225 protein-coding genes and 3 pseudogenes (1 of these 228 running past the window's edge) are annotated in these 224,527 nt (G+C 65.9%); 129 read left to right on the top strand and 99 right to left on the bottom strand.

The features are described 5' to 3' along the window. The 4 genes in view from G6N42_RS15220 to G6N42_RS15205 are tightly spaced (at most 7 nt apart) and all read left to right on the top strand, a layout consistent with a single transcriptional unit that may run on beyond the window. Positions 1-471, top strand: partial view of an enoyl-CoA hydratase-related protein gene (locus tag G6N42_RS15220; RefSeq protein WP_163730333.1) — the 3' portion only. 366 nt of this gene lie to the left of the window's left edge; 471 of the gene's 837 nt are visible here — the last part of the coding sequence; its start codon lies off the left edge, out of view; it ends in the stop codon at positions 469-471. Further along, entirely contained in the window at positions 464-1,252 is a 789-nt protein-coding gene (locus G6N42_RS15215; RefSeq protein WP_163730332.1) for an enoyl-CoA hydratase-related protein, read from the top strand. Before G6N42_RS15220 ends, G6N42_RS15215 begins: the two co-directional genes overlap by 8 nt. Then, a complete protein-coding gene (locus G6N42_RS15210) occupies positions 1,252-2,430 on the top strand; it encodes an acyl-CoA dehydrogenase family protein (protein ID WP_163730331.1) in 1,179 nt (392 codons plus the stop codon). Before G6N42_RS15215 ends, G6N42_RS15210 begins: the two co-directional genes overlap by 1 nt. A 7-nt stretch (positions 2,431-2,437) precedes the next feature. Further along, positions 2,438-3,553: an acyl-CoA dehydrogenase family protein gene (locus G6N42_RS15205; RefSeq protein WP_163730330.1), complete on the top strand. Its 1,116-nt coding sequence runs from the start codon at positions 2,438-2,440 to the stop codon at positions 3,551-3,553. Here G6N42_RS15205 and G6N42_RS15200 read toward each other — a convergent pair whose 3' ends face one another. Further along, entirely contained in the window at positions 3,554-4,336 is a 783-nt protein-coding gene (locus G6N42_RS15200; RefSeq protein WP_163730329.1) for an enoyl-CoA hydratase/isomerase family protein, read from the bottom strand. 63 nt (positions 4,337-4,399) lie between these two features. Here G6N42_RS15200 and G6N42_RS15195 point away from each other — a divergent pair, with 63 nt between their 5' ends. From G6N42_RS15195 to G6N42_RS15165, 7 genes and pseudogenes are all read left to right on the top strand, one after another. Then, positions 4,400-6,040 carry an AMP-binding protein gene (locus tag G6N42_RS15195; protein ID WP_232076147.1) on the top strand — a complete coding sequence of 547 codons (1,641 nt, stop codon included), beginning with the start codon at positions 4,400-4,402 and terminating at the stop codon, positions 6,038-6,040. Beyond that, entirely contained in the window at positions 6,024-7,115 is a 1,092-nt protein-coding gene (locus G6N42_RS15190; RefSeq protein WP_163730328.1) for a serine hydrolase domain-containing protein, read from the top strand. The genes G6N42_RS15195 and G6N42_RS15190 overlap by 17 nt, the downstream gene beginning before the upstream one ends. After that, positions 7,112-7,915: an enoyl-CoA hydratase/isomerase family protein gene (locus G6N42_RS15185; RefSeq protein WP_163730327.1), complete on the top strand. Its 804-nt coding sequence runs from the start codon at positions 7,112-7,114 to the stop codon at positions 7,913-7,915. Before G6N42_RS15190 ends, G6N42_RS15185 begins: the two co-directional genes overlap by 4 nt. A gap of 125 nt (positions 7,916-8,040) precedes the next feature. Beyond that, positions 8,041-9,250 (top strand): annotated as a pseudogene (locus G6N42_RS15180) (amidohydrolase family protein). Further along, positions 9,237-9,701, top strand: coding sequence for a Zn-ribbon domain-containing OB-fold protein (locus G6N42_RS15175; RefSeq protein WP_232076146.1), 465 nt, complete (start codon positions 9,237-9,239; stop codon positions 9,699-9,701). The pseudogene G6N42_RS15180 and the gene G6N42_RS15175 overlap by 14 nt, the downstream one beginning before the upstream one ends. Before the next feature lie 14 nt (positions 9,702-9,715). Then, entirely contained in the window at positions 9,716-10,867 is a 1,152-nt protein-coding gene (locus tag G6N42_RS15170; protein ID WP_163730326.1) for a thiolase C-terminal domain-containing protein, read from the top strand. Then, positions 10,864-12,399 (top strand): AMP-binding protein, encoded by a 1,536-nt coding sequence (locus tag G6N42_RS15165; protein WP_163730325.1) that lies wholly within the window; start codon positions 10,864-10,866, stop codon positions 12,397-12,399. Before G6N42_RS15170 ends, G6N42_RS15165 begins: the two co-directional genes overlap by 4 nt. Here G6N42_RS15165 and G6N42_RS15160 read toward each other — a convergent pair. From G6N42_RS15160 to G6N42_RS15140, 5 genes are all read right to left on the bottom strand, one after another. Continuing rightward, the gene (locus G6N42_RS15160) at positions 12,396-13,604 is read right to left on the bottom strand and encodes a cytochrome P450 (RefSeq protein WP_163730324.1); all 1,209 of its coding nucleotides are present in this window, start codon (positions 13,602-13,604) and stop codon (positions 12,396-12,398) included. The two genes, G6N42_RS15165 and G6N42_RS15160, sit on opposite strands and share 4 nt — an antisense overlap. Further along, positions 13,601-14,317 (bottom strand): TetR/AcrR family transcriptional regulator, encoded by a 717-nt coding sequence (locus G6N42_RS15155; RefSeq protein ID WP_163730323.1) that lies wholly within the window; start codon positions 14,315-14,317, stop codon positions 13,601-13,603. The genes G6N42_RS15160 and G6N42_RS15155 overlap by 4 nt, the downstream gene beginning before the upstream one ends. Further along, entirely contained in the window at positions 14,314-15,540 is a 1,227-nt protein-coding gene (locus G6N42_RS15150) for a CaiB/BaiF CoA transferase family protein (RefSeq protein WP_232076586.1), read from the bottom strand. The genes G6N42_RS15155 and G6N42_RS15150 overlap by 4 nt, the downstream gene beginning before the upstream one ends. A 126-nt stretch (positions 15,541-15,666) precedes the next feature. Continuing rightward, positions 15,667-16,458, bottom strand: coding sequence for a FadR/GntR family transcriptional regulator (locus G6N42_RS15145; RefSeq protein WP_163730322.1), 792 nt, complete (start codon positions 16,456-16,458; stop codon positions 15,667-15,669). A 77-nt stretch (positions 16,459-16,535) separates the two neighbouring features. After that, positions 16,536-17,531 carry an LLM class flavin-dependent oxidoreductase gene (locus G6N42_RS15140; protein WP_163730321.1) on the bottom strand — a complete coding sequence of 332 codons (996 nt, stop codon included), beginning with the start codon at positions 17,529-17,531 and terminating at the stop codon, positions 16,536-16,538. 144 nt (positions 17,532-17,675) lie between these two features. On the opposite strand from G6N42_RS15140, the gene G6N42_RS15135 reads away from it, so the two are divergent. The 10 genes from G6N42_RS15135 (at position 17,676) to G6N42_RS15090 (ending at position 29,880) form a co-directional block, all read left to right on the top strand. Continuing rightward, entirely contained in the window at positions 17,676-18,662 is a 987-nt protein-coding gene (locus G6N42_RS15135; RefSeq protein WP_163730320.1) for a Rieske 2Fe-2S domain-containing protein, read from the top strand. Next, positions 18,659-19,240 carry a TetR/AcrR family transcriptional regulator gene (locus G6N42_RS15130; RefSeq protein WP_163730319.1) on the top strand — a complete coding sequence of 194 codons (582 nt, stop codon included), beginning with the start codon at positions 18,659-18,661 and terminating at the stop codon, positions 19,238-19,240. The genes G6N42_RS15135 and G6N42_RS15130 overlap by 4 nt, the downstream gene beginning before the upstream one ends. Positions 19,241-20,355: 1,115 nt before the next feature. Next, positions 20,356-21,066: an MlaE family ABC transporter permease gene (locus tag G6N42_RS15125; protein ID WP_163737589.1), complete on the top strand. Its 711-nt coding sequence runs from the start codon at positions 20,356-20,358 to the stop codon at positions 21,064-21,066. A gap of 29 nt (positions 21,067-21,095) precedes the next feature. Then, positions 21,096-21,914 carry an ABC transporter permease gene (locus tag G6N42_RS15120; RefSeq protein ID WP_174262257.1) on the top strand — a complete coding sequence of 273 codons (819 nt, stop codon included), beginning with the start codon at positions 21,096-21,098 and terminating at the stop codon, positions 21,912-21,914. 6 nt (positions 21,915-21,920) lie between these two features. Then, on the top strand, positions 21,921-23,375 hold the full coding sequence (locus G6N42_RS15115; RefSeq protein WP_163730317.1) for an MCE family protein: 1,455 nt from the start codon (positions 21,921-21,923) through the stop codon (positions 23,373-23,375). Positions 23,376-23,426: 51 nt separating this feature from the next. Beyond that, a complete protein-coding gene (locus G6N42_RS15110; RefSeq protein WP_163730316.1) occupies positions 23,427-24,458 on the top strand; it encodes an MCE family protein in 1,032 nt (343 codons plus the stop codon). Next, the gene (locus G6N42_RS15105) at positions 24,455-25,840 is read left to right on the top strand and encodes an MCE family protein (protein ID WP_232076145.1); all 1,386 of its coding nucleotides are present in this window, start codon (positions 24,455-24,457) and stop codon (positions 25,838-25,840) included. The genes G6N42_RS15110 and G6N42_RS15105 overlap by 4 nt, the downstream gene beginning before the upstream one ends. Further along, the gene (locus G6N42_RS15100; RefSeq protein WP_163730314.1) at positions 25,837-27,282 is read left to right on the top strand and encodes an MCE family protein; all 1,446 of its coding nucleotides are present in this window, start codon (positions 25,837-25,839) and stop codon (positions 27,280-27,282) included. Before G6N42_RS15105 ends, G6N42_RS15100 begins: the two co-directional genes overlap by 4 nt. Then, the gene (locus tag G6N42_RS15095) at positions 27,279-28,418 is read left to right on the top strand and encodes an MCE family protein (RefSeq protein ID WP_163730313.1); all 1,140 of its coding nucleotides are present in this window, start codon (positions 27,279-27,281) and stop codon (positions 28,416-28,418) included. Before G6N42_RS15100 ends, G6N42_RS15095 begins: the two co-directional genes overlap by 4 nt. Before the next feature lies 1 nt (position 28,419). Beyond that, a complete protein-coding gene (locus G6N42_RS15090) occupies positions 28,420-29,880 on the top strand; it encodes an MCE family protein (protein WP_163730312.1) in 1,461 nt (486 codons plus the stop codon). A gap of 457 nt (positions 29,881-30,337) precedes the next feature. On the opposite strand, the gene G6N42_RS15085 is transcribed toward G6N42_RS15090, so the two are convergent. The 8 genes from G6N42_RS15085 to G6N42_RS15050 all read right to left on the bottom strand — a co-directional run bounded on the left by G6N42_RS15085 (position 30,338) and on the right by G6N42_RS15050 (position 37,718). Continuing rightward, positions 30,338-30,934, bottom strand: coding sequence for a cysteine hydrolase family protein (locus G6N42_RS15085; RefSeq protein WP_163730311.1), 597 nt, complete (start codon positions 30,932-30,934; stop codon positions 30,338-30,340). A 6-nt stretch (positions 30,935-30,940) separates the two neighbouring features. Then, entirely contained in the window at positions 30,941-32,119 is a 1,179-nt protein-coding gene (locus tag G6N42_RS15080; protein WP_163730310.1) for a cytochrome P450, read from the bottom strand. 15 nt (positions 32,120-32,134) lie between these two features. Beyond that, positions 32,135-32,968: an SDR family oxidoreductase gene (locus G6N42_RS15075; RefSeq protein WP_232076144.1), complete on the bottom strand. Its 834-nt coding sequence runs from the start codon at positions 32,966-32,968 to the stop codon at positions 32,135-32,137. Next, complete coding sequence (locus G6N42_RS15070; protein ID WP_163730309.1) at positions 32,943-33,770, bottom strand: mycofactocin-coupled SDR family oxidoreductase; 828 nt, start codon at positions 33,768-33,770, stop codon at positions 32,943-32,945. The genes G6N42_RS15075 and G6N42_RS15070 overlap by 26 nt, the downstream gene beginning before the upstream one ends. Positions 33,771-33,852: 82 nt before the next feature. Then, positions 33,853-34,632 (bottom strand): SDR family oxidoreductase, encoded by a 780-nt coding sequence (locus G6N42_RS15065; protein WP_163730308.1) that lies wholly within the window; start codon positions 34,630-34,632, stop codon positions 33,853-33,855. 25 nt (positions 34,633-34,657) lie between these two features. Continuing rightward, positions 34,658-35,713: an acyl-CoA dehydrogenase family protein gene (locus G6N42_RS15060; protein ID WP_163730307.1), complete on the bottom strand. Its 1,056-nt coding sequence runs from the start codon at positions 35,711-35,713 to the stop codon at positions 34,658-34,660. Continuing rightward, complete coding sequence (locus G6N42_RS15055; protein ID WP_163737583.1) at positions 35,710-36,855, bottom strand: acyl-CoA dehydrogenase family protein; 1,146 nt, start codon at positions 36,853-36,855, stop codon at positions 35,710-35,712. The genes G6N42_RS15060 and G6N42_RS15055 overlap by 4 nt, the downstream gene beginning before the upstream one ends. A gap of 5 nt (positions 36,856-36,860) precedes the next feature. Next, positions 36,861-37,718, bottom strand: coding sequence for an SDR family oxidoreductase (locus G6N42_RS15050; protein WP_163737580.1), 858 nt, complete (start codon positions 37,716-37,718; stop codon positions 36,861-36,863). Between the two features lie 123 nt (positions 37,719-37,841). Here G6N42_RS15050 and G6N42_RS15045 point away from each other — a divergent pair, with 123 nt between their 5' ends. Genes G6N42_RS15045 through G6N42_RS15035 form a run of 3 tightly spaced genes read left to right on the top strand, consistent with a single transcriptional unit; the run spans position 37,842 to position 41,043 of the window. Next, positions 37,842-39,062, top strand: coding sequence for an OB-fold domain-containing protein (locus G6N42_RS15045; RefSeq protein WP_163730306.1), 1,221 nt, complete (start codon positions 37,842-37,844; stop codon positions 39,060-39,062). Continuing rightward, positions 39,059-40,219 (top strand): thiolase C-terminal domain-containing protein, encoded by a 1,161-nt coding sequence (locus G6N42_RS15040; RefSeq protein ID WP_163730305.1) that lies wholly within the window; start codon positions 39,059-39,061, stop codon positions 40,217-40,219. Before G6N42_RS15045 ends, G6N42_RS15040 begins: the two co-directional genes overlap by 4 nt. Positions 40,220-40,233: 14 nt before the next feature. Beyond that, positions 40,234-41,043 (top strand): enoyl-CoA hydratase/isomerase family protein, encoded by an 810-nt coding sequence (locus tag G6N42_RS15035; RefSeq protein ID WP_163730304.1) that lies wholly within the window; start codon positions 40,234-40,236, stop codon positions 41,041-41,043. Between the two features lie 3 nt (positions 41,044-41,046). Here G6N42_RS15035 and G6N42_RS15030 read toward each other — a convergent pair whose 3' ends face one another. The 5 genes from G6N42_RS15030 to G6N42_RS15010 all read right to left on the bottom strand — a co-directional run bounded on the left by G6N42_RS15030 (position 41,047) and on the right by G6N42_RS15010 (position 46,063). Further along, positions 41,047-41,880: a PaaI family thioesterase gene (locus G6N42_RS15030; protein ID WP_163730303.1), complete on the bottom strand. Its 834-nt coding sequence runs from the start codon at positions 41,878-41,880 to the stop codon at positions 41,047-41,049. After that, positions 41,877-42,617: a FadR/GntR family transcriptional regulator gene (locus G6N42_RS15025; RefSeq protein ID WP_163730302.1), complete on the bottom strand. Its 741-nt coding sequence runs from the start codon at positions 42,615-42,617 to the stop codon at positions 41,877-41,879. Before G6N42_RS15025 ends, G6N42_RS15030 begins: the two co-directional genes overlap by 4 nt. A 105-nt stretch (positions 42,618-42,722) precedes the next feature. Then, positions 42,723-43,865, bottom strand: a complete 1,143-nt coding sequence (locus G6N42_RS15020; RefSeq protein ID WP_163730301.1) for an acyl-CoA dehydrogenase family protein — start codon at positions 43,863-43,865, stop codon at positions 42,723-42,725. Positions 43,866-43,877: 12 nt separating this feature from the next. Beyond that, positions 43,878-44,876 (bottom strand): acyl-CoA dehydrogenase family protein, encoded by a 999-nt coding sequence (locus G6N42_RS15015; RefSeq protein WP_232076143.1) that lies wholly within the window; start codon positions 44,874-44,876, stop codon positions 43,878-43,880. Beyond that, entirely contained in the window at positions 44,873-46,063 is a 1,191-nt protein-coding gene (locus G6N42_RS15010; RefSeq protein WP_232076142.1) for an acyl-CoA dehydrogenase family protein, read from the bottom strand. Before G6N42_RS15010 ends, G6N42_RS15015 begins: the two co-directional genes overlap by 4 nt. Positions 46,064-46,174: 111 nt before the next feature. On the opposite strand from G6N42_RS15010, the gene G6N42_RS15005 reads away from it, so the two are divergent. From G6N42_RS15005 to G6N42_RS14995, 3 genes are read left to right on the top strand one after another with little or no spacing between them, the layout of a single operon-like run. Continuing rightward, positions 46,175-47,668 carry an aldehyde dehydrogenase family protein gene (locus G6N42_RS15005; protein WP_163730300.1) on the top strand — a complete coding sequence of 498 codons (1,494 nt, stop codon included), beginning with the start codon at positions 46,175-46,177 and terminating at the stop codon, positions 47,666-47,668. Beyond that, positions 47,665-48,876, top strand: a complete 1,212-nt coding sequence (locus tag G6N42_RS15000) for a CaiB/BaiF CoA transferase family protein (RefSeq protein WP_163730299.1) — start codon at positions 47,665-47,667, stop codon at positions 48,874-48,876. The genes G6N42_RS15005 and G6N42_RS15000 overlap by 4 nt, the downstream gene beginning before the upstream one ends. Continuing rightward, positions 48,876-49,793 carry a VOC family protein gene (locus G6N42_RS14995; protein ID WP_163730298.1) on the top strand — a complete coding sequence of 306 codons (918 nt, stop codon included), beginning with the start codon at positions 48,876-48,878 and terminating at the stop codon, positions 49,791-49,793. Before G6N42_RS15000 ends, G6N42_RS14995 begins: the two co-directional genes overlap by 1 nt. Positions 49,794-50,121: 328 nt before the next feature. Here G6N42_RS14995 and G6N42_RS14990 read toward each other — a convergent pair whose 3' ends face one another. After that, positions 50,122-50,889: an SDR family NAD(P)-dependent oxidoreductase gene (locus G6N42_RS14990; RefSeq protein ID WP_163730297.1), complete on the bottom strand. Its 768-nt coding sequence runs from the start codon at positions 50,887-50,889 to the stop codon at positions 50,122-50,124. A gap of 148 nt (positions 50,890-51,037) precedes the next feature. Here G6N42_RS14990 and G6N42_RS14985 point away from each other — a divergent pair, with 148 nt between their 5' ends. After that, entirely contained in the window at positions 51,038-51,484 is a 447-nt protein-coding gene (locus tag G6N42_RS14985) for a nuclear transport factor 2 family protein (RefSeq protein ID WP_163730296.1), read from the top strand. Positions 51,485-51,859: 375 nt separating this feature from the next. Here G6N42_RS14985 and G6N42_RS14980 read toward each other — a convergent pair whose 3' ends face one another. The 5 genes from G6N42_RS14980 to G6N42_RS14960 are packed head-to-tail and all read right to left on the bottom strand — an operon-like array spanning position 51,860 to position 56,512. Next, positions 51,860-52,765 carry an SDR family NAD(P)-dependent oxidoreductase gene (locus G6N42_RS14980; protein WP_174262085.1) on the bottom strand — a complete coding sequence of 302 codons (906 nt, stop codon included), beginning with the start codon at positions 52,763-52,765 and terminating at the stop codon, positions 51,860-51,862. Between the two features lie 10 nt (positions 52,766-52,775). After that, complete coding sequence (locus G6N42_RS14975; RefSeq protein ID WP_163730295.1) at positions 52,776-53,963, bottom strand: acetyl-CoA hydrolase/transferase C-terminal domain-containing protein; 1,188 nt, start codon at positions 53,961-53,963, stop codon at positions 52,776-52,778. Further along, positions 53,960-55,087, bottom strand: coding sequence for an acyl-CoA dehydrogenase family protein (locus G6N42_RS14970; protein WP_163737568.1), 1,128 nt, complete (start codon positions 55,085-55,087; stop codon positions 53,960-53,962). Before G6N42_RS14970 ends, G6N42_RS14975 begins: the two co-directional genes overlap by 4 nt. 31 nt (positions 55,088-55,118) lie before the next feature. After that, positions 55,119-55,364, bottom strand: a complete 246-nt coding sequence (locus G6N42_RS14965) for a hypothetical protein (RefSeq protein ID WP_163730294.1) — start codon at positions 55,362-55,364, stop codon at positions 55,119-55,121. Continuing rightward, complete coding sequence (locus G6N42_RS14960) at positions 55,361-56,512, bottom strand: amidohydrolase family protein (RefSeq protein WP_197905537.1); 1,152 nt, start codon at positions 56,510-56,512, stop codon at positions 55,361-55,363. The genes G6N42_RS14965 and G6N42_RS14960 overlap by 4 nt, the downstream gene beginning before the upstream one ends. A 130-nt stretch (positions 56,513-56,642) precedes the next feature. Between G6N42_RS14960 and G6N42_RS14955 the strand changes: the two genes are divergently transcribed. Then, positions 56,643-57,452: an SDR family NAD(P)-dependent oxidoreductase gene (locus tag G6N42_RS14955; RefSeq protein WP_163730293.1), complete on the top strand. Its 810-nt coding sequence runs from the start codon at positions 56,643-56,645 to the stop codon at positions 57,450-57,452. Positions 57,453-57,455: 3 nt separating this feature from the next. Beyond that, complete coding sequence (locus G6N42_RS14950) at positions 57,456-58,370, top strand: TIGR03619 family F420-dependent LLM class oxidoreductase (RefSeq protein WP_163730292.1); 915 nt, start codon at positions 57,456-57,458, stop codon at positions 58,368-58,370. A gap of 34 nt (positions 58,371-58,404) precedes the next feature. Here G6N42_RS14950 and G6N42_RS14945 read toward each other — a convergent pair whose 3' ends face one another. The 4 genes from G6N42_RS14945 to G6N42_RS14930 are packed head-to-tail and all read right to left on the bottom strand — an operon-like array spanning position 58,405 to position 63,011. Then, a complete protein-coding gene (locus G6N42_RS14945; RefSeq protein WP_163730291.1) occupies positions 58,405-59,535 on the bottom strand; it encodes an acyl-CoA dehydrogenase family protein in 1,131 nt (376 codons plus the stop codon). Continuing rightward, entirely contained in the window at positions 59,532-61,022 is a 1,491-nt protein-coding gene (locus G6N42_RS14940) for a class I adenylate-forming enzyme family protein (protein ID WP_163730290.1), read from the bottom strand. Before G6N42_RS14940 ends, G6N42_RS14945 begins: the two co-directional genes overlap by 4 nt. Continuing rightward, entirely contained in the window at positions 61,019-61,852 is an 834-nt protein-coding gene (locus G6N42_RS14935; RefSeq protein WP_434059586.1) for an alpha/beta fold hydrolase, read from the bottom strand. The genes G6N42_RS14940 and G6N42_RS14935 overlap by 4 nt, the downstream gene beginning before the upstream one ends. Positions 61,853-61,859: 7 nt before the next feature. After that, on the bottom strand, positions 61,860-63,011 hold the full coding sequence (locus tag G6N42_RS14930) for a thiolase family protein (RefSeq protein WP_163730288.1): 1,152 nt from the start codon (positions 63,009-63,011) through the stop codon (positions 61,860-61,862). A gap of 79 nt (positions 63,012-63,090) precedes the next feature. Between G6N42_RS14930 and G6N42_RS14925 the strand changes: the two genes are divergently transcribed. Genes G6N42_RS14925 through G6N42_RS14915 form a run of 3 tightly spaced genes read left to right on the top strand, consistent with a single transcriptional unit; the run spans position 63,091 to position 65,773 of the window. Further along, positions 63,091-64,593, top strand: a complete 1,503-nt coding sequence (locus G6N42_RS14925) for a class I adenylate-forming enzyme family protein (protein ID WP_174262084.1) — start codon at positions 63,091-63,093, stop codon at positions 64,591-64,593. Then, a complete protein-coding gene (locus G6N42_RS14920; RefSeq protein WP_163730287.1) occupies positions 64,590-64,892 on the top strand; it encodes a hypothetical protein in 303 nt (100 codons plus the stop codon). Before G6N42_RS14925 ends, G6N42_RS14920 begins: the two co-directional genes overlap by 4 nt. Before the next feature lie 2 nt (positions 64,893-64,894). Further along, positions 64,895-65,773: an alpha/beta fold hydrolase gene (locus G6N42_RS14915; protein ID WP_163730286.1), complete on the top strand. Its 879-nt coding sequence runs from the start codon at positions 64,895-64,897 to the stop codon at positions 65,771-65,773. Between the two features lie 289 nt (positions 65,774-66,062). Here the strand turns inward: G6N42_RS14915 and G6N42_RS14910 are convergent, their stop codons facing one another. Further along, entirely contained in the window at positions 66,063-67,298 is a 1,236-nt protein-coding gene (locus G6N42_RS14910) for an amidohydrolase family protein (RefSeq protein WP_163730285.1), read from the bottom strand. Positions 67,299-67,414: 116 nt separating this feature from the next. Here G6N42_RS14910 and G6N42_RS14905 point away from each other — a divergent pair, with 116 nt between their 5' ends. Beyond that, entirely contained in the window at positions 67,415-68,008 is a 594-nt protein-coding gene (locus G6N42_RS14905; protein ID WP_163730284.1) for a TetR/AcrR family transcriptional regulator, read from the top strand. A 3-nt stretch (positions 68,009-68,011) separates the two neighbouring features. On the opposite strand, the gene G6N42_RS14900 is transcribed toward G6N42_RS14905, so the two are convergent. Then, complete coding sequence (locus tag G6N42_RS14900) at positions 68,012-68,626, bottom strand: TetR/AcrR family transcriptional regulator (RefSeq protein WP_163730283.1); 615 nt, start codon at positions 68,624-68,626, stop codon at positions 68,012-68,014. A gap of 53 nt (positions 68,627-68,679) precedes the next feature. Between G6N42_RS14900 and G6N42_RS14895 the strand changes: the two genes are divergently transcribed. Together G6N42_RS14895 and G6N42_RS14890 are read left to right on the top strand one after the other, a co-directional pair. After that, positions 68,680-69,903, top strand: coding sequence for a cytochrome P450 (locus G6N42_RS14895; RefSeq protein ID WP_163730282.1), 1,224 nt, complete (start codon positions 68,680-68,682; stop codon positions 69,901-69,903). Continuing rightward, positions 69,834-70,724: an NAD(P)-dependent oxidoreductase gene (locus G6N42_RS14890; RefSeq protein WP_350310136.1), complete on the top strand. Its 891-nt coding sequence runs from the start codon at positions 69,834-69,836 to the stop codon at positions 70,722-70,724. The genes G6N42_RS14895 and G6N42_RS14890 overlap by 70 nt, the downstream gene beginning before the upstream one ends. Here the strand turns inward: G6N42_RS14890 and G6N42_RS14885 are convergent. Then, positions 70,699-71,124, bottom strand: coding sequence for a Zn-ribbon domain-containing OB-fold protein (locus G6N42_RS14885; protein WP_163730280.1), 426 nt, complete (start codon positions 71,122-71,124; stop codon positions 70,699-70,701). The two genes, G6N42_RS14890 and G6N42_RS14885, sit on opposite strands and share 26 nt — an antisense overlap. 1 nt (position 71,125) lies before the next feature. After that, complete coding sequence (locus G6N42_RS14880) at positions 71,126-72,313, bottom strand: thiolase family protein (protein ID WP_163730279.1); 1,188 nt, start codon at positions 72,311-72,313, stop codon at positions 71,126-71,128. A gap of 88 nt (positions 72,314-72,401) precedes the next feature. Between G6N42_RS14880 and G6N42_RS14875 the strand changes: the two genes are divergently transcribed. From G6N42_RS14875 to G6N42_RS14865, 3 genes are read left to right on the top strand one after another with little or no spacing between them, the layout of a single operon-like run. Further along, a complete protein-coding gene (locus G6N42_RS14875) occupies positions 72,402-72,860 on the top strand; it encodes a MaoC family dehydratase (RefSeq protein ID WP_163730278.1) in 459 nt (152 codons plus the stop codon). Beyond that, positions 72,860-74,053: a thiolase family protein gene (locus G6N42_RS14870; protein WP_163730277.1), complete on the top strand. Its 1,194-nt coding sequence runs from the start codon at positions 72,860-72,862 to the stop codon at positions 74,051-74,053. The genes G6N42_RS14875 and G6N42_RS14870 overlap by 1 nt, the downstream gene beginning before the upstream one ends. Before the next feature lie 2 nt (positions 74,054-74,055). After that, positions 74,056-75,606 (top strand): class I adenylate-forming enzyme family protein, encoded by a 1,551-nt coding sequence (locus G6N42_RS14865; RefSeq protein ID WP_163730276.1) that lies wholly within the window; start codon positions 74,056-74,058, stop codon positions 75,604-75,606. A gap of 71 nt (positions 75,607-75,677) precedes the next feature. On the opposite strand, the pseudogene G6N42_RS31205 reads toward G6N42_RS14865, so the two are convergent. Next, positions 75,678-75,791: pseudogene (locus tag G6N42_RS31205) on the bottom strand (CAP domain-containing protein); the annotation flags it as partial. A gap of 79 nt (positions 75,792-75,870) precedes the next feature. Between G6N42_RS31205 and G6N42_RS14860 the strand changes: the two are divergent. From G6N42_RS14860 to G6N42_RS14845, 4 genes are read left to right on the top strand one after another with little or no spacing between them, the layout of a single operon-like run. Beyond that, positions 75,871-76,311, top strand: coding sequence for a lipoprotein LpqH (locus G6N42_RS14860; protein WP_232076140.1), 441 nt, complete (start codon positions 75,871-75,873; stop codon positions 76,309-76,311). 21 nt (positions 76,312-76,332) lie between these two features. Further along, positions 76,333-76,527, top strand: coding sequence for a ferredoxin (locus tag G6N42_RS14855; RefSeq protein WP_163730275.1), 195 nt, complete (start codon positions 76,333-76,335; stop codon positions 76,525-76,527). Positions 76,528-76,577: 50 nt separating this feature from the next. Then, positions 76,578-78,809, top strand: a complete 2,232-nt coding sequence (locus tag G6N42_RS14850; RefSeq protein WP_174262255.1) for an acyl-CoA dehydrogenase family protein — start codon at positions 76,578-76,580, stop codon at positions 78,807-78,809. Between the two features lie 19 nt (positions 78,810-78,828). Beyond that, positions 78,829-80,016 carry an acyl-CoA dehydrogenase family protein gene (locus G6N42_RS14845; RefSeq protein WP_163730273.1) on the top strand — a complete coding sequence of 396 codons (1,188 nt, stop codon included), beginning with the start codon at positions 78,829-78,831 and terminating at the stop codon, positions 80,014-80,016. Here the strand turns inward: G6N42_RS14845 and G6N42_RS14840 are convergent. Then, positions 80,013-80,990 (bottom strand): acyl-CoA dehydrogenase family protein, encoded by a 978-nt coding sequence (locus tag G6N42_RS14840; protein ID WP_163730272.1) that lies wholly within the window; start codon positions 80,988-80,990, stop codon positions 80,013-80,015. The two genes, G6N42_RS14845 and G6N42_RS14840, sit on opposite strands and share 4 nt — an antisense overlap. A gap of 57 nt (positions 80,991-81,047) precedes the next feature. On the opposite strand from G6N42_RS14840, the gene G6N42_RS14835 reads away from it, so the two are divergent. From G6N42_RS14835 to G6N42_RS14810, 6 genes are read left to right on the top strand one after another with little or no spacing between them, the layout of a single operon-like run. Beyond that, positions 81,048-82,535, top strand: a complete 1,488-nt coding sequence (locus tag G6N42_RS14835; protein WP_174262083.1) for a class I adenylate-forming enzyme family protein — start codon at positions 81,048-81,050, stop codon at positions 82,533-82,535. Between the two features lie 26 nt (positions 82,536-82,561). Continuing rightward, positions 82,562-83,413, top strand: coding sequence for a mycofactocin-coupled SDR family oxidoreductase (locus G6N42_RS14830; RefSeq protein WP_163730271.1), 852 nt, complete (start codon positions 82,562-82,564; stop codon positions 83,411-83,413). A 9-nt stretch (positions 83,414-83,422) separates the two neighbouring features. Next, positions 83,423-84,712, top strand: coding sequence for an FAS1-like dehydratase domain-containing protein (locus G6N42_RS14825; protein WP_163730270.1), 1,290 nt, complete (start codon positions 83,423-83,425; stop codon positions 84,710-84,712). Between the two features lie 6 nt (positions 84,713-84,718). Then, entirely contained in the window at positions 84,719-85,861 is a 1,143-nt protein-coding gene (locus tag G6N42_RS14820; protein ID WP_163730269.1) for an acyl-CoA dehydrogenase family protein, read from the top strand. Between the two features lie 10 nt (positions 85,862-85,871). Beyond that, on the top strand, positions 85,872-86,627 hold the full coding sequence (locus G6N42_RS14815) for an enoyl-CoA hydratase-related protein (protein ID WP_163730268.1): 756 nt from the start codon (positions 85,872-85,874) through the stop codon (positions 86,625-86,627). Between the two features lie 42 nt (positions 86,628-86,669). Then, a complete protein-coding gene (locus tag G6N42_RS14810; protein WP_163730267.1) occupies positions 86,670-87,899 on the top strand; it encodes a CaiB/BaiF CoA transferase family protein in 1,230 nt (409 codons plus the stop codon). 5 nt (positions 87,900-87,904) lie between these two features. Here the strand turns inward: G6N42_RS14810 and G6N42_RS14805 are convergent, their stop codons facing one another. Both G6N42_RS14805 and G6N42_RS14800 read right to left on the bottom strand, forming a co-directional pair. Beyond that, entirely contained in the window at positions 87,905-88,642 is a 738-nt protein-coding gene (locus G6N42_RS14805; RefSeq protein WP_163730266.1) for an alpha/beta fold hydrolase, read from the bottom strand. A gap of 8 nt (positions 88,643-88,650) precedes the next feature. Further along, positions 88,651-89,421 (bottom strand): enoyl-CoA hydratase/isomerase family protein, encoded by a 771-nt coding sequence (locus tag G6N42_RS14800; RefSeq protein WP_163730265.1) that lies wholly within the window; start codon positions 89,419-89,421, stop codon positions 88,651-88,653. Positions 89,422-89,562: 141 nt separating this feature from the next. Here G6N42_RS14800 and G6N42_RS14795 point away from each other — a divergent pair, with 141 nt between their 5' ends. From G6N42_RS14795 to G6N42_RS14780, 4 genes are read left to right on the top strand one after another with little or no spacing between them, the layout of a single operon-like run. Next, positions 89,563-90,294, top strand: a complete 732-nt coding sequence (locus G6N42_RS14795) for a hypothetical protein (protein ID WP_163730264.1) — start codon at positions 89,563-89,565, stop codon at positions 90,292-90,294. After that, a complete protein-coding gene (locus G6N42_RS14790; RefSeq protein WP_163730263.1) occupies positions 90,291-90,899 on the top strand; it encodes a cytochrome c oxidase subunit 3 family protein in 609 nt (202 codons plus the stop codon). Before G6N42_RS14795 ends, G6N42_RS14790 begins: the two co-directional genes overlap by 4 nt. Before the next feature lie 18 nt (positions 90,900-90,917). Continuing rightward, the gene (locus G6N42_RS14785) at positions 90,918-91,169 is read left to right on the top strand and encodes a cytochrome C oxidase subunit IV family protein (protein WP_232076139.1); all 252 of its coding nucleotides are present in this window, start codon (positions 90,918-90,920) and stop codon (positions 91,167-91,169) included. Positions 91,170-91,172: 3 nt separating this feature from the next. Further along, a complete protein-coding gene (locus tag G6N42_RS14780; RefSeq protein WP_163730261.1) occupies positions 91,173-91,799 on the top strand; it encodes a TetR/AcrR family transcriptional regulator in 627 nt (208 codons plus the stop codon). Here G6N42_RS14780 and G6N42_RS14775 read toward each other — a convergent pair. Then, a complete protein-coding gene (locus tag G6N42_RS14775) occupies positions 91,771-92,232 on the bottom strand; it encodes a Zn-ribbon domain-containing OB-fold protein (protein WP_434059585.1) in 462 nt (153 codons plus the stop codon). The genes G6N42_RS14780 and G6N42_RS14775 overlap by 29 nt on opposite strands. Before the next feature lie 155 nt (positions 92,233-92,387). On the opposite strand from G6N42_RS14775, the gene G6N42_RS14770 reads away from it, so the two are divergent. From G6N42_RS14770 to G6N42_RS14755, 4 genes are read left to right on the top strand one after another with little or no spacing between them, the layout of a single operon-like run. Then, entirely contained in the window at positions 92,388-93,137 is a 750-nt protein-coding gene (locus G6N42_RS14770) for an Rv1363c family protein (protein ID WP_163730260.1), read from the top strand. Further along, positions 93,134-93,922 carry a hypothetical protein gene (locus G6N42_RS14765; RefSeq protein WP_232076138.1) on the top strand — a complete coding sequence of 263 codons (789 nt, stop codon included), beginning with the start codon at positions 93,134-93,136 and terminating at the stop codon, positions 93,920-93,922. Before G6N42_RS14770 ends, G6N42_RS14765 begins: the two co-directional genes overlap by 4 nt. Next, a complete protein-coding gene (locus G6N42_RS14760) occupies positions 93,922-94,821 on the top strand; it encodes an alpha/beta fold hydrolase (protein ID WP_174262082.1) in 900 nt (299 codons plus the stop codon). The genes G6N42_RS14765 and G6N42_RS14760 overlap by 1 nt, the downstream gene beginning before the upstream one ends. A 3-nt stretch (positions 94,822-94,824) precedes the next feature. After that, positions 94,825-96,084: a WS/DGAT domain-containing protein gene (locus tag G6N42_RS14755; protein WP_163730259.1), complete on the top strand. Its 1,260-nt coding sequence runs from the start codon at positions 94,825-94,827 to the stop codon at positions 96,082-96,084. A gap of 13 nt (positions 96,085-96,097) precedes the next feature. On the opposite strand, the gene G6N42_RS14750 is transcribed toward G6N42_RS14755, so the two are convergent. Beyond that, a complete protein-coding gene (locus tag G6N42_RS14750) occupies positions 96,098-97,720 on the bottom strand; it encodes an HNH endonuclease signature motif containing protein (RefSeq protein ID WP_163730258.1) in 1,623 nt (540 codons plus the stop codon). Positions 97,721-97,924: 204 nt separating this feature from the next. On the opposite strand from G6N42_RS14750, the gene G6N42_RS14745 reads away from it, so the two are divergent. Continuing rightward, on the top strand, positions 97,925-98,458 hold the full coding sequence (locus G6N42_RS14745) for a DoxX family protein (protein WP_163730257.1): 534 nt from the start codon (positions 97,925-97,927) through the stop codon (positions 98,456-98,458). Here the strand turns inward: G6N42_RS14745 and G6N42_RS14740 are convergent. Both G6N42_RS14740 and G6N42_RS31585 read right to left on the bottom strand, forming a co-directional pair. After that, a complete protein-coding gene (locus G6N42_RS14740; protein ID WP_163730256.1) occupies positions 98,455-98,898 on the bottom strand; it encodes a hypothetical protein in 444 nt (147 codons plus the stop codon). The two genes, G6N42_RS14745 and G6N42_RS14740, sit on opposite strands and share 4 nt — an antisense overlap. 37 nt (positions 98,899-98,935) lie before the next feature. Then, positions 98,936-99,034: pseudogene (locus G6N42_RS31585) on the bottom strand (esterase); the annotation flags it as partial. A gap of 72 nt (positions 99,035-99,106) precedes the next feature. Here G6N42_RS31585 and G6N42_RS14735 point away from each other — a divergent pair. From G6N42_RS14735 to G6N42_RS14720, 4 genes are all read left to right on the top strand, one after another. Next, the gene (locus tag G6N42_RS14735; protein ID WP_163730255.1) at positions 99,107-100,855 is read left to right on the top strand and encodes a DUF3556 domain-containing protein; all 1,749 of its coding nucleotides are present in this window, start codon (positions 99,107-99,109) and stop codon (positions 100,853-100,855) included. A gap of 128 nt (positions 100,856-100,983) precedes the next feature. Next, the gene (locus G6N42_RS14730; RefSeq protein WP_163730254.1) at positions 100,984-102,129 is read left to right on the top strand and encodes a thiolase family protein; all 1,146 of its coding nucleotides are present in this window, start codon (positions 100,984-100,986) and stop codon (positions 102,127-102,129) included. After that, the gene (locus G6N42_RS14725; protein WP_163730253.1) at positions 102,126-102,923 is read left to right on the top strand and encodes a crotonase/enoyl-CoA hydratase family protein; all 798 of its coding nucleotides are present in this window, start codon (positions 102,126-102,128) and stop codon (positions 102,921-102,923) included. Before G6N42_RS14730 ends, G6N42_RS14725 begins: the two co-directional genes overlap by 4 nt. Before the next feature lie 19 nt (positions 102,924-102,942). Continuing rightward, positions 102,943-104,085 (top strand): acyl-CoA dehydrogenase family protein, encoded by a 1,143-nt coding sequence (locus G6N42_RS14720; protein ID WP_163730252.1) that lies wholly within the window; start codon positions 102,943-102,945, stop codon positions 104,083-104,085. Positions 104,086-104,138: 53 nt separating this feature from the next. Here the strand turns inward: G6N42_RS14720 and G6N42_RS14715 are convergent, their stop codons facing one another. After that, the gene (locus G6N42_RS14715) at positions 104,139-104,906 is read right to left on the bottom strand and encodes a fasciclin domain-containing protein (RefSeq protein ID WP_163730251.1); all 768 of its coding nucleotides are present in this window, start codon (positions 104,904-104,906) and stop codon (positions 104,139-104,141) included. Between the two features lie 80 nt (positions 104,907-104,986). After that, entirely contained in the window at positions 104,987-106,261 is a 1,275-nt protein-coding gene (locus G6N42_RS14710) for an MFS transporter (RefSeq protein WP_163730250.1), read from the bottom strand. 82 nt (positions 106,262-106,343) lie between these two features. Here G6N42_RS14710 and G6N42_RS14705 point away from each other — a divergent pair, with 82 nt between their 5' ends. Then, complete coding sequence (locus G6N42_RS14705; RefSeq protein ID WP_163730249.1) at positions 106,344-107,300, top strand: GlxA family transcriptional regulator; 957 nt, start codon at positions 106,344-106,346, stop codon at positions 107,298-107,300. Here G6N42_RS14705 and G6N42_RS14700 read toward each other — a convergent pair. Next, on the bottom strand, positions 107,297-107,872 hold the full coding sequence (locus G6N42_RS14700; protein ID WP_163730248.1) for a TetR/AcrR family transcriptional regulator: 576 nt from the start codon (positions 107,870-107,872) through the stop codon (positions 107,297-107,299). The two genes, G6N42_RS14705 and G6N42_RS14700, sit on opposite strands and share 4 nt — an antisense overlap. A gap of 3 nt (positions 107,873-107,875) precedes the next feature. After that, the gene (locus G6N42_RS14695) at positions 107,876-108,817 is read right to left on the bottom strand and encodes an SDR family NAD(P)-dependent oxidoreductase (protein ID WP_163730247.1); all 942 of its coding nucleotides are present in this window, start codon (positions 108,815-108,817) and stop codon (positions 107,876-107,878) included. 31 nt (positions 108,818-108,848) lie between these two features. Between G6N42_RS14695 and G6N42_RS14690 the strand changes: the two genes are divergently transcribed. From G6N42_RS14690 to G6N42_RS14680, 3 genes are read left to right on the top strand one after another with little or no spacing between them, the layout of a single operon-like run. After that, on the top strand, positions 108,849-109,385 hold the full coding sequence (locus G6N42_RS14690) for a gamma carbonic anhydrase family protein (protein WP_174262081.1): 537 nt from the start codon (positions 108,849-108,851) through the stop codon (positions 109,383-109,385). A gap of 45 nt (positions 109,386-109,430) precedes the next feature. Next, on the top strand, positions 109,431-110,576 hold the full coding sequence (locus G6N42_RS14685; RefSeq protein ID WP_163730245.1) for an NAD(P)H-binding protein: 1,146 nt from the start codon (positions 109,431-109,433) through the stop codon (positions 110,574-110,576). Then, positions 110,573-111,295: a CPBP family intramembrane glutamic endopeptidase gene (locus tag G6N42_RS14680; RefSeq protein ID WP_163730244.1), complete on the top strand. Its 723-nt coding sequence runs from the start codon at positions 110,573-110,575 to the stop codon at positions 111,293-111,295. The genes G6N42_RS14685 and G6N42_RS14680 overlap by 4 nt, the downstream gene beginning before the upstream one ends. Here the strand turns inward: G6N42_RS14680 and tet(V) are convergent. Both tet(V) and G6N42_RS14670 read right to left on the bottom strand, forming a co-directional pair. After that, entirely contained in the window at positions 111,292-112,578 is a 1,287-nt protein-coding gene (gene tet(V), locus G6N42_RS14675) for a tetracycline efflux MFS transporter Tet(V) (protein ID WP_163730243.1), read from the bottom strand. The genes G6N42_RS14680 and tet(V) overlap by 4 nt on opposite strands. A 50-nt stretch (positions 112,579-112,628) precedes the next feature. Continuing rightward, on the bottom strand, positions 112,629-113,447 hold the full coding sequence (locus tag G6N42_RS14670) for an enoyl-CoA hydratase (RefSeq protein ID WP_163730242.1): 819 nt from the start codon (positions 113,445-113,447) through the stop codon (positions 112,629-112,631). A gap of 89 nt (positions 113,448-113,536) precedes the next feature. Here G6N42_RS14670 and G6N42_RS14665 point away from each other — a divergent pair, with 89 nt between their 5' ends. From G6N42_RS14665 to G6N42_RS14655, 3 genes are read left to right on the top strand one after another with little or no spacing between them, the layout of a single operon-like run. Beyond that, positions 113,537-114,640 (top strand): CaiB/BaiF CoA transferase family protein, encoded by a 1,104-nt coding sequence (locus G6N42_RS14665; protein WP_163730241.1) that lies wholly within the window; start codon positions 113,537-113,539, stop codon positions 114,638-114,640. Between the two features lie 35 nt (positions 114,641-114,675). Further along, positions 114,676-115,428 (top strand): 3-hydroxyacyl-CoA dehydrogenase, encoded by a 753-nt coding sequence (locus G6N42_RS14660; RefSeq protein WP_163730240.1) that lies wholly within the window; start codon positions 114,676-114,678, stop codon positions 115,426-115,428. Positions 115,429-115,456: 28 nt separating this feature from the next. Continuing rightward, positions 115,457-116,455 (top strand): NAD(P)H-dependent flavin oxidoreductase, encoded by a 999-nt coding sequence (locus tag G6N42_RS14655; RefSeq protein WP_163730239.1) that lies wholly within the window; start codon positions 115,457-115,459, stop codon positions 116,453-116,455. Between the two features lie 95 nt (positions 116,456-116,550). Here the strand turns inward: G6N42_RS14655 and G6N42_RS14650 are convergent, their stop codons facing one another. Then, entirely contained in the window at positions 116,551-116,700 is a 150-nt protein-coding gene (locus G6N42_RS14650; protein WP_163724406.1) for a hypothetical protein, read from the bottom strand. Between the two features lie 88 nt (positions 116,701-116,788). Next, entirely contained in the window at positions 116,789-117,331 is a 543-nt protein-coding gene (locus G6N42_RS14645; protein ID WP_163730238.1) for a DoxX family protein, read from the bottom strand. A gap of 153 nt (positions 117,332-117,484) precedes the next feature. Here G6N42_RS14645 and G6N42_RS14640 point away from each other — a divergent pair, with 153 nt between their 5' ends. From G6N42_RS14640 to G6N42_RS14630, 3 genes are read left to right on the top strand one after another with little or no spacing between them, the layout of a single operon-like run. Next, positions 117,485-119,755 carry an MMPL family transporter gene (locus G6N42_RS14640; protein ID WP_163730237.1) on the top strand — a complete coding sequence of 757 codons (2,271 nt, stop codon included), beginning with the start codon at positions 117,485-117,487 and terminating at the stop codon, positions 119,753-119,755. Then, positions 119,752-120,432: a TetR/AcrR family transcriptional regulator gene (locus tag G6N42_RS14635; protein ID WP_163730236.1), complete on the top strand. Its 681-nt coding sequence runs from the start codon at positions 119,752-119,754 to the stop codon at positions 120,430-120,432. Before G6N42_RS14640 ends, G6N42_RS14635 begins: the two co-directional genes overlap by 4 nt. Continuing rightward, the gene (locus G6N42_RS14630) at positions 120,413-121,051 is read left to right on the top strand and encodes a class I SAM-dependent methyltransferase (protein WP_163730235.1); all 639 of its coding nucleotides are present in this window, start codon (positions 120,413-120,415) and stop codon (positions 121,049-121,051) included. Before G6N42_RS14635 ends, G6N42_RS14630 begins: the two co-directional genes overlap by 20 nt. Here the strand turns inward: G6N42_RS14630 and G6N42_RS14625 are convergent. After that, positions 121,048-121,761: an NAD-dependent deacylase gene (locus G6N42_RS14625; RefSeq protein ID WP_163730234.1), complete on the bottom strand. Its 714-nt coding sequence runs from the start codon at positions 121,759-121,761 to the stop codon at positions 121,048-121,050. The genes G6N42_RS14630 and G6N42_RS14625 overlap by 4 nt on opposite strands. Before the next feature lie 35 nt (positions 121,762-121,796). On the opposite strand from G6N42_RS14625, the gene G6N42_RS14620 reads away from it, so the two are divergent. Then, complete coding sequence (locus G6N42_RS14620; RefSeq protein ID WP_163730233.1) at positions 121,797-122,162, top strand: Rv1152 family transcriptional regulator; 366 nt, start codon at positions 121,797-121,799, stop codon at positions 122,160-122,162. Here G6N42_RS14620 and G6N42_RS14615 read toward each other — a convergent pair. From G6N42_RS14615 to G6N42_RS14605, 3 genes are read right to left on the bottom strand one after another with little or no spacing between them, the layout of a single operon-like run. Continuing rightward, positions 122,159-123,001, bottom strand: coding sequence for a class I SAM-dependent methyltransferase (locus tag G6N42_RS14615; RefSeq protein ID WP_163730232.1), 843 nt, complete (start codon positions 122,999-123,001; stop codon positions 122,159-122,161). The two genes, G6N42_RS14620 and G6N42_RS14615, sit on opposite strands and share 4 nt — an antisense overlap. 14 nt (positions 123,002-123,015) lie before the next feature. Next, positions 123,016-123,537, bottom strand: coding sequence for a DUF1697 domain-containing protein (locus G6N42_RS14610; protein ID WP_163730231.1), 522 nt, complete (start codon positions 123,535-123,537; stop codon positions 123,016-123,018). A gap of 9 nt (positions 123,538-123,546) precedes the next feature. Next, the gene (locus G6N42_RS14605; RefSeq protein ID WP_232076137.1) at positions 123,547-124,365 is read right to left on the bottom strand and encodes a class I SAM-dependent methyltransferase; all 819 of its coding nucleotides are present in this window, start codon (positions 124,363-124,365) and stop codon (positions 123,547-123,549) included. A gap of 60 nt (positions 124,366-124,425) precedes the next feature. Here G6N42_RS14605 and G6N42_RS14600 point away from each other — a divergent pair, with 60 nt between their 5' ends. Together G6N42_RS14600 and G6N42_RS14595 are read left to right on the top strand one after the other, a co-directional pair. Then, a complete protein-coding gene (locus G6N42_RS14600) occupies positions 124,426-124,869 on the top strand; it encodes a PPOX class F420-dependent oxidoreductase (protein WP_163730229.1) in 444 nt (147 codons plus the stop codon). Between the two features lie 40 nt (positions 124,870-124,909). Further along, a complete protein-coding gene (locus G6N42_RS14595; RefSeq protein ID WP_163730228.1) occupies positions 124,910-125,077 on the top strand; it encodes a DUF5302 domain-containing protein in 168 nt (55 codons plus the stop codon). On the opposite strand, the gene G6N42_RS14590 is transcribed toward G6N42_RS14595, so the two are convergent. The 8 genes from G6N42_RS14590 to G6N42_RS14555 form a co-directional block, all read right to left on the bottom strand. Further along, positions 125,074-126,216, bottom strand: a complete 1,143-nt coding sequence (locus G6N42_RS14590; RefSeq protein ID WP_163737544.1) for an MFS transporter — start codon at positions 126,214-126,216, stop codon at positions 125,074-125,076. The genes G6N42_RS14595 and G6N42_RS14590 overlap by 4 nt on opposite strands. Positions 126,217-126,376: 160 nt before the next feature. Further along, the gene (locus G6N42_RS14585) at positions 126,377-128,023 is read right to left on the bottom strand and encodes a monocarboxylic acid transporter (protein ID WP_174262080.1); all 1,647 of its coding nucleotides are present in this window, start codon (positions 128,021-128,023) and stop codon (positions 126,377-126,379) included. Next, positions 128,020-128,355 (bottom strand): DUF485 domain-containing protein, encoded by a 336-nt coding sequence (locus G6N42_RS14580; protein ID WP_163737538.1) that lies wholly within the window; start codon positions 128,353-128,355, stop codon positions 128,020-128,022. Before G6N42_RS14580 ends, G6N42_RS14585 begins: the two co-directional genes overlap by 4 nt. Positions 128,356-128,568: 213 nt before the next feature. Then, positions 128,569-130,308: a sodium/solute symporter gene (locus tag G6N42_RS14575; protein ID WP_163730227.1), complete on the bottom strand. Its 1,740-nt coding sequence runs from the start codon at positions 130,306-130,308 to the stop codon at positions 128,569-128,571. Further along, positions 130,305-130,679: a hypothetical protein gene (locus G6N42_RS14570; protein ID WP_083123969.1), complete on the bottom strand. Its 375-nt coding sequence runs from the start codon at positions 130,677-130,679 to the stop codon at positions 130,305-130,307. Before G6N42_RS14570 ends, G6N42_RS14575 begins: the two co-directional genes overlap by 4 nt. Further along, positions 130,672-131,436: a LytR/AlgR family response regulator transcription factor gene (locus G6N42_RS14565; RefSeq protein ID WP_163730226.1), complete on the bottom strand. Its 765-nt coding sequence runs from the start codon at positions 131,434-131,436 to the stop codon at positions 130,672-130,674. The genes G6N42_RS14570 and G6N42_RS14565 overlap by 8 nt, the downstream gene beginning before the upstream one ends. After that, positions 131,433-132,635, bottom strand: a complete 1,203-nt coding sequence (locus tag G6N42_RS14560) for a sensor histidine kinase (RefSeq protein ID WP_163730225.1) — start codon at positions 132,633-132,635, stop codon at positions 131,433-131,435. The genes G6N42_RS14565 and G6N42_RS14560 overlap by 4 nt, the downstream gene beginning before the upstream one ends. 219 nt (positions 132,636-132,854) lie before the next feature. After that, a complete protein-coding gene (locus G6N42_RS14555) occupies positions 132,855-133,541 on the bottom strand; it encodes an ANTAR domain-containing protein (protein ID WP_163730224.1) in 687 nt (228 codons plus the stop codon). 144 nt (positions 133,542-133,685) lie between these two features. Between G6N42_RS14555 and G6N42_RS14550 the strand changes: the two genes are divergently transcribed. After that, positions 133,686-134,267 (top strand): HhH-GPD-type base excision DNA repair protein, encoded by a 582-nt coding sequence (locus tag G6N42_RS14550; protein WP_163730223.1) that lies wholly within the window; start codon positions 133,686-133,688, stop codon positions 134,265-134,267. Here the strand turns inward: G6N42_RS14550 and G6N42_RS14545 are convergent. Together G6N42_RS14545 and G6N42_RS14540 are read right to left on the bottom strand one after the other, a co-directional pair. Continuing rightward, positions 134,264-134,650: a recombinase family protein gene (locus G6N42_RS14545; RefSeq protein WP_163730222.1), complete on the bottom strand. Its 387-nt coding sequence runs from the start codon at positions 134,648-134,650 to the stop codon at positions 134,264-134,266. The genes G6N42_RS14550 and G6N42_RS14545 overlap by 4 nt on opposite strands. Positions 134,651-134,759: 109 nt before the next feature. Then, a complete protein-coding gene (locus G6N42_RS14540) occupies positions 134,760-135,419 on the bottom strand; it encodes a nitroreductase family protein (protein ID WP_163730221.1) in 660 nt (219 codons plus the stop codon). A gap of 33 nt (positions 135,420-135,452) precedes the next feature. Between G6N42_RS14540 and G6N42_RS14535 the strand changes: the two genes are divergently transcribed. Beyond that, a complete protein-coding gene (locus tag G6N42_RS14535; protein ID WP_083123951.1) occupies positions 135,453-135,599 on the top strand; it encodes a DUF1059 domain-containing protein in 147 nt (48 codons plus the stop codon). A gap of 10 nt (positions 135,600-135,609) precedes the next feature. On the opposite strand, the gene G6N42_RS14530 is transcribed toward G6N42_RS14535, so the two are convergent. Next, entirely contained in the window at positions 135,610-136,590 is a 981-nt protein-coding gene (locus G6N42_RS14530) for an Rv1157c family protein (protein WP_163730220.1), read from the bottom strand. A gap of 54 nt (positions 136,591-136,644) precedes the next feature. Further along, positions 136,645-137,208, bottom strand: a complete 564-nt coding sequence (locus G6N42_RS14525; protein ID WP_163730219.1) for a hypothetical protein — start codon at positions 137,206-137,208, stop codon at positions 136,645-136,647. Positions 137,209-137,347: 139 nt separating this feature from the next. On the opposite strand from G6N42_RS14525, the gene G6N42_RS14520 reads away from it, so the two are divergent. Beyond that, positions 137,348-138,577 (top strand): mannosyltransferase, encoded by a 1,230-nt coding sequence (locus G6N42_RS14520; protein ID WP_163737535.1) that lies wholly within the window; start codon positions 137,348-137,350, stop codon positions 138,575-138,577. Here G6N42_RS14520 and G6N42_RS14515 read toward each other — a convergent pair. After that, positions 138,555-138,839: a 4a-hydroxytetrahydrobiopterin dehydratase gene (locus G6N42_RS14515; RefSeq protein ID WP_163730218.1), complete on the bottom strand. Its 285-nt coding sequence runs from the start codon at positions 138,837-138,839 to the stop codon at positions 138,555-138,557. The two genes, G6N42_RS14520 and G6N42_RS14515, sit on opposite strands and share 23 nt — an antisense overlap. Positions 138,840-138,865: 26 nt before the next feature. Here G6N42_RS14515 and G6N42_RS14510 point away from each other — a divergent pair, with 26 nt between their 5' ends. Together G6N42_RS14510 and G6N42_RS14505 are read left to right on the top strand one after the other, a co-directional pair. Beyond that, positions 138,866-139,267 (top strand): (deoxy)nucleoside triphosphate pyrophosphohydrolase, encoded by a 402-nt coding sequence (locus G6N42_RS14510; protein WP_163730217.1) that lies wholly within the window; start codon positions 138,866-138,868, stop codon positions 139,265-139,267. A 36-nt stretch (positions 139,268-139,303) separates the two neighbouring features. Next, complete coding sequence (locus G6N42_RS14505; protein WP_163730216.1) at positions 139,304-140,404, top strand: hypothetical protein; 1,101 nt, start codon at positions 139,304-139,306, stop codon at positions 140,402-140,404. Here G6N42_RS14505 and G6N42_RS14500 read toward each other — a convergent pair. Beyond that, a complete protein-coding gene (locus G6N42_RS14500; protein ID WP_232076136.1) occupies positions 140,401-141,684 on the bottom strand; it encodes a cytochrome P450 in 1,284 nt (427 codons plus the stop codon). The genes G6N42_RS14505 and G6N42_RS14500 overlap by 4 nt on opposite strands. A gap of 113 nt (positions 141,685-141,797) precedes the next feature. On the opposite strand from G6N42_RS14500, the gene G6N42_RS14495 reads away from it, so the two are divergent. Then, positions 141,798-142,799 (top strand): AraC family transcriptional regulator, encoded by a 1,002-nt coding sequence (locus G6N42_RS14495; protein ID WP_163730215.1) that lies wholly within the window; start codon positions 141,798-141,800, stop codon positions 142,797-142,799. On the opposite strand, the gene G6N42_RS14490 is transcribed toward G6N42_RS14495, so the two are convergent. Beyond that, positions 142,793-143,059 (bottom strand): hypothetical protein, encoded by a 267-nt coding sequence (locus G6N42_RS14490; RefSeq protein WP_163730214.1) that lies wholly within the window; start codon positions 143,057-143,059, stop codon positions 142,793-142,795. The two genes, G6N42_RS14495 and G6N42_RS14490, sit on opposite strands and share 7 nt — an antisense overlap. Positions 143,060-143,122: 63 nt before the next feature. Beyond that, positions 143,123-143,290: a hypothetical protein gene (locus G6N42_RS30955; protein ID WP_174262079.1), complete on the bottom strand. Its 168-nt coding sequence runs from the start codon at positions 143,288-143,290 to the stop codon at positions 143,123-143,125. Positions 143,291-143,346: 56 nt separating this feature from the next. Here G6N42_RS30955 and typA point away from each other — a divergent pair, with 56 nt between their 5' ends. Together typA and G6N42_RS14480 are read left to right on the top strand one after the other, a co-directional pair. Further along, a complete protein-coding gene (gene typA / locus G6N42_RS14485) occupies positions 143,347-145,236 on the top strand; it encodes a translational GTPase TypA (protein ID WP_163730213.1) in 1,890 nt (629 codons plus the stop codon). Between the two features lie 85 nt (positions 145,237-145,321). Further along, positions 145,322-147,190, top strand: coding sequence for an ABC transporter family substrate-binding protein (locus G6N42_RS14480; protein WP_163737528.1), 1,869 nt, complete (start codon positions 145,322-145,324; stop codon positions 147,188-147,190). On the opposite strand, the gene G6N42_RS14475 is transcribed toward G6N42_RS14480, so the two are convergent. Then, positions 147,184-148,422 (bottom strand): chloride channel protein, encoded by a 1,239-nt coding sequence (locus G6N42_RS14475; RefSeq protein ID WP_163730212.1) that lies wholly within the window; start codon positions 148,420-148,422, stop codon positions 147,184-147,186. The two genes, G6N42_RS14480 and G6N42_RS14475, sit on opposite strands and share 7 nt — an antisense overlap. Before the next feature lie 39 nt (positions 148,423-148,461). Between G6N42_RS14475 and mshB the strand changes: the two genes are divergently transcribed. Genes mshB through G6N42_RS14465 form a run of 3 tightly spaced genes read left to right on the top strand, consistent with a single transcriptional unit; the run spans position 148,462 to position 149,880 of the window. Then, a complete protein-coding gene (gene mshB, locus G6N42_RS14470; RefSeq protein ID WP_163730211.1) occupies positions 148,462-149,337 on the top strand; it encodes an N-acetyl-1-D-myo-inositol-2-amino-2-deoxy-alpha-D-glucopyranoside deacetylase in 876 nt (291 codons plus the stop codon). 40 nt (positions 149,338-149,377) lie between these two features. Next, positions 149,378-149,500: a hypothetical protein gene (locus G6N42_RS31490; RefSeq protein ID WP_286201668.1), complete on the top strand. Its 123-nt coding sequence runs from the start codon at positions 149,378-149,380 to the stop codon at positions 149,498-149,500. Further along, positions 149,452-149,880 carry a hypothetical protein gene (locus G6N42_RS14465; protein WP_174262078.1) on the top strand — a complete coding sequence of 143 codons (429 nt, stop codon included), beginning with the start codon at positions 149,452-149,454 and terminating at the stop codon, positions 149,878-149,880. The genes G6N42_RS31490 and G6N42_RS14465 overlap by 49 nt, the downstream gene beginning before the upstream one ends. 3 nt (positions 149,881-149,883) lie before the next feature. On the opposite strand, the gene G6N42_RS14460 is transcribed toward G6N42_RS14465, so the two are convergent. Next, positions 149,884-151,059: a hypothetical protein gene (locus G6N42_RS14460; RefSeq protein WP_163730210.1), complete on the bottom strand. Its 1,176-nt coding sequence runs from the start codon at positions 151,057-151,059 to the stop codon at positions 149,884-149,886. Positions 151,060-151,273: 214 nt separating this feature from the next. Between G6N42_RS14460 and G6N42_RS14455 the strand changes: the two genes are divergently transcribed. From G6N42_RS14455 to G6N42_RS14445, 3 genes are all read left to right on the top strand, one after another. Then, entirely contained in the window at positions 151,274-153,853 is a 2,580-nt protein-coding gene (locus G6N42_RS14455; protein WP_163730209.1) for a bifunctional FO biosynthesis protein CofGH, read from the top strand. A gap of 131 nt (positions 153,854-153,984) precedes the next feature. Then, positions 153,985-154,446 (top strand): DUF2231 domain-containing protein, encoded by a 462-nt coding sequence (locus G6N42_RS14450; RefSeq protein WP_163730208.1) that lies wholly within the window; start codon positions 153,985-153,987, stop codon positions 154,444-154,446. 111 nt (positions 154,447-154,557) lie between these two features. Further along, entirely contained in the window at positions 154,558-155,118 is a 561-nt protein-coding gene (locus G6N42_RS14445; protein ID WP_163730207.1) for a YceI family protein, read from the top strand. Between the two features lie 69 nt (positions 155,119-155,187). Here G6N42_RS14445 and G6N42_RS14440 read toward each other — a convergent pair whose 3' ends face one another. The 3 genes from G6N42_RS14440 to G6N42_RS14430 all read right to left on the bottom strand — a co-directional run bounded on the left by G6N42_RS14440 (position 155,188) and on the right by G6N42_RS14430 (position 158,941). Next, positions 155,188-156,234 carry an LmeA family phospholipid-binding protein gene (locus G6N42_RS14440; protein WP_163730206.1) on the bottom strand — a complete coding sequence of 349 codons (1,047 nt, stop codon included), beginning with the start codon at positions 156,232-156,234 and terminating at the stop codon, positions 155,188-155,190. Positions 156,235-156,341: 107 nt separating this feature from the next. Continuing rightward, positions 156,342-158,375: an NADPH-dependent 2,4-dienoyl-CoA reductase gene (locus G6N42_RS14435; protein ID WP_163730205.1), complete on the bottom strand. Its 2,034-nt coding sequence runs from the start codon at positions 158,373-158,375 to the stop codon at positions 156,342-156,344. Next, entirely contained in the window at positions 158,372-158,941 is a 570-nt protein-coding gene (locus tag G6N42_RS14430) for a PadR family transcriptional regulator (RefSeq protein ID WP_163730204.1), read from the bottom strand. Before G6N42_RS14430 ends, G6N42_RS14435 begins: the two co-directional genes overlap by 4 nt. A 310-nt stretch (positions 158,942-159,251) precedes the next feature. On the opposite strand from G6N42_RS14430, the gene fdxA reads away from it, so the two are divergent. Together fdxA and dapC are read left to right on the top strand one after the other, a co-directional pair. After that, positions 159,252-159,575 carry a ferredoxin gene (gene fdxA, locus G6N42_RS14425; RefSeq protein WP_083123932.1) on the top strand — a complete coding sequence of 108 codons (324 nt, stop codon included), beginning with the start codon at positions 159,252-159,254 and terminating at the stop codon, positions 159,573-159,575. Next, positions 159,575-160,684, top strand: a complete 1,110-nt coding sequence (gene dapC, locus G6N42_RS14420) for a succinyldiaminopimelate transaminase (RefSeq protein ID WP_163737521.1) — start codon at positions 159,575-159,577, stop codon at positions 160,682-160,684. Before fdxA ends, dapC begins: the two co-directional genes overlap by 1 nt. Positions 160,685-160,687: 3 nt before the next feature. Here dapC and G6N42_RS14415 read toward each other — a convergent pair whose 3' ends face one another. Genes G6N42_RS14415 through G6N42_RS14405 form a run of 3 tightly spaced genes read right to left on the bottom strand, consistent with a single transcriptional unit; the run spans position 160,688 to position 164,012 of the window. Next, entirely contained in the window at positions 160,688-161,308 is a 621-nt protein-coding gene (locus G6N42_RS14415) for a response regulator (protein ID WP_163737518.1), read from the bottom strand. Positions 161,309-161,316: 8 nt separating this feature from the next. Further along, on the bottom strand, positions 161,317-162,486 hold the full coding sequence (locus G6N42_RS14410; protein WP_163730203.1) for a sensor histidine kinase: 1,170 nt from the start codon (positions 162,484-162,486) through the stop codon (positions 161,317-161,319). A 14-nt stretch (positions 162,487-162,500) separates the two neighbouring features. Beyond that, positions 162,501-164,012: a carotenoid oxygenase family protein gene (locus G6N42_RS14405; protein ID WP_163730202.1), complete on the bottom strand. Its 1,512-nt coding sequence runs from the start codon at positions 164,010-164,012 to the stop codon at positions 162,501-162,503. Positions 164,013-164,239: 227 nt separating this feature from the next. On the opposite strand from G6N42_RS14405, the gene G6N42_RS14400 reads away from it, so the two are divergent. The 6 genes from G6N42_RS14400 to G6N42_RS14375 are packed head-to-tail and all read left to right on the top strand — an operon-like array spanning position 164,240 to position 171,082. Further along, positions 164,240-165,352, top strand: coding sequence for a polyprenyl synthetase family protein (locus G6N42_RS14400; RefSeq protein ID WP_163737515.1), 1,113 nt, complete (start codon positions 164,240-164,242; stop codon positions 165,350-165,352). A gap of 2 nt (positions 165,353-165,354) precedes the next feature. Then, on the top strand, positions 165,355-166,863 hold the full coding sequence (crtI, locus tag G6N42_RS14395; RefSeq protein ID WP_163730201.1) for a phytoene desaturase family protein: 1,509 nt from the start codon (positions 165,355-165,357) through the stop codon (positions 166,861-166,863). Beyond that, positions 166,860-167,807 carry a phytoene/squalene synthase family protein gene (locus G6N42_RS14390; RefSeq protein WP_163730200.1) on the top strand — a complete coding sequence of 316 codons (948 nt, stop codon included), beginning with the start codon at positions 166,860-166,862 and terminating at the stop codon, positions 167,805-167,807. The genes crtI and G6N42_RS14390 overlap by 4 nt, the downstream gene beginning before the upstream one ends. Before the next feature lie 37 nt (positions 167,808-167,844). Then, the gene (locus G6N42_RS14385) at positions 167,845-168,558 is read left to right on the top strand and encodes a class I SAM-dependent methyltransferase (RefSeq protein WP_163730199.1); all 714 of its coding nucleotides are present in this window, start codon (positions 167,845-167,847) and stop codon (positions 168,556-168,558) included. Then, positions 168,555-170,081 (top strand): FAD-dependent oxidoreductase, encoded by a 1,527-nt coding sequence (locus G6N42_RS14380; RefSeq protein ID WP_163730198.1) that lies wholly within the window; start codon positions 168,555-168,557, stop codon positions 170,079-170,081. Before G6N42_RS14385 ends, G6N42_RS14380 begins: the two co-directional genes overlap by 4 nt. After that, entirely contained in the window at positions 170,078-171,082 is a 1,005-nt protein-coding gene (locus tag G6N42_RS14375) for a Rieske (2Fe-2S) protein (RefSeq protein ID WP_163730197.1), read from the top strand. Before G6N42_RS14380 ends, G6N42_RS14375 begins: the two co-directional genes overlap by 4 nt. Here the strand turns inward: G6N42_RS14375 and G6N42_RS14370 are convergent, their stop codons facing one another. Further along, complete coding sequence (locus G6N42_RS14370) at positions 171,083-172,669, bottom strand: PucR family transcriptional regulator (protein WP_163730196.1); 1,587 nt, start codon at positions 172,667-172,669, stop codon at positions 171,083-171,085. Between the two features lie 94 nt (positions 172,670-172,763). Here G6N42_RS14370 and pruA point away from each other — a divergent pair, with 94 nt between their 5' ends. Together pruA and G6N42_RS14360 are read left to right on the top strand one after the other, a co-directional pair. After that, complete coding sequence (pruA, locus tag G6N42_RS14365; protein WP_163730195.1) at positions 172,764-174,392, top strand: L-glutamate gamma-semialdehyde dehydrogenase; 1,629 nt, start codon at positions 172,764-172,766, stop codon at positions 174,390-174,392. Between the two features lies 1 nt (position 174,393). Then, positions 174,394-175,356: a proline dehydrogenase family protein gene (locus tag G6N42_RS14360; protein ID WP_163730194.1), complete on the top strand. Its 963-nt coding sequence runs from the start codon at positions 174,394-174,396 to the stop codon at positions 175,354-175,356. On the opposite strand, the gene G6N42_RS14355 is transcribed toward G6N42_RS14360, so the two are convergent. The 3 genes from G6N42_RS14355 to G6N42_RS14345 are packed head-to-tail and all read right to left on the bottom strand — an operon-like array spanning position 175,350 to position 176,871. Next, positions 175,350-175,850 (bottom strand): Rv2253 family sensor-like surface protein, encoded by a 501-nt coding sequence (locus tag G6N42_RS14355; protein ID WP_491052780.1) that lies wholly within the window; start codon positions 175,848-175,850, stop codon positions 175,350-175,352. The two genes, G6N42_RS14360 and G6N42_RS14355, sit on opposite strands and share 7 nt — an antisense overlap. 47 nt (positions 175,851-175,897) lie before the next feature. Next, on the bottom strand, positions 175,898-176,293 hold the full coding sequence (locus tag G6N42_RS14350) for a YybH family protein (RefSeq protein ID WP_163730193.1): 396 nt from the start codon (positions 176,291-176,293) through the stop codon (positions 175,898-175,900). A 29-nt stretch (positions 176,294-176,322) separates the two neighbouring features. Continuing rightward, the gene (locus G6N42_RS14345; RefSeq protein ID WP_163730192.1) at positions 176,323-176,871 is read right to left on the bottom strand and encodes an NUDIX domain-containing protein; all 549 of its coding nucleotides are present in this window, start codon (positions 176,869-176,871) and stop codon (positions 176,323-176,325) included. A 21-nt stretch (positions 176,872-176,892) separates the two neighbouring features. Here G6N42_RS14345 and G6N42_RS14340 point away from each other — a divergent pair, with 21 nt between their 5' ends. From G6N42_RS14340 to G6N42_RS14330, 3 genes are read left to right on the top strand one after another with little or no spacing between them, the layout of a single operon-like run. Then, on the top strand, positions 176,893-178,308 hold the full coding sequence (locus tag G6N42_RS14340; protein WP_163730191.1) for an acyl-CoA synthetase: 1,416 nt from the start codon (positions 176,893-176,895) through the stop codon (positions 178,306-178,308). Further along, a complete protein-coding gene (locus tag G6N42_RS14335) occupies positions 178,308-178,664 on the top strand; it encodes a VOC family protein (protein WP_163730190.1) in 357 nt (118 codons plus the stop codon). The genes G6N42_RS14340 and G6N42_RS14335 overlap by 1 nt, the downstream gene beginning before the upstream one ends. Positions 178,665-178,681: 17 nt before the next feature. Continuing rightward, on the top strand, positions 178,682-179,239 hold the full coding sequence (locus tag G6N42_RS14330; protein WP_163730189.1) for a M15 family metallopeptidase: 558 nt from the start codon (positions 178,682-178,684) through the stop codon (positions 179,237-179,239). 15 nt (positions 179,240-179,254) lie between these two features. Here the strand turns inward: G6N42_RS14330 and dapD are convergent, their stop codons facing one another. After that, on the bottom strand, positions 179,255-180,220 hold the full coding sequence (gene dapD, locus G6N42_RS14325) for a 2,3,4,5-tetrahydropyridine-2,6-dicarboxylate N-succinyltransferase (protein WP_163737509.1): 966 nt from the start codon (positions 180,218-180,220) through the stop codon (positions 179,255-179,257). 15 nt (positions 180,221-180,235) lie between these two features. Between dapD and dapE the strand changes: the two genes are divergently transcribed. From dapE to G6N42_RS14305, 4 genes are all read left to right on the top strand, one after another. Then, positions 180,236-181,303, top strand: a complete 1,068-nt coding sequence (gene dapE, locus G6N42_RS14320; protein ID WP_163730188.1) for a succinyl-diaminopimelate desuccinylase — start codon at positions 180,236-180,238, stop codon at positions 181,301-181,303. An 85-nt stretch (positions 181,304-181,388) separates the two neighbouring features. Continuing rightward, on the top strand, positions 181,389-183,056 hold the full coding sequence (locus G6N42_RS14315; RefSeq protein ID WP_163730187.1) for an ABC-F family ATP-binding cassette domain-containing protein: 1,668 nt from the start codon (positions 181,389-181,391) through the stop codon (positions 183,054-183,056). Between the two features lie 76 nt (positions 183,057-183,132). Further along, positions 183,133-184,254 (top strand): hypothetical protein, encoded by a 1,122-nt coding sequence (locus tag G6N42_RS14310; RefSeq protein ID WP_163730186.1) that lies wholly within the window; start codon positions 183,133-183,135, stop codon positions 184,252-184,254. A 12-nt stretch (positions 184,255-184,266) separates the two neighbouring features. Beyond that, a complete protein-coding gene (locus G6N42_RS14305) occupies positions 184,267-185,004 on the top strand; it encodes a hypothetical protein (protein ID WP_163730185.1) in 738 nt (245 codons plus the stop codon). On the opposite strand, the gene G6N42_RS14300 is transcribed toward G6N42_RS14305, so the two are convergent. Continuing rightward, positions 185,001-187,097 (bottom strand): ATP-binding protein, encoded by a 2,097-nt coding sequence (locus G6N42_RS14300; protein WP_163730184.1) that lies wholly within the window; start codon positions 187,095-187,097, stop codon positions 185,001-185,003. The two genes, G6N42_RS14305 and G6N42_RS14300, sit on opposite strands and share 4 nt — an antisense overlap. Positions 187,098-187,126: 29 nt before the next feature. Here G6N42_RS14300 and log point away from each other — a divergent pair, with 29 nt between their 5' ends. Further along, positions 187,127-187,687 (top strand): cytokinin riboside 5'-monophosphate phosphoribohydrolase, encoded by a 561-nt coding sequence (gene log / locus G6N42_RS14295; protein ID WP_163730183.1) that lies wholly within the window; start codon positions 187,127-187,129, stop codon positions 187,685-187,687. A 62-nt stretch (positions 187,688-187,749) separates the two neighbouring features. Next, complete coding sequence (gene fadD6, locus G6N42_RS14290) at positions 187,750-189,561, top strand: long-chain-acyl-CoA synthetase FadD6 (protein WP_163730182.1); 1,812 nt, start codon at positions 187,750-187,752, stop codon at positions 189,559-189,561. On the opposite strand, the gene G6N42_RS14285 is transcribed toward fadD6, so the two are convergent. Continuing rightward, on the bottom strand, positions 189,558-190,094 hold the full coding sequence (locus G6N42_RS14285; protein WP_163730181.1) for a dihydrofolate reductase family protein: 537 nt from the start codon (positions 190,092-190,094) through the stop codon (positions 189,558-189,560). The two genes, fadD6 and G6N42_RS14285, sit on opposite strands and share 4 nt — an antisense overlap. Positions 190,095-190,245: 151 nt before the next feature. Between G6N42_RS14285 and folP the strand changes: the two genes are divergently transcribed. From folP to G6N42_RS14260, 5 genes are all read left to right on the top strand, one after another. Further along, on the top strand, positions 190,246-191,070 hold the full coding sequence (gene folP / locus G6N42_RS14280) for a dihydropteroate synthase (RefSeq protein WP_232076581.1): 825 nt from the start codon (positions 190,246-190,248) through the stop codon (positions 191,068-191,070). Then, positions 191,067-192,029 (top strand): glucosyl-3-phosphoglycerate synthase, encoded by a 963-nt coding sequence (locus G6N42_RS14275; RefSeq protein WP_163730179.1) that lies wholly within the window; start codon positions 191,067-191,069, stop codon positions 192,027-192,029. The genes folP and G6N42_RS14275 overlap by 4 nt, the downstream gene beginning before the upstream one ends. Before the next feature lie 69 nt (positions 192,030-192,098). Beyond that, on the top strand, positions 192,099-192,473 hold the full coding sequence (locus G6N42_RS14270; RefSeq protein WP_163730178.1) for a DivIVA domain-containing protein: 375 nt from the start codon (positions 192,099-192,101) through the stop codon (positions 192,471-192,473). Further along, positions 192,470-193,051 (top strand): DNA-3-methyladenine glycosylase I, encoded by a 582-nt coding sequence (locus tag G6N42_RS14265; protein WP_163730177.1) that lies wholly within the window; start codon positions 192,470-192,472, stop codon positions 193,049-193,051. The genes G6N42_RS14270 and G6N42_RS14265 overlap by 4 nt, the downstream gene beginning before the upstream one ends. A 125-nt stretch (positions 193,052-193,176) precedes the next feature. Beyond that, the gene (locus tag G6N42_RS14260; RefSeq protein ID WP_003406247.1) at positions 193,177-193,344 is read left to right on the top strand and encodes a DUF3117 domain-containing protein; all 168 of its coding nucleotides are present in this window, start codon (positions 193,177-193,179) and stop codon (positions 193,342-193,344) included. Between the two features lie 27 nt (positions 193,345-193,371). Here the strand turns inward: G6N42_RS14260 and glgA are convergent, their stop codons facing one another. After that, on the bottom strand, positions 193,372-194,535 hold the full coding sequence (gene glgA, locus G6N42_RS14255; protein ID WP_163730176.1) for a glycogen synthase: 1,164 nt from the start codon (positions 194,533-194,535) through the stop codon (positions 193,372-193,374). A gap of 136 nt (positions 194,536-194,671) precedes the next feature. Here glgA and glgC point away from each other — a divergent pair, with 136 nt between their 5' ends. Continuing rightward, positions 194,672-195,886, top strand: a complete 1,215-nt coding sequence (gene glgC, locus G6N42_RS14250; protein WP_163730175.1) for a glucose-1-phosphate adenylyltransferase — start codon at positions 194,672-194,674, stop codon at positions 195,884-195,886. A gap of 21 nt (positions 195,887-195,907) precedes the next feature. On the opposite strand, the gene G6N42_RS14245 is transcribed toward glgC, so the two are convergent. After that, positions 195,908-196,516 carry a DUF4126 domain-containing protein gene (locus G6N42_RS14245; RefSeq protein WP_163730174.1) on the bottom strand — a complete coding sequence of 203 codons (609 nt, stop codon included), beginning with the start codon at positions 196,514-196,516 and terminating at the stop codon, positions 195,908-195,910. Between the two features lie 153 nt (positions 196,517-196,669). Beyond that, positions 196,670-197,797, bottom strand: coding sequence for an integrase catalytic domain-containing protein (locus tag G6N42_RS14240; RefSeq protein ID WP_232076135.1), 1,128 nt, complete (start codon positions 197,795-197,797; stop codon positions 196,670-196,672). Between the two features lie 206 nt (positions 197,798-198,003). Here G6N42_RS14240 and G6N42_RS14235 point away from each other — a divergent pair, with 206 nt between their 5' ends. After that, positions 198,004-199,284, top strand: coding sequence for an HNH endonuclease (locus G6N42_RS14235; RefSeq protein ID WP_163730173.1), 1,281 nt, complete (start codon positions 198,004-198,006; stop codon positions 199,282-199,284). A gap of 35 nt (positions 199,285-199,319) precedes the next feature. Here the strand turns inward: G6N42_RS14235 and G6N42_RS14230 are convergent, their stop codons facing one another. The 4 genes from G6N42_RS14230 to G6N42_RS14215 all read right to left on the bottom strand — a co-directional run bounded on the left by G6N42_RS14230 (position 199,320) and on the right by G6N42_RS14215 (position 203,285). After that, complete coding sequence (locus G6N42_RS14230) at positions 199,320-200,927, bottom strand: ABC transporter permease (RefSeq protein ID WP_174262076.1); 1,608 nt, start codon at positions 200,925-200,927, stop codon at positions 199,320-199,322. After that, on the bottom strand, positions 200,924-201,859 hold the full coding sequence (locus tag G6N42_RS14225; RefSeq protein ID WP_163730172.1) for an ABC transporter ATP-binding protein: 936 nt from the start codon (positions 201,857-201,859) through the stop codon (positions 200,924-200,926). The genes G6N42_RS14230 and G6N42_RS14225 overlap by 4 nt, the downstream gene beginning before the upstream one ends. Then, the gene (locus G6N42_RS14220) at positions 201,831-202,517 is read right to left on the bottom strand and encodes a TetR/AcrR family transcriptional regulator (RefSeq protein WP_163730171.1); all 687 of its coding nucleotides are present in this window, start codon (positions 202,515-202,517) and stop codon (positions 201,831-201,833) included. Before G6N42_RS14220 ends, G6N42_RS14225 begins: the two co-directional genes overlap by 29 nt. Before the next feature lie 102 nt (positions 202,518-202,619). Then, entirely contained in the window at positions 202,620-203,285 is a 666-nt protein-coding gene (locus G6N42_RS14215; protein WP_163730170.1) for an O-methyltransferase, read from the bottom strand. A gap of 177 nt (positions 203,286-203,462) precedes the next feature. On the opposite strand from G6N42_RS14215, the gene sigE reads away from it, so the two are divergent. The 4 genes from sigE (at position 203,463) to tatB (ending at position 206,725) form a co-directional block, all read left to right on the top strand. Next, entirely contained in the window at positions 203,463-204,251 is a 789-nt protein-coding gene (sigE, locus tag G6N42_RS14210) for an RNA polymerase sigma factor SigE (RefSeq protein ID WP_163730169.1), read from the top strand. Positions 204,252-204,339: 88 nt separating this feature from the next. Beyond that, positions 204,340-204,741, top strand: a complete 402-nt coding sequence (gene rseA / locus G6N42_RS14205; RefSeq protein ID WP_163730168.1) for an anti-sigma E factor RseA — start codon at positions 204,340-204,342, stop codon at positions 204,739-204,741. Positions 204,742-204,809: 68 nt separating this feature from the next. Continuing rightward, positions 204,810-206,300, top strand: a complete 1,491-nt coding sequence (gene htrA / locus G6N42_RS14200) for a serine protease HtrA (RefSeq protein WP_163730167.1) — start codon at positions 204,810-204,812, stop codon at positions 206,298-206,300. Positions 206,301-206,302: 2 nt separating this feature from the next. Continuing rightward, positions 206,303-206,725 (top strand): Sec-independent protein translocase protein TatB, encoded by a 423-nt coding sequence (gene tatB, locus G6N42_RS14195; RefSeq protein WP_163730166.1) that lies wholly within the window; start codon positions 206,303-206,305, stop codon positions 206,723-206,725. Here the strand turns inward: tatB and G6N42_RS14190 are convergent. The 4 genes from G6N42_RS14190 to G6N42_RS14175 all read right to left on the bottom strand — a co-directional run bounded on the left by G6N42_RS14190 (position 206,722) and on the right by G6N42_RS14175 (position 211,337). Beyond that, positions 206,722-207,864 (bottom strand): Mrp/NBP35 family ATP-binding protein, encoded by a 1,143-nt coding sequence (locus tag G6N42_RS14190; RefSeq protein ID WP_163730165.1) that lies wholly within the window; start codon positions 207,862-207,864, stop codon positions 206,722-206,724. The genes tatB and G6N42_RS14190 overlap by 4 nt on opposite strands. A gap of 33 nt (positions 207,865-207,897) precedes the next feature. Next, a complete protein-coding gene (locus tag G6N42_RS14185) occupies positions 207,898-209,319 on the bottom strand; it encodes a lytic transglycosylase domain-containing protein (RefSeq protein WP_163730164.1) in 1,422 nt (473 codons plus the stop codon). 174 nt (positions 209,320-209,493) lie between these two features. Continuing rightward, the gene (locus G6N42_RS14180) at positions 209,494-210,045 is read right to left on the bottom strand and encodes a DUF1003 domain-containing protein (RefSeq protein ID WP_163730163.1); all 552 of its coding nucleotides are present in this window, start codon (positions 210,043-210,045) and stop codon (positions 209,494-209,496) included. Next, positions 210,045-211,337: a magnesium transporter MgtE N-terminal domain-containing protein gene (locus G6N42_RS14175; RefSeq protein ID WP_163730162.1), complete on the bottom strand. Its 1,293-nt coding sequence runs from the start codon at positions 211,335-211,337 to the stop codon at positions 210,045-210,047. Before G6N42_RS14175 ends, G6N42_RS14180 begins: the two co-directional genes overlap by 1 nt. 25 nt (positions 211,338-211,362) lie before the next feature. Here G6N42_RS14175 and G6N42_RS14170 point away from each other — a divergent pair, with 25 nt between their 5' ends. Continuing rightward, entirely contained in the window at positions 211,363-212,319 is a 957-nt protein-coding gene (locus G6N42_RS14170) for an HpcH/HpaI aldolase/citrate lyase family protein (RefSeq protein WP_163737504.1), read from the top strand. Positions 212,320-212,347: 28 nt separating this feature from the next. On the opposite strand, the gene G6N42_RS14165 is transcribed toward G6N42_RS14170, so the two are convergent. After that, positions 212,348-212,740, bottom strand: coding sequence for a DUF4190 domain-containing protein (locus G6N42_RS14165; protein WP_163730161.1), 393 nt, complete (start codon positions 212,738-212,740; stop codon positions 212,348-212,350). Positions 212,741-212,761: 21 nt separating this feature from the next. Continuing rightward, entirely contained in the window at positions 212,762-213,517 is a 756-nt protein-coding gene (locus G6N42_RS14160) for a DUF4190 domain-containing protein (RefSeq protein ID WP_163730160.1), read from the bottom strand. Positions 213,518-213,636: 119 nt separating this feature from the next. Here G6N42_RS14160 and G6N42_RS14155 point away from each other — a divergent pair, with 119 nt between their 5' ends. From G6N42_RS14155 to G6N42_RS14130, 6 genes are all read left to right on the top strand, one after another. Then, positions 213,637-214,161 (top strand): YflT domain-containing protein, encoded by a 525-nt coding sequence (locus G6N42_RS14155; protein WP_163730159.1) that lies wholly within the window; start codon positions 213,637-213,639, stop codon positions 214,159-214,161. A 174-nt stretch (positions 214,162-214,335) separates the two neighbouring features. Then, positions 214,336-215,730, top strand: a complete 1,395-nt coding sequence (locus G6N42_RS14150) for an ABC transporter substrate-binding protein (RefSeq protein ID WP_163730158.1) — start codon at positions 214,336-214,338, stop codon at positions 215,728-215,730. Then, positions 215,727-216,638: a carbohydrate ABC transporter permease gene (locus G6N42_RS14145; RefSeq protein WP_163730157.1), complete on the top strand. Its 912-nt coding sequence runs from the start codon at positions 215,727-215,729 to the stop codon at positions 216,636-216,638. Before G6N42_RS14150 ends, G6N42_RS14145 begins: the two co-directional genes overlap by 4 nt. A 31-nt stretch (positions 216,639-216,669) precedes the next feature. Beyond that, positions 216,670-217,506: a carbohydrate ABC transporter permease gene (locus G6N42_RS14140; protein WP_163730156.1), complete on the top strand. Its 837-nt coding sequence runs from the start codon at positions 216,670-216,672 to the stop codon at positions 217,504-217,506. Positions 217,507-217,510: 4 nt separating this feature from the next. After that, positions 217,511-218,698: an ABC transporter ATP-binding protein gene (locus G6N42_RS14135; RefSeq protein ID WP_163730155.1), complete on the top strand. Its 1,188-nt coding sequence runs from the start codon at positions 217,511-217,513 to the stop codon at positions 218,696-218,698. Further along, positions 218,695-219,288: a suppressor of fused domain protein gene (locus G6N42_RS14130; RefSeq protein WP_163730154.1), complete on the top strand. Its 594-nt coding sequence runs from the start codon at positions 218,695-218,697 to the stop codon at positions 219,286-219,288. Before G6N42_RS14135 ends, G6N42_RS14130 begins: the two co-directional genes overlap by 4 nt. Here G6N42_RS14130 and corA read toward each other — a convergent pair. Continuing rightward, positions 219,285-220,388, bottom strand: coding sequence for a magnesium/cobalt transporter CorA (gene corA, locus G6N42_RS14125; RefSeq protein WP_163730153.1), 1,104 nt, complete (start codon positions 220,386-220,388; stop codon positions 219,285-219,287). The genes G6N42_RS14130 and corA overlap by 4 nt on opposite strands. A 140-nt stretch (positions 220,389-220,528) precedes the next feature. Here corA and G6N42_RS14120 point away from each other — a divergent pair, with 140 nt between their 5' ends. From G6N42_RS14120 to G6N42_RS14110, 3 genes are read left to right on the top strand one after another with little or no spacing between them, the layout of a single operon-like run. Further along, entirely contained in the window at positions 220,529-221,518 is a 990-nt protein-coding gene (locus G6N42_RS14120; RefSeq protein WP_163730152.1) for a malate dehydrogenase, read from the top strand. Between the two features lie 48 nt (positions 221,519-221,566). Further along, entirely contained in the window at positions 221,567-222,751 is a 1,185-nt protein-coding gene (locus G6N42_RS14115) for an NAD(P)-dependent malic enzyme (protein WP_174262075.1), read from the top strand. A gap of 9 nt (positions 222,752-222,760) precedes the next feature. Next, positions 222,761-223,618, top strand: a complete 858-nt coding sequence (locus G6N42_RS14110; RefSeq protein ID WP_163730151.1) for a glycine betaine ABC transporter substrate-binding protein — start codon at positions 222,761-222,763, stop codon at positions 223,616-223,618. An 8-nt stretch (positions 223,619-223,626) separates the two neighbouring features. On the opposite strand, the gene G6N42_RS14105 is transcribed toward G6N42_RS14110, so the two are convergent. Then, positions 223,627-224,457: an SDR family NAD(P)-dependent oxidoreductase gene (locus tag G6N42_RS14105; protein ID WP_163730150.1), complete on the bottom strand. Its 831-nt coding sequence runs from the start codon at positions 224,455-224,457 to the stop codon at positions 223,627-223,629. Positions 224,458-224,527: the final 70 nt, after the last annotated feature.

The raw sequence follows: 224,527 nt of genomic DNA, 5'->3' as shown, positions 1-224,527 counted from the left end.
ATTGTCAACGAAGCGGCCAAATATGGCTTCGTCTTCACCCGGCGTGGCCTCATACCGGAGCAGAACTCGCTGTGGCTGCTGCCCCGGCTCGTCGGATTCGGGCGGGCGGTGGAACTGCTGCTGACCGGACGGATCTTCTCTGGTGCGGAGGCCAAGGAGTATGGGCTGGCGACGGAGGCTCTGCCCGGCGACGAGGTGCTGCCACGGGCACGGGCGATCGCCGATGAAATCGCGCAGCACACCGCCCCCGCCGCGGTGGGGATCACCAAGCAACTCGCCTACGAGCTGCTGGGCGAGACCGACCGCGAAGCAGCGTTCTATCGCGAATGGGAGGCGTTCCGCTGGGCAGGCCGCCAGCACGACGCGACCGAGGGCGTCGCATCGTTCCTGGAAAGAAGGACTCCGAACTTCACGCTCTCCAAACACATTCCGATCCCCGAGTCCGATCGTGGCTGGAGTCCCGATGACTGACACCGTGCTGTACGACGTCGACGACCAGGGCGTGGTGGTGTTGACGCTGAGTCGGCCCGACCGCCGCAACATGTGGACCGCGACGATGGAGGCCGAGTTCTACGACTGTCTGGACCGTGCGGCGGGGGACTCCACCGTGCGAGTCATCGTCGTGACGGGTGCCGGAACCTCGTTTGTGCCGGGCCTCGATCCCGAGGTGCTCGCCTCGGTCAGTTCCGGCGTCGCCTACACCAACAACCGGCGTCCTCAGACGCACGCCACCACCGTGCCCAAGCCGATCATCGGCGCCATCAACGGCGCATGTGCGGGCATCGGACTTGCCCAGGCGTTGATGTTCGACTACCGCTTCGCGGCGCGTGGGGTGAAGTTCTCGACCGCCTTCGCCAAGCGAGGCTTGCCCGCGGAGGACGCCGCCGCGTGGGTGCTCACCAGGTTGTGCGGGCCGTCGCACGCGTTTGAACTGCTGGCCAGCGGACGCGTCTTCCAGGCCGATGAGGCGCATCGCCTCGGTGTGGTGCAACGGCTTTCGGAGCCCGGGAGCGTGGTTGACGACGCGGTGACCTTCGCACGGGGCCTGGCAGCCAATGTGTCGCCAGTCGCGATGGCGATGATCAAGTCGCAGGTGTGGCGGGACAGCGAAGCGACGATGGAGGCGGCGCGCATCCGCGCCCAGTACCTCTTACAACTCGCGAAGGAACAACCCGACTTCGCGGAGGGCACGGCTAGCCTGACCGACAGGCGTCCGCCGATTTTCCCGCCGTATCCGGGGCTGAATCTCTGATGGACCCGATCGTCGGAGACGAATACGCGGACTTCCGCGAGGAAGTGCGGACGTGGCTTAGCGAGCATCTGGTCGGGGAGTTTCACGACCACCGCGGCGTCGGTAGCCCTACCGACGACACCGCCTGGGAGGTGCGCCTCGCGTGGGAACGTGAACTCTCCGAGGGTAACTGGCTGGGACTGACGTGGCCTGTCGAGTACGGCGGCCGGGGTGCGGGCCTGGCCGAGGAGATCGTCTTCGAGTACGAGTACGCTCGGGCCGCTGCGCCCGCAAGGGTGAACACTCAGGCGCTCGAACTTCTCGGGCCGACGTTGTTGGCGCACGGATCCGAGGGGCAGAAGCGCCGATTCCTACCGAGAATCCTTGGTGTCGAGGAGATGTGGGGGCAGGGTTTCTCGGAGCCCGGCGCGGGATCGGATCTGGCCGCGGTGCGGACCAAGGCAGTCGTCGACTCCGGGGAGTGGCACATCGACGGCCAGAAGGTGTGGACGACGTTCGGTGACCGTGCTGACTGGCTTTATGTATTGTGCCGAACCGATCCTGATGTGTCGCTGCGCCACCGAGGCCTCACGCTGCTGCTGGTGCCGGTCGACCAACCGGGTGTCGAGATCAGGCCGATCGAGAACATCGCGCGGTCCGCGGAGTTCAGCGAGTGCTTCTTCAATGATGCGCGGACGACGGAAGACATGGTGGTCGGCGGCGTCGGCGACGGATGGCAAGTGGTCATGTCCACGTTGAGCCGTGAGCGGGGCAGCGCCCTGATACCGATGCAGCTGTCGGTGGAGCGTGAAGTCGACGAGCTCATCGAGGTGGCAAGAGGTTCGGATGCGCTCGGTGACCGACGGCTGCGACAGCGCCTTGTCGACGCCCTGATCGGTGTGCACATCATGCGGTCTACCAACCTGCGGGTGGTGAGCGACCTGCTCGACACCGGCTCGCCGGGCGCAGCGACGGTCGCGGCGGCCACCGCGAGCAAGCTGTTCGCGTCGACCCACCACCAGCGGCTGGGCGAGCTGTCCATCGAAATCTTCGGCGGGCAAGCGGTTTTCGCCGATGATTACCGTGCGGACGACGCCCGCAAGCTGTTCCTGCTGAGCCGAGCCGAAACGATCTACGGCGGCACCTCGGAGATCCAGCGCAACATCATTGCCGAACGCGTACTCGGCCTACCCCGCTAGGAGTGACATGGCCCTGATCACCACCGTCGAGCAGGAAGCGCTACGTGACGTGATGCGCGACTTCCTGCAGAAGTACTCCAAGGAGTCGGACGTCCGCACCATCATGGACGGCGGATCAGGCTACGACGCCGAAGCCTGGCGTACCGCCGCCGAGCAGATCGGCGTACAGGGCTTGGCGATTCCCGAGGAGATGGGTGGCGGCGGTCACGGATTCGACGAATTGGCGATCGTCATGGAGGAGGCCGGCCGGACGCTGTTTCCCGCGCCGCTGCTGTCGACCACGGTGTTGGCCACCAGCACACTCCTTGCCGTCGGTGGTTCACACGCGGGTGGCCTGCTGGCTAGGATCGCCGCCGGCGACCTGATCGCGACCGTTGCGGTCGCGGAGGAAAAGTTGCACTGGGATCCTGACGACATCACCACGGCCGCGTCGCAGTCCGGTGGTCGGTGGCTCTTGTCGGGGGCAAAGCCGTATGTCCTCGACGGCGCGCAGGCCGACGTCATCCTGGTCGCCGCGCGAACGGTGGCGGGGGTGTCGTTGTTCGCGGTGGATTCCGGCGCCGACGGTCTTTCGGTCGGGCCACTCGAGTCGATGGACAAGACCCGTCAGCTGGCCGCCGTCGGCTTCGACATGACGCCGGCCGTCCTGTTGGGGGACGACGGGTCGGGGTGGGAGACGCTGCGCGGGGTGTACGACCGGGCGTTGGTCGCGCTGGCGTGCGAGCAGGTGGGCGGCGCTCAGGCCGTGCTGGCGATGACCGTCGAGTACCTCAATGTGCGACACCAGTTCGGACGGCCCATTGGATCGTTTCAGGCGATCAAGCATCGATGCGCAGACCTGCTGGTGGAGGTGGAGTCCGCCCGGTCGGCGGCCGCGTATGCCAGTGCCGCGGTGGCGGCCAGCAGCGATGACGCCTCCGTCGCCGCGTCGATCGCCAAAGTCTATTGCTCACAGGCGTTCTATCACGTTGCGGCCGAGAGCATCCAGATGCACGGCGGCATCGGGTTCACCTGGGAGCACTCCGCACACCTCTACTTCAAACGCGCGAAGAGTTCGGAGGCGCTGTTCGGTTGGCCCGCCGATCACCGCGACCGGATCGCGAAGCTGATCGGCTTGGTCTAGTCACTTCTTGATGCGGGCCTTGGCAACGGCCTCGCGGTGCTCGTCGGACCCCATACTGTCCAGCTCGCCGGTCAGCGCCGACTCGAAGGCTCCGTCGACCTGCGCCTCCAGGTACTCGTTGAGGGCAGTCTTCGTCCGCTGCAACGCTTTCGACGGTACCTGCGCCAGCCGATAGGCAAGCGCCATCGCCTCGGGCATCAACTGTTCGGGCGCCACCACTCGACTGGCCAGACCGAATTCGACCGCTTTCTCCGGCGGGATCCGCGATCCTAGGAACAGATACTCCTTCGCCCGCGACAACCCGACGAGCGCGGGCCACACCATTCCGCCGTCACCGGGCACCAGGCCCATCCGCAGATGAGGGTCGGCCAGAAAGCTGTCCTCCGACATGAGCACGAGATCGCACAGCACGGCGATGCTGCAGCCCAGTCCTACCGCCGGGCCATTTACCGCGGCGATCACCGGCAGCGGGCACCGCACCATGCCCCGGATGATGGCGCGCCCCTCGGCGATCGTCTGCGCCCGCATCGCTTCGTCGTCGATGTTCTCCTGCATGTAGTCGAAGTCGCCGCCGGCACTGAACGCAGTCCCCGCCCCTGTGACGACGACCGCCCGCGCTTGGGGGTCCGCGACGAGGTGGTCCCAGACGCGAGCCAGCGCCTGATGCATCGACCGGTTGGCGCCATTGAGGTGATCCGGGCGATTGAGCCGCACGATGCGCACCGGTCCGTCGGCGCTGACCACCAACTCATTCCCCACACCGAAGCTGACCGTGTGTTGCATGATCGCCTTCTTTCCGCCAACTCGTACCGGCACCCGCCCACGGTACTTTACGGTGTACTGGAAATGACGATGTGGACGACGATCGAGCCTGCACCGGACGTGCAGGGGCACTACCGCGCGCAGGGGTGGTGGGACGGCCAGACGCTGCCGGTGCTGCTGGGCCATGCGCTGGCCCGTTCGGGTCGTGCCACTTTTCGAGTTCATTCGCAGGACCGGCCGTGGCGCGGCACCGTCGCCGACGTCACCGACTTGGGACGCCGCTTGGCGGCGGGACTCACCCGCCGGGGCATCCAGACGAGCGATACGGTGGCGTTCACACTTCCGAACAGCGCTCAGGCCGCGGCGGTGTTCTACGGCCTGGTCCTCGCCGGCGCGACGCTGGTCCCCGTCAGCCATACCGCAGGGCAACGCGATCTCGATCACGCGCTGCGAGAGTCAGGTGCGCGGGCGCTGCTCGTATGGCACACGCGCGAGAAGCCGTACGCGTTTGACGCGCTGACGCGCTCGGCGCTGCCGAAACTGGAACTTGTCGTTGCAATCGGTGACGCGTCTGCGCCGACCGACGTCATCGATTTCAACGACGTCGTGAATGGCCCGGCGATCGACGAGCCCGCCACTGTCGACCCGGCACAACCGGCCGTCATCGGCTGGACATCGGGCACCACCGGCGCGCCGAAGGGGGTACTGCTCAGTCACCGCGCCCTGTGTGCCGAAACGCGTGCGCACATGTCGCCGATGATGTCCGCCAGGTCCCGCCCGCTTGCGAGCACGTCCCCGATCGCGCACGTCACCGGAATGCTGGTATCCGTCCTGGTTCCGCCCCTGCTCGGGCAGCAGATCCACCTCCTCGACTATTGGGATGCGGGCGAGGTGCTCGATCTGATGTCAGCCGAGGCGTTGTCCGCGGGCACTGGCGCGCCGCTGTTCCTCGCTTCGCTGCTCGACCATCCGGCGTGTAGGCCCGCGCACCACGAGCTCATCGAGATGAGTTCACTCGGGGGCGCGGCAGTCCCCGCCGAATTGGTGTTGCGGGCCCAACAGTGCGGCATCGTCGCCATGCGCGGCTACGGTTGCACCGAGCATCCGAGCATCTCCCTGGGTATGCGCGACGATCCGACCCGCAAACGAGCCCACACCGACGGAAGGCTCTGCGCCGGTGTCGAGGTCCGCATCGTCGATGACGACGGAAGACGAGTCCCCACAGGCGGGCACGGCGAAATCCTCAGCCGCGGGCCCGATCTGTTCAGCGGCTACACCGATGCCGGCCTGAACGCCGACGCGTTCGACCAGGGGTGGTATCGCACCGGCGACATCGGGTGGTTGGACGAGGCCGGCTACCTGTCGGTTGTCGACCGCAAGAAAGACATCGTCATCCGGGCGGGCATGAACATCAGTCCCGCCGAGATCGAAGCGGCGATGACGTCCATGCCGCAGGTCGCTGGCGTCGCGGTCATCGCGGTGCCCGACGCGCGCACCGGAGAGCGGGCCTGCGCTTTCGTCCAACCGGCTTCCGGCCAACCGACGCTCGACGATGTGCGACAACATCTTTCGATCCTCGGCTTGGCGAAATACAAGTGGCCCGAGGAAGTCGTCTGCCTCGTCGAGGACTTTCCGCGGACGCCCGCGGGCAAGGTTCGTAAGACCGAACTGCGCGCAGTGTGGGCAGCGCACCACCACGAGGGGAACAATGCGACGCAAACCTGATCAGAAGCGGTTGGACGTCCTCGTCGACCGCTGCCGCCTGGAGGTCGACAACGGTGCCCTGCCGTCGGTTCAGCTCTCCGTGCACGTCGACGGTGTGGAATATGTTCGCGAAGCTTTCGGCACGGCAAAGCCGTCGACGCGCTATGTGCTGCAGTCCGTTGGCCGTGGCATCGTCGCGGGTCTGCTCTGGAAGCTCATGTCCGACGGGTTGCTGGACATCACCCGACCCGTCGCTGAGTACATTCCCGAATTCGGCACGAACGGAAAGGATTTCGTCACCGTCGAACAGGTCGTCACCCATGTCGGCGGATTCCCGCTGGCACCCCTCGGGTACCCCGCGATGCTCGATCGCGACGAACGCCTCAAGGCGTTTGCCAAATGGCGGTTGACCTACGAGCCTGGCACCGAACTGCAGTTCCACCTCACGTCGGCGGCGTGGATCATCGGTGAGCTGTGCGAACGATTGACCGGCAGGCCCATCGGCGACTTCCACCGCGAGACGCTGGCCGCTCCGCTGGGGCTGGACAGCATCGAGATCGGGCCCTCGGTCGAGAACCAACAGAACGTGGCGCCCTTCGTCCGCACCGATGGCGGCAGCGACGACGTTTACGCCTGGGGCCCCTGGTATCTCGCACGGCCCGAGATCCTTGCCGCCGGTGAGCCCAGCCACTCGACGGTGGCGACGGCCTCCGATGTCGCAGGTTGGTACCAAGCGCTGATGACGTCGGATCTCTGGCGGCGCGACGTCGTGGAGGACGCCACTCGGATCCGGGTCACGCTGCCGGTCACCGGGGAGCGCGGCGGCAGCCCGAGCGTCGCGGGCAATGTCGGGTTGTTCATCCAAGTGGTGGGCGACGACGGCCTGTCCCACGGCTTCCTCCCGACCGCAACGGGGCCGCGGACATTCGGCCACGGCGGGGCCGCATGCCAGATCGGCTTTGCCGACCCGGACACCGGGCTGTCCTTCGCTTTCCTGACCAACGGCTACCCGAGCACCGGCTACGAGCAGTCGCGGATCGGCTTGAACCGCATCATCAATATCGGCAACCTCGCCGCGGATTGCTTCAGCCGATGAGTACGCGCCGGCACGCGCGCTACGACGTCCTGAACGGCGGTATCGCCCGCATCACCATCGACCGTCCCGAGCGCCTGGGCGCCTACACCCCGCAGATGTGTACCGAAATCTTGGATGCGCTGCGTGCTGTCCGCCTCGACGACGCCATCCGGGTCGTCGTGCTCACTGGCACGGGGCGTGGATTTTGCACCGGCGGCGACGTCTCACCCGACGCCGGCTTCGACGCGCACACCGCCCGCCAGATCGGCCGAGCCCGCGAGTTGCGAGAGGACGCGCACGCGGTGATAACCGCGCTGCACAAGCTCGACAAGCCGGTGGTCTGCGCGGTCAACGGGATCGCCGTCAACGGCGGGCTCGCGCTGGCGCTGGCGTGCGATCTGCGTATTGCCGCCGAGACCGCGCGATTCGGCGACACCAGCGCGCGGGCAGGGCTGTTGCCTGACGAGGGCGGTGCCTGGCTGTTTCCGCGAACCATGGGTTACGACCGCGCATTTCGCATGGTGGCGCTGTCCGAGACCTATGATGCGCAGACCGCGCTGGAGCTGGGACTGGCCACCGAGGTGGTGGCGGACGACGACCTCGACAGCCGCACGGTCGAGATCGCCCGCTCTCTCGCCGCGGGCGCGCCACTGGCGCTGCGGGCCGTGAAGATGATGATGCGTCGCGCGCTCGAGTCGACACTGGAGTCGTCGCTGGGTGACGCGCAACAGGCGGTTCTCTGGGTGGGGCCGAGCGCGGACGCCGCCGAGGGTAAAGCGGCCTTCTTGGAGAAGCGTGCGCCGAGATTCACGGGCCACTAGTCGCGCCGAACCTGGGTTACCCGCACATCAATCGCAGTGCAGAATACCGGCTGCTCAGCCTGGTTCCATCTATTAACTTGACACTGTATAGTCAAATACCAGCCCCCGAGGGAAGGAAGCTGGCCATGGCGCTCATCGAGAACACCGTCGGCGAACTGCCGTACAAGCTGACCGACTTCGATCAGCACTCGTACGAAGCCGAAGACTGCTTTACCCGGTTTATGCCAAAAGCCAAGCTGGATACCGCGGTTCGCCCGATCGTGGCACCCTCTGGGCGGAAGGTGCTGCTGGCCAACGACCGGATCGTCACCGCGCTGGAGAACGATCTCGACCAGGCATACGTTCCCGGTTCGCTCGTGGAGATGCTCAAGCAGCGGTCGTCGGGAAATGCGTCGGATGCCGAGCGGTTCTACGAACCGATGCAGCCCGAGTACCTCGACCGTGACGCCCGGCTCAAGCAATTGGAGGAGCAGCAGATCGAGCGTTCGATCATGTATCCAGGCGGCTGGGCCCTAATGGCGGAGGAGTACCTCAAGGGAATCGATCCGCTGTACGACAACATCGAGTCGTTCAACAAGTGGATCAGCGAGGACTGGGGATTCGCCTACAAAGACACGATCTACGCGCCGGCGATGCTCTCCATGCGCGACCTCGACCGCGCGTGTGAGGAACTCGACCGTGTGCTGGCCGCCGGCGCCCGCTTCATCGTGCTGCCCGCAGGTCCGGCCTACGGCCGGTCTCCCGGGGATCCATACTTCGACCCGTTCTGGGCCCGCATCAACGAGGCGCGCGCCGTGGTCTGCTATCACATCGCGGAATTTCACTATCAGAACAACGTTGCTTCCCAATGGGGTTGGGGGGCTGCGCCCGCCGTTCCAGTTCTCGGCGTGGCAGTGGCAAAACACGTACGGGGAGCGGCCGATAACTGACACGTTGTCCGCGTTGATCTTCGACAATCTCTTCGGCCGATTCCCGAACATCAAGGTCCTCGTCAGCGAGTTCGGCGCCGAATGGGTGCCGCATTTCATCCGGCACATGGACAAGAGTCGCGGAATGGGCAGGCTGGGGCCATGGTTGGGCGGCCAGCTCACGGAACGGCCGAGCACGATCTTCAAACGGCACGTGCGTGTCGTGCCCTATCCCGAGGACGACACCGTCTCCCTGATCGAGCGACTCGAGACCTCGGAAACGCTGCTGATGGGGTCGGACTGGCCACATGCCGAGGGCCTGCGAGAACCAGCCGACTTCTACCTCAAGGTCGACACCCTCGATGAGGTCACCCGCCGGAACTTCCTGCGGGAGAACGGCATGAAGCTCTCCAGTGGGATCAGTTGAGCCGTCCATGACCATCGAGGTGTCCGATGACGAACTGGTACAACGCTTTCCGGGCGAGCCGATCACCCACGACAATGCCGCGCACTATCGCGGTCGGCTGCGTCGGGCATTGCTGCTCAACCGCTGTGCCGACTGCGGCCGCTGGCACGAACCTGCCAGACCGATCTGCCCGGACTGTTGGTCGGCGCGGGTTTCGGCAGAGCCGGTGAGCGGCAATGGCGTGATCTTCATGGCGATCTTCCTGCATCGTGGCCCAGCCGCTGACGGGGTCGACTATGCGACGCCGTATCCCGTGGTGACGGTCGAACTCGACGAGCAGGAGGGTTTGCGATTCACGTCGACGGTCGTCGGCGCGGCCAACGAAGACATCCGCATCGGAACGCCGGTGCAGCTCGCATGGGTCGAGCGTGCTGGCACGCCCCTGCCGGTCTTCGAACTCCAAGCGCGGTGATCGTGCGAAACGCGATGAAGGACAGGGTCGCCATCGCGGGGGCCTCGACTACGGGCTTCGTTGCGAAGAACTCCGGCCGCAGTCAGGTCTCGTTGGCCGCCGAGGCGAGCATCGACGTCATCCGCAAATGCGGGATCGACCGCGAGGATGTCGACGGCCTGTGCGGAAGTTGGCCACAGGCCAATGTCCTCCAGTCCGCTCTCGGCATCCCAGCCCTCACCTGGTTCGGCAATCCCATCATCCCGATGGTCGACCATCTCGCGACCGCTGCGGCAGCGGTCCACGCTGGACTGTGTGAGGTCGTGCTCGTCTATCACGCTGCGTACCGCATGGCGTGGAACAGCGGAGGAGCTCTCAAAGATCCGTTCCGCCGCATCGCCACACCTGGCCTCCTGGATCCGCAGCCCGGGCCCGAAACCATGGCTGCGGCCGTCGGGTATACCGGCTGGGCGTCGCGCTACATGTACGAATACGGCGTGACCCGAGAAGACTTCGCGCTGGTGGCGATCAATGCTCGATCGAACGCCGCACGCAATCCGGCGGCGGCGATGCGGGAACCGCTGTCGATGGACGACTACCTGCGCGCCCCGATGATCCGCGAACCGCTGTGCCTTTACGACATGGATCCCGCCGTCGATGGCGCCGACGCATTCATCGTCACCACGGCCGAACGTGCCAAGGACATGCCGCTACCGCCGGTGCTCATCAACGCCGCGGTGCTCGGTCAGGTCAGCCGCAACGAAGAGGACCAGACCGTCAGCTTGCGACAGCACGGCCAACAGGTCGTCATCGAGACGCTGAAAGCCAAGAGCGACTTCTGGATCGACGACATCGACGTCTACTTCCCATACGACGGGTTCACGCCGATCACCCTGAACTGGATCGACAATGCCGGCTGGTGCAAGCCGGGGGAGGCGGGCGCATTCCTCCGCCAACACTGGGTCACCGAAGAGAACCGCGCGATGATCAACGGTCGAATCCCGGTCAATCCGCATGGGGGCTCTCTCGGCGAAGGGGCGACACAGGCGTCCGGCCACATGCGCGAGGCCGTCCATCAGTTGCAGGGTGTCGCCGGTGAACGGCAGGTCGTCGACGCCAGGCGGGCTCTGATCACCGCAGGCGGCTTCTTCTTCAACGCCCAAGGTCTCACACTGCACCGGGCGTGACGGTGCTGGAAGATCTCCTTGCGCGGGTCGCCTCGCAACCAAACCGGCCCTTGTTGGTCTACTTCGACCGTGTCCTGACGTACGGCGATGTCGATCGACTGTCGAATGCCTTTGCGGCAGGCCTGGCCGACAACGGTTTTCGACGTGGCGACCGCCTGGCCCTCTACTTGCAGAACGTCCCGCAGTACGTGGTTTCACTCATCGCGGTATGGAAGCTCGGCGGAATCGCCGTCGCGCTCAATCCGATGTTGACGCCACGCGAAGTGGCGAAGCTCCTCGAGGACGCAGCCCCGGCCGTACTCGTCACGCTCGACGAACTGGATACACCGGCGCTCCGGGAGGTGGTGAACATGTCGTCCGTGCGGCGCGTGATCAGAACCAGCGCAACGGCGTGGCGCGGCCCGGAAACCGACGATCTGCGTGCGTTCATCGCGGAGTACGACGGACAAGCACCGGCATCGATCTCGGTCGACCCTCACGACGTCGCCGTCATCACGTATACATCCGGCACCACCGGGACGCCCAAAGGGGCGATGAACACCTACCGCAACGTCCGGACGGGAGGGCACGCCTACCGCGACTGGTTCGCGCTCGGCCCCGACGATGTCGTGCTCGGAGTGGCGCCCCTCTTCCACGTGACCGGGCTGACGGGACACATTGCCTGCAGCATCGCCGCGGGCGCCTCGCTGATCCTGTCGTATCGCTTCACAATCGACGTGACACTCGACATGATCCGTCGGCACCGCCCGACGTTCACCGTGGGCGCCATCACGGTGTTCATCGCATTGGGCAATGCGGATGTCGATCCGCGCGACCTGGCGTCGCTGACCAAGGTCGCATCCGGCGGTGCACCGGTTGCCGCCGCTACCGCGGAACGGTTCCGCGACCGCTTCGGCACCTACATACACAACGTCTACGGCATGACCGAGACCACCGCCCCCGTGCTGGCCGTGCCCATGGGATCCGCCGCCCCGGTCGAGCCGGAAACGCAGGCGCTGTCTGTCGGTGTACCAATGCTCAGCGCACGGGTGACGGTGCTCGACGATGACGGAAGGCCATTGCGCGCAGGCCAAGTCGGCGAACTTGCCGTCGCAGGCCCGCAGATCGTTCCCGGTTACTGGCGCAATGAGGCCGCAACCCGTTCTGCTGTCCGCGACGGCTGGCTGCTGACCGGTGACGTCGGCTACACCGACGAGGACGGGTGGTTCTACCTCATCGACCGCAAGAAGGACATGATCGTGGCGGGTGGGTACAAAGTGTGGCCGCGCGAAGTCGAGGACGTGCTCTATACCCATGACGCCGTTCTCGAGGCGGGTGTCGTCGGAGTGCCCGACGCCTATCGCGGGGAGACGGTCAAGGCCTACGTGTCACTGCGCGACGGCCACACGGTCAAGCCCGACGAGCTCGTGGCGTACTGCCGGGAGCGGTTGGCGGCCTACAAGTGTCCTCGGCAGGTCGAGATCGTGGACGCCATCCCTAAGACGACGACGGGAAAGATCCTGCGCCGGGAATTACGGAGAACTGAAGGCTAAGCATCCCAACGCAATTCCAGCGAGTCAAGTCCGAACATCTGGCCGCCGTGCTCGGTTGGATTGCCCGCGAGTTCGTATTCGGGGATGCGCTTGTGCCACTCCTCGAGCAGGATCGCCATCTCCTGTCGGGCCAGATGTGATCCGAGGCATCGGTGCGGTCCTGCCCCGAAAGCGATATGACGCGTGACGCCGCGGTCCAGGTCGACGTGGCGCCCGTCGGGGAACATATGGTCATCGCGGTTCGCCATCGCCAGCGGAAAAGCCGCCATGTCGCCGGCCTTGACCGGGCAACCGTGAAAGTCCATGTCCTGAGTGGCTTTCCGCGCGGTCTGTACCATCGGATACGCGCGTAGCAGCTCTTCGACGGCCCGTGGGATCACCTCCGGATCGGTGGCGATCCGCCGCCGATCCGCGGGATGCGTCGCCAGATGCAGCATGGCGTAGGTCGACTCCATGGCCACGGTGTCCAGGCCCGCCATGAACAACAGCAGTAGACAGTTCAACAACTCCATGTCGTTGATCGGCTCGCCGTCGATCTTCCAGTCCAGTGCCGCAGTGACGATGTCGCCGGCGTCCGGATTGCGTTCGGCGCGCCGCTGTTCGATGAGACTCGCGAAGAATCCCATCACGTGCGTCATCCCCTCCAGGCGAACGGCATTCACCTCTTCACCCACACCCTCCTGGTGCAGGATCATGTCCTCCCACTCGAGGAATTGGTCCAGGTGGCTGACGGGCATGCCCATGATGTCGAGGAACACGATGGACGGGAACACCCGGGCCATTTGGCTGATGAACTCGCATCCGCCGGCAGGCTTGAGCTTGTCGACCAGCTCGCCGACGAGCTCGTGCTGACCCACCTTCATGCCCTTGACCCGGCCGGGGGAGAAGTACTCCGCCAGCACGTGACGCCACTTGGCATGGTCCGGTGGGTCGACCATCACCGGGATCCACTTGTAGGGCGGGTCCGGTTCGGTCGGCACGATCACGCTGCTGGACCACAACTCGGGATGCTGCAAACCGTCCAGAATCGTCGCGTAGTCGGTGAACATCCAGTAACCGTCGGCTTCGGTATTGCGCAGTGCAGGCCTAATCTCGTCCTGAACAGAGTCGAGCATCCGGAAGTTGTTCAGAGCGGGCCCCGACCCCGCTCCGACGAACTCGAGGTTCCTGACGGGACACGGCATTGCAGTCTCGTTGTCGGTCATGGCTTCCCTTCGTAGATAGGGTGGTCGGAGGCATGGGCCCCCCTGCTGAGATGCCCTGCGAGATTGGTGAGCGCGTGGATGGCGTCAGCGACGGCGTCCTCGGCCTCTCGGGTCAGCGCCAGTCGCTCGCCCGGCGATTCGGTGGTCGCCGCGAGAGCAGGAACAACGAAATGGCGAAAACGCCTGCGCACAGCGGTATCCGAACGATCGAGCTCTTCGGCGGCCAGGTATGTCTGCTCGACGAGGAAGTCGATCATCTCGTCGATGTCGAGGTCGGTGCGCACCTCTCCGTTGGCCTGTCCGTCCTGCAGCACAGAGCCCATCGCCTGGATCGCCATCTGGTGCACCATCGGATGGTGCACGGACGTGGAGCGCTGCGCGATGAGTGCGGAGACGGACGGATCGCCCGGCAATTCGCGTGTGGTGTAGAGCAGTGCCGTTTCGATCTTGGCGAATACCCCCCGCTTGCCGGCCATCAGCATCTGCACGTCGGCGACGTATCGACGCGAACGGAGCAGCGCGACCTGTACCAGCATCTCTGAGACGCTGCCCAGTTGGCGGAATGCGGTCGCGCGTGATACTCCGGCCCTGATCGCCACCGCTTCCATCTGGACGCTTTCGATGCCGCGTTCGGTGATCTCAGCGTCGGCGGCGCGGATCAATCGATCCCGCACCGTGCCGTCGTCGTTGTGCGCGATCTTCAGCACGGTCATGCGATGGCCCCGGCGATTTTCAGTTCGATGAGCCGGTTGTCGTCGACGCCGAGTTCCCTGACCACCTCGTCAGTGTGTTCAGCGAATTGTGGCGCTCGGGTGAGAGTTTCGGGGTTGTCATCGAATTTCACGGGGCTGGCCACCAACCGCTGTGGGTTGCCTTCTGCATCTACGACTTCGGCGATACGACCGTTGGCGGTCAACGACTCGTCGTTGGCGAGATCCCACGCATCCTGCACCGGAGCCCACTGTCCGGTGCCGCGGCTGAGACGTTGCTTACAGTCGGCGTAGGTCAGCCTCGCAATCGCGTCACGAACGACCTCGTAGGCGGTGTCGCAATTTTCGAGCATCGCCTCGAGCGTCGTGAATCGCGGGTCGTCGGCATATGCGTCGAGCCCCATCAGCCCGCAGAACTCCGCCCAGTATCTCGTCGGCTGCAGCATCGAAAGCTGGATGTACCTACCGTCCCGCGTCCGGTAGCCGCCCGTCAGCGGGTTGCCCGGCGCTTGAGTCCTGCGGTCCAGCTTGGGAAGTGGGCCGCCGAACAGCATCGCCATGTTCACGCTGAACTGCGTCGCCCAGGCACCCACGGCGAGCAGGGACACGTCGAGCACAGACGGTTCACCGGTGGCGAGTCGGCGGTACATGGCGGCCGCGACGCCTCCCGCAATCGACAATCCGCCGATGTTGTCCCCATAGGCCCCGGCGGGCATGAACGCCGGGCGGTCGGCGTCGGCCGGCATCACGCCGTCCGCGCTACCCCCGCGGGCCCAGAAGGCGGTGACGTCGTAACCGCCGGTGTCTCGATCGGGACCGTCGGCGCCGAAGCCGCTCCCCGCGACGAAGATGATGTCGGGATTGACAGAGCGGACATCCTCGACGTCGATCCCCAGTTTGGTGCGCGTCGGAGGCAGGTAGTTGGTGAGGAATACGTCGCTGCGCCGGATCAGTTCCTCGAGCAGCGGGCGCCCTTCGGCGTGGTCCAGCGCGAGACCGATACTGCGCTTACCCCGGTTGGGCGCCTCCATGATCGGAGCGAAGGACGATCCGGGCACCGAGGCTGCGCTCCCGAGCACCCGCACGAGTCCGCGCTGGGCGTCACCGGCGACGGGATGCTCGACCTTGATCACATCCGCTCCCCAGTCGGCGAGGATGGCACCGGCCGAGGGCACGAACGTGAATCGTGCGACCTCGAGGATGCGAACGCCGTCAAGTGGCTTCAGACCACTCACCTCCTGCGATCTTGCAGCGATCGGCGTCTCATGAGTGCGACGCAATGAGATAAACGTATCACTGATTCGCCAGAGGCGCGAGGGCCAACCCAGCACGTGCAAGAGGGGATTTTGTCGTCAGTCCATGATGTCGCGGACGCGGGTCTTCTCGTGGCCGCGAAGCATGGCGGCACTGGCCGCCTCCATGTGTCGGCGCCAGTGCGCTTCTGCCGCATCGCCTTTGCGAGCATAGACCAAATTGGCGAGCCGTACGTACGACTTGTGCAGCCTCATGTATTCGGCCTTGGCCATCTTCTTGTCCCCGGTAGCGCCCGAAATCGCTGCGGCGGTGTGACGTTCGCCGATCTCGTGCAGCATGCCCGCAATGATCCCCAAGGTGGCATTGCCCGACAACTCGACCATGCGACGGTGCAACTGTGCCGATGCGGCCGCCAACGTGCCGGCTTCCCACGCGGCGGGAACCGCGTCGACTAATCGTCGGAGCTCGTCGTGCGCCTCGGCTGTGCCGTTCTCGGCAAGCATGTTCGCGGCTGGGGGCTCGATGGCGGTGCGCGCGGTCATGACGTCGGCGAGCGTGGTGCCGGACAGTGCCAGTAACAGCGCAGCGGGCCGGGCGACGATCTCAGGGCCGGGGACGCGAACTCTAGCGCCCGTACGCGAACCGCGGCGGACCTCGACTAGTCGTTCCGATTCCAGGACGCGCACTGCCTCGCGTAGGGTCGGCCTGCTGACACCGAAGTGTGAGATCAGCTCGGCCTCGTGCGGCAGGAAGTCGCCATCTTTGAGCTGGCCGTCGACAACCATGCGCCGGAGCGTGCGGGCGACCAGCTCGGCCGTCTTGGGCGACCGGACCGCTCCGGTCGCCGTATCCGCGGAGATCATCGGTGCCAGCGACTCGGGTCGAGACACTGCGGTCCCTTCATTCGGTGCCAGTTATACTACTCAGTAAACCATGTCGTCGCCGCACGCGGCCGTAACTTCGCGGGTCACGACCTATCCTGCATCAAGCACGTCGCAGCCACGTCGTACTCCGACCGCCGACGTGCGCTCACCAAAAAGCTCGGCGCGGCCAGAAACGCGATGTCGGGCAATCGCTTCCGATCGGACATCATGTCCTTCGCCTGTGCGCTGTCGCCGCACACGGCGACCGCGCGCAACATGTCGTCGGTGACGTGCCGGGCCATCGATCGGGGGTCACCACTGTGGAATGCGGCGCGGATCGCACTCACCTCGTCTTGCCATTCGTGCAGTTCGACCAGCGCATCATAGGTTCGTACGGTCAGGTAGAACGCGATCTGCAAGCGTGCATCGGCGACCGCGCGTTCCGGATCGGTGTCGTTGACGGCGGTGATGACCCAACCCCAGCGCTTGAGTTCCTCGGATGTGCGATGCGCGATGCTTGCGCCGCGACTCAATTCGGGCTCCACGACTTCGTCCCACCAGCGGTCGGTGAACAACCCATGGCCCAGCACTCCGTCCGCCACACGGCCTGCGGTCCGCACCATGACCCGGTTGAAGGCGCCGATGAGAATCGGCACGTCGAGACGCCCTAGCACGGGTGCGCGAATATCGGCTTCAATGGAGTAGAAGTCGCCCTGGTAGCGGATCGGTTCGCCGTTGTCCGCCCGTAGGAACAGTCGGACGACTTCGACCAGTTCGGCCATCCTCAGCGCGGGATGTTCGGCGTCGACCCCGAACCAGTCGCGGTTCATTCGTGGTGTCCCGGCGCCCAGTCCCAGGAAAACCCGGCCGGCCGCCTGCTTGGCCAAGTGTCGAACCGACGCGGCATGGACGAAGGGAGATCGGGCGAACGCATAGGCGATTCCTGGGCCCACCCATGCCGTCGCCGTCGAACGCACCATCTGCGCCGCCGTGACGTAGGCACTCAGATCGGCGAATTCGCCGGCGCAGAACGCGCCCGCGCCCGCGGACTCGGCTTGCGTCGCTACCGTTTCGCCCGGCCACGGCAATCCCCACTGCATATCCCACCCACATCCGCTAGATCGCTTACCTAGTAATACAGGTGACCATACCGGGCGGAAGGACGCCAACTACGTTTTAGACACTTTTGTCAAAAATCTGTATTCTCGACCGCACCGATATGTGTCTCTGCAGGAAGGAATTCGATGACCAAGCTGCCGAGCATGGCCCCGACGGGCTGGTTCCAGATTGCCTGGAGCGCCGATATCGCGGGAAACGCCGTCGTGCCCCTGCGCTATTTCGGCCAAGACCTCGTGGCCTTCCGGCAGCGCGACGGATCGGTCAGTGTGCTGGACGCGCATTGCCAGCACCTCGGCGCCAGCTTGGCGCACGGCGGCTGTGTCGTTGAGGACGGCATACAGTGCCCGTTCCATGGTTGGGTGTGGGACGGCCGAGGGCGCAATGTCCGCATCCCCTATGAAAAGCGACCGAACAAGGGCCGCCGCCTGAGGTCCTACCCTGTTGCCGAGGTAAACGATTCCATCTACATTTGGCACGACGTCGCCGGCAGTGCACCGCGGTGGGATGTGCCCGTCGGGAAATTGGTTCTCGGAGAACATGTCTCGTCGAGAAACTACTACGAATTCACCGAGGACTGTCGAACTCGGTTCGCCGGTGTCAAGGTGCACCCCCAGGTGATCGCCGAGAACGCGGTGGACCCACATCATTTTCGTTTTGTGCACCGCACACCGATCAGTCCTGGAGTGCTGCGAGAAAGCCGGGACGACGTGATCTGGTCGGCCAAAGTGGGATTCGGCAAGCGATGGGTCGACGGAACTGATCGGCCGGATGACACGATGAACACCATTGAGATCTGGTGGTCGGGTATCGGCGTCTCGTTCAACGGCGAGCACACCCGTGACGGAGTGCGCGTCATCTCGATCTGTGCGACGCCGGTCGACGACACGACTTCGGACATCTTCGCCGGATACTGGATCAGCGACGAGTCGGCGAATGACTTCGCGGAACGGCTGGCCGCGGCCAAATTGGCGTTGCCGGACGACATCCGGATTTGGGAGCACCAGCGGTACATGGATCGGCCGGCGCTCGCACCGTCGGAGTCGGCCGGCTTCGACGCCCTCCGGGAGTGGGCGAACGGGTTCTATCCGCAGCCTGTCGGAACCCGGGCTTGAGCCCGCCCAGTCCAGGCATCCGCAAGTCGGACCGCACTCGCCTGGCAATCCTGGACGCCGCGCGTGTGGCCTTCGCCCGCAAGGGCTTCTCCGGGGTGACGATCCGTGACATCACCGACTTGGCCGGCGTGACGCGGGCGAACTTCTACTACTACTTCAGCGACAAGACCGAACTGTTCGTCGAGCTCGGCACCGCGACCTACCGCGAGGCCATAGAAGTGATCGAGACGTTCTCCGACTCCCCCTCGCGAGCGGCGATCGAAGCGTGGGTGGCCCGCTACTTCACCTATCTCAACCGCAATGGCGCGTTCGTAATCCGTTCAGAGGACGACATGCCGACCGACGGTGCGTTTCGTGCCGCGGTCGCACGTTCACATCGACGCGCCGCGCGTGCACTCGGTCAGCGCATCGCCAAGATCGCGTCGACGCCGCCGTCAGGCGACGCCGCCGCGACGGGGCTCATCCTGATGGCCATGCTCGAGCGGTCCTGGCTGGTGCATCACAACGGGGTGTCCGAAGTGCCGTTCGGCGAGGTAGAAGCCGCGGCGTCGGATCTGATACATCGGCTGGTCGAATGACTGCGCGAGGGACGTGGTGAGCAACGGAATGACGTGGTGGCCCGCAATGGTCGAGGCGGTATCGCGACCGGCCACAATTTTCGCCGATAGGCATATCGCAATTAGCTATATAGATAGACGTTTAATGCTTTCATCTCACGCGCGATTGACACCGCGACCGCATGGCCTTGGGCGCTAAATCGCGGGGGCGGTGCCGGTTCAAAAAATGGCTGATGCGCCCTAGACCGGAATGCGGGCCGTGCCGTCCCCGGCCGACAGGGCGAACATCAAGGAGGGCGTCGCCCGATGCTCGGGCATGGCGGCCCTGATGAGACGCGTCTCATCGGATCGATTCCGTTCAACGCTCGCTGCACCCGAGGCCATCCGGTGTGCGGCAGCAACCGGCCGATTTCTTCTACGTCTCGGCGAATCGCAATTGTTTCGAACGAAGATCTTTACGCACCTTTTGTGAGCCTCGAATTTGCTTATTGACGGGAGCGAGAATATGGCTCGAATTGCATCAAGTAATTGTTGCCGTGGGAGGCGATTGATAATCATCGTGCAATTAAAGGTCCTATAGTCAGCAAACTCCACGGCATGGCATGCGACCGCCCGTCCGAATCGCCGGTTCGAGGTTGCCGGCCGCAACGGTCGACGGCCCCATCCGTCCTGTTGCCGCCGTTCAGCGGCCAGAACGATGGCGAAACAGGGGTGGCAGGATCGCTTAGATGTGCTCATCTGCGTTGGCTCGATGTCACGTCGATGAGGCTACCGCCACGGGTCCATCGGTAGTTGCGGCGGGGCGTTGCGCGGTGAGCAAACCAATCCTGAGAAAGTTCCGAAATCCGCCACGAAACCCGCAAATGCCGAGAACTGTTGCTACCGCGTAAAAGCGTGGTGTACGGTTTGGCGGCAGTCGGGTTGTGTGCCTAATCACACGTGGGGTTAGTCAAAGTCAGAGCTTGACGGAGGGATTTGCGAACGATGAAGTCTGCCGCCGCCGACGCTGTTGACCCGGTGGGAGTGGATCGGGCAGGCGTCCTCGCGGGTCTGATGCATCGCGGGAGCTTGCCGTGAGCGGCAGAAAACCGCCTGACGTCGCCAAGCCACTACGCACTCTGGGCGAGTTCTTCGCGATGTCGATGGACACCGTCGTTCAGATGTTCAGGCCGCCCTTCGCGTTCAGGGAGTTCGTCGAGCAGACGTGGTTCGTCGCGCGGGTTTCGATCCTGCCGACGATCATGATGACGGTCCCGTTCCTCATGTTGACGGTCTTCATCCTGAACCTGCTATTGCTCGAGGTGGGCGCCGCCGATGCATCAGGCGCGGGCGCGGCGCTCGGGGCAGTCCTCTACATCGGTCCGATCGTGACGGTGTTGGTGATCGCCGGTGCCGGTGCAACGGCGATGTGCGCCGACCTCGGCTCCCGGACCATCCGTGAAGAAATCGATGCGATGCGTGTACTCGGGCTCAATCCCGTGCACCGCCTGGTCGTGCCGCGAGTCCTAGCCGCCACGCTGATCGCGACGATGCTGACTTCGGTCGTCATCGTGGTTGGTCTGTTCTTCGGATTCCTGTTTTCGGTCTATGTCCAGGGCGTGACGCCAGGAGCGTTCGTCTCGAGCCTCACTCTGCTCGTCGGCGTCCCCGAACTCGTCATCGCCTTATCCAAGGCGCTGATGTTCGGGTTCTTCGCCGGTCTGATCGCTTGCTACAAGGGCCTTTCCGTTGGAGGCGGACCAGCGGGCGTCGGCAACGCGGTAAACGAAACAGTCGTCTTCGTCTTCATCGTGCTGTTCCTGATCAGCACCATCACCACGATCGTCGGCGCGAAGGCAACGCTGTGAGTGCCCCCGCGCGGCAGTTGTTGCCGCGGATGCAGTACCGCGCCCGTCCGTTGACCAACGGCTGGAATCGCGTTGGCGAGCAAGCGCAGTTCTTCGTCCGGACCATCGCAGGCACCAAAGACGTCTGGGTCCATTACAAGGTCGAACTGTTGCGTCAGATTGCCCAGATGAGTCTCGGCGTCGGCGCCATGGCACTCATCGGCGGCACCATCGTCGTCGTGGCCTTCCTCAGCACCCAGGTGGGCTCGCTCGTCGCGATTCAGGTCTACGGCTCCCTGGCCAATGTCGGTATCGAGGCGCTCACCGGCTTCGCGTCGGCCTACGTCAACACGAGGCTCGCCGGCCCCGTGATCGTCGGCATCGCCATGGCAGCCACGATCGGCGCCGGCGCCACCGCGCAATTGGGGGCCATGCGCATCAATGAGGAGATCGATGCGCTCGAGGTCATCAGTGTGCGCTCCATCCCTTATCTCTGCTCGACTCGCCTCGTGGCGGGCATCGTGCTCTCGATTCCGCTCTACTGCATGGGATTGCTGGCCGCCTGGTTGGCAACCCGGCTCGGCACGGTCATCTCCTACGGACAGTCCACGGGCGTCTACGACCACTACTTCAACACTTTCCTCAACCCGATGGACGTTGTGCTGTCGCTCATTCAAGCGCTCGGAATGGCCACGATCGTCATGCTGATACACACCTATTACGGCTACACCGCTTCGGGCGGACCGGCCGGTGTCGGCGAAGCCGTCGGTCGCGCCGTGCGAGCGTCCCTTGTCGCAGTCATCGTCGTCCTTCTGTTTGTCGCACTTGGCATTTACGGCCAGGGTGGCGGACTGAATATCTCCGGGTAGCGGCGCATGGCGCGGAAGCTGAAGGCAGGAGAGAGTCGTATCCACCCTGGATGGTGGACGCTCATCATCCTCGTCGTGGCGATTGTCGCGATCGTGGTGGACGTAGCACTGTTCACCGGGTCGTACAAATCCTATGTGCCGGTTACGTTGAAGGCCGAGCGCACCGGGCTCATCATGGAACCCGGTAATGACGTCAAACTGCGCGGCGTCACGGTCGGTCGCGTAGACGGTGTCATACCCGGTGGCGCCAGCTTGCGACTCGACATCGACTCCGACCAAATCAAGTACATCCCGGCCAACGTCGAAGCCGAGATCAAGGCGACGACAGCCTTCGGCAACAAGTTCGTCGAGCTCATCGTGCCCGACGCACCCAGCCCGGCCCGGTTGAGCAAGGGCACCGTGTTGACGGCTCGAAATGTCGCGACCGAGGTGAACACCGTGTTCGAGAATCTGGTGGGCGTCCTGAACCAGATCGACACCGCAAAGCTGAACGCCGTGTTGTCAGCGCTCGCCGAAGGTCTACGCGGTCAGGGTGACGCACTCGGCGAGGCGATCACCGCGGGCGACGAGGTGTTGTCGGAGATAAATCCGCGCAGCGAGACGATTCGACAGGACTGGCGGGCGCTCAAGGGTTTCAGTGACACATATGGCGCTGCGGCGGGGGACATCGTGAAGGTTTTAGACGCGGTCAGCACCACCAGCACGACCATCACCGACCATGCTGAACAACTGGATTCGTTGCTGCTCAACGTCATCGGGCTGGCTGACAGCGGAATCAATCTGATCGCACCCTCGAAGGACAACTTCGTGCGCACGGTGAATGCGTTAGAGAGCACGACGAGCCTCTTGATGAAGTACAACCCCCAGCTCACATGTACGTTCACTGGCGGCAAGAACGTCATCGACTTCGGCTTCGCCGACGTCGCCGGCGGCCGGGATGGCAAGTCCGTGTTGCTCGACGTGGCACTGCTGTTGGGCGATGATCAGTACAAGTACCCGGACCATTTGCCGATCGTGGGTGCCAGAGGGGGACCTGGCGGTCAGCCGAGCTGCGGCTCCCTGCCCGACGTCGCGCAGAACTGGCCGGTGCGTTCTCTGATAACCAATACGGGCTATGGCACGGGTGTCGATATCCGACCCAACCCCGGCATTGGATTCCCGGGCTATGAGAACTTCTTCCCCTTCACGCGTGCAAATGGCCAGCCGCCGACGGTGAATCGCATCGGCCCGCCGGCGCCGGGGCCCATCCCTTACCCGGGCGCCCCGCCGTACGGCGGACAGCAGTACGCCCCGGACGGCACACCGCTGTACCCGGGCTTGCCGCCCGCGCCGCCTCCCGGCGCGCCGAAGGATCCGGGTCCACGACCGGGCCAGGAGCCGTTCGTGCCTCCCCATCCGGCGCAGATGCAACCCGTTCCGCCGCCGCCGATCCCGCCGGGGCCCGTTTCGCCACGACCCTGACCGACCAGCGTAGGAGGAAGCGCACTCGATGAAAGTGCCCCGGATTGATGGATGCTCATGAGTAGCTTGCGAGGTACCTTGTGGCGCATTGCCATCTTCTTGGTGATATGCACCCTGGGCTGGTTCGTCATGGTGGCCGTGTTCGGTCAACTTCGCTTCAGCGGCGAAACGTCGTACCGGGCCATCTTCACCAATGTCTCAGGTATGGAGCCCGGCAACTTCGTGCGTATCGCCGGGGTTGAGGTCGGCAAGGTCAAGAACATCGACGTCCAGGATGACGGGTCAATGCTCGTCGAGTTCGCCACCGACGACACGGTGGTGCTGACCGAAGGCAGCAGGGCGGTCATCCAGTACGAGAATCTGCTCGGCGATCGCTTTCTTTCGCTCGACGAGGGCGCCGGTGGAACCACCAGATTGCAACCAGGCCAGACCATTCCGATTACTCAGACTGAGCCGGCCCTGGATCTGGACGCTTTGATCGGCGGCTTCCGCCCCCTGTTCAACGCCCTGAGCCCGGATCAGGTCAATTCGCTTACCGGCTCGCTCATTGCGGCGTTCCAAGGCCAAGGTGCGACGATCAGCTCCTTCCTGGAGCAGACCGCCTCACTTACCAACACGCTCGCCGACCGCGACGAGCTGGTTGGTGAGGTGATCGTCAACTTGAACACCGTCCTCCGTTCACTAGGTGACCAGCAGAACCAGTTCGCCACGGCCGTCGACTCGCTCTCGGAGTTGGTGTCGGGTCTGCGAAACCGCAAGCAGGACATCGCCAACGGCGTGGCCTATGTCAACGAAGTCGCCGGATCAGTGGCAGATTTGTTGCAACAGACTCGGTCGTCTTTGACCAAAGTGGTCAACGAGACCGACCGAGTGGCGGGCAATATCGTGGCCGACGCCGACTACATGAACAATCTGCTGGACACTCTTCCCGACGCGTACCGGATCCTGAATCGGCAGGGCATCTACGGAGACTTCTTCAGTTTCTATCTGTGCGACATCGTGCTCAAGCTCAACGGTAAAGGCGGACAGCCGGTCTATGTGAAGTTAGCCGGACAATCCACTGGAAGGTGCACACCGAGGTGAAATCCTTCCAGGAACGAAATCCATTGATCATCGGTGCGATTGGGCTGGCGCTGTTCATCGGTGTGTCACTCGCGGCGATCAACTATGACAAGTTGCCGTTCCTGTCCACAGGCAAGGAATACTCTGCCTACTTCGCCGAGGCCGGCGGGTTGCGTCAAGGCGCCGACGTCCGAGTGAACGGCCTGAGATCCGGCAAGGTCGAAAGCATCAAGCTCGACGGTGCGCAGGTGCTGGTGACATTCAAGGTACGGGAGGCGATTCGGCTCGGCGATCGCTCTGAGGCGGCGGTAAAGACGAACAGCGCGTTGGGCAGCAAAGTTCTGGAGATAACGCCACGGGGCGAAGGGCAGCAGGCGGGGCCGATACCGTTGGCCCGGACCACATCTGCCTACCAACTGCCCGACGCGATTGGTGATCTGACGACTGCCATCAGCGGCCTCGACACCGATCAGCTCTCCAATTCGCTGAAGGTGCTGTCCGAGACCTTTGCCAACACTCCGCCGGATGTTCGCGCAGCAGTCGAAGGAGTGGGCCGCTTCTCCAAGACCCTCGCGGATCGCGACGCCGAGCTACGAAGCCTGTTATCCAACGCCGACAAGTCGACCACCGTACTCGCCGAGCGCAGCGACAAGATCGTCAAGCTCGTGCACGACACCAATGAGCTGCTTGCGGCACTACAAAGTCAGAGCGGCGCATTAGACCAGTTCTTCAACAGCCTTTCGGGGGTGAGTCAGCAGCTCAAAGGGTTTATCGCGGAGAACCGCACCGAGCTGAAGCCGGCGCTGGAGAAGCTCAACGGAGTGCTGGCCATCGTGGACAACCACCGAGAGCAGGTCAAGCTTGCGGTCAAGGGCCTCAACAGGTACGCGCTCGGCCTGGGCGAGTCGGTGGGCTCGGGCCCATTCTTCAAGGCCTACGTCGTCAACCTGCTTCCAGGCCAATTCGTCCAGCCCTTCATCGACGCCGCCTTCTCCGATCTCGGCCTGGACCCCAATGTCCTGGCGCCCACTGAGCGTTCTGACCCGCAAGTCGGTCAGCCCGCCACACCTGCGCTGCCCATGCCGTTCCCGCGTACCGGCCAGGGAGGCGACCCACGCATGACGATTCCTGATGCGATCACCGGAAATCCGGGTGACCAGCAGTGTGGCCCGCCAGGACTGGCACTACCAGGGCCGGGGTGCTATCCCTACCGTGAGCCGCTGCCTGCGCCACCGCCGGGCGGTCCGCCGCCCGGGCCGCCCGCGCTCCCCGCGCCTGGCCAGGAATCGACCCCGACACCGCCGACTCCGATCCTCGATCGAGCCCCTGGTGAGCAGGTGCCGACCGTCCACGGCGCGGCGCCGGACGCAGCAGGGACCGAATCCCAAGGTGGAAGTCGATGAACGCGTTGAGAACCCGAGTTGGAAGAGGTGCCCTCGCAGCCACCTTGGCGCTTCTTCTGGTGGCGGGGTTCTTGGTGGCCAGCTTCGGAGAGGCAGCGCGGGCGTACACCCTGGTCGGCTACTTCGAGAACAGCAACGGGATCTACGTCGGTGACGACGTTGTCATTCTCGGCGTGCCCGTTGGCACAGTGAAGTCGATTGAGCCGCAACCATTGCGAACCAAGATCACGTTCACAGTCGATGACGAGTACGACGTGCCGGCCGACGCCAAGGCCGTGATCCTTTCGCCAGCACTGGTCACCGCGCGATCCATTCAGCTGGTACCCGCATACACGGGCGGACCGACCATGCGAGATGGAGCGGTGATCCCACGAGAGCGCACGGCGGTGCCGGTGGAGTTCGACCAGTTCCGCGAACAGTTGGAACGGCTTGCCGACACACTTCAGCCAACTGAGCTCGGAGGCGTGAGTACGCTCGGCGCCTTCGTCAACACTGCCGCCGAAAACCTGCGCGGTCAGGGTGCCAACATTCGCGAAACCCTGATCCAGTTGTCGGACGCTTTCTCCGCGCTCGGTGACAACAGCAAGAGTCTGTTCGGGACTTTGCGGAATCTGGCGATTCTGGTGTCCGCTCTGGAAGACAGTTCCGCGGTGCTACAGGAGCTCAATCAGAATCTGGCCAGTACGACGAGATTGGTCACCAACGACCAGAACGAGGTCGGTGCGGCGGTCAGTGATCTGTCAGACGTCGCGGACGACGTGAAGACCTTCGTCGCCGAGAACCGCGATACGCTGGGTACGACATCTGAGAAGCTGGCTGGTGTCTCGCAGATCTTGAATGAGAATCTCGACGACATCAAACAGTTGGTTCACGTGGCTCCCAACGCATTTCAGAATTTTTTGAACATCTATCAGCCAGCGCAAGGCACACTGACCGGGGCGTTGGCCTTCAACAATTTGGCGAATCCCGTCCAGTTCCTCTGTGGGGCAGTGCAGGCGGCGTCCCGATTGAACGCAGAGCAATCCGCCAAGCTGTGTGTGCAGTATCTGGCCCCCATCGTCAAGAACAGGCAGTACAACTTCTTTCCGCTGGGGGTGAATCCATTCGTCGGCGCGTCGGCTCGGCCGAATGAGATCACTTACAGCGAGGACTGGATGCGCCCTGACTACATTCCGCCATCTTCGTCTGCGTTGCCCGCGGAGGCGGCACCACCAGAGCCGGGAGCGCCTCCGGCCGGGCCGTTGCCGCCACCGGGTGGGGTCTTCACAAGGTTCGGTGAACCCGCCAACCCCTACCATGGTCAGCCGCCGTTCGTGCCTGCCAAACCGGCCGACCAGGTGCCGGGGAATCCTGGTGACGCGCCGGTGGTTCCGGCGCCGATAGCGACTGACCCTGATGCCGGGCTTCCCGGATTGATGGTCCCTCACGGGGGTGGGCAATGAAATCTAGGATTCGTCGACATGCCGTTGTAAGCCTTGCCGTTTGCGTGGTGCTCGTGGTGTCGGGGTGTGGTGACTGGCGTGGGTTGAACTCCCTGCCGCTGCCGGGGACGGAGGGCAGGGGGGCGGGTGCCTACACCATCCAGGCGGAGCTGCCTCAGGTCGTCAACCTCGATAACAATGCCCGGGTCCGCGTCGGCGACGTGACGGTGGGCAACGTCATCAGGATCGAGCGCCAGGGTTGGCACGCACTGGTGACCATGATGTTGAACGGTGATGTGGACCTGCCCGCTAATTCCACAGCGACGCTGGGTCAGACAAGCCTGTTGGGATCGCTGCACATCGAACTGGCGGCGCCGACAGACGAGCCAGCACAAGGGAAGCTGGGCCAGGGTTCGATCATTCGGCTGCAAAACGCGGGCGCGTATCCGACCACGGAGGAGACGCTCAGTGCGCTGTCGCTATTGCTCAACGGCGGGGGGATCGGCCGGATTGGAGAGATCACCAAGGAACTCAGCAAGGCCTTCGACGGCCGCGCTGAAGACCTGCGCAGCCTGATCACGCAACTCGACCTGTTCGTCGAGTATCTCGATGACCAGAAAGACGACATCATCGCCGCCGCAGACAGTCTCAACTATCTGGTCGGGCAGATCGCGGAACAGGAACCGGTGGTCGACAGGGCGTTGAGCACCGTACCTGACGCACTCGCGGTGTTACGCGACGAGCGCGAAACGATCGCCGACGCGGTGGATGAGATCGGCAAGTTCAGCGCATTGGCAGCCGATTCCGTGAACCAAACGAAAGAGAATTTGGTCAGGGAGCTCAGGGATCTCGGCCCCGTGCTCGAATCGCTGGCCAATGCGGGCCAGGATCTAACCCGTTCGCTGGACTTCTATTCCACGTTTCCGTTTCCAAAGCCCACGCTGAGCAAGTGGCTGCGTGGTGATTACGCCAATTTGACCGCGGTCGTTGATCTGACCCTCAGCCGACTGGATGCGGGACTGTTCACCGGTACCTTCTTCGAGGGTGAGTTGACCGAACTGGAGCTGCAATGGGGTCGGACGATCGGACAGATGCCCAGCCCGTACACGGCCCGAAACCCACTTGTTGCTCCCTATCAGTTCAACCAGGGGCCATGAGATGAACCTGACGAGGCGTGTTTGGATTCAGTTGGTCGCGGTGGCGACCATAGCCCTGGCCGGCGTAGTCATCATGTTCTTTCCCGTGCTGCAACTGCCCTCGCAATGGTTTGGCGTGGGGCAGTACTCCGTCACCGCACAGCTCCCACAGGCTGGCGGGCTTTACGAACGCGGAAACGTCACGTATCGCGGGTATCAGGTCGGGCGCGTGAAGTCGGTACGTCTGACCGACACAGGCGTCGAGGCCGTACTTTCGCTCAACTCCGATATCAAGATCCCGTCGGACGTCAAAGCCGAGGTTCACAGCGTCTCGGCCATCGGTGAACAATACGTCGATCTCCTTCCGCGCAGTGCAGATGCGCCAGCGTTAAAGAACGGCGACGTGATTGCACAAGACCAGACGACGGTGCCGCCGAACATCAGCTCGCTGTTGGATGCGACCAACCAGGGTTTGCAGGCGATTCCGCGCGACAATCTGAAAACGGTGGTCGACGAGGCTTACACCGCCTTCGGCGGACTGGGACCTGAACTCCAACGGTTCCTCAAGGGCGCGACCGCACTGTCGCTCGACGCCCGCGCCAACATCGACGAGTTGACCGCTCTCATCGACAAGTCGAAACCTGTGCTGGATTCGCAGACGAATACGTCTGACTCTATCTCCGCGTGGGCGGCCAACCTCGCGACGGTAACGGGTGAGCTGCGCGAGCAGGATGAGAGCGTCAAGACTCTTCTGCAGGAGGGACCGGCCGCCGCAGGAGAAGTGCGTGCGCTCTTCGATCAATTGCAGCCAACGCTGCCAGTCGCGATGGCCAACTTGGTTTCGGTCGCTGAGGTCGCGGCGGTTTATCGTCCCAACCTGGAACAGTTGCTCGTGCTTCTGCCGCAGGGTGCGGCCGCAATTCAAGCCACCGGCGTGGCGAATCGAAACACGAAGCAGGACTACGCCGGCGCGTTCCTCAGCTTCAACTTGAACCTCAATCTCCCGCCGGCCTGCACCACCGGATTTCTACCTACCCAGCAGCAGCGCGCCGCCGCATTCCAGGATTACCCGTCGCCGCCCGACGGCGATTTGTACTGCCGGGTCCCTCAGGACTCACCGTTCAATGTCCGAGGTGCGCGCAACACACCGTGCGTCGAACACCCGGGTAAGCGGGCGCCCACGGCGAAACTCTGTGAAAGCGACGAGAACTACCTGCCACTCAACGACGGCTACAACTGGAAGGGCGATCCGAACGCCACGCTGTCCGGCCAGAGCGTCCCGGCGCCGAGGGATCCTGCCGCCCCGGGGGCGGGTCCGCCCGCTCCGCCCGCGCCACCGACGCCGCCCATCGCGGTCGCCGAGTACGACCCGGCGACCGGACAGTACATGGGGCCGGACGGTCAGCTGTACACACAGTCTGATCTTGCCGCGGGTGCCGGGCAGCGCAGCTGGCAGGACATGTTGATCCCGCCCGGGAGCTGACTTAGACCGTCAGGTGGTCAGCGCGACGGGCCCGACGGTTCGGCAATCGGGGCGGAACTCCTCGGTGATGTGTAGCCAGCACCCCGTGCCGGTGGCCGTATACGCACCGGAACTCGGTGCAGGAAGAATGATCTCGGCCAGACTCCAGCCTGGCGTCTGCTTGCATTGGCTGGCGCCGCCCGGAGCCTGAACACATACCGTGACATCCGTAGGTGTGGCATTCGACGCACACGTGGTGGGCGTCATATTCGCCCGTACCCCCCGTCCTCCTCCCGGGATTATCACGAGTTCCGGTCGCGACAGCGCATATTCGCAGCCAGCCACAGATCCATCTGCCGGCGACGCAGATGCGACACCGTCAGTGCTGGCGCCAGAACCGATCGCCAAGAAGGCCAGCATCGTCGATGCGATCAGCGCGCGCGATTTGATTGCCATCTGGAAACTACCTCTTCACCTGTTATGTCAAGGTCGGGGCGGACCATTCGGAAAGCAGCTGTTCGACCGTGGTGATCCTGCCGAGCACGGCAATCGTGTTGTCCAGTACCTGGTCTCCGTACTCGGCCGGGGTGCCGCCGACGACGTCCCGAGGCACGATGAGGCGGAAGCCGGCCTGGGTGAGGTGCCCCGCGGTGATCGGGAGCGCGAGGTTCAACGAGACGCCCGCAAGGACGACCGTGCTGACGCCCAGTCCCCGCAGGACCGGCAGCAGCTCGGAATCCATTGTCGGAAAGAGGCCATGGTGACGGGGCAGCACGAGATCGGTCGGTGCGAAAAGCTCGGGTAGAACTTGAGTCTCGGGGTCGCCCGGCGACCAGGATGAGGTCAACGGACCCAACGTGCGCCACAGTCGAGCGGTACCGGGATGTGCGCCCCCGAGGGACCCTTCGAAAGTCGCGTGCACGATCCGTGCGCCGCCGGCGCGGGCAGCGTCGAGCAGCCGACGCAGGTTTGCGACGAGTCCCGCGCTGTCGGCCGCCAGCTTCGGCAGCACCGAGTCGGGGCCGAGCACGCCGTTTTGGCATTCCACACACAGGACTGCGACGGTGTTGTCCATCGTTGTCTAGTAACGCAGTAGCAGCGAGTCGAGACCGAAAGTATTTGCAGGAAAGGGGATCTCCGGGACACCGTCGGTTGCGAGCTCGAAGTCGGGCACGCGCTTCAGCCACTCCTGGACGATCAACATGAGCTCCATCCGGGCCAGATGGGATCCCAGGCAGCGGTGCGGACCGCCGCCAAAGCCCCAGTGCGGGTGTACCTTTCCATCCATCACGACATCGTTGGTCGAGATCGCATCGCTGTCGTCGCGATTGATCGCGGCCAGACACAGCCGGACACGCGTATCGGACGGGAAGGTCACCCCTCCGAGGGTGACCTCAGTGGTGGTCACCCTCGGCACGATCGGTGCCGGCGGTTCCAGCCGCACGATCTCCTCGACGAAGACCCGTATTTCGTCGGGATGCTCGAGCAGTTTGTGCCGGAGCTCGGGATTGCGGGCGAGTTCCAGCATCGCAAAGCCCATCGAGGATGTGACGGTGTCCAACCCGGCCAGCACGAACAAGAAGCTCAGGCCGATGGCTTCGGCGTCATCGAGTGGGTCCTCACCGGTGAGGACCCTGGACAGCAGGTCGTCGCCCGGGCTTTCACGGCGCTCGTTGATCGCCTCGGATACGTAGGTGACCAGTTCGAGGGCTGGCGTGAGATCGGCCCCTTCCATCGACGGTAATTCCGAGAGTGCGATCACGTTGTCTTTCCAGGCAATGAGACGATCGCGGTCCTGAAGCGGCAGCCCGAACAACGTGAGGAACACCTGCGATGGATAGGGGATGGCGATATCGGCCATCACATCGCACTCGCCCTTGGCCGCGGCGGCATCGACGATGGCGATGGCCTGCTGCTGCAGCGATGGCAGCATGTCCTTGAGAGTGTGCGGACTGAAGAACGGCTGCAGGATCTTTCGGAACCGCGTGTGCTCGGGCGGATCGAACGAGATCGGCACCAGCGGCAACGGGCTGCCGAGTTCGTCGAAGGCCTTTTTCGACGAGAATCGTTCCGGATCACGCAGGGCGGTCAGCACGTCTTCGCGATGTGTCAGGTAATACCAGCCGTCCGCATATACGACAGGCCCGGCGTCGCGGAACACCTTCCAGCCGACGCCTCGATCGGCGGCCATCGGTAACGTCGCCCACTCGAGTACGGGCACGCCGTCCAGCACGGTGTGGCGGTCCTGCTCGACGCTCATGGCTCTCCCTTGCTATTAGAAAGCCGACCGGTGCATTCCACCGTCGACCTCGATCCACGCCCCGGTGATGTAACCGGCCGCCTCAGAACACAGATATGCGATGAGCGAGGCGATCTCGTATGGTTTGCCCATTCTCGCTGCCGGCACCCGCGCCTGACCCAGCATGAACTCGCGGCGCTGCTCGTCGGTGTCCGCGCCCATGTTGTTCGCGATGTAGGCGATCGCGTTCTCGGTCTCGATCCAGCCTGGCGCGACCGTGTTAACCGTGATGCCGTAGCGGGCGTACTCGTCGGACACTGTCTTGAGGAGTCCGACGGTCGACGGCCGGGTCGCGTTGGCCACCGCGTGGTGGATGTTGCCCGCCGGTTCCTTGGCTGTTCCCGAACCGATGTGCACGAAGCGGCCCCAACCGGCTCCCTGCATTGCCGGCAGCACCGTTCGCAGCAGAAAGATCTGGCTCATTGTGAACGCCTCGAAGGACTCGCGGTAGACGTTGAGATCGTTGATGTCGGCGAAGTCGCCGGGACGTTGATAGATGGCTTGGCCGATGACGATCAGCGGTGACCCGATGACATCGCCGACCTGCCGGACGGCATCCGCGATCTGCTGTTCGTCGCTTACGTCGGCACACACGCCGACCGCTTCGGCGCCGTCGGCGCGCAACGTCTCCACGGCGGCGTCGACGTCCCCCTTGGTCCGGGCGAGCACCGCTACCCGGCAGCCCTCGGCGGCAAGCATTTTGGTGACTTCGAACCCCATGCCCCTGCTGCCGCCGACGATCAAAGCCGACCGGTCCCTGATGCCGTAGTCCATCGTGCGGCCGCTACCGGCGGATGTCCATGCCGGCATCGACCTTGAGCACGCTGCCGGTGAACGAGCGGCCGTGGTCCGAGATCAGGAACAGGATGGCATTGGTGACATCGCGCGGTTCGATGACGGGCAGATCCGGCAGCGCCGTCTGCATCGCGTTCACCAGATGAGGTGTCTGTTCGATGACCTTGAACAGCGCGGGATTCTCGGTCACCATCGGTGTCACGCAGTTGGTCGGGGCCACTGCATTCACCCTGATACGTTCCGGCGCAAGAAGATTGGCGTACGACTGCACCAATCCGGTGATGGCGAGCTTCGACATGTTGTACGCGTCGGAGCCGCCGCGGCCGTCGGTGACGTTCAGAAGGGCCGCCATCGAACTCGTGGCGATCAGGTTGCCGCCTTCACCGCGTTCCTTGATGTGGGGGATGGCGACCTGGAAGGTGTTCCAGACGCCGATCAGCATGATGTCGATGCCGACCCGTAACGCCTCGTTGGCATCGGCTTCGTCCGGATTGGTGAGGATGACGCCCGCGTTGGCGATGACCGTGTCGATGTGGCCGAATTGCTGCACGCCTGCGTCGAATGCCGCCTGAAGCGCGGACCTGTCACGGACGTCGGCCTTCTGGAAGGCCATCTCCTGGCCGGTCTTCTCGACCAGCCGAGCGGTCTCCTCGAGCTCCTCGAAGGTGCCCAGCTTGTAGGGCGCGACAGCGAGGTCTTCGCAGATGTCGACGCCAACGATGTTCGCGCCCTCCTCGGCGAACATCACCGCATGAGACCGGCCCTGTCCGCGGGACGCTCCGGTGATGAAGACGACTCGGCCGTCAAGCAAGCCCATCGCGTATGTCCTCTCGTCGGCGTGGCTCGATCGTACGCCGAGCCGCGCGAATCATTCAACTATTTGCCTCTTTAGCGGTGCGCTACCTCGGTCCGAACCGCTGGGCGCCGTCCAGCCGCATGACCTCACCGTTCACATAGCCGTTGGCCAGCAGAAACACGGCGGCGTCGGCAAACTCGTCGGGCGTGCCCAGGCGTTTGGGGAAGGGCACGTTGGCGGCGAACTTGGCGATCGCCTCTTCGCCCACCGACTCCATGATCGGCGTCTTCATCGTGCCTGGCGCGATGGTGTTCACGCGGATTCCGAGCGAGCTGAGATCGCGGGCTCCCGCGAGGGTCAGCCCGATGACACCCGCTTTCGCCGCGGCGTACGCCGACTGTCCGATCTGGCCCTCGTAGCCGGCAATGGATGCCGTCAACACCAGTGCGCCGCGTTCGCCGTCGGCATGCGCGTCCGCGGCGGCGACGGATGCGGCCACCAGACGGGTCACGTTGTAGGTGCCGTTGAGGTACAGGTCGATGGTCTTGGTGAAGCCCGCGAAATCGGCCGGGCTCCCGTCGCGCCCGACGATGCGCTCGGCGACGCCAAATCCGCCGTGCGCCACAACGGCGTAGCGCAGCCGGCCGAGCGTATTGGCCTGCGCGATCGCGTCGTTGACGGAGTCCTCGCTCGTCACGTCGGTGCTGACGAACGCTGCCCGGTCACCCAATTCGTCGGCCAGCGCCTTGCCCTTGTCGGCGGCGAGGTCGGCGATGACGACACCGAGACCCTCTGCGTGCAGACGTCGAACAGCCGCTTCGCCGAGACCACCCGCTCCGCCGCTGACGATCGCCGACGCGCCACTGAACTTCTCGTTGCCCACGTATTCTCCTCTGGTGCAGTTGCTTTCAGATGTTCCCGATGACCAGGTCCCACGGTTCGGCGGCGGTCAGCGCCATTCGACCGAGCTTGCGGGCGTGGCCCACCGTCGTCCCGTAGTCGGACGTCCAGCTCTGGGCACGCATGGTCACCGACCACAACGAATGCTCGTCGGTGACGCCGATCGCGCCGTGCAGCTGATGGGCGATCGTGGTGACCGGGGTGACGGCGCGGCCGACGACGACCCGCGCCACGGTGACGGCGTACTCGGTCTCCGGCGCGGAGAAGCCGTAGTCGGCGGCCGCAGCGACGGCGAGAGTGGCGACGGCCCTCGCCCGTTCGATCTCACCGGCCATCGCGGCCAGTGAGTGCTGCACCGACTGGAACTTGCTCAGGGCGCGGCCGAACTGCACGCGTTCGGTGGTGTGGGCCACCGACATCGCGGCCGCGGCGTCGAGCGCGCCGATGATCTGCATGCATCGGCACCACGAGCCGCGCAGCAACAACTCGTCGACGAGCGCGGCGTCGACTTCGGTCAGGGCGGCGGCATCGACATCGAACCTCACGCGGTCGCGGGGTTCGCCGGCGAGGTTGTGGCCGTCGGTGATGTCCACCCGCCCCGGGTCGATGAGTCCGACCCGCGCCGCACCCGCGTTACGCATCACGAGCAGCACAGCCACACTCGCCCGCGTCCACGGCACGTCGGTCGCTGCCGCGGCGTCACGGTCGGCGATCGCGACGGTCAACGGGCCGACGGGCAGCTCAATTCCTATCGTGTTGCCCAACCAGGCTGCCAGCGCGTCGGTTTCGGCGATCGGGACCGCGCCGGCGTATCGGGCGATTCCACGCAGGACGACCGCGAGCTGTTGGGGCCCCGCATCCAGTTCCGGCGTGCTCGTCAGCCGCGCCAAGCCGGTCTCGTCGAGGTTGCGCCACAGCGACTCGTCGAAGATCTCGGGTATGCGGCGCGATCCAAGCCGGGCTTCAAACGATCGCGCTCCGATGTCGGCGACCAGCTGTCGCAGCTCGGCGTTGTCGTCGTCGACGGGCCCGCCATCGAACACTCCTCCGGAAAGTGCGCTCATCGCAGCCCCATTCCGCGTGCCACGACACCGCGCAACACCTCGTTGGTGCCACCGCGCAGAGTGAACACGGCCTTGTGTAGGCGGGCGGTCGTCAACAGCTCGCTCAACTCGGGTGTCATCGGCACTCTGTCGACGAGATCGGTGATCGCCTCGATCGAGTCCTGCTCGAACCGGGTACCGAGATCCTTGACGAGCGCTGCCTGGTTGGCGGCGTCCCCGGCGCTGGTGAGCATCCTTGCCACCCAGACCGACAACTGGCGCAGCGAAATCAACCGTGCCAGAAGGTCTCCCACGTCCTCGGCGGTGCGGTCGTCGCACGGCCCGGCGCTCATCACACGGATCGCCGCGACGATCAGCGGAGCGGTCGACAGCAGCCGTTCGGGACCGCTGCGCTCGAACGACAGCTCGGAGGTGACCTGATGCCAGCCATTGCCGATCTCACCGAGCACATCGGCGTCGGGTACCAGCACGTCGTCGAAGATGACCTCGTTGAAGTGGTGCTCACCGTTCATCAAGCGGATCGGTTCGATACGCACACCAGTGGCATCGCACGGCACGATGAACTGGCTGAAGCCGGCGTGCCGCCGCTCGGGGTCCGGCGGACTCGTCCGGGCCAGGACGACCACTTGATGAGCCAGATGTGCGCCACTCGTCCACACCTTGGTGCCGTTGAGCAGCCATCCACCGTCAGTCTTCGTCGCCTTCGTCTGCACAGCGGCGAGGTCCGATCCCGCGGTGTGCTCGCTCATGCCGATCGAAGAGAAGTAGCGCCCCGCGGCGATCCTCGGCAGCAGCCGCTGGCGCTGCTCATCGTTGCCGTATGCAAGTAGGCCGGGGGCGACCTGACGGTCGGCGACCCAATGGGCGGCCACCGGGGCACCCTGGCCGAGCAGCTCTTCGGTCACGACATAGCGATGGAGGTGGCTCAGCCCCTGGCCGCCGTACCGCTTCGGAATGATCATGCCGACGAATCCCGCATCGCCGAGGCGGGCGCTGAATCCCTCGTCCCACTGGCCCAGCCACGAGTCGACGGCGGGTCGCCAGCCGTACTCGGCGCGGTCGGCGGACAGGAACTCGCGTGCCGCCGCCCGCAGTTTGGCCAACTCGGGCTCGTTGGCGCTCAGCGCGGCGAAAGAGGTCACCGTGCTCACGCCCGGACCGCGGGCAGCGGCGTGGCAGGTAGGTAGAAGTTCGGCGTCAGATCCTCCTCGTGCGCGGCGAGCCGGTACGGCGAGAAGTCGTCGACGCCCTCCTCGCGCAGTACGTCCTCGTCGCTGTAGAAGTGGCCGGTGCACTCGGCCGCCGGACGGGTGATCAGCGCGACGACCGCGTCGGCCATGATGCGCGGATCGCGGGCCTGTGCCCGCACCGTGTCCTCTCCCATCGCGAGCATCATCCCGGTGCTCGCGACGGTGGTTGCCGGCCACACCGAGTTCACCGCGATCGGTATCGAGGCGAACTCTGCCGACCAGCCCAGTGTCAGAAGGCTTTCCGCATATTTGCCGACGGTGTGGCCGACATGGGCGCCGACCCACGACGGATCCATGTTCAGCGGCGGCGAGACGTTGACGATGTGTGCGTTGTCGGATTGGCGCAGATGCGGCAGCGCGGCCTGCACCACCGCGAAGGGTCCCTCGGTGTTGATCTCCAGGAGCCGGCGGAAGTTCTTGGGTGGCAGCTTCGCCGTGGGGCGTAGGTCCAGTGCCCCCGCGTTGTTGATCACGACGTCGATGCCGCCGAACGCGTCGGCGATGTCGGCCACCGCGGCCGCCGCGGCGTCGGCGTCGCGGATATCGCACACGACGGGCAGAGCCTGACCGCCCGCTGCTTGTACCGCTTCGGCTGTCTCGACCAGCGTGCCCGTGATCTTGGGATTGGGGGTGTCGGTCTTGGCGAGCAGGCCGACACGGGCGCCGTCCGCTGCCGCCCGTACGGCGATCTCCCGTCCGATCCCACGACTGGCACCGGTGATGATGACGACGCAGTCGCGCAGGGTGCGGGGCATGGGCTCAACCACCGTGCTTTCTCCTCGGGCGGGCGTTGGATCGCGTGCTGCGGAATGCTATAACTATATAGCTTATTAACCAATTCGAGCCCGGGTCCCACCCGTCCAGTGAAGCGAGATGTTGTGACCTCAGTCGTGTCTATCGGGACGTACCTACCGCCGTGGGTCGGTCGTGGTAGGGGCTCCCGGCGCGTCAAGGGGCCCGACGAAGACGCCCTCACCATGGCGGTCGCGGCGGGCCGGGCCGCCGATCCGGATGCGTCGGCGCTGCGCGTCGTGCTGGTGTCACGGAATTTTCCGCTCGTCGAGGGCGGAAACGGCGCCGTCCTGCTGGCCGCCCTCGGACTGCCGGGCAACGTTGCCGTCACCGAGGTGCTCGGTGGTGCGCCAGCCGTGCTGGACCAGATCCTTGGAGCCGCCCCTGACACGCTGGTCATCGGTGCGGATGACAGCGAAAACGCCGTCGGGGCCGCCGCGGTGCTGACCGGCAAGGCGGGCGCCGAAGTCGCGGCCAGAGGCCGGGCAAGCCGAAGCCTGCCGCTGCTGGCCCGTCGCGACGACGGTTCGAGACACACCTATCCGGACCCTCGGCTGCAGCGTGAGGTCGGCGTCCGCGCGACGCTGGCGAAGCTGGATCTCGGCGGTGGAACGGTAGTGGGTGTCGTCGGGGTATCGGCCGGTCAACTCGGCCGCGATTTCAATACGTCCGGCGCTGTCGAGGAGCCGACGTCGTCAGCCGCCGGAGTGATACGGGCGCTCGCCGCCGCGATCGACAATGGATCCCCGGGTCTGCTGCTCACAGTGGAGCAGGCCGTGATGAGCGTGGGCGAGGTGACGCCCGGCGATATCCGGATCTCGCGCGACGAGGTCGAGCCGCGCGAACTTCCCGACTTCAAGACCGCCGAGGGCGTCGGCATCCCGATCTCGATGCCGGCGTACAGCCGTGCGTTCGAACCGAAGATTCGTTGGGAAGCAGCCGTTTTCGAGGAGCGACCTGGCATCGACTCGGCGCCGCAGTTCCCGCCCCGGGTGCGGGTGGACGACTCGGGGACGCTGGCAAGCGACTATCGGCTCGAACCGCTGCCGCGCACGGGCACCGTCTACACCCACACGACGATCCGCATACCGGTGCCCGACCTTCCCAGTCCGTACTCGCTGGCGGTCGTGCAGCTCGACGGCAGCCCGGTGCGCGCGCTGATGAAAGTGACCGGGGTGCCCGCCGGTGAGGCGATGATCGGTCAGGCTGGGGCGGTGGTGTTGCGCCGAATCGCGGTCCGCGCCGGGATACCCGACTACGGGTACGCGTTCTGGCCGGGCCGCAGCGAGGAAGGAGTCGAGGCATGAGGAAAGTCGCCATTGTCGGGGCGGGGATGACGCCGTTCGCCGAGCACTTCGAACTGGGCGTGAAGGACCTCGTGCCGATGGCGTATGCCGAGGCCGTCGCGGGTGTCGACAAGGGCATCACGAAGTCCGAGATCGAGGCGGCCTGGTTCGGCGAGCTGTCGACCACGGACGGATTTCCCTCAGGCATCCTTGCCGACACGCTCGACCTCACCGATATACCCGTCACCCGCGTCGAGAATGCCTGTGCAACAGGAAATGACGCGATCCGCAACGCGACGATGGCCATCGCATCAGGGATGTATGACGTCGCGCTCGTGGTGGGCGCCGACAAGGTTCGCGAGACGTCGTCGACGACGACGTTCTGGGACTGGGCGGCTATGACCCGGGACAACGCGTGGGATTACCCGCTCGGGCTGGTCGCTCCCGCGAATTTCGCACTGCATGTGATTCGCTATCTGCACGAGTCGTCCGCGACGAAGGAGCACATGGCGATGGTCGCGGTGAAGAACCATTTCCACGCGCTAAATAACCCCAAAGCGCAACTGCGCTACGAGATCACCGTCGAGCAGGCACTGGCCGCCCCGATCGTCGTCGAACCCTTCGGCCTCTACGACTGCACGCCGCAGAGCGACGGTGCCGCGGCGGTCATCCTCGCCGCCGAGGATGTGGTGGACCGTTATACCGATCGGCCGGTCTGGGTGCGGGGTGTCGGCCTCGGCATGGATCGGGTGATGCACCAACACAAGACGGACATGACGACCTTTCCGCCTACGGTGCGTGCGGCCAAGTCGGCGATGAAGATGGCGGGTCTGACACCGCGGGACGTCGACGTGGCCGAAGTGCATGACTGCTTCACCGGCGTGGAGCTGATCAGCTACGAAGACCTTGGTTTCGCGAATCGGTTCGAAGCGTACAAGCTCGTGGAGAGTCGCGAACACTATGTGGGTGGGTCGATTCCCATCAATCCCAGCGGCGGACTCAAGGCCAAGGGGCATCCACCGGGTGCCACCGGGGTGGCGCAATGCTATGAACTGTTCAACCAACTTCGCGGCGAGGCGGAAAACCAGGTCGACGGCGCACGAGTGGCGTTGGCGCACAACATCGGTGGCCCTACCGCGGTATCCGCGGTCACCATACTTTCCAGCGACAAGAACTGACGGGAGTGCCCCACGTGACAACTTCTGAGATCGCCACCCTACCCGGCTACGAGGAGTTCGCCCCGTGGCTGCTTGTCGAGAAGACCGGCAACGTGCACGTGGTGAGCATCAACCGACCCGAGGCGTTCAACGCGGTCAACGAGGAGGTTCACCACGCCTTCGCGACGATCTGGCGGGTGCTCACCGCGGACGACGACGTCCGCGCGGTCGTCACGACCGGGGTAGGCAAGGCGTTCTCGGCCGGCGGGGACATGGTGATGTTCGGCCGCCTGATCGAGGACCCGGTTGCGCGTCAGTTCCAGATCCACGAGGCGCGAACGGTCTTCCTCGAGGTGATCAACTTCCCCAAGCCTCTGGTGTCAGCGGTCAACGGCCCGGCGGTGGGTTTGGGCTGCTCCATCGCCCTGCTGAGTGATTTCCTTGTGATGGGGGAGAGCAGCTATCTCGCCGACCCGCACGTGGCCGTCGGGCTGGTCGCCGGTGACGGCGGAGCGGCGATGCTGCCCCTGCTTGTCGGCATGATGAAGGCCAAGGAGTACGTGCTGCTCGGCGACAGGATCACCGCGCCCATCGCCGAGAAGCTCAACCTCGTCACCAAGATCGCGGCTGACGGCGCGGAACTGGAGGATGCGCTCGCGATCGGGGAGCGCCTCGCCGCGTTGCCGCCACAGGCGTTGCGTGCCAGCAAGGTTGCGCTGAACATGCACCTGTCGCGTGCGGCGTCGGGCGTGCTGGAATACGCTCTGGCCGAGGAGTTGACGTCCTTCTCGACACCGGAGTTCAAAGAGCGGGTCGCCGCGTTCCGTGCCCGATCCAAGAAATAGTGGTTAGCGGTACGCCGTGACCCGCGCGGTGAGCGCCGGCCTGCCGTCCTCGGTCAGAGCCTGGGCGTCGGCGACCGCGGTCGTCCTGCCGATCCGCAACGGTGCGGCCTCGTAGCGGGAATGCTCACCCGCGAAGAAGGGCCGCAGGAAGTTCACCCGGAGCGACGCCGTACGCATCGGCGGTCCACCCGCATTGATCACCGCGGATGCGGCGAGTTCGAGCCCGGCCGAGGCGACACCGCCGTTGACGACGCCGACGGCGTTGTCCAGGAACGGATCCGGCCGTTGCCGCAGCACACAAAAGTCGGATGCGACGGCTCCGATCTGAACTGCCATCAGTTCCGACAGCGGCGTCGACGCGGTCCGGCGCAATGTCTCCTCGGGCTCGTCGCGGACGACCCGGTCGGGGGTGAGGAAGAAAGACCGGACGGTACCGCCGCCGATGATGACGTCACCACACGTCAGCGTGCAGAAGGACAGGGACGTGCTACCGCGTGGGCCCAAGAGTTGCCCGACCGCCACGACCGGCGCCGCGTCGTCCGCTGTCGCACGTTCGCTGCCGTCCGGGCTCAGGTCCAGCGTCAACTCCGTGGACACCGTCCATTCGCCGGGCTCGTGCCGGAAGTGATTCACGAACCCGCTCACCGCGTCCACGAGGATGCCAAGCGGACCCACCGTGGGCATGTCGGTGACGGGATTGCGCATGCCCGCCAACGGCATCGACATCGCGGCGGTCTCGCTGGTCACATCCGCGTCGATCATCTTGATGCCGAAGCGGCGCAAGACATGCATGGGCGTCTCGATGAGAACATCGGGACGCCCGTCGGCCTGGGTCATTCGAGAAGATCGACGACCGTTGACATTTCGGCACCCGTCAGCACGTATTCCTCGGCCTTCTGCAGATGCCGCTTCCACAGGTCGCCGGCCTTCTCCGCTTCACCGGCCTTGATCAAGTCCAACACCATGCGGTGAGTCTTCGCCGACCGGCGGACCGCCTGCTCGGCAGGCGAACCCTCGGTGGGCTGTAGCGATCGGTTCGCCTTCTCGATGATGTGGTGCAGCATGGCGCTGATGATCTGCAACGTCTTGTTGCCGGACAGGCGGGCGACCGCGGCGTGGAAATCGGTCAGTTGGTCGACGGCATGGCCGCCTGGCTGCAGTTGGGACTCGCGCTCGACGATCTCCTCGAGTTCGGCGATCACCGCGGCGTTGCGGCTTTTCGCCAATTCAACGATCATCGGTGTCTCGAGCGTCATCCGCGCCTCGTAGACGTCTTTCAGCGTGACACCCTCGTATTCGAGTATCAGCCCGGCGTAGCGAGCGAGCGTCTCACGTCGCGGACGCGTCACGCGCGCGCCGCCACGGACGCCGCGCTGGACTTCGATGAGCGATTCGGATTCGAGCACTCGGAACGCCTCGCGCAGCGTCGGCCGGGACACCCCGAAACGTTCCATCAGCTCGGACTCGGGCGGGAGCATCGTCCCTTCGGCGATCTCACCGCGGATGAACATCTTGCGCAATACGGTGGCCACTCGATCGGCCATTTTCGGCTCCCGAAGGCTGGTGACCTCCATATCGACTCCTCCACCGTGTTGCGAAAACCACTAACTATTTGGCAGGTTAACTGAATTGCGCCGCCGACTCGGGTATCCGCGCCAACGGAGTGATCAAGCTCATCGTCAAAAGCCCATCGCCCGGCCCATCAAGTCCTTCATGATCTCGGTGGTCCCGGCGTACAGGCGCTGCACGCGAGAGTCCCGCCACAGCCGCGCCACCTCGTATTCGTTGATGTAGCCGTACCCGCCGTGCAATTGCAGGCAGCGGTCGATGATCTCCCACTGGACCTCCGAGGTCCACCACTTCAGGCCGGCGGCGTCCGCGTCGGACAGGGTGCCGTCGTTGACGGACAGCACGCATTGGTCGAGATAGGTCTGGGCGGCGTCGAGCTTTGTCTGCATTTCGGCGAGGAAGTGTCGGTTGACCTGGAACTGGCCGATCGGCTGTCCGAAGGCGGTGCGCTCCTGCGCGTAGGTCTTGGTGAGATCGAGAGCCCGCCGGGCGGCCGGCAGCGCGTAACAGGCCACGCCGACCCGCTCGCTGGGCAGGTTGGACACCAGGTGGTAGAAGCCGCGGTTCAACTCGCCGACCAAATTCTCCTTGGGCACCTTGACGTCCTCGAAGAACAGTTCGGCGGTGTCGGCGGAATACTGACCGATCTTGTCGAGCTTGCGTCCGCGGGTGAAGCCCTCCATCCCGTCTTCGATCATCAGCAGGCTGATGCCCTTGTGGCGGGCCGAGGGGTCGGTCTTGACAGCGGTGAGTACCAGTTTGGACAGCAGTCCGTTGCTGATGAATGTCTTCTGTCCGTTGACGACCCAGTGGTCACCTTCGTCGCGGGCAGTGGTCTTGATACCTGCGAGATCGGAACCGGCGGCCGGTTCGCTCATCGCCACGGAGCCGATCAGCTCGCCCGAGATGAAACCCGGCAGCCAGCGCTCCTTCTGTTCCTCGGTGGTGAGGTTCTGCAAGTACGGCATCAGGATGTCGTTCTGAACACCGAGGCCGATGCCGACGGAACCGGTCATGAACATCTCCTCGGAGATGATCTGGTTGAACCGGAAGTCCTTGACACCCAACCCGCCGTAGCGTTCGTCGAACTCCCAGCCGATCAGGCCGTGTTCACCGGCGGCCAGCCACGCCTCGCGGCTGACCTTGCCGTCGCGTTCCCACTTCTCGACATACGGAACGCACTCGCGCTCGAAGAACTCCCGGGCGGTAGCCCGGAAGTCATCGTGGACCTCATCGAATATGTTGCGGCGCATGCACTTCCTTTGTCATTCCCAACTGATGATCGCCGGCAGCGCGCGACCGGGTTCGTAGATGTCGAAAAGGCGGTCGGCGAGCAGCGATTCCAGCTGCAGATAGGAACCGCACAGTGAATCGACCTGAATCCCCCGTGCGACGTAGCGGTGCAGATCGTGTTCGGCGGTGACCCCGATCGCGCCACACACCTGCAGCGTCGCGTCGCTGACGGCCCGGTGCGCACGGCCCGCAGCCACTTTCGCGGTCTGTGCCGACAAAACACCCCCGTAGCACCATGATTCGGTCAATAGCGCCCGGGCGCCCTCCAGCGTCGCCGCGGCGTCGGCGAGGAGATGGCGCGGTGACTGTAGGGAGCCGATCTCGACCCCGAATTGTTTGCGCACGCTGATGTGGTCGACCGCGATGCGCAGCGCCGTATCGGCAAGACCGATCAGCTCGGTGGCGATCGCGCGGTGCGCCGCGGCGATCGCACGGCCCCATTCTGTCGACGCGTCGATCAGCTCGCCGTCGACCGGGCCGTCCACGCGCGTCCACACCACAGACGCGTCGAAGGTATCCATCGGTTCGCCGCGCAGCATGTCGGCGTCGAGGACGGCGATCGAGACGGTGCGCATCGCCCGCGAGACCGGTACCGCGACGCGGCCGCGCAGGGGGCCCAACACGATGCCCTTGACCTGGTCCTCGTTGGAGCTCGGCGCGTGCGCGTGGCTCAACGCAGGCAACACGACCGCGTCGACGTCACCGTCGAGCAGCGATCCGAGCTCGGCGAGCATGACCCGGTCCAGCGCGTCGGTGAGGGCCAGCGATCGGCCTTGCGCCCGGAACAGCAATTGGCAGGCTTCGATCGGGTACTCGGATTCGATTTCGTCCCAACCGAGTTCGTCGAGTCGTGGGCCGAGCGCGACGTGTTCCTGCTTGGCGGCCAGATCGTCGAAGAGACGAAACACCGCCTCCTCGATCATCGGCCAGGCGCCGTCTGCCGGATTCGCTCCCGACGTGCGCACTGTCATGACGCCCGCCTTTCCTTGGGCAGTCCGAGCAGGTGGTCGGCAATGATCCCCCGCTGCACCTCGGCAGTGCCGCCCATGATCGTCGCGGCGCGTGAGTACCACCATTCCGCGCGGGCAGTATCGAGCTCGGCTTCCTGCCCGGCCCCGGACCGGGCTCCGACCATCATGTGGTCGCGGGCGACGTCGAGCAGGAGATCGTTGGCATCCCGCTCGGCCCGGCTGAACAAAAGCTTGTCAATGCTGCTGTCGGCCCCGACAGATTCGCCCGCCGCGAGCTTGCGCACCGTCGTCGCGGCGCGGGCCTGGGCGGCGATCACGTCGACGTAGACGCGCGCGAACCGTTCGCGCTGCGACGTACTCGACCCGCGGATCACCATGTACTCCCGTAGTCGGCCGAGTTCGGTCAGGACCTTGTTCAGCACCGCGTAGCCATACATGCCGCGTTCGTACTGCATCAGAAACATCGTCACGGCCCATCCGCCGTCGATCTCGCCGACCAACCGCTCGCGGGGGACGCGCACGTCGTCGAAGAACACCTCGGCCAGCTCGCGCCGACCGCTCGCGAGCGCGATCGGCCGCACCGTCATGCCGGGAGCGTCGGTGTCGATCAGCAGCATCGACAGCCCGCGATGGCGGCTTTCCGGGGCACCCGTCCGTACGAGCACACAGAGGCGTTTGGCGGTGCTGCCCTGGCTGGTCCAGATCTTCTGACCGTTGACGACGAAATCGCCGGATCCATCGTCTATTGCGCGGGTGCGCAGCGACGCCAGATCGCTGCCCGATTCGGGCTCGGAGAAGCCCTGGCCCCACCACTCCTCACCCGCGAGATAGGCGGGTAGATACTGGCTGGCCAGCGCCGGCGCGTACTTGAGCACAGCTGGGGCCATGACCTCAAGCGTCCACGCCTGGGCGGGGATCGGCAGCATCGCGTGGCCGAGTTCCTCGAAGTAGATGGCGCGGTGAATCTCGTTGCCGCCGTAGCCGCCGACCGACTCGGGCCAGCCGTATCGGTTCCAGCCATCGGCATTCAGCCGGGCCATCACCGCGGCATCGTGCGCCAGGCCGTCCTCGGCCGTCAGGCTGGCTGCCGTCCGCCAGGCGTCGGCGCAGTCCAACGTGCGCAAATACTGGCGAAAGTCATGGCGATACAGCGCCACCTGGTGCAGGTACTCGGCGCGAGCCGGCAAGCTCCCCCTCCATCCACTCCGGGGATTCGGCCGGTGCGGACGAATCAGCTAAACAATTATCTATAAGAGTTACACTAGCTCACGCCGACAGTCCAGCGAGAGGAAGCGCCAATGACGGCTTCGCCGGTCGATGCCACCACCGTTCAGTTCAATCCGGAAACTCGCCTCTATATCGACGGGGAATTGCGGGATTCGACCACAGGCCAGACTGTCGACAACATCAACCCGGCGACCGAGGAGGTCCTCGGTACCGCCACCGACGCCGGCGCCGACGACATGGAGCAGGCGATCGCGGCGGCCCGGCGCGCGTTCGACACCACCGACTGGTCGACCAATCACGAGTTCCGGCAGCACTGCCTCATGCAGCTGCACAACGCGCTGCAAGAGGAGAAGGAGGACATGCGCGCCGAGCTGATCGCGGAGGTCGGGGCCACGGTCGGCATGACGTTCATCGCGCAGCTGGAGTGGCCGCTGGCGGACGCGGTGCGGTATCCGGCCGAGTTGATATCGACGTTCCAGTGGGAGCGGATGCTCGATCAGGACGCCAAGATGGGCGTGCCCTACAACCGGGTCGTGGTCAAGGAGCCGATGGGCGTTGTCGGCGCCATCACCCCGTGGAACTTCCCGTTCGAGATCATCAGCAACAAGGTGGGCCAGATTCTGGCCACCGGCAACACCATGGTGCTCAAACCGGCCATGGAGACGCCGTGGAGTGCTTTGCGCTGGGGCCGGATCATCGCCGAGAAGACCGACATCCCGGCGGGTGTCGTGAACATCGTTCCGGTGTCGGACAACAGCATCGCTCAGCAGCTGGCGACCGACCCCCGCATCGACATGGTCTCGTTCACCGGTTCGACGGCAGTCGGCAAGCTGATCCAGAACCTGTCCGGCGACACGATGAAGCGCAACATGCTCGAGCTCGGCGGCAAGTCGGTCTATCTGGTGCTCGACGATGCCGACATGAGCATGGCACTGCCCGGGTGCCTCGGCGCGCTGATGCATTCCGGCCAGGGTTGCGCGTTGGCGACCCGAATGCTGGTTCCCCGTTCGCATTACGACCAGGCGGTCGAGGTAGCGACGGCGACATTCGGAGCGCTGACGGTCGGTGACCCTGCTGACCCGAACACGTTCTGCGGGCCGCTCGTATCGGCCAAGCAGCGCGACCGGGTGCTGGGTTACATCGAGAAAGCGAAGCGTGACGGCGGTCGCATCACCGTCGGTGGCGGGGCGCCGGATGGACTCGACCGCGGGTATTTCGTCGCACCCACGGTCGTCGCGGACGTCGAACCGAACCACACCATCTTCCAGGAAGAAGTATTCGGCCCGGTGCTGTCGATCACGCCGTACGACGGCGGCGACGAGGGCGCCGTCGAGCTCGCGAACAATTCCATCTACGGACTTGCGGGCGCGATCATGGGCTCCAACGAGCGGGCGATGGCGGTCGCCCGCCGCATCCGCACCGGTTCGCTGATGCTCAACAGCGGCATGTACTACGGCGCTGACGCGCCCTTTGGCGGCTACAAGATGAGCGGTATCGGGCGCCAGAACGGTACCGAAGGCTTCGAGCAGCACCTGCAGACCAAGACGATCGGATACTCACTGTGACAGACATTCTCGCTGGAGTACGCGTAATCGAGCTGGCGGCTTGGACTTTCGTGCCTGCAGCCGGCGCGGTTCTTGCGGACTGGGGCGCCGACGTCATCAAGGTCGAGCATCCCGAGACCGGTGATCCACAACGTGGGCTGGTGAGCTCGGGAATCGTCGCGGGTGCGGGCAGCGTGAATCACTTCATCGAACAGCCCAACCGGGGCAAGCGGAGCATCGGGCTGAACACGTCGAGTGCCGAAGGCCTCGAGGTTCTGATGAAGCTCGTCGAGACCGCCGATGTGTTCCTGACCAACTTGTTGCCTGATTCGCGCCGGCGGATGGGCATCGACGTCGAGCAGGTCCGCGCCCGGAACCCGGAGATCATCTACGCCCGCGGGCATGGCTATGGGACCAAGGGTGACCTCGCGGCACAGGGCGGTTTCGACCTGGCCGCGTACTGGTCGCGCGGGGGCATCGGAGAGGCGTATGCCGCAGGCGACGGTTCATATCCACCGATTCAGCGGCCGGCATTCGGCGATGTGTACGGCGGACTGTCGATCGCGTCGGGCATCGCAGGTGCGTTGTTCAAGCGTGAACGGACAGGTGAGCCCTCGGTGGTCGACGTATCGTTGCTCGGCGCGGCGATCTGGCAGCTCGGGCCCGATGTCGTCGGTGCCGGCGTCACCGGTGCGGATATCCCGCGATTTCAGCTGGCCGAGATGCCGAACCCGGCGGCCAGCATGTACCAAACGCGCGACGGACGTCACATCGCGTTCGTGCTGTTGCAGGCGGACCGGTTCTGGGCCGACTTCTGCACGCGGCTCGGCCGAGCGGATCTGATCTCCGACGAACGGTACGCGAACGCGATGGTGCGATTCGAGAACCGGGCGGACTGCATCGTGGAGTTGCGCAAAACGATCGGCTCGCAAGATCTTTCGCACTGGGAGAAGGCCTTCGAGGGTTTCGACGGGGTATGGGACGTCATGCGGACCGCCCGAGAGATCCACGACGATCCGCAGGCGATCGCCAACGGCTATCTGCCGCGCACCACCGACGCCAACGGCACGGAGTTCGCGCTGGCCGCCAGCCCGGTTCAGTTCGATGAGACCCCGCTTTCGCTGCGATGCGCGCCAGGACACGGCGAGCACACCGACGAGCTACTCGGGGAGTTGGGTTACGATGAAGACGACATCATCGACCTCAAAGTGAAATCGGTTGCGCTGTAGTGCCTTCAGACGACCTCGCGCGACGGTTCCTGCATGTCAACCTCAACTGCGCGTCGCTGGATGCGACCGAACAATTCTATGCCGGTGGCCTCGGGTTGTCGGTGCGCATGCGGACAGACCCGCAGGTGCCGACGAACGGCGCCATCCTCGGTATCGACGACGAAACCTTCTGCGAAACAGCGTTTCTCTACGATTCGCGCGGAGCCCGCGACGGCTGTGCACTGGAGGCGATCGAGTACCAGAAGCCGGAATTGAAGCGCGACAACGACGCCGAACCGACTCGGCCCGGTATCCGTTCGACACTGATGTGGGTGGCCGATCTCGACGACGCGGCCTCGGCACTGCGAGCTGCCGGCGTGACAGTTGGCGAACCGGTGGACGGTTTGATCTCTGGCACGAAGGCGGTGCTCGCGATCGACAACGACGGGGTAGTGGTCGAACTCGCGCAAGCGCCGAGCGATGTCGATGCCTCGGACGGGGCGCTGTTCGGGGGCATCCGGATCGCGGCGATCGACCTCGATGGCACCTCACGATTCCTGACGGCCATCGGCTTCGACCAGGTGTCGGCTACCGCGAGCGTGCCCGTCGACTCGGTCGAGTGTGCGGTGGCCCGATTCGCGTTGCCGGAGGACGCTGACCGGTTCACGGTCTCGGTGATACAGCATCCGGAGACCGCAGGCCAGGACCCGGTGCCGTGGGGCGGAAATCGCCAAGGCCTGTACCGCTGTGCGCTACGCGTCGAAAATGTCGAGAAAGCTCTTGCCGCACTGCCGGATTCGGTTGAGCAGTGCGGCGACCCGGTGTGGTGTCCGCTGCCTGGCACGAAGATCGACGGGCTGTACATCGCGTTCCTGCGCTCACCGGACGGAGTGGTGTTCGAGTTCGTCGAACGTCCACTGAAGTTTTTCTCCCGCTGACGCCTGTTCGCCGCGAGAGCGGACTGGAATTGGGAGCGGTTGATGCGAGCAACATGAGAGAGATCGTCCTGTCACCCGGCGGTGTTTCCTCGATGAACACCGGTGAAGCGCCATCGATTCGCAGAGATGTCGGAGATACTCCAGCGGCCCCACGGGAGCCGGTCGTTTCCCATGGGGTCCTGCGGAATCGACGGCACGGCATCCAAGCTGTGGTGCAACGTGTTTGAGCGCCAGTGATCGGAGTCGAAGACTCAATGAAGCCGTACTCGACACCGAAACCGTCCACCGTTACACGAACTCCGCGATCAGCTGCGACGACCGCCGGCGTCTAGCGTCCGGCGTCGATACTCGCTCCGCCGTCGACCATGAACGACGAACCAGTGATGTATTTAGAGTCGTCCGACGCAAGAAACAGGGCTACGGGGGCAACGCTCTCCTCCGGCCGCAACGGCATGCCCAGCGGAACCTTGGCGACCATCTTGGCCACGGCGGGATCCCGCACCGCTTCGGCGAGTCCGTCGGTCATTGTCGTCGGGCAGATCACGTTGACCCGGATACCGTCACGTCCCCATTCGCGTGCGGCGCTGCGGCTCAACGCTCGGATGGCCTCTTTGGCGGCGGCGTACGCGCCGTAGTTGTAGGCGCCACTGACGCCGGCCCCGGAGCCGAAATTGATGACGACTCCGTGGCTTTCCTTGAGGTGTGCGTAGCTCGCCTGCATGAAGTGGAGGGTCGCCGCGGGACCCGACCCGAACTGAAGACCCAACTGCTCGTCGCTGATCTCGACCACGGGATTGGTCAGGCTCGTGGTGTGGTGAGCGTTGTTGACGAGGACATCGAGGCGGCCGAACCGATCAACCGTCTGATCCACCGCGGTGCGGATCTGGTCCTTCACCGTCACATCGCATTCCACACCCAAAGCCGAGCCGCCTGCAGCGGTGATCGCCGCGACGACCTCTTCGACGCGCGCCGGGGTTTTCGAGACCACCGCCACGTGCGCACCCTCGGCGGCGAACACCTCTGCGACGCTCCGTCCGATGCCACGCCCGGCACCGGTGACGATCGCTGCCTTGCCGGCGAGCCGCCCCGTGCTCATTGGTCACCGCCGCTGGGTAACCGCGGATGCGCGAGTATTGGGTATTTCGACGTCACGGCGACTACTATACAGCAAATAGATTAATATTAAGCGATTTACTGTCAGCGAAGTGGCAAGCGGTTGTATTCTCGGGACACGAAGGGGCGCCATGACATTGGAGGAACTCCTAGCGCGGGAGCAGGTTCGAGATGTCTATGCCCGCTATAACCATGCCGGCGACCGAGGCAGGCTCGAACAGCTGGCGGAATGTTTCGCCCCGGATGGCACGCTTGAGGTGAAGAACCGCTTCACGGTGACGGGCAGGCAGGAGATCATCTCCGTTTTAGGTGCGATGGGTGAGCGCCTGGGTCGGTCCGACGTGCCACCGGCCGGCCGGCACCACATCCTGCGTCACTACGTGGCCAACCTCGTGTTCACCTCGGTACGGCCCGATCGCATCGAAACCGCCTCGTACTACGTGGTCTTCCGGGTCGACGCCGCCGATCACTGGGGCCGATACCGGGACGTGCTGGTGCCGGTGGACGGTAAGTGGCTCTTCTACCGCCGACTGGTCACCGTCGACGGGTGGGATCCCAGCTCTAAAGCGGGGATCTAGCGGGCAGATGTACGTGTTCGACCGTGGTTCGTTCTGGGTTACATGTTTTCGTGACCGGCCGCGTGTTTCGGGTCTCATCGCGGTCCCCGAAGCACTATCACCGTGTCCAGTAGCGGAACCGGTTCCAACGAGAACAGATGGCCAGTGCACGTACGCTGGCACGGGTCACGAGGGCCGACAGCGGGCGGCTGGTTCTACCCGCGATTCGCCGCTGTCGCTACGTCCGATCCCGAGGGAACGGCAAGTATGGCGCTGCTGTTGACGCGGCAGGACCGCGTCGTCATCGAGTTCCAGCCGCAAACGTGGACGACCTTCGACTCGAAACGGATGCTCCGTAGGTGAGCCCAGCCGTAGCGAGCCGAACCTGGAAGTTGGTCAGCTCGCCGGTAGCGGACCGGCCAAACCTCGCGGCGATGTCGCGTACAACCAGCTGACCGCCTGACCGACCTCCGAAAACGTCAGTGAGGAACCGTCGCTCGCGGCATAGCGGCCCGGCGCCTCGGTGTAGCCCTCGATGCGGCTGAGCTTGTGACCGTCGATCCGCAGGATCTGGCCGGTGAGCCAGGCCGACTCCGCTGATTGCAACCACGCGACGACCTCTGAGCTGCGTGCGGGATCGAGGGCGGGGTCGGCCGCACGCCCGCCGAACACCTCTTCGGTCATCCGCGACATGGCCAGCGGTGAAATCGCGTTGGCCACAACCCCGTATCGTTGCCCCTCCATAGCGGTGACCACGGTCAGGTTGGCGATGGCAGCCTTCGCGGCGCCGTAGGCGCTCTGACCAACGTTGCCCCACAGCCCCGCTCCGGAGACCGTATTGACGATGCGCGCGTCGATTCGATTACCCGCCTTGTACTGGGCTCGCCAGTACTCGCATGCGTGTCGCGTGACGGCGAAGGTGCCCTTCAGATGCACGGCGATGACCGCGTCCCAGTCGGCCTCGGTTGCGGTGGCCACCATCGAGTCGCGAAGGATGCCCGCATTGTTGACCACACCGGTGAGCGTGCCGAATTCATCGACCGCGGTCCGCACCATGTCGCCCACGTCGTCCCATGACGACACGGAGCCGGTGTGTGCCAGGGCTTTTCCGCCGGCAGCCTCGATCTCGGCGACGACGTCGGCGGCCGGACCCGCATCCCCCGCCGAGCCGTCACGGCCGACACCAGGATCGTTGACCACCACCGCGGCGCCGTGTGCGGCCAGCGCCAGACAGTGGCCGCGCCCGATACCCCGGCCGCCGCCGGTGACCAATACCACCCGCCCGGACAACGCTGAAGTCATGAAATTCCTTTCACTCGAACAGTGCCGCAATGAGTCGGCGGCGTTGGGTCCAGTCCGCCCCACGCAGATCTGCATGACCGGACTCGGTGACGATCACGTCGACATCGTGCGCTGGTGTAGATGCGGGCCTGCTCAACCGCTCGACATAGGGAGTACGGCCATTTACCGTCGACGGGACAGCGATGATCGACATGCCACCGCGGCTCATCGTCGCTGCCGCACTGTAATCAGGATGTCCGCCGATTCCCCCGAAAACCCTGTCGCCAATGCCTTCGACGTTCACCTGGCCGACCGGATCTATTTCGATGGCGGTGTTCACGGCGATCAGCGGCGCGCCATGCGACAACCGGGTGAAATCATGGGTGAAGCCGATTTCGTGCAGGATGCGTCGACCGTCGGCCCATGCGTACAACTCCGCGCTACCGAACAAATAGGTAGCAGACGGGATTCCCGCAAGGAGCCCACGTCGGTCGAGGTCGACAACCGCGTCGGTCAACAACCCGGTGTCAATCTGGACCGGCGTACGCACGCGGTTCAGCATTGCCGTCGTCAATTGGCCCGGACCGAACTGCAGGCGCGCGCCTTCGGGCACGAACGACAGCACGGCATCGGCCAAAGCTTCATGGACCGGCTCGGCCGGCTTCGCCGCGACGTCTGAGGGCTCGTTGCCGCATCGACCGATGACATGCACGGCATCGTCGGGCAGCGGGGGTCCGCCGTCCGCGCAGGGCGCATCGCTCATCAATGCGAGTACCGGTACACCGGAGTTGACGAGCTCGCGCTGCCACGACACCTCGGTGCTGAATTGAAAAGAGTTGTCATGCCGAACGAGTCGCGCGATCAAGAGGTCGGGGCGTAACACGTCGCGAAGTATCGAAGGCGTCGCGCTGAGACGTGAGGGAATGAAGCGCGCATTCGGTGCACGGAGGATGTCACGCACCCCCCAACCCGGCATGAGCACCGCGATGTCGGCGAACGCGTCCGGACGCAGATCCTCGATCGGCGTGGGCAACCAACCGAGGACCAATCGGATATCGCCGAGTTCGCGCGCGAGCGCGGAAAGCGCACCGCACACCGACGTTCCGTCAGCCGCGCACCGCGGCGCGCCCACGCCGTCCCCCAATGCGACGGTGAGGCCGGAACGCAGGTGGTGCCGCAAAGCCGCGGCGACACCCACCTCGCCTGAACGTGTTGTCAACGCGGCTCTTTGGGCAGACCCAGCACCCGCTCACCAAGGATGTTGCGCTGAATCTCGCTGGTGCCGCCGAGGATGGTCTGGGCGCGCCCCACCATCATGGCGCGCACCAACTCCGACTCGTCGGATCCGTCGGTGGGATCGACACACGCGTCGGTACCCAGCACCTCGGTCGCGAGGTCACCGAGATCCTGATCCGTCTCCGATGTCATCAACTTCAGCACCGAGAATGCTGCAGACGCTGTATCACCTTCGTCAATCGCACGCTGCCAGGTGTAGCGCAACAACCACATTCGGGCCCATAGGCGGGTCATTGAACGGGCCAGCACTGGGTCGAGCAGGTCGCGGTCGCGCGCCGCCTCCACCATTCGCTCGTGTAGTTTGAACATCCCGACCGCCTGTGAGCCCAGCGTCAGCCGTTCGCGGCCCAGTGTGACCATCGCAATGGCCCAGCCCTCGCCCGGTTCACCGATCAGCGCGTCGTCGGACAGTTCCACACCGTCGAAGAAGACCTCGTTGAACTTGGTCTCGCCGTCCATCTGCTGAAGCGGGCGGACCGAGACTCCGTCGGCGTCCATCGGCACGATGAACATGCTCAGGCCGCGGTGCGGCTCCGACCCGGTCCGGGCGAGCAGTAAGCCGTACTGCGCGGAGTTCGCGGCCGAGCTCCATACCTTCTGCCCGCCGATGCGCCATCCGGCGGCGGTCTTCTCGGCTTTGGTGCGAACGCCCGCGAGGTCCGAACCCGCGCCGGGTTCGGAGAACAACTGCGTCCAGACGTGATCGCCTAGGCGGATCGGCTCGAGATAGCGCGATTTCTGTTCCGCGGTACCGAATTTGATGAGTATCGGCCCGGCCAGGTCAATGGCCGTGATGCCGAGCTGGCGGGGCACACCCGCATGGGCGCATTCCTCGGCGAAAACGGCCTGATACGCCACCGAAGCGTCAGCCCCACCGTAATCGACGGGCCAGTGCAGGCACACATAGCCGTTGGCGGCCAGATACTTGTGCCAGGCTCGGCCGGGTTCGATGTCGTCGACCGTCGGTGTCGGTCCATAGTTGCGCAGCCCGGGCGGCTTGGGAGCATCGGCGAGAAACCGGCGGAACTGCGTGCGAAGATCCGCCATGGTCTCCGTGGTATCGGATGAGATCGCCACGTCACTTCCCGCGGAGGTAGGAGTCGTACTCGTCGCGGGTCGACTCCATCGCGTTGAGCCGGCGTGTCAGCAAGGTGATTTCCGCTTCGTCGTCGGGCGAATTCTCGTCGAGCTCGGCCAGCCGGATCCTGACCCGGCCGATCTCGACCAGAAGGCGTTCGCGCGCTTCGTCTTTCGTCAACAGGTCCTGATCGGCCCAGTCGTCCACCGGAAGCTGTTCGACCGGGCCGGGATCCTCGGCGGTCATGAGGCGCGCGGAAAGTTGTACAACCTGCGAGTGTTCAACTCGACCATCTGGTGCACCTCGTCGTCGGGGACGTTCTCGAAGGCCTTGGCGGCGCGCTCGCGGCTCTGCGGCCAGTACGAGTCCGAGTGCGGGTAGTCGCACTCCCAGGTGATGTTGTCCAACCCGATCTTGTCGCGGGCCTCGACGCCGAAGTCGTCCTCGATGAAGCAACCATGGAAGTGCTTTCGGAACAGGTCGCTCGGAAGCACTTCCTGGTTGATGTTCTGGTAGAAGCGGTGTTTACGCCAGACGCTGTCGCAGCGCTCGAGGATGTAGGGGATCCAGCCGATGCCGCCCTCGGACAATCCGATCTTCAGCTTTGGATGTTTGTGTAGCCCGGGCGAGAACAGCCAGTCAGTCAGAGCGCCCATGCTGATCGTGCCCATCAGGACGATGAACACCGCGAACGGAGCGTCAGAGGCGATCGGTGGCGGGAAGCCGCCGGAACCGAAGTGCTGGGCAAGCACCAGGTCGGTCTCCTCGAACGCCGACCACAGCGGATCCCAGTGATCGTTGTGCAACGACGGCAACCCGAGCCGGTCCGGCAGGTCGGGGAAGCTGACGCACTTGGCACCCTTGGCAGCGACTCGGTGCAACTCCTTGATGCTGGCATCGAGATCCCAGAACGGCAGGATTGAGACCGGCACGAACCGGTCCGGGGCCGTAGCGGCCCACTCATCGAGGTGGAAGTCGTTCCACGCCTGCGAGCACAGCAGCGCCAGTTCCTTGTCCTCGCCCTCGGCGAAGACCGCGCCGGCGAACCGCGGGAAGGACGGGAAGCACGTCATCGCCTGCACGCCGTCGATGTCCATGTCGGCCACGCGGGCCTTCGGGTCGTAGCAGCCGGGGATCATGTCGTCGTAGCGCACGGGCTCGATCCCGTACTCCTCGGGTTTCTTGCCAGCCACTGCGTTGAGCCCGATGTAGGGGTAGATGCGGCCCTCGTACTGCCACACCTGGCACATCTGCCCGGTGTCGGGGCGTTCGAATTCGATGATCTTCGGACCGGTCTCCAGATACTTCTTCGGCAGCCGGTCGCTCCACACCTTTGGGTGCTCGATCAGGTGATCGTCGACTGAGATCAGCTGCATGTGGGGCTGCAACGGCACGATGGTTCCTCCGGAAGTATGTCGGACCTAAACAGAAAAACATTTAGTTATTTCGTTAGAGTAGTCAGCGCGTGCCGAAGGGGCAAGCAAACGGGGTCCTCGCGCCCCGAATCGATCAGCGGAGACTGTGATGAACTTCGACCTGAGCGGCAAACGGGCGCTCGTCACCGGCAGTAGTTCAGGGATCGGTGCCGGGATCGCGGCGGCGCTCGCCGGCGAGGGCGTTTCGGTGGTGGTGCATGGCCGCAACCCGGAACGGGCCGAGGCGGTGGCCGAGCGCATAAGAGGCAACGGGGGCAGCGCCGCGACAGCAATCGGGGATCTAGCGACCGAAGGCGGCGCGGCGCAGGTAGCGGACGTCGCGGCCGATGCGTTCGGTGGTATCGACATTCTGGTGAACAACGCCGGCGGCTCTTCGGATACCGGCGTTCAGTCCTGGTTTTCACTGCCCGTGTCGGAATGGGGCACCACCTACGAGCGCAACGTGCTGTCCGCCGGGCATCTGATCCACGCGCTGGCGCCGGCAATGAAAGAGAACGGATGGGGACGCATCATCCAGATCGCGTCCGCGGCGGGGATCATCCCGACGTCCGGGCAGCCGGACTACGGGCCATCGAAGGCCGCGATGATCAACATGTCGATGGGGCTGTCGAAGGCCCTGGCGGGTACGGGGATCACCGTGAACACGGTGATGCCCGGCATGATCATGACCGAGGGGCTCAAGGACTTCCTGCGGATCTTCGCCGAGCGGCGCGGGTGGGGCGACGATATCGACAAGGCCGCGGAGTATGTGCTCAAGGGCACCGGTCAGACTGTTCACCGCGTCGGGCAGGTCGCCGACGTGGCATACGCGGTCACGGTGCTCGCCAGCCCCAACGCGGACTTCTTCAACGGCATCAACCTCCACCTCGACGGTGGCGCGACTGGATCGATCTATTGAGCCATGAACTTCACAGTCGAATTTCCCAGCGACGTCCCTACGGCCGATCCGGAACTACGCGAGCCGACGGTCATGCGCGCGTTGGTGACCCACGCCGAGGCGGTGGGTTTCGATGCGATCGCACTCGCCGATCACCCGGCACCATCGGCAAAGTGGCGGCGCGCGGGTGGGCACAACACCTTCGATCCGGCGGTGGCGCTCGCCTACTTCGCGGCCGCGACCACCAGAATCCGGCTGATGACGCACCTGTGGGTGCTGCCGTTCCGCACCCCCTATCTGACTGCCAAGACCCTGACCTCGCTCGACGAGGTGTCTGGCGGACGGCTGATCGCCGGGGTGGGAGCCGGCTATCTACGCTCGGAGTTCGCCGCGCTCGGCGTCGATTTCGATGACCGGGTTGCGCTTTTCGACGAGTACCTCGCTGCGCTTCGCGAGATCTGGCTGAATCCCGAACGACCGGTTACTGGAACCACTTTCGCGGCGACCGGCGAGCTGGCGGTGAATTCGCCGGTCCAGAAGCCGCATCCGCCGCTGTGGATTGGTGGCAACAGTCCCGCGACGCTGCGTCGCGTCGTCGAATATGGCAGCGGGTGGTGCCCAATGCTCAATCCTGCCGCCGTCGCTTCGGCGGTTCGCACCGCGGCGATGGAGACGGTAGACGACTTCGAACACGCGGTCGACAGACTGCGACAATTGCTAGCCGATGCGGGCCGGCGGCTTGCCGACGTCGAGATCCAAGTCGCCATTCCCACAATCGATTTCGACGATGCCCCGGCGGTGGACTCGATCGACGACTTCGTGTCGGCTATCGGCTACGCGGGAGCGACCCGGATCCTCGCGCATGTCGACGCAACGTCGGCGTCGGCGGCCGAGACCTACATGACGCGATTCGCCGACCATTTCGGCATGACGGGCTAACGATTCAGCGCGGAGAAGAACGCAGCGATCGTGGCTACAAAAGGTGCGCTCTGGCCCCGAGCCGTTCCCAGTGTTCGGCAGGCTTGCCGAACAACACCTCATCGGTGCGTGCCCGGCGCAGATAAAGGTGTGCCGAGTCCTCCCAGGTGAACCCGATTCCACCGTGGACCTGCACATTCGCGTGCGCCGCATTGCGAAGCGACTCCGAACACACCGCCTTGGCCATGCTTGCCCGCCAGGCGGATTCGTCGATCGGGCCGACGTCATGGGCCTCCAGTGCGGCCTGTGATGCAGACCTAGCCCACTCGAGGTCCAACAGCATGTCGGCGCACTTGTGTTTGATCGCCTGAAAACTGCCGATGGGACGGTTGAATTGCTCCCGAGTGCGGGCGTAGTCGGTCGCCAATTGCAGCACGTGCTCACACGCACCGACCTGCTCGGCGGACAACACCGCCATCGCCAGGTCGACGCTGCCGGTTACGGCATCCTCGACTGCGTCGCCGCTTGCCAGGCAGATCGCCGGTGCCGAGCTGAAGGTGATGGTCGCCATCGGCCGGGTGCCGTCGAGAACGCTTTCCTCGGCGATGATCACGCCGTGGGTCGTCGTGTCGAGGACGAACAAGGCGAGTTCGCGGCCGACCGTTGCGACGACGACCAATTCATCAGCGGACCCGCCGTGAAGAACATGGCGCACAACGCCGTTGAGCATCCAACCCGTGGGCGCTTGCTCGGCCGCTACACACACGCGATCGCGGTGCCACAGTCCGCCGTCTTCGGTGAGCACGGCGGCGGCGGTGCGTTCGCCGTCGATCAACTCCGGCAGCCGCTGCTCGGCCTCCGTATCGCCGGCGGCCAGCAGAAGGCTGGTGGCCAGCACCGCGGAGGCGATGAACGGCACGGACGCCAGCGAGCGCCCGAGTTCATGCGCGACGACGCCCATCGCGGTGGCGCCGTATCCGGCACCGCCGAATCGCTCGGGCAGTCCGATCGCGGCGACCCCGACTTGGCCGCACAGCACCTGCCAGAGTTCGGCGTCGAATCCGCGGTGCATCTGTCGGCCGTCGTACGCGACCGCGCGCACCCGCCCCTCCGGCGAGAGTCGCTCGCAGGCGGCGCGCACGGATTGCGCGAGCTGTTGGCGTTCGTCGACGCTCATCGCGGTCATCGGGCTCCTTCTGTGATCAGCTCTGCAAGCTCGGTTTTCGCGATCTTCCCCAACCCAGTCATAGGGAACTCGTCAACGACCACCAGGCGTTCCGGCCACTTCTGTTTCATCAGCCCGCGCTGGTCGAGGAACGCGCACACTTCCTCGAGGCTGACCTCGCGCCGGTTCGGGGACCGCCGCACGACGGCACACACCATTTCGCCGCGGTCCTCGTCGGGCAGGCCGATCACCGCCACCTCGTCGATCAGCGGATGCGCCAGCAACTCGTTCTCGATCTCATCGGGTGAGATGTTCTCGCCCTTGCGAATGATCAGATCCTTGACGCGGCCGGTGATCACAATGCGACCGTCGGATCGCAGATGCCCGCGGTCGCCGGTGCGGAACCACCCATCGGATGTCACTGTCAGCGACCACTGTTCGGCATCGACGTAACCGGGCGTCAGGTTCGCGCCGCGCAGTTCGACCTCCCCACCGGCTGAGATGCGAACCTGAGCGCCGGGAATCGGTCTGCCGCAACTGTTCGACTGCTGCTCGGTCGTGTCGGTCGCCTCGCTGACGCAGATCGTCGGGGCTTCGGTCATCCCGTAGGCATGGACGATCGGCACGCCCATGTGGTTGCGCACCTTGTGATGGAGTTCGGTCGGGCACGGGGCGCCGCCGCCGATCAGCATGCGCAGCGACGGGATGAGCGATGTGTCGCGACCAGACGCGAGTTGAGCCGATAGAAGCATCTGATAGAACGCGGTGCTCGATCCCGAGACCGTCACCCGGTTCTCCGCGAGCTGGCGGGGAAGCTCAGCAGCATCGATCTTCGGTATCAGCAGCGCGGGAAACGCCCCGATCAAAGCGCTTGTCACGTAGAGGATTCCGCCGATATGGCCGATCGGAAAACCGATTGTCCCGACCTCGGCAGGGTGGCCCCCCACTCCGAGATGCTTCGTATACCCGCGCGCCGCGGCCAGTAGGGTGGCGTCGGTGTGACGAACACCCTTCGGCCGGCCTGTGGTCCCGGAGGTGAAGTAGATCCACCGCGCGTCGTCCGCTGCGCGTGGGGTGGCCAGCGCGGGTGCAGCACAGCCGGGCGTGTGTCGCAGAACGTCGAGCAAGTCATCTGGCAGGGTGACGACCGGGATGTCGGGCGGGGCGTTGATCGCCGTGGAACGGTCGACGATCAGGATGTCGGCGGCCGCGACGTCGAGCGCGGCCCCGACCTCGCGCTGCCGGTAGAGGTGCAGCACCGGCGCCTGGACTGTTGCGGTGCGGGCCAGCGCCAACATGACCACCACGGCGACGGTGTGCGACGGCAGTTGCCACGCGACCGTCATTCCGGGGCGAACTCCCGCGTCGGCGAGCCAGCCGGTGGCCGATGTGGACAGTTGCGCGACGTCCCCGACGGTGAGCACCCCACCGTCTACGTCCAGCAGGAGTCGCTGATCCGGTCGGGCCGCAGCCGCGTCGTCGAGCAACTCGGCGATGGTGGCCGTCATCGCTGCCCTCCCGCAACGAATGCCTTGATGGCCGAGGCGGTTTCGGTGGGACGGTCCAGCATGAGAAACGTGGAGCTGCCCTCGACGAGACGCAGGGCCGCATGGGGGAAGTCGTTGGCCAGCCGCCGGGCATGGCTCACGGGGAACAGGTCGTCGCACGTACCCCAGACGACCAACACCGGCTTGGTCCACTTTCCGATGGCAGGGGCGGCAGCGGCGGTGTGCCGTGGATCCAACGCCGCGCTGAACCGGACGGCGTCGCGGCGGACGTCGGCCGAACGCAGGAAGCCGCCGAAGATCGCCGCATCGCGCTCCTTGGCGATGCCGTCCCTGGTGACAGCACGCTTGAAAAACGCCAGACCGGGTGGTGTTGAGAGTGCCCTCAACGCGAGCGCGCCGACGCGACACAGCTTCACCAAGGGCGCGAACGACTTCGGCGGGAAGTGCTCGTAACTGTCGCAGTTGGTGAACACCAACCGCGATACCCGCGACCAGTCCAGGCCCAGAATCCCGAGCGCGGACAACACGATCCCGCCACCCGAGTCGTTGGCGACCAGCGTGACGTCGCGTAGATCCAATTGTTCGAGCAGCCCGATGATCCGCCGACCCGCGGCCGCGATTCCGACGTCGACGTTGTCGCCGACGGGCGTGGCCTGCGCGCCGAACGGCCACGTGGGCGCGATGCACCGGTGGTCGTCGGACAGCCGCGCGACGACGTCGTCCCACAACGCACCGGTGACGTAGGCGCCATGCACGAACACGATCGGCGCGCCTGCGCCGACATCGATGTACTCGATCTCGCAGTCGTCGACGGTGACGGTCGTGGCCACGAGCGAACTATTTCGACAGGATCGCGACCGCGGCGGTACCGGGCGAGCCATACAGCTGGGCCAGTGCGACGCGGGGGTTGCCGGGCACCTGGCGGTCGCCCGCTGTCCCGCGCAGCTGGTGCACAAGCTCGTAGACCTGCCGCAGGCCGGACGCGCCGACCGGCTCGCCGTTGGCGAGCAGGCCGCCGTCGGTGTTGATCGGCAGTCGGCCACCGATCTCGGTCGCGCCGTCGTGCAGCAGCGCCTCCTGCTCACCGTCCTTGCACAAACCGGTCTCAGCCATGTGAATCACCTCCGAGCCGGCATCGGTGTCCTGAAGCTGGGCGACATCGATGTCGTCGGGGCCGATGCCAGCCTCCTCGTAGGCGGCTTTCGCCGCCTCGGCCGTCGTGCCCGGTTGCAACGGCAATTCGATCGACGTGCGCAGCAGCTCGTATGCGCCGTCACGACGGCTGCGCAGCGCGGAGGCCCGCAGATAGATCGGGGCTTCGGAGTACTTCTTGGCGACTTCGGCGCGGCACACCACGACCGCGGCGGCGCCCTCGTTCGGGTTGCAGTACATGAACTGGCGCAGGGGAGCGTTGACGACCGGCGAGCCCAGGATGGTCTCCACGCTCATCGCCTTACGGCGCCATGCGTGATCGGCCAAAGCGCCGTTGGCGGAGTTCTTCGCAGCGACCCGGGCCAGCGTCTCCTCACTGAGGTTGTGGTCGTGCATGTAGCGCATGATCTTGGTGCCGAAGTAGTGAGTGGTCAGGAACATGCCCTGATCGCCGTACCATTGCGGCAGCCCGGCCACCGCAGGGTCCGCGCCGAACGCGCCGCGCGGATGTTTGTCGAGGCCAACCCCGACCGCGATTTCGGCCTCACCAAGCAGGACATCACGGGCCGCCAGTGTCAGCAGCGAGTTGCCGGTGGCGCACCCGCTCAACGTGGCCCGCGCGGGGATCCCGGTCATCCCAGTCAGTCCGGTGACCGCCTCCGGGTTGGCCACCTCGAGACTGCCGGCGTAGAGGCTGCCGACGTCCGACCACTGCAGCCCGGCGTCTTTGAGCGCACGGCCGATCGCGACGGCGCCCATCTCGAGTGCCGAGCGGTCCTCGTAGCGTCCGAACGGATGAATGCCGACGCCGATGATCGCGATGTCGGGTGTGCTCATGGGACTCCCTCGGGTGAAGTGGACTGCGGCCGGTCGCTAAGGATATAACTATATAGCGAATTAGCGAAGGGTTGAGGCGTTGAGCATTGCACTGCTGCTCGAGATGGCGGTCTCGGGCGACCCCGACCGATTGGCGGTCGTCGACCGTGAGGTTCGGCTGACGACCACCGAACTGAGTGCGCTGACCAGCGGAGGAGCCGCTGTTGTCGCTGCGACGGGCGCACAGCACGTGGCCTATGTCGGGTCCGGCGGCGCGATGCTGCCCTTGCTGATCTTCTCCTCGGCGCGGGCTGCCGTGCCATTCACTCCGTTGAATTACCGGTTGAGCGCCGACGGGCTGCGACGACTCCTCGACCGGTTGCCCTCTGCACTGGTGGTCGCGGACGACGAGTACGTCGACATGGTGGCCGGCATGGGCAAGCAGGTGCTGCGTTCAGACGAGTTCCTCGGCGCCGCTCGCGCGGCCGATCCCGTCGAGGAGTTCGCCGACCCCGACGGCGTCGCCATCGTGCTGTTCACCTCCGGCACGACGTCGCGCCCCAAGGCCGTTGAACTGACCCACAACAACCTGACCAGCTATGTCACCGGCACGGTCGAATTCGCCTCTGCCGATGCCGAAGACGCGGCGCTGGTATGCGTCCCGCCGTACCACATCGCCGGTGTCGGAGCGGTGCTGTCGAATCTGTACGCCGGCCGAAAGATCGTGTACTTGACCAGGTTCGACGCCCGTGAGTGGGTGCGGTTGGTCCGCGACGAGAAGGTGACGACCGCAACCGTCGTCCCGACCATGCTGGACCGTATAGTCGGCGAGTTGGAGACCGGGACGACCGAGCTGCCGACGCTGCGCAGCCTGGCCTACGGCGGTTCGAAGGTCGGATTGCCGTTGGTGCGTAGGACGATTGAGTTGCTTCCCGATGTGGGTCTGGTCAACGCGTACGGACTCACCGAGACCAGTTCGACGATCGCGGTGCTGACTCCCGATGACCATCTGGCCGCGTACCGTACCGAAGATGCGGCTGCGGCGCGCCGACTCGGTTCCGTTGGCCGCCCGGTGCCCGGCATCGAGGTGCAGATTCGATCCCAGGACGGCGAGGTATTGGGTCCCGGTGCGACCGGGGAGCTGTATGTACGGGGACCGCAGGTTTCGGGTCGCTATGCCGAGATCGGGTCTGTGCTCGATGCCGACGGATGGTTTCCCACGAGGGATCTCGCCATGCTCGATGAGGAGGGTTACCTGTACATCGGCGGGCGCTCCGACGACACGATCATCCGCGGTGGGGAGAACATCGCGCCCGCCGAGATCGAGGATGTCCTGATCGAGCATCCCGCGGTCCGTGACGTGGTGGTCGTCGGGCTCGACGATCCGCGGTGGGTACAGATCATCGTCGCGGTGGTGGTGCCCGAGCCGGGCGCCGAATTCGACGTCGACGACCTGCGAACCTTCGCGCACAAAGCGTTACGCGGTTCGCGCACACCGGATCGCATCGAGGTGGTCGATCAGCTGCCGACCACCGATACCGGCAAGGTGATGCGACGCGAGATCATCCGAGAACTATCCGAAAATGTTTGGAGTACAACGTGATCAAAAACGGAACCCGCCTGCAGAGCCAGGTCTGCGACACCCAGGTGATCGTCGTGCGGGCCACCGACAGCCTCGATGACCTGCGTTGCGGCGGCGAGCCGATGGTGACACTCGACACGGAGCGGTCGCCGCACGCCGACCTGGACCCCGCGTTGGCCGGTGGCACCGTAATGGGCAAGCGGTACGTCGACGAGGGTGGCGCGGAGCTACTGGTCACCAAGGCCGGAGTCGGCACGTTGAGCATCGGCGGAACGCCATTGACCCTCAAGGAAGCCAAGCCGCTACCGGCCAGCGACTGATCATGACCGACCAATCGACACTGCGCATTCCGGCCGGCGACATCACGATGGCTGTCGACGCGTTCGGCGATCCATCTGACCCGCCGGTGGTCTTTCTGCACGGTGGTGGTCAGACACGGCACTCCTGGAAATCGAGCGCGGCAGACCTGGGTGGTCAAGGATGGTATGGCCTGACGGTCGATCTGCGGGGCCACGGGGACAGCGACTGGTCGCCCGACGGACGCTACGGGATGGATCGTTTCGCCGGTGATGTTGTCAGTCTTGTCGACTTCCTCGGCAGCCCGCCGGTGCTGGTCGGTGCGTCGCTCGGCGGCAATGCGTCGCTGGCAGCGATCGGTGGACGGCCCGATCTCGCCCTCGGATTGGTTCTCGTGGACGTGTCGCCGTTCCTGCAGCCGTCGGGGACGAGCAGGATCCGTGAATTCATGGTGTCGCATGCCGAAACGGGGTTCGGCTCGCTCGAAGAGGCGGCCGATGCGGTCGCGGCCTACGTGCCCCATCGCCCGCGGCCCCGCAGTCTCGACGGGCTGCGAAAGAACCTGCGGCTACGCGACGGGCGCTACTACTGGCACTGGGATCCGGCCTTCATGGGCTCACCGGAAGATCAGGCGGTGCAACGCAATCAGCTGATCGACCCGGCCAGTCTCGGTGCTGCGGCAAGCTCACTGAGGCTGCCGACGCTTTTGGTGCGGGGCGGTGAATCCGATGTGCTCAGTGTCGAGGATTCGGTGCGATTCCTGGAACTGGTGCCGCATGCGGAGTTCGCCACCGTCGTTGGCGCGCACCACATGGTGGCAGGCGACGACAACGCCGTGTTCGAGGAAGTGCTCGGCGACTTTCTTGAGCGGCGTGTGCGGTCCCGACTACGAATCCTGGGCTAGCAGCGTCTGAAGGTCGCCACCGTCGCGGGAGCCGTGCGCTCGCTTCTGCTGAAGTACGACGGTCACGCCGACGAGCCGCTACTGGGCGGAGTGCCGCTGGCGATCGACACCTCACCGGAACGAATCTCGGGCAATGCGCTGCGAACCATCATCGTATCGTTGCCGGTACACGTGACTGCTCCGCATGAGGTGACCGACGCGATGGTGGATGCATTCGGACTGATCCGCCAATGCGGCGGGACTGCCTGCCGCTGTCGTGCCTCCCTGATGGGCGGGCGATCCCAGACCGCTAGGCGCCCGCCGTTTCGAGCACCGGTGGGTTGACCGCATCCGGATCGGGGTTGGCGATCGGCAGCCCCATGAAGCGACGCGCGTTGTCGCCCATGAAGTCGTAGGTGCGCCTGCGATCCATGCCCTCGGCGTAATGGAAATAGCCGCGCGGTGTCTCCAGTCCCTCCGGATGCGGCCAGTCCGAGCCGAACAGCACCTTGTCCCAGCCGACGGTCTGCACGACGTCGGCGACCGATCCCTCCCAAAACGGGCTGACCCAGATGTTGCGGCGGAACACATCGTGTGGATGCTCGGGGAAGTTCTGCGGCATCTTGTTGTACGTCGCCTGCAGATCGTCGAAAAGCGGCTTGATCCATGAACTTCCGTTCTCGACGCTCGCGATGCGCAGCTTCGGGAACCGGGTCAGCGTGCCATGGCAGATGAGGCTGGTCAGCATGTCGGCGATCTCGCGGTGACCGAGCGCCGTCCACTTGAACGCCGACATCTCGAACGCGCTGCTCGTCGTGGGGGGCTCCCACTTGTCGATGTACTCCTGCAGCGGCGGCTGGCTGGCATGCAAAACAATTGGCAATCCGGCACTTTCGACGTCGCGCCAGAACGGGTCGAACTCGGGCATCGCGGGGGAGCGCCAGCCCTTGTAGCCGTTGACCGGGGCCGGTTTGATCAGCGCTACCTTGGCCCCGTTCTCGAGGATGTACTCGAGCTCGCGCCGTGCCTCGTCGAGCAGGCCGAGCGTGAGGACCGGTGTCGAGTAGATGCGGTTCTCGTGGGCGAAGCCCCAGTGCTCGAGCATCCACTGATTCAATGCGTGGATGATCGCCGCCGTCAGGTCGGGATCCTCGGCCGCGGAGTGCTCCACGAGATTGGCCAACGTCGGGTAGTTCAGGCACGACTCGACGTCCTGGGCGTTCAGCTCGATGATCCGGTCTTCGGGATTGCGTGCCGCCGGCGGGCAGTCGATACCGCGTCCGGACATCTCCCGCAGGGACAGGCCCTCGGGATTGTGGCCCGAGTAGAACCTCTCGTGCGCGCCGGGGCGCGCCACCCGCTCGAAGGTGGGGTTGGGCATGTAGTCGGTGATCTTGTTGAGGATCGCAATCCGGGTGTGCCTGCCCATCTGGACGAATTGGACCTTGGGCTTGAACTCGTCGGGCAGGAACTTGGTCAGCGCATCCGGCGTCTCGTACATGTGCTGGTCGGCGTCGAAGATCGGTGCCTCGGTGAACTGAGTCATGAGCCGAGCTTCGCGTAACTTGACACAAGTGTCAAGTATGTGTCGGAAACAGCGTTAGAAACGCTGCTCAACAGGTAAGAGTGGGATGCGACACTATCGTCAGGTAGTGTGCGTTCATGACCGTGACCCCGCAGGACGAGTCGCTCGACATGAGTCGGGGTGAGCGCACCCGTTCGGCGATCCTGCAGGCCAGTCGTGAGCTGTTTCTGCAGCGCGGTTTCAACGGCACACCGATCAACGCGATCACCGAGGCATGCGGCATCTCCCGCGCGGGCTTCTATACCTATTTCAAGGACAAGCACGAAGTCTTCGACGTGCTCGGCAGGACGGCTTATCACGATGTCCTCGGGGTGATCGCGAACTGCCCGCAGGCGATGGAATCGCGTGACATCGAGGCCGTTCGTGGATGGGTCGGGGATTATTTCGACTACATGGATCGTCATGGCGCGTTCGTGACGGCCGCGGCGCACACCGCCCCCGACGACGAGGCGTTCCGCCGCTCGCGCGATCACATGATGACGAGAGCGGCATGGAAGTTGGGGCAGGCGATCTGCGTCGATGGTCCGCATTCGCCGGAGTTGATCGGCGTGACGGCGATGGGCATGCTGGATCGTGCGTGGTATGCGGTACAGACCCAATCCGTCGCCGTCGATCGAACCGAGGTGATCGCTGTGCTGGCGGATTTCATCGCCGGAATCGCGAAGACCTAGCCGTCACGGCGCGATCGTGCGCGGAAGAAACGTCCGCAGCAGACCCTCGTCGCCACCGATTTCGGCACTGCCGGGCTCTTCGATCAGGCTGAAGCAGATGCGTACCACCCACTGCGCCAACACCTGTGGCGATACATCGGTACGCACCTCACCGGACGCGGCCACGAAGCGCTCGACAAGGCGGTCGACGATCTCGGCGCGCCATGCCTCGGATCGCTCGGCCGCGCGATGCGTGCGGGCCAGTTCCTCGGGGGTGGTCATCGCGCGCATTGTCGGTGACGAGCGCGCGGCGCCGAGGCCCGCGAGCGCACCCATGATCAGACGTTCGATGAACGGGCCGCGCTGTGCGAAGTACGGTTCGGCCGCGTCGACGACGAGGTTCGTGGCCTTCACGAAGCATGCCGCCAGGATCTCGTCCATGTTGGCGAAGTAGCTGTACACCGTCGTCCGGTGGACACCCGCCTTGGCCGCTACGTGCGTGACTTTCGTTTTGCTGGGCCCTCTTTCGAGGAAGCACGCCTCGGCCGCGTCGAGCAGCCGGGCACGCGCCTCCGCTTCGGTCGGCGGGAGATCGGCACCCCACGCCGGCGCACGTTGCGCTTCCGCACTCTTTGCCATTACCGTATGCTAACTACACATTTGATAAAAGTGTAGTTTGAGGAGGTGGAGCCATGACCGATGCGCAGGCGACCGTCGTCGAGTCCTTCGATCACCATTCGCCGGAATTCCGCGAGTGTCCGCACGCCACCATGGCCGAAATGCGATCGCGGTGTCCGGTCACCCATTCCACCGAGCATGGCGGATTCTGGGCACTTCTCGACTATCAGTCGGTGTTCGACGCCGCGCGTGATGACGAGCTGTTCAATTCCTATCCTTCGGTGGGGATCCCGGCTAGCGGTGCACCGTTTCCGATCTTGCCTATCGAATCGGATCCGCCTCTGACCCAGAAACTTCGGCAAGTCACACTGCAGGTCTTCTCGCCGGGCCAAGCGGAAAAGCTGCGGCCGCGGGCTCGTCGCATGGCCCGGGAGATGGTCAACGAGTTCATCGAGCGCGGACACTGCGACATCGTCGGCGAGCTGACCACTCCGCTGCCCGCGAAGCTGATCCTGCACATGCTCGACTTCGACCAGTCGAAATACCTGGAGTGGGTGCACTGGGTGCATTCGATGGTGCACGACCGCACGCACGACGAGGAGAAGTCCGGCGCCGCGGTCATGGAGCTGTTCGGCGAAATCTACAAGTACATGTCGGAACGTCGCGAGAGAGGCGACCTGGGTGACGACCTCTTCGGCCGAATCCTCAACGGTCACATCGACGATGTGCCGTTCGACGACACCCAGATCCTGATGTACACGGTGCTGATGATGCTCGGTGGAATGGACACCACCAGCGGTCTGACCGGCAACGTGCTGTACGCCCTGACCCAGCAACCGAAGCTGCGCGCGACGCTCGTCGCGCAGCCGGAGTGGATCGAGAAGGCGACCGACGAGTTCCTGCGTCTCTACACGCCGACCCTCGGTCTGGCGCGCACGGTGTCCAGAGAGGCCGAGTTCCACGACGCATCGCTGCGAGCCGGCGATCGGGTGATCCTCATGTGGGCCGCCGCCAACCGCGACCCGTCGATATTCGCCGATCCCGACACCTTCGACCTCGACCGCGCAAACAGTCGCAAGCAGATGGCTTTCGGTGTGGGGATTCACCGTTGCCTCGGCTCGCATCTCGCGCGGATGATGTTCCAAGAGATGCTCGGCGAGATCCTCGCCCGCCTGCCGGACTTTCACCTCGACGGTGAACCGCTCCGCTTCGAGGACGCCGGCGAAGTCTGGGCGATGCGGAAGCTGCCGATCGCTTTCACTCCTGGTCCACGCGTCGCACTGGGCGACACCGAATGACCGAGCCGATCGGGTTCGTCGGCGCCGGCCAGATGGGTGAACCGATGGTGCACCGTCTGCTCGCAGCGGGACACCCGGTGACCGTCTACGCCCGCAAAACCGAAGTCCGTCAACGTCTTCAAGAAGCGGGTGCGGTCGCCGTCGATCGAATTGCCGATGCAGTCCAGAACCAGCGGATCGTCATCTGCTGTCTGTTCTCGGATGACCAGTTGCGTGACGTCACCCTCGGCGGTGACGGGCTGCTCGCACACTGTGCATCCGGCACCGTCGTGCTTTCGCACACCACCGGTGCGGTGACCACACTGCGCGAATTAGCTTCGGCGAGAACAGATATCACCGTGCTCGACGCACCGATCAGCGGAACCGCAGAGGACATCGCCAACGGGCGACTCACAGTGATGATCGGCGGTCCGTCCGAAGCCGTCGACGCCGCCGCCACCGTCGTCGACGCGTACGCCGCGACGGTGCTGCGTACCGGAGGTCTCGGCTCAGCGCTCAACCTCAAGCTCGTCAACAACGTGCTTTTTGCCGCCAACGCCCAGTTGCTCAGTGCTGCGGTCACCGTTGCGACGGATCTGGGCATCGACGCGAACAGCTTTCTCGACGCGTTGGCGGCGTGCAGTGCCGACAGCAAGGTCGCGGGGCATGCTCGCGCCATCGGCGGAATATCGCCGTTCACCGAACTCGCTGCGCCGTTCCTGCGCAAGGATGTCGACGCGGCGCTGGCGGCAGCAACGGAGGCACACACGGATCTTGGGCTGCTCTACGACGTGGTCGCGCGCGGTCCGCTGCCGCTCACTTCGGCTGAAACGCGAAGGTGAGCAGCTGCTCGCCCGTCTCGGTCTCGAATAGCGTTGTGGTGCTTACCATCTGCTGACCGATCCGCAACTCTGATGCGGATGCCCCGATGATCAGCGCCTCGACGAGCACCTGTCCGCCGAGGTCGATGAAGCCAACGACATAGGGCTGGAAGACATCGGGTGACCGGTTGCCCTTGTAAGGCAGCGGGGGCGGGAACTCCTGTGTGGTGAACGTGTAGAGCGTGCCCTCGGTGGGCAGTTCGACCGCCTCGATGTCCTCCTGGATCGCCGGGTCGGCGTCGTAGAGTTCCGGCCGCTCGGCCGGAAATTTCCGCGCGCCTGTCGACTTCCGCCGTGAGGCAAGCAGGACGGCGCGGTCGCCGTCGACTCGGAACAAGTTCTCTGTGATCAGTTGGGTCATGTCATGCCACCTCGATAACCATGGCGGCACCCATGCCGCCGCCTGCGCACATGGACAGCACGCCGATTCCCCCGCCACGCCTGCGTAATTCGTAGATGGCCGATGTCACCATCCGCGCACCCGTCGCCGCGATCGGATGGCCGAGGCTGATGCCCGACCCGTAGACGTTGACGATATCCTCGTCCAGGCCGAGTTCGCGGGCGCACGCCACAGCCTGCGCGGCGAACGCCTCGTTGATCTCGAACAGCGCAACGTCCTCGATCTTGCGTCCCGCCAGCTCCAGGGCTTTTGGAATCGCTTTAATGGGTCCGCTCCCGGTTCGATTGGGCTCGAGACCGACCTGCGTCCAGGAGAGGAGGCTCGCCAGAACTTCCTGCGACGTGTCCGGGCTCGCCAGTGCGACCACGGCCGCTGCGTCGTTGATGCCGGACGAATTGCCGGCTGTGACGCTGAATCCTTCGATCTCCGGATGCAGAACTTTCAGTCCGGCAAGCGATTCCATCGAAGTGCCACGTCGCGGATGCTCGTCCTCGGCGAACGTGACTGTCGACCCGTCGGCCTGCGGCACCTGCAGCGGCACGATCTCGTCGACGAACGAACCGGCGTCGATGGCTTTGACCGCCCGCTGATGGCTGCGCAATGCCCACTCGTCCTGGTCCTCGCGCGTGATCCCGTACTGCACATTGCAGTTGTGAGCGACCGTGATGGACATGTCGGTTGCGGGCGCATCGTCAGTCGGTGGGTGTGACTCCGGGAACCACTGAGCGTAATCCTCGGCGGACTTGCCGGCGGTGAAGGGTTTGCGCTTCTGCAGGATCGGGCTCGTGGACAACGACTCCATGCCGCCTGCCAGTATCGCGCGGCTCATCCCGGATGCGATCTGCCCCGCGCCGACGGCGATCGCGGACAGACTCGACGCGCACTGCCGGTTGACGGCGATCCCCGGGATGTCGAGCAGGCCGAGGTCCACGGCGAGGTAGCGGGCGCTGTCCCCGCCGCCCTGCATGACCTCGGCCATTACCAAGTCGTCGAAGTCGGCGGCGTCCAGCCCGGACCGTTCGATGACGGCCGAGACCACCGGCTTGGCCAGTTCGACAGCGGGCATGTTGGCCAGCGTGCCTTTGCGCGCGGTGCCGATGGGTGTGCGTGCGGCGGCCACGATCGCGGCGCGCGACGTCGTAGACGTCATGTATCTCCCTGTCCTTGTGAATAGGCCATCGGCAGTCTATACCGTTAAATAGATAAATGTATTTGGGTGCAGGCGAACGGGAGTGCTGATGAAGACGATCGGATCCATCGACGAGGCGATCGCGCTGATCGGCGCCGAACTCGGCGTGAGCCGGTGGGTGGACATAGAGCAGCAGCGCATCGATGCCTTCGCCGAGGTCACCATGGATCACCAGTGGATCCACGTCGACGTGGAGAAGGCCAAGGCCGAGAGCCCCTATGGCGCAACCATCGCGCACGGCTTCCTGACGCTGTCGCTCATCCCCGGTGTGAGCAAGGACAACTACCGCATCGAGAACGCCAAGATGGGGATCAACTACGGGCTGAACAAGGTGCGGTTTCTCGCCGCAGTGACCGCGGGCAGCCGTGTCCGCGTTCGTTCCCAACTCCTCGATGCGATGAGGGTCGACGACGACACGGTCAACTTGACCGTGCGGCACACGGTGGAGATCGACGGCGTCGAAAAGCCGGCTGCGGTAGCCGAACTCATTGCGCGGTTCATCTTCTGATGGCAGGCGGACCGTTCGATGGCAAAGCGGTGCTCACCGGCGCGGGCAAATCGCAGGTCGGCCGCAGACTGGGGCGGACCGGACTCGAGTTGACCCTGGAGGCGGTGCTGCGCGCGATCGCCGACGCCGGACTCGACGTCGACGACGTCGACGGGATCGCCAGTTATCCCGGACCCGGCGTGCCCGACGCGGGGTTCTCGGGTGCGACGGTGCAGGAGGTGCGCAACGCGCTCGGTCTCCGCTGCCGCTGGTACATCTCGGCGATGGAGACCGCTGGGCAGATCGGCCCGCTCATCGAGGCCTGTATGGCGGTGACGCTCGGGCTGGCCAACCACGTCGTGGTCTACCGATCGGTGTGGGAATCCACCGCCGCCGCTCAGGCCGGAGGCGGGCGGGCCTCGGTGCTGTTCGGTGGCGGGCAGCTGCCACCGCACCTCGAGTGGGTCGCACCGTTCGGCGCGTTGTCGGCGACGAACTGGCTGGCGATGCCGGCCCAGCGGTACATGAACGACTTCGGGCTGACCCGCGAACAACTTGGCTGGATCGCGCTCAATGCACGCCGCAACGCCGCGCTCAACCCGGACGCGGTGTACCGCGAACCCATGACGATGGACGACTATCTCGGCGCCAGGATGATCTCTGAGCCACTGTGCCTGTACGACTGCGATGTGCCGTGCGACGGAGCGACGGCCGTCATCGTGTCGCGACGTGACGCAGCCAAGGGATTGCCGCGCCATCCTTTGACCGTGGAGTCCGTCGGCCCTGGCATGTTCGAACGCGCGACGTGGGACCAGCGTTGCGACCTCACGACGATGGCCGCGCACGACTCCGCTGCCACCCTGTGGGAGCACACGCAGTTGACACCCTCAGACGTCGACATGGCCCAGCTCTACGACGGGTTTTCGTTCCTGACCGTGATGTGGTTGGAAGCGCTGGGGTTCTGCGAGCACGGCAGGGTGGGGGATTTCATCGAGGGCGGCGAGCGTATCGCGCTTCACGGTGCGTTGCCGATAAACACCAGCGGTGGGCAGCTGTCTGGTGGCAGGCTGCACGGTATGGGCTTCGTTCACGAGGCGTGCGTGCAGATGTGGGGTGACGGCGGCGAACGCCAGGCGCCGAAGACGCCCGAGGTGGTGGCCGTCGGTGTCGGTGGCGGGCCGGTGGCGGGATCGATGCTGCTCAGCAGCCGGTAGCCATGGCGGCCGACGCGGGAATGACGTTGGGTGACATCGTCACCGACAATGCCCGTCGATTTCCGGACGTGACCGCCTACCGGCTCGATGACCGCAGCATCACCCATGCGCAGCTGTATGAGCGTGCGGTCCAGTTGGTGTCAGCGATGGCGGCTGCCGGTGTGCGACGCCAGGATCGCGTCGCGATCCTGAGCCGCAACAGCATCGAGTTCGGCGAGGTAATGGCGGCCTGCCAACTCAGCGGAATCATCATGGCGACCGTCAACTTCCGGCTCACGGCCGACGAAGTGCGCGACGTACTCAACCGGGTTCGCCCGAAAATCGTCCTTTGCGCCGACGAGTTCGCGCCGATGATCGCCGAACTCGCACCCACGCTCACGTCCTCACCCCATCTGGTGTGCATCGGCAGCTTTGAGCGGCCGGACATGGCTGCGTATGAGACCTTCGTGGCTGCAGGCGAATCCGATCTGGTGCTGCGCGCACGGCCCGATGACATCGCGTGTCTGATCTTCACCAGCGGTACCACCGGTGCGTCGAAATGTTGCATGCTCGGTCAACGCGAACATCGGCAGGTGGCGTTCACGATGAACGTCGAAATGCGCACCGGCCCTGACGACCGCGGCCTGATCAACATGCCGATGTTCCACATCGGAGCCATGGCCATCATCGGCGGCATGCACGCCCGAGGCGGAACCGTGGTGTTGCAGCAGCAGTTCGACGCCGACGAGGCCGTTCGGCTGATCGCGCAGGAGCGCATCACCGTACTGCACCTGGCTCCGGTGATGTTGCGCGCGCTGCTCGATGCGGTGGCCGATGTCGCACTTGTCACGAGCCTACGCACCGTCATCTATGCGGCGGCGCCGATGACCATGAACATTCTCGAACGGGCGCTGGCGATGATGCCGTCGGTCGGGTTCTTGAATCTCTACGGGCAGACCGAGGCGATCGTCTCGGGGTTGCCGCGTGAACTGCATGCACCAGGCGGAGATCCAGCGGTCCTGCGCTCGGTCGGATTCCCGTTTCCCGGCATACGGGTCTCCACGGTCGACGAGGACGGTGTCGATGTACCGCTCGGCGAACCCGGTGAGATTGTGGTGCAGTCGGATTCGTTGTTCCGCGGGTACTGGGACGACGACGTGGCGACGTTGGCCACGCTGCGTGACGGCTGGTGTCACACCGGCGACATCGGCAGGTTCGACGAACGCGGGCTGTTGTACCTGGTCGATCGTAAGAAGGATGTGATCATCAGCGGCGGCGAGAACGTCTACTCGCCGGAGGTGGAGGACGCGCTGAGTCGGGTGGCTGGTGTCGCGGCGTGCGCGGTGGTCGGGGCGCCGGACGAGCGATGGGGTGAAACCGTGTGCGCGGTCGTCACAGTCGATCCTGGCGCCAACGTCACTCTCGATGAGATCCAGGCTTTCACACGCGAACGCCTGGCCGCCTACAAGGTTCCGCGCCGGCTGATGATCGTCGACGAAATGCCGGTGCTGCCCAGTGGCAAGGTCGACAAGAAGCGGTTACGTCTTCTCGTATCTCAGGCTCAGGCAGGCTGACCGAAGACCGCGACAACCACCGAACGGGCGAGGCTACGCTCCGACCAGGCGGTTGGTTACCCCGTCCAGCCCTAAACCGGCGGATACGCGGGTGGCGGATAGACCCCTCGCAGGATCCACGCGAACCAGTTGAAGCCGTACTCCAACTCGTCACTCGCGTCGTAGTCCGGGTTGGGATCCATCGGGTGCCCCCTTTCGGCCTGGTCCCCTACAGTCAACTACGACGCGGTTGAAATGGGAAGATATTTAGCGGATTATGTTGGAGTGGCGTTCAGCTTTAGCAGAATGGTGGCCGGTATCGCGATGACGGCGGCCCTCGCCGGTTGCTCGGAACCGGCGCCTGCCACGCGACCGCAAGGCAGTCTGTCGGCGGGTACTGCCGAGGTCACCATCGACGGCGTAAAGATGGACGCCACACACGACGTGCGCTGTACCTCGGGAGGTGCGGTGACGACCATCGTCACCGGCGACGAGGAGCGGGGTACGACCTCGGCGGTCGACACCGGCGAAGGCAGTGTCGTGCAGTTCGCGCAGATCCGCGACCTTGCCGGCTTCACCGGTAGCTATTGGGCAGACCTCAATCCGCGAGCGGACGTCGAGATGGCCGGACAGACGTTTGTGGTGAATGGCACCGCGGAGGGCTTCCGTGAGAGCAATCCGAGTGCGCGTATCTCGCAGAGCTTCTCGATACGGGTGGCCTGCTGATTACTACGACGGAGGACCGACATGAAAGTTCGTCTGGAGCAGTCGCGGTGCGTAGGACATGCCCAGTGCTACGCCGTTGACCCCGAGCTGTTTCCGATTGATGACTCGGGTTACAGCATCCTCGAGGCGCATGAGGTGCTGCCAGGGGACGAGCAGAAGACACGCGAGGGTGCGGCGGCCTGCCCCGAATTGGCAATCGTCATCGAAGAGGACTGACTCGGGCCTTGCCTCCACATAAGTAACCAAGTTAACTTCGTGGGGTGGCGATGTCCGACGACTGGAGAGTTCGGCTGACACGGTTGCTCGCGGAGTTCGTGCCGGACCGCTCTGCCGACCGCATCAAGGCAGCGCGCGCCTGGCATTCCCGACTGGTCGATGAGGGTCTCGCCGCTCCCGGCTGGCCGAAAACGGTTGGCGGTCTTGAACTGGCGCTGGAAGACCAACTCGACTACTACCGGATGACCACTGCCGCCGGAGCGCCTACCCATCCGTGCCCGTTGTCCTTCATCGTCGCGCCGACCCTTATCGCGCACGGGACGCAGGAGCAGAAGGACCGGTTCCTGCGACCGCTGTTGCGCGCCGACGAGTTTTGGTGCCAAGGGTTTTCCGAGCCTGAGGCGGGCAGCGACCTCGCGTCGCTGTCGACCAGTGCGATCCGTGACGGCGATGTCTACCGGGTGACGGGCCAGAAAGTCTGGACGACGATGGCCGAGCGCGCCGACTGGATGTTCACCCTGGTGCGCACGGGCCCGGCCGGTCGCAGCACCGACGGCATCACCTATCTCCTGATACCCATGAACAGCAAGGGCATCGAGATCAGGCCACTGCGTGATATCAGCGGGGCAACGCATTTCGCCGAGGTTTTCCTCGACGACGTCCAGGTGGACATCACGAACCGCGTAGGCGCCGAAGGAGAGGGTTGGTCGATCATGCGGACATCGCTGGGGCACGAACGGGCCACCGCGTTCCTCGCCGACGAGTTCAAATACCGCAAAACCGCCGACAAAGTGATCTCACTAGTGGTGGCACAGGGACTCGGCGACGACTCGTTGGTGCGCCAGGACGTCGCGCGACTCGAAAGCGGCGTGCGGACCATCGCCGCCAACAGTGCGCGTGCGCTGGCCGCCGTGCTGCGGGGCGAGGATCCCGGCGCGGTGGCTTCGGTCAACAGACTGGTCAAGTCGGAGTTCGAGCAGCACATGCACGCGTTCGCACTGCGTGTCAGCGGTGCGCACGGCGCGCTGGGCAGCCGGGCGCCCGAGGCAGTCGACAACGGGCGGTGGACGTACGGCTATCTGATGAGCCGCGCCACCACCATCGGCGCGGGGACCGCGGAGATCCAGCGAAACACCATCGCCGAGTCTGTACTCGGTTTGCCTTCGCACCGGGGCGATGGCACCCGTGTCCCTGCCGTCGTGCCCGGCGCCCCGCTCGCGGTCCCGGAAAGCGACGAACAGCAGCTACGTGACGTGCTAGCCAAAGCACTCCGCCGCGATCTTCACGAAATACTGGATAAGGAGAGACCTTTCGACGCGACCGACGGCGCTATGTGGGCATCTCTGCTGGACTTCGGACTGCCTGGGCTCGCTGTCGACGAGGCGCTCGGCGGCACGGGCGCACCGCGACGGATGCTGTATGCCGCGCTCGAAGAGGTGGGCAAGGCCGTTGCGGCCGTGCCGCTGGTTCCGACGGTGACGGCGCTAGAGGTCGCCGTAGCGGTTGGCGCAAAGGCGGTGGCCGAACGCATCACAGCCGGTGCGTCCGCCGCGTTCGTGGTGCCGCTGGACGATTCGGGTTGGCAGACAGCGGGATCGGGTCTACCGGGGTGGTGTGATGATCGCCTCAGCGGCGCGGTGTCGGTGGTGCCGGGCGCACCGGTCGCCGAGGTGTTGCTCGTCCTCGCCGCCGACGGAGTACTGATTGCGGTCGACCGTGACGCCGAGGGCGTCGACGTCGTGGCGCAGCAGCCACTCGATCTCAGTGCCACGGTGGGTGCGGTCACGCTGTCGGATGTCGCGGGTGAGGTCATCGCAGACGGCGCCCGCTTGCGCCGCGGGCTCGATCAGGCGCGGCGGTACGCGCTGTTGGCCGGTGCGTCGGATTCGATCGGGGTCGGTGCGCGCGCATTGGCCATGACGGTCGAATGGGCCTGCAGACGGGAACAATTCGGACGGCCGATCGGCAGCTACCAAGCCGTGTCACACCGCTGCGCGGACATGCTGGTGGCGCTGGAGAATGCGCGCAGCCAGGTGTCGATGGCGGCTGAAGCCGACGAAGTCGACGCCGACTGCGCTGCCGAACTCGCGGCGGCAGCTGGGTTCGACGCCGCAGTGTCAGCCACCGAAGCGGCGTTACAGCTCCACGGGGGCATCGGATTCACCTGGGAACATCCCATCCACCTCCTACTCCGTCGCGCGCGCGCCAACGCCGTGCTGATGGGCCGGGCCGAGGCGTTGCGCGAGCGCGCCGCCCGGCGAATCTTGGCCGCCGCCAACTGATCAGCGAAGGAACCTCATCGTGCAATACGGCACCAGTCCAGAGCTCGAGGAGTTCCGCATCGAGGTGCGTTCCTTCATCGCCGAGCACGCGCCGGCCATACCTCCGCGGGCCGGGGTGCGTAGCGCGCAGAACGACACCGAGCACCGCATGCTCGCGGACTGGACAGCGCGGCTCTACGACTCGGGTTACGTCGGCGCGGACTGGCCCGCTGAATTCGGTGGCCGCGCGGATCGCACAACCGAGCACGCGGTGATCGTCGGGGAGGAGCTGGCCCGCGCTCGGGTGCCGGGGGCGCCGAGCGGCAGCGTGTTGGCATCGCATGCCCTGATCCACTTCGGCACCGACGGGCAACGGAGCAGACACCTGCCCGAGATCCGGGCGGGCCGTGAGTGGTGGTGCCAGCTGTTCAGCGAGCCGGGTGCGGGCAGCGATCTGGCGTCGTTACGGACCAAGGCGGTCCGACGGGGTGATTCGTACGTCGTCGACGGCCAGAAGGTGTGGACGACCGACGGCCACTGGGCGAGCTACGGGTACCTGCTGGCACGGACGGATCCCGACGCGCCGAAGCACAAGGGCATCAGCGCATTCATCCTCGACATGTCGATGCCCGGGGTTGAGGTGCGGCCGCTGCGCGAGCTGACCGGCACGTCCGACTTCAACGAAGTTTTCTTCGACGGTGTTGCGGTCCGTGCCGACGCCATGATCGGTGCGCCCGGACAGGGCTGGGCGATCGCGAACGCGACCCTGGCGCACGAGCGAACGAACGTCGGCGGCATCGTCGTCAAACTCAAGCTGGCGATTGCCGCCCTGATCGACCTCGCGCGCCGCGTCACGATCGACGGGCGCGCGGCCATCGAGAGCGACCGGGTCCGTGATCGCATCGGTCAGTTCAGCGCCGACGTCGAGGCGCTCTCGGCATTGACCTACGCGAACCTGGGTCGGTGGCGACGCGGTGAGGAACGGATGCACGACGCCCCGATGGGCAAGCTGATGTTCAGCGAGATCAACCTCGAAATGGCCCGCTTCGCAGTCGAGCTCGGTGGTGAGTCGGGCGTGCTCGTCGACGGCGACGCCAACGCGCTCGACGACGGCAGGTGGCAGGACGAGTGGCTCTACGCACGCGCGTTCACCATCGCCGGTGGAAGTTCGGAGATCATGCGGACGCTCATCGCCGAGCGTGGCCTCGGCTTACCGCGTACGCGCTAGGCGTCGACGAGTCGTGCGCGATGCTCGGTGACGCTGCCGTCCATGGCCTCGTCGACCTTGATGCGGCGCAGCAGCAGATGCAGGTCGTGCTCCCAGGTGAAGCCGATGCCACCGTGCACCTGCAGGGCCAGACTCGCAACATTGCTCGCAGCGGCCTTCGCGTAGGCGGCGGCCGCGGCCACGGCTCGACTGCGAACCGGCTCGGCTGAATCCAGCGACATTGCGGCCGCCCACAGCGTCGCGCGGCTGGCCTCCACGCCGACGGCCATGTCGGCGCAGTGGTGTTTGACAGCTTGGAACGAACCGATCGGTGCGCCGAACTGCTCGCGCTGACCGGCGTAGGCGACCGTCATGTCAAGCAGCCGAGTTGCCGCACCGAGTGCGTCGAAGGCGCGGTGTACCGCCAGCGCATCACGCATCAGAGCGAGCGTTCCCGTGGGCACCGGCACCCAAACCGCGTCCGAGTCGGCATCGGTCACGCGGCACCACGATCGGGTGAGGTCCAGGGTCGTCATCACCGTCAACGACGGATTGCGCACCAGCGCAACGAATTCTTCGTCGGCACTCTGCCGCGTGACGATGAACGCGTCCATGTCGGTCGCCATCGGGATGGGGCTGCCGCTCTGACGACCCAGTCCGACGAGAAGTCGGCCCTCGGCTACCGCTGCGACGGCCTCCAAGCCGGCGCGCTCGATCAGCCAGCAGCCGATCGCCAGATCGGCGATCGGCAGCGAACTGGCCGCGTAGCCGTGCGCTTCACTGCAGACCGCGAGGTCGGCGTGGGTTCCGCCGACGTCCGGTGTCAGCAGAGCCAACAGTCCGCATTCCGCGACGTGCGCCACCGCCGCGGGGTCGAGTGTGAGCGCGGCGTCGTCGAGAGCGTGACGCACGCGCGTGAACGGGTCGTTGCGCTCCAACCAGGATCGCTCCGCATCGGCGAGCTGTCGTTGTTCGTCGGTCAGCCCGAAGTCCATACGCAACCCCTCCCAGTAGGTTGACCTAGTAAACCATGTAGATATACATTTAACTAAATGATGAGCATCCGAGACGCGCTGGCGCGGTTGTGGGACGCCGACGACGATGCGGCGATGCTGCAACAGAATGGCCAGTGGATCACCTGGGGTGAGGTTCGTTCGCTTGCCGAGCGGATCGACGCCGAGCTGCATGCGGCGGGTTGCGGCCGTGGCGGCCAGGTCGCCGTCGTTCTCGGAAACCGGATGGAGTCGGTCGCGGCGGTCATTGCGATTCTTCGGGCTGAACGCACGCTGGTGACGGTCAGCCCGCTGCAGCCCATACAGCGATTGAGCGCCGACCTCGCAACGTCGGGTGCCAGCTTCGTGCTTGCGCCGGGAGAACTGTTCGGCGAGCGCGCGTTCGTCGAGGCGATCGAACGCCTGGGTGCCGCCGCCTACAGCGTCGACGGTCCCTCGGTGACCAAGTGCGCCGATGCGACCAGCGACCCTCGGCCCGTCGATCCGACGATCGCCATCGAGATGCTGACTTCGGGCACCACCGGGCCTGCGAAGCGTGTTCCGTTGGGCCGCAGGGAATTGGAAGCCGCGCTGTCGGCTGCACTCAAGCACAACAACCGGCCCGAGATCCGCGACAAACCGTTGCTGACCGGCGCCGTCGGCATGGTGACGATACCGATCGTGCACATCGGCGGGATGTGGAACCTGCTGCAGGCGTTGGTCGCCGCGCGCCCCATCGTGATGCTGAAACGGTTCACTCTCCGCGGGTGGCACGCCGCGATCACCGAACACCGGCCGACCCTGGCCGGGTTGCCGCCACCGGCGATCCGCGCGGTGCTCGATTCCGACATTCCGCGCGAGGACCTGGCCAGTCTGCGCGCCGTTATCTCCGGTACGGCGCCGGTCGACCCCGCGATCGTCGACGCCTTCTATGAGAGATTCGGTGTTCCGATCCTCATCACCTACGGCGCAACAGAATTCGCGGGCGCCGTGGCTGGCTGGACGGCCAGCGACTTCCGGTCCTCGTGGTCGAGGAAGCGGGGCAGCGTGGGGCGCCCCTTTCCCGGGGCACGGCTACGGGTGGTCGACGACGGCGGAATCGAGATGCCCACCGGGCAGAGTGGCCGGCTACAGGTGAAGTCACCTCAAGTTTCCATTCGGGCAGTCGACTGGGTGACGACCAATGACCTCGCGCACGTTGACAGCGATGGCTACCTCTACATCGACGGTCGCGCCGACGACGTGATCATCCGCGGTGGATTCAAGATCGAACCGGAAACGGTCGCGCGGGCCCTGTGCACTCACCCGGCGGTCCGCGATGCCACCGTGCTCGGTCGCGCCGACGATCGACTGGGCCAAATACCGGTGGCTGCAGTCGAATTAGTGGATAGCCGCGCGACTGGAGAGGACCTGCGGGAGCACTGCCGCACGATACTGACGCCATACGAGGTGCCCGCCGAGGTCTTCATCGTCGACGAGCTACCGCGTGGTGCGGCGCTGAAGGTGGACCGGGCCCGCTTGGTCGCGATGCTCGACGCAATGCACTGACACAGAGAGAAGGGCACGGGACAGCAATGGGACGGGTACAGGACAAAGTCGTTCTGGTGACGGGTGCGGCGCGTGGCCAGGGGCGCAGTCACGCGGTCAGACTGGCCGAGGAGGGTGCCGACATCATCCTGTTCGACATCTGCCACGACATCGAGACCAATGGGTATCCGCTGGCCACGCCGCGCGATCTCGAGGAGGCCGGGCTGGAGGTGGAGAAGGCGGGTCGGCGGGCACTCACCGCAGAAGTCGATGTGCGGGATCGCGCGGCTATGAGCCGCGAATTAGCTAATGCTGTAGCGGAATTCGGCCGGCTCGATGTCGTCGTCGCCAATGCGGGCATCTGTCCGCTCGGCGCCGAACTCGGCGTGTCCGCCTTCGTCGACGCGTTCGACGTCGACTTCATCGGCGTGGTCAACACCGTCCACGCGGCGCTGCCTCATCTGAGCGCGGGGGCATCGATCATCACGACGGGGTCGATCGCCGCACTGCTCGCGTCCAAGATGCCGCCCGGCGCGGCCGGTCCGCAGGGGCCAGGCGGCGCGGGCTACAGCTATGCCAAACAGCTGGTGGATTCCTACACACTCGAACTGGCCGCGCAGTTGGCGCCGCAATCCATCAGGGCCAACACGGTTCATCCCACCAACTGCAACACCGCGATGCTCAACAGCGATCCGATGTACAAACAGTTCCGGCCGGACCTGCCGCAGCCGACCCGCGACGACGCCCTCCTGGCATTCCCCGCGATGCAGGCCATGCCGACGCCCTACATCGAGCCGGGTGACGTATCCAACGTCGTGTGCTTTCTGGCGTCCGACGAGTCCCGATTCGTCACCGGCCTGCAATTCAAGGTCGACGCCGGCGCGATGCTGAAGTTCTAGGAGGACCAGATGACCACCGCATCAGACACCGACACCGCCGCAGTCGAGGGCCGCATCACCGACGCGGACATCGAGCGCGCGAGGGCGCAGATCGGGATCGCGGTCTATCAGCGCGACGAGCCGTGGAACAGGCTGCCGAACGCGGATGCCATCACCCACTTCGCGTTCGGCTGCGGCGACGACAACCCGCTGTTCTACGACCACTCGTACGGTGAGCACACTCGATGGCACGGCCAGATCGCGCCTCCGACGTTTCCCATCGCCACCGGGATCGACCAAACCCCGAAGTTCACCGACCCTGAGCGCAAGAAGCTTTTCCGCGGACTCTTCCGTGGCACGGGGAAGTACTACTCGGGCGTCAAATGGACCTGGTATCAACCGATCTACGCTGGGCGTCCGGTGTTGATGGAGAACTTCACCCTTGATGTCGTGGTGCAGGAGAGCGCATTCTCGGGCGGGCGGTCGGTGAAGGAAACCTTCCGCTACCTCTACGTCGACGTGGACGGGAACCCGATCGCCACCCGTGACGAGTCCTACATCAACGCCGAACGGCAGGGATCGAAGAAGTCGGGCAAGTACTCCGACATCGAGCGCAAGCACTGGACCGAGGAGGAATTCGCCGAAGTCGAGGCCGCCTACGAGGCCGAGGTCCGGCGTGGTGCGAATCCACAATGGTGGGAGGACGTCAGCGTCGGTGACGAATTGCCGTCGGTGATGAAGGGCCCGATGACCGTCGTCGACATCATCAGCATGCACATGGGGTGGGGGTGGGGCGGTTATGGCGTCGGACCGTTGAAGTTCGCGCATCAGTTGCGCAAGCGCATGCCGGCGTTCTACATCCCCGACGAATTCGGCGTCCCCGATGTCGTGCAGCGCATGCACTGGGACGTCGCGCGGGCACACGCGATCGGCATTCCCGCGCCCTATGACTACGGGCAGATGCGCGCCGCGTGGGTCAGCCATCTGTTGACCAACTGGATCGGCGACGACGGCTGGCTGGCCGAGATGGATCTGCAGATGCGCGGATTCAACTATCACGGCGATATACACCGATGCACAGGCAAGGTGACGGCGAAGGGCGATGATCCCGACGATGCGGTGTCGCTGGAGGTGTTCGCGACGAGCCAGCGTGACGAGGCCACGACGAGGGGTACGGCGAAGGTGCTGCTGCCGTCGAAGAAGTCGGGTGCGGTCGTGCTGCCCGTGCCCGATCAGGACCTGAGAAGGCGTGGGGCACAGGTTGCCTCGCGGATGGGCGGCAAGGTCGGCCAAGAACTACGGAAGATACACGGAGAGTGAACTGAGATGAAGCGCGTGATCTACGACGCCGAGCACGAGCAGCTTCGGGAGTCCACCAAACAGTACCTCGAACGTGAGGTCGCCCCGCACGCCGAGAAGTGGGAGCGCGAACGCATCGTCGACCGTTCGGCCTACATCGCGGCGGGCAAGTACGGGCTCATCGGATTCAACATGCCCGAAGAGTTCGGCGGCGGGGGATCCGACGACTTTCGCTTCAACGCCGTGATCGCCGAGGAGTTCGCGAAGTGGGGCAACGTGACCCCGGCGTTGTCGTTGCAGAACGACGTCGTCGGCCCCTACTTCAAGAGCCTCGCCAACAACGAGCAGAAGGCGCGCTGGTTTCCCGGCATCATCAGCGGAGAGACGATTGTGGCGATCGCCATGACCGAACCGGGTGCGGGCAGCGATCTTGCGGGCATCACAACGAGCGGCGTGCGCGACGGCGACGACTGGATCATCAACGGCTCCAAGACATTCATTTCGTCGGGCATCAACGCCGACCTCGTCGTCGTCGTCACCCGCACCGATCCCGCCGCTGGGCACAAGGGCTTCAGCCTCCTGGTCGTCGAGGATGGGATGGAGGGATTCACCCGGGGCCGGAAGCTGGACAAGATGGGCCTGCCGGCGCAGGACACCGCCGAACTGCACTTCGAAAATGTTCGCGTACCCGCCGCCAACCTCCTCGGTAGGGAGGGCGGCGGTTTCTATCAGCTGATGCAGAACCTGCCCTCGGAGCGGCTGTCCATCGCCATCTCGGCGATCTACGGCGCCCGGGAGACCTGGCGTCAGACACTGCAGTACTGCAAGGACCGCAAGGCCTTCGGGCACCCGATCGGCAGCTTCCAGCACAACCGTTTCCAGCTTGCCGAGATGGATACCGAGTTGGAGATCGGCGAGGCGTACATCGACCGTTGTCTGCACGCGGTCGTAGCGGGCGACCTCACCGCGATCGAAGCGGCGAAGGCCAAATGGTGGTGCACCGAGACGGCGAAGAAGGTGATCGACAGGTGTGTGCAGCTACACGGCGGCTACGGATACATGAACGAATACCGCGTCGCCCGTGACTACGTCGATATCCGTATCCAGACGATCCTCGGTGGGACAACCGAGATCATGAAGGAAATCATCGGCCGCGACCTGGGGCTGTGACGGTGCGGCGGTGACCGCGATCGCCCTGCACCGCAACGGATCTGTGCTGCGCCTCGAGCTGAATCGTCCCGAGAAGCTCAACGCCGTCGACACACCGACCCTACAGGCGCTCCTGGACGGGTTGCGTGACGGTGCGGTGGATCCGACCGTGCGGGTGATCCAGCTGACGGGCGCGGGCCGGGCGTTTTGCGCGGGCGGTGACCTGACCGGCGGTGACACCCGAGGCGCAGTCGAGACGGCGAACGAGGTCGTGCAGGCCATCGCGACGATGCCGAAGCCCGTGATCGCCGGTGTGCACGGTCCGGCGCTCGGGTTGGGCTGCTCGCTCGCGCTGGTGTGCGATCTGGTGGTCGTCGCGGAGTCGGCGTACTTTCAGCTCGCCTTCAGCAAGGTCGGGCTGATGCTCGATGGGGGCGCGTCGGCGCTGTTGCCTGCCGCGATAGGTCGCGCACGTGCCGCGCGAATAGCTATGACGGCCGAGAAGGTCTCCGCGTCAACCGCATTCGAATGGGGGATGATCTCTCATGTGGTGTCGGATGACGCCTACGCCGCCGAGTTGGCCGTATTGACGACTGCTCTGGCGGACGGACCGACACAGGCCTACGCGTGGATCAAGAGGGCGCTGTTGGCCGCAACTCTTTCGGACCTCCGCGCGGTGCAGACGGTGGAGGAGCAGGGGCAACGGATCTTGGTGACCACGAACGACTTCGCTGATGGCAAACGCGCGTTCCGCGAGCAGCGGACGGCCCGCTTCACGGGGGAGTGAGCAGCCATTGCCAACGTAGTTAACTAGGTTTACGGTGTAGTGATGAAGCAGCCGATGAAGGGTGTCCGCGTCCTCGAGGCCGCGCAGTTCACCTTCGTGCCCTCGGCCGGCGCCGTGCTCGCGGACTGGGGTGCCGATGTCATCAAGATCGAAAATCCGGTTACCGGCGATGCTCAGCGTGGACTCGTCACCGTTCTCGGCCGAGCCGCCTCGAAGCCGGGTGAACCGTTCGCGCCGGTCATGGAGGCGCCCAATCGGGGCAAGCGCAGTATTGGTCTGTCGTTGGCGCTTTCGCAATCGCGACCCGTCTTCGAGGAGCTCGTGAGGAGCAGTGACGTTTTCCTGACCAGCCATCTGCCGGAGACACGCGTAAAACTGCGCATCGACGTCGAGGATGTTCGGCGCATCAACCCCGACATCATCTATGTCGCGGGCAGCGGCTTCGGCAGTCACGGACCTGACCGAAACACCGGCGCCTACGACGCCACGGCGTTCTGGGCCCGCGGTGGCAGCGCGGACGGCGTCGCCCACGCCGAAGGCCGTGAGCCGGCATTCATGCCAGCGGGTGCATACGGGGACAATATCGGCGGTTTCACCATCGCCGGCGCGGTCGCGGCAGCGCTGTTCGGCAGGCAGACCACCGGTGAACCCTCGATCATCGACGTGTCGTTGCTTGCCGTAGGGGCCTGGGCGATGCAATTCGACGTCAACCTGGCCTTGCTCTATGGCTGCCCACCTCCCAAAGTCGGCGGTCGAACGCAGGCGCCGGGCAATCCGCTGACGGGGGTCTACCGCTGCGCCGATGGTCGCTACGTGCAGCTGTCGATGCTGCAGCCCACGCGCTACTGGCCGGAGTTCTGTCGGGTCTTCGGACTCGACGCGCTCTCCCAGGACCCGCGGTTCGCGTCGCTGCCGTCGCTGGCGGCCAATGCCGACGAGGCGGTGAGGGCGATCGCCGGTGCGATCGGCTCGCGCACAGTCGCGGAATGCCAGCGGTTGCTCGAGCTGCTGGGCGGGCAGTGGGCGGTGGTGCAGGACGCCTGGGATGTCGCCAACGACGAGGCGCTGATCGCCAACGGCAGGATCGCCGACATCGTCGATGCCCAGGGCTATCGACAGAAGCTCGTCGCCAACCCGGTGCAATTCGACAGCGCACCAGCCGATCTCACTCGGGCGCCGATGTTCGCCGAGCACACCGACGAAGTGCTTCGAGAACTCGGCATCGACGACGTCGGGCTCATCGAGTTGAAGTACGACGGCGCGATCACCTAGCACGTTCAGGCGTAGGACCGACACCGGTCGATCAGTATCTGCGCCAATTGGACAGGTTTACTGATCATGACGTCGTGGCAGGCGTCGATCGAAATCATATGTTGTACACCACCAATGGCGTCGATGCTGCGCTGCTGCGAGCCAACGGACAGCGCCCGGTCCCGAGTGGTGAGGATCCAGGTGCGCGGTACATCAGGTGGGAGGTCCCGGCGACTGACCCGTTCGCCGACGATGCGTACCGATTCGGGGTACAAACGCGACATGGCGAAGCGGCGCTGCTCACGCGTCATGCCGTTGCAAAACGCGTAGCGGTTGACGAAAGCAGGTACCTGCACGGACTTTCCGCCGCGGACGGCGCGCTGGGCGAACCATGCCAAGGGCCCGTCGAGGGTGTCCACGATCGCTTCCCCCTCGCGTGGCACGAACGCGGTCGCCAAGATCATCTCTCGCACTCGCGGGGCGCCCAACCGCGCGACGATTCCGGGCACCGTCACGCCCGCCATGGAATGCCCGACCACCACGACGTCGCCGAAGCCGGCCGATTCGATGTCGGCGACCGCCGACGCCACCCATTGGTCGATCGTGGCGGTTGCCAGATCGCCCGGGCGAGATCCGCGGCCGGGCAGATCCACCGCGAGGACACTGAGGTCTGGGGCCTGACGGTGCAACTCGGTGACGGTGAGATCCCAGCAGTCGGCCGCGTGTTCACCCCCGTGCACCAGTACGAGGCTCGGCGAGGCCATCGTCGGCGTCAGCGAAACCGCGGCGGGCGCTTGTTCGCCCGCGAATCGGTGCTGGTGGAGTAGTCATTGCCGATGTGGGTGTAGGACATGCCAACGCGTTGTCGCATACTCGGCGACATATCCCTTGCCTCCCACATCGCGCGCACAGTGCCCTGGACCGCGAGGGGTCGGCGGGCGGCAATTTCAGCAGCGAGTTCTGCTGCACGATAACGTAACTCGTCGTCAGGCACGATCTCGGTCACGAGTCCGAGACGAAGCGCCGTCGGAGCCGTGATGCGTTCCTCACTGCCCAGCAGCGCCCACCGCATGACATCGCCGTAGGGGACGCCCAATGCAAGCATTCCCATCGGCTCCAGTGCCGAGACGACGCCGCCGTTGGCGTGTGGGTCGAAGAACGTGGTGTTGTCGGCGCAGATCGCGAAATCGCACTCGTTGACGAAATACATTGCGCCGCCCGCGACCATCCCGTGCAGCGCGGCGATCACCGGTTTCCAGACCTGATGTGATTTGGGGCCGAGGTGCGCGCCGGGATCCTCCTGGTTGAAGACAGGTTCGTCCCCCCACCACCGTCCCGCCGAGACGTCGATGCCCGTGCAGAACGCCCGCTCACCGTTCGCCCGCACGATCGCAACATGGATGTCGTCGTCCTCGCGCACCCGCTGCCACGCCGCGGTGATCTCGTTGGCCATGGCCTGGTTGAAGCTGTTCATCTGCGCGGGACGATCAAGCGTCACGGTCGCAACGTGACCCGACACTTCGAATTCGATGGTTGCCGTCATTGGCCCTCCACGGATGCTGCCCAGGTTACTGAGTTAACTATGTTCCCAGGTCGTCGTCAATAATAAACCAGTGATTGACTAACGGGGCGATGTCGGCCTACCGTGACTGGCGTCCCATCAATGGCGATCCAAGGACTGCGCATGCACGTGAAGATCGAAAAGGCCTCGGTATGGCTGGGTTTGGGCATGACGGCGGCATTCCTGGTGATGTTCTGGTTCATCGCCGGAGTCATCCCCCCGCTGGATCCCAACGACACGGCCGAGGAGACGACGCGGGTCTACACCGACAACCAGCTGCGCATGCAGATCGGGTTCGCGATGATGATCTTCTTCGCGTATCTCTACGCACCGTTCTTCGCGGTGCTCTCGCGCCAGATCCGTCGAATCGAGGGCTACTGGGGCGCGATGTCGGTCACCCAGATCCTGCTCAGTGTGACGTTCCCGTTCGGGTTTTCGCTGTGTGCGCTGTTCGCCGCAGCCGCGGCATTTCGTCCGGAGCGCGCCCCTGACGTGACACAGGCGCTCAACGACGTCTTCTGGTTCATCTTCGTGGGTCTGGTTGGGCCGCTGATCACGCAGGTGATCATCGTCGCGTTCGCGGTGTTCATCGACAAGCGGGCGGTGCCGAGCTTCCCACGCTGGTTCGGCTACTTCAACCTCTGGTACGCGGCCCTTGGCGTACCGGGTTGTGCCATCTATCTTTTCAAGACCGGTCCGCTGGCGTGGAACGGGATGTTCGCTTTCTGGATTCCGCTGACCGTGTTCGTCATCTGGATCATCGTCACCGCCGTGATGCTCTTGAAATCCATCGATGTCGAAGCCGCCGAACGAGAGAGGGCGGCCGCAGCACAGGAGTGGGAACCGGCCGCATGAACCGGGCGGCTGTGCAGCATGTCGCCTGCAGCGAGGTGTCGGAGGTTCCTGCACGGCGCGTGCCGGGCGAACCGGGAGTGTGGGTCTTCCTTTTCGGCGACATGGTCGTATTCGGGGTCTTCTTCGCGACGTTCATGTACCAGCGCTCGCTGGCGCCTGAGCTCTTCGACGAGTCGCGCCACACCCTGAGCATCGGTATCGGACTCACCAACACCCTGATCCTGTTGACGAGTTCACTCTTCGTCGTCACCGCGATCAGGGCGATCCGTCGTTCGCAGACACGGGCGACGCAGCTGCTCCTCGCGGGTGCTGTGCTGTGCGGTCTCGCATTCGTCGGGCTCAAGGCGGTGGAGTACACGGCCAAGGTTTCGGCAGGGCACGTGCCAACCGAGAACAACTTCTTCCTCTACTTCTTCATCCTGACTGGCCTGCATCTGTTCCACGTGTTGATCGGCATCGTCGTGCTCATCGTGCTGGTGACGCAGGCCCGGAGCGCCGCGTCGAGTCCGACCCGAATGGCAGTCGTCGAGGGCGGTGGTTGCTTTTGGCATCTCGTCGACTTGTTGTGGGTCGTCCTGTTCCCGTTGCTTTACCTGGTGAGTTGACCGATGAACCTGTCACTTATGCACGCCCGGTCTACCTATGTGTGGGTGGGACTCGTGGCCGTCACCGTCGTGTCGTGGGCGGTTGGCGCCGAACACGGAGTCGGCTCCTCGGTCGCCGTCGTCGTACTGGCGCTCGCACTGGTCAAGGTGCGGTTCGTCGGCCTCGATTTCATGGAGCTGCGCCACGCGCCGCCGGTCCTACGCGCCGTATTCGAGGCGTACTGCATTATCTTGTGGATGGTTCTCGCCGGAATGTATCTGTGGATTTGACGTATGGCTGGTCAAGGCCGACGGGTTCGGCGGGGCAGCGCTCCCGGGCTGCTTGAGGCGGCGGCCCGCGAGGTGTTCGCCGAACGCGGATACAGCGCCACGACACGCGAGATCGCGACACGTGCCGGGGTGTCGCACGAGCTGATCTTCAGGTACTTCGACAATAAGGAGCGGCTGTTTTTCGACGCCGTCGCGACCCCGCTGCTCGAAGCTGTCGGCGGGCTCCACCGGCGCTGGCTCGACGATCCCGCACTGAGGTCCATGAGCCACGACCGGATGATCCGCCTCTTCGCCTCGGACTTCTACGACTTCATGTCGGCGAATCAACCCATCGCCCGGGCCATGGTGCACCTGTTGGTCGGTGACTCGAGTGAAGGCGAAGTCGAACGTCTGCGTGAACGGGTCAGCGACACGCTCGCGCCGATGGTGGAGCCGATCGGCCGGTACTTCGCCGCCGAGGGCCTGCGGCATTCATCGCCCGCGCTGCAGTTGCGGCTCGCGATGCTGTTCGTCGGAGTCGCGGCTACGTTCCTACGCAATACCTACGCGACCGATGGAGAGGTGCCCGACCGCTACGAGATCGTCAACGAGCTGGCGCGGTTCATCTCGAGCGGTCTGCGTGAGCCGTGATCGGCCGGAATAGTGGCAGCCACACCCGGCTGTCGTCGTCGCCCCACTCCTCGAAGAAGACCTCGACGGGCAGGCCGACGTGAATGTCATCGGCCGACACATCGACGACGTTGGTGATCAAGCGGACGTCGGGCTCGTCATCGAGTTCGACCATCGCGACTATGTAGGGCGGGTCGAAGCCCGGAATCCATGGCTGCCGGTTGAACGTATAGGCGGCCACCCTGGCTCTACCGGACACCGGTTCCGGTGCCACATCGGTGCTGCGGCAGCGCCAGCAGGCTGGCCCGGGAGGATGAAAAAAGCGCATGCACCTGCGGCAACGCGAAACCAACAGTTCGCCGTGCTCGCCACCGGTCCAGAACGGCTGCGATTCGCCGGTTGGCGTGGGAGCCAGCCGAAACTGCGGCTTGCGGTAGGCGAAATCGATCGGCACAACAGAAATAGTAAACTGTTTGTCTGATTAAGGGAATTTCGGCATTTTGGACTCGTAACACTGCCAGGTGCCGACGATATGGTGTCCTGCACGTAGGTTGTAGCCAGCTTGTGTGACGACCCCAACCTGGCCTGAAGCGGCGCAAAGGAGCAGATATGGCAGACGACGACGCTGCCCCCGACCGGGAATTGACCGAGGGTTCGGCGTCCGAGGGGCAATCCGACGCCGTCGAACCGGAGTCCGCCGCGCAGGAGGAGACCATCGCGTCGGACGCCGCAATCGTCGACAAGATCGAAGAAAGCGCTGCCGAAGAGGACGCGGCTGAAGAGGACGCGGCTGAAGAGGACGCGGCTGAAGAGGACGCGGCGTCCTACGACGAGGAGGCGGCAGCTGCGGAGGCCGCAAAGTCCCCGAAGGCGCCGATGTCGCCTGTTCGGCTCGCGACGATCGCAGGACTCGTCGTGGTCATTCTGCTCGCCGGGCTGGCCGGCTGGACGGGCTACCGCGGATACCAGGCGTATCAGGGCGAGAAGGAGCGTCAACTGTTCCTGCAAGTAGGTAGGCAGGGCGCGCTCAACCTGACGACGATCGACTGGCAGAACGCCGAGGCCGACGTGCAGCGTGTCCTCGATTCGGCGACCGGAACGTTTTACGACGATTTCCAGAATCGCTCGGCACCGTTCGTTCAGGTGGTGAAGCAGGCGCAGTCGAAGTCGGTTGGGACGATCGCCGAGGCGGGCCTGGAGTCGGCAACCCGCGACGAAGCGCAGGTACTCGTGGCGGTCACCGTCACCACCTCGAACGTCGGTGCGCCCCAACAGGAGCCGCGTGCCTGGCGCATGCGGCTGACGGTTCAGAAGGTCAATGACGAAGCAAAGGTGTCTAACGTGGAGTTTGTGCCGTGAGCAGCAGACACCGGATGCCCGCCAGCCGCGGGAAGGAACCCGTCGAAAACGTTGAACAACCTACGGAGGACACGGCTGCCGCCGAGGTCGCGGACACCGCGCCGGCCGACACCGCGCCGGCCGACGCCGCGCCGGCCGACGCCGAGGTGGCGGACGCCGAGACAACGGACGCCGAGGTAACCGACACGGAGTCCTCTGCCACCGAGGAATCAACGGAATCTGCCGAGGAGTCGGCGGAATCTGCAGACGCGCCCACAGCCGAAAAGAAGAAGACCAATTGGGGGCGCGTTTTCGCATTCGGCGTGCTCCCGGCGATTGCGCTGTTGCTGGCACTGGCAGCGGGCTACGCGCGGTGGGAGTTGAACACCAGCGAATACGGGGCCGTGCCACCGGCTGCGTCGGAGCAGAATCCTTCTCCGGCATTCGATTCGGTGAATGCGGCCAAGGACAGCACCATCAAGATGCTGTCGTACAAGCCGGATACCGTCGAGCAGCAACTCAACGCCGCTCGCGATCTGTTGACGGGTGAGTTCAAGGATTCGTACACGTCGCTGATCAACGATGTGGTGATCCCGGGGGCGACCCAGAAGCAGATTTCGGCCGTCGCGTCGGTTCCGGCCGCTGCGTCGGTGTCGGCCGACCCGACCCACGCCGTGGTGCTGGTCTTTGTCAACCAAACGGTGGTCGTCGGCCAGGAGCTTCCGACCGACACGGCATCCAGCGTGCGGGTGACACTGGACAAGGTCGATGGCCGCTGGCTGATTTCGGAGTTCGAACCCGTCTGATGCTCGAACCCGAGACCATCGACGTCGCGACGCCTGTGGTGCAGCTGCGTGTGCTGTCGTGGGGTCTTGAGGGTGCGCCGATCGCGTTGTGTCTGCATGGCTTTCCCGACACCGCGCATGGGTGGCGCAAGGTGGCGCCATTGCTGGTAGATGCGGGCTGGCGGGTGATCGCGCCGTTCAACCGGGGCTACGCACCGTCGTCGCTGCCCTCCGATGGCAGCTTTCACATCGGTGCGCTGATGGACGATGCGCTGCGGGTGCTCGACGCGGTCGGGCCGACGGGCCGCGATGTGATCATTGGACACGACTGGGGCGCAATGGCCGGTGCGGGGCTGGCCGCAATGCCGGACAGTCCGTTCAAGAAGGCCGTGATCATGTCGGTGCCTCCGAGCGCGTCGTTCCGGCCGCCGGGCGGGAGGGTGTCCGACGCCGGACGACTCGTCGCGACGTTGCCGGCGCAGCTGCTGAAGAGCTGGTACATCTTGTTCTTCCAGTTGCCCTGGCTACCAGAACGTTCCACCAAATGGATCGTGCCGCGGCTGTGGCGGAAATGGTCGCCCGGGTATCGAGCCGACGAGGACGTGCGGTACGTCGAGTCCGCCATCGGCGCGCCCGATCGTTGGCGCGCCGCACTGGGCTACTACCGCGCCGTCATACGCAATACCAAAGTGCCGCCCCAGTACGCCGAGCTACACCAGCACTGGCTTGAAGCGCCGAAGATGCCCACACTTTATCTGCACGGCCGCGACGATGGCTGTGCCACACCCGATTACGCGCGGTGGGTTGAGAAGATCCTGCCGGACGGCAGTGAGGTGGCGATCGTCGAGAACGCCGGGCATTTCCTCCAGCTCGATCAGCCAGACGTGGTCGCAAAGCAGATCCTAGACTTCGTCGAGTAGACGATGACCGTCCGTCGGCTGTCCGCGGTTGATGCGCAGACGTACTGGATGTCGGCGAAGATCCCCAATGACACCGTCCTGTTGTACGGGTTCGATGGCGTGGCCGCCGATCCGGACGCGGCGATCGAGGAGATCGTCCAGCGCGCCCGCGGTTGTTCGGACCTGACTGTGCGCATCGAGGACGGCGGACGCTTCAGGTACCCGGCGTGGGTGCATCGCGAGGTCGACCGATCGCAGTTTGTGGTGCACGACATGGGGGACAGCAGCTTTCAAGCGTGTTTGGACGAGGCGCGCGTTCTGACCGCCGAGCGGCTGGATGCGCGGGTGGCGGCGTGGCGCATGCATGTCTTCGCCGGCATCGAGGGTGTGCCGGGGGCGGCGGGTCCGGGTACGGTTGCGGTGCTTCAGATCTCGCATGCGCTGGGCGGTGGTGGGCGGACCTCGGCGCCGGCTTCGATCATGTTCGGCCGACGCGATGGCGTCGTACCGGGGATCGATGCTCCGCGCACCGGGCCTCTGCTGTTACCGATCGCGGGGTTTCGCGCGGCCCGTGCGCACCGTCAGTTGGTCGAAGACACCAAGGCGGGAAGGGTTCCGGCGCCGGCAGAGCTGCGACCGGTGCTACGAACCAACCATCGGCCCGCGGGGTCGCGGCACTTGCGGACCCTGGTGCGGCGGCGCTCGGACCTGTCGGGCCCGACCGTGACGGTGGCGGCGTTGTCGGCCGTGTCGGTGGCGCTGGGCGCGCAATTGCGGAGTCTTGGTGAGGACCCGTCGTTGCTGGGGGCCGAGGTGCCCATGGCGAAGCCACCACCGCGGTTGGCGTACAACCACTTCGGGAATGTGGGTGTGGGCCTGTATCCCGAGCTGGCCGAGTCAGACCGCAGTGCGCGTATCGCCGCTGATCTCGATGCGCGCCGTCGCCGAGCGGCGCACCCCGCCATACGGATGGCGGACCGCGCGTTCGCCGCGACGCCGACGCCGTTGTTGCGTTGGGGCATGGATCGATTCGATCCCGATGTCCGTGTCTCGAACGTCACGGGCAACACCGTGGTGTCCAGCGTGAATTGCGGCGCGATGGATTTCCATTTCGGTGGCGCAGCGGTCACCGTGGCGTGCGCGTTCCCCGGCCTGTCACCGATGATGGGGCTGACGCATGCCGTGTGCGGCGTCGGCGACACGATTTCCCTGAGCGTGCACGCGGCGGAGTCGGCGATCGGCGACCTCGATGCCTACGTCGAACGTTTGGACGCTGCGCTCTAGCGCCGAACGCCCTTCAGAAGGGTGCTGGGTCGTCGTCATCACTGGGGGGTCGTGGCCATGAGGGGAAATAGGTTTCGGCGTAGTCGTTTTCGGGCTGCTCACCTTGTTCGTGTTGCTGCCGTGCGTGTTCCTGGGCTTCAGCGTGGAGGGCGACCTCGTTGAATCGCCGTTCCTCGTCGATGGCGTGAGTGCGGTTCTGCGCTCGCGTCGCTGTGCGCCGCGGCATAGCCAGCCCGCGGTTGGTCCCCGGGGTGGTGTCAGGGGCGTCGCGCACGGTGACGGGGGCGGTCGGGCGGCACAGGGTAGGGAACAGGAGTCGGCTGCCCGGATACGTGGTGTAGGTCTGGCCGTCCGGTGACGTCCAGGTGACGGTGCCGTCTGGGAACTGGTGGTCGTGCCAGCCCCAGAACGTCTTGAGTAAGTGATGTGTTCGGCAGAGAACTTTGAGGTTGGACGCCTGGGTCGGCCCGGTGGGGTAGGCGATGGTGTGGTCGATATCGCAACGGTGGGCGGGTTCATCACAGCCCGGGAAGCGGCACGTCATATCCCGACACCGCACAAACGTCGCCAACACCGCCGAGGGAATGTAGCGCGGCTCAGGGGGCGTGGTGCCGGGATGGCGGAGCGGGACGATCTTCGCGCTGCCGGCGACCTTGGCCGCCAACAGCGGTGCGGGCAGCATCCCGCGACCCAGGACCATCGCTGGTGGGGTGGTGGCGATGATCGGTGTCAGCGGTGCGGGGGTGAGGGCTTCGCGCAGGGTCATCTCCCGCAGCGGCTTATCCACCGGGTGCGGTGGCTCTTTGCCGTCCAATTGCACCGGGGTGTCATCGGTCAGTGATTCCTCGTGGGCGATGACGTGCACGACCACGGTGCTGGATATGGCGTCTTTGGCGTCGCAGTCGGGGTTCTCGCATCCGCATACCAGTCGGTCGGCGCGGTGACCCAACGCTCCCAGGGCCGCGGAGCGACGCTGCTCCAATGTGCGCGGATCGCCGTCGCACACGGTGCGCGCGATCGCGTCGAGGCGTTGGTCCAGTGCTTCGGCGTCGGTGACGACGAGCCGGCCCTCGATGAACGCCACCCCCGACCCGTCCTGTGGGTCGTGGATATCGACATGACAGCCCCGCGCGGAGTATTCGGTGCGCCGCACCGCGACGGGGTCATACCGATCGACCCAGTAGTCGATCTCGGTCTCGGTCTTGTGCGCCGACAACGAACCCCAGTGTTGGACCTGGGCCGCGATCTCGGTATCGACCTTCGCCATCGCATCGTCGTCACTGATCAGCCGGGTCCGGTTCACGATCGCAGACACCAGCCGGTAATTGATCGCGCCACTTGCGAAGACCTCACTGACCCGCGGAAGGCGCCGCCGGAGCGCCTCGGCGATCAACAGTTGATGCGACGCCACCCCGAGCGACACGTTCTGCGCGGCGGCGATCGAGGCGGCCACGGCGCTCCAGTTGTCCAGGCACCACTGCTCGCGCTCATCCGATCCATCGGCGGCGAACATCCGCTCCAGCTCATCAGCGGAAGCGAACAACCGACGGGCACACGCGGCGTTCTCCACCTGCGCCCACGCGCCTACCGCTGCGACACCCCGGCTGTGGGTCGCCGCCTGCACCGAATCGAACATAATTTCGACCATAATCACGCCACGGACGCGATAACAGCACGTCAACCCAACCTGTGGACAAGAACGCGATTGGGGATAACCCAACACCCGACGTCCCGCGGCGTGGCTTTTCTCGCGAGCGACGACGCCGCCAACATCCACGGAGCCATCCTGAGTGTGGATGGGACTGGGCATCGACTTAACACATGGCCTAGATTTTGTTGCATGACTGCTTACGACTCCGCTGCTGACATTGGCCTGTTGATCCTGCGAGTTGTGCTCGGTCTCACCATGGCCGCGCACGGCTACAACAAGTTCTTCGGCAAGGGCGGACTCAAGGGCACCGCCGGCTGGTTCGACAGCATGGGCATGAAGCCGGGGATGTTCCACGCCCGTATCGCCGCGACCACCGAGATGGCCGCCGGCATCGGCCTGGCTGTCGGCCTGCTGACACCGATCCCCGCCGCGGGCTTCGTCGCATTGATGCTGGTCGCCGCCTGGACCGTGCACCGGCCCAACGGCTTCTTCATCGTCAAGGAGGGCTGGGAGTACAACCTGGTCCTGGCGGCGTCGGCGGTCGGCATCGCGACGATCGGGGCGGGGAAGTACAGCCTCGACTACGTGCTGTTCAAGTCCACGGCGCTCTACGACTACCTGCACGGCTGGTGGGGTCTGGTCATCGCGCTCGGCCTCGGCCTGGCCGGTGGCATCGGGCAGCTCGCCATCTTCTACCGTCCGCCCGCCAAGGCCGACGCCTAAAGCCCCAGCAGTCGATCGGCGAGGACCTGCGGCCGGGACAGCATCGGCACACGTGGCTGTTCGGCCAGTGAGAACGGGAACACCGCGGGATTGACCGACTGCGGTCGAAGGCGGCTCAGTGCAGCCTCGGCCGCTTGTTCGTCGCAGTCGAAATAGAAGACGTCACGTGCGATGCCAAAGTCTGTCCACTCTTGACAGAGCCGCTCATCCAGCCCGCTCAAGCCCTGTTCGTACTTCGGATTGAGCATCTGCGGTTCATCGGCCAGTTGCTCGACCAGGCTGCGCCCGACGTCGGGGATCATCGCGGACAGATAGACGAGATGCCGTACCGGTCGGCGCGCGCCGACCAACGGGATCGTGTTGCCGCATAGGAGTGCCCGACGAGCACCACGTCGTCGTCGCAGTCCTCGAGGGCCGCGCACCCACGTCGGCGTAGTCATCGAAGGTAGTAGCGCTGTCCTCGAGAGGCAGGTCCATCGTCACCACGCGATGACCGTCCTTCTGCAGCAGCTGCGACAACTGCTCCCAGCACCATGCGCCGTGAAAGCCGCCGTGCACCAGTGCGAAGGTGGTCATGCGGTGAGCCTAGGTCCTGCGAGTACGACGAACTGATTCCACGAACCTAGAACACGTTCTAGTCTTGCGGCCATGGGATTTCTCAAGCCCGACATGCCCGTCGTCGACTTCGCCGAGTGGAGCAAGGGTTCACGCTCGGAGAAAATTCGGCCGATGGCCGAACACTGGGCCGAGGTGGGCTTCGGCACACCGGTCGTGATGCACCTGTTCTACGTCGTCAAGATCCTGCTCTACATCCTCGGGGGCTGGCTGTTCGCGCTCGCCACCGCGGGTGTGGACGGCTTCACCAACGTCGCCGAGTGGTGGACCGAACCGATCGTGTTCCAAAAGGTCGTGCTGTACACCATGCTGTTCGAGGTCGTCGGCCTCGGCTGCGGGTTCGGCCCGCTGAACAACCGGTTCTTCCCGCCGCTGGGATCGATCCTGTACTGGTTGCGGCCCAACACCATTCGGCTGCCACCGTGGCCGAACCGGATACCGCTGACCAAGGGTGACGCGCGTACGCCGGTCGACGTCGTGCTCTATGGCGCCTTGCTGGTGGTGCTCATCATCGCGTTGTTCTCCGACGGCACCGGACCGGTTCCGGCGCTTGGTACCACCATCGGGGTTTTGCCGATGTGGCAGATCTGGACCATTCTCGGCCTGTTGGCCGTGGCAGGTCTGCGCGACAAGGTCATCTTCCTGGCCGCGCGCGGCGAGGTGTACGCGTCCTTCACCGTGGCCTTCCTGTTCGTGGGCTACGGGGTCGACATGATCATCGCCGCCAAGCTGGTCTGTGTGGCGATCTGGATGGGCGCCGCCACGTCGAAACTGAACAAGCACTTCCCGTTCGTGATCTCGACGATGATGTCGAACAATCCGTTGGTCCGGACGAAGTGGCTGAAGCGCCGGTTTTTCGAGAGGTTCCCCGACGATCTGCGCCCCGGTCCGGTGTCGCGGTTCATCGCCCACTTCAGCACCGCGGTCGAGATGCTGGTCCCGTTGGCGCTCCTGTTCTCCCACGGCGGCTGGCCGACGTACATCGCCGCGTTCATCATGCTGTGCTTCCACTTCGGCATTCTCTCGGCGATCCCGATGGGCGTTCCGCTGGAGTGGAACGTCTTCATGATGTTCTGCGTCATAACGCTTTTCGTCGGCCATGCCGAGGTCGGTCTGTCCGATATGACGACGCCGCTGCCCGCCTTGCTCTTCCTGCTGCTGGCCACCATCGTGGTGCTCGGCAACCTGTTCCCGCGCAAGATCTCGTTCCTGCCGGGCATGCGGTACTACGCCGGAAACTGGGACACCACGTGGTGGTGCATCAAGCCGTCTGCCAACGAGAAGATCGAGCGCGGGCTCGTCGCCATCGCCAGCATGCCGGCCTCGCAGCTCGAGAAGGTCTACGGCAGCCCGGAGCAGGCGATGATCTACCTCTACAAGGGATATGCGTTCCGCGGCTTCAACTCTCACGGCAAGGCGCTACTGACGCTGGTCCACCACGCGCTCGCCGGCCGCAACCAGGAGGAGTACGTGATCACCGAGGGCGAGCGGCTCTGCAGCACGGCGGTCGGCTGGAATTTCGGCGACGGCCATATGCACAACGAGCAGCTGATCACCGCGATGCAGAAGCGGTGCAACTTCGAACCCGGCGAGGTGCGCGTCATCATCCTGGACGCGCAGCCGTTCCACCGGCAACGGCAGGAGTACCGATTGGTCGACGCGGCGACGGGGGAGTTCGAGCGTGGCTACGTCAACGTGGCCGACATGGTCATGGGTCAGCCGTGGAGCGACGACATCCCCATCCACGTGACGTGGCAGAAGGACCGCACTGACGCTCCGTGATGGGCCTGGTGAGCGAATTTGAGCAGTTTGGAATGTGACCTACCAACCAGTAGGTTGACCTAGTAAACCTAGTCCTCTACTTTCGGGATTACCCTTCGGGGATACACGACTTTCAAAGGAGATAGGTCATGGCTGAAGCCGTCATCGTCGAGGCTGTACGGTCCCCGGTCGGCAAGCGCAACGGCGGGTTGTCCGGTGTTCATGCCGGTGAACTGTCCGCGCAGGTGCTCAACGGTCTCGCCGAGCGCGCAGGCATCGATCCCGGCATCGTCGACGACGTCATCTGGGGTTGCGTCATGCAGGCCGGCGAGCAGGCGCTCGACATCGCGCGTACCGCGGTGCTGGCGGCGGGCTGGCCCGAGAGCGTGCCCGGCGTGACCGTCGACCGCCAGTGCGGGTCGAGCCAGCAGTCCATCCACTTCGCCGCAGCCGGTGTGGTCGCCGGACACTACGACGTCGTCGTCGCCGGCGGTGTGGAGTCGATGTCGCGTACCCCGATGGGCGCCTCGCTGGCCAACGGCGGGCATCCCTACCCGGAGGCCTTCCGCAACCGATACAGCCAGACTCCGAATCAGGGCATCGGCGCCGAGATGATCGCCGAGCAGTGGGGCTTCGACCGCACCGCAGTCGACCAGTACTCGCTGGACTCTCATGAGAAGGCCGCCGCCGCACAGGATGCCGGCGCATTCGACGACCAGATCGTCGGCATCAAGGACCAAGACGGCAATGCGGTGCTCAAGGACGAGGGCATCCGCCGTGGCACCACCATCGAGAAGATGGCGGGCCTGAAGCCGGCCTTCAAAGAGGACGGCGTCATCCACGCGGGCAACTCCAGCCAGATCTCCGACGGATCCGCGGCCATCCTGTTCATGTCCGCCGAGAAGGCGAAGTCCCTGGGCCTCAAGCCACTTGCGAAGGTGCACACCGCCACGCTGGCCGGCGCTGACCCGGTGATCATGCTGACCGCGCCGATTCCAGCCACGCAGAAGGCGCTGAAGCGCTCGGGCCTGCGGCTCGAGGACATCGGCGTTTTCGAGGTCAACGAGGCGTTCGCCCCGGTGCCGTTGGCATGGCTCAAGGACATCGGCGCCGACGAGAAGAAGCTCAACCCCAACGGCGGTGCCATCGCGCTGGGCCACCCGCTCGGCGGCTCGGGCGCGCGCATCATGACCACGATGCTCTATCACATGCGGGACAAGGGAATTCAGTACGGCCTGCAGACCATGTGTGAGGGTGGCGGCCAGGCCAACGCCACCATCATCGAGCTGCTGTGACCACTGACGTCCAGGCCCCTGCCGCTCTCACCGAGCGGCGGGGCAACGTCCTCGTCATCACGATCAACCGGCCGGAGGCGCGCAACGCCGTCAACAGCGCGGTGAGCATCGCGGTGGGCGACGCCCTGCAGGCCGCGCAGGACGATCCCGAGGTTCGCGCCGTCGTCATCACCGGTGCAGGCGAATCCTTCTGCGCCGGAGCTGATCTCAAGGCGATATCGCGCCGGGAGAACATCTACCACCCCGACCGTGCCGAGTGGGGCTTCGCGGGATACGTGCATCACTACATCGACAAGCCGACCATCGCGGCCGTCAACGGCACCGCGCTCGGCGGCGGATCCGAGCTTGCCCTCGCCAGCGACCTCGTCGTCGCGGAAGACCGCGCAAAGTTCGGGCTGCCCGAAGTCAAGCGGGGCCTGATCGCTGCCGCGGGCGGTGTGTTCCGCATCGTCGACCACTTGCCGCGCAAGGTCGCGATGGAGCTGATCTTCACCGGCGAACCGATGACGTCGGCGGATGCGCTCAAGTGGGGACTCATCAATCAGGTCGTGCCCGACGGCACCGCCGTCGACGCGGCAATCGCTCTGGCCGAACGGATTACCTGCAACGCACCCCTAGCGGTGTGGGCCAGTAAGCGGGTCGCCATGGGCGTCGACGACGGCGTCATTACCGGCGACGAAGCAGGCTGGAGCAGGACCATGCGTGAGATGGGGACGCTCATTCGTTCCGAGGACGCAAAGGAAGGACCGCTGGCCTTCGCAGAGAAGCGCCAGCCGGTTTGGAAAGCCAAGTGAGCCAAGTAGGAGAAACCAAGTGAAGCGCACGATCTACGACGCCGAGCACGAAGCGTTCCGCGACACCGTCCGGGGTTACATCGAAAGCGAACTGGTCCCCAACACTGAGAAGTGGGAAGAGGACCGCATCGTCGACCGGTCGGCCTACGTGGCCGCGGGCAAGCACGGACTCATCGGATTCAACATGCCCGAAGAGTTCGGCGGCGGCGGCACCGACGATTTCAGGTTCAACGCGATCATCGACGAGGAGATCGCCAAGGCCGGCGTCCCCGCGCCCGCGCTGAGCCTGCACAACGACGTCGTCGGGCCGTATTTCAAGGACCTGACCAACGACGAGCAGAAGCAGCGTTGGCTGCCCGGAATCACGAGCGGCGAGACCATCATCGCCGTCGCGATGACCGAACCCGGTGCGGGCAGCGACCTGGCGGGCATCCGCACGTCGGCGGTGCGCGACGGTGACGACTGGATCGTCAACGGCTCCAAGACCTTCATCTCGTCGGGCATCAACAGCGACCTCGTCGTCGTCGTCGCCCGAACCGACCCCGAGGCCGGACACAAGGGCTTCTCGCTCCTCGTCGTCGAGCGCGGGATGGAGGGTTTCACGCGCGGCCGCAAGCTGGAGAAGATGGGCCTGCACGCGCAGGACACGTCCGAACTGCACTTCGAGAACGTCCGCGTTCCCGGCGCCAACCTGCTCGGCAAGGAAGGTCGTGGCTTCTACCACCTGATGACCAACCTGCCCTCGGAGCGGCTCTCGATCGCGATCACCGCCGTCGCGGGCGCCCGCGAAACCTGGCGGCAGACACTGCAATACGCCAAGGACCGCAAGGCGTTCGGCCAGCCGATCGGCAGTTTCCAGCACAACCGGTTCCTGCTCGCCGAGATGGACACCGAACTCGAGGTCACCGAAAACTACATCGACCGGTGTCTGCAGGGTGTCGTCGACGGAGAGCTGACCGCCGTCGAGGCGGCCAAGGCAAAGTGGTGGGCCACCGAGGTCGCCAAGAAGATCGTCGACCAGTGCGTGCAGTTGCACGGCGGCTACGGCTACATGCTGGAGTACCGCGTTGCGCGCGACTACGTCGACGGACGCATCCAGACGATCTTCGGTGGCACGACCGAGATCATGAAGGAGATCATCGGCCGCGACCTCGGCTTGTAGCCGGCTCGGCCGGCGTGGCCTATAGCCGGCTCGGCCGGCGTGGCTTGTAAGCGTTAGCCGATCGGAGCGTCCGCGGCAGGCATCGGCTCAGCGGGGGCGGGTGCCTCTGCCGCGGGAACCTCAGCGGCCCCGGCCGTCGGTGGTGCCGTCGGGCTGGTCGTCGTCGTGGTCGTGGACGTGCCCGACGTGCTCGTCGGCGTGATCGCGTCAGGCGGCGTCTTCGGATCGAGCACCGTGTCGATCAGATAGATCCGCGCGTTCTTGGCGAAGATCGCACCGCAGAGAACCTTGGCGGTGTCGTTGACCTTGATGTCGCCGCCGTCGCCCTCGACCTTGATCTCCGCGCCCTGCTGGGTCGGCCGCTGGCCCTTGACGTCCTCGTTGCCGAGGAGGCCGAGGAAGTCGTGGTAATAAACCAGATCGCTGAGCGCGGCCGGATCGGCCTTGAGCGCATCGAGCTGAGCCGGAGCCAGCTTGGCGAACGCCTCGTTGGTCGGCGCGAAGACGACGTACGGGCCGTTCTCCAGAACCGGGACGATGTTGACCGCAGGGTTCAAACCGCCCGAGATCGCCGAGTAGAAGGTGCTGACGTCCGGGATGCTCTGCAGCGCGGTGCCCACCGGAACGTTCGCCAGATCCTTGTAGCTCGGCACCGACGTCTTGAAGGCATCGCAGCCCGAACCCTGGGGATCGGGGATCTCGAGCGTCGGTGCCGGCTCGGTGGACGGTTGCGCGTAAGCGGTCACAGCCATCGGCACCGATACGGCGATCGCGGCGATTCCGGCGACGGCGCCAATGGCCTTGCTGGTGCGGGTCTTCACGTAAGTGCTCCTCAGGTCTTTAGTGCATCGCATGTTAAAACGCCGAATGCGGCATCACCAAAGCGAAGACCCCGTCAAACCTACGTCGCAGGTGCTCTGACCTGCGAGTTGCGGATCTTGCCACACAACGCCGCCGCGACGAAGCACAGGCCCCCGGCGAGGTAGAACGCGGTGTCGTAGCCGCCCTGCAGATCGCGTAGCCATCCGGCGCCGGCGGCGGCCATCGCCGCGCCCAGCTGGTGGGAGGCGAAAACCCAGCCGAACACGATGGGGGAGCGGCTGCCGAAGTAATTCCGACACAGCACGATCGTCGGCGGGACGGTGGCCACCCAGTCCAGGCCGTAGAAGATGACGAACACCCACGTGCTGGGTTCGGCGTGCGGCGAAAGCAGCGAAGGCAACGCCAGCAGCGAGACGCCGCGGCCGGTGTAATAGGCGACGAGCAACAGGCGCGGATCGACCCGGTCGGTGAGCCAGCCCGAGAACACCGTGCCCGCGACGTCGAGAATGCCGATGGTGGCCAGCAGGCCGGCCGCGACGGTCGTCGGCATGCCGTGGTCATTGGCCGCCGGAATGAAGTGCGTGCCGATCAATCCGTTCGTCGTCATGCCGCAGATCGCGAAGCTGGCCGCCAGCAGCCAGAACGCCGGAACACGCGCGCCGATCAGCAGTCCGTCGAATGCGGCGCGGAAACTCGACGCGGGCACCGTCGCCGGTTCAGTGACAGCCGTCGCACCGTATGCCGTTAAACCCTTGTCCTGCGGATGATTTCGCATGAACACCAATACCAATGGAACCACGCACAGCGCTGCCGCCGCGACGATCAGCGATGCCCAGCGCCAGCCGTGCCGGGTGGTGACCTCGGCGACGATCGGCAAGAAGATCAGTTGCCCCGTCGCACTAGCGGCGGTCAGCACGCCCGTCACCAGGCCGCGCCGCGCCTCGAACCAGCGCGTCGCGATCGTGGCGACGAAGCCCATCGAGATCGCACCGGTGCCCGCGCCGACGAGCACACCCCACAACAGGACCAGCTGCCAGCTCGCCGTCATCGTCACCGACAGGGCCGAACCGCTCGCGATCATGAGCAGCGCCCCCGACAGCACCGGCCGCACGCCGAAGCGGTCCATCAGAGCCGCGGCGAACGGCGCGGTGAGACCGAACAGCGTCATGTTGACCGACATCGCCAGCCCGACCACGCCGTGCGACCACCCGAACTCGTGGTGCAGCGGGTTCATCATCACGCCTGGGACCGAGCGGAAGCCCGCCGCGCCGAGGATCGCGACAAAGCTCACGGCCGCCACGACCCAGGCCCAGTGGACTCTGGGCACGGTCCGGCGCGCGGCGGTCGACGTCACCGCATCACTGTGGTTCACCACGGCCTGCGGCGACTAGTGGCATGAATGACAGCATTCGTCAAAAACATGCCAAACTGGGGGCGTGCACCGTGTCGCCGTCCTGCTGTTGCCGCCCGTGGTGGGGTTCGACGCCACCATCGCGCCGATGATGTTCTCGAATGCGAGCGACGCCGACGGCAACCGTCTCTACGAGGTGGTGACGTGTGCGCTGTCGCGCGACCCGGTGGCCGCGACGACGGGATTCGCCGTGGTCGCCGAGGCCGGACCGGAAGCGCTGGCCACCGCCGACACCGTTGTCATCCCCGGCACGCGGTACCCGGCCGCGCGAGTCGACGGCAGGCTGACACCGGACGTCGCCGCCGCCTTGGCGCTGATTCGTCCCGGCACCCGACTGGTGTCGATCTGCACCGGCGCATTTGTGCTCGCGGCGGCAGGACTGCTCGACGGGCGGCCTGCCACCACCCACTGGCGATTCGCCGACGATCTACGCCGGTTGCACCCGCTTGTGCGCGTCGACGAGAACGTGCTCTTCGTCGACGACGGCGATGTGCTCTCGTCCGCGGGTTTGGCGGCGGGAATCGACCTGTGCCTGCACATCATTCGATCCGATCACGGCTCGCAGGTGGCCAACACCGTCGCGAGATATTGCGTCGTACCACCGTGGCGTGAAGGCGGACAGGCCCAGTTCATCGACCGACAGGTGCCCGCTCCCGATCACTACTCGACCGCCGCGACTCGCGAATGGGCGCTGCAGCATCTCGACGAAGAGCTCACGGTGCCGCGGCTGGCCCGGCATGCCAAGATGAGCGCGCGCACCTTCAATCGGCGGTTTCGCGAGGAGACCGGTCAGGCGCCCGGCGCGTGGATTCGCAGCCGCCGCATCGATTTTGCGCGTCAACTGCTCGAGTCGCGCGACCACTCCGTCGACGAGGTGGCCAGATTGTCGGGCCTGGGCTCAGGTGGCAACCTTCGGCATCATCTGCGCCGCGGAGTGGGGATGTCCCCGTCGAGTTACCGCAAGGTCTATCAGGGGGCCTAGCTGCCGTCGGGCAATACCGTCGCGACCATGCAGGCGAGGTCGTCGGCGGTCTGCTGGAAATCGCTGACACCGCAGCTCGCATGGACCAGCGCCCCGACGAGACCGAATTCGAGCGTCTGCGTCACCTCCGGCCACGCGCCCGAGCGGAGCATGGTGCGTACCCGCCGGTGATACTCGGCGTTGATGCGCTCCCGCACGGACCGCACGGACGGGTCGCTGCACACCAGTGCGCTCGAGCAGGCGGCCGCCAGGCCGGGCTCGTCGGCCAACAGCATCACGAGATGGGAGAACTGCGCCACGATGCGTTCCTTGGCGTCCCGGTCGACGTCGACGTCCAGCGGTACGGCCCGCAGCCGGTCGAGGTAGATCTCGGCGACGATCGCGTCTGTCGACCAGAAGTGCTCCCGCAGCGAGCCGATGGAGATGCCTGCGCGCTTACTGATCGCCTGCATGGTGATGTCGGAGTACGGCACCTCGCGGAGCAGTTCGACGGTCGCGCTTATCACCTTGCCGGTTTCCTCGTCGTCGCGGTCGCGATCGTCGTATGACCGCAGGTGCACGACGCCGGCCATGAGTCAGTGTCCCGCGCTCGTACAGAGGCGCTCCGAGACTTCCCACAGCCGCACCGCGTGCGCGGCGTCCGTCGCGTAGGGCGCTGGGCCTCCTTGGTCGTCCTGAATCCGGCAGTCCGCCAGATACACCGATCCGACGTCGGCGAGATCGCTGCTCACCGCAGCCCACACCTGGGTGGCCGCGCCCTGCTCGGGCATGGTGAAGTCGCGGCGAACGTCGACCTTCTGCTGGCCGGGATCCGAGGAGACGAACTCCGTCAGGGCGGTGAAGTCGTCGCGCGACATGTGCCGCGCGAGTGACGTCGCCACCACGCCCGGATGCACCGCATACGCCCTGATGGCCCGGTCGCGCAGGCGCCGGTCCAGCTCGACCGCGTGCAAGATGTTGGCTGTCTTCGAAGCGCCGTACGCCGCGAACTTGTCGTACTCGCGGTGCTGCCAATTCGGGTCGTCGAGGTTGACGTCGGCCAGCCGGTGCCCGTCCGACGACAGGTTCACGATGCGCGCACCCCCGGCCGCGCCGAGCTGCGGCTCGAGTAGGTGCGTGAGTTCAAAATGGCCGAGATGGTTGGTGCCGAACTGCATTTCGAAACCATCGGTCGTTCGGCCGAACGGTGTGAACATGACTCCCGCGTTGTTCATCAGCACGTGAATCGCGGGCGCCATGGCACTTATGGCTTCGGCAGCCGACCGGACCGCGGCCAGGGAGGTGAGGTCCAGTTCCACCGTCGACGTCTTGGCATCGGGAACCTCGGCCCGAACCCACGCCTCGGTGTCGGCGAGGGCGGCCCGATTGCGCGCGGCGAGGATGACGTGCGCGCCGGTCGTGGCGAGTGCGCGCGCCGACTCCCTGCCCAGGCCGGCCGATGCGCCGGTGATGACGCAGACCTTGCCGGTCAGGTCGACGCCATCGACGACCTCGAGTGCTGTCGGCGCTGATGTCACCTCGTCAATATGACACGGCTCGTGACTTACGATGTCGCGCATGCCTGAGCCGCTGATCGTGCCCATCCGTGGGCGTGCGCCGTCGCTGCACGCCGAGAGCTGGGTCGCGCCCAACGCGAGCCTGATCGGTCAGGTGACGCTCGGCGCCCGCACCAGCGTCTGGTACGGGGCGACACTTCGGGCTGAGGCCGAACCGATCGAGATCGGCGCGGGCACCAACATCCAGGACGGCGTCACGATCCACGTCGACCCCGGCTTTCCAGTCCGCATCGGCGCCAACGTCAGCGTCGGGCACAACGCCGTGCTGCACGGCTGCGAGGTCGAGGACGGCTGTCTCATCGGGATGGGTGCGGTCATACTCAACGGCGCCAAGATCGGCGCGGGCTCGCTGATCGCCGCGAGCGCGTTGGTGCCGCAGGGCTTCGTCGTACCGCCCCGGTCGTTGGTGGCCGGCGTGCCCGGCAAGACGCGGCGCGATCTCAGCGACGCCGAAGTGGCGCACAACCGGCACAACGCGCAGGTGTATCAGGCACTCATCGAGCTGCACCGTGACGCGAACAACAGCTGAGCGCCTTAAGGTTGCGATCCCGCGCAGTCCGGGTACAGCCGTACGGTGAGCAAACTGCGAATCCTGGTCACCGGCGCCACCGGCTATGTCGGATCGCGGCTCGTCACCGCCCTGCTGGACGCGGGCCACGACGTTGTCGCCGCCACCCGAAGCCCCGCGCGGCTCGCCAAGTTCGGCTGGCAGGACCGCGTCACCGGGGTGGCGCTGGACGCTCACAACCAGGAGTCGGCGCGGCACGCGTTCGCCGCCGCCGGGCCGGTAGACGTCGTTTACTACCTCGTGCACGGCATCGGGCAGCCGGGCTTTCGCGAGGCGGACAACCGCGCGGCGGCCAACGTGGCGAACGAGGCCAAGAATGCCGGCGTTCGCCGGATCGTGTACCTGGGCGGGTTCGTTCCCGACGACGACGATCTCTCCGAGCATCTGAGCAGCCGGGCCGAAGTCGCCGAAGCGCTCCGCGTGGATGGCGGACCGGAGGTGGTCTGGCTGGGTGCGGCGATGATCATCGGGTCGGGTTCGACGTCGTTCGAGATGCTGCGCTATGTCACCGACCGGTTCCTATTGATGCCGATGCCGGGGTGGTCGGTCAATCCGATCGACCCGATCTCGATACAGGATGTCCTTTACTACTTGGTCGCCGCCGCGGACGAGAAGGTTCCTGCCGGTGCGTACGACATCCACGGTCCGGAGACGTCCTCCTACGGTGACCTGCTCCGCGCGTGCGCACGCATCTCCGGCAAATGGCGGGCCGAACTGCCGGTCAACGGAGTGGATATCGGGCTGGTGTCGTTGGTGACATCGGCGGTGCTGCCGGTGCCAGGCGGCCTGGCCGCCGATCTTGTGGAGTCGCTCGATCACCCGATGATGGCCTCCGAGAACGGCCTTCGTGACTTGGTGCCCGACCCGCCCGATGGCCTCGTCGGGATTGACGAGGCCATCACCAGGGCACTCGAGAGTCGCAAACCGCAACCCGTCGACGCACTCGCCGATCCGCACCATCTCGCCGACACGGACCCGGTGTGGGCGGGCGGTGACACCTTCCGCATTCGGCAATTGGCCAGCCACATCACGCCTTCGTTTGCGCGACCGGCGCTGGGCCTGCTCGGCGTCGTGCCCGGACCCCTCGCCGCGGCTGTGCGCACCGGACTGGACACCGCCATCGGCCTTGTCCCGAAGGCGAAGTCGGCGTGACCGAACCACCCGCTACTCGGCCGCGATGGTTGGCCGAGGTCAGGGACATCGTCGGTACCTGCCCGGTACCGCACCACGAGCCACCTATCCTGATCCGCCGCAGACGCATCATCGTCGCCATCGTGTTGGTCATCGGCGCTGTGCTGCTTGGCTATTCGCTGGCCCTGCCACCGGGGGACGCCTCGTTCTACTGGCTGACGCTGGCGCTGGCCGCGGTGTGGGCGGTCGGCGCGTTGTTGTCAGGCCCGCTGCACCTTGGCTGCATTCGGTTCCGTGGCCGCAACCAGCGCCCGTGGATCACTGGGACCGCGGTGGGCCTATTGCTCGGGGCCGTCTTCATCGTGGGCGGGTTGATCGCCCGCGAAATTCCCCCTGTGCGCGAATACATCACTCAGGTACTGGAATTCGCCAACTATGGACCACTGCTATTGGTCACGTTCATCACCGTCGTCAACGGCGTGGCCGAAGAGATGTTCTTCCGCGGCGCTCTCTACACCGCGCTCGGACGGTTCCATGCGGTGCTGGTGTCGACGGTGTTGTATGTGATCGCGACGGGCGTCGCTACCGGTAACCCGATGCTGGGTTTCGCGGCGGTCGTCCTCGGCACCGTTTGTGCGATCGAGCGCCGCATCACCGGGGGAGTGCTCGCACCGATGCTGACCCACTTTTTCTGGGGACTGGTCATGGTGCTGGCACTTCCACCCCTTTTCGGCGTCTAGCGCAATGGATGCGCCAACTCGTCCTGACGCATCTTCGCCGCAACCAACGCAATGGCCGCCAGTATCACCGGAGCGATGCCGGCCACCAGGAAGATCGTCTGCATCGTCACGACTTTCGACAGCGGGCCGACGATCGCGAACGACAGCGGCATGAACGCCAGCGAGACGAAGAAGTCCAAGCTCGACACCCGGCCCAGCATCTCGGTGGGTACCCGCCGCTGCAGCAGCGTGCCCCAGATGACCATGCCCGCACCGTCGGTGAGGCCGACGACGAACGTCGCGACTGCCATCCAGGTGAACGATGACGTGAAGCCGACGACCACCAATGGGATGGAGCCAAGACCCCACATCGCCATCATCACCGTCAGGTAGCGGCGGGGCAGCCGGCCCGACGAGACCGCGAGCGCACCAAGGGCGCTGCCCATGCCGAAGAACGCCAGAATGAATCCGTACGTGCGCGCGCCGTCATCGAAGCGGTCGTTGACGATGAACGGCAGCAGTACCTCGATGGGTCCGAGCACGACGAGCACGAACATGCTCGCGAACAGCAGCGTCCACAGCAGCCACGGCGTGCGGAGCATGAACACGAAGCCGTCTCGCAGATCGCGCAACACGTGCGCGCGTTCGACTTCGGGCTCTTGCGGCGGCGTCGACGCCGCCGGTCTCGTCGCGATCAGCAGGACGAGGCCGGTGGCGAAGAGCGCGGCGACCACGACAGAACCCACCGCTGGGAAGGTCGCACCGATCAACATGCCTGCGACGGCCGGGCCGACCGCGCGCTGAAACACTGGGCGCACCACGCCTTCGACACCGTTGGCGGCCAACAGTTGTTCGGCGGGCAGGATCCTCGGCAGGATCGCGCTGTATGCCGGGAAGAAGAACGCGGCGGCGGTTCCCATTGCGGTGGCCGCGAGGGCCAGATGCCAGACCTGCAGCGCGCCAAGCAGTCCCAGGGTGGCGACCGCTGATGCCGCCACGACGTTCACCGTCTCGACGCCGATGATGATCTTGCGCTGGTTCATCCGGTCCGCGGTGATCCCCCCGACCAGAACGAACGCGACGAAAGCGGCGCCGAAGCACGTCATCACGATCGACAACGACACCGGGTTGTTGTCGAGCTCGATGACCTGTAGGGCAAGCACGACGGCGAACATGCCGTCGGCGAAGATCGATAGCGTCACCGCCGCGATCAGCAGGCGGTACTCGCGGATCTGGAACGGTGCGAGCACGCGCCAACCGCCGGCGTCGCGCACCGGCTGTGGTGTCTCGAAGTGCGTACTCACCAACCGATGGTCGCCGATCGAAGGTGACCGAGTCCACCGATTTTCTGTGGTTAGGAGTCGGTGAAGTTCGGCTTCCTGCGCTCCTGGAAAGCGCGTGCGCCTTCACGGAAGTCGTGCGAGACGAGCAGCACCATTTGGCCCTCCGTCTCGCGGGCGATCGCGGGCTCCAGCTCGGTGAGCGTTGCGGCGTTGATGGCGTGTTTGGTCTTCCGAAGGGACACGGCGGGGCCGTCCATGAGTGCCGAGATCACCTTGTCCGCTTCGGCGTCGAGTTCCTCGGCGGGATGCACGGCGGTGACGAGACCCCAGTCGAAAGCATCGCCGGCGCTGATTCGTTCACCCATCAAGGCCATCCGCATGGCGCGGATACGACCGACCGCCGCGGCGATCAACGCCGAGGCTCCACCGTCGGGCATCAGCCCGATCTTGGTGAAGGCCAGCATGAAGAACGCCTTCTCCGAGGCCATTACGACGTCGGACGCCAACGCCAACGAGGCACCGACACCGGCGCATGGCCCCTGCACGACCGCGACCACCGGCTGTGGCAGGTCGACGATCGACCGCACGGCGTCGTTGGCGGCATTGAGAACCGATTCGGGCCCGTCGACCGACTTCTGTGCCTGGTCCTCGTCGCTGATGCCCGCGCCCGACGAGAAGCCCCGACCTGCACCGCCGAGGCGCACGACCTTGACCCGCGGATCGGTGGCGGCCTGTTCCAATGTCGAGGTGATGGTCCTGAACATCGCGGCGGTCAACGAATTGAGGCTGTCCGGCCGGTTCATGGTCAGCGACAGCACACCGTCGGCCAGATCGACGAGCAGGTCGTCGATACCGCTGTAGGTCTGCGCGCTCGAGTCGACGGTTGTCATTGCTGCACCCTAGGACCGAACCACTTGGTTATACAAGTAAGCTATGTCGGCGTCGACAGCGCTAGTCGGACGAAGGGCGGTAATTGGGTATGGCTGGACCACTTCAGGGATTGCGTGTCATCGAACTGGCCAGCATCGGCCCAGGTCCGCACGCTGCGATGATCCTCGGCGACCTCGGCGCCGACGTCGTGCGCATCGATCGGCCGGGAAAGCTGGGCGGCATTCCGAGCTCCCGGCGGGAAACCGCACTGCGCAATCGCCGGTCGGTGACCGCTGATCTGAAGTCCGACGAGGGTCGCGAGCTGGTGCTGAAGTTGGTCGCCAAGGCCGACGTGCTGATCGAGGGACTGCGCCCCGGCGTCACCGAACGGTTGGGCTTGGGCCCCGAGGATTGCGCGAAGGTCAACGAGCGGTTGGTCTATGGCCGCATGACGGGGTGGGGCCAGACCGGACCGCGGCGGCTGCAGGCCGGACACGACATCAACTACATATCCCTCAACGGGGTGCTGCACTCGATCGGGCGCGCCGGTGAGCGACCCGTGCCGCCGCTGAACTTGACCGGTGATTTCGGCGGCGGGTCGATGTTCCTGCTCGTCGGGATCCTCTCCGCGTTGTGGGAGCGGCAGACGTCCGGCAAGGGTCAGGTGGTCGACGCCGCGATGGTCGACGGGTCCAGCGTTCTGGCGCAGATGATCTGGGGCTTTCGTCAGGACGGCTTGTGGTCGGACGAGCGTGGCGTGAACATGCTCGACGGCGGCGCCCCCTACTACGACACCTACACATGCGCGGATGGCAAGCACATCGCGATCGGTGCGATCGAGCCGCAGTTCTACGCCGAGATGATCAAGGGCCTGGGCCTCGAAGGTGCCGATCTGCCCGACCAGAACGACATGGGCCGTTGGCCCGAACTGCGTGCGGCGATCGCCGATGCCGTCGCCGCCAAAGATCGCGACCATTGGGCCAAGGTCTTCGCCGACAGCGATGCGTGCGTGACGCCGGTGCTGTCCTTCGGCGAGGTCGAGTCCGAACCGCACATCACCGAGCGCGACACCTTCTACCGCGATGATTCGGCCCCCGGCGGCTACCTGCAGCCGATGCCCGCGCCGCGGTTCTCGCGCAGCGTGCCGCCCACCCCGACCCCGCCCGGTCCGGCGGGCGCCGACACCGAAGCCGTACTCCGAGACTGGGTTTGACGCCGGGTCTTTCCAACAGAGAGGGAACACACCAAGTGGAGATCAAAGACGCCGTAGCCGTCGTCACCGGGGGAGCTTCCGGGCTGGGCCTGGCGACCACCAAACGGCTGCTCGACAGGGGCGCATCTGTTGTGGTGATCGATCTGCGGGGCGAAGACGCCGTCGCCGCGCTCGGTGACCGTGCCAAGTTCGTCGAGACCAACGTCACCGACGAGGCCGCGGTCAGCAAGGCGCTCGATGTCGCCGAGTCGATGGGCCCGGTCCGCATCAACGTTAACTGCGCCGGCATCGGCAACGCGGCCAAGACGCTGAGCAAGGACGGCCCGTTTCCGCTGGATGCCTTCAAGAAGGTCGTCGAGGTCAACCTGATCGGCACCTTCAATGTGCTGCGGCTGTCGGCAGAGCGCATCGCCAAGAACGAGCCGCTCGGGGAGGAGCGCGGTGTCATCATCAACACCGCGTCCGTCGCGGCCTTCGAGGGCCAGATCGGCCAGGCGGCGTACTCCGCGTCCAAGGGTGGCGTCGTCGGAATGACCCTGCCGATCGCCCGCGATCTGTCCCGCGAGCTGATCCGCGTGTGCACCATCGCGCCCGGACTGTTCAAGACCCCGCTGCTGGGCTCGCTGCCCGAGGAGGCGCAGCAGTCGCTGGGCAAGCAGGTGCCGCATCCGGCCCGCCTCGGCGATCCGGACGAGTACGGTGCGCTGGCGGTGCACATCGTCGAGAACCCGATGCTGAACGGCGAAGTGATTCGTCTGGACGGTGCGATCAGGATGGCTCCCCGATGAGCGCTTGCGCGAAGAGAGAAGAGCACCGATGACGATCAACACCAAGTTCACCGAAACCTTCGGTATCGAGCATCCCGTCGTACAGGGTGGTATGCAGTGGGTCGGCCGCGCCGAACTCGTTGCGGCAGTGGCGAATGCGGGTGCGCTCGGGTTCATCACCGCGCTGACGCAGCCGACGCCCGCCGATTTGGCGAAGGAGATCGCGAAGTGCCGCGATCTGACGGACAAGCCCTTCGGGGTGAACCTGACGATCCTGCCGACCATCAACCCGCCGCCGTATGACGAGTACCGGCAGGTGATCGTCGACTCCGGCATCAAGATCGTCGAAACCGCGGGCTCCAACCCCGCACCGCACCTGCCGATGTTTCACGACAACGGGATCAAGGTGCTGCACAAGTGCACCTCGGTGCGGCACGCAGTCAAGGCACAGAGCCTCGGTGTGGACGGCATCAGCATCGACGGTTTCGAATGCGCGGGTCATCCAGGTGAGGACGACATACCAGGACTCGTGCTTATTCCTGCCGCTGCGGTCAAGATCGACATCCCGATGATCGCCTCGGGCGGGTTTGCCGACGGTCGCGGGCTGGTGGCTGCGCTCGCGCTGGGGGCCGACGGCATCAACATGGGCAGCCGCTTCATGTGCACCGTCGAGTCGGCGATTCACCAGAACGTCAAGGAAGCGATCGTGGCGGGCAGCGAGCTCGACACCGAGATGATCTTCCGGCCGCTGCGCAACACCGCCCGCGTCGCGAGCAACGCGGTCTCGCGCGAGGTCGTCGAGATCCTGAACCGCGGCGGTCAGTTCGAAGACGTCAAGGACTTGGTCGCCGGATCACGCGGCGTCAAGGTCTACGAGGTCGGTGATCTGGACGCAGGCATCTGGTCGGTCGGCACCGCGATGGGTCTGATCAACGACATCCCGACGTGCGGCGAGCTGGTGGCGCGGATCGTCGACGAAGCCGAAGAGATCATCACCGGCAGACTGGCCGGCATGGTCGAGGCCGACCAAGAAGAGAACGTCGCGTAGGACGGGATTTTTCAGAACACAGGAATCAGCGAAATGGGCCCCGCACTGGGGCAAACCGTTGCGGAAGAACGCGCGCCCTCAGGGCGCGCGTTTTTTCATACCGCGGTGGGCAGGGTGTGCTCGTCGTCGAGCTGCTCCGAGGTATCCCCCTCTACCAGGAAATCCCCGTGGTAGAGCGCCTCGAAGTCAACCTTGATGACATCAGCACTGGTGTCGTCGATCCACATGTACTGAACAGTAACCATCGCTATTAAGGAATCTTTGAGTCACGATTCGGAAAACGGTGGCAATTCTTACCGCCGGGTAGGGTCCGTCACTACCCGTCAGTAAGTTTCAGCTGGTCGGGGCGTCGAAGTGGATCGGGTTCGTCCCGTTGAGCAAAACCCAGGTGAAAAGTGCCGCTGCGATCGCCACGATCAGTAGGCCGATCGCAATCCTGGCCGACCACACCGTCCTGCCGAACAGTCGCGCGTCGACCGAGTACGCGCCCGCGCCGGCGAAAAGGAGTGCTGTGCCGCCGACCGCGATCAGAAACGGTGCGTTGAACGGGTCGGCCCACACCTCCGCGGCCGAGACGTTCACCGCCCACGCGTCGATCATCGCCGCGATGACAGCGCATGCCGCCAGCGGTGTCAGCACGCCGAGGAGCAGTCCGATCCCGCCCAGCAATTCAGTCGCCGTCACCATCAGCGCGGCGAAGGTCGACGGCGTCCACCCGCCCGCCTCCATGAAGCCGGCGGTGGCCTCGAAGCTGAACACCTTCAGTAGGCCGGCATGCAGCATTGCCCCGCCGATCCCGATACGCAGGATCAACAGGCCGACATCGATCAAGGGCGTGGTGCTCGAGGTGGTCGGTTCAGCGGTCGAGGTTGTCATACAGCGATAGACCGGCGATGGCCTCGGATCTCATCGCGGCGGTCATTGAACGCGGCATCGGTCCCCGTCGTGCTTAAGGGCAAGGGACACCTTGCAGCCGTAAATTATCATTGATAAGTTATCGACGGTATCCAACTAGCGGGAGGTCGCGACGTGCTTGAACGCATCGCAGGGCTGGCGATCAGGGCACCACGGCGCATCGTGGCGATTGCGGCGCTCGTCATGCTGGCGTGCGGGATTTTCGGCATCCCCGTCGCCAAGAGCCTGTCCGCCGGGGGCATGCAGGATCCCACCTCGGAGTCGGCGCAGGCGACGCAACTGCTGGTCGACAAGTTCGGCCAGGGCGACATGGAACTCGTCATCAGCCTCACCGACGACAGCGCGAGCGCCCAGAGTCCGGCGACGCGCGCGGTAGCCGCGGACATCGTCACGCAGCTGGAGGAATCCCCCAGCGTTGCGCAAGTGACGTCCGCGTGGACCGCACCGCCGTCGGCCGTCCCCGCGCTCATCAGCAAGGACGGGAAGACGGGTCTGATCGTCGCCGGCATCACCGGCGGGGAGAGCGGCGCGCAGAAGCACGCCAAGGATCTCACCGACAGGCTGGTCCACGACCGCGACGGGGTGACGGTGCGCGCAGGCGGTGTGGCGATGACCTACGTCCAGATCAACGCGCAGAGCGAAAAAGACCTGCTGATGATGGAAGCCATCGCGATTCCGCTGAGCTTCATCGTGCTGGTCTGGGTGTTCGGGGGGCTACTGGCCGCGGCGCTGCCCCTGGCCGTCGGCGGGTTCGCGATCCTCGGATCGATGGCCGTGCTCCGTGCAACCACCTATGTCACCGATGTGTCCATCTTCGCCATGAACCTCACCATCGCCATGGGTTTGGCGCTCGCCATCGACTACACACTGCTCATCATCAGCCGATACCGCGACGAGCTCGCCGGCGGCGCCGATCGGGACCGAGCGCTGGTCCGCACCATGACGACCGCCGGTCGCACAGTGCTGTTCTCGGCGCTGACGGTCGCGCTGTCGATGGTCGCGATGGTGCTTTTCCCGATGTACTTCCTAAAGTCGTTCGCCTACGCGGGGATCGCCGTGGTGACTTTCGCGGCGGTGGCGGCGATCGTGGTGGCGCCCGCGGCGATAGTCCTGCTCGGGGACCGGCTCGATGCATTGGACACCCGTCGGCTGTTCCGCCGGCTCCTCGGCAGGCCCGATCCGGTGCGCAAGCCCGTCGAGCAGATGTTCTGGTACCGCAGCACGAAATTCGTCATGCGCCGCTCGATTCCGGTCGCTTTCATCATCGTCACCGTGCTGCTCTTGCTCGGTGCGCCCTTCCTGGGTATCAAGTGGGGCTTCCCAGACGATCGCGTGCTACCGCAATCTGCCTCGGCGCGCGAGGTCGGTGATGAGTTGCGAACTGACTTCGCGGTGGACTCGTCGACCAACGTCACCGTCGTGATACCCGACGCCGCGGGGGCGACCCCGGCCGAACTCGATCGGTATGCGAGCGCACTGTCCCAGGTGGTCGACGTGTCGTCGGTGTCTGCACCCGGTGGTTCGTTCATCGACGGCCGGCTGTCCGGGCCGCCCGCCGCGGCGACCGGCATGAAGGACGGCAGCGCCTTCTTCACCATCGGCAGTACGGCGCCACTGTTCTCCGACGCCTCCGAAGCTCAGCTCGACGCGGTGCACGCCGTCAGCACACCGGATGGAAAGCCGGTGCTCGTCACCGGTCTTGCCCAGATCAACCACGACAGCTCACAGGCGATCACGTCGCGGCTGCCGCTGGTTCTCGGTGTCATCGCGGTCATCACCTTCGTGCTGCTGTTCCTACTCACCGGCAGCGTGGTACTTCCGCTGAAGGCGTTGGTGCTCAACGTGTTATCGCTGACGGCCGCGTTCGGCGCGTTGGTGTGGATCTTCCAGGACGGCCACTTGGGTGCGCTGGGCACCACGCCCACCGGGACGCTGGTCGCGAACCTGCCGGTGTTGTTGTTCTGCCTCGCATTCGGGTTGTCGATGGACTACGAAGTGTTCCTGATATCGCGGATCCGCGAATACTGGCTGAGGTCCGGCAAGACACGTGCGGACAACGACGAAAGCGTCGCACTGGGCCTGGCCAAGACCGGCCGGGTGGTCACCGCGGCCGCATTGCTGATGTCGATCTCGTTCGCCGCGCTGATCGCCGCCGAGGTGTCGTTCATGAGGATGATGGGCGTCGGGATGACGCTGGCGATCATCGCCGATGCCACACTGGTTCGTATGGCGCTGGTGCCCGCATTCATGCACATGCTCGGCCGATGGAACTGGTGGTCGCCCAAGCCCCTGGTCAAGTTGCACGAACGGATCGGGATCAGCGAGTCCGCAGACGATCCGACGCCGGTCCCGGAAACGCCACCGACGGCCGTGCCCGCGCGATGAAACGGCGACGCGCGCCACGTGGGTCAGGTGAGCAACTTCGCGACGAGATTCTCGACGCGACCACCGATCTGCTGCTGGAGACCGGGCACGCCAAAGAGGTGTCCATCCGGTCGGTGTCCAAGCGCGTCGGAGTGACACCGCCATCGATCTATCTGCACTTCACCGACAAGGACGCACTGCTGGACGCGGTGTGCGCACGGTATTTCGAGAAGCTCGACGAGGAGATGCAGGCGGCCGCCGCCGGTGAGGCCGCAGCCATTGACGCGCTGCGCGCGCAAGGTCTGGCGTATGTGCGCTTCGCGGTGAAAACCCCTGAGCTTTACCGGATTGCCACCATGGGCGAGGGGCGGCCGGGCAGCGACGTGGACACGATGCTGAACACCTCGGCGTTCGTGCACATCTGCAACACGGTCGAGGCCCTGATGACCGAGGGCATCCTGCCCCAAGACGACCCGACCACCGTCGCGCTGGAACTGTGGACGACGGCGCACGGGGTGGCGGCGATGCTGATCTCGCGGCCATACCTGCCGTGGGGTGAGACCGAGGCGTTCGCCGACCGGGTACTCAGAGCCGTCGTCGTCGGAGAGATCGTGTCGGGGGCAATCGGGCCGATGACCGCGCCGCAGGATGCCATGGCCAAGTTGAAGGGACTGCTGGATGCAGAACAACGTCGATAACCCGTTCTTCGCCCGCTTGTGGAAGGTGATGTCCACCCACGAGACCGATGCGATCAAGCGACTGCGGCGGGAGAACCTCGCCGGCCTGTCGGGTCGCGTGCTGGAGGTGGGTGCGGGCACGGGGACGAACTTCGAGTTCTATCCCGACACCGTGACCGAGGTGGTCGCCGTCGAGCCCGAACGTACGCTTGCCGAGGTGGCGCAGCAGGCGGCCGCCGCGGCCCCGGTACCGGTCACGGTCAGCACCGACACGGTGGAGCAGTACATGGCAGCCGGGGGTGAACCGTTCGACGCCGTGGTGTGCTCGCTTGTGCTGTGCTCGGTCGAGGATCCCGAAAGTGTTCTGCGAGAGTTACATTCGTTGTTGAGGCCGGGAGGTGAGCTGCGGTATCTCGAGCACATCGCCAGCAGCGGGGCGCGCGCCGGTCTGCAGAAGTTCGCAGACGCCACGCTCTGGCCGCGGCTGCTCGGCAACTGCCATACCCATCGGCACACCGAGCAGAGCATCGCCGGCGCCGGGTTCACCGTGTCGAGGGCGCGCCGCGAATGGACGATGCCGAGGTGGGTGCCGTTGCCGGTCGCGGAATTCGCGATCGGCCGCGCGGTGAGAGCGGCCTAGCCGAGCAGCGCGGGCAGTCGCTGCAGCAGGCTCGGCAGCGCGCCCGCTGCGGTCTCTCGCAGCGACACCGTCGCAGCCGCCGACAATGGAGTGGGTTCGGGGTTGACCTCGATGACCACTTTGCCGTTGGCCAGAGCCATCTCCGGCAGCCCCGCCGCGGGATAGACGATCGACGAGGTGCCGACCACGATCACGATGTCGGCCCCCGCAACGGCCTCGACCGAGCGTTGCCACTCGACGTCGGGCAGCGCTTCCCCGAACCACACCACGTTGGGCCGGATCATGCCGCCGCAGACGCACCGCGGCGGGTCTACGGTCTCGGCCGGTTCGGGCATCGAGGGCAACTCGCCGGTGTATGCCGATCGACAGCGATCACAACGGAATTCGAACAGGCTGCCGTGCAGGTGGTAGACGTTCTTGCTGCCCGCCCGCTCGTGCAGATTGTCGACGTTCTGGGTCACGACGTGCACTTCGGCGTAGTCCTGCCAGGCCGCCACGGCCCGGTGGCCGTCGTTGGGGTCGACCGAGCCCATCATGTAGTGCCGCCACAGGTACCACGCCCACACCCGCTCGGGGTTGGCCTGCCAGCCCTCTGAGCTCGAAATTTCGTAGGGATCCACCTTGGCCCACAGCCCGGTCTCGGCATCCCGGAACGTCGGCACACCGCTTTCGGCCGAGATGCCCGCACCGCTGAGGACCGTCACTTGCACATGACCAAACTAGCGGCTTAGGCGATACTGAGCACGTGACCAAGTTGGGGGATTGGGTTTGCATCGACCACCGCGCTTCGAGCCCCCTGTTTGACCAGCTCAGAACGCAGATCATCGAAGGCGTGCGCGACGGCAGGTTGCCGCCGGGCACCCGTTTGCCGACGGTGCGCGAACTGGCCGGTCAACTCGGCCTGGCCGTCAATACGGTGGCCCGCGCCTATCGCGAGCTGGAGTCGGCGGGCGTTCTCGAAACCCGGGGCCGCTTCGGCACTTTCGTCGCGCGCGTAGACCCCGCCGATGCCGCGATGGCCACGGCCGCCCACACCTACGTGACGGCGGCCAAGGCGCTGGGAATCGAGAAGGCAGATGCGCTCCGCTACATCGAAATCGCGTTCGGCTAGCCGAATTCCAGCAGCGTGTTCACCGGCCGCACGGGGTCGAACAGGCGCACCCGCTGACCGATCGACACGACGGCGTTGAAGGCTTTGCCGCGTCCGGGCGGCATCGGCAAATCGTGCACCGCGCGGATGCCGGGCACGTCGTTGACGAGATTTGCCAGCTCCGACGGCGTCATACTGAACGGCATCGGCGGCACCCGGTAGCGCAGCGTGGGTCGAAGCATCCCCCGGGTGATCCCCTTGGCGAACCAGGCCGGCGCCAGGTCGAACATCATCCGGCCTCCAGGAAAGCGTTGCGCGCATGCGGCGATCAAACCGAGGGCTTCGTCGGGCTGCAGGTACATCAGCAGCCCCTCGGCGGTGATGAACACACCGTCATCGACGGGCACATCGTCCATCCAACTGAAGTCGAGCGCCGACTGTGCGCGCATCTCGATACGCTCCGACGCCGGGAGCAGTTTGCGGCGTAATTCGATCATCGGCGGTAGATCGACAGTGAGCCAACGGAATTCATCACCGACGGCGCCATCGTTGAGGCGATAGAAGCTGGTCTGCAGGCCCTCGGCCAGTGCCACCACGGTGGCCCGCGGGTGGTCGGTGAGGTAGCGACGCGCTTCGATGTCGAAGCCCAGCGCGCGCACCGCCATGTCCTGCCGCCGGCTCAGGCCGAACTTGGCCCAGTCGAAATCGATGGAATCCACCAGCAGGATCGCCATCGGGTCGTCGATGATCGAATCCGGCCTGCGCGCCTCGTTGGCGCGGACCTGCAGTGTCATCAGCGCCGTTTCGGAGACACCGGTCAAGACGGCGCCGTCGGCCTTCGCGGTCGATTCGGAAGTCACACGGCCGAATGTACCTATCGCAGAACTTTCTCGACTGTGCGCAGGTTGCGAGTGGTGGTCGACGACTTGTAGCGCTTCTTACCCATGGTCTTGCCGATCGTGGTGTCCAGGGTCGCCTTGCTGGGAACCTGCCAGTAGATGACCCCCTCGCCGCGCGCGATCTTCTCGTCGGGACCCGCGTCCTCGCCGAGGGCCGCGAGTTCGTCGAGGATGTCGGAATCGGTCACGAACGTGACGTAGGAGTGGTAGCCGTCGACCTCACGCTCGAAAGGGAACTTCTCGGAGATCTCTTGCACTGTTTTCAGATCGTAGGCCAGCACCCACGCGTCGTAGCCGAACGCGTCGCGCAGCGCCTTCTCGGCCTTCTTTCTGACCGCGGCCACCCCGGAACGGCTGTCCAGCAACACGTTTCCACTCGCGAGGATGGTCTTCACATTGGTGAATCCGGCGTCCTCGAATGCCTTGGCCACCTCGGCCATCTTGAGGTTCACTCCGCCGACGTTCACCCCGCGGAGAAATCCGGCATATCTGGTCATAGGCCGAGATTAGAACTGCAGCAGCGTGTAGCTCGGGCGATTGCGCCGGTAGAAGCCGAAGCGATCCAGGAATGGCCAGGCCGCCAGCTTCCACGCGAGGCCCCGCCCCGTGGGCTGTGCCCTGTCATGCGCGGCGCGCACACCCGGAATGCGGCCGGCCAGTGCGAGCGCCTCGTCTGGGGACAGGGAGAACGGCATCGGCGGGGTGGTGTAGCGGTCGGACAGCTTGAGCCCTTTGAGTGTGCGCCGGGAAAGCCAGTGCGGGATCGAGTCGAACATCATTTGACCGCCGGGGAACCGGGCCGCGCAGGCGCGGATGAGGCCCAGCGCGTCGTCCGGCTCGAGATACATCAGCAGCCCCTCGGCGGTGATGAACACCCCGTGCGAGTCGTCGATGCGGTCCATCCAGCTCAGGTCCAGCGCCGACTGGGGCAGTGGCACGATCCGCTCGTCGGTGGGCAGCAGCTTCTCCCGAAGCGCCATGACGGGCGGAAGATCCACTGAGTACCAGGTCAATTGGTCGGCAACGCCAGCGCGTTGCAGCCGCCAGAAGCTGGTCTGCAGACCTTCGGCGAGCGCCACCACCGACGCTTTTGGATGCGTGCGCAGATAGTCGCTCGCGGCGGCGTCGAAGGCGACCGCCCGTAACCCATGCGACTGGTTGGGTTTGCCGAACTTGCGGTAGTCATAGGAGATCGCGTCGATCAGCGTGACCGCCCACGGGTCGCGGATCACCCCGTCGGAGCGCTTGGCTTCGGTGCCGCGGTTGTGCAGGGTCCACAGCGTGGTGGCCGAAACCCCGTCGAGAACTTCTCCACTGACCGTCATGATCTGCTTCATGCTAGATATGTCGCAATCCACGCAGGGATTCCGACGTAGGCTCGCACAATGGGACGTCATGTTCTCGACGACAAGCTGTTGGCGTTGATCGGTGGGAACTCACTGGGTGTCCTGGCCACGATCAAACGCGATGGCCGTCCGCAGTTGTCGAACGTGTCCTACCACTTCGACCCGCGCAGTCTGACGATCCAGGTGTCGATCACCGAACCGCGCGCGAAAACCCGCAATCTGCGGCGCGACCCGCGCGCCTCGATCCATGTCAGCTCCGACGACGGGTGGTCCTATGCCGTCGCCGAGGGCGACGCGACCCTCACCCCGCCGGCCGCTTCACCCGACGATGAGACCGTCGAGGCGCTGATTGCCTTGTACCGCAGTATCGCCGGTGAGCATCCCGACTGGGACGACTACCGGCGGGCGATGGTCGACGACAGGCGGGTCGTCATGACACTGCCGGTCTCGCACGTCTACGGCATGCCGCCCGGCAAGCGGTAAACCAGACGACGGGTGCGGTGGGGCGGGATAGGCTGCGGACATGCCTGATGCACCGGAAGACGACACCAAACGCAAGTTCCGGGAAGCTCTGGAGCGGAAAAAGGCCAAGTCAGCCGGTGGTTCCGACCACAAAGACAAGGGCGCGAAGCAACCGCGGGCCCATGGGCCCCTCGAGAGTCGCCGCGAGTTCCGGCGCAAGAGCGGCTAGCTCACGACGTCGACGCTGGCCCGCCGGGACTCTCGGGCCTCCTGGGCCAGGATCGCGGCCAGACAGACGCCGGCCAGGATGGCGACGGCGACGGCGAAACTCACCCCGGCGGTGCGCAGTCCCCAGGCCTCAGCGGCCAGACCCTCGCCGACGACCGGCAAGGAGATGGCCACGTACGCGACGACGAAATAAGTGGAGCTCACCTCGGCCCGGCGCGCCGCCGGTGTGCGTTCGACGACGGCTGCCAGCCCCCGGCTGAACGTCATACCGTGTCCGACGCCTGCGACGAGGCCGGCCGCGACCAGTCCCGTCAGCGAGGACAAATAGAGCGCGACAACGACAATCGCCATCGCTACGACCAGCACTGCGCAGCCGATCGCGACCGCGCGCTGCGGCGCGACGCCCCTGGCGCCGATTTGCGCGACCGCCGATGCGGCGAAGATCGAAGCCGCGACGAGCCCGGCCAGCGCGTCGTTGTCGATGCCGACGACGTCGGCCACGAAGGACGGCGCGACGGCCATGAAGAGGCCGGTGACCGAGAATCCCGCGAACGCGGCAAGTCCGGCGATGACGAACACCGAACGCACCTCCGCTGGAACGGAGAGCCGCTGGAAACCGATGCTTCCCACGCGCTGAGAAGTCTCGGGGACGACCAGCACCGCGATGCCCGCGAGCAGTGCGAGCGCCATATGCAGGATGAAGCTCAGCTGCAATGGGTGCGGTGCGTATTGCACCAGCACGCCGGCGACCACCGGTCCGGCGCCCAGACCGCCGACATTGGCGATCGTCGCGACGGCGGCGGCTCTGGTGTGCCAGTTGGGTGGGGCGGCTTCGATGACGGCGGCGGTCGCCGTCCCCGTGAAGACACCCGCCGACAAACCGGACAGCACCCGGCCGACCAAGAGCAGCGACACGTCGTCCGCGCAGAGGAACACCGCCGCACTGGTAAGCGCGAAGATCACTCCCGCCAGCAGCACGGGCCGTCTGCCGATGGCATCGGACCAGCGGCCGAACACCAGGAGTGCGATAAGCACACCGCCCGCGTAGGTCGCGTACACCACCGTGGTCGTCAGCACCGAGAAGTGCATCTGCTCGGCGTAGAGCGAGTACATCGGCGTCGGCAGCGTGGTGCCGACCATGATCGCGGCGAACGCGTACGCCAGCAGCGGGAAAGCGAAGCGTTGCGGGCTCACGGGTGAAGTCAACCCCGATCGCGGGTCAACTAATCCCGCGACGTTGCGAATTCGGCGCGCTAACCGACCGTTGAGGGACCGCTAGCGCGCCGAAATCGCGGCCTGATCAGTGGGCGACGGCCTTCTCGGCGCCGACGCCCGTCAGGCACCGCACCTCGAACTCCGCGTTGATCTCCGGGTCGCCGCGATCCGGCGAACTCAGGGTGCCGACGATGCCGAGGATGAACGCCAGCGGAATCGACACGATGCCGGGGTTCGCCAACGGGAACCAGGCGAAGTCGACGTTTGGCAGCATCGCGGTCTTCGCGCCGGACACCGCAGGCGAGAAGATGATCAGCACAATCGTCGAGATGAGTCCGCCGTACATGCTCCACAGCGCGCCGCGCGTATTGAACCGCGGCCAGTACAGCGAGTAGATGATCGTCGGCAGGTTCGCCGCCGCGGCCACCGCGAACGCCAGCGCCACCAGGAACGCGATGTTCTGCTCCGCGGCGAGGATGCCGAGGCCGATCGACAGAATGCCGATCACCACCACTGTGATGCGGGAGACCCGAACCTGCTCGCTCTCGCTCACCTCATGGCTCTTCATCACGCTCGCGTAGATGTCGTGTGCGAATGACGTTGCGGCCGTGATGGTCAGGCCGGCGACCACCGCGAGGATCGTCGCGAACGCGACGGCCGAGATGATGCCGAGCAGCACCACGCCGCCGAGTTGGAAGGCCAACAGCGGTGCGGCGGCGTTCTGCCCGCCGGGCGCCTCCAGGATCGCGTCGGGTCCGACGAGGGCCGCGGCCCCGTAACCCAGTGCGAGGGTGAACAGGTAGAACGCGCCGATGAGCACGATCGCCCACACCACCGAGCGGCGCGCCTCCTTGGCGGTCGGCACGGTGTAGAAGCGCATCAGCACATGGGGAAGACCGGCCGTGCCGAGCACCAGCGCCAGCGCCAGCGAGATGAAGTTGATCTGCGACGTCAGCGAGGCACCGTATTGGGCGCCCGGTGCCAGCACGTCGCGACCGGCGACGGCTTCGCTCGTGGAGCCCGAGACCGCGGACTGGGCGGCGCCGAGCATCTCGGAGAAGTTCAGGCCGAACTTGGCCAGCACCCAAACCGTCATCATGGCCGCACCGCCGATCAGCAGGACCGCCTTGATGATCTGCACCCAGGTCGTGCCCTTCATGCCACCGATGAGCACGTACGCGATCATCAGCAGACCCACGACGGCAATGACCAGCGCCTGACCGATGTCACTGGTGATGTTGAGCAACAGGGCCACCAGACCGCCCGCACCCGCCATCTGGGCGAGCAGGTAGAACAGGCACACGGCCAACGTGGTCGTCGCGGCTGCCATCCGGACCGGGCGCTGCTTGAGCCGGAAGCTCAGCACGTCAGCCATCGTGAATTTGCCTGCGTTGCGCAGCAACTCGGCGACCAACAGCAGAGCGACCAGCCATGCCACCAGGAAGCCGATGGAGTACAGGAAGCCGTCGTAACCGTAGACGGCGATAGCTCCCGCGATTCCGAGGAAGCTGGCGGCGGACAGGTAATCACCGGAAATCGCGATGCCGTTCTGCGGGCCGGTGAAAGACCTTCCCGCGGTGAAGAATTCGGCGGCGGTGGCGTTCTTCTTGCTCGCGCGGATGACGATGAACAGCGTGATCGCTACGAAGAGACCGAAGATGCCGATATTTGCAACGGGACTGCCGACGGTCGTGCCCTCGGCGGCGAGGATGGTCAGGGTGTCGTGGTTCATGCCACACCGCCCTCGAGCTCGTCGCGGATCGCCTTGGCGCGCGGGTCGAGTTCCCGGTTGGCGAACCGGACATAGATCGCGGTGATGACGAAGGTCGATACGAACTGGCCGAGCCCGACGATGATGCCAACGTTGATGTTTCCCCACACCTTGATGGCCATGAAGTCATTGGCGAAAGCGCCGAGGATCACGTACGCGGTGTACCAGAGCAGGAAAAGCGCGCTCATCGGGAACACGAAGCGGCGCAATCGGCTTCGAAGTTCCTGAAACTCCGGGCTGGCCTGAACGGCCAGATACTGCTCACCGCTGATGGCGGTGTCTGTTGTCGGCATCGTGTGCTCCTGAACGTCGAATGTGAACCGGCTCAACTGGAGAAACTAGATGAGATGCAGGTCACATACCCAGTGCATACGACGTTGACACGGCGAAACCCGTCGACGATGCGGTAAGCGGTCGGTCGGCGACGACGAACGGTGGCAGCTCAACCGCACCGTCTGGTCTTCGCGCGAGCGCTCATCCCCACCGTCTGGTCTTCGCGCAAGCGCTCATCCCCGGGGCACGCGCTCGACACCCATGCCAAGCCGTTCCGGTACATGCATCCGGGCGAAGATCTGTGCGACATCAGCGGGTGGATCGGTGCGTCCGAACCGGCTGACCAGGATCATTGTTGCGAATGCCAGCGGAACGGTGACCGCGGCGGGGTAGCCGATCATCACCGCGGGCCAGCCGCCCAGAACGTCGTCGTCGATCCCACCCGCCACCGCCACCGTGACCGCGGTGCCCGACAGCACGCCGCCGACCACCAGACCGCACGCGGCACCCCACGCGGTCAGGCCCCGCCACCAGATGCCGAGCACCAGCAGCGGACACAGCGTCGACGCGGCGACGGCGAACGCCAGGCCGACGCTGCGGGACAACTCCAGCTCGCCGGTCGTGGCCAGTGACAGCGGGATCGGGATCAGCCCGCCCACCATCGCGGCCACCCGGAAGTCCCGCACCCGGCCGCGCATCACGTCGGTGGCCAACGCGCCCGCGATGCTGACCAGCAGCCCCGACGACGTCGCAAGGAACGCCGCGATGGCACCGGCGGCGACGAGAGCGGCAAGTAACTGCCCCGCCGCCCCGCCGATAGCGGTCGACGGCGCGAGAAGGACCGCGGCGTCGGCGTTGCCGGTGATCAGGATCCGCGGAACGTAGAGGCGTGAGAACACCCCGAGCAGCGTCGGAAACAGATAGAACAGCGACAGCAGAGCTATGACCGCCAGCGCTGTACGCCGGGCCGCGCGACCGTCGGGATTGGTGTAGAACCGCACGAGCACATGCGGTAAACCCATGGTGCCCAAAAACGTTGCGACGATGATCGACAGCACCTGATAGAGCGGATGGTCACCGCCGAGCCCGCCGCCGGACGCGATCCACTCGGTGCCGCTGCTGGGTGTGCCTGCCACCACAGGTGTCGCCGCGCCCGCGGCAAGAATCAGCGTGGTGCCCGCGTCGAGGGTGTGATCGCCGGGCGCCGGGATCGGCTGGGCGTCAACGGGTGTGCCGTCGAGCATGCCCGTCACCGTGATGCCCGCTGGATCGGGGACTCGAACCACCACATCGGTTTCGATCGCGACCGTGGTGTCCGCGGTGACCGTCGGGGGCATCGGGCCGCCGAGGTCGCCGCGGTCGGCGACGAACAGGCCGAGCAGCGCGAGCGCGGGTATCGCGATCGCGGTCAGTTTCAACCAGTATTGGAACGCCTGGACAAACGTGATCGACCGCATACCGCCGGCCACAACGTTCGAGATGACGATGGCGCCCACCACCACTGGGCCCACCCAAACCGGTAGACCCAGAAGGGCTTTCAACGCGAGGCCGGCACCTTGATACTGCGGCACCAGGTAGTAGATGCACACCACCACGACGACGATCATGGCGACCTTGCGCAGCCTCGCCGAGCCCAGTCGGAACTCGGCGAAGTCGGGCACCGTATAGGCGCCGGTGCGACGCAGCGGCGCGGCGACGAACAGCAGCAGGCCGAGATATCCCGCGGTGAAGCCGACCGGATACCACAGCGCGTCGGCGCCGTATTTGGCGATCAGCCCGGCGACGCCGAGGAACGATGCGGCCGAGAGGTATTCGCCGGAGATCGCGGCGGCGTTCCATTGCGGGCCGACGGTGCGTGAGGCGACCAGGAAGTCGGATGTGGTGCGGGAGAACCGCACTCCGTAGATGCCGATGGCGACGGTCGCGATGACCGCCGCGAGTAGGGCGGCCGCCGTCAGGGGCGAGCCGGTCATGGTTCGCTGTCGACGACGCCGACGAAGTCGCGCTCGGCCTGTTCGGCCAGGCGCACGTAGAGCCGTCCGACGCCGTAGAAGAAGGGATACACCAGGACCGCGAGCACGAGCCAGTTGAGCCGGATGCCGGCGACGCTGATGGCCGCGAGATCCGGAAACGCCGCATTGAGCAATGGAATTGCGACGACGGCACACACGACCACGGCGGCCAGGCGCAGCGCCAGCCCGAGCTGGGCGCGAACGAGGCCGCGCACCAACGCGTCGCCGACCTGCGTCTGTTCCTGCACCTCGACACGGGTGCGCACCATGCGGGCACCGCGCCGCTGGGACAGCACGACGCGTTCGCGTTGGGGCCGTTCGCCACTAGTCATCGGGTTTGAGATTCCGCATCGGGTCGCGGACGACGCGGTCGCGCAGTTCGCGGGCCTGTCGCCGGCTGACGGGCAGCTCGACCGCCGGTGACGCACCGTTGGCGCGCAGGCGTACCAGCACGCCGCCGTCGCTGTTGCGCAGCCCGGTGACCAGTCGTAGCGCCACCAGATAGGAACGGTGCACTCGGTGGAAACCCTTGTCGCGCCAACGACTTTCGAGGGTGCTCAGCGGAATGCGAACCAGGTGGGACCCCGATACCGAGTGCAGCCGTGCGTAGTCCCCCTCGGCCTCCACCCAACCGATGGTGTCCCGTGGGACCAGGTGCGTGACGCCGCCCAGTTCGGCGGGAATCACGTCGTCGTCAGGCAGAGCGGTGGGTTCGGTGACCCGCGCCGTCAGCACGCGTCGCACCGCCTCGTCGAGGCGGTCCTGACGGATCGGCTTGAGCAGGTAATCCAGCGCGCCGACGTCGAATGCCGCGACGGCCTTGTCGTCGTGGGCCGTGACGAACACGATGGACGGCCGGTGCGAGAAATTGGCGAGCACACCGGCGAGCTCGATGCCGGACAGTCCGGGCATGTTGATGTCGAGGAAGATCGCGTCGACGTTGCAGCGGTTGAGTTCACGCAAAGCCGACGTGGCGTCCCCGGCGCGCAGCACTTTGCCGATGTCGCCGTGCTGGTCGAGGAGATAGGCGAGCTCGTCGAGCGCAGGTGCCTCGTCGTCGACCGCGAGCACCGTAAGGGGCTTGTTCATACGCGCACGCCCGCGCGGAATTTGGGGACTCGCATCACGACCTTTGTGCCCGCGTCGATTGCTGTTTCGACCACCAGACCGTAGTCGTTGCCGAACGCCGCGCGCAGGCGGTGATCGACATTGGTCAGCCCGACGTGTGCCGAGTCCTTCTTCTCGTCGGCCGGGGCCCCCTCGGTGCTCAGGACGTCGCCGTGTCCGGCGCGCAATATGTCGGGGTCCATGCCGACGCCGTTGTCCTCGATCGTGATGACACAGTCCGATCCTTCGTCGCGGGCGATGATCTCGATCTCGCCACCGCCCTGCCCGGCGAAGCCGTGCCGGACCGCGTTCTCGACCAGCGGCTGCAGCGCGAGAAACGGTACAACGACGTTGAGCACCTCCGGCGCGACCTGAAGCCTGACCTTGAGCGCGTCACCGAATCGTGCACGCTCCAGCGTGAGATAGCGGTCGATGTTGCGCAGCTCGTCGGCGAGCGTCGTGTACTGCCCCGCGGCCCGGAACGAATAGCGGGTGAAATCGGCGAACTCGAGGATGAGCTCGCGGGCGCGGTCGGGGTCGGTCCGCACGAACGACGCGATCGTGTTGAGCGCGTTGTAGATGAAGTGCGGGCTGATCTGCGCGCGCAGGGCGAGCACCTCGGCGCGGTCGAGCCGGGCGCGGGAGGCGTCGAGTTCGGCGAGCTCGATCTGGCTCGTCGCGTACCGGGCAACCTCACCGACGGCGCCGAGCAGGCCCGGCGCGGGGGCGCGGGCGGTCACGACGACGAGGACGCCGAGTGCGTCGCCACTCTCGGCGAGCATCGGCTGCGCGACGACCGTCGACGTCCGTGCGTGGGTGAGCACCCGTCGTCCACCGGCGATCGACTCGTGCGCCGCGCGCTCGCACGCGTCGAACACATCGGGCGTCCACAGTGTGCCCTCGGCGGGATCCTGCGCGAGCAGTCGGCCGTCGGCGGAAAAGATGGCGACACCCTCGGTGCCGGTGAGCCCGCGCAGGAACGGGGCGGCGGTGTCGGCGGATTCGGTGTCCAGGCCCTGGCGCAGGGCCCGGGCGGCCAGTGACGCGGTGTGTAGGGCGGCGTGGACGGCGCGCTCGGTGGGGGTCGCGACGACCCGGCGCGTGCGCACCGTGATGACCGCGGCGGCCACCGCGGCAAGGAGCAGCACCGCCGCCAGGATTATTGCGAGCTCGCCGGACATCTCACCTCATCGGATCGAGGTCACTTTAAACCGACGAGGTGGCGAAACTGCAGCTGATTCTGTTCCCGCGTAACGGTGATAACCGGGCCGCTGTTTGCTCAACGTGGGCTGCCTGCGGCTCACCTCACGGAAAGACGGCGCGACCCTCGCCGATGTCGTCTCCGCTGGTATGTGGGGTGCCCGGGCTGGAGGTGTCTAAACGTCTCGGGGGGCGCCCCCTCAGAAGTTATCGATTATCTGCTGAGCGATGGATCGCACGGGAGTGTTGTCGTTCTGGGACAGATGTTTGAGCATTTCGAAGGCGCGGTCGGCATCAACCCGGTAGTGATTCATGAGTATTCCTTTGGCCTGTCCGATGAGATCCCGGCTTGCCAGCGCAGTCTCGAACTGCTCCTCGCGAACGGCGGTCATCATTGCGACCGTGGCCATGGTCGCCAGAAGCGCGCCCATTGTCTTGCCTGAGTCGTCAAACGAGTCCGGCTTTTGGCTGAACAGGTTCAGTGCTCCAGTGGCCTGGTGTTGGGGAATGAGCCGGTACGACAAGATGCCGTGAACCCCGGCAGCCACTGCGGCGGAAGCGAATTCCGGCCACCGGCGTTCTTCGCGCATGTCGGTGCTGCTGATGATCACCACCGCGTCCTGTGCGGCGTCCAGGCAGGGGCCTTTCTGGTGGCGCAGCTGGATCGAATCGAGTTCGACGGCCAGCGGCGCAGTGGGCGCGACTGACCGCGCTTCGTCCTCGTACATGACCAACATGTCGGCGAAGTCCACCCCCTCGATCAGCTCCACGGCACTAGTCGTGATGCTGAGCAAGGCCTGCTCCAGGGCGGTGTCCTTCGCATGACCACGGATTAGCTGAACCATCGCAGCGCGAACCTTCTCGTCAACACTGTTGGCGCTGCTCATAGGACTTCTTTCCGGAGGGAGTTGGATCGACAGCCGCGCGCCCTCTGGTCTCAGTATGCGCCATGCCAGGCCCTGGGATTCCCCGCCGATCAATTACTCAGCTCGGCCACCTCCGCGTCTCGGCGGTCGTCGTAGGCTGCTGAGATGACTTCGAAGCTCTGCCTGGTTCAAGATCCCGCGGCCGACGAGTTGCTGGAGTCGAATCCATTCGCGTTGCTGGTGGGCATGCTGCTCGATCAGCAGTATCCGATGGAGGCGGCGTTCGCGGGACCGAAGAAGATCGCCGACCGCATCGGTGGCGTGGACGCTCGCGAGATCGCCGATTACGACCCCGACGAGTTCGCCGCGCTGTGTTCGAAAACCCCTGCGATACATCGCTTCCCGGGCTCGATGGCCAAGCGGATTCAGGCGTTGGCGCAACTCATCGTCGACGACTACGGCGGTGACGCGTCCGCGCTGTGGACGTCCGGCGATCCGGACGGGGCCGAGGTGCTTCGTCGCATCAAGGCGCTGCCCGGGTTCGGCGAGCAGAAGGCCAAGATCTTCCTCGCACTGCTCGGCAAGCAATACGGCGTAACGCCCGACGGGTGGCGCAAGGCCGCCGGAGATTACGGCAAGGCCGGCTCGTTCCTGTCGGTGGCCGACGTGGTCGATCCCGGCTCGCTGGAAAAGGTGCGGAACTACAAGAAGCAGGCCAAGGCAGCCGCGAAGGCCGCCAAGGGTTAGCTCGGCTCGCGGTGGGGTTGCAGGTCGAGTTCGGCCAGGCTGCGCAGGATCCCCGCGACGACACGACCGGTCGACGTGCCGGTGTCCAGACCCTCACGCAACGCCCGCAGTCGCAGTCCGCGATCGGTCAGGTCGGCGATGGTTCGGGTGACCTCGGTGGTCGAGCGGCCGAGGCGGTCGAGCGCGACGACGATGACCGTGTCACCGGAGCGGGCGTAGCTCAGCATCGCGTACAGCCCGGCGCGGGCCCGGTCGGCCGTTTCGGACACCCTGTCGGTGAACACCCGCCTGGGGTCCACGCCCTCGGCGCTGAGCGCGGCGAGCTGAGCCTCGAGGTTCTGCCCGACGGCGCTCGCGGCGGCGTAACCCAAAATGCAGGTCATGCATTCAAGGTCCCACGGCACTCACGAGTGGGGAAGAGGCGCGGCGCCTTCGAGGCTGGCTAACTGCCGAACTGTTATCGAATGTCGACCTAGCGGCCGAAACCGCGCGCTAAGCGCGGAACGGCTCACCGTCGAAGCGCTCGCGGGTCGCGATCTCGGCAACCGGCTTACGGGTTAGCTTGCGGACCTGCTTCACCGGTTTGCCGATCGGCAGCAGCGCGGCGATCGCGTAGTCCTCGGGGATACCGAGCAGGTCCTTGGCTCGGGGTTCCTCGGCCACGGTCACGGTCGCCAGCACGCCGCCAAAGCCCTCGTCACGCGCGGCGAGCAGGATGTTCCACACGAACGGATACACCGACGCGCCCGCGATCAGACCGATGCGGTCGAGGTACTGGTCGAACGCCGCGCACACATTCAGGTCCACGCACACCACAAGGACGGCACCGCAGTAGACGAACGGTAGGTAGGGGCCCGCCTCGGTGGCGGCGACTTCCTCCGCCGTGACCTTCATGGGCTTCACCGGATTCCACGGGAACTCACCGTTCCTGACCTGAGCCGTATAGCGGCGCGCACCCGTCACGCTGAGGTCGGCCAGCGCCTTCCGGGTCTCGTGGTCGCGGATCACGATGACATGGGTGCCTTGGCGGTTGCCGCCGGTGGGGGCGAACCGCGCGTTGTCGAGGATGCGCTCGAGCACCTCGTCGGGCACCGGGTCGTCGGTGAATCGACGGACAGCACCGGTTGTTCGCATGACGTCGGAAAGCTCCATGCCCAACATCATCGGCTGTGGGAAGCTACACGTATGAAGACACACCTGAATTGCCCGTGTGGCGAGGCGATCCGCGGTGAGAACGAGGACGATCTCGTCGAGAAGGCTCAGGCTCACTTGTCAGAGGTGCATCCCGGCCGCGATTACGACCGAGACGCCATCCTCTTCATGGCTTACTGAGCCGCCCGCGTCAGGGAACGACCGTCGAACCGATGGTCGGCATGAACTGGCATTGCTTCTCGGTCGTGGTGACCTGACCGAAGATCGTCGAGATGATGCTGCCCGAACCGGTGTCGGCGATCGCCGTCAGCGTGGTCGGCCCCTGGGGGTTGATGTCTGATCGTGGCACCAGTGTGGCTCCACCGGACTTGCCGGTCGTCAGGTTCACCCAGGTGACGTTCAGCGGCAGCTTCTGCTCCGCGGCCGGACCCGGGGTGCCGATCGCGGTGAACACGTAGGCCGTCTGGCCCGGTCCCGGTCCCGGCGTCGGGATCTTCGCGGGACCCGCCACCGAAATCGCTGTGGCGAGCACGTTTCCACCATCTTTGAGGCATCCGTTGCTGATCGACGGATACAGGAAGTCCTGCGTTGTCGGGGCGTCCGGACCGAACTCGGGGCCGCCGGGTGCGGCGGCGGGTGCGGCGGCAGCGGGATCCGGGCCTGGCGCAGGCGCCGGGGCGGGGACCGGAACTGCGACCTCCGGTGCGGGACCGGGGGCAGGCGCAGCGGCTTCGGGCGCGGGCAGTACCGCGGCGGCCTCAGGGGCAGGCATTTCCTCCGGCGCGGGACCGACGGCATGGGCGGGGTTGACCCCCGCGGGCAGGTGCGCCACCGTGCCCGGCGCCGCGCCGGGGGCCGGGGTGTGGGCGACGAACTGGTTGACGGCCGACGCGACATTGCGTGAGTCGGGCGGCGCGGTGGCGTCGCCGGCGAACACCGCGGCGGCGGCCATCAACGTCGAGGCCGCGCTCGTCGGATCGGCGGCGGCCTGCTGAATGATCGGTCCGAGACTCTGCACCGCAGGGAGACCAGGGGCCTGCAGCGCGTCGATGGGTTGTGCCGGGGCGGGTGCCGGCTGTGCGCCGGCCACACCGGTCACGCCGCCGAACAGCAGCGTGACCGATGAGCCGAACGCAACGGCAGCGGTGGCGAACATCGTCCTTGTTGACATGACTCCCCCTGAGAGTGGTTGTGGTGGTCTTCTCGGTCGACGTCGCCGCTGCCGTCAGGGCAGGGCCGACAACGGCAGCATCAGCGGTGCGGCACCGGCGGCGGGAAGCGCCGCGGGAGCTGCGGCCGCAGGAGCAGCCAACGCGGGTGCGGCGGCCGTTGCGGGTGCGGCGGCCGTCGACGCCGCCGGCAGCAGACCGGCCAATGGCGTTCCCGCGGGCAACAGCGATGCGAGACCGGTCAGCGGTGAGGCGGCTTCCGTCAGCAGGTTGGCCGGGTTGGCCGCAGGCGCAGCCGCTGTGGCGACCGGCGCTGCGGCGGGCAGTGCCGGCGCCTGCGGCAGGGTGACCGACGCGGTCGCGGTCTGCGGCGCCGCGGCGGGTGCGGCCGGGGTGGTGGCGGTGTTGAGCATCGACGTGAAGCCCTGCACGAGTTGCGTCGCTGCGGCCGGATTGGATGCGAGCTGCTGGATGAACGGCAGGCCCGGAACGCCGGGGGTCGGTGCAGGGGCAGGTGCTGCGGGCTGGGCGGAAGCGGTTCCGCTCAAGGCCAGTGCAGCCGTGACGGCTCCCGCGGCCGCAATCATTGTGGTCGCGAAGAGTTTTCTGGTGCTGTGCATGGTTCTCCCATTCAGGTTGGTCGGCACGCCTCGACCCGAAGCTACGGAGTTACTGGTGTTACTCAAGTGACACGTGTGGCATTTATTCAACCGTTACGGATGCGAGGGCTAACGGTTACCGGTCGATAGAGTCGTATGGATAGACACGCCGACCACCGCCTCGACCGCGTCGCGATTGCCCGCCCGACTGGCCGCCGCGGCGCCGATTCTGTTGGTGATCAGCATCGTCGTGCGTCTGGCGTGGACATACCTGGTGCCCAACGGGGCCAACTTCGTCGATCTGCACGTGTATGTCGGCGGCGCGGGCATGCTCGACCATCCGGGGACGCTCTACGACTACGTCTACGCCGACCAGACGCCGGACTTCCCGCTGCCGTTCACCTATCCGCCGTTCGCGGCCATCGTGTTCTACCCGCTGCACCTGCTGCCGTTCGGACTCGTCGCCTTCGCCTGGCAACTCGGGCTTTTCGCGGCGTTGTATGGAGTCGTACGGATGAGTCAGCGGCTGCTGGCCGCCGGAGCCGCCCCGGCGGCGACATCGGGCGCCGGAGGCGACCATCGAACGGCGATGCTGTGGACGGCCGTCGGCATCTGGATCGAACCCCTGCGCAGCACGTTCGACTACGGCCAGATCAACGTGCTGCTGGTGCTCGCGGTGCTGTACGCGGTGTACAGCACGCGATGGTGGGTGTCGGGACTACTGGTCGGCCTCGCGGCCGGGGTGAAGCTGACACCCGCGGTGGCGGGGCTGTACTTCCTCGGCGCCCGCCGGTGGGCCGCTGTCGCGTTCTCGGCGGTCGTCTTCATGGCAACGGTGGGGATTTCGTGGCTGATCATCGGCGGCGAAACCCGTTACTACTTCACCGAATTGCTCGGCGACGCGTCCCGGGTGGGACCAATCGGGACGTCGTTCAACCAGTCATGGCGCGGCGGGATATCCCGGATACTCGGACACGACGCGGGTTACGGGCCGTTGGTGCTGGCCGGCATCGCGGTGACGGCCGTACTGGCGGTGCTGGCATGGCGCGCGATCGGCGGGGCGTCCGACCGACTCGGGGCGATTGTCGTCGTACAGCTGTTCGGCCTCCTGCTGTCGCCGATCTCATGGACGCATCACTGGGTGTGGCTCATCCCGTTGATGATCTGGCTGCTGCACGGTCCATTGCGGGACCGGCTCGGCGCGAAGGTGCTGGGGTGGGGCTGGCTGGTGCTGACCCTGATCGGGGTGCCGTGGCTGCTGAGCTTTGCGCAGCCGACGATCTGGGTCATCTCCCGTCCGTGGTACCTGGCCTGGGCGGGGCTGATCTACATCGTCGCCACGCTGGTAACGCTGGCGTGGATCGCCGCTACTGGCCGACGATCGCGTTGATCTCCTTCGCCATCTCGACGTCCTTGTCGGTGATACCGCCCTCGGAGTGTGTCACCAACACAAAAGTGACTGTCCGCCAACGGATGTCGATGTCGGGATGATGATCTTTCTCTTCGGCCTTCTCGCCGACGCGCCGCACCGCGTCGATACCGTCCAGAAAGGCTCCGAATTTGATCGACCGGCGCAGGGCGCCGTCGGCGCGTTCCCAGCCGTCGAGATCGGGCAGTGCGGCGTCCACTTGGTCGTCCGTCAATACAGCCATGCTTGTTAGGTATACCGTCAGCCGCAGTGTCAAACCAGAAGCCGAATCAGATCGTCGTCGCCGGAGCTCTAATCGCGGCTAACGCACTGCTGGTCGCTCAACGTGACAGGCCGCCGGCCCTGGCCGGCCTATGGGAACTGCCCGGCGGCAAGGTGGCCGCGGGTGAGACGGACGAGGCCGCGCTCGTCCGTGAACTCAAGGAGGAACTGGGCGTCGATGTGACTGTGGGCGCCCGCCTCGGAGTCGACGTCGCGCTCACTCCGGCGACCGCGCTGCGCGCCTACCGGGTCACCCAGACCGGTGGCGCCTTGCATCCGAACGACCACCGCGCGCTGCGCTGGATCACCGTCGACGAACTCGACGACCTGGACTGGGTGCCCGCCGACCGAACGTGGCTTGCCGAACTGCGCGCCGCGCTGACGAGTTGATCCGCAGCTCGTCGACGCACATTATTCTTCCGGTCCATGCGCGTGCTGCGTTTCATCTGGCAAGGGGTGCTGGCCTTTGACCGGGCCGGCAGCCGGATACCGCAACTCACCCAGATCTGGCTCATCGAGTTCTTCTTCGCGGTGCCGCTGATGTTCTTCATCGGCAAGGTCATCGACATCCGCGGTGCATTCGGTGTGCCGGGAACCGGTGAGTCGTCCCCCGCAAGCGGGTGGTACCCCCAGCCCGGCGTCTTCTGGGGCGCGCTCGTGGTCTCGCTTGTTTTCGGGTTCTTCTTCTTTCGCAGTTTGGTTCGGCCGCGCGTGGTGCGCGGGTCGTGGACCCCGATGGTCAGTGCCGACATCGGCGACGTCACCGTCTACAGCGGAAATCGCCAGTGGACGACGAGCTACGACTATCTGACCAGCCACCCGTCGTACGCGCTTCTCCTGCTCATCACCGCCCCGATCCCGGCCACGATGGTGTTGATGACCCTCAACCACGGGGACAGCACGTTCTACTGGCGGGTGTCGGGAATCGTCGGGCTGATCATCCTCGCGCTGATGGTGCTGGCACGCGTATTGGCTTGGTATGTCTTTCGATTCGGCCGCAGACAACTCGACAACCAGGCCCAGTCCAAGGGTGTGTCCGAGCGTCGATTGGGGTGGGAGATCGCCTGGAAGCCCGTGCTGATGTTGATGGTCATGATGTACGCGATCGTCTGCATCCCGCTGGGCATCATGTTCTGGCAGCAGGACCGTGAGATCGCCGCACTTCCCGTGGTCACGGTCGACGACACCGTCGACGCCGGCAAGTACTTTCGCGTGGAGGGTGCGCTTGCTTCTGAACCGGTCTACTGGGCGCCGCGGGGGACCGGCCGTGGCGGCAACAACTACTCCGGAGCGGGCATCCTTGTCGAATTACCCTCCGGCGGTGAGGCATTGCTTCTCGCCGAATCATTGTCGGTGCCTGACTTCAAAGGCGCCGTGGACGACGTGAAGAACGGCGAGATCAAGACCCAGGGCAAGGTGATCGATTCCATCACCGAGGACCAGGAGGAGTACTACGGGTTCGACGAGGGCGACTTCGGCTACCCGCCCGCTGACGGGCGCGTGATGCTGCTGCTGTCGTACCCCTAGATGGCGCGCATCGGCAGCGACGTCGGCCCGGACAGCGACGGGGTGGTCGTCCACTTCACCGGCCCTGCGAGTTCAAGCCCCGCGATGCGGTCGAACAACCCGTTGAGCGCGACGACCACCTCGAGCCGGGCCAGATGCGCACCCATGCAGAAGTGCGAGCCGTGGCCGAAGCCGGTGTGACCGAGGGGTTTTCGTTCGAAGTCGAAGCGGTCGGGGTCGGCGAAGCGGCGCGGGTCACGGTTTGCGCCCGCATAGAACAGCACCACCCGCGACCGGGCGGGAATCACGGTGTCGGCGATCTCGTAGGGCGCCAGCGTCGTACGCGTCACCCACTGCACCGGTGACCCCCAGCGCAGCGTCTCCTCGACGGCGGCCGGGATCAGGTCGCGGTTATCCCTCAGCCGCGCATACAGATCCGGGTCGCTGGCCAACTGGATGAGCAGGATGCCGAGCAGGTTGGTGGTCGTCTCGTTGCCGGCGATCAGCACGATCAACGCGGCACTGAGCGCCTCCAGCGGCGTGATCTCGTGTGCCGCAAGCGCCTTGCTGATACCGCCAAGCACGTCGTCGTGCTGTTCGGTTCGGCGCCTACGCAGTTCGTCGACGATGAGACCCCGCAGTGACAGGATGCCCGGCAACGCATGGCCGATTGTCATGGTGACGGCGCCGAGCGTGCTGGCGCCGAACAGCGCCGTGACTCCGTTGGACCACACCCGGAAATCACGCCAGCGGGAGCGGTCGATGCCCAACAGCAGTGCGATGGCCGAGACGGGCAGCGGCACCGTCAGGGCAGGGACCATGTCGACGATCTCGCCGCGGGCCAGCGCATCGACGCTGGGTTCGACGAACTGCGCCAGCGATCCCTCGAGTCGGCGCATCGCCGACGGCGTGAAGTAGGGCGCGGACACCCGGCGCAGCCGCGCGTGATCAGGTTCGTCGGTCGACACGACGCTCGGTATCACCGTGGACCGCAGCAGGACTCCCGAACTCGACGACAACACATCGTGGGCCCGCGCCGCGGCGGTGACGTCTTCGTGGCGGGCCATCATCCACACGTTGAGCATCTCGTTGACGTGCACGGGGTGCTCCCGCAGGCGCTCCAACGCGGGGAACGGGTTCCTGATCGTCTCGACAGCGGTGGGGTCGAAATCGGTCCGCGGCACGCTCCTGGTGACCGAACCGACCCGCGCACGACGGAGGTCCCGCACCGCGCCCTGGCCGACCATCAATCCGAAGTCGCGCATCGTCGAGCCGACCACCGGCAACGTAGAAGCTCGCATACAGCAAGGATGTGCGCCCGCACGCGGCAGCGACATGATCGCGACGGCCATTTACGTGGTCGATTCGGCCAACCACATGGCCCAAGTGGCCGCGCGTGACACGCTTGCCATTGATGACGGCCACCAGGAGTCCGGCGGGCATTCGCTACGCATTCGCGGTAGCGCGCGACGCCGGTGTGCCGTTCCAGCGGCTACTGGCCGGAACCCACTGGACCGAGAACGGGGTAGTTGCCGCCGGCTACCGCATCGATCAGGACGACGAGTTCGTCATGACCGCCAACCTCGCCCGGGAACTCGGTGACCCGTTGGACGCTGGGATACGCGTCGGATCGCAGTTCACCGTCGGCGATCTGGGCATCTGGGGTTACGCACTGCTGTCCAGCGCCAATGCGGGGGAGGCGCTAGCCGTCGCACTGGCCTACGCGACGCTGTCGCCGACGGTGTTCAACCCGCAGTCCGTTCAGGTCGGCGACGTGACGACCGTCGTGCTGCGATACGAACATCTGCCCGTCGATGTCCGCGAATACTATGCGGCGCGCGACCTTTCGGCCTTGCCGCTACTCCTGCGGATGTCCGGGCTTGCCACGGCTCCGCTGACGGTAGAGGTTCCCTTCGACGGGGAACAGGGTGAGCGACTGCGCGCTGCGCTGCGTCCGTTCGATGTGGAAACCGGCGCGGCGCAATACCGCTTCCGCATCCCGACCGGTGCTTTGACGCTGCGGCTGCCGACCGCCGACCCGATCACCCGAACCGCATGCGCGCGCGAATGCGAACGTCTCGTGCACACCCTCGAGTCGGCGCCCACCCTGTCGGCCACCGTGCGGTCCCGGTTCGCGCAGAGCCCCGAGGCCATGCCCACCATCGAGCAGCTGGCCGCCGAACTGCACATGAGCACCCGCACGCTAAGGCGTCAGCTCGACCATGAACACACGTCGTACCGGGAGCTGCGAAACGACGTCGCGCACACCCTGGCCGTCGAATTACTGAGTGTCGTAGGACTTTCGGTCAACGAGGTGGCGCGTCGACTGGGCTACAGCGACACCACGGCGTTCTCACACGCGTTCCGGCGCTGGACGGGCAAGCCGGCCAGTGATTTCCGGTCGAGCGCTCAGTAACGTAGCGAGTCGGTGAGCACCCGCACCCGCGCATCCGGATGAGTCACCGCATGCAGCGGATGTAGCAGCAACGGGTGGCGGCAATGCGGGCAGGACGCCTGTGGCTCTCTCGTCGACGCTGTGGTCAGGTGATGGCACGCGGAGCAATGCACCACGTGAAATCTGCCGATCCAGTTGAGCAAGCCGAGGTAGATCGCCAGCGTCGCGGCCGAAGCCACCACGAAGATCAGCGCAATGGTCGCAACCTCGTAAACCGTCACATCGGCACCTCCAAACCGCACCTGAACACGCCTGACGGATGCCTTTAAAGGTACTCCGGGGGCTCAGTTCTTGCGGGCGCGCTGGTAGATCTTTTCGAGCTCCTTGCCGCGGGTGCCCATTAGTTCGGCCTTACGCACTTTGTGCAGTACCAGCGGGCATTTCTTGCACCTGGGCTTGCTGCGGCAGCACTTTTTCTTCGGTTTTATGTCGAGCAGCTTGCTGGCCTTCACGTGAGCTGTCTCTCTCGTTTTCGCGATTGACTACCCGCACTGCGACACTTACCGGCGTGGATTTCAGGAATGTCGCCATTGTTGCGCACGTCGATCATGGGAAGACGACCCTGGTCGATGCGATGCTGCGGCAATCCGGCGCCCTGACCCACCGCGGTGACGATGCCATCGAGCGGTTGATGGACTCCGGCGACCTGGAGAAGGAAAAGGGCATCACCATCCTGGCGAAGAACACCGCCGTCCACCGTCGCCACCCCGACGGCAGCATGACCGTCATCAACGTCATCGACACCCCCGGGCACGCGGATTTCGGTGGGGAGGTCGAACGTGGGCTGTCCATGGTCGACGGGGTCTTGCTGCTGGTCGACGCGTCCGAGGGCCCCCTACCGCAGACCCGCTTCGTGCTGCGCAAGGCGCTGGCCGCGCATCTGCCGGTGATCCTGGTGGTCAACAAGACCGATCGGCCCGATGCCCGCATCGCCGAAGTGGTGTCCGACAGCCACGATCTGCTGCTCGACGTCGCCTCCGACCTCGACGAGGAGGCCCAGAAGGCCGCCGAGGACGCGCTCGGGCTGCCCACGCTGTACGCCTCGGGCCGTGCCGGTATCGCCAGCACCGTCGAACCCGCCAACGGCGAGAACCCCGACGGCGAGAACCTGGACCCGCTGTTCGACGTGCTTCTCGAACACATCCCGCCGCCCAAGGGCGACCCGGAGGCCCCCCTGCAGGCCCTGGTGACCAACCTCGACGCGTCGGCGTTTCTCGGTCGCCTCGCGCTGATCCGCATCTACAAGGGGCGGATTCGCAAGGGGCAGCAGGTCGCCTGGATGCGTGAGGTCGACGGTCATCCCGTCATCACGAACGCGAAGATCACCGAGCTTCTGGTGACCGAGGGCGTGGAACGTACCTCCACCGACGAGGCCATCGCGGGCGACATCGTCGCGGTGGCGGGCATCCCGGAGATCATGATCGGCGACACGCTGGCCGACACCGAGCACGCACACGCGCTGCCGCGCATCACCGTCGACGAGCCCGCGATCTCGGTGACCATCGGCACCAACACCTCACCGCTGGCGGGCAAGGTCTCCGGGCACAAGCTCACCGCGCGCATGGTGAAGTCACGACTGGACACCGAACTCGTCGGCAACGTGTCGATCAAGGTCGTCGACATCGACCGGCCCGACGCGTGGGAGGTGCAGGGCCGAGGTGAACTCGCACTGGCCGTGCTCGTCGAGCAGATGCGCCGCGAAGGCTTCGAGCTGACCGTGGGCAAGCCGCAGGTGGTCACCCGCACCATCGACGGCAAGTTGCACGAGCCGTTCGAGGCGATGACGATCGACTGTCCCGACGAGTTCGTCGGAGCGATCACCCAGTTGATGGCGGCTCGCAAGGGCCGCATGGAAGAGATGACCAACCACGCCGCGGGGTGGGTGCGGATGGACTTCATCGTGCCGAGCCGCGGCCTGATCGGCTTCCGCACCGACTTCCTGACGTTGACCCGCGGCACCGGGATCGCGAACGCCGTATTCGACGGCTACCGCCCGTGGGCGGGTGAGATCCGCGCCCGCCACACCGGATCGTTGGTGTCGGACCGGTCGGGCTCGATCACGCCGTTCGCGATGATTCAGCTGGCCGACCGCGGCCAATTCTTCGTCGAACCGGGCCAGGACACCTACGAGGGCCAGGTGGTCGGGATCAACCCGCGCGCCGAGGATCTCGACGTGAACGTGACGCGCGAGAAGAAGCTGACCAACATGCGGTCGTCGACGGCCGATGTCATGGAGACGCTGGCCCGTCCGCTCGAGTTGACGCTTGAACAGGCGATGGAGTTCTGCGCCGAGGACGAGTGCGTCGAGGTCACGCCCGAGGTGGTTCGCGTTCGCAAGGTCGAACTGGATGCCACCTTGCGTGCCCGCGCGAAGTCCCGCGCCAAAGCCCGGGGCTAGCGCTGGCCGAGACGGCCGAGCGGCTGCCGATACCCTGAACACCGTGCCGAGGCCAGTACGCGTCATAGTCGCGATATCCGCGCTGATGACGCTCATCTCCGGCTGCACCGTGAGCCCGCCGCCGGCTCCGCAGAGCACCGACACCACAGAGACGACGGCTCCGCCTCCGCCGAAGGCGTCGCAGATCATCATGGCCATCGACTGGATCGGTCCGGGCTTCAATCCGCACCTGCTGGCCGACCAGTCACCGGTGAACGCCGCCATCAGTTCACTGGTACTGCCCAGCTCGTTCCGGCCGGTGCCGGATCCCAACACCCCGACCGGATCGCGATGGGAACTCGACACCACGCTGCTGGAGTCGGCGGAAGTCACCAGTCGGGATCCGTTCACCGTCACCTACACGATCCGGCCCGAGGCGTCATGGACCGACAACGCCCCGATCGGCGCCGACGATTTCTGGTACCTGTGGCAGCAGATGGTGAGCCAGCCCGGGGTCGTCGACCCCGCAGGCTATGACCTCATCACCGGCGTGCAGTCGATCGAGGGTGGCAAGACCGCGGTGGTGACCTTCTCGCAGCCCTATCCGGCCTGGCGCGAGTTGTTCAACAACATCCTGCCCGCCCACATCGTCAAGGACATCCCGGGCGGATTCGCGGCGGGCCTGGCTCGCGCGCTGCCGGTCACCGGCGGTCAGTTCCGGGTCGAGAACATCGACCCTCAGCGCGACGAGATCCTGCTGGCACGCAATGACCGCTTCTGGAGCGCGCCCGCCAAACCCGATCTGATCCTGTTGAGGCGCGGCGGGGACGCGGCCGCCCTCGCCGATTCGATCCGCAATGGAGACACACAGGTGGCCCAGGTCCACGGCGGTGCGGCCACCTTCGCGCAACTCTCGGCGATTCCGGACGTCCGGACGGCGCGGATCGTCACGCCGCGCGTCATGCAGTTGTCGCTGCGGGCACAACAGCCCGCGCTCGCGGATTCCCAAGTGCGCAAGGCGATTTTCGGGTTGCTGGACGTCGACCTGCTCGCCGCGGTGGGGGCCGGTGACGACAACACTGTGACGCTGGCGCAGGCGCAGGTGCGATCGCCGTCCGATCCCGGCTACGTGCCGACCGCGCCGCCCGCGATCTCGAAAGAGGATGCGCTGGAACTGCTCGTCGACGCCGGCTACGTGGTGGAGCCGGTCGAATCGCCGACACCGGCGACACCCGGTACGCCCGCTCCGGACAACGACCGCGGCCGCATCATCAAGGACGGGGTGCCGCTGTCGTTGGTGCTCGGTGTCGCCGCCAACGATCCGACCTCGGTCGCGGTCGCCAACACCGCCGCCGACCAACTGCGCAACGTGGGCATCGAAGCATCCGTATCGGCGCTCGACCCGGTGGCGCTCTATGGCGACGCGCTGACGAACAACCGCGTCGACGCCGTCGTCGGCTGGCATCAGGCCGGCGGTGACCTCGCCACGGCGCTGGCATCGCGCTACGGCTGCCGCGCGCTCGAGGCCACCGCGATCGCGACGACCGAGCCGGAAACGTCTGCGCCGCAGACATCAACCCCGGAGACCCCAGAGACCCCGGAGACCACCTCGACCACAACCGCGACCGCGCCGACGACCGCGCGGCCGGCCCCGTCCACAACGGCGACGTCGACCACCCCGGAAAGTCCCGCGCCGGAAAACAGCGAGTTGGTCCAGGCGCCAAGCAATATCACCGGTATCTGCGATCGCAGCCTGCAGCCGAAGATCGACGCCGCACTCGACGGCAGCGAGCCCATCGACGCCGTCATCACCGCGGTGGAACCGCGACTGTGGAACATGTCGACGGTGCTGCCGATTCTGCAGGACACCACGATCGTCGCGGCCGGGCCGAGCGTGCAGAACGTCAAGTTGTCCGGCGCCGTGCCGATCGGCATCGTCGGCGACGCCGGTACGTGGGTGAAAACCCGTCAGTGAGAGGGTAATTGGTCCTCGCGGCGTTCGCGCATCAAACGCAGGCCGTGCGCGGCATATGCCGCGATCGCGAACACGGCGAGAAACCAGTACGGCGGGTGCGCCAGTTCCCACACGAACAACGCCGCAAAGAGCGGGGAGCGCTGGGTGATCGCCAGGACCCCGGCCGCACATGTAAGCGCCAGCGCCGACACGTGGATATCGGTGTCGGCCAGCTGATTGAGCACAAGTGCGACCACCGACCCGGTGGCCGCGCCGGTGGCCAAGGCGGGGGTGAGCAGGCCGCCGACGGCCCCGGCGCGCAGAAACCCTGCTGTCAGAAGCGGTTTCAACAGCAGGATGACGCAGGCGGCGCCGAGGGTCATCCCGCTGTCGACAGCCACCGTCAGAATGCTTCGCCCGTTGCCGGGTAGTTCTGGGTACCAGATCGAGCAGATGCCGGTCAGCAGACCGGCCGCCGCGATCGCGGGGATCAGGATCCAGGACTTGTACTGCACCTTGGGGCGCGCGGCGTCCATCATCCGGTTGAACGCCAGACCGATGGCTCCGGCCAGCGGTGCGACGGCCAGCGCGAGGAACGCGAACAGATAGGACGTCGACGCGTCCGGCCAATCCAGCGGGTGTTCGAGATGGGTGACGGGCGCGGCGACCGCGACCGCGAGGCTCGAGGTGATCAGCGCTGTGCCCAGCACCCGCGGATGCCAGCTGCCCAGCAGGATCTGCGCGGCGAACAAGGCCCCGCCCAGCGGCACGCTGTAGACCGCACCCAGTCCGGCGCCGGCCGCGCAGGCGAGCAGAATCTCACGGTCGCGCGCCGTGAGCGACAGCCGCGTGGTGCCGAAATCGCCTAGTGCAGCGGACAGTTGACGGGGTGCGCCTTCGCGCCCCAGCGACGCCCCCGCGCCGACGAGCAGCACTTGGAGGAACGCGTCGATGGACATCGCGACCCGGGGGATGGGCCGGTGCTCCTTGATGGTTCCGGCGAGCGGGGGAACGGCGGTGCGCCGTCGTAGCATCCACCACCCGAAGCCGGCGAGCGCACCGCCGACCATCGGACCGACCGCGCGCCGCACCGGACTACTGCCGCCGACACCGGACAGCAGCGTGCCGAAGGAGTAGTGGTACGTCAGATGTTCGATCGCGTGCAGCAGCAGCGTGGTCGCCGCGCCCGCCACCCCGGCGAGCAGCCCGACGATGATGATCGCGCATACGAACTCTAGGGTGCGGCGCGACACCAGGTGAATCTAGCCCCAATCATCGTGCAAGCTGTGCCAATGGAGAGTCCACGGCTGCTGTTCGTCCACGCGCATCCCGACGACGAGACGTTGACGACGGGCGCGACGATCGCGCACTACGTCGCCCGGGGTGCGCGGGTGCGGGTGGTCACGTGCACCCTGGGCGAGGAGGGCGAGGTGATCGGCGACCAGTGGGCGCACCTGGCCGTCGACAAGGCCGACCAACTCGGCGGGTTTCGCATCGGTGAGCTGACGGCGGCACTGCAGGCGCTCGGTGTCCACGAGCCCGTCTTCCTCGGCGGCGCCGGCCGCTGGCGAGACTCGGGGATGGAAGGGACGCCGTCACGACGTCATCGACGCTTCATCGACGCCGATCCCGCGGAGGCGGTGGGCGCGCTGGTCGCGATCATTCGTGAGCTGCGCCCGCACGTCGTCGTCACCTACGACCCGAACGGCGGCTACGGGCACCCCGACCACATCCACACCCACGAAGTGACGATGGCGGCGGTTGCGGCGTCGGCTGGCTCCGAATATCCGGGCGAGCCGTGGACCGTGCCGAAGGTGTACTGGACCGTGCTCTCGACGACGGCGATCGCCGAGGGTCTGAACGCGCTCGAAGATGTGCCAGACGAATGGATCCGGGTGTCCATCGACGACGTGTCGTTCGGTCATCCCGACGAGGCGATCGACGCGGTCATCGACGTCCCGGATCAGCTGCCTGCCAAGGTGGCAGCCCTGCGGGCGCACGCCACCCAGGTCACCGTCGCGCCCAACGACCGCTCGCTGGCGCTGTCGAACAACATCGCTCTGCCGGTCGGCGCCGTCGAGCACTACATCCTGGTGTCGGGCGAGGCGGGCGCCCGCGACCGTCGCGGGTGGGAAACCGATCTGCTTGCGGGTCTGAACCTCGAATAGCGGGGGCTCAACGGGGTAAGCTCCCCGTCAACTGGTGCGCGTGGAAGGGACGACAATGGACCCCGATCTGGATCCGAACCTGCAGCACTGGCAGGACCGGCTCGACAACTTTCAGTGGGTCATCGGTTCGATCGCCAGCGTGATCGACAGCATCCCGACCTGACCTCGCCCACTCCCAGCGCTGACTATCAGCGCGTCGCTGTTCTGACGCTGCTCGCCATCGACGGTGTCCTCTGCGCGATCCTCGCGTCGTTCTTTCTCCCGTTCTACCTCGGCACGTGGCCGTTTCCGATCAGCGCGCTGATCGGTGGCCTGATGAATGCCGCACTGGTGTGGGCCGCGCTGCATTGGACCTCGTCGCCGAGAACGGCGGCGGTGCCGCTGTTCACCTGGCTGCTGACCGTTGCGCTGCTGTCGCTGGGCGGACCCGGCGACGACATCGTCTACGGCGGCGCCGGGGTCATGGCCTACGGGACCCTGCTGCTGATCGCACTCGGCACGCTGCCCCCCGCAGCGGTGCTGTGGCGTCACATGAACGCCTGAGTGTCACTTTGCGTCGGCGGTGTCTCCGGCGCCTGGGTCACCCGGGCTGCCCGCGCCGTCATCATTTGATGACGGCGCCTTGGTCACCTTCGGTGCCAGTGACTGTGCAAGTTCGGCCAGCTTCGTGGTCAGGCTGCCGGTACGCGACCCGGTCGTGCTCGGGCCGTGGAACGACCGTCCACCCGGCGCGGTGACGAGGGAGTGGCGGATCTGACCTTGCGCGCGGACCGTTCCGGGCGAATTGGTCGGCTCAGTCGCGCCCTCGGTCTGATTCTCGAGTTGATCGGTTGCCGGACCGGGGTTGGTCTCCCCGGTGGCGACGATCGCTTCGATCTGCTCTTCCCCGCCAGTGCCCAGGCCTCCGTCGAGTTCGCCGGCACCTTCCTCGTGCGTTAGCTCGTCACCTTGGGTGAGCTCTTCCCCTCCGCCCAAGAATTCCTCGTGCGTGGGCAGTTCACCGAGGTTTTCGGTTCCCGCCTGCTCTGCAGTCTGGCCAAAGAGTGACGTCGTCCTCAACTCGGCATCCGCATCTTCCGCGGCTAGGGGGCCGATGGGGGGAATCGGGGGTAGCGGTGGCAGCCAGAAAGCCAATTGATCGTTCGCCAGGTAGATGAACGAGTTGATGGTGTCGATTCCGACGTTGACCAATCCCTGCCCAAAGCTGATGTTCCCCCCGAGCCAGTCGGCGATGTTGAACGTGATGCTTCGTACGATGCGTTCGCCGAAATCGTAGAAAATCGAGATCTGGGGGGCCAGCCATCCCACGTAGGGAACCCAGCCAACGGCGTAGGCAGCGACGTCGAATCCCCACTCCACCCACGGTTCGATGGCGTTGTAGACGTTCTTGATAGTGCTGTCGATCGAATTGCCGACGATGACCGGCGGGAAGTTGGGCTCCGGGAATTCGGCACCGAGGCTCGGCGGCACGATGATTCGTTCGAGCCATTCGATGAGGAGATTCGGCAGGTCGACAGATGCGACTGACGGCCCGAGTTGCGCCTCTGACGATTTGCGCTGGTATGCGAGCCAGGGGGGTTGCAGTGGCTCCACCGCCGCCGCCAGCCGGACCGCCGGATCCGGCGCGGGCGCGTCGGAGGGATGCACCGGAGCGATCACGGCCGCGCTTACTGCGAGCATGCTCACCCCCGCCGCCATTGCCGAGCGTGCAGAGTGTTTCATGTTGTCCTCCCGGAAAGCCCCGACTCCGATAACCTACGCCACTGTTTGCTCGTGCGTAAATGGACCGCACCTTTTGCTTTGCTGACGTCGCCCACCCGGCGGTGGCGCACCGACTGCGTCAATTGGCGGACTAATGTGACCGATATGTCAGGCGCCCATGTTTCAGAATGTGAGACGCGCGGATGATCTTCGACGGACGCGGGGTTACACGGGAGTGGCTCTGAACCCCCAGCATGGCGCCGATCTGCCCAGCCCGGTGATCCCACCGAAGTCAGGCACACCCAGCCCTGCAGGCCTGCGGCGCGTACTGCGCCGCGCCCGCGACGGCGTGGCACTCAATGTCGAGGAAGCAGCGATCGCGATGACCGCGCGTGGGGATGACCTCGCGGATCTGTGCGCCAGTGCCGCCCGCGTGCGTGATGCCGGCCTGGAAGCGGCCGGCCGGCGGGGTCCGACCGGACGGCTGCCGGTGAGTTACTCGCGCAAGGTGTTCATCCCCGTCACTCATCTGTGCCGAGACACCTGCCACTACTGCACGTTCGTCACGGTGCCCGGCAAGCTGCGGGCACAGGGCCTCGGCATGTACATGGAGCCCGACGAGATCCTCGAGGTCGCCCGTCGCGGTGCCGAAATGGGTTGCAAGGAAGCGCTGTTCACGCTCGGTGACCGGCCTGAGGCGCGTTGGGACGAGGCCCGGCAGTGGCTCGACGAGCGCGGCTATGACTCGACGCTGGACTACGTCCGCGCGATGGCCATCCGGGTGCTGGAGGAAACCGGGCTGTTGCCGCACCTGAATCCCGGCGTGATGAGCTGGTCGGAGTTGAGCCGGCTCAAGCCGGTGGCCCCGTCGATGGGCATGATGCTGGAGACCACCTCGCGGCGCCTGTTCGAGACCAAGGGACTGGCCCACTACGGCAGCCCGGACAAGGATCCGGAAGTCAGGCTGCGCACGCTGGCCGACGCCGGCCGTCTGTCGATCCCCTTCACGACCGGACTGCTCGTCGGGATCGGCGAAACGCTGGAAGAGCGTGCCGAAACCATCCATGCGATCCGGCGATCGCACAAGGAGTTCGGACACGTTCAGGAAGTGATCGTGCAGAACTTCCGGGCCAAGGACCACACCGCGATGGCGGCGACGCCGGATGCCGGCTTCGAGGACTTCGTCGCGACGATCGCGGTGACGCGCCTGGTGATGGGACCCAAGGTCCGCATCCAGGCGCCACCGAACCTGGTGTCGCGCCAGGAATGCCTGGCGCTGATCGGCGCCGGAGTCGACGACTGGGGCGGGGTGTCGCCGCTGACCCCCGACCACGTCAACCCCGAGCGGCCCTGGCCCGCGCTCGACGAGCTGTCCGCGGTCACGGCAGAGGCCGGTTACGACTTGGTGCAGCGTTTGACTGCTCAGCCGCAATACGTGCAGGCCGGTGCCGCGTGGATCGACCCGCGGGTACGTGGGCATGTCGACGCGCTGGCCGACCCCGAGACCGGTCTGGCCTTGGACGTCAACCCCACCGGACGGCCATGGCAGGAACCCGACGAGGCCTGGGAGTCTCTCGGTCGCACCGACCTTCACTCGGCCATCGACGATGCCGGCCGCCTCACCGAGACGCGTAGCGATCTGGGAAGTGCGTTCGGTGACTGGGAGTCGATCCGCGAGAAGGTGCACGAACTGGCCGCCCAGGCTCCTGAACGCATCGACACCGACGTGCTTTCGGCGCTGCGCTCCGCCGAGCGCGATCCGGCCGCACTCTCCGACGACGCATACCTGGCCCTCGCAATGGCGGACGGCCCGGCGCTGGATGCTGTTGCCGCACTGGCGGACTCATTGCGGCGCGATGTCGTCGGCGACGACGTGACCTTCGTCGTCAACCGCAACATCAACTTCACCAACATCTGCTACACCGGCTGCCGGTTCTGCGCGTTCGCCCAGCGCAAGGGTGACGCGGACGCGTTCTCGCTTTCGGTCGACGAGGTCGCCGACCGTGCATGGGAGGCGCACGTCGCGGGTGCGACCGAGGTGTGTATGCAGGGCGGCATCGATCCGGAGTTGCCCGTCACGGGCTACGCCGATTTGGTGCGCGCGGTCAAGGCACGCGTGCCATCCATGCATGTGCACGCGTTCTCGCCGATGGAGATTGCCAACGGAGTCACCAAGAGCGGCACCAGCATTCGGGACTGGCTCACCGAGCTTCGTGAGGCGGGACTGGGTTCCATCCCGGGCACCGCCGCCGAGATCCTCGACGACGAGGTCCGCTGGGTGCTGACCAAGGGCAAGCTGCCGACGTCGATGTGGATCGAGGTCGTCAGCACCGCACACGAAGTCGGGTTGCGGTCGAGTTCGACGATGATGTACGGCCACGTCGACACGCCGCGCCACTGGGTCGGCCACCTTCGCGTGCTGCGCGAGATCCAGGACCGCACCGGCGGATTCACCGAATTCGTACCGCTTCCGTTCGTCCATCAGAGCTCCCCGCTGTACCTCGCGGGTGGGGCGCGGCCGGGGCCGACGCACCGCGACAACCGCGCCGTGCATGCGCTTGCGCGAATCATGCTGCACGGCCGGATCGACAACATCCAGACCAGCTGGGTCAAGCTCGGTGTCGAGCGCACCCAGGTGATGCTCAACGGTGGTGCCAACGATCTGGGCGGGACGCTGATGGAGGAGACCATCTCGCGGATGGCCGGTTCCGAGTTCGGCTCGGCCAAGAGCGTGGAAGAGCTCACCTCGATCGCCGAGGGCATCGGCCGGCCGGCGCGACAGCGCTCCACGACATACACGCCTCTGGCTGCCTAGCCTTACCTAACAAGAAGTGCCTGAAACGCACTGCTGCGCCAGGCTTTACGGAAACTCAAGGCAAAAAGAACGCTCCTGCGACTGCAACGCGTATACCTTGAATGTCGCAATCCTCAACCGTTGGAGCGGCCATGGACACGATCTCCGGAATCCCCGCGCATGCCCTGTTGGTACACGGCATCGTGGTACTCGCGCCCTTGACCGCCTTGCTCGTGATCCTGTGTGCAATCTGGCCCGCGGCACGTCGTCGGCTGGTGTGGCTGGTGTTGGCTCTCGCCGTGGTGACGGCAGTGCTCACACCGTTGACCACATCAGCTGGTGAATGGCTTCTGGAGCACGGGGGCCCGCCGCGGCCGATTCTGCAGGAGCATGCCGAGCGCGGAGAGTGGATGATCTACTTCTCGGTCGCCATGCTGATCGTTGCGGTGGCGCTGGCGGCGCTGCATTGGATGGAAGGCCGGTCGGACAAACCGCGGAAGGCCGCGGCGGCGATGCTGGCCGTCGTGGCCCTGCTGGTGGGCGTGTCGTCCATCATCACCGTCGTGCGGATCGGCGACAGCGGCGCGCAGGCGGTCTGGGGCGATCGGGGCTGAACTGGCGTATTCGCCTCGGATGGTGGCCTGAAATAAAACCGGACTGGGGTCCGTTTATCTGCTACGAAGGCGCCGGGGAGGCCGGCGCTCCGTAGAGGAAGAGATTCACGAATGACCACTGCCACCGGCGCCACCGGAACCGCCCAGCTCGCCACGGGTACCTGGGCCATCGACCCCGTGCACTCCACCATCGGCTTCTCCGTACGTCACCTGATGGTGAGCAAGGTCCGGGGCACCTTCGACACCTTCAGCGGCGCGATCGTCGTCGCCGAGGACGGCACCCCGTCCGTGACCGCGGAAATCGCCGTCGACTCCATCAACACCCGCAACGAGCAGCGCGACGCACACGTCCGCTCCGCCGACTTCTTCAACGCCGAGCAGTATCCGACCGCCACCTTCACCTCGACCGGCGTCCGGTCTGACGGTGACTCCTACCTGGTCGACGGCGACTTCACCCTCAAGGGTGTCACCAAGCCGGTCACCCTGGAACTGGAGTTCAACGGCGTCAACCCCGGCATGGGACACGGCGAGGTCGCCGGGTTCGAGGCGTCGGTGGTGTTGAACCGCAAGGACTTCGGCATCGACATCGACATGCCGCTGGAAACCGGTGGCACCGTCGTCGGTGACAAGATCGCCGTCACCCTGGAGATCGAGGCACTCAAGCAGGCGTAACACCCGCCGCACAACGAACTAGCGCGTCTGCAGGACGAGATCCTGCAGACGCGCTAGCTGCGTTTCGGTCTACATGTCCAAGCAGCTGCTCCCCCCGTCGCTGGCCGGGATGTCGATGTTCTTGGCCGAGAACTCGGCAACCACACCGTTGTTCGTGACTGCGAGCGAATCCACCCGGAGGTTGTACTTGTTGTCGGTGAGTTCGCCCGTCATCTCGTCGAGCTTGGACTGCAGGTCTTCCTGAGGGAGGTCTAGATCTCCGCCGAGTGTGAAACCGTCGGGCTGGATTTCCAGCTTGATTCCGCCGTCGGCGGTCGTCTCCGGCTTGACGGCGATGCTGCTGTCGAACATCCCTTCCAGGGTGACGATTCCGGTCGACGGGTCGGTCTTGACGTTCGTCACGACCTCGTCGGTCGAGATCCAGTCCGACAGGAAGCTCAAGAAGCTGCCCTCGAGGTATTCGTCGATGGCCTCTTTCATGGCGGTGTTGGCAGACTGCCGAATGCCTTCGGACGTCCAGTCGATGGTCGCGTTGATCGCGCCGATGGTGCCCCGGTCGTTCGCGCCGCCGTTGAGGTCGAGGTCGTCGACCGCGATGTCCGCGGTGACCCCGTCAACGCCGCGGATGGGTCCGTCGGTGGCGATCGTGAACCCGGAGTACTTGTCGTCGAAGTACTGCATGAGAACCGGCGGCGAGGTCTCGAAGGTCACATCGACGGAGTCCTCGGACCCCTCGATGAAGCATGCGGCGGCCGATTTGACCTTGTCGACCGCGACTGAACGTGCGTAGAACTCGGCGCCGAGCACTCCCGCGGCGGCGGTCGCGAGAACTATCACGAGGATGAGGACGACCGCGAGCGGACCACGGCCGCGCTTGCGTTTCGCAGGCGGCTGGGCCGGGGGAGCCGGCGGTTGAACCGGGGGCAAAGGCGGCTGCACCGGCGGGACCGGACGGGAGAGCTGCGGAGCCGGCCGCATGGGATAACCCTGAGCCTGAGTGGGTGCGGAATAGAACTGCGGAGCCGGCCGCATCGGATGGCCCTGAGTGGGCGCGGAATGGAATTGCGCTCCGCGCGTCGGGCCGAGCGTGTTGGCGGCGTACCGGGGGTAGGTCATGTCTTGGTCCTTCTGAGTCAGTCGCGACGACGAGGCGGTCGTGGTGATTGACGGAAAGACTGAGCGAGTGCGCTTGGAGAATCCTTAACGGCCGAGCGATGGCCCGGTCAGAGCCGGGCCGCCAGCTCGGTCCCCTGTTTGATGGCCCGCTTGGCGTCGAGTTCGGCGGCCTCGGCCGCACCGCCGATGACGTGCGGACGGACGCCCCTGGAGCGCAGCGCGTCCTCGAGATCGCGCACCGGCTCCTGGCCGGCGCAGATCACCACGTTGTCGACGTCGAGCACCCTTGGGTTCGCCCGCTCGGAGCCGAAGCTGATGTGCAGGCCGTCGTCGTCGATGCGCTCGTAGTTCACACCGGACAGCTGCTGTACGCCCTTGGCCTTCAGCGCGGCCCTGTGCACCCAGCCCGACGTCTTACCCAGTCCCTTGCCCTGCGGGCCTTTCGTGCGCTGCAGCAGGTACACCTCGCGGGCGGCCGGCGCGGGGATCGGTGTCGTCAGCGCACCGCGGGTCTCTTGCGGGTCGGCCACGCCCCATTCGGCCTTCCACTCCTTGAGAATGATCGACGGCGATCTGTATTCGTCTGCCGGCCCCGCCGGCGTGGTCACCAGAAACTCGCTCACGTCGAACCCGATTCCACCCGCGCCGACGACGGCCACGCTCTTGCCGACCGGCCTGCCGGTGATGGCGTCGGCGTAGGACAGCACCATGGGATGGTCGATGCCGGGGATGTCGGGCATCCGCGGCGAAACCCCGGTCGCCAGCACCACCTCGTCGAACCCGGCCAGTTCGTCAGCGCTCGCCCGGGTCCGTAGCCGGACGTCGACGCCGTGCTTGTCGAGCATGCGGGTGTAGTAGCGCAGCGTCTCGCTGAACTCTTCCTTGCCGGGAATCCTTCTCGCCAAGTCGAATTGGCCGCCGACGGCGTCACCCGCCTCGAACAGCGTCACCCGGTGGCCGCGCTGCGCCGCGCTGACGGCGGTGGCCAGGCCCGCGGGCCCGGCGCCGACCACCGCGACGCGCTTGGCGAGTCGCGTCGGGCTCAGCACCAGCGTCGTCTCGTGACCGGCCCGGGGGTTCAGCAGACACGAGACCGTCTTGTGCACGAACGCGTGGTCCAGGCAGGCCTGGTTGCACGCGATGCAGGTGTTGATCTCGTCGGCGGCATCGGCCTGCGCCTTGCGTACCCAGTCCGGGTCCGACAACAGCGGACGCGCCATCGAGATCAACTGGACATGTCCCTCGGTGAGAATCTGCTCGGCGGCTTGGGGCATGTTGATTCGGTTCGACGCCACCACCGGAATGCCGATGTGCTCGGCCACCGCATTGCTGATGTCGACGAACGCGCTGTTGGGGACTGAGGTGACGATCGTCGGCACCCGCGCCTCGTGCCAGCCGATGCCGGTGTTGATGATCGTCGCGCCCGCTGCCTCGACTTCAGTTGCCAGCGCGACGATTTCGTCCCAGCTCTGACCGTCCTCGACGTAGTCGGCCATCGACATCCGATAGCAGATGATGAAGTCCTCGCCGACGGCAGCGCGGGTGCGACGGACGATCTCGTCGGGGAAGCGCCTGCGATTTTCCGGTGTTCCGCCCCATTTGTCCTTGCGCTTATTGGTGCGCGGCGCCAGGAACTGGTTGAGCAAATAGCCCTCGCTGCCCATGATCTCCACACCGTCGTACCCGGCGTCGCGGGCCAGCAGCGCACACTTCACGAAGTCGTCGATCGTGCCCTCGACGTCGCGCAGGGCGCGCGGCCTGAACGGGTTGATCGGCGCCTTGATCGACGACGCGCTGACCGAAAACGGGTGGTAGGCATAACGTCCCGCATGCAGGATCTGGAGCAGGATCTTGCCGCCCTCGGCGTGTACGGCTGACGTGATCCTGCGGTGCCTGCGGGCGTCCGACGACGTGAGCAGCTGCGCCGCGAATGGCAGCAGCCAGCCCGTGCGGTTCGGCGCGTAGCCACCGGTGATGATCAGTCCGACGCCGCCACGGGCGCGTTCGGCGAAATACGCGGCCAGCCGGTCGGTGTCGCGTGCGCGATCCTCGAGGCCGGTGTGCATCGACCCCATGACGACGCGATTGCGCAGGGTGGTGAAGCCGAGATCCAACGGCGACAACAGGATCGGATACGTCACCGGCCCGCCCCCGAGGACCTATCGAGGGCCGCGGCCACTTCGTCGAGCCAGTCGATGGCGCTCTCCTCGGCCCGGATGCCGCCGCGTAGCACGAGGTGCTGGTGCAGGGCGGCACCGCTCAACACGCTGGGGTCGGGGAACTGCTGTTTCTCGAACCCCCGATAGATGTCGAGCAGCTCGGCACGCTCGGAACGCAACGAACCGACCTGAATGCGCAGCGCGTCGACGTCCCCGTATTCGGCGCCGCGCACCTTGACGGCCAGATCGCGGGTGCGGGTGTCGGCCACCGTGCTGCCGCGTCCGGACAACGGTTCGGCGATCCAGCGGGCGAGTTCGCCGCGGCCCGCCTCGGACACCGTGTACACCTTCTTGTCCGGCCTGCCTCGTTGGGAGACGGGAGTGACGACCACCCAGCCGTCGTTCTCCATCGTCCGCAGCGTGCGGTAGATCTGCTGGTGGGTCGCCGCCCAGAAGTACCCGATGGACCGGTCGAACCGGCGCGCAAGTTCGTATCCCGAACCGGACTGCTCACATAGGGCGACGAGGATCGCGTGGGGCAGGGCCACCCGCGCAGCCTAGGTCGGCGGTCGATTCATATGCAACTTGTTGCATCGTGCTCCGACACTGAGCCGCACCGGCGTCAGGGCGATGCTGAGCGCCCGATCAGCGGGTTGACATGATGGCGTGTGGTGACTGGTCTAGCTGTATCTGCGACGTCTAGTATCAGTAACCACGCGCAACCCATAACCGGGTGGCGCGTGAAGTTAGGGCACACTGAGACGACCGTCCAGGTATGGATTCCGCATACTTGCTCAGAACTCATGGGCCTTGACCCGAGATGGCAGCCCCATTGGACAGGAGATCGAGGAGCAACCTGTGACGTACACGATTGCCGAACCCTGCGTTGACTTGAAAGACAAGGCATGTATCGAGGAGTGCCCTGTCGACTGCATCTATGAGGGCGCACGCATGCTGTACATCCACCCGGACGAGTGCGTGGACTGCGGTGCCTGCGAACCTGTCTGCCCGGTGGAGGCCATCTACTACGAGGACGATGTGCCGGACCAGTGGTCCAGCTACACGCAGATCAACGCCGACTTCTTCGCTGAGCTCGGATCTCCGGGCGGTGCGTCCAAGGTCGGGCAGACCGACAACGACCCCCAGGCGGTCAAGGATCTGCCGCCGCAGGAAAAGGACTGATAACGGCTCGCTCGCAGCGCGTATCGGCGTCCTTGCCGCTGTTCCCCTGGGACACCCTGGCCGACGTCACCGCGCTGGCCCGGTCACACCCTGACGGCATCGTCGACCTCTCGGTAGGCACACCCGTCGACGACGTGGCTCCGGTGATCCGTGACGCACTGGCCGCGGCCGGTTCCGCCCCCGGCTACCCGACGACCGCAGGCACACCCGCGTTGTTGGCGTCGGCGGTGGCGGCGCTGCAACGCCGATACGGCATCACCGGTCTCGCCGAGCATGCCGTGCTGCCGGTGATCGGAACCAAGGAGCTCATCGCGTGGCTGCCGACGTTGCTCGGCCTGTCACCTGATGACCTGGTCGTGGTGCCCGAATTGGCCTACCCGACCTACGAGGTCGGGGCACGGCTGGCTGGAACACCGTTCGTACGCGCGGATTCACTGACGCAGCTGGGTCCGCAGTCGCCCGCACTGGTGTACCTGAACTCGCCGAGCAACCCCACGGGCAAGGTGCTGGGCGTCGACCACCTGCGCAAGGTCGTCGGCTGGGCTCGGGAGCGCGGCGTCCTCGTCGCCTCCGACGAGTGCTACTTGGGACTGGGCTGGGAGGACCAGCCGCTCTCGGTACTGCATCCCGATGTCTGCGACGGTGACCACACCGGGCTGTTGGCGATCCATTCGCTGTCGAAGACGTCGTCGCTGGCGGGATACCGCGCCGGTTTCGTCGCCGGTGACCCGTCGGTGGTGGCCGAACTGCTGGCCGTGCGCAAGCACGCGGGCATGATGATGCCGACTCCGGTGCAGGCCGCGATGCGTGCCGCACTCGACGACGACGAACACGAACGGGAGCAGCGCGCGCGTTACGAGCGGCGCAGGACCGTACTCATGCCCGCGCTGCAGGGGGCCGGCCTGACCGTCGACAATTCGGAAGCGGGACTCTACATCTGGGCCACGCGCGGCGAGCCGTGCCGCGACACCGTCGCCTGGCTGGCCCAGCGAGGCATCCTGGTGGCGCCCGGTGAGTTCTACGGGCCCGGGGGAGCTCGGTACGTCCGGGTCGCGTTGACCGCTTCCGATGAGCGCATAGCCGCTGCGGTACAACGACTTACGGGCTAGCGATCAGTCGAGCAGACCCATCGACATCGCGGTGGTCACCGCCGCCGTGCGGTCGGAAACGCCGAGCTTGTTGAACGTCCGAAGCAGATGGGTTTTGACCGTGGCTTCGCTGATGTGCAGTGCACGCCCGATATCAGCGTTGGTCATACCGGTCGCCACCAGCCCGAGAACCTCGACCTCGCGGGTCGACAACGCTGCCGAAACAGGTTGGCGCACAAAGCGGACCAGCCGGTCGGCAACCGTCGGCGCCAGCACCGTCTTACCTCGCGCCGCGTCGCGAACGGCCTCGGCGAGTTCGGATCGCGTCGCATCCTTCAGCAGATAGCCCGCCGCACCCGCTTCGACCGCGCGCAGGATGTCGGTGTCGGACTCGTACGTGGTGACGACGACGATGCGTGTCCCCGGCAGCGCCGCGAGGATTCGCTCGGTGGCTGTGACGCCGTCGACGTCCGGCATCCGCAGATCCATGAGAATGACGTCAGGTTGCAGGGATTCGGCCATCACGACCGCCTCCGCGCCCGACCCCGCCTCGCCCACGACGACGAGGTCGGCCTCGGCGTCGATCATGCCCCGCAAACCCTCCCGGACCACCGGATGGTCGTCGACGAGCAGCACCTTCGTGATGGCGGCCGTCATGTCGGCACCTCGACCGTCAACGTCGTCCCGCCGCCGGGACCGGTGGACAGGGTCATCGCACCTCCGACCTGCGCCACCCGGGTTCGCATTCCGCGCAGCCCGAAGCCCTCTGGGTGCCTGCTGTCCATTCCAATACCGTTGTCTGTCACCGTAAGCCGGACTCCTGAGGTCGACGGTGCCAGGTCGACGGTGACCGCGCTGGCCTGCGCGTGTTTGCGAATGTTCGCGAACGCCTCCTGCGTGGCACGCAGCAGCACCACATCGGCGGCCATGCTCTGGGTGGGCAGATCGTCGGCGATGCGGGCGGTGACCGCGGCGTCGGTCTCGGCGGCGAGTCGATCGCACTGTCGTTGGATGGCGGCGGGCAGCGTTTCCTCCAGCGGACTCGGCGTCAGTTCGGCCACCATCGCCCGCGCTTCGGCGAGGTTCTCCCGTGCAGTGGCGCCGATCAATTCGACGTGCCTCTTCGCCGCGGCGGTATCGGTTTCCAGCTCCGGTTCGACGGCCTGGGCGAGCATGACGATGCTGGTGAACCCCTGAGCTAGCGTGTCGTGGATCTCGCGGGCCAGTCGTTCCCGTTCCGCCGCAGTGCCCGCCGCCCGAGACAAACGGGCGCTCTCGGCGCGAGTGGCCGCCAGTTCGGAGACCAGGGTGGCCAGCTGTCTGCGTTGCCGCATCGACGTGATGATCACAGTCCCGATCACCGGCGCGATGATCACCCCGATGAGGGTGAACGCAATGGCGATACCGAGATTCGGCGAAGGAATTCCTTCCCTGACGATGACCAGGATCAGTGGGATCAGGTTGATCGCCGTGGTGATCACCAAGGCGACGCGCAGCGTCAGTGTCGCGAACACGATTGGATAGATCGTCGGCACCGCTGCCACCGCGACCGGAGAGGCCCACAGCGCCAGCGTCCACAGCGCGACCACAACTCCGACGAAACATGCTGCAGCCCAGCTGTTTTCAGGAAGCGCAAAGATCTTGCGGCCCAATGTCACCACGCAGAGCACCATGCCTGCGATCGCGGCGATCGCGACGGGTATGTCACCCGGAAAGCGATGATCGAGCACGACCACCGCGAACATGGCCGCCGCGCAGACGCCGACGACATAGACCATCCACAGCCAATGCCATTCGGCGCCTCGCGGGGCGTCCACACTCATACCGCGATTTTCCCCTAGCTTCGCTGCGGGCCCGATCCCTGGGTCGGTGCCCAGTTGCCGTGAAATCCGTGCGGTACGCGGGCCGGAAGGTGCACCGTAGCGACCGTTTCCAGCGTCTGCGCGTCGAGGAGCACAAGCTCACTGCGGTCGGTGGCCGGGTCGTAGACGAACCCCATGACGACCCCGTCGTCCTCGGCAGCGTCCGCGCTGGATGGCACGAAGACGAACTCGCCGGGTTCACGACCCGCGCCGAAGGTCGCCTTCTGGGTGCGTTTGGTCTCCAGGTCGTGCTTCAGGATCGAGTCCGCTTCGGTGATTCCTGCGGAGCCTCCGACATAGCCGACCGCGTAGCCGAACCTGTTCGGGCGACCGACGCGCCGCTCGTCGACCCGCGGGAACTCCTGGACGGTGTCGTCGAGGCGTTCTTCACGAACTCTGCCTGCGGCCAGATCGACGGTCCACCGGTCCAGAGTCTGCGTGCCGGGTACCAAGCTGTTGCCGGTCGTGAAGACCGACGAATGCCGAACGATGTCGAGCACAATGCTGTCGCCTTCCGGCGAAGACACGTCGTAGGCGTTCAGTGGATGGAAGACGTAGCAGGGCTGCACTTCGAACCAACGGATGTCGGCAGCGGTGCCCTCGCGAGGCATCACCCCGACGCGGGCCTGCCGTTCCGGGGCCCAGCGATAGGGCATGCCGCCCGAGGGCGCCCCGCCCCCCTGGCCGGATTTGCGCATGGCCCGTCGCAGGACGAAATCCGGCAGCGCGTGACGCTCCACGACATGGGTCAGCAGACCCGTGGCAGCCTTCGCCGTCGGAGTCTGTGCTTGGCCGCGCAGCTCCAGCGCGACCGGCAAGTCATAGAGCACGACATATTTTTCGGTGAGCGAGAAGTCGTGCATCATCGTCTGCGCCTTCAAACGGATGTCGACCGTACGACGCACCTTCCCGTCGACACCCGTCACGGTGTACCTCACGATGTTCCCGCGCACCGGGCTGTATGAAACGGCGTGCAGCTCACCGGTCACCGGGTCCCGCTTGGGGTGGGCGGAGTATCCGCCGAACAGCGTGCCGCAGAAGTCGGAGGGGCCGACGGTCTCCAGCTCGTCGGTCAGCTCGTACGGACGTCCGCCGGCCTCGACGATGGCCAGGGTCCTGCCGCCTTGTTCGAGGATGTTGGTGTTCGCCGCGAAGTCGAAGCCGCCCGCGGTCGGACCTCCGCGCCAGGTCTCGCCCAGCCGGCGCGCCACGGCCGCAGAGCGCACCCACCGGTTGCGGTACCACTGCGCCTGGCCGTCGCGCAGACGTAGTCCGTGCGCCATGCCGTCGCCGAGGAACCAGTGGTAGCGGGCGGGATCCGGATCGCCGAGAGGGTTGGGTCCGATGCGGAGATAGCGACCGTCGAGATACTCCGGGATGGTTCCGGTGACCTCTAGGTCGAGGGCGGTGATTTCCTCCCTGACCGGCGCGTAGTTGCCGTTGAGATAGGGATTGTCCGTGCTGCGGGTCCGGGCTGCGGTCGTCATGTACCGATCGTGCTCCGTTGGCGAGCGGTGCGCGACCACCTTGGGGCTGATTGCTGTGTCCGTCGAACGGTTGACAGTGATGACGTTTGCGTGACTAATCGATGCAAGAGCGATGCAATTTAGCGCGAAGCGGGTATCTATGTTCATAGGTTGGGGTCGCCAGCCCTGGGTAAGTTGGACCGCACACGGCGCGGAAGGAGTGGTGCGTGTCAGCGATCGGCTCACGCATGCTTGACGAGGTGGTGTCACGGGCGGCCAACGGGTCGCGGCCGGCTGCCGACCTGGGCGGCGAGCACTGGCGCAGTGCGTTGCGCCGTGCTGTGCAGGGGATCGTCGCCGAGTTCGTCGACACCCGGTGCGCACCCGAGCTTCAGGCTGCCGGGGTCGACATCGCGGCCGACGTGTTGCGCGATTTCCTCGACGGAGGCAAGTGCGTGCGGTCGACGTTCATGTACCTGGGCTGGTTGTGCGGCGCCGACCACGATCCTGCGGCGCTGCGAGCAGCCGCCGGCCTCGAGCTGCTGCACGCGTTCGCCCTCTTGCAGGACGATGTCATGGATAGCTCCACCCTGCGTCGGGGCCGAGACGCCGGCCACATCGCATTCGCGCAGTGGTATCGGCGGCGGGCGTTGCGCGGATCGCCGGATCGTTTCGGAGAATCCGCCGCGGTGCTGCTTGGGGATCTGTGCCTGGTCTGGGCGGCCCAGATGATGCGGGAGAGTCGCGTCCCGACCGCCGCCCTCGAGCGGGTCTGGCCTCGCTATGACGCGATGCGCACCGAACTCGCGATAGGACAATTCGCCGACCTGATCAACGACTCGAGCAGGTTCCCGACCCTGGACCGCGTGCTGTCGGTGTCGCGCCGCAAGTCCGGCAACTACACCGTGCGGCGACCACTTGAAATGGGCGCGGCCATGGCGGGCTGCGACGAGTCGGTGATGGCGATGCTCGGCGGCTACGGTGACGCCATCGGTGAGGCCTTCCAGATGCGTGACGATCTACTCGGCATCTTCGGATCGCCTTCGATCACGGGAAAGCCCAGCGGCAGCGACCTTTTGGAGGGCAAGGCGACAACCGTCGTAGCGGCCGCCTACCACCTGGCGGACAGGGTGCTGCGCAGGCAACTGCGCGGCCTGATGCGCGCGGACGCCCTCGACGTCGACGACATCAACCGCTGGCGTGAACTGATCGTCGCCACCGGCGCCGTCGATTGGATCGAGAAACTGATCGACTCGCGGCTCACGCATGCCCTGACGCTCGTCGACGGTGCCGACGTGCGCCCAGAGGTCCGAGTGGCCTTGGCGGACATGGCCACGGCATGCACTGCACGGACGGCGTGATCGTGAAAACCATTGGAGGCAACGCCCAGCGGGTGGTCGTGGTCGGTGCGGGCCTTGCGGGGCTGTCGGCGGCTCTGCATCTCGCAGGGCGTGGCCGGGAGGTCACGGTGATCGAACGGGCGCCACATCCCGGGGGACGGGTGGGGCGCCTCGACATCGACGGATACCGCCTCGATACGGGCCCGACCGTGCTGACGATGCCTGACCTCATCGACGACGCATTCGCTGCCGTCGGCGAATCGCTGTCCGATCGCCTCGACCTCATGCGGGTCGATCCGGCTTACCACGCGTCGTTCGCCGACGGCAGCTCCTTGAACGTGCACAGCGACCGAGAGGCGATGGCCGCCGAGATCGAGCGGTTCGCGGGCCGCGGGCAGGCCGACGGCTACCTGCAGCTACGTGACTGGCTGACCCGGCTCTATGACGTCGAGTTCGACGGTTTCATCGCATCGAACTTCGACTCACCGCTGTCACTGCTCACGCCTGCGCTGGCGCGGTTGACGGCCATCGGCGGCTTTCGTCGGTGGGATCGCATGGTGCGCAAGTTCATCAGCGACGAACGGCTGCGGCGGGTGTTCACCTTTCAAGCGCTGTACGCCGGGGTCCCGCCGCAGCGGGCACTGGCCGTATACGCCGTGATCGCCTACATGGACACCATCTCCGGAGTCTTCTTCCCGCGCGGCGGCATGCGCGCCCTGCCTGATGCGCTGGCCGCGGCCGCCGCCGGTGCAGGAGTCCAATTCCGTTACAGCGCCGCAGTTTCCGCACTGGAGCGCAGTGGGTCAGAGGTGACGGCCGTGCACACCAGCACCGGTGAGCGTGTCCCGGCAGACGCGGTCGTGCTGACCACGGAGCTACCGGAGACCTATCGCCTCCTCGGCCGTGAACCGCGCAGGCTGCTTCGGCTTCGGCCCGCACCATCGGCCGTCGTCGCGCACGTCGGTTGCCAGGCGGTCGATCCCGACGTCGGCCACCACACCATTCTGTTCGGCCAGGCCTGGCAGCAGACATTCCGGGACATCATCGACGACGGACGGGTGATGGGCGACCCGTCGCTGCTTGTCACCAGGCCCACGGCGGGTGACGCGGGGCTGGCGCCCGCCGGTCGCGATCTGCTCTACATCCTGGCTCCCGCGCCGAACACCGCTGTGGGCAATGTCGATTGGGCCGCAACGGGTCCGGCATACACCGACAGCATCTTGCGGGCCGTCCAGAACCGGATGCCGTCGCTCGGCCGCGGCGCCGAACTGCTGCACGTCGTCGACCCTGCGGACTGGGCGCGCCAGGGCATGCTGGCGGGCACGCCGTTCGCGCTGGCCCACACCTTCGGGCAGACCGGTCCGTTCCGGCCGGCGAACACCGTGCGCGGTATCGACAACGCCGTCCTCGCCGGATCCTCGACAGTGCCGGGGGTAGGTGTTCCCACAGCGTTGATGTCGGGCCGCCTGGCCGCCGACAGAATCACCGGCGCCGTGACCCGGCGACGCCAACTACGGGTGGTGCAATCATGATCAGCTCAGAACTCCATGCCGCCGGTGTCCACGACCCCGTGTTGCGGGACGCCTACCGACGCTGCCGCACCTTGAACTCGCAGCACGGTCGCACGTTCTTCCTTGCCACGAGGTTGCTCACCCCGCAGCAGCGTCCCGCCGTGCACGCGCTCTACGGATTCGCTCGGCGAGCCGATGACATCCTGGACGACTTCGACCCGTCGCTGTCCAGCGCGGAGCGTTCGGATGAATTGCAGCGGTTGGCGACACGGTTGTTCAACCGCATGACGACCGGCGCCACCGATGATGGTGATCCGTCGTTGGCGGCGGTGGTCGACACCGCGCGCAGATATGGCATCCCGTGGGAACACTTCGACGACTTCCTGTCCTCGATGCGAATGGATCTGACGACCACCGACTACCCCGATCGCGCTGCACTCGACCGATACATGTACGGCTCCGCCGAAGTGATCGGACTTCAAATGCTGCCCGTCCTGGGTACCGTCTGCGAATCCACCGAGGCTGCACCGTACGCCGCAGCACTCGGAAAGGCGTTCCAGCTCACCAACTTCCTGCGCGATGTCGATGAAGACCTGCAGCGCGGACGGATCTATCTACCCGCCGACGAACTGGCCGTCCACGACGTGGACCGCGACGTTCTGAACTGGTGTCACGACCATCGCCAGACCGACCCGCGAGTGCGGCGCGCTCTGGAGGAACAGCACGCGGAGACCAGACGCATCTACCGGTTCGCCGAGCAGGGCATTGCCCTGCTTCATCCTCGATCGAGACCGTGCATTTCGGCTGCGCTCACGTTGTACTCTGAAATCCTCGACCGCATCGAAGAACTCGAATTCGCGGTATTCGATCAACGCGCCACCGTCGGCACGGGCCGCCGACTCCAGGTCGCTGGTCGCGGGTTCATCGAAGCGTGGGTCGCCCGAGTGCGCCATTCAGGGACGTGACGATGGACCGTTGGGCGCTGGTCACCAAGGAGACGCTGTGAGTCTGTCCTCCAACGAGATTCCCGGTGCGTTTGACGCCGGGGCGCCTGCCTACGACAAGCTCGTCGGCGCCAATCCTGGCTACCACGATCACCTGCGACTCTCGGCGCAGCGTATGCGGATCGCCGACGATGGCCGTGGGTTACGCCTGCTCGACGCCGGATGCGGCACCGGGGCGTCGACCGCGGCGCTGCTGGCCGTCGCGCCCGAAGCCGAGATCGTCGCGGTCGACGCCTCGGAGGGGATGCTGACACAGGCGCGGGCGAAAGCGTGGCCGTCGTCGGTCAGCTTCGTGCAGTCTCGGATCGAGGACCTTGCCGACGCCGGCGTCGGCGGACCGTTCGACGGCATCCTGGCGGCTTACCTGATCCGCAACGTCACCGACAGAGACGGGCAGCTACGCAGGTTTCGTGAACTCCTGCGACCGGGCGGAACGCTTGCAGTGCACGAATACTCGGTCCGCGATTCCAAGTTCGCCACGGCGGTGTGGAACGCGGTGTGTACCGCGATCATCATTCCCAGCGGTCGCTTGCGCAGTGGTGATGCCTCGCTCTACACCTACCTCCGGCGCAGTGTGAACACCTTCGACGGCGTGGAAGCCTTCCGGCACAGGATGCAGGCGAACGGCTTCGAGTCCGTCCGCAGCGAGACGATGCCCGGTTGGCAGCGCAACATCGTGCACACTTTCCTGGGGCAGGCCCCACGACGATGACCGATTCGCGCGCTCAGACCCATCCCGCGCCATCTGGCGTGGCGAACGCATCTGAACTGGCAGAGCGCCCTCGCGTCGTCGTGGTCGGCGCAGGCATCGCGGGCCTTGCTGCGGCCACGGGATTGGCCGAGCGGGGCGTCGCGGTGGACCTCATCGAGCGCCAGGGCTACCTGGGCGGCCGGGTCGGCGGATGGACCGAGCGACTTTCCGATGACTCTGAGGTCGCGATGAATCGCGGCTTCCACGCGTTCTTCCGGCAGTATTACAACCTGCGAAACCTGCTGCGGCGCATCGATCCTGCGCTCGCGATGCTCAAGCCGGTGGATGACTACCCGCTTGTCGACGCCGAAGGCCGCACCGACACTTTTCGGGGTTTGCCGCTGACGCCACCGCTCAACGCGATGCTGTTCGCTCTGCGCAGTCCCACGTTCCGGCTACGAGACCTCGTCCGGCTCGACGCGCGAGCGGCCGCCCCGCTGGCGGCGGTGTCGGTACCGGACATCTATGACCGCCTCGACCACGTGGATGCTGACTCCTTCCTGCGCGACATCAACTTTCCCACAGCGGCGCGGCATCTGGCGTTCGAGGTTTTCTCCAGAAGCTTCTTCGCGGAGCCGACTGACCTGTCGGCAGCCGAACTGGCAGCGATGTTCCACATCTACTTTCTCGGCTCCCGCGAGGGGCTGATCTTCGACGTGGCCGATGCCAATTTCGATGTGGCGCTGTGGAACCCGCTGGGCGCCTACCTCGAGTCGCTTGGTGTTCGCGTACACCGCGAGACGTCGGTGAGCGAGGTGCGACACGGGCAGAGTTGGACGGTCGGTCTCGACGGCGGAGCGGAACTACACGCCGACGGTGTCGTTCTGGCTACCGATGTCGCCGGCCTGCAACGCATCGTCGAGAACTCTGCCGGTATCGGCGACGATGACTGGCGCAAGAGCGTGGCAAAACTCGGTCAAGCGCCGCCGTTCATCGTGCATCGGTTGTGGCTGGACAAGAAGGTGAATTCCGACCGAGCGCCGTTCATCGGAACAGGCGGCAGGCCACCGCTGGACAACGTCAGCGTGCTCGAGCGCTACGAACGCGAGGCGGCGGACTGGTCACGCGAGCATGGCGGATCGGTGGTGGAACTGCACTCATACGCGGTGAAGGCGCCTGACGATACTCTGCGTGACCGGCTGCTGGGTCGCCTCCACGAGCTGTATCCGGAGACCCGCGGTGCTCGGGTCGTCGCCGAAAAGGTGCTCTGGCACAACGACTGTCCGCGCTTCGCGCCAGGCGACTTCGCCGACCGGCCGGTCGTGACGACTCCCGATGACGGACTGGTGCTTGCCGGTGACGGTATCCGCATCGATCTGCCTGTCGCGCTGATGGAACGCGCCGCGACGACGGGATGGTCGGCGGCGAACCAACTTCTCGATCGCTTCGGCATTCGAGGTCACTCACTGCAGACGGTCCCGAACCACGGGCGGATGGCGCTGTTGAGTCGAGTCGCCGAACGGGTAAGGCCCAAGCCAGAATGAGCAGGATCGCGAAACTTCGGTCGCGGCTGTCCAAGACGGTCCCGTTCGACCTGCTGCCCGCGCTGTCGTGGCCCGCACAGCGACCGACCTACCGTGACGCCGTGCCGGCGGTGATCGACGCGGCACTGCGGCGTTCGCAACAGCGGCCGAGCGGCAACTGGTACGTCCTCGGCGCCAGTGACGCGATCAAGAACCGGCCATACGGCACGTCGGTGGCGGGACAGGAACTGGTTGCCTGGCGTGGCGCGGACGGTGCTCTGAAGGTGGGACCCGGCGCGTGCCCCCATCTTGGAGCAGACCTCGCGACCGGGACGGTCGACTGTGGTGCCCTGATATGTCCATGGCATGGGCTGCGACTGGAGGGCGGACGGGAGTTCGGTTGGCGGCCATATCCTTGCCACGACGATGGAGTGTTGGCGTGGGTGCGGCTCGACAGCATCGGAGGAGAAACACCGACCGAAATGCCCGTGTTGCCGGTACGCCCTGACGGCGAACAGATGCACGCTGTGACACGGCTCGTCGGAACGTGCGAGCCGAGCGACATCATCGCCAACCGGATGGATCCGTGGCACGGGTCGTGGTTTCACCCGTACTCGTTCAGCCGTCTGGAAGTGCTGTCGGCTCCGCCCGCCGACGATGACCTTCCCGAGGACATGGACCGCTTCCTCGTCGCAGTCACCTTTCGCATCGGCAGACTGGGGGTGCCGGTCGTCGCCGAATTCACCAGCTCAGAGCCGCGGACGATCGTGATGCGCATTGTCGACGGGGAGGGAACGGGCAGCGTCGTGGAAACCCATGCCACACCGGTGGGTTCGGGCCCCGACGGATCTCCGCGCACCGCGGTGATCGAGGCCGTGATCGCCCATTCGGACCGATCGGGCTTCGCCTACGCGACGCGCGCAGCGCCGTTGATCAAGCCGTTCATGCGGCATGCGGCCGCGAGGCTGTGGCGTGACGACCTGGCTTACGCCGAACGAATCTTCAAGCTGCGCAGCCTTTGATCAGTTCGTGTCGGCGGTGGCGCGCAGTCCGAGCGAGAACAGCAACCGCACGTCGGGGTCGTCCAGCGTGGTGGACAGCAACGTCTCGATGCGCCGAACCCGGTACCGCACTGTGTTGGGGTGCACGTGTAGGTGCTTGGCGACGGCGGCCACGTCGCCGAAGCCGTCGAGGTAGGCCCGCAGTGTCTCGGCCAGCATCGGATCCTCGTCACGCAGGAGTCGCACCCGCGGGTCGACGAGCCGCGACCGTCCGGCGACGTGCGACACGATCTCGTCGAGGAGCACGGTGGTGTGCGCCTCGTCCAGCGAGGTGATTTGTCCGATCGCGCCGGGATGGCGATCGGCGCTGTCGAAGACGCGGTCGATCTCGACGCGGGCGGACGCCGCGCCTGCCAGTCCGCCTAGCGGGGCCGCGACGACGGCACGAAGCGTGAGGCCGAGTTCGCGATGCATCGCGGTCACGACTCCACGCACCCACGACATCACCGACGACGGTGCACCGATCTTGGGTAGCAGCACGTAGACCCGGCCACCGGCCGAGACCGTCTGGGCATCGGCACGAAAAGCGCCGGCGCTCAACGCGATGACTCCGGTTGGTGCAGACGGGCCGCCCTGGAAGCCGACGAGCGCCGCCCGGCCGTCGACGGTGATTCCCAGTTCCCGCGCTATCGCAGCGATGTCGACATCGTCGCCGGCCAGCCCGAGTAGTTCTTGCACCTGCACCGCGTGGGTCGACGGCGTCGCTGCCAGTCGCGTCATGATCCGCGCCGCCAGCACCGCACCGCCGCGCAGAATCTCCTCGGCGTCGTCGGCCAGCGGCGCGGAGCCCTGCTGGAGCCAGATCGTGCCTGCGAAGGTCGGCGGGCGACGCGTATCGGTACTGGGCAGGTGAATGCCGACCGCCAACCGCGGGCGCAGACCCAACTCGGGGCGCTCGGCGACGCGCACGACATCGCCGCCCGCCCGCAGCGCGTCGAATATGCCCCACTGCGCGATCCACTCCAGGTGCTCGGGCGGACCAGCGCGGCCCAGGATCGTCAGGCGGCGCAACTCGTCCGCGTCGTCACTGGACGCCGAGTACGCGAGCACGTGTGATTGTTCGTCCTCGATGCTGACCATGCCGCGGGTGCCGTCGGCGATCGATTGCGCGAGGCCGAACAGGTCGGTGCCCGAGTCGCGGTCGTCCCGGTCGCCGTGATGGTCGAAGGCGTGGGTGACGAGACGGTAGAGCGACTCCCACCGGGCTCGCGGGTCGACGGCCACGACCGCGGTACCGAGTGCGACGGCCCTCCTTACCGCGGCGTCGGTGGGTTCCTTGACGAAGATGGCCGTCGGCACCGTTCCCGAACCCGCGAACTGCTGCTCGAGCCACCGCACGGCCTCGGCGTCGGCGACGCCGAGCAGGAAGAAGAGATCGGCGGAACCGGCACCGACCGCCAAACCCAACCGGACGTCGTCGGCGTCGACGAGCGCCACCGAACCGACCGGCATGTCGAGGCCGCGGGGGGCTTCGACGAGCGTCACCATCGTGCGGTCCAAGGCCAGCAGCAGCTTGCCGAGCCCGAGGCCGGAAGACAGTGCCGTCATCGCGACCTCCTTTGTGTGATCACACTATAGATCCAACACCGCTTTGTCTGATCAGCCATCGGTTGAAAACGGTCCGAGCGGGGATCCTTACTGGATGGACGCCATCAGCGACGTGCCCGCCCCGGCCAATGAACCGGTTCTCGACTACGCCCCGGGTTCAGGGGAGCGCTCCCGGCTCACCGAAGCCCTTTCGGCCCTTGCCGCCGATCCGATCGACCTGCCCCATGTGATCGGCGGCGCCCACCGCATGGGTGGCGGGGAGCGCGCCGATGTGGTGCAGCCCCACCGTCACAGCGCACGGCTGGGTACCTTCACCAACGCCGAGCACGCCGATGCGACCGCCGCCATCGACGCCGCGATCGCCGCCAAGCCCGGCTGGGAGGCCACGCCGTTCGACGAGCGCGCCGCGGTCTTCCTGCGCGCCGCCGAACTGCTCGCCGGACCGTGGCGCGAGAAGTTGTGCGCAGCGACCATGCTGGGCCAGTCCAAGACCGCGTACCAGGCCGAGATCGACGCCGCGTGTGAACTGATCGACTTCTGGCGATTCAACGTCGGGTTCGCCCGCGAGATCTACGCCGAACAGCCGATCAGCGCGCGGGGCGTCTGGAACCGGACCGACTACCGGCCGCTCGAGGGATTCGTCTACGCCATCACCCCGTTCAACTTCACCGCGATCGCGGGCAATCTGCCCAGCGCGCCCGCGCTGATGGGCAACACCGTGGTGTGGAAGCCGTCGCCCACGCAGACCTTCGCCGCATACCTGACCATGCAGTTGCTCGAGGCGGCCGGCCTGCCGCCGGGCGTCATCAACCTGGTGGCGGGTGACGGCCTCGCGGTTTCCGATGTGGCACTTGCCGATCCGCGACTGGCCGGCATCCACTTCACGGGGTCGACGGCGACGTTCCAGCATCTGTGGCGTGAGGTCGGCACCCATATCGACCGCTACCACACCTATCCGCGGTTGGTCGGGGAGACCGGCGGCAAGGATTTCGTGCTGGCGCATTCCTCGGCTCGGCCCGACGTGTTGCGCACTGCGTTGATCCGTGGAGCGTTCGACTACCAGGGTCAGAAGTGCTCGGCGGCGTCACGGGCGTTCATCCCCCGATCGGTGTGGCAACAGATGGGTGACGACTTCCTCTCCGCCACTGAAGCATTGACGTACGGCGACGTCACCGACCTGACCAATTTCGGCGGCGCCCTCATCGACGAGCGGGCATTCGCGAAGAACGTCACCGCGATCGAGCGTGCCAAGAGCGCCGCGAACGTCACCGTCGCCGTCGGTGGCGAATACGACGACAGCGAAGGCTATTTCGTCAAACCGACGGTGCTGCTGTCCGATGATCCGAGCGACGAATCGTTTTCCACCGAGTACTTCGGTCCGATCCTCTCGGTACACGTGTATCCGGACGGCGACTACGAACGTGTCATCGACGTCGTCGACGACGGCGCGCGCTACGCGCTGACCGGAGCGGTGATCGCCGATGACCGTGCGGCGGTGCTGACGGCGCAGCGACGGTTGCGTCATGCCGCGGGCAACTTCTACGTCAACGACAAGCCGACCGGTGCGGTCGTTGGGCAGCAGCCGTTCGGTGGCTCACGGGCATCGGGAACCAATGACAAGGCCGGCTCGCCGCTGAATCTGTTGCGCTGGACGTCGGCCCGGTCGATCAAGGAGACGTTCGTCCCCCCGACGAACCACACCTATCCCCACATGGAGGCGTGACGTGGGTGTCTTCGAGCGGGTCGCGCGCCCGGCGATCATGGCTGTCAGCCGGTCGGACGGATTGCGCCGCACAGCGGAGCGCCTGCCCGTCACCCGGCAGGTGGTGCACCGCTTCGTACCCGGTGAGACGGTGGCGCATGCGCTGGACTCCGTTGCGCAGTTGCGGAATTCGGAGCGCCTGGTGTCGATCGACTATCTCGGCGAGGACGTCACCGACGTCGACGCGGCGAACGCCACCGTCGACGCCTACCTGGCATTGCTCGATGCGCTGGACCGTCGCGACGAGCCCGCGGCGGCGGTGCGCCCGCTCGAGGTGTCACTGAAGCTGTCGGCGCTGGGGCAGGCGTTGCCCCGCGACGGCGAGAAGATCGCGCTAGAGAACGCCCACACCATCTGCGAGCGGGCGCAGCGTGCCGGCGCTTGGGTCACCGTCGACGCCGAGGACCACTCGACCACGGACTCGACGCTGTCCATCGTCCGCGACCTGCGCGCCGAGTTCGGTTGGCTGGGCACGGTTTTGCAGGCGTACCTGCGGCGCACCGAGACCGACTGCAGGGAGTTCGCCGCCTCTGGCGCGCGCATTCGGCTGTGCAAGGGCGCGTACGACGAGCCCGCATCGGTGGCGTACCGCGATGGTGACGACGTCACCGCGTCTTATCTCACATGCCTGCGAGTGCTGATGGCGGGCAACGGCTATCCGATGGTCGCCTCACACGATCCTGCGATCATCGAGGCGGTTCCCGCCCTAACGCGCGAGTTCAACAGGGGCGTCGACGATTTCGAATATCAGATGCTGTACGGAATCCGCGACGCCGAGCAGTGCAGGCTGGCCGCCGAGGGCAATCACGTCCGGGTCTATGTGCCGTTCGGCACGCAGTGGTACGGCTACTTCGTGCGGCGACTGGCCGAGCGGCCCGCCAACCTGACCTTCTTTCTGCGTGCCCTGGCCGAACGCCGTCACTGAGCGGGATACGCCGCGACGTTCATGATGACGCTGCCGTCACACGGTCCACCGTCGATATCGGTGCGCCAGACTCCGCGTAGCGTCCCGTCGGCTTGCGGGGTGTAGTACGCGACCGAATGCGCCGGGTTCCACTGCTTCGGCACGCCTTCGCCCAGATAACAGTCCCACTGCCAGTCGTAGACGTGCACCCATCGGATGCCGTCCCACGTGTAGCGGGGCGGTAACGGCAGCGTCGGATTCGCGGGCTTGGGGCCGCCGACGACGGTCGACACGCAGGTGCCCGTCGAACAGTCGGTGGAAAACAGGTACACATCGCTGAAGTCGGGCTCGTGCTGCCGGGCGGCCATGCTCGTGCCGGTCTTCGAGGCCGCGTACCGCAGCAGCGAGAACGTGCCGTTCCAGATCTGGCCCGTGGCATGCGCGTGCGGGGCGGTCACCAGGCTGCCCAGGACGACGGCGACGAACACGGCGGTGAGAGTTCGCCTGGACACGATCGTGACGGTATCCGTGCACGCCCGACGGACGTCGACGGCGCGCCGCGCTAGTCGGTCAAGCAGAACGAGTGGTGCTCGTGGGTGACGACCCAGCGGCCGTCGCGCTTGCGCAGCCCTATCGTCAGCCTCAGCCTGTTGTCGGGGTTGGACTCGAATTCCTCGGGCTTGCCGCACCGCAGCAGCGCCCACGCGAACGCGACATCCTCGCCCGCCGTCACGTCGAGTTCTTCGATGTCGAATGACGCGCCCTGACGCTGAAACTCGAAGAACGGCGGCCAGGAACCCCGGTATTCGTCCATGCCGCGCACACCCCGGTACGGCGGTGGGACATCGAACATCACGATGTCCGAATCGTGGTCTGCCAGCACAGAATCAAGATCGCCCGTATGGACCGCCGCGGCCCAATCGGTGATCAGTTTGCGGATGGTCGCCTCGTCGCTCATACGGGGTAGACCACGGCACGGCTCAGAACTCATCGGAACGGCGGCGTTTGCGACAACAGCAACAGCGCATACGCCGCGATGGACTGGGCGTCGGTGATGTCGCCGTCGCGCATCATCCGCTCCACCTCGGTGCGGGCAAACCATGCGCTGCGCATGTCCTGTTCCTCGTGTTCACGGGCGTGTTCGCCTTCGGTGATACCCGTCGCATGAAACACCAGGCCGCGCTGGCTGCTCATCCCCGGCGCGACGTCGAGCTGCCCGATGATCGTCATCGCCTCGGCGCGCAGCCCCGTCTCCTCACGCAATTCCCGCGCGGCAAGCTCGAACGGCTCGGGATCGGTGTCGTCCTGCACGGTGCCCTGGGGGAACTCCCAGCGCCGCATGCCCAACGGGTAGCGATACTGCTCCACCAGGTGGAGCCGATCGCCCTGCTGCGCGATCACCAGCGCGTACGTCGGTTTGTCGACGACCGCGTAAATGCCGTCGCTGCCGTCGGGCCGACGAATATCGTCTTCGCGCAGCGAGAACCAGTTGTTCCGGTAGATCTGCCGCGAAGCAACTGTCTCGATGAAATCCACGCGCCCAGTATCCTCACGAACGTGCTGCTGTCCTCCTTGAACCCCGCGACAGTGGCGGCAGGCGCCGACATCGGCGACGCCGTGCGCATCGATGGAGCGGTGCTGAGCCGTAGCGACCTGGTCGGCGCCGCGACCTCGGTCGCCGAGCGCGTGGCAGGTGCACACCGTGTCGCCGTGCTCGCGACCCCGACCGCCACGACCGTGCTGGCGGTGACGGGCTGCCTGATCGCCGGGGTGCCCGTGGTCCCGGTGCCCGCCGACGTCGGAATTGCCGAACGTGCACACATCCTCACCGACTCCGGTGCCCAGGCGTGGCTGGGGGAGAAGCCGGCGGACACCGGCGGGCTGCAGCACATACCCGTACGGATGCACGCACGCTCGTGGCACCGCTACGCGGAACCGCACCCCGATGCGACGGCACTGATCATCTACACGTCGGGCACCACGGGTCCGCCCAAGGGGGCGATCGTGAGCCGGCGCGCCGTGGCCGCGGACATCGACGCGCTGGCGCAGGCCTGGCAGTGGACGCCCGAGGACACTTTGGTGCATGGACTGCCGCTGTACCACGTGCACGGGTTGGTGCTCGGTCTGCTCGGTTCGCTGCGCATCGGAAATCGGTTCGTGCACACCGGAAAACCGAAACCCGACCGCTACGCCGCCGCAGGGGGGTCACTGTACTTCGCCATTCCCACCGTGTGGTCGCGGATTGCTGACGACTCCGCGTCGGCGTCGGCGCTCGCGTCCGCTCGCCTGCTGGTCTCCGGCAGCGCACCGCTGCCGGTTCCCGTTTTCGAGCGGCTCGCCGAACTGACGGGACACCGACCCATCGAACGCTACGGGTCCACCGAGTCGCTGATCACGATCAGCACGCGCGCCGACGGTGAGCGCCGGCCTGGGTGGGTCGGCCTGGCGCTGACGGGAATCGAAACGCGGCTACTCGACGAGTCCGGTGCTGCGGTGGCGCATGACGGTGAAACCATTGGACGGCTTCATCTTCGGGGTGCCACATTGTTCGACGGTTACCTCAATCGTCCCGACGCGACCGCCGAGGTGCTGGACACCGACGGCTGGTATCACACGGGCGACGTTGCGGTCGTCGATGCCGACGGTATGCACCGCATCGTCGGCCGCGAGTCGGTCGACCTGATCAAGACCGGCGGTTTTCGGGTGGGTGCCGGGGAGATCGAGACCGCGTTGCTCGGGCACGCCGGCGTGACGGAAGCCGCCGTGGTGGGTGTCCCGGACGACGATCTCGGCCAGCGAATCGTCGCGTTCGTCGTCGGCGATGCGGATCCGCAGACGCTCATCGACTTTGTCGCCCAGGAGCTTTCGGTGCACAAGCGACCGCGGGAGGTGCGGGTCGTCGAAAGCCTCCCGCGCAACGCGATGGGCAAGGTGTTGAAGAAGGAGCTGGCGCAACGAGGGGGAGCCGAGTAATGGGCTTGAAATTCGACGAGATCTGTATCGACGCCCGCGACGCCACAGCTCTGGGTCGCTGGTGGTCACAGGTGCTGGACTGGCCGCATGACGTCGATGAGGACGGCGACGTCGTGCTGCACGCACCTCCCGGTGCCGGAGTGAACTGGATTTTCATCGCGGTTCCCGACGAGAAGGTGGTCAAGAATCGCATTCACCTCGACTTCCGTCCCGACGATCAGCAGGCTGAAGTGGATCGGGTGCTGGCCCTTGGTGCGCGGCGGGTCGACGTCGGGCAGCGGGGCGACGAGAGCTGGGTAGTGCTGGCGGACCCGGAGGGCAACGAATTCTGCATTCTCGCTGCCACAGACGATTGACCGTGCGGGTGTTCCGCGTGTCCGCGGTAGTGGGCGCGCTGCTGCTGGCTTCGTGTGCGACGGCGCACGCGCAACCGCCGCCACCGCCGCCGCCCGGCGACACCGGCGGATCGCTCGACATCGGAACGGGAGCGATCGACACCTTCGGCGGCTGGCTGCCCGACGGAGTCACGTTGAGCCCCTTCGACGTGGCCAACCCCATCGTCGGACTGCTGGACCCCGCACTGCTGTCCGCGATTCAGGAAGCCACGCGCCAAGCCGCGACCGAGAACGTCGACATCCGTATCAATTCGGGTTGGCGCACAAGGGGATTCCAGCAGCGCTTGTTCGATGACGGGGTGCGCACCTACGGGAGCGTCGACGTGGCACGGCAGTTCGTCGCGTCGCCGGACACGTCCAAACATGTCGAGGGCAGGGCCGTCGACATCACCCCGGTGGAAGCCGACAGATGGTTGATCGCCAACGGCAGGCCGTTCGGCCTGTGCCAGATCTATGCCAATGAGATCTGGCATTTCGAACTGGCAACCGATGACCAGGGCCGCTGCCCGCCGCTGAAACCGAACGCGACGGGCTGAGGAGATTTGACGCGCTCAGTTGGCGTGCAGGGCCTCGTTCAGCGTGATGCCGGTGCCGTCCCGTTTGACCACCTCTACGGCTCCGGTCACCGAATTGCGCCGGAACAGCAGATTGTTGGCACCCGAGAGTTCGCGCGCCTTGACCGTCTGGCCGTCGGCGGTCTGCACCTTGGTGCCCGCGGTGACGTAGAGACCGGCCTCGACCACGCAGTCGTCGCCCAGCGAGATACCCAGCCCGGCATTGGCACCGAGCAGGCAGCGCCGGCCCACCGAGATCACCTCGGTCCCGCCACCCGACAGCGTCCCCATGATCGACGCGCCGCCGCCGACGTCGGAGCCGTCCCCGACGACCACGCCCGCCGAGATGCGGCCCTCCACCATCGAATTGCCCAGGGTCCCCGCATTGAAGTTGACGAAGCCCTCGTGCATCACCGTGGTGCCGGAGGCCAGGTGCGCGCCAAGGCGCACACGGTCGGCGTCGGCCACGCGCACTCCCGACGGCAGCACGTAGTCCACCATTCGGGGGAACTTGTCGACGCCGTAGACGGTCACCGGGCTGCGTCGGCGCAGTCGCGCCCGCACGATCTCGAAGCCTTCGACCGCGCACGGTCCGTGATTGGTCCACACCACATTGGTCAGCAGACCGAAGAAGCCGTCGGCGTTCAGTCCGTGCGGCGGCACCAGCCGGTGGGACAACAGGTGCAACCGCAGATACACGTCGTAGGCGTCGGTGGCCTTGTCCTCCAGTGACGAGATGGTGGTGCGGACGGCCACGATCTCGACGCCACGGTCCTCGTCGGGGCCGGTCAGTACGCCCAGCTCTTCCGGAATCTCGGCGACCGACAGCCGGGTCGTGCCCGCGGGGCCGTCCGTGCCCGATTCTGGGCCCAGTTCCGGTGCCGGAAACCACGTGTCCAGGACGGTTCCGTCGGCCGCGAGTGTCGCCAGGCCTATACCTGCAGCAGAAGTCACGCCGCTCAGACTAACGTCAGGCAGGTGGCTCTTGATCTGCACGGCGACCCGATCGCCTTGACCGCGGCGCTGGTGGACATCCCCAGCGAATCGCGCAGCGAGCGACGCATCGCCGACGAGATCGAGGCCGCCCTGCGCGAGCAGACGACCGGATTCGAGATCGTGCGCAACGCCGACGCGGTGCTCGCCCGCACCAACCTGGGCCGGCCGTCGCGCGTGCTGCTCGCCGGACACATCGACACCGTTCCCGCCGCCGACAACTTGCCCAGCCGGATGGCCGACGGCGAACTGCACGGCTGTGGCACGTCGGACATGAAATCCGGGGACGCCGTCTTCCTGCACCTGGCCGCGACGGTCACCGAGCCCCAGCACGACATCACGCTCGTGATGTACGACTGCGAGGAGATCGAGGCGGCGGCCAACGGTCTCGGCCGCATCGAACGCGAGCTGCCCGAGTGGTTGCAGGCCGACGTGGCCATCCTCGGCGAGCCTTCCGGCGGGTACATCGAGGCCGGCTGCCAGGGCACGCTGCGCGTCGTCATCAGAGCCGCGGGCACCCGTGCGCACTCGGCGCGATCCTGGTTGGGCGACAACGCAATCCACAAGCTCGGCGCCGTGCTGGACCGGCTTTCGGCGTATCAGGCGCGCAACGTCGACATCGACGGCTGCACGTATCGCGAGGGGTTGTCGGCGGTGCGCATCGACGGCGGGATCGCGGGCAACGTGATTCCCGATGCCTCCTCGGTGACGGTCAACTTCCGGTTCGCCCCGGACCGCAGCGTCGCCGACGCCACCGCGCATGTGCACGAGGTGTTCGACGGGCTCGATGTCGAGATCGAGCTGACCGACTCGGCCAGCGGTGCCCTGCCGGGCCTCAGCGCACCCGCCGCCGCGGCGCTGGTGGATGCCGCCGGGGGACAGGTGCGGGCGAAGTACGGCTGGACCGACGTCGCACGGTTCGCGGCGCTCGGCATCCCCGCCGTCAACTACGGGCCCGGTGATCCGAACCTTGCCCACCGGGTCGACGAGCGCGTCGACACCGCAGCCATCACCGCGGCCACCGACACGCTGCGGAGATATTTAATCGGTTGACCGCGTCCGTACGCTGGAAGCGTGCGGTGAGACAACGACTCCGGCAATCCGATTTCAGTCGTTTCAGTTACGAGAGATCTCTCGCATGTCTTCCATCACTTGTTCTGCTTTGTCATTCGCGTTCGCAGACGGCACCCCGCTGTTCACGGATCTGACGTTCACCCTCGGCGAGGGCCGCACCGGCCTGGTCGCCCCCAACGGCGCGGGTAAGAGCACGCTGCTGCAGCTGATCGTCGGCGATCGCAAACCCACCGGCGGTTCGATCAGCGTCGACGGCTCCGTCGCCTATCTGCCGCAGACGCTGCCATTCACTACGGACAAGACCGTCGCCGAAGTGCTGGGCATAGCGCACGTCATCGACGCACTCAACGCGTTGGCCGACGGTGACGCCGGCGACGACGTGTTCGCCGCGATCGGCGACGACTGGGATGTCGAGGAACGCGGCCGCGTCCAGCTCGACCGGCTCGGCCTTGGCCACCTCGAGCTCGACCGGCGGCTGGGCTCGCTGTCCGGCGGCGAGGTCGTCTCCCTCGGGCTGGCCGCGCAACTGCTCGCACAACCCGACGTCCTGCTGCTCGACGAGCCGACCAACAACCTCGACGTCGACGCCCGGCACAAGTTGTACGACGCGCTCGACGACTTCACCGGCTGTCTGCTGCTGGTCAGCCACGACCGCGTGCTGCTCGACCGCATGGACCGCATCGCCGAGCTGCACCGCGGGAGCCGCCCCGGCGGCGACATCGAACACGGCGAAATGCTTTTCTACGGCGGCAATTTCACGATGTACGAAGAAGCGGTCAGCGAGGCGCAGCGGGTCGCCGAGGGCAACATCCGCAACGCCGAACAACACCTCAGGCGCGAGAAGCGCGAAATGCAGCAGTCGCGCGAGCGCGCGGCGAAGCGGTCGTCCACGGCCGCGCGCAACATCAAGGATGCCGGGCTGCCGAAGATCGTCGCGGGCGCGATGAAGCGCAGAGCGCAGGAGTCCGCAGGCCGGATCGACGGGGTGAACGCGGCGCGTGTCGCCGACGCCAAGAACCGTCTCGACGAGGCGGAACGCGCACTGCGCGATGACGACGTGCTGGTGCTGGAGCTTCCCGAGACGAACGTTCCCGCTGGGCGCATGGTCGTGCGGGCCGAAGGCCTGACCGCGCACCGCGGCGGCCGGGCGCTGGTCACCGATGCCGATCTGACCATCCGCGGCCCTGAACGCATCGCGCTCACCGGGCCCAACGGCGCGGGCAAGTCGACGCTGCTGCGCATCATCGCCGGAGCCGCCCCGGCGGCGACATCAGATTCAGGGGAAGCGGCGCCCGACTCCGGAACCGTCGCCCGTGCCGACGGCCGCGTGGCGTATCTGTCTCAGCGACTCGACCTGCTCAGCCCCGACGCCACCGTCGCGCAAAGCCTCGCCGCGTACGCGCCCAGCCTTTCCGAAACCCGGCGGATGCACCTGCTGGCCCGGTTCCTGTTTCGCGGCAACCGCATCCACCTGCCGGTCTCGGCGCTCTCGGGCGGCGAACTGTTGCGCGCGACGCTGGCATGCGTGCTCTACGCCGAACCGGCGCCGCAGCTGCTATTGCTCGACGAGCCGACCAACAATCTCGACCTGGTCAGCGTCGGGCAGCTGGAATCGGCGTTGAACGCCTATCAGGGGGCATTCGTGGTGGTCAGCCACGACGAGCGGTTCCTGGCGGAGATCGGTGTCCAGCGCACCTTGCGGCTATCGCTCGGACGGTTGCACTCGGATTAGTCCGCGCTGATCGCCGATCTCGACGGACAGAATTTGTGGACCGGCAGCTACCGCGGGCGCGGTAAATTTGGTCCCTATGGCGATCGAGCCCGATACGAGCCCGTACGGGGGTCAGACAGTGACCGGCCCGGGCTGGCCGAACGTCGACGAGGAGATGCTGGCGGCGACGGCCGCCAAGTTCGAGGCGCTTGCCGCGAAGATCAGCGGCACAGTGGTCCCTCAGCAGCAGGGGCAGCTGATGAAGCTCACCGATGTGTGGGAAGGCTCGGGATCGATGGCCGCCGCGGGCGAGGCGACCACGATCATCGGCGGTCACGAAGCCAACGCCGCGCACGCCACCGCGATCGCGGTCAAGCTGCGCGCCATGGAGGCTTCGGTCGTCAAGACGAAACTCCTGGCCAACACCATCGCGCAGGAGACGCAGGCCGAAGCTGAAGCGATCGCCGCGATGCCTCTCCCCAACGCTGCCGAGCTGGCCCGCAGCCGGGTCATGATGGGTCTTTCGCAGAACATGGCCAACGTGACCACCAATACGACCGAGCTCGCCAACACCCTTGGCGTGCCGCCCAGCCTCCCACTGCCCGGCGCACCGACGGTGCCCGGCGCGAAGGAGGCGCAGGACTCCACCGAGGAGGCCGCCAAACAGGCCGGTGGCGGCTCTGACCAGGCGATGCAGATGCTCAGCCAGCTGGGGTCGATGGCGGGTCAGCTCCCGCAGATGCTGATGCAGTTACCCCAGCAGATGATGCAGCCGTTGCAGCAGCTGTCCCAACCGCTGCAGCAGCTGACGTCGATGTTCGGGCAGGGTGGTAAATCGGATTCGATGGGCGCGGCGGGGCTGCCGTTCTCGGCTTTCTCCAATCACCCGCTGGCGGGCGGCGGCGGTGCGGGCGGCGGCTCCGGCATGGTGCGCGCGGCATCGCTGCCCGGCTCGGGCGGTGTGCCGTCGCAGACGCCGTTGATGGCGAACCTCGTTGGCAATGCCAAGCCGGTGTCCACCGCCCCGCCAGAGGGCGCGCTGGCAGGCGCCGGTGCGGTCGGCGGTGTGGCGCCGATGGCCGCGGGCGCCGGGATGGGCGGCATGGGCCCGATGATGGGCGGTATGCGCGGCGAAAGCGGCGGCACGTCGCCGGGCCTCGCGGTCCCCGCACCGCTCGATCACGATCTGGACGAGGACGACGTTGACGATGACTGGTGATAGGGGAGGACTGTGTCGCTTGGCCCACTGAAGAAACCGGAGGGCATCAGCTGGAACGCGGCTTCCGTCGAATTACCCGAGATACCAATGCTTCCGCCGGGTCCGGACGCGATGAGTGCGACGATCTCCGCCGTGCTTCCCACGCTGGCCGCCCAGTTGACAGCCAATGTCGCGGCGCTGCAGGCGAAGGAGCACACGTACTCCGGAAAGGTGGGCGAAGCACAGGTGGCGTACGCGGCGTCCGACGAGTCCGGATCGCAGTCCGTCGGTCAGGTTGTCGGCATGCTGGGCAAGCTCGGCGAGCAAGCGGGCCAGCTGGCCGGGGCGCCCTCGCAGGCGGCCCAGGGTGGGTCCGGCATGTTCGGATCGCTGATCGAACAGGCGATGAAGGCCGCCCAGGGCGGCGGAGGCGGCGAGTCTGGTCAGTCTCCGGTCGGCGGTGCGCCGGTCGGTGCGGCGCTTGCCGGGAGTGCTCCACCACCGGGTGTGCCGGGTCAGCATCCCGGGCAGCCGGGCCGTGACCCGCTCGAAGAGCGGGTGGAACGCCTCGAGGAGCGCGCCGCTCGGGAAGATCGCCCGTACGAACCGCCCGCACCGGAGCAAGAGCACCGCGAGCCGTTGCAACGTGCTGACGACAGCAACCTGGCTTCCGGACCTCGGGAGAGCGCGTCCGGTGCGGGCCCGGCGCCTGTCGCACCACCCGAGCAGCCGCGTCACGCCGCCGAAGAGGATCTGGGCCGCAGGCTCTAGTCGGTTTGGGCGTCGGCTGCCTGTGCGGCGGCGTCGGCGGCCGCGCGGTGCATCCCGATGGCCGTCAATCGCTGTGCCGCCTCGCGCAGGCCCGCCGCGTCGCGGCCGACAAGTGCGCGTGCGTAGCTGAGCGCCAATTGTCCAAGCGCGCAGTCGCATTCAACGCTCGCCCGTGCGATAGCGTCGGCTGCGCGAAGGTCGCCGAGCCGGGCCGCATCGAACTGGGCCCGCAGTACGACCGCCGTCTGTCCGCCACGCTCGGCGCTGCGCGCCGCGTCGCGTGCCGCCGTCACGGCGCCGTGCTTGTCGCCCCGCGCCGACATCGTCCACGCGCGTGCCAGCGCGAGTTCCGGCGCGAACAGCATCGACTTCAAGCGGTGCCGAGATTCCGCGCGTGACAACGCCTTTCCCGCCTCGACCGTCGAGCCCTGCTGGCCGAGTGCCTGCGCCAACAGCATCCACGCCAGCGGGCCCCACGAATAACCTGTCGGCGCCAGGGCCGCCGCAGCCCGGCGCAGCAGCCGAACCGCCGACTCGAGTTCGCCCTTTGCGATCAGCACGTCGGCCACCAGCACCTCGCCGATGGCGCGGCCGGGCTGTTGCAGCTGCGCGAAGTCGGTGAGCTGCTGAGCCAGATCTTGTGCGCTGTCCAGGTCGCCCGCCATCAGCAGCGCCGTCGTCTGGCCGAAGCCACTGGTGAACCGCAGCAGTCCCGGATGCCCGGCGGCGATGGCCCGTTCGGCGAATGTGTCGACGTCGGAGAACCGTCCCATGCGGGCCGAGCTCAACGCCGCGGCCGCCGATGCCCACCCGATCGCGGTGTCGTCGGCCGCCGGGGACTTCAGGACCTCGTCCGCAATCTGCAGTGCCCGGGCCGGACCGCCTGCGTTCATCGCGAACGTCGCCGACAACGCATCCAGGGTGGTTCGGGCGGCGGGCGAGGACACCTTGTTTCGCGTCGACTTCAGGAACGCCGTGGCCTTTTCCGGCTCTGACAGCATCCAGAATTGGTTGGCGGCCAACGGCAACGCCCACGCCATCAACTCGGCTTCGGACAGGGTCGACGGATCCACTTGCGCCAGAACGGAATCAGCGTCGCGGCCGCGACCCTGCCAGGCCAGGGCGTAGGCGAGCGTCAGCCGGGCGGGCAGGGACGCCGCACGTTGCAGCGCGGCCCGTCCGAGACGCTCGGATAGCTCGAGGTCGCCGAGGCGGAGCGCTTCCTGGGCGGCTTTGACCAATTCGGCGGTTGGCTGCGGCCGGTCGGCGTCCAGGGCGAGCACGGCCAGTCGCAGCAGGTCGACCACGTCTCGAGGGGGTGCGGCGCCCAGGCGCTCGACGAGTTCTGTGCGCAGTCGGCGCAGGTCCGGTCCACCCAGTGCGTCGCGCACGGCGTCGACGAACAGCGGATGGGCGGGTCGCACCTGGTCGTCGTCAACAACGATCGCGCCTGCGGCCTCCGCCTCGGCGACGGCTTCGCGGCTCACCAACCCGGAGATTTGAGCCAGCGGGAGCGGATCGTCGACGGCCAGGTATTCCAAGACCCGGTGAGCGGTGGGGGGTAGCGCCGCGACGAATTGCTCGACCAGCGTCGCTACTCTGCTGTCGTCGTGGCCGGCGGGTTGCAGCTCGATTCGGTCGAGCAGGTCATCGTCCCAGAGCGCCGAGACCTCCTCGGCCACAGGTCCGTTGGGCGCAACCGTCACGATGAGCTTGACTGCGCCACTCACGGCCAGCTGATGGACCAGAGCCGCCGACAGCTTGTCCAGCAGGTGGGCGTCGTCCACCACCAACAGGCGGCCGTCGCCGAGTGACTCACGAGCGTTCCGCAACACCTCCGCGGTCTTGCCGGTGTCCGGTACCTCGATGAGGTGGCTGAATGCGGCGAACGGAATGGTGGCGGTGGGCGCGGTCGCAATCACCCAATCCACCCGGTCGAATTCGGTCCCCAGACGCGCAACCGCGGCGCGTGCCAGCGTGCTCTTGCCGACTCCGGCGGGGCCGATGATCACTGTTCCGGCGCGAGTTCCCCAGCCGGCTTCGAGTGTCTGCAGTGCCGGTTCAAGCGGCACGGTTACCCACTCCACTGGCACGGCGGCAGTCTATGGCTAGGTTTTAGCGTGTGTCCGGCGAACTCGACCGAGAATGGGGGGTCTGCGTCTACTGCGCGTCAGGGCCGACGCATCCTGAGCTGCTGACCCTGGCCGAGCAGGTCGGGTCCGCGATTGCGCAGCGTGGTTGGACGCTGGTATCCGGCGGCGGGAACGTGTCGGCGATGGGCGCGTTGGCGGCCGCCGCCAGGTCCCGTGGCGGCCATACCGTCGGAGTGATCCCCAAGGCGCTCGTGCATCGCGAGGTGGCCGACGTCGACGCTGACGAACTCGTCGTCACCGACACCATGCGCGAGCGCAAGCAGACGATGGAGGACCGTGCCGATGCGTTCATAGCTCTGCCGGGTGGCATCGGCACATTGGAGGAGTTCTTCGAGGCTTGGACCGCCGGCTACCTGGGTATGCACGACAAGCCGGTGGTGATGCTCGACCCGTTCGGGCACTACACCGGTTTGCTCACTTGGCTGCACGGGCTGATCGACACGGGCTACGTCACCCACCGGGCGCTGGACCGGCTGGTGGTCGTCGACGACGTCGAGGCCGCTCTTGCCGCCTGCCAACCACGTGGGTGATCGTCGAGACCCACGCCGATAGGGTGGTGTTCAATCAGTGAACACCGGAGGGGACTCACCGCATGGCCGACCAGAAATCCGGCGTCCGAAGCAGCGTCGGTCTGCTCGACATCGCCGCCCGGGTACCGCATCTGCTGATGGACGCACCCGTGATGTTGCGCGGCGCGATGACCGGTTTCATGGCGCGCCCCACCGCGAAGACGTCGATCGGCAAGGTCTTCCAGGACCGGGCGGCGCGCTACGGCGACAAGCCGTTCCTTCGGTTCGAGGATCAGGAGCTGACCTACCGCCAGGCCAACGAGACAGCTAACCGCTACGCCGCGGTGCTGGCCGCGCGAGGTGTCGGGCACGGCGACGTCGTCGGCGTCATGCTGCGCAACTCGCCGCAGACGGTGTTGCTGATGCTCGCCATCGTCAAATGCGGCGCCATCGCGGGCATGCTGAACTTCCACCAGCGCGGCGATGTGCTGTCCCACAGCATCGGACTGCTCGACGCCAAGGCGATCGTCGCCGAAACGGATCTGATCGAGCCGATCACCGAGAGCGGCGCCGACTCCTCCGGACTGATGACGCTCGAGGAACTGGATCGCCTCGCGTCCACCGCGCCCGCCCAAGACCCGGCGACGACGGCCGCGGTGTTGGCCAAGGACAAGGCCTTCTACATCTTCACCTCGGGCACCACCGGCATGCCCAAGGCCAGCGTGATGACCCACTATCGGTGGCTGCGCGCGCTCGCCGGCTTCGGCGGTCTCGGCCTGCGGCTGCACAGCGACGATGCGCTGTATTGCTGCCTGCCGCTGTACCACAACAACGCGCTGACGGTTGCCCTCGGTTCGACGATCAACGCCGGTGCGACGCTGGCGCTCGGCAAGTCGTTCTCCGCGTCGAAGTTCTGGGACGACGTGATCCGGTACAAGGCGACAGCGTTCATCTACATCGGCGAGATCTGCGCCTATCTGCTGAACCAGCCGGAAAAGGACACCGACCGCAAGCACAAGGTGAGGGTGATCATCGGCAACGGGCTGCGGCCGGCCATCTGGGACGACTTCACCGAGAGGTTCGGCATACCGCGCGTGTGCGAGTTCTACGGCGCCAGCGAGGGCAACACCGCATTCGTCAACGTCCTCAACATCGACAAGTCGACCGGGATCTGCCCGACGCCGGTGGCTTTCGTGGAGTATGACGCCGAAACCGGGGATCCGGTGCGTGACGACAACGGTCGCGTGCGCAAGGTCAAGACCGGCGAGCCGGGCCTGCTGCTGTCGAAGGTGAGCAACTTCCAGCCGTTCGACGGATACACCGACAAGAAGGCCTCCGAGAAGAAGCTGGTCCGGGACGCCTTCAAGGAAGGCGATTGCTGGTTCAACACCGGCGACCTGATGCGCTCGCAGGGCTTCGGGCACGCCGCGTTCACCGACCGGCTCGGCGACACCTTCCGCTGGAAGGGTGAAAACGTGGCGACGACGGAGGTCGAGGCCGCCGTGTCGACCGATTCGCAGGTCGAGGAGGCCACGGTGTTCGGTGTCGAGGTCGAGGGGGCGGGCGGTCGAGCGGGGATGGCGGCGATCCAGCTCAAGGACGGTCAGGAGTTCGACGGTAAAGCGTTGGCCAAGGCCGTCTACGACAAGCTGCCCGGCTACGCCCTGCCACTGTTCGTCCGGGTGGTCAAAGAACTCGCACATACGTCGACGTTCAAGAGCCAGAAGGTGGACCTGCGCAAGGAGGGCTACGGGGGATCGTCGGGTGAAGGGGACGAGGACGCCGAGAAGATCGAGGACCCGATCTACGTGCTGTCCGGTCGCGAGGAGGGCTACGTCGAGTTCTACGACGAGTACCCGGAAGAGGTCGCCGCGGGCAAGAAGCCCAAGAACTAGCGGCTTCGATAGTGCAGTAGCAACGCCCCGGTCTCGGTCGCCTGCGAATCGACCAGTTTCAAGCGGCGCAGTTCCTGCTGGCCGTCGAACATCCGACACCCGCGCCCGGCGAACGTAGGTGCGATCAGCAGCCGGTAGTCGTCGATCAGTCCGGCGTCGTGCAGCGACTTGGCCAACCCGACGCTCGCATGGATGCCGATGTCCCCGCCGTCCTGTTCCTTGAGCTCGCGGACATACGTCTCGGCCGGGGCGTCGACGACGACGGAATTGGACCACTGCGCGTCGAGCGGTCGCGAGGTGAACACGTGCTTCGTGGTGGCATTGATGAAGCTGCGGAACGGCTCTTCACCCTCGTTGGGCCAGTGGCCCGACCAGTAGTCATAGGTGCCGCGGCCAAGGAGCACGGCGTCCTGGCTGCCGATCACCTCGGCGATGTTGTCGAATACCGCCTGATCGACGTCGAAAACCCAGTCGCCGGGCTCCTCTGCAACGCCGTCGAGCGACCACATGTGAAACAGGACGACCCGTCGCATCGCGGCTCCTCTTTATAGATTTTGGTGCTCAGTGTCGTTGGGTTGACTCTGCCGCGGGCGAAACCTCATCGCTTCCGCGCAGGCCCGTAGCCTGGAGGGCGTGCAGTCGACGTTTCTGGGTCGCCCGGTGGCCGGGGACCGCGCGCTGATCATGGCGATCGTCAACCGCACGCCGGATTCGTTCTACGATCGCGGCGCCAATTTCACGGACGAGGCCGCCAAGACGGCCGCCCACCGCGTGATCTCCGACGGCGCCGACATCGTCGACGTGGGCGGCGTCAAGGCGGGGCCGGGCAGTTCGGTCGACGTCGACGAGGAGATCGCCCGCGTCGTCCCCTTCATCGAATGGCTCCGCGACACCTATCCCGACCAGCTGATCAGCGTCGACACCTGGCGTGCGGTGGTGGCCAAGCAGGCCTGCGCAGCCGGTGCGGACCTGATCAACGACACCTGGGGCGGTCATGACGCTGCGCTGCCCGAGGTCGCCGCGGAGTTCGGCGCCGGCTTGGTCTGCTCGCACACCGGCGGTGCGGTGCCCCGCACTCGCCCGTTCCGTGTCAACTACGGTGTCTCCCAACGCGGCGTCGTGGACGATGTCATCGCAGAGGTGACCGCCGCGGCCGAGCGTGCGGTCGCCTCCGGGGTCGCGCGGGACGCCATTTTGATCGATCCGACCCACGATTTCGGCAAGAACACTTATCACGGTCTTAGTTTGTTGCGCCACGTAAAAGACCTTGTAAATACTGGATGGCCGGTCCTGATGGCGCTGAGCAACAAAGATTTCGTCGGGGAAACTCTGGGTGTGGACCTGACTGAACGCCTGGAAGGCACATTGGCTGCGACCGCACTGGCCGCCGCCGATGGCGCCGCCATGTTCCGCGTGCATGAGGTGGGTTCCACTCGACGCGTACTGGAAATGGTCGCGTCGATCCACGGAACGCGTCCACCGACGCGCACAGTGAGGGGACTGGCATGACTGTGCTAATTGAACAGCCAACGGAGCTGGCCGCCACCGATATCGCGGCACACCCTTGGCTGGCCGACAACAGCTGGAGCCGGCCCATGTGGACGATCGCCGAACTCGAGGCCGCCAAGGCCGGACGCACCATCTCGGTGGTGCTGCCCGCCCTCAACGAGGAAGAGACGGTCGCAAGCGTCGTCGAGACCATCACACCCCTGCTCGGCGGCCTGGTCGACGAGCTCATCGTGCTCGATTCCGGTTCGACCGACGACACCGAGATCCGCGCGCTGGCCGCGGGCGCGAGGGTGATCAGTCGCGAGGTGGCCTTGCCCGAGGTCGCACCGCAGCCCGGCAAGGGTGAGGTGCTGTGGCGCTCGCTGGCCGTCACGACCGGCGACATCGTCGTGTTCGTCGACTCCGACCTGATCGACCCCGACCCCATGTTCGTGCCCAAGCTCCTGGGTCCGCTGCTCACGGCTGAGGGAGTGCACCTGGTCAAGGGGTTTTACCGGCGGCCACTCAAGGTCAGCGGCAGCGAGGACGCCAACGGCGGCGGCCGTGTCACCGAGCTGGTGGCCAGGCCGCTGCTCGCCGCGCTGCGCCCCGAACTGACCTGCTTGCTGCAGCCCCTGGGCGGCGAATACGCGGGCACCCGTGAGCTGCTGACCTCGGTGCCGTTCGCACCCGGCTACGGCGTGGAGATCGGCCTGCTGGTCGACACCTACGACCGCCTTGGCCTCGATGCGATAGCGCAGGTGAACCTCGGCGTCCGGGAGCACCGCAACCGGCCGCTGACCGAGCTTGCCGCGATGAGCCGACAGGTCATCGCAACCCTGTTGTCGCGGTGCGGAGTGCCGGATTCCGGCGTCGGCCTGACACAGTTCTTTGCCGACGGCGACGGTTTCACACCGCGCACCTCAGAGGTGTCGCTCGTCGACCGGCCGCCGATGAAGAGCCTGCGGCCAGGCTTGTAGGAGCGCGCCGGCACACGTGGGTGCGGTGCCCGTCGGTGCCTGTCGGAGGCATCGGGCAGTATCGAGGACGTGACGCTGGTTCTGCTGTATCTGGTCGTGCTGGTTCTGATCGCCATCGTGCTGTTCGCACTGGGCAGCGTGCTCTTCGGACGTGGCGAGTCGTTGCCGCCGTTGCCGCGTGATACGACTGCCACGGTATTGCCGGCCTCCGGCGTCACCGGCGCCGACGTCGAGGCGGTCAAGTTCAGCCAGACGCTGCGCGGTTACAAAACCAGTGAGGTGGACTGGGTGCTCGACCGATTGGGCCAGGAGCTCGACCTGGTGCGCGGGCAGTTGGCCGCGGTCCGTGCGGCACACGGGATCGAAGACGACGAAGGGGACCCGCGCCCCATCGAGGGCGGAGCGCACGCGCTGCAGTCGTCGGAGGCAGAGGGCGAACCGTGATCGCGGACGATCGTATCCGCTGTGCGTGGATCGACGAATCGCGCTTGTCGCCAGACGATTTCGTCCTTTACCGGGATTACCACGACAACGAGTGGGGCCGGCCGCTGCGCGACTCGACTGCACTGTTCGAGCGCGTCACGTTGGAGGCGTTTCAGAGCGGCCTTTCGTGGCTGATCATCCTGCGCAAGCGGGAGAACTTCCGTCGCGCGTTTCACCAGTTCGACGTCGAGCGGGTCGCACGCTACCGCGACCGCGACATCGCCAGGTTGATGGAGGACGCCGGCATCGTGCGCAACCGCGCGAAGATCGAGGCGACCATCGCCAACGCCCGCGCGGTCGCTGATCTGGATGTGGACTTCGGCGAGCTGCTGTGGTCTTTCGCGCCGCCGCGGGGGCCACGTCCGGTGGCCATGGCCGACGTCCCGGCGGTCACCCCGGAGTCGACCGCGATGGCCAAGGAACTGAAGCGGCGGGGCTTCCGGTTCGTCGGGCCGACGACGGCGTACGCCCTGATGCAGGCGACCGGAATGGTCGACGATCACACGGCAGACTGCTGGGTGCCAGCGACATTTCAGTGACCTGTCGATGGGGTGTCGAGGTGGCCATCGCCGGGTCTTTGCACACGCGAAGGCGTGGATAGGGAACAATAGAGGGGATTCGTTAGGCCCACCGTGCGGGCTGGCTCATGTGGAGGGAGCACTCGATGGCGGCGATGAAGCCCCGGACCGGAGACGGTCCACTGGAAGCAACCAAGGAGGGGCGAGGCATCGTGATGCGGGTACCGCTGGAGGGCGGCGGACGTTTGGTCGTCGAATTGACCCCAGATGAGGCGGCAGCGCTCGGCGACGAGCTCAAGGGCGTCACCAGCTAGTCGGCGCGGGAGCGCGAGCATTCGCGCCTAGGACGTCACCTTCCGATAGATCTCGAGGGTCTGCTCGGCGATGTGCGCCCACGAGAACTCGTCAATGCAGCGCTGCCTGCCCGCCTGACCGAATTGCGTGGCGCGTTGCCGGTCGGCCACCACCGCGTTGACGGCGTCGGCCAGCCGCGACTCGAAGCCCGTCGGGTCGTTCGCGTCGTAGTGGACCAGGGCGCCGGTGTGTCCGTCGGCCACCACCTCGGGGATGCCGCCGACATCGGAAGCGACCACCGCCGTGGCGCAGGCCATTGCTTCCAAGTTGACGATACCGAGCGGCTCGTACACCGACGGGCATACGAAAACTGTTGCGGCGGAAAGAATTTCGCGAATTTTCGAAATCGGCAGCATTTCGCGTACCCAGAAGACTCCGGTGCGGCTGCGCGCCAGATTCTGCACGGCCTCGGTGACCTCCGCCGCGATTTCAGGGGTGTCGGGTGCGCCGGCGCAGAGCACCAGCTGGGTATCGGGGGCGAATCTGTGTGCCGCCGCGATCAAATGCGGGACGCCCTTTTGGCGGGTGATCCGCCCGACGAACGCGACGATCGGCCTCGTCATGTCCACGCCGAGTTCGGCGAGCACCGACTCGCCCGCGTCCGGTGGGGCCGGGTACCACACCTCGGTGTCGATCCCGTTGCGCACCACGTGCACCCGGTTCGGGTCCAGCGCCGGATAGGTGCGCAGCACGTCCTCGCGCATGCCCGAGCTGACGGCGATCACCGCGTCGGCGGCTTCCACCGCAGTCTTCTCCACCCACGACGACACTCGGTATCCGCCGCCGAGCTGTTCTGCCTTCCACGGCCGCATCGGCTCCAGCGAGTGTGCGGTCAGCACATGTGGAACGCCGTACAGCAGCGCGGCCAGGTGGCCCGCCATCCCGGTGTACCAGGTGTGTGAGTGCACCACGTTGGCCTGACCCGCGGCGTTGGCCATGTTGAGGTCTGCCGACAACGTCGACAGGGCGGGGTTGGCGCCCAGCAACGCGGGATCGGGTTGCGCGACGATCGCGCCCTCGCGGGGCGCGCCCATGCAGTGCACGTCGACCTCGCACAGGTGCCGCAGCTGGGCGACGAGCTCGGTGACGTGAACGCCTGCCCCGCCATAGACCTCGGGTGGATACTCCCGAGTCATCATCGCCACCCGCATGGAGACGACGGTACCGAAAAAGAAGGCCGTATCTCAGGGCCGCTTCCTTGTTTTCGAATGCGATTAGGTGTCAATAACCTTGACAGACAGCTGCGAATGCCTAGCCCCGGTCGGCGGGGGCGGATAGGTTTGGATCATGCGGGAACTGCCACACGTGCTAGGTATCGTCCTGGCTGGCGGCGAAGGCAAGCGGCTGTACCCATTGACCGCCGATCGGGCCAAGCCTGCGGTCCCGTTCGGCGGCGCGTACCGGCTGATCGACTTCGTGCTGTCGAATCTCGTCAACGCGCGATATTTGAAGATCTGCGTTCTGACGCAATACAAATCGCATTCGCTGGACCGTCACATCTCGCAGAACTGGAGGCTTTCGGGGCTTGCCGGTGAGTACATCACCCCGGTGCCCGCGCAGCAGCGCCTCGGTCCGCGGTGGTACACCGGTTCCGCGGACGCCATCCTGCAGTCATTGAACCTCGTCTACGACGAGGACCCCGACTACGTCGTCGTGTTCGGTGCCGACCACATCTACCGGATGGATCCGGAGCAGATGCTGCACTTCCACATCGAGAGCGGCGCGGGCGTCACGGTCGCGGGTATCCGGGTGCCGCGCTCGGAAGCGAGCGCGTTCGGTGTCATCGACGCCGACGAGTCGGGACGCATCCGCGCGTTCATCGAAAAGCCTTCTGATCCGCCGGGCACGCCCGACGATCCCGAGCAGACGTTCGCGTCGATGGGCAACTACATCTTCAGCACCAAAGTGCTCGTAGACGCGATCAAGGCCGACGCCGACGAGGACCACTCCGATCACGACATGGGCGGCGACATCATCCCGCGACTCGTGAACGACGGCATGGCCGCGGTGTACGACTTCAATGACAACGAGGTGCCCGGTTCCACCGAGCGCGATCACGGCTACTGGCGTGACGTCGGAACCCTCGATGCGTTCTACGACGCCCACATGGACCTGGTTTCGGTGCACCCGGTGTTCAACCTGTACAACCGGCGCTGGCCGATCCTCGGCGAATCGGCGAATCTGGCGCCGGCGAAGTTCGTCAACGGCGGCTCAGCGCAGGAGTCGGTGGTAGGCGCGGGCAGCATCATTTCGGCGGCGTCGGTGCGCAATTCGGTGCTGTCGTCCAATGTCGTGGTCGACGACGGCGCGATCGTGGAGGGCAGCGTGATCATGCCGGGCACCCGAATCGGTCGCGGGGCCGTGGTGCGCCACGCGATCTTGGACAAGAACGTCGTCGTGGGGCCCGGCGAGATGGTGGGCGTTGACTTGGAGAGAGACCGCGAACGCTTCGCGATCAGCGCCGGCGGTGTCGTCGCCGTCGGCAAGGGCGTCTGGATCTAGGCTTCGTTGTCCCTCCCCTACCTACGGTGTGGGCCCAACCTGCGGCGTGGGCCCAGGCCGAGCGCGCCGTCGTCGGCGCAGTAGCCGCCACCCCGCCCACACCAGTACGACGACGGCCACCAGCACCAGCACCGGTACCAGGATCGCCACGAAGACCAGCCCGACGCTGATGCCGTCCTCGACCGTGCTCAGCACCGGTGCGGCCATGCCTGCCGTGGCCACGTTGGCGGCCGGTCGCACCGTGGACTTCGTCAACGACACCACCAGCGCGACAACGACACCGATAGCGACGGGGATCCACTGACCGGACTGTGCGAAGGCGCCCGGGTCGGCGACGGTGTTGGTTTGCGCCGCGGTGCCCGACCCGAACACGATGCCGCCGGCCGTCGGGCGGACGAAGGTTTGGATCGCGTCGTTGATGCTGTCGAGCGCGGGCACCTTGTCGGCGACGATCTCGACGACGAGCAGTACGGCGACGATCGCCATGACCCAGCCGTCCTCGAGCCAAGCCCACCCGTGCGGCAGGGTGACGAGGTCGGTGAACCGCGACAGCAGTCCGAGCGCCAGTAGCGGGATGTAGGCGTTGAGGCCCGCGGCGGTGGCCAACCCGAATCCGGTCAGCAGCTCCATTTACGCATTATGGGCATGACTTGTCAGTGCGCGTTCGTACCTTGACCGCATGGGGTCGAGGCGGCACAAGCTGGCCGAAGACGACGATCCCGACTGGCTCGGCCATGCGGTCTGAAATTGTGTCGATTCAGGTTGTCGGCCTGTTGCCTCACGTCAAGATGCGCGCGTGGGGGCATTCGTTGCCTCACGTAAACGTGCGCGCTTTGTCACTGGAGGTGGGGCGCCGTCGCCGGCTTTGCTGGTGGCCAGAGTGAAGAGCTGTGCGGTCAACGCCTGAATCTGGCGTTGAGCGGCGGCTGGATTGATCAGCGAGTAGGTCCGGGTCAGGCCCACGATGCGGTCGACGGTCATGGTCGGGTGGGCGGTCGCGCGGTGGAATGGGGTGGTGGCTTTGTCGTGTTTCTTGGATACCTTGGCCCCGGTGCGGACTTTGGTGATCAATTTCTGTTGCGGGTAGAAGTAGTTGGTCAGCTTGGACTGCAATTGCCAGATCTCGTTGAGGAGCAACAGTTCTGAGGCGGTGTCGTAGCGGTAGTAGCCCACCACGGTGCGTACGACCGTCCAGTTCTTCTGCTCGACGTGGCAGCCGTCGTTCTTATTGCCCGGCCGTGACCGGGTGAACGTGATCTGACGATCTCGGCACCATGCCAGCAGGTCGTCGTTGATGAATTCCGACCCGTTGTCACAGTCGACCCCGAGGATCGGGAACGGCATGGCGGCGGCGATGTGATTGAGGGCTGCCAGTATGTGTTTGGCCGCCCTGTCAGGTAGTGAGTGGCTCTCGGTCCAGCCGGTAGCGATGTCGGTGACCGTCAGCGTGAAGGCATGGCCTCCACCACGGCTGCCGCCGTCGTGAAAGACCGTGTCGATCTCGACGAAGCCGGGCACCGCGTCGTCCCATTCGGCCCAGGTGCGTACCGGGATCTGGCTTTTGAGTATCGACCCCGGCTTGGTGCCCACCCGACCTCTGATCTTGTATTTGGCTCGCTCATCAGCAAGTCGGCGATCGATGGTGGCCGCCGACATCGTTACCAACAGGGCCGCGGTGTCGTCGCTGATCGCCAGCTCCCCGAAGTGCCGCAACACGGCCACCAGCTCGGTGAGCATCGGCGCCAGCCGTTTACCGGCCGGCATTCCCAGCACTGTCCAGCAGACCGTCAGCGCCGCGATGACATCAGGCCCGTAGGTCACTGGCCGGGGACGACGCGCGCTGATGACCTTCGGCTGCAGCCCGCCTTGAGCGCCCTGCGGGGTGGTTACGGTGCCAGCCGGTATTGGCACACAACTCGTCGAGGATCCGACTCTTACCGCGCTTACCCGCCACCTGGTAGCGGATCGCGGTCACATCGGTGATTGCTCTGCGCTGTGCCAACGTCAACCCCATCCACTGGGCCTACGCGCGCATTTCTGATGAGGCAACGAATCACCGTTTCGCGCGCATTTCTGATGAGTCAACGCGGTCGGTAGGCAAGCGTAGAGTCGCAAGTATGTTCGAATCCGTGGCCGACCCGATCGCTTATGAGGCGTCACTGGTCGCACGCATCGCGGAGTTGGAACGCGGCAAGTCCGCCGCAGCCGCCGAACAGGCCAGAGTCACCGCCGAACTCGACGCGGCCCGCCGTGCTCGGGAGGCGGCCGACGGCGTGCCCGCCGCCAAACGTGGGCGCGGCCTCGCCGCCGAGATCGCGCTCGCCCGCCACGATTCCCCCAACCGGGGCGGCCGGCACCTCGGCTTCGCCCGGGCGCTCGTCCACGAGATGCCCCACACCCTCTCGGCGTTGGAAGCCGGTGCGCTCTCCGAATGGCGCGCGACTCTGATCGTGCGCGAGTCGGCGTGCCTGTCGCTCGAGGACCGCCGAACCCTGGACCTCAGAATGTGCGCCGACCAGTCTGCACTGGAGGGCCTCGGCGACAAGCGAATTGAGGCTGAAGCCAAGACCATCGCCTACCAGCTCGACCCGCAGGCGGTCGTGGACAAGGCAGTTCTTGCCCAATCCGAGCGCACCGTCACGGTCCGCCCGGCCCCCGACGCGATGACGTACGTGACCGCTCTACTCCCCATGGCGCAGGGTGTGTCTGTCTACGCGGCGCTAAAGCGCGAGGCCGACACCACTTTCGACGGCCGCGGTCGTGGCCAGGTCATGGCCGACACCCTGGTCGAGCGGGTGACCGGTCAGCCCGCCGACGTCGCGGTCCCCGTCGCGGTCAACCTCGTGATGACCGATGAAACCCTGCTTGGCGGCCGCACCTCCCCCGCGCACATCCCCGGTTACGGTCCGGTGCCGGCCGCCATCGCGTGCCGTCTGGCGGGCGACGCGATCACCGACGAGCAGTCCAAAGCCACCCTGCGCCGGCTGTATCGCCACCCTGACTCGGGAGCATTGGTCGCGATGGAGTCTCGATCACGGCTGTTTCCAAAAGGTCTCGCGCAATTCATCGCGTTTAGAGATGACACCTGTCGTACGCCCTATTGCGATGCGCCGATTCGGCATACCGACCATGCCACACCGCACGCGCGCGGTGGTCCCACCGCTGGCGCCAACGGTCTCGGTGAGTGTGAGGCTTGCAACTACGCCAAGGAAGCGCCTGGTTGGCAAGTCCATACGTTTGACGCCGACGGCCAGCGCCACAAGGCGGTGTACGTCACGCCGACCGGTGCGCACCACGAATCACACGCACCGCCATTGCTCAATGACGTCGTCGTGTTCAAGCCGAGCGTCGTCGAGGCGCTGGTCGCCAATCAGCTCGCAGGTCTGACTGCCGCCTGATCCGTCACCAGACGGTGGATTCTCCCTCCCTCTGCTCACAGGGCATCGCGACGGCGATAGATGGCGCCGGCGGCGAAAGTCAGGGCGGCGGCCACGACGATCATCACGACCAGGGCCAGAACCGGGTAGTCCGACGGCGCGGTGGTCTGGCCGACCGGGGAAAGGTCGAGCAGCCAGCTCGGCAGGCGCAAGAGCGCACCGAGGTACAGCGATACGACCACGAACGTGACTGCAAGCCAGCCGATCCAGCCCCTTCTGATCGCGACCCCGACCGCCGCGATACCCGCCATCACGGCCATCGCCGGCAGGTAGGCCAGGCCCGCCACCGTCAGCCGCACAATTGTGCCCGGTTCCCCGAGCGTGATACCCGCACCCAGACCGTTGCCCAGGCCGGCGAAGAACATCAGCACGGCGGAGCCGATGAGTGCCGAGGCGACGGCGGTGAGCAGCCAGCGCCAGCGTGACACCGCGCCGGCCAGCACAGCTTCGCCGAGGCCCTTCTCTTCGTCGCTGAGCACCCGCAGCACCGACGACACGACATACGCGGTGGCCGCGGCGGCGAGGAACTGCGTCATCGTGGTGTACACGCTGTCGGTGCCCCGCGCCACCAGCACGCGTTGAATGAGTTCGTTCTCCTCGGCGGCGTCCAGCAGCGATTTTGTCATCGAGCCAAGAGCCAAGCCGCCCAAGAAGAGTCCGACCGACCAGCCAATGGTCTGGCCGCGTTGCAGCGCCAGATGCAGACCTAGCACGGATCTGATGGCGTGCGCGTTCGGACGCTCGCCGGTGGACGCGATGATGCTGTCGTCGTACTGCCGTCTGCTCTCCAGGCCTGCGGCCAGCGCGATCAGCCCGAGGGTGAGGGCGACGAGCAGGGCGAACGGCCACCAGCGCACGTCGACGAATGCCCGCATCTGCTGCGCCCATGCGATCGGCGAGAACCAGCTCAGCGCGCTGCCGGAGTTCTCGATGACGTCGCCGATCCCGCGGACGAAGACGGCGAGCGCAAGCATGGCCATCGCGGCGCCGGTGGCGGTGCGCGACTGCCGCCACAGCTGGGCGGTGACGGCGGCCACCGCGCCGAACACCATGGCCACCCCTGTGACGCCGAGACACATCGCGGCGGTGTCGACCAGCCCGAAACCGGTGGAGGCCATTGCCAGCGTCATCGTCACCGTCAGCGCGACATTCACACCGCCGATCATGATCAACGCGGCGGTCGTGCGTGCATAGCGTCCGACAACCGAGGACAGCACCAGTTCCGCTGCACCGCTTTCTTCCTCGGCGCGGGTGTGCCGAATCACGGTGAGAATGGCCAGGATCGACGTCGCGACGATCATGGTGAGCATGAGCTCGTTGGCCATCATGGCGCCGAGGTCGGTTTCGTTGCCGCCGAACATCGGCCCGCCCATGATGATCGCCGCCGGCGTCTTCATCAGGTTCACGCGGGCCTGACGTTGCGCCTCGTCCGGATACGCCAGCTTGATCGCGTTGGGGGCGTACACCATCATCAGCGTCAAGGCCGCCAGCCAGATCGAAAGGCGAATTCGGTCGCGGCGCAGGGCCAGCCGGAGGAGGCTCAGCGTGCCCGTCCACAACCCGGCGTTTCGTTGAGCTGTGTGCGTTGCGAGGGCGGTGCTCATCGCGAGGCTCCCTGGTACTCACGTAGGAACAGGTCTTCGAGCGACGCCGGTGCCACGGTCAGGTCGAGGATGCCCAGGTCGGTGAGTTCACCCATGGCGCGGTCGAGTTCGTTGCGGTCGACGGAGAACGTGTAGTGGCCATCGTTGATCGCGAAGTCGTGCACGAACGGACTGCGTTGCAGCGCTTGCCCATCGGTGCGGGTGCGCACCGTTACCGTTGTCCGCATCAGGTGCCGGAGCTCGTCGAGCGAGCCCGACTTCACCGTGCGGCCGGAGCGAATGATCGTCACGGTGTCACACAGCTTCTCGACCTCGGCGAGGATATGGCTGGACAGCAGGACCGCCGCACCGTGTCCGGTCACTTCCTCGACGCACTGCTGAAACGCCTTCTCCATCAACGGGTCCAGTCCAGAAGTCGGCTCGTCGAGAATGTAGAGCTCGGCGTTGGTGGAGAACGCCGCGACAATCGCCACCTTCTGCCGGTTGCCCTTCGAGTAGGTGCGCGCCTTCTTGTGCGGGTCGAGCTCGAAGCGCTCGATCAGCTGGTCGCGTCTGCGGGTGTCGACGCCGTTGCCGCGCAGGCTGGCCAGGAAGTCGATGGCCTGCAGGCCGGTCAGGTTCGGCCACAGTGTCACGTCACCTGGGACGTAGGCGATTCGGCGGTGCAGGTCGACGGCATCGTGCCACGGGTCGCCCCCGAGCAGCCGTACCGTTCCGCCGTCGGCGCGCAGCAGGCCGAGCAACACGCGGATCGTGGTGGACTTGCCCGCTCCGTTGGGGCCGAGGAATCCTGCGATGTCGCCGTGCGCAACCGTGAGGTCGAGGCCGTCGAGCGCTTTGGTTCGTCCGAAAGACTTTGACAATCCACGAATCTCGACCGCGAGTTCCGATCGCGCGCCAGCATTAGTGCGCTGTAGGGACGCTGCCGTCATTTCCATCTCCTTCTCCGGCTGTGAACGGGATGCCTTTTTCGTGTTGTGCCAGGAACGCGTCGTACATGGTCGAGTCGGCCATCAGGCCGTTGGTGAACATCTCCAGCGCCGGCAGCATCATGTCTTCGCCGTAATCGCGCAGCACGGCCCGAAGGTCGGTGGGGTCTTCATGCATTTGCAGATAGAGCAGGAAACCGCCGCCGTTGATCATGCTGAGGTATCTCGCCCTGGCCTTCGGGTCGCGGCTCGGCTTGAGAATGCCTGCCTGAACGCCCTCCTCGATGTACTGCTCGGCATTGTCGATCATGCGCTGCCAGAACGACTTTGCGAGGTCGCTGCCCGACTGCATGCTGCGCACCAGATACGCCATCATCGGGGCGTATTCCTCGATCTCGGCAACCTGTGCGAGCCAGTCGGACGGGTCGGTGGTGCGCATGGACTCGGTCTTGGACTCGCGCACCATCTCGGCGATGTGGTCGTCGCACGCCTTGCGCAGGCCGTCTTTGGAACCGAAATGGTGGATCACCAGCGCGGCGGACACGCCCGCGGCCTCGGCGATGGTCCGGAGCCCCACATTGAACCCGTGTCTGCCCCACTGGTCGATCGCGGCATCGCGGATCCGAGCGATGGCCGTCCGATCGTCAGGGGCTGAACGCATGTTTAGTACGCTAAACGCGCGTTCAGCCGACGGTCAAGGGACTATCCCGTCAAGAGTCCGTAAAGATCGCGCCATCGTCCGCCTGACGCGGCGAACGGGGTCCTAGTCGCGGGCAGCGGCGAGCAAGCCGTCGCCCAACGGGATCAGCACCGGCGTGAGCCGCTCGTCCTCCGCGATGAGCCGCGCGGCCTCGCGTACCGCGGCGACCTCGGCGTCTTTGGCATGGACATCGCCGGCCCGCCCGCCCAGCGCGGCGCGGTGCACCACGATGGCCCCGCCGGAGCGCAGCAGTCGCACGCCTTCTGTCACGAAGTGCGGCTGATCGGCCGGATCGGCATCGATGAACACCAGGTCGTAGGACTCGTCGGCGAGTCGGGTGAGCACTTCCTGCGCCCGGCCGCTGATCAGCCTGCTGCGGCCTGGGCCGACACCGGCCTCGGTGAACGCCTGCTTCGCGATGCGCTGATGTTCGGGCTCGACGTCGATCGTGGTGAGCACACCGTCCTCGCGCATGCCCGACAGCAGCCACAACCCGCTCACCCCGGCGCCGGTGCCCACCTCGACGACCGCCTTGGCGCCGGTCATCTTGGCGAACACACACAGCAGCGCCCCGACGGCGGGGGTCACCGCGCCCGCCCCTAGTTCGACCGCGCGTTCACGGGCGGCCGCGACGATCGCGTCCTCCGAGATCGACTGCTCGGCATGCTTGACGATCGACTCGGCGCGACTCTGCGGTCCGCCGCCTATCACGTCGTCGATGCCAGCCATGCCCGCAGCGTAGAACCTCCTCCGGAGGGCACGCTCGCGACACGCCCGTCCCCGAACTGCGGACTTCCGTCGAAATGGCCTGGTTCTCGCAGGTCGAAAATGGGTAGAAGATCTTTCTCAGGAAATGTTCAGTGTGCTCATATGCCAAACACACCAGGGTCGGAGACGGTATGTCCCATGGATGACGGCGGGCGTTGGGATACCGGGAATAAGCGCAGGGAATTTCACGTTGCCGCCATCGTCGGGCCGTCGATAAATGACGACGGCTGTCAACAGGAGGATCTGACGAAGAATTCGAACGCCCCAGCTGCACCGGCCGCGCCATCGTCGATGGCTCATCTCGAGCAGTACACCGACGGGGAATGGGTTGAGCCTTCCGACGAACTGACCGGGACCGCCGTCTTCGACGCGACGGGTGACCAGACCACCATGCCGTCCTGGGACGAGCTGGTGCGCCAGCATGCCGACCGCGTCTACCGACTGGCATACCGCCTGTCCGGCAACCAGCACGACGCCGAGGACCTCACGCAGGAGACGTTCATCCGCGTCTTCCGCTCGGTGCAGAACTACCAGCCGGGCACGTTCGAGGGCTGGCTGCACCGCATCACCACGAACCTGTTCCTGGACATGGTTCGCAGGCGCGGCCGCATCCGCATGGAGGCGCTGCCGGAGGACTACGACCGTGTGCCCGCCGACGATCCGAACCCCGAGCAGATCTATCACGACTCGCGACTGGGTCCCGACCTGCAGGCCGCGCTGGATTCGCTGCCGCCGGAGTTTCGCGCCGCCGTGGTCCTGTGCGACGTCGAGGGCTTGTCCTATGAGGAGATCGGCGCGACGTTGGGCGTCAAGCTCGGCACCGTCCGCAGCCGTATTCACCGCGGCAGGCAGGCGTTGCGCGACTACTTGGCCCGCCACGGTGACGGGGATTCGACCCACTACCGGGACACGGCCAAGTCAGCCTGAGTGTTCGCAGGTGTTTGGCGCCGCGCGCCGCGCTACATTCGAGTCAGTAACGTTGACGCGACGCGAGTACGCCGAGAGGAGCTGGGCGATGGTCGACCCGGGGCACATGTTCCGCCGTGCGTTCTCCTGGCTGCCTTCTCAGCTGGCATCTCAGAGCGATGCGCCCGTGGGGCCTCGGCAGTTCGGATCCACTGAGCATCTGTCGACGGAGGCCATCGCGGCGTTCGTCGACAACGAACTGCGCCTCACCCCACATCTGCGCGCGGCCAGTCATCTTTCGCTGTGTCCGCAGTGCGCGGCAGAGGTCGACGCGCAGCGGCAGGCGCGCAGTGCGCTGCGGGAATCTCATCCGATAGCCATTCCCAGCTCGTTGCTGGGCCAGCTGTCGCAGATTCCGCTATGCAGCGGCAACGCCCCGGATCCGACTGCCGCGGCACAGGACTCGCAGTTAGCTGACGGCGCGCAGCAAAGCCGCCGTAAGCGCCGGTAGAGTGGATACAAAGTCGATCAACGGCGTGCGCCGGCCATTGCTGGCGCTCGGATAGAGGTGATGAACGGGTGAGCAATCTGGACGAGACCGGACGCGAACGTCTCGAGCCGCGGCCGGTGTCGCGGCCGGCTGTCGACCCGGCGTCACGGCGTGCCTTCGGCAGGCCCGACGGCGTGAGCGGATCTTTCCAGGGTGCGGAGAAGTACCGCGACCAAGGCGCCTTCACGCCGAAGGATCAGCCGCCCGATCCCGTGCTGGCCGAGGCGTTCGGCCGGCCCTACGCCGGCGGCGATTCGCTGCAGCGTCACCCCGCCGATGCCGGTGCGCTGGACGCCGAACGCGAAGGGCCGGGCGCCGACGAACCCGATGATCCGTGGCGTAATCCGGGTGCCCCGGTGGAACTGGGCACTCCGGCGATGACCCAGCCGCCACGAGCGGCCTCCAACGTCAGCACCGGCAAGCTCGGCGTGCGCGACGTCCTCTTCGGCGGCAAGGTCTCCTACGTCGCGCTCGCGGTTCTCGGCATCGTCGCGCTCGTGATCGGGTTCGCCGGAGGCTGGGTCGGTCGTACGACGGCCGAGGTGGTCCAGGCCTTCACCACGTCCAAGGTGACGCTCGAGACCAGCGACGTCGGCGACGCGCCGGAGGGCCGGTTCGCCAAAGTCGCTGCGGCAGTTGCCGATTCTGTGGTCACGATCGAGACCAAGAGCGACGAGGAGGGCTCGCAGGGCTCCGGTGTCGTGGTCGACGGGCGCGGCTACATCGTCACCAACAACCACGTGATCTCCGAGGCCGCGGTCAACGCGAGTAAGTACAAGATGACCGTGGTCTTCAACGACGGCAAGGAAGTGCCAGCCAACCTCGTCGGCCGTGATCCGAAGACCGACCTCGCCGTGCTCAAGGTCGACAACGTGGACAACCTGACAGTCGCCAAGCTGGGTGACTCCGACAAGCTCTACGTCGGCGAAGAAGTGATCGCCGCTGGCGCCCCGCTGGGTCTGCGCAGCACCGTCACGGCGGGCATCATCAGCGCTCTGCACCGCCCGGTGCCGCTGTCGGGTGACGGTTCGGACACCGACACCGTCATCGACGGTGTGCAGACCGACGCGTCGATCAACCACGGCAACTCCGGCGGCCCACTCATCGACATGAACGGTGACGTCATCGGCATCAACACGGCGGGCAAATCGTTGTCGGACAGCGCCAGTGGTCTGGGCTTCGCGATTCCGGTGAACGAGGTCAAGACGGTCATCGAGTCGCTGATCCGCGACGGAAAGATCGCGCATCCGACACTGGGCCTGACCGCCCGCTCGGTGAGCAACGACCTCGCGTCGGGCGCCCAGGTCGCCAACGTGAAGGCCGGCAGCCCGGCCGAGAAGGCGGGCATCCTGGAGAACGACGTCGTCGTCAAGGTGGGTGACCGAACCGTGGCTGACGCCGACGAATTCGTCGTCGCCGTGCGCCAACTCAAGATCGGACAGGACGCGCCCATCGAGGTCATGCGGGACGGCAGGCCCGTCGTCCTGACCGTCAACCCCGGCCCCGACAACAGCACCTAGAGATGTTCGCGAACGTCGGCTGGGGCGAGATGCTGGTCCTGGTGATCGCCGGTTTGGTGATCCTGGGCCCGGAACGGCTGCCCGGCGCCATCCGATGGACGTCGAGCACGCTGCGGCAGGCCCGCGACTACATCAGCGGCGCCACCAGCCAGCTGCGCGACGATCTCGGTCCGGAGTTCGACGACCTTCGTGAGCCGTTGAGTCAGCTGAACAAGCTGCGCGGAATGACGCCGCGTGCGGCGCTCACCAAACATCTCCTCGACGGCGACGACTCGATCTTCACCGGCAAGTTCGACACCCCCGCGACCAATGCCGAGAAGCCCGTGAGTGACGGTGCGCCGAAGCCGGTGTCACCGCAGGAGCCATCGCAACCCGAGACGCCCGAGGTTCCGGCGAAAACCCCTTACGACAGCGACGCGACCTAACGGCCGGCCGGGTCCAGGCCCAGAGACATGCCCGCGAGTCCCCGCTTGCGGCTCGACAGCGCATCGGCGATGTTGCGCAATTCCTTGCCCGCCACCGAATCCGGTGCCGACAGCACCAGCGGCACCCCGGCGTCGCCTGCAGCGACCAGCGCGGGATCCAGCGGAACCTGTCCCAGCAGCGGCACGTCGGCGCCCACCGAACGGGTCAGGCTCTCGGCGACCTGCTTGCCGCCGCCCTCGCCGAAGATCTGCATCGTCGTACCGTCAGGGAGCAGCAGACCGGACATGTTCTCGACCACGCCGACGATGCGCTGCCGGGTCTGCAGCGCGATGGCGCCCGCCCGCTCGGCCACCTCGGCCGCCGCCAGCTGAGGCGTCGTCACTACCAGGATCTCCGCTCCGGGGATCAGCTGGGCCACCGAGATGGCGATGTCTCCGGTGCCCGGCGGCAGGTCGAGCAGCAGGACATCCAGATCGCCCCAGTAGACGTCGGCGAGAAACTGTTGCAGTGCGCGGTGCAGCATCGGTCCGCGCCACACCACCGGCGTGTTGCCCTGGGTGAACATCGAGATCGAGATGACGCGAACGTCGTGCGCGACAGGCGGCAGGATCATCGACTCGACCTGGGTGGGCCGGTCGGTGGTGCCCATCATCCGCGGCACCGAATGCCCGTAGATGTCGGCGTCCAGCACGCCCACCGTCAGCCCGCGCGCGGCCATCGCCGCCGCCAGGTTGACGGTGACGCTGGACTTGCCGACGCCGCCCTTGCCCGACGCCACGGCGTAGACCCGGGTGAGCGAACCGGGCTGGGCGAAGGGGATGATCGGCTCGCGGGCATCGCCGCGTAGCTGCTTGCGTAGCTCAGTGCGCTGCTCGTCGCTCATCACGTCGAGGGTCACCTTCGCGTGACCCGTGCCCGGGACATCGGCGACGGCTTGGCTCACCAGTTGGGAGATCTCGTTCTTCTTCGGGCACGCCGAAGTGGTGAGGTAAATCTCGACGTGCACCCCGCCGTCGGGCTCGATGGTGACGCTTTTGACCATGCCGAGCTCGGTGATCGGCCGCCGCAGTTCCGGATCGATTACCTTCGACAGCCCCGAACGGACTGCGGACTCCAGGTCAGGAGAAGTAGTGGACATCGCTGTCGAGTCTAGGCCGACCCGACGGGCGTTCTAACCGGCCGGTGCGGGCACAGGACCGGGAGGCGGTCCCGGTGGTGCGCCCTGCGGCGCGACCGGACCCGGCGCAGGACCGGGCGGCGGTGCCAACGGACCCGGGGCGGGTCCGGGACCCGGGGCGGGTCCGGCCGGGACGGGTCCCGGGGGAGGCGCCATCGGGCCGGGCGGCGGTGCCATTCCCGGCGGCACCATCTGCTGCGCGACGGGCGGCCCGCCCAGCGCAGCCTGCAGCGGTGCGGGCTGGTCCTTGATGCAGAACACCGCACACTCCGGCGTCGGCCTCGGAGGCGGCTGCATCCACGGCGGCACCCACGGCGCCGGTTGCTGCGATGTTGCCGGGGTTGCCAACGGGCCGGGTGCGGGACCGGGCAGCGGGCCCAGCCGCTGACCGGGCACGAAGCCGGGGAGCTGGCTGGCGACGTCGCTACGCGCCAGCACCGGCATCAGTGCCAGCGGATCGTTGGAAGGCAGACCCAACGCGTTGAGCGGCAATCCCGGACCGAGGCCTTCGTATTCATTGAGGTGCGTAGGGCCGCCGTCGTCGTCGCCCAAGACGGGGACCGATCCGGTGATGGGCGGCAGATCGACCGGCACGACGCCGGTGGCGTACGCAGCGGCCCAGCCCAACACGTTGCGGGCGTAGGCCACCGAGTTGTTGTAGCGCAGGATCGCCGACATCACGTGAGACTGATCGCGCAGGTTCATGTCACCGCTGCACAGATAGCGCGCGGCGGCCAGGGTCGAGTCGAACAGGTTCTGCACCTCGGCCTTGCCGTCCCCGTCGCCGTCGGACGCGTAGCGCGACCAGGTACCGGGAAGGAACTGCATCGGACCCATGGCGCGCGCGTAGGTGACGCGCTCGGCCGAGCGGTTCTGCACGATGATCTCGTTGCCGGGCAGGGTTCCGTCCAGTGCGGGCCCGTAGATGGGCCGCACGGCCGTACCGCGGGCGTCGGTGGCGCCGCCATAGGCGTGCATCGACTCGATACGCCCGATGCCCGCCAGCAGGTTCCAGCTGACGCCACAGCCAGGATCCGCCACGGCCATCATCCGCTCGGCGTTGCGGTATGCCGCCAGGGCCATCCCCGGAATGCGAAGTGTGCCAGGAGCATTCACCACAGCCGCGGGCTGAGGAGACGAAGCCGCCGAGGCGGCGATATGGAAATCGGTCGGTGTCTTGGTCACCGCGACCACCGTCGGGCCGGCGCGGTCGACCGAGGACGACTCGACAGAGGCCAGTGGGGTGACCGCGGAGTCGCGTACCGGTGAGCTCGGTTGTACGGATGCCCCCACGGCGCCGACCAGAATGATCGGCGCGATGACTGCGAATCCCGAGGCGACGCGGGCACGGGCAGGGGTGAGGGCGCCGCGAACATTGGACGGTTTGACGGCAGCGCTGATGTTGACGGCTCGCATGCGAGAAACACCATCGCCAGCACCGTGCGCGACTCGCTTTGCCCCCCGTCGCACTGCCCCGAGGGCGGCCCCTGCCCCTATGCGCACTCAACCGTCCTTGGTCTGTTGTGGTTGTGAACCAAGTCACCATACCTAGTCGGTATCTCGCGCGTTACAGCAATGGCGTTACGTGATTCAGCTCTGCTTTTTCGAGCGCCGCTCATTCTGCTCTGCTTTGCCGCCGCCGTCGCGCTTATCGGACCCCGCAGGCGCGGCCAGCCGGCTCAGCAGCTCGTGAATTTCCTCGAGCTCGCGCCGCAGGTAGTCGCGGGTGGCGACCTCGCCGACCGCCAACCGCAATGCGGCCAGCTCACGTGCCAGATACTCGGTGTCCGCCTTGGTCTGTTCGGCCCGCCGACGGTCTTCCTCGAGCGACACCCGATCCCGGTTTTCCTGCCGATTCTGAGCCAGCAGAATCAGCGGCGCCGCATACGCCGCCTGGGTGGAGAACGCGAGATTGAGCAGGATGAACGGATACGGATCCCACCGCAATTTCACGGCAAACAGATTCAGGATGATCCAAACGATCACCATGATGGTCTGCCAGGCCAGGTAGCGACCCGTGCCCAGAAAGCGAGCGATCGACTCCGAGAACTTGCCGACGGCCTCGGCGTCGACGTTGAGCGTGAACCGTCGACGGGAGACCCGCGGGGTGTCCAAACGCTGGCGCGCGGTCAGGTCGCTCATCACGCGCCCTCGTTGGCGGTGAACAGCTCGGGCTCTTCGCGTTCACGCCAGTCGTGCGGCAGGAGATGGTCGAGCACGTCGTCGACCGACACCGCGCCGAGCAGGTGGTTCTCCTCGTCGACCACGGGCCCGCATACGAGGTTGTACGCGGCGAAGTACCGGGTCACCGCCGACAACGAATCCTCCGGCGCCAAATTCGGAAGGTCGGTGTCCACGATCCCGCTGACCAGCTCTGCGGGCGGTTCTCGAAGGAGCCGCTGTAGGTGGACACAGCCCAGGTAGTGACCGGTAGGAGTGGCCGTTGGCGCACGGGTCACGAAGACCAGCGATGCGAGCGCCGGGGTCAGGTCGGGGTCGCGGACGCGGGCCAGTGCCTCGGCGACGGTGGTGTCCGGTGCGAGCACCACCGGTTCCGACGTCATCAGGCCGCCTGCGGTGTCGGGTGAGTGCGCCAGCAGCCGGCGCACGTCCTCGGAGTCCTCAGGGTCCATTCGGCGCAGGAACTGTTCGGCGTCCATTGGCGTCATGGTGCCCAGCAGGTCGGCGGCGTCGTCGGGGTCCATGGCCTCGAGCACGTCGGCGGCCCGTTCGGGGGGCAGCTTCCTGAGCACGTTGACCTGCTCGTCCTCGGGCAGCTCCTGCAGCACGTCGGCCAATCGCTCGTCGTCGAGCGCGTTGACCACCTCGTGGCGGCGCTTGTCAGGCAATTCGCGGATCGCCTCGGCCACCTCGACGGCGCGCTGACCGACGAACTGCTCCAGCAGCTGCGCGACCCCCTGATCGGGCATCGCCAGTCCCGACGGGGTCAGCCCCTGCACATGCTGCCAGTCGATGATCTGCACATTGCCGCGGCGGCCGAGGCGTCGCGCAGGCCGGACCGCCACCTTGGTCACCATCCAGTCGCGCGTGCGGGTCGGTTCGATGCCGAGATCGACCACGTACACGTCGACTCCCTTCAACTGCTCCTGGTCGGGATCATCGACTCTGACCTGGGTTTCGACCACCTGGCCGAGCACGAGCACCTCACCGGGGCGCTGGGTGAACTTGCGCAGCGAGACGCTGCCGGTCGCCAGCGTCACAGCGCCGGGGTCGATGGACGTCACCCGCAGAATCGGCACGAAAATTCTCCGGCGCGTTAGCAATTCGACGACCAGACCGAGCACCCTCGGCTGTTGGCGCACGATGCTGATGCTGATCACCACATCGCGGACGCGGCCAAGGGACTCCCCGTCGGGTCCCAGCACCACCATCCCCACCAGCCGGGCCGCATAGACCCTGTTCACCGCCGCCATGCCTAGAAGGGTAAAGAGTGTGGTTGTGGAAAACCGCTATCGACCCCGCCGAACGATACTTTCGGTTCCAGGCAGCAGCGCGAAGATGATCGAGAAGGCAAAGTCCCTGCCCGCCGACGAGGTCTTCCTCGATCTCGAAGATGCGGTCGCGCCCGACGCCAAAGCCGAGGCGCGCGCCGCGGTGGCGGCCGCGTTGGCCGAGCCCGGTTGGGGCGGGCAGCTGCGCGGCGTTCGGGTGAACGACTGGACCACGCCGTGGACGCATGCCGACGTGATCGACGTGGTGTCGGCCGCGGGTGCGTCGCTGGACATTGTGGTGTTGCCGAAAGTTTCCGATGTCTCACACATCCACGCGCTCGACCTGCTGCTTGGTCAACTCGAGGCGACGCACGGATTTCCGTTGGGCCGCATCGGTATTGAAGCTCAGATCGAGAACGCCGAAGGGCTGACGAATATCGATGCGATCGCGGCCGCCCCACGGGTGCAGGCGCTGGTCCTCGGTCCCGCGGACATGGCCGCCAGCCTGAACATGCGCACGCTCGAGGTCGGCGAACAGCCCGAGGGCTACGACGTCGGTGACGCCCACCATCACGTGCTGATGCGAATTCTTGTCGCGGCCCGCACGCGCGGCATCCTGGCGATCGACGGCCCGTACCTGAAGGTGCGCGATGTCGACGGCTTCCGCCGGGTCGCGGGGCGGTCCGCTGCGCTGGGATACGACGGCAAGTGGGTGCTGCACCCCGACCAGATCCCCGCGGGCAACGAGATCTTCAGCCCTCGCCAAGAGGCCTACGAACACGCCGAGTTGATCCTCGAGGCCTACGAATGGCACACGTCGCGGGCCGGCGGTGCGCGCGGCGCGGTGATGCTCGGCGACGAGATGATCGACGAAGCGAGCCGCAAGATGGCGTTGGTGATCGCAGGCAAGGGCCGCGCGGCGGGGATGGAGCGCAAGGGCGAGCGGTTCAGCCCGCCGGCCTAGCGCCGGCAAGACGGCGGCCGGGTTGAGGTTAGCGGAGGGTGTAGACCCCGAGTGCAAAATAGAGCAGCAAGACGATCACCAAGGCCACGGTGAACAGCCCGCCGATGATCGTGCCCGCCAGCGCCATTCGCCACCCTGCCTGTCCGGTGTGTTTGGTCTCTCGCATCGCGATCACACCCAGGACGACGCCGACGATGGCCAACGGAGCGCAGCACACGCAGCCGGTGATGGACGTGACGAGGGACGCGATCGCCTTGCCGTTCGTGCCAGGAGGCTTGACCGCCCGATAAGGGTCGTAGGTCGGGTGGTACCCCGTTGCGCCTGGATATCCGGGTGGGGGGTAGATCGGCGGAGGCAACCCAGGTGCGGACGGATAGTCGACCGGCGCCTGGTCCGGACGCTCCGGGTCGCTGGCGTTCATCTGTCCGCAGACGTCCTTCGATCAACCAGCCATGACGCCGATGGTCCAGAGCACGTTGATGAGCAGCGAGAGCGCGCCGACCGCGATACCTGCGATGGCAAGTCCGTGGCCCTTTTCCCCGCTCTGTTTGATCTGATTCATGGCGACGATGCCGAGCACGATGCCGACGATCGATCCGATGCCGCAGCAGAATCCGACGATCGACGCCACCAGCGAGCCGATGGCCATCGCGTTCGTCTTCTCCGACGGCGCGCCGTACGCGGGATAGCTCGGAGCCGCGGGATAGCCCGGAGGTGGACCGAAGCCTGGAGGCGGGCCGTAGCCCGGTGGCGGGCCGTAGCCGGGAGGTGGTGGCGGTGTCCCATAGCCGGGAGCCGGTGGTCCGAAGCCGGGAGGCGGCGTGCTGTACGGCGGGGGCGGCGGATATCCGGAGGCAGCCGGAGCACCGAACTCGCCGTAAGACGGAGGCGGCGGATAACCCGGTTGTTCGAGCGGTGATCCGAACCCGCTCTGCGGATAGTCCGGCTGGGGTGTGGGGTCGTAGGCCGGCGGGGGCGTGTACCCCGGCTGCTCGAACGGCTTCTGCTCATAGACCTGGGTCGGTGGCTCGAGCGGCCTCTGCTCGTATACCTGGGTCGGCTGGTCGTGCTGCTCTCCGGACTGTTCCTGGCTCTGCTCGATCGGCGGCGCCTCGTAGCTGGTCGACGCCGGCTCGGATGCCCCGTCGCCGGAGCCGGATGATGCCGTTCGGCTAGCGTCGTCGTCCGGATTTGTCATGCTGTTCAACCTAGCGCAAATACGCGGCACGTTTGCGGCGCGGAAGACGTTGTCTTGGTGAGATCGCCAGCCGGATCCGCGGCAACAGCAGGCACGCGATAAAGGAGAATGATTCAGCGATGACCAGCCCGTTCCAGCCTGGACAGCCGGCCGGCACAGCGCCAGGCACCCCGACGACCAGACGCGGTCCCGCGGCCCTGCCCACACCTCCGAAAGGCTGGCCGATCGGGTCGTACCCGACCTACGCCGAGGCCCAGAGCGCGGTCGACTACCTGTCAGACCAGCAGTTTCCGGTCCAGCAGGTGACGATCGTCGGTGTCGACCTGATGCAAGTGGAACGCGTCACGGGCAGGCTGAGTTGGCCCAAAGTGCTCGGCGGCGGTGTGCTCACCGGCGCGTGGCTGGGTTTGTTCATCGGCCTGATCCTGGGATTCTTCAGCCCGAGTCCGTGGGGCGCGCTGATCACCGGCCTCGTAGCCGGGGTGTTCTTCGGCCTCATCACCTCCGCGATTCCGTACGCGATGGCGCGTGGCACAAGAGATTTCAGTTCGACGATGCAACTCGTCGCGGGACGATACGACGTCCTGTGCGACCCCCAGAGCGCCGAGCACGGCCGGGATCTGCTGGCACGCTTGAAGATCTAGTCCGGGGACCGTGGGCGTTAGCTGGCACTTTACCCAGGCGCGCAATTGCGTAACGGTGTGCGACGCGCGCGCGGCAAGTGTTGCAAATCACGCGTAACTGGCAATACGGTTTCCGCGCAGGAGTGTTGCTCGGAGCCGCCCCGGCGGCGACCTCGGACGCGGACGGAGGCAGCGGTGCGCCCATGGCGGCTTGGTGCTGCGGCATTGGCCGCGCTGACGACGGCGTCGGTCGTTTCGGCGTGCGGATCAGGCGGCGGCGGAATCGTCATCAACTACTACACGCCGGCAAGCGAGATGGCCACGTTCACCGCGGTCGCCAAGCGGTGCAACGAGGAGCTCGCAGGCCGCTTCACGATTCAGCAGATCAGCCTGCCGAAAGAAGCGGACGCCCAGCGGTTGCAGTTGGCGCGGCGGCTGACGGGCAACGACAAGACCCTCGACGTGATGGCCCTCGACGTCGTGTGGACGGCCGAGTTCGCCGAGGCGGGTTGGGCATTGCCGCTGTCCGAGGATCCCTCGGGTAGGGCCGAACAGGATGCGACCACGGACACGTTGCCGGGCCCGCTGGAAACCGCCAAGTGGCAGGACAAGCTCTACGCCGCGCCGATCACCACGAACACCCAATTGCTCTGGTACCGAGCGGACTTGATCAACGAGCCGCCCGCGACGTGGGATGCGATGGTGGCCGAGGCGACACGTCTGCACGCCGAGGGTAAGCCGAGTTGGATCGCGCTGCAGGCCAAGCAGTACGAGGGTCTGGTGGTGTGGTTCAACACGCTGCTGGAAAGCGCTGGCGGTCAAGTGCTTTCCGACGACGGCAAGACCGTCACGCTGACCGACACCGACGAGCATCGCGCCGCGACGGTCAAGGCGTTGGAGATCATGAAGGCGGTTGCCACCGCACCGGGTGCGGATCCGTCGATCACCCAGACCGACGAGGGCACCGCGCGTTTGGCGCTGGAACAGGGCAAAGCCGCGCTCGAAGTGAACTGGCCGTTCGTGCTGCCGTCGATGCTGGAGAACGCCGTCAAAGGTGGCGTTTCGTTCCTGCCGCTGAACCAGGATCCCGCGCTGGCGGGCAGCATCAACGACGTCGGCACCTTCTCGCCGAGCGACGCACAGTTCGAGGCGGCCTACGAAGCCAGCAAGAAGGTGTTCGGTTTCGCCAATTACCCGGGTGTGACCGACGAGCCGGCCAAGGTGACGCTCGGCGGTCTGAACCTCGCCGTAGCCAAGACGACGCAACATCGGGCCGAGGCTTTCGAGGCGATCCGGTGCATGCGCAGTGCGCAGAATCAGCGCTACACGTCGGTCGAGGGCGGCCTGCCCGCGGTGCGCGCGTCGCTGTACGACGATCCGACGTTTCAGGCGAAGTACCCGCAGTACGAGATCATCCGTGAACAACTGACCAACGCGGCGGTGCGGCCGGCGACGCCGGTCTATCAGGCTGTCTCCACCCGCATCTCGGCGACGCTGGCCCCGATCACCGATATCGACCCCGAGCGGATGGCCGACGAGTTGACCGTTCAGGTGCAAAAGGCGATCGACGGTAAGGGGCTGATTCCGTGACCGTCACCGCAGAGCCGGCCAAGGTCGGTACCGACGACACGAAATCTGAACGGCGACTGGCATTCACGCTGATCGCGCCCGCTGTCATCCTGATGCTTGCGGTCACCGCCTACCCGATCGGTTACGCGGTGTGGCTCAGCCTGCAGCGCTACAACCTCGCACAGCCCGACGATGTCGAGTTCGTCGGCCTGGAGAACTACATCACGGTGCTGACCGACCGGTACTGGTGGACGGCGTTCGCCGTGACGCTGGCGATCACCGTCGTGTCCGTGGCGATCGAGTTCGTCCTCGGCATGGCGCTGGCGCTGGTCATGCACCGGACGATCTTCGGCAAAGGCGTTGTGCGCACGGCGATCCTGATTCCATACGGAATCGTCACAGTCGCGGCGTCCTATAGCTGGTACTACGCGTGGACGCCCGGCACCGGATATCTGGCCAACCTACTGCCGGAGGACAGCGCTCCACTCACCGAGCAGCTGCCGTCCCTGGCCATCGTGGTCCTCGCCGAGGTGTGGAAGACGACGCCGTTCATGGCGTTGCTGTTGCTCGCCGGGTTGGCGCTCGTGCCGCAGGATCTGCTCAACGCCGCCCAGGTCGACGGTGCGGGGGCATGGAAGCGGCTGATCAAGGTGATCCTGCCGCTGATCAAACCCGCGATTCTCGTGGCGCTACTGTTCCGCACGCTGGACGCGTTTCGTATCTTCGACAACATCTACGTGCTCACCGGCGGCGCCAACGACACCGGTTCGGTGTCGATCCTGGGCTACGACAATCTGTTCAAGGCGTTCAATCTAGGGCTGGGATCGGCGATCAGCGTGCTGATATTCCTGTCGGTGGCGGTCATCGCTTTCATCTACATCAAGCTCTTTGGGGCGGCGGCGCCCGGGTCTGACGAGGAGAGGCGCTGATGAGCGCTTGCGCGAAGAAGAGACAGCGCTGATGGCCGAAAGGGTTCGCGCGGGCCGTGCGACCGGTTGGACGGTCGTCAACATCATCGTCATCGTCTATGCGTTGTTGCCGGTGCTGTGGATCCTCAGCCTTTCGCTCAAGCCGACGTCAACCGTCAAGGACGGCAAGCTGATTCCGACGCAGGTCACGTTCGAGAACTACAAGGGAATCTTCACCGGCGATGCGTTCAGCTCGGCGCTGATCAACTCGATCGGCATCGGCCTGATCACCACCCTCATCGCGGTCTTGATCGGTGGAATGGCGGCGTACGCCGTGGCACGACTGGTGTTTCCTGGTAAGCGTCTGCTGGTCGGCGTCGCGCTGCTGATCGCGATGTTCCCCCAGATCTCGCTGGTGACACCGCTGTTCAACATCGAACGTAGGCTGGGATTGTTCGACACCTGGCCGGGGCTGATCATTCCGTACATCACCTTCGCGCTTCCGCTGGCGATCTACACCCTCTCGGCGTTCTTCAAGGAGATCCCCTGGGATCTGGAGAAGGCGGCCAAGATGGACGGCGCCACGCCGGCGCAGGCGTTCCGTAAGGTGATCGCCCCGCTGGCCGCGCCCGGCATCGTCACCGCGGCGATCCTGGTCTTCATCTTCGCGTGGAACGACCTGCTGCTGGCGCTTTCACTGACGGCGACGCAGCGTGCGATCACCGCGCCGGTCGCGATCGCCAACTTCACGGGCAGTTCGCAGTTCGAGGAACCGACCGGGTCGATCGCGGCGGGCGCGATGGTGATCACGATCCCGATCATTATCTTTGTTCTCATCTTCCAGCGACGGATCGTCGCCGGCCTCACGTCCGGCGCGGTGAAGGGGTAACTCCATGGCCGAAATCGTGTTGGACCGGGTGACCAAGAGTTACGCAGGCGGCGCCACGGCCGTGAAGGACCTCTCGATGACCATCGCCGACGGCGAGTTCATCATCCTCGTCGGACCCTCCGGCTGCGGAAAGTCGACCACGCTCAACATGATCGCCGGTCTCGAGGAGATCTCCTCCGGAGAGTTGAGGATCGGCGGCGAACGGGTCAACGAGAAGGCGCCCAAGGACCGCGACATCGCGATGGTGTTCCAGTCGTATGCGCTCTACCCGCACATGACCGTGCGCCAGAACATCGCGTTCCCGCTGACTCTGGCCAAGATGAACAAGGCCGAGATCGCGCAGAAGGTCGAGGAGGCCGCGAAAGTCCTTGACCTGAGCCAGCTTCTGGACCGTAAGCCCGCCCAGCTGTCCGGCGGCCAGCGTCAGCGGGTGGCCATGGGACGCGCGATCGTGCGCAACCCCAAGGCGTTCCTGATGGACGAGCCGTTGTCGAACCTCGACGCCAAACTGCGCGTGCAGATGCGTTCGGAGATCGCCCGCCTGCAGGACAAGCTGGGCACCACCACCGTCTACGTCACCCATGACCAGACCGAGGCGATGACGCTGGGGGACCGCGTGGTGGTCCTGCTCGCCGGGGAGGCACAGCAGATCGGCACGCCAGAGGAGCTGTACAACCGGCCGGCCAACCTGTTCGTCGCGGGCTTCATCGGATCGCCTGCGATGAACTTCTTCCCGGCCACCATGACCGACGTCGGCGTGCGCCTGCCGTTCGGCGAAGTCACGCTGACCCAGGAAGTCCACGACCTGATCGCCAGGCACCAAACCCCCAACAACGTCATCGTCGGCATCCGGCCGGAGCACCTCGAGGACGCCGCGGTGATGGACGGCTACGCGCGGATCAGGGCGCTGACGTTCGACGTGACGGTCGACTTCGTGGAATCGCTGGGCGCGGACAAGTATCTGCACTTCAAGAGTGAGGGCGAGGGTGCGCGGGCCGCCCAGCTCGCCGAGTTGGCCAGTGAGTCGGGGGTCGCCGAAAACGAGTTCGTGGCACGGGTTTCCACCGAGTCCCAGGCGAAGCAGGGCGACACGGTACAGCTGGCGTTCGACACGTCGAAGCTGACGATCTTCGACGCCGACACCGGAAAGAACCTCACGCTTCCCGACGCGGCCCCCGCACCGGCCGAGTGATCGACGTCCCGGCCGCGGTTCGCGCACACCTGCGCGAGCATTTCGCCCGGACTGGCATCACCGCTGAGCCCGTCGAGGCCAGTGTCACGTTCCTGGGCACCGAACGGATCGATGTGCTGCGCTTCGGTCCCGATGGCGACGGAGTCAGTCACTATGTGTCGGTTGGTTGTTCGCGTCACCCGATGTTCGATCCCACGGAGCTGGTGACCGACGCACTGCACGGTCCCCGCGCCGAAGCCGTCGTCGCGTTGTACGGTCCGACGCCCAAGGGTCTCGCGCGCTCCCTGGCGATCCTGGCCGCGGCGCCCGCCGTCGAAGGCCTGATCCTGGAAGCGGATGCACTTATCGATCTGGAGACGCCACTCTGGGAGGATGCATCCTTCTCCGCTTTTCTGTTGGGCCGCAGCGACATCGAAGACGTCGCACTGACCGACCCACTGCCGCCGGTGACGGTGCTGAGCGCCACGCCGATCACCGCGACCGAAGCGGCGTGGGTCCGACTCAAAGGTGCCGAAGCCATGCGCGAGGCGTGGACGCAGGACGGCGTCGACGTACTGAACCCCGCCCGGCGCGCCGCGCAACCGAGCTAGAGCCAGTGGTTGCGCCTGAACGCCCGGAACAGCAGGGAGCAGATGATGACCATCACCAACAGCACTGCCGGATAACCCCAGGGCTGCTTGAGCTCTGGCATGTACTCGAAGTTCATGCCGTAGATGCCTGCGATTGCTGTTGGCACAGCGGCGATGGCGACGTACGCGGAGATCTTGCGCATGTCGGTGTTCTGTTGCATCGCGACCTTGCCCGCCGCGGCCTGCACCAGCGAGCTGAGCATCTCGTCGTAACTGGTGATCCGGTCGGACGCCTGGATGTTGTGATCGAGTACATCGCTCATGTACCGGCGGACCTCGATCGAGATCAGATCGTTGTGGTCGGTGCCGATTCGCTGCAATCCGAGTGTCAGCGGCGCGACGGCCCGGCGTAGCTCGACGATCTCTCGCTTGAGCAGATAGATGCACTCGATGTTGGTCTTGGCGTTCGGCGAGAAGATGTCTTCTTCCATCGCGTCGATGTCCGTCTCGATCAGGTCCGTGACGTCGAGATAGCTGTCCACGACGTGATCGGCGATCGCATGCATGACCGCATACGGGCCCAGCTTGAGGCTGTCGGGTGATGAGTCGAACTTCTTGCGGACCCCGGCCAGGCCGCTGTGGTCACCATGGCGCACGGTGACCACGAAATCCTGGCCGACGAAGATCATGATCTCGCCGGTCTCCACGATCTCGCGGGCCAGGGCTACGGAGACGTGCTCGACGTAGTTGACGGTCTTGAGGACCAGGAACAAGGTGTTGTCGTAGCGCTCCAGCTTCGGTCGCTGGTGAGCGTGCACCGCATCTTCGACGGCCAGCGGGTGCAGGCCGAACACATCGGCGACGGCCTGCATCTGACGTTCGTCGGGCCCGTGCAGGCCGACCCAGACAAAGGCGTCCTTGCCGGAGGCCTCGAGATCGTGGACCTTGCTCAGCGCCGCCGCGTGGGTGTACTTGCCGGGCAACCGGGTGCCCTCGCAGTAGACGGCGCAATCCACCATGGCCCGCGCGACGGGAACATGAATCGAGGCGGCATCCGGTTGGCCGGGCCTGGGCCGCACGTTCGGTCGCAGTGACGGAGGCAGTTGGCGAAACGATGGCATCGGGTCACCTCCCCGGGTCGATACGCGCAGCGCTGGCCTTATAAGACTTGGTGAATGCTACGCGGCATACCTGAAACGGACCCTGCTAGTTTCGTCCCCGAAAGCAACCGCTTTACACATCCGTCCAAGGAGCACCTGACGTGAGCACATCTCCCCTCAAGGTCGCGGTCACCGGTGCCGCCGGCCAGATCGGCTACAGCCTGCTGTTTCGTCTGGCCAGCGGTTCATTGCTCGGCCCGGACCGTCCGATCGAGCTGAGACTCCTGGAGATCGAACCGGCGCTCAAGGCGCTCGAGGGCGTCGTGATGGAACTCGACGACTGCGCGTTCCCGCTGCTGGCCGGCGTCGAGATCGGTGCCGACGCCAACAAGATCTTCAACGGTGTGAACCTGGCCCTGCTCGTCGGCGCCCGTCCCCGCGGCCCGGGTATGGAGCGCGGAGATCTGCTCGAGGCCAACGGTGCGATCTTCACCGCCCAGGGCAAGGCGCTCAACGAGGTGGCCGCCGACGACGTCCGCATCGGCGTCACCGGTAACCCGGCGAACACCAACGCGCTGATCGCGATGAGCAACGCCCCCGACATCCCGAACGAGCGGTTCTCCGCGCTGACCCGCCTCGACCACAACCGGGCGATCTCGCAGCTGGCCCAGAAGACGGGCGCCAAGGTCACCGACATCAAGAAGATGACGATCTGGGGTAACCACTCGGCCACCCAATACCCGGACCTGTTCCACGCCGAGGTGGGTGGCAAGAACGCCGCCGACGTCGTCAATGACCAGAACTGGATCGAGAACGACTTCATCCCGACCGTCGCCAAACGCGGCGCGGCGATCATCGACGCCCGCGGCGCGTCGTCGGCGGCCTCGGCCGCATCGGCGACCACCGACGCCGCTCGTGACTGGCTGCTCGGCAGCGCCGAGGGCGACTGGGTGTCGATGGCGGTCTTGTCCGACGGCAGCTACGGCGTTCCCGAGGGTCTGATCTCGTCCTTCCCCGTCACGACCAAGGACGGCAACTGGTCCATCGTTCAAGGGCTGGAGATCGACGAGTTCTCCAGGGCGCGCATCGACAAGTCGACCGCTGAGCTGGCCGACGAGCGCAAAGCCGTCACTGACCTGGGGCTTATCTGAGACAAAGTCGATTAGGTTACCTACCGGTTCGTCAGTAACCTGAGCGCCGTGTCCCAAGCGGTGGAAAACGTGCCTGACCACAGAGACCCGATCGTCCTGCACGACGACGAGATCTTCGCTGCCCATGTGGGCGGGAAGCTGTCGGTAGCGCTGAACGCGCCGCTCGACTCCCAGCGTGCGCTGTCGGTTGCCTACACGCCCGGGGTTGCGCAGGTCAGCCGTGCCATTGCGACCGACCACACCCTGGCAGCGCGCTACACGTGGGCCAATCGCATGGTCGCCGTGGTCAGCGACGGCAGCGCGGTTCTGGGCCTCGGCGATATCGGGCCTGCGGCGGCACTTCCGGTGATGGAGGGCAAGAGCGCACTGTTCAAGGCGTTCGCCGGCCTCGATTCCATCCCGATCGTGCTCGACACCAAGGATCCCGACGAGATCGTCGAGACCCTGGTGCGGTTGCGGCCGTCGTTCGGCGCGGTCAACCTCGAGGACATCTCGGCACCACGCTGCTTCGAGATCGAACGCCGTGTCATCGAGGCGCTGGACTGCCCGGTGATGCACGACGACCAGCACGGCACCGCGATCGTCGTACTGGCGGCGCTCATCGGTGCTGCACAGGTGCTCGACCGCGACATCACCGGATTGCGGGTGGTCGTCTCCGGTGCCGGTGCCGCAGGTGTGGCATGCGCAAAGATCCTGCTGGGCAAGGGCATTCGCGATATCACGTTGCTCGACTCGCAAGGCATCCTGCACAAGGGCCGCGGCAATCTCAATTCGTACAAGGCCGAGATCGCCGAGGCGACGAATCCAAACGGCCTCTCGGGTGGCATGGCCGAGGCACTGAAGGGTGCCGACGTGTTCCTCGGCTTGTCGGCCGGTGTCGTGCCTCCGGAGATCGTCGCGACGATGGCCCCGGATGCAATCGTGTTCGCGCTGTCCAATCCCGACCCGGAGATCCACCCCGACGACGCGAAGCAGTACGCGGCGGTGGTGGCCACCGGACGCAGCGACTTCCCGAATCAGATCAACAACGTGCTTGCGTTCCCCGGGGTCTTCCGCGGCGCGCTGGACGCCGGCGCTCGGCGTATCACCGAGCAGATGAAGGTGGCGGCAGCCGAGGCGATCTTCGCGGTGGTAGGTGACGATCTCGCACCCGACTACATCGTGCCCAGCGTCTTGGATCCGCGGGTCGCCCCCGCCGTGGCCCAGGCGGTTGCCGCGGCGTCGCAGGCCTAGGTCCTCTCGGTGCGCCGGCTCGCCTGCGCGCTCGCTGCGCTCGTCGCGGTGAGCGCCGCCGGTTGCGGCGTCAGCGACCAGACGCCGTCGCTGACGGTCGGTTCGGCGCCGGATCCCGAGTCGGCGCTGATCGCGCACATCTACACCGAGGCGTTGCGGTTCTACGGCAGCCCCGCCCACGTCGAGACGTCACCGGATCCACTGTCGAGACTGGACTCGGGGGAGGCGCGCGTCGTTCCCGGCTTCACGGGCCGCGTGCTGCACAGGTTCTTCCCCGATTCGACGGCCCGGTCGGCGACCCAGGTGTACCGGGAGATGGTGTCGTCGTTGCCTGAAGGCATCGCTGCGGGGGACTACACGACGTCGGCCGAGGACAAACCCGCGCTGGCCGTCACCGAAGCCACGGCAGAAGCATGGGGCGGGCGGGATCTGACGGCGGCGACGCGGAACTGCGACAAGCTGAAGGTCGGCGAGGTCTCGAATGGTTCCGACGAATTCCGCGCGCCAGGACCCGACGTCATCGGCACATGCAAGCTGTCCAAGGCCCGCGAATATCCCGACCCCGCAACGCTGTTCGAGGCGGTCCAGGCGGGCAAGATCAATGCCGCGTGGACGTCGACGGCGGCGCCCAACATCCCGGCCGAGTTGCTCATGCTCTCTGACCGCACATCATTGATCCGCGCCGAGAACCTGGTGCCGCTCTACCGGCGCAACGAGCTCAACGAGTCGCAGGTGCTGGCGCTCAACGAGGTTGCGGGGGTCCTGGACACCGCCGCGCTGGCCGATATGCGCGCCCAGGTCGAGGACGGCACCGAACCGGGTCTGGTCGCAGGCGCGTTTCTCGCCGAACACCCATTGGGCGACTGATCTTTCGGTCAGTGCGCGTTGGGTACGAGCCGCGATACGACCGTCGAGAACAGCCGCTGATAGCCCGATCCGGTGATCCGCACGATCACGTCGAGGATCTTCGCGTCGGGACCGACGAGCACCCGCGCGCGGTTCTTCCGTACCGCCTCGAGGATGATCTGTGCCGCCTTCTCGGGCGTCGTGATCGTCAGCTTCTTGTCGAAAGTCTTTGTCAGGCCGTCTTTGTCGACGCCCTCGGCCGCGGTCGAGTTGCGCATGATCGCGGTCTTGATGCCGCCGGGATGCACGGTGGTCACCTTCACCGGGTGGCCTGCGGCGATCATCTCCTGACGCAACGCCTCGGTGAACCCGCGGACCGCGAACTTCGCCGAGTTGTACGCCGCCTGTCCGGGAACCGAGAAGATGCCGAAGAGGCTCGAAATGTTCACGACGTGTCCGTCGCCGGAGGCGATCAGATGCGGCAGAAAGACCTTGGTCCCGTTGACCACTCCCCAGTAGTCGACGTCCATCACCCGTTCGATGTCCTTGAACGGCGTGATCTCGACATCGCCGACGTAGGCGATGCCCGCATTGTTGTAGATCTGGTTGACCTTGCCGAAATGCTCGACCACCGAGTCTGCGTACAGCTCGAAGGCCTCACGCTCGGTGACGTCGAGCCGGTCGGCCTTCACCTTGGCGCCGATGGCCTTCAGGCGCTCCTCGGTGACCGCGAGGCCCTCGGTGTCGACGTCGCTGATCGCCACGCTGGCGCCCGAGCGTCCGAGTTCGATCGCCAAGGCCTGCCCGATGCCCGATCCGGCGCCCGTCACCACGGCGACTTTTCCAGCGAAGCCCTGCATGCCACTCCTCAGTGTCCGTTGACTCGGATCGAGGGTAGTCGTTACCGCGGGTTCCGCTAAAAGGGGCCCA

Origin of the sequence: Mycobacterium gallinarum (assembly GCF_010726765.1) — a bacterium.
In the GTDB taxonomy this organism is placed as follows: domain Bacteria; phylum Actinomycetota; class Actinomycetes; order Mycobacteriales; family Mycobacteriaceae; genus Mycobacterium; species Mycobacterium gallinarum.
Note: the sequence above shows the minus strand (reverse complement) of the source record. Positions and strands in the feature narration are given on the sequence as shown.

Excerpts from the sequence above, each read along its gene's own strand:
- G6N42_RS14275 (WP_163730179.1), top strand. The coding sequence starts at position 191,067 with ATGACTGTGCTAATTGAACAGCCAACGGAGCTGGCCGCCACCGATATC.
- G6N42_RS15140 (WP_163730321.1), bottom strand. The coding sequence starts at position 17,531 with ATGCAGTGGGGATTGCCGTGGCCGGGCGAAACGGTAGCGACGCAAGCC.
- G6N42_RS14310 (WP_163730186.1), top strand. The coding sequence starts at position 183,133 with ATGGCGATCGAGCCCGATACGAGCCCGTACGGGGGTCAGACAGTGACC.
- G6N42_RS14175 (WP_163730162.1), bottom strand. The coding sequence starts at position 211,337 with ATGGCGGCGGTGAACAGGGTCTATGCGGCCCGGCTGGTGGGGATGGTG.
- G6N42_RS14785 (WP_232076139.1), top strand. The coding sequence starts at position 90,918 with ATGCACGCCCGGTCTACCTATGTGTGGGTGGGACTCGTGGCCGTCACC.
- G6N42_RS14865 (WP_163730276.1), top strand. The coding sequence starts at position 74,056 with ATGGCGGCCGACGCGGGAATGACGTTGGGTGACATCGTCACCGACAAT.
- G6N42_RS14805 (WP_163730266.1), bottom strand. The coding sequence starts at position 88,642 with ATGGCCTCGCCGAGCCTCGTACTGGTGCACGGGGGTGAACACGCGGCC.
- G6N42_RS14750 (WP_163730258.1), bottom strand. The coding sequence starts at position 97,720 with ATGTTCGATTCGGTGCAGGCGGCGACCCACAGCCGGGGTGTCGCAGCG.
- G6N42_RS15090 (WP_163730312.1), top strand. The coding sequence starts at position 28,420 with ATGAACCTGACGAGGCGTGTTTGGATTCAGTTGGTCGCGGTGGCGACC.
- G6N42_RS14565 (WP_163730226.1), bottom strand. The coding sequence starts at position 131,436 with ATGAACAAGCCCCTTACGGTGCTCGCGGTCGACGACGAGGCACCTGCG.
- G6N42_RS14875 (WP_163730278.1), top strand. The coding sequence starts at position 72,402 with ATGAAGACGATCGGATCCATCGACGAGGCGATCGCGCTGATCGGCGCC.
- G6N42_RS14580 (WP_163737538.1), bottom strand. The coding sequence starts at position 128,355 with ATGCCGACAACAGACACCGCCATCAGCGGTGAGCAGTATCTGGCCGTT.
- G6N42_RS14180 (WP_163730163.1), bottom strand. The coding sequence starts at position 210,045 with ATGAGCGACCTGACCGCGCGCCAGCGTTTGGACACCCCGCGGGTCTCC.
- G6N42_RS14495 (WP_163730215.1), top strand. The coding sequence starts at position 141,798 with ATGACGGCCACCAGGAGTCCGGCGGGCATTCGCTACGCATTCGCGGTA.
- G6N42_RS14605 (WP_232076137.1), bottom strand. The coding sequence starts at position 124,365 with ATGACGGTCAGTGGAGAAGTTCTCGACGGGGTTTCGGCCACCACGCTG.
- G6N42_RS14880 (WP_163730279.1), bottom strand. The coding sequence starts at position 72,313 with ATGACGTCTACGACGTCGCGCGCCGCGATCGTGGCCGCCGCACGCACA.
- glgA (WP_163730176.1), bottom strand. The coding sequence starts at position 194,535 with ATGCGGGTGGCGATGATGACTCGGGAGTATCCACCCGAGGTCTATGGC.
- G6N42_RS15030 (WP_163730303.1), bottom strand. The coding sequence starts at position 41,880 with ATGACCCAGGCCGACGGGCGTCCCGATGTTCTCATCGAGACGCCCATG.
- G6N42_RS14220 (WP_163730171.1), bottom strand. The coding sequence starts at position 202,517 with ATGCGTTCAGCCCCTGACGATCGGACGGCCATCGCTCGGATCCGCGAT.
- G6N42_RS14590 (WP_163737544.1), bottom strand. The coding sequence starts at position 126,216 with ATGGTCGGCACCACGCTGCCGACGCCGATGTACTCGCTCTACGCCGAG.
- mshB (WP_163730211.1), top strand. The coding sequence starts at position 148,462 with ATGGAGAGTCCACGGCTGCTGTTCGTCCACGCGCATCCCGACGACGAG.
- rseA (WP_163730168.1), top strand. The coding sequence starts at position 204,340 with ATGGTCGACCCGGGGCACATGTTCCGCCGTGCGTTCTCCTGGCTGCCT.
- G6N42_RS14835 (WP_174262083.1), top strand. The coding sequence starts at position 81,048 with ATGATGAGCATCCGAGACGCGCTGGCGCGGTTGTGGGACGCCGACGAC.
- G6N42_RS14370 (WP_163730196.1), bottom strand. The coding sequence starts at position 172,669 with ATGACGGCACTGTCTTCCGGCCTCGGGCTCGGCAAGCTGCTGCTGGCC.
- G6N42_RS14215 (WP_163730170.1), bottom strand. The coding sequence starts at position 203,285 with ATGGCTGGCATCGACGACGTGATAGGCGGCGGACCGCAGAGTCGCGCC.
- G6N42_RS14850 (WP_174262255.1), top strand. The coding sequence starts at position 76,578 with ATGTCCGACGACTGGAGAGTTCGGCTGACACGGTTGCTCGCGGAGTTC.
- G6N42_RS14740 (WP_163730256.1), bottom strand. The coding sequence starts at position 98,898 with ATGACTACGCCGACGTGGGTGCGCGGCCCTCGAGGACTGCGACGACGA.
- pruA (WP_163730195.1), top strand. The coding sequence starts at position 172,764 with ATGGACGCCATCAGCGACGTGCCCGCCCCGGCCAATGAACCGGTTCTC.
- G6N42_RS14760 (WP_174262082.1), top strand. The coding sequence starts at position 93,922 with ATGCTCGAACCCGAGACCATCGACGTCGCGACGCCTGTGGTGCAGCTG.
- G6N42_RS15120 (WP_174262257.1), top strand. The coding sequence starts at position 21,096 with ATGCAGTACCGCGCCCGTCCGTTGACCAACGGCTGGAATCGCGTTGGC.
- G6N42_RS15185 (WP_163730327.1), top strand. The coding sequence starts at position 7,112 with ATGAGTACGCGCCGGCACGCGCGCTACGACGTCCTGAACGGCGGTATC.
- G6N42_RS14140 (WP_163730156.1), top strand. The coding sequence starts at position 216,670 with ATGGCCGAAAGGGTTCGCGCGGGCCGTGCGACCGGTTGGACGGTCGTC.
- G6N42_RS14745 (WP_163730257.1), top strand. The coding sequence starts at position 97,925 with ATGACTGCTTACGACTCCGCTGCTGACATTGGCCTGTTGATCCTGCGA.
- G6N42_RS14405 (WP_163730202.1), bottom strand. The coding sequence starts at position 164,012 with ATGACGACCGCAGCCCGGACCCGCAGCACGGACAATCCCTATCTCAAC.
- G6N42_RS15215 (WP_163730332.1), top strand. The coding sequence starts at position 464 with ATGACTGACACCGTGCTGTACGACGTCGACGACCAGGGCGTGGTGGTG.
- G6N42_RS14795 (WP_163730264.1), top strand. The coding sequence starts at position 89,563 with ATGCACGTGAAGATCGAAAAGGCCTCGGTATGGCTGGGTTTGGGCATG.
- G6N42_RS14570 (WP_083123969.1), bottom strand. The coding sequence starts at position 130,679 with ATGACTAGTGGCGAACGGCCCCAACGCGAACGCGTCGTGCTGTCCCAG.
- G6N42_RS14885 (WP_163730280.1), bottom strand. The coding sequence starts at position 71,124 with ATGACCCAACTGATCACAGAGAACTTGTTCCGAGTCGACGGCGACCGC.
- G6N42_RS15015 (WP_232076143.1), bottom strand. The coding sequence starts at position 44,876 with ATGACAGTGCGCACGTCGGGAGCGAATCCGGCAGACGGCGCCTGGCCG.
- G6N42_RS14930 (WP_163730288.1), bottom strand. The coding sequence starts at position 63,011 with ATGAGCACACCCGACATCGCGATCATCGGCGTCGGCATTCATCCGTTC.
- G6N42_RS14525 (WP_163730219.1), bottom strand. The coding sequence starts at position 137,208 with ATGCACAGCACCAGAAAACTCTTCGCGACCACAATGATTGCGGCCGCG.
- G6N42_RS14700 (WP_163730248.1), bottom strand. The coding sequence starts at position 107,872 with ATGGCCGGCGTCGTGCACCTGCGGTCATACGACGATCGCGACCGCGAC.
- G6N42_RS14480 (WP_163737528.1), top strand. The coding sequence starts at position 145,322 with ATGACGCTCATCTCCGGCTGCACCGTGAGCCCGCCGCCGGCTCCGCAG.
- G6N42_RS15095 (WP_163730313.1), top strand. The coding sequence starts at position 27,279 with ATGAAATCTAGGATTCGTCGACATGCCGTTGTAAGCCTTGCCGTTTGC.
- G6N42_RS14105 (WP_163730150.1), bottom strand. The coding sequence starts at position 224,457 with ATGCAGGGCTTCGCTGGAAAAGTCGCCGTGGTGACGGGCGCCGGATCG.
- G6N42_RS14820 (WP_163730269.1), top strand. The coding sequence starts at position 84,719 with ATGAAGCGCGTGATCTACGACGCCGAGCACGAGCAGCTTCGGGAGTCC.
- G6N42_RS14900 (WP_163730283.1), bottom strand. The coding sequence starts at position 68,626 with ATGGCAAAGAGTGCGGAAGCGCAACGTGCGCCGGCGTGGGGTGCCGAT.
- G6N42_RS14230 (WP_174262076.1), bottom strand. The coding sequence starts at position 200,927 with ATGAGCACCGCCCTCGCAACGCACACAGCTCAACGAAACGCCGGGTTG.
- G6N42_RS14970 (WP_163737568.1), bottom strand. The coding sequence starts at position 55,087 with ATGGCGGATCTTCGCACGCAGTTCCGCCGGTTTCTCGCCGATGCTCCC.
- G6N42_RS14445 (WP_163730207.1), top strand. The coding sequence starts at position 154,558 with ATGACCACTGCCACCGGCGCCACCGGAACCGCCCAGCTCGCCACGGGT.
- G6N42_RS15040 (WP_163730305.1), top strand. The coding sequence starts at position 39,059 with ATGAGGAAAGTCGCCATTGTCGGGGCGGGGATGACGCCGTTCGCCGAG.
- sigE (WP_163730169.1), top strand. The coding sequence starts at position 203,463 with ATGGATGACGGCGGGCGTTGGGATACCGGGAATAAGCGCAGGGAATTT.
- G6N42_RS14905 (WP_163730284.1), top strand. The coding sequence starts at position 67,415 with ATGACCGTGACCCCGCAGGACGAGTCGCTCGACATGAGTCGGGGTGAG.
- G6N42_RS14515 (WP_163730218.1), bottom strand. The coding sequence starts at position 138,839 with ATGGCTGTATTGACGGACGACCAAGTGGACGCCGCACTGCCCGATCTC.
- G6N42_RS15200 (WP_163730329.1), bottom strand. The coding sequence starts at position 4,336 with ATGCAACACACGGTCAGCTTCGGTGTGGGGAATGAGTTGGTGGTCAGC.
- G6N42_RS14610 (WP_163730231.1), bottom strand. The coding sequence starts at position 123,537 with ATGACCAGATATGCCGGATTTCTCCGCGGGGTGAACGTCGGCGGAGTG.
- G6N42_RS14825 (WP_163730270.1), top strand. The coding sequence starts at position 83,423 with ATGACCACCGCATCAGACACCGACACCGCCGCAGTCGAGGGCCGCATC.
- G6N42_RS14550 (WP_163730223.1), top strand. The coding sequence starts at position 133,686 with ATGACTTCGAAGCTCTGCCTGGTTCAAGATCCCGCGGCCGACGAGTTG.
- G6N42_RS14450 (WP_163730208.1), top strand. The coding sequence starts at position 153,985 with ATGGACACGATCTCCGGAATCCCCGCGCATGCCCTGTTGGTACACGGC.
- corA (WP_163730153.1), bottom strand. The coding sequence starts at position 220,388 with ATGCCATCGTTTCGCCAACTGCCTCCGTCACTGCGACCGAACGTGCGG.
- G6N42_RS14155 (WP_163730159.1), top strand. The coding sequence starts at position 213,637 with ATGACCAGCCCGTTCCAGCCTGGACAGCCGGCCGGCACAGCGCCAGGC.
- G6N42_RS14135 (WP_163730155.1), top strand. The coding sequence starts at position 217,511 with ATGGCCGAAATCGTGTTGGACCGGGTGACCAAGAGTTACGCAGGCGGC.
- G6N42_RS14635 (WP_163730236.1), top strand. The coding sequence starts at position 119,752 with ATGAAACGGCGACGCGCGCCACGTGGGTCAGGTGAGCAACTTCGCGAC.
- G6N42_RS15100 (WP_163730314.1), top strand. The coding sequence starts at position 25,837 with ATGAACGCGTTGAGAACCCGAGTTGGAAGAGGTGCCCTCGCAGCCACC.
- G6N42_RS14655 (WP_163730239.1), top strand. The coding sequence starts at position 115,457 with ATGACGATCAACACCAAGTTCACCGAAACCTTCGGTATCGAGCATCCC.
- G6N42_RS14260 (WP_003406247.1), top strand. The coding sequence starts at position 193,177 with ATGGCGGCGATGAAGCCCCGGACCGGAGACGGTCCACTGGAAGCAACC.
- G6N42_RS14540 (WP_163730221.1), bottom strand. The coding sequence starts at position 135,419 with ATGGAGCTTTCCGACGTCATGCGAACAACCGGTGCTGTCCGTCGATTC.
- G6N42_RS14955 (WP_163730293.1), top strand. The coding sequence starts at position 56,643 with ATGAACTTCGACCTGAGCGGCAAACGGGCGCTCGTCACCGGCAGTAGT.
- G6N42_RS14950 (WP_163730292.1), top strand. The coding sequence starts at position 57,456 with ATGAACTTCACAGTCGAATTTCCCAGCGACGTCCCTACGGCCGATCCG.
- G6N42_RS15210 (WP_163730331.1), top strand. The coding sequence starts at position 1,252 with ATGGACCCGATCGTCGGAGACGAATACGCGGACTTCCGCGAGGAAGTG.
- G6N42_RS14585 (WP_174262080.1), bottom strand. The coding sequence starts at position 128,023 with ATGAACCACGACACCCTGACCATCCTCGCCGCCGAGGGCACGACCGTC.
- G6N42_RS14560 (WP_163730225.1), bottom strand. The coding sequence starts at position 132,635 with ATGTCCGGCGAGCTCGCAATAATCCTGGCGGCGGTGCTGCTCCTTGCC.
- G6N42_RS14770 (WP_163730260.1), top strand. The coding sequence starts at position 92,388 with ATGGCAGACGACGACGCTGCCCCCGACCGGGAATTGACCGAGGGTTCG.
- G6N42_RS14800 (WP_163730265.1), bottom strand. The coding sequence starts at position 89,421 with ATGACGGCAACCATCGAATTCGAAGTGTCGGGTCACGTTGCGACCGTG.
- G6N42_RS14980 (WP_174262085.1), bottom strand. The coding sequence starts at position 52,765 with ATGACTTCAGCGTTGTCCGGGCGGGTGGTATTGGTCACCGGCGGCGGC.
- G6N42_RS14500 (WP_232076136.1), bottom strand. The coding sequence starts at position 141,684 with ATGCGAGCTTCTACGTTGCCGGTGGTCGGCTCGACGATGCGCGACTTC.
- G6N42_RS15160 (WP_163730324.1), bottom strand. The coding sequence starts at position 13,604 with ATGACCGACAACGAGACTGCAATGCCGTGTCCCGTCAGGAACCTCGAG.
- G6N42_RS14410 (WP_163730203.1), bottom strand. The coding sequence starts at position 162,486 with ATGAGTGTGGACGCCCCGCGAGGCGCCGAATGGCATTGGCTGTGGATG.
- G6N42_RS14670 (WP_163730242.1), bottom strand. The coding sequence starts at position 113,447 with ATGACAACCGTCGACTCGAGCGCGCAGACCTACAGCGGTATCGACGAC.
- G6N42_RS15135 (WP_163730320.1), top strand. The coding sequence starts at position 17,676 with ATGACCAAGCTGCCGAGCATGGCCCCGACGGGCTGGTTCCAGATTGCC.
- G6N42_RS15080 (WP_163730310.1), bottom strand. The coding sequence starts at position 32,119 with ATGAGCGTCGAGCAGGACCGCCACACCGTGCTGGACGGCGTGCCCGTA.
- G6N42_RS14945 (WP_163730291.1), bottom strand. The coding sequence starts at position 59,535 with ATGACCGCGATGAGCGTCGACGAACGCCAACAGCTCGCGCAATCCGTG.
- G6N42_RS14940 (WP_163730290.1), bottom strand. The coding sequence starts at position 61,022 with ATGACGGCCACCATCGCCGAGTTGCTCGACGACGCGGCTGCGGCCCGA.
- G6N42_RS14630 (WP_163730235.1), top strand. The coding sequence starts at position 120,413 with ATGCAGAACAACGTCGATAACCCGTTCTTCGCCCGCTTGTGGAAGGTG.
- G6N42_RS14315 (WP_163730187.1), top strand. The coding sequence starts at position 181,389 with ATGTCTTCCATCACTTGTTCTGCTTTGTCATTCGCGTTCGCAGACGGC.
- G6N42_RS14375 (WP_163730197.1), top strand. The coding sequence starts at position 170,078 with ATGAGCAGGATCGCGAAACTTCGGTCGCGGCTGTCCAAGACGGTCCCG.
- glgC (WP_163730175.1), top strand. The coding sequence starts at position 194,672 with ATGCGGGAACTGCCACACGTGCTAGGTATCGTCCTGGCTGGCGGCGAA.
- G6N42_RS14840 (WP_163730272.1), bottom strand. The coding sequence starts at position 80,990 with ATGGACTTCGGGCTGACCGACGAACAACGACAGCTCGCCGATGCGGAG.
- G6N42_RS14535 (WP_083123951.1), top strand. The coding sequence starts at position 135,453 with ATGAAGACACACCTGAATTGCCCGTGTGGCGAGGCGATCCGCGGTGAG.
- folP (WP_232076581.1), top strand. The coding sequence starts at position 190,246 with ATGGCGATCGTCAACCGCACGCCGGATTCGTTCTACGATCGCGGCGCC.
- G6N42_RS14545 (WP_163730222.1), bottom strand. The coding sequence starts at position 134,650 with ATGACCTGCATTTTGGGTTACGCCGCCGCGAGCGCCGTCGGGCAGAAC.
- G6N42_RS15025 (WP_163730302.1), bottom strand. The coding sequence starts at position 42,617 with ATGGAGGTCACCAGCCTTCGGGAGCCGAAAATGGCCGATCGAGTGGCC.
- G6N42_RS14380 (WP_163730198.1), top strand. The coding sequence starts at position 168,555 with ATGACCGATTCGCGCGCTCAGACCCATCCCGCGCCATCTGGCGTGGCG.
- G6N42_RS15195 (WP_232076147.1), top strand. The coding sequence starts at position 4,400 with ATGACGATGTGGACGACGATCGAGCCTGCACCGGACGTGCAGGGGCAC.
- G6N42_RS14335 (WP_163730190.1), top strand. The coding sequence starts at position 178,308 with ATGGGCTTGAAATTCGACGAGATCTGTATCGACGCCCGCGACGCCACA.
- G6N42_RS15155 (WP_163730323.1), bottom strand. The coding sequence starts at position 14,317 with ATGACCGTGCTGAAGATCGCGCACAACGACGACGGCACGGTGCGGGAT.
- G6N42_RS14285 (WP_163730181.1), bottom strand. The coding sequence starts at position 190,094 with ATGCGACGGGTCGTCCTGTTTCACATGTGGTCGCTCGACGGCGTTGCA.
- G6N42_RS14735 (WP_163730255.1), top strand. The coding sequence starts at position 99,107 with ATGGGATTTCTCAAGCCCGACATGCCCGTCGTCGACTTCGCCGAGTGG.
- G6N42_RS15070 (WP_163730309.1), bottom strand. The coding sequence starts at position 33,770 with ATGGGCTTGCTTGACGGCCGAGTCGTCTTCATCACCGGAGCGTCCCGC.
- G6N42_RS14965 (WP_163730294.1), bottom strand. The coding sequence starts at position 55,364 with ATGACCGCCGAGGATCCCGGCCCGGTCGAACAGCTTCCGGTGGACGAC.
- G6N42_RS15005 (WP_163730300.1), top strand. The coding sequence starts at position 46,175 with ATGACGGCTTCGCCGGTCGATGCCACCACCGTTCAGTTCAATCCGGAA.
- G6N42_RS14870 (WP_163730277.1), top strand. The coding sequence starts at position 72,860 with ATGGCAGGCGGACCGTTCGATGGCAAAGCGGTGCTCACCGGCGCGGGC.
- fadD6 (WP_163730182.1), top strand. The coding sequence starts at position 187,750 with ATGGCCGACCAGAAATCCGGCGTCCGAAGCAGCGTCGGTCTGCTCGAC.
- G6N42_RS15050 (WP_163737580.1), bottom strand. The coding sequence starts at position 37,718 with ATGCCCCGCACCCTGCGCGACTGCGTCGTCATCATCACCGGTGCCAGT.
- G6N42_RS14810 (WP_163730267.1), top strand. The coding sequence starts at position 86,670 with ATGAAGCAGCCGATGAAGGGTGTCCGCGTCCTCGAGGCCGCGCAGTTC.
- G6N42_RS14165 (WP_163730161.1), bottom strand. The coding sequence starts at position 212,740 with ATGAACGCCAGCGACCCGGAGCGTCCGGACCAGGCGCCGGTCGACTAT.
- G6N42_RS14690 (WP_174262081.1), top strand. The coding sequence starts at position 108,849 with ATGTCGCGCATGCCTGAGCCGCTGATCGTGCCCATCCGTGGGCGTGCG.
- G6N42_RS14530 (WP_163730220.1), bottom strand. The coding sequence starts at position 136,590 with ATGTCAACAAGGACGATGTTCGCCACCGCTGCCGTTGCGTTCGGCTCA.
- G6N42_RS14235 (WP_163730173.1), top strand. The coding sequence starts at position 198,004 with ATGTTCGAATCCGTGGCCGACCCGATCGCTTATGAGGCGTCACTGGTC.
- G6N42_RS14595 (WP_163730228.1), top strand. The coding sequence starts at position 124,910 with ATGCCTGATGCACCGGAAGACGACACCAAACGCAAGTTCCGGGAAGCT.
- G6N42_RS14350 (WP_163730193.1), bottom strand. The coding sequence starts at position 176,293 with ATGAGCGACGAGGCGACCATCCGCAAACTGATCACCGATTGGGCCGCG.
- G6N42_RS14910 (WP_163730285.1), bottom strand. The coding sequence starts at position 67,298 with ATGACTCAGTTCACCGAGGCACCGATCTTCGACGCCGACCAGCACATG.
- G6N42_RS14185 (WP_163730164.1), bottom strand. The coding sequence starts at position 209,319 with ATGCGAGCCGTCAACATCAGCGCTGCCGTCAAACCGTCCAATGTTCGC.
- G6N42_RS14650 (WP_163724406.1), bottom strand. The coding sequence starts at position 116,700 with ATGGTTACTGTTCAGTACATGTGGATCGACGACACCAGTGCTGATGTC.
- G6N42_RS15125 (WP_163737589.1), top strand. The coding sequence starts at position 20,356 with ATGTCGATGGACACCGTCGTTCAGATGTTCAGGCCGCCCTTCGCGTTC.
- G6N42_RS14390 (WP_163730200.1), top strand. The coding sequence starts at position 166,860 with ATGATCAGCTCAGAACTCCATGCCGCCGGTGTCCACGACCCCGTGTTG.
- G6N42_RS14790 (WP_163730263.1), top strand. The coding sequence starts at position 90,291 with ATGAACCGGGCGGCTGTGCAGCATGTCGCCTGCAGCGAGGTGTCGGAG.
- G6N42_RS15190 (WP_163730328.1), top strand. The coding sequence starts at position 6,024 with ATGCGACGCAAACCTGATCAGAAGCGGTTGGACGTCCTCGTCGACCGC.
- G6N42_RS14730 (WP_163730254.1), top strand. The coding sequence starts at position 100,984 with ATGGCTGAAGCCGTCATCGTCGAGGCTGTACGGTCCCCGGTCGGCAAG.
- G6N42_RS15110 (WP_163730316.1), top strand. The coding sequence starts at position 23,427 with ATGCTCATGAGTAGCTTGCGAGGTACCTTGTGGCGCATTGCCATCTTC.
- tatB (WP_163730166.1), top strand. The coding sequence starts at position 206,303 with ATGTTCGCGAACGTCGGCTGGGGCGAGATGCTGGTCCTGGTGATCGCC.
- G6N42_RS14225 (WP_163730172.1), bottom strand. The coding sequence starts at position 201,859 with ATGACGGCAGCGTCCCTACAGCGCACTAATGCTGGCGCGCGATCGGAA.
- G6N42_RS14400 (WP_163737515.1), top strand. The coding sequence starts at position 164,240 with ATGCTTGACGAGGTGGTGTCACGGGCGGCCAACGGGTCGCGGCCGGCT.
- G6N42_RS14855 (WP_163730275.1), top strand. The coding sequence starts at position 76,333 with ATGAAAGTTCGTCTGGAGCAGTCGCGGTGCGTAGGACATGCCCAGTGC.
- G6N42_RS14160 (WP_163730160.1), bottom strand. The coding sequence starts at position 213,517 with ATGACAAATCCGGACGACGACGCTAGCCGAACGGCATCATCCGGCTCC.
- G6N42_RS14575 (WP_163730227.1), bottom strand. The coding sequence starts at position 130,308 with ATGACCGGCTCGCCCCTGACGGCGGCCGCCCTACTCGCGGCGGTCATC.
- G6N42_RS14990 (WP_163730297.1), bottom strand. The coding sequence starts at position 50,889 with ATGAGCACGGGGCGGCTCGCCGGCAAGGCAGCGATCGTCACCGGTGCC.
- G6N42_RS14985 (WP_163730296.1), top strand. The coding sequence starts at position 51,038 with ATGACATTGGAGGAACTCCTAGCGCGGGAGCAGGTTCGAGATGTCTAT.
- G6N42_RS15115 (WP_163730317.1), top strand. The coding sequence starts at position 21,921 with ATGGCGCGGAAGCTGAAGGCAGGAGAGAGTCGTATCCACCCTGGATGG.
- G6N42_RS14555 (WP_163730224.1), bottom strand. The coding sequence starts at position 133,541 with ATGAGCAGCGCCAACAGTGTTGACGAGAAGGTTCGCGCTGCGATGGTT.
- G6N42_RS14645 (WP_163730238.1), bottom strand. The coding sequence starts at position 117,331 with ATGACAACCTCGACCGCTGAACCGACCACCTCGAGCACCACGCCCTTG.
- G6N42_RS15075 (WP_232076144.1), bottom strand. The coding sequence starts at position 32,968 with ATGCCGGCATGGACATCCGCCGGTAGCGGCCGCACGATGGACTACGGC.
- G6N42_RS15060 (WP_163730307.1), bottom strand. The coding sequence starts at position 35,713 with ATGAGCGCACTTTCCGGAGGAGTGTTCGATGGCGGGCCCGTCGACGAC.
- G6N42_RS15085 (WP_163730311.1), bottom strand. The coding sequence starts at position 30,934 with ATGGACAACACCGTCGCAGTCCTGTGTGTGGAATGCCAAAACGGCGTG.
- G6N42_RS15170 (WP_163730326.1), top strand. The coding sequence starts at position 9,716 with ATGAAGGACAGGGTCGCCATCGCGGGGGCCTCGACTACGGGCTTCGTT.
- G6N42_RS14505 (WP_163730216.1), top strand. The coding sequence starts at position 139,304 with ATGCGCGTGCTGCGTTTCATCTGGCAAGGGGTGCTGGCCTTTGACCGG.
- G6N42_RS14915 (WP_163730286.1), top strand. The coding sequence starts at position 64,895 with ATGACCGACCAATCGACACTGCGCATTCCGGCCGGCGACATCACGATG.
- G6N42_RS14600 (WP_163730229.1), top strand. The coding sequence starts at position 124,426 with ATGGGACGTCATGTTCTCGACGACAAGCTGTTGGCGTTGATCGGTGGG.
- G6N42_RS15020 (WP_163730301.1), bottom strand. The coding sequence starts at position 43,865 with ATGCGCCGCAACATATTCGATGAGGTCCACGATGACTTCCGGGCTACC.
- G6N42_RS14755 (WP_163730259.1), top strand. The coding sequence starts at position 94,825 with ATGACCGTCCGTCGGCTGTCCGCGGTTGATGCGCAGACGTACTGGATG.
- G6N42_RS14190 (WP_163730165.1), bottom strand. The coding sequence starts at position 207,864 with ATGTCCACTACTTCTCCTGACCTGGAGTCCGCAGTCCGTTCGGGGCTG.
- G6N42_RS14780 (WP_163730261.1), top strand. The coding sequence starts at position 91,173 with ATGGCTGGTCAAGGCCGACGGGTTCGGCGGGGCAGCGCTCCCGGGCTG.
- G6N42_RS14665 (WP_163730241.1), top strand. The coding sequence starts at position 113,537 with ATGGCTGGACCACTTCAGGGATTGCGTGTCATCGAACTGGCCAGCATC.
- G6N42_RS15205 (WP_163730330.1), top strand. The coding sequence starts at position 2,438 with ATGGCCCTGATCACCACCGTCGAGCAGGAAGCGCTACGTGACGTGATG.
- G6N42_RS14245 (WP_163730174.1), bottom strand. The coding sequence starts at position 196,516 with ATGGAGCTGCTGACCGGATTCGGGTTGGCCACCGCCGCGGGCCTCAAC.
- G6N42_RS14440 (WP_163730206.1), bottom strand. The coding sequence starts at position 156,234 with ATGACCTACCCCCGGTACGCCGCCAACACGCTCGGCCCGACGCGCGGA.
- G6N42_RS14830 (WP_163730271.1), top strand. The coding sequence starts at position 82,562 with ATGGGACGGGTACAGGACAAAGTCGTTCTGGTGACGGGTGCGGCGCGT.
- G6N42_RS14460 (WP_163730210.1), bottom strand. The coding sequence starts at position 151,059 with ATGAAACACTCTGCACGCTCGGCAATGGCGGCGGGGGTGAGCATGCTC.
- G6N42_RS14895 (WP_163730282.1), top strand. The coding sequence starts at position 68,680 with ATGACCGATGCGCAGGCGACCGTCGTCGAGTCCTTCGATCACCATTCG.